This window comes from Streptomyces sp. NPDC058198 (assembly GCF_042882605.1).
Taxonomy (GTDB): Bacteria; Actinomycetota; Actinomycetes; order Streptomycetales; family Streptomycetaceae; genus Streptomyces.
Genome location: NZ_JBHVVP010000010.1, coordinates 57,672 through 233,148, shown reverse-complemented (window position 1 = coordinate 233,148; position 175,477 = coordinate 57,672). Strand labels below are relative to the sequence as shown.

144 protein-coding genes and 6 pseudogenes (1 of these 150 running past the window's edge) are annotated in these 175,477 nt (G+C 70.5%); 56 read left to right on the top strand and 94 right to left on the bottom strand.

Annotated features, from left to right (window positions below):
- Positions 1 to 106: 106 nt before the first annotated feature.
- From ACFVWW_RS27525 to ACFVWW_RS27495, 7 genes are all read right to left on the bottom strand, one after another.
- A complete protein-coding gene (locus ACFVWW_RS27525) occupies positions 107 to 307 on the bottom strand; it encodes a hypothetical protein (protein ID WP_384193540.1) in 201 nt (66 codons plus the stop codon).
- A gap of 118 nt (positions 308 to 425) precedes the next feature.
- On the bottom strand, positions 426 to 2,366 hold the full coding sequence (locus tag ACFVWW_RS27520; protein WP_386878158.1) for an NAD-binding protein: 1,941 nt from the start codon (positions 2,364 to 2,366) through the stop codon (positions 426 to 428).
- A 180-nt stretch (positions 2,367 to 2,546) separates the two neighbouring features.
- On the bottom strand, positions 2,547 to 3,710 hold the full coding sequence (locus ACFVWW_RS27515; RefSeq protein WP_384193538.1) for an NAD-dependent formate dehydrogenase: 1,164 nt from the start codon (positions 3,708 to 3,710) through the stop codon (positions 2,547 to 2,549).
- 102 nt (positions 3,711 to 3,812) lie between these two features.
- Positions 3,813 to 4,766, bottom strand: coding sequence for a LysR family transcriptional regulator (locus tag ACFVWW_RS27510; protein ID WP_386878146.1), 954 nt, complete (start codon positions 4,764 to 4,766; stop codon positions 3,813 to 3,815).
- 75 nt (positions 4,767 to 4,841) lie between these two features.
- Positions 4,842 to 6,809, bottom strand: a complete 1,968-nt coding sequence (locus ACFVWW_RS27505) for an ABC transporter permease (RefSeq protein ID WP_386878145.1) — start codon at positions 6,807 to 6,809, stop codon at positions 4,842 to 4,844.
- Between the two features lie 111 nt (positions 6,810 to 6,920).
- Positions 6,921 to 7,724, bottom strand: coding sequence for a molybdate ABC transporter substrate-binding protein (gene modA / locus ACFVWW_RS27500; RefSeq protein ID WP_386878144.1), 804 nt, complete (start codon positions 7,722 to 7,724; stop codon positions 6,921 to 6,923).
- Between the two features lie 48 nt (positions 7,725 to 7,772).
- Positions 7,773 to 8,168, bottom strand: coding sequence for a molybdopterin-binding protein (locus ACFVWW_RS27495; RefSeq protein WP_384193529.1), 396 nt, complete (start codon positions 8,166 to 8,168; stop codon positions 7,773 to 7,775).
- A 110-nt stretch (positions 8,169 to 8,278) separates the two neighbouring features.
- Between ACFVWW_RS27495 and ACFVWW_RS27490 the strand changes: the two are divergent.
- Positions 8,279 to 8,419, top strand: a pseudogene (locus tag ACFVWW_RS27490) (TOBE domain-containing protein); the annotation flags it as partial.
- 45 nt (positions 8,420 to 8,464) lie between these two features.
- Here ACFVWW_RS27490 and ACFVWW_RS27485 read toward each other — a convergent pair.
- Complete coding sequence (locus ACFVWW_RS27485) at positions 8,465 to 9,637, bottom strand: methyltransferase (RefSeq protein WP_384193527.1); 1,173 nt, start codon at positions 9,635 to 9,637, stop codon at positions 8,465 to 8,467.
- Between the two features lie 286 nt (positions 9,638 to 9,923).
- Here ACFVWW_RS27485 and ACFVWW_RS27480 point away from each other — a divergent pair, with 286 nt between their 5' ends.
- Positions 9,924 to 11,300 (top strand): DUF2252 domain-containing protein, encoded by a 1,377-nt coding sequence (locus tag ACFVWW_RS27480; protein WP_384334609.1) that lies wholly within the window; start codon positions 9,924 to 9,926, stop codon positions 11,298 to 11,300.
- Here ACFVWW_RS27480 and manD read toward each other — a convergent pair.
- Together manD and ACFVWW_RS27470 are read right to left on the bottom strand one after the other, a co-directional pair.
- Positions 11,272 to 12,513 carry a D-mannonate dehydratase ManD gene (manD, locus tag ACFVWW_RS27475; RefSeq protein ID WP_389680165.1) on the bottom strand — a complete coding sequence of 414 codons (1,242 nt, stop codon included), beginning with the start codon at positions 12,511 to 12,513 and terminating at the stop codon, positions 11,272 to 11,274. The two genes, ACFVWW_RS27480 and manD, sit on opposite strands and share 29 nt — an antisense overlap.
- A gap of 142 nt (positions 12,514 to 12,655) precedes the next feature.
- Positions 12,656 to 13,402 (bottom strand): DUF4118 domain-containing protein, encoded by a 747-nt coding sequence (locus ACFVWW_RS27470; protein WP_384193598.1) that lies wholly within the window; start codon positions 13,400 to 13,402, stop codon positions 12,656 to 12,658.
- 208 nt (positions 13,403 to 13,610) lie between these two features.
- Between ACFVWW_RS27470 and ACFVWW_RS27465 the strand changes: the two genes are divergently transcribed.
- A complete protein-coding gene (locus ACFVWW_RS27465; protein ID WP_386878142.1) occupies positions 13,611 to 14,141 on the top strand; it encodes a GNAT family N-acetyltransferase in 531 nt (176 codons plus the stop codon).
- A gap of 26 nt (positions 14,142 to 14,167) precedes the next feature.
- Here the strand turns inward: ACFVWW_RS27465 and ppk2 are convergent, their stop codons facing one another.
- The 4 genes from ppk2 to ACFVWW_RS27445 all read right to left on the bottom strand — a co-directional run bounded on the left by ppk2 (position 14,168) and on the right by ACFVWW_RS27445 (position 17,467).
- Positions 14,168 to 15,124, bottom strand: a complete 957-nt coding sequence (gene ppk2 / locus ACFVWW_RS27460) for a polyphosphate kinase 2 (protein WP_384193592.1) — start codon at positions 15,122 to 15,124, stop codon at positions 14,168 to 14,170.
- Positions 15,125 to 15,137: 13 nt separating this feature from the next.
- The gene (locus tag ACFVWW_RS27455; RefSeq protein ID WP_384193590.1) at positions 15,138 to 15,326 is read right to left on the bottom strand and encodes a hypothetical protein; all 189 of its coding nucleotides are present in this window, start codon (positions 15,324 to 15,326) and stop codon (positions 15,138 to 15,140) included.
- A 224-nt stretch (positions 15,327 to 15,550) separates the two neighbouring features.
- Positions 15,551 to 16,459 carry a SigB/SigF/SigG family RNA polymerase sigma factor gene (locus tag ACFVWW_RS27450; protein WP_384193587.1) on the bottom strand — a complete coding sequence of 303 codons (909 nt, stop codon included), beginning with the start codon at positions 16,457 to 16,459 and terminating at the stop codon, positions 15,551 to 15,553.
- A 132-nt stretch (positions 16,460 to 16,591) separates the two neighbouring features.
- Entirely contained in the window at positions 16,592 to 17,467 is an 876-nt protein-coding gene (locus ACFVWW_RS27445) for a cation diffusion facilitator family transporter (protein WP_384193584.1), read from the bottom strand.
- Between ACFVWW_RS27445 and ACFVWW_RS27440 the strand changes: the two genes are divergently transcribed.
- Complete coding sequence (locus ACFVWW_RS27440; protein WP_386878141.1) at positions 17,363 to 17,962, top strand: DUF6479 family protein; 600 nt, start codon at positions 17,363 to 17,365, stop codon at positions 17,960 to 17,962. The genes ACFVWW_RS27445 and ACFVWW_RS27440 overlap by 105 nt on opposite strands.
- A gap of 9 nt (positions 17,963 to 17,971) precedes the next feature.
- Here the strand turns inward: ACFVWW_RS27440 and nrfD are convergent, their stop codons facing one another.
- The 3 genes from nrfD to fdh are packed head-to-tail and all read right to left on the bottom strand — an operon-like array spanning position 17,972 to position 23,153.
- A complete protein-coding gene (nrfD, locus tag ACFVWW_RS27435) occupies positions 17,972 to 18,883 on the bottom strand; it encodes an NrfD/PsrC family molybdoenzyme membrane anchor subunit (protein ID WP_386878157.1) in 912 nt (303 codons plus the stop codon).
- Positions 18,884 to 18,939: 56 nt separating this feature from the next.
- The gene (locus ACFVWW_RS27430; RefSeq protein ID WP_386878140.1) at positions 18,940 to 19,884 is read right to left on the bottom strand and encodes a 4Fe-4S dicluster domain-containing protein; all 945 of its coding nucleotides are present in this window, start codon (positions 19,882 to 19,884) and stop codon (positions 18,940 to 18,942) included.
- Positions 19,881 to 23,153 carry a formate dehydrogenase gene (fdh, locus tag ACFVWW_RS27425; protein ID WP_386878139.1) on the bottom strand — a complete coding sequence of 1,091 codons (3,273 nt, stop codon included), beginning with the start codon at positions 23,151 to 23,153 and terminating at the stop codon, positions 19,881 to 19,883. The genes ACFVWW_RS27430 and fdh overlap by 4 nt, the downstream gene beginning before the upstream one ends.
- Positions 23,154 to 23,311: 158 nt before the next feature.
- Between fdh and ACFVWW_RS27420 the strand changes: the two genes are divergently transcribed.
- Positions 23,312 to 24,277, top strand: coding sequence for an LLM class F420-dependent oxidoreductase (locus tag ACFVWW_RS27420; RefSeq protein WP_386878138.1), 966 nt, complete (start codon positions 23,312 to 23,314; stop codon positions 24,275 to 24,277).
- A gap of 192 nt (positions 24,278 to 24,469) precedes the next feature.
- Here ACFVWW_RS27420 and ACFVWW_RS27415 read toward each other — a convergent pair whose 3' ends face one another.
- Complete coding sequence (locus ACFVWW_RS27415; protein ID WP_386878137.1) at positions 24,470 to 25,225, bottom strand: uracil-DNA glycosylase; 756 nt, start codon at positions 25,223 to 25,225, stop codon at positions 24,470 to 24,472.
- Between the two features lie 226 nt (positions 25,226 to 25,451).
- On the opposite strand from ACFVWW_RS27415, the gene ACFVWW_RS27410 reads away from it, so the two are divergent.
- Together ACFVWW_RS27410 and ACFVWW_RS27405 are read left to right on the top strand one after the other, a co-directional pair.
- On the top strand, positions 25,452 to 26,687 hold the full coding sequence (locus ACFVWW_RS27410) for an aromatic acid exporter family protein (RefSeq protein ID WP_386878136.1): 1,236 nt from the start codon (positions 25,452 to 25,454) through the stop codon (positions 26,685 to 26,687).
- 416 nt (positions 26,688 to 27,103) lie between these two features.
- Complete coding sequence (locus tag ACFVWW_RS27405; protein WP_384193802.1) at positions 27,104 to 27,733, top strand: LAETG motif-containing sortase-dependent surface protein; 630 nt, start codon at positions 27,104 to 27,106, stop codon at positions 27,731 to 27,733.
- Between the two features lie 363 nt (positions 27,734 to 28,096).
- Here the strand turns inward: ACFVWW_RS27405 and ACFVWW_RS27400 are convergent, their stop codons facing one another.
- Positions 28,097 to 28,621, bottom strand: coding sequence for a DUF6328 family protein (locus tag ACFVWW_RS27400; protein ID WP_384193799.1), 525 nt, complete (start codon positions 28,619 to 28,621; stop codon positions 28,097 to 28,099).
- Between the two features lie 136 nt (positions 28,622 to 28,757).
- Between ACFVWW_RS27400 and ACFVWW_RS27395 the strand changes: the two genes are divergently transcribed.
- Positions 28,758 to 29,816, top strand: coding sequence for a PHP domain-containing protein (locus ACFVWW_RS27395; RefSeq protein WP_386878135.1), 1,059 nt, complete (start codon positions 28,758 to 28,760; stop codon positions 29,814 to 29,816).
- A 114-nt stretch (positions 29,817 to 29,930) separates the two neighbouring features.
- Here ACFVWW_RS27395 and ACFVWW_RS27390 read toward each other — a convergent pair whose 3' ends face one another.
- The 9 genes and pseudogenes from ACFVWW_RS27390 to ACFVWW_RS27350 form a co-directional block, all read right to left on the bottom strand.
- Positions 29,931 to 30,605 (bottom strand): HAD family hydrolase, encoded by a 675-nt coding sequence (locus ACFVWW_RS27390; RefSeq protein ID WP_384193796.1) that lies wholly within the window; start codon positions 30,603 to 30,605, stop codon positions 29,931 to 29,933.
- A gap of 133 nt (positions 30,606 to 30,738) precedes the next feature.
- Positions 30,739 to 31,467 carry an SRPBCC domain-containing protein gene (locus ACFVWW_RS27385; protein ID WP_386878134.1) on the bottom strand — a complete coding sequence of 243 codons (729 nt, stop codon included), beginning with the start codon at positions 31,465 to 31,467 and terminating at the stop codon, positions 30,739 to 30,741.
- Between the two features lie 82 nt (positions 31,468 to 31,549).
- Entirely contained in the window at positions 31,550 to 32,206 is a 657-nt protein-coding gene (locus tag ACFVWW_RS27380; protein ID WP_384334633.1) for an ArsR/SmtB family transcription factor, read from the bottom strand.
- A gap of 259 nt (positions 32,207 to 32,465) precedes the next feature.
- Positions 32,466 to 33,020: pseudogene (locus tag ACFVWW_RS27375) on the bottom strand (sugar nucleotide-binding protein); the annotation flags it as partial.
- Positions 33,021 to 33,183: 163 nt separating this feature from the next.
- A pseudogene (locus ACFVWW_RS27370) lies at positions 33,184 to 33,456 on the bottom strand (NAD-dependent epimerase/dehydratase family protein); the annotation flags it as partial.
- A 436-nt stretch (positions 33,457 to 33,892) separates the two neighbouring features.
- Positions 33,893 to 34,696, bottom strand: a complete 804-nt coding sequence (locus ACFVWW_RS27365; RefSeq protein WP_386878133.1) for an arylamine N-acetyltransferase — start codon at positions 34,694 to 34,696, stop codon at positions 33,893 to 33,895.
- A 745-nt stretch (positions 34,697 to 35,441) separates the two neighbouring features.
- Positions 35,442 to 35,681 (bottom strand): annotated as a pseudogene (locus tag ACFVWW_RS27360) (ComEC/Rec2 family competence protein); the annotation flags it as partial.
- Positions 35,591 to 36,142 (bottom strand): hypothetical protein, encoded by a 552-nt coding sequence (locus tag ACFVWW_RS27355; protein WP_384334803.1) that lies wholly within the window; start codon positions 36,140 to 36,142, stop codon positions 35,591 to 35,593. The pseudogene ACFVWW_RS27360 and the gene ACFVWW_RS27355, both read right to left, overlap by 91 nt.
- Positions 36,143 to 36,400: 258 nt before the next feature.
- Positions 36,401 to 37,414: an NAD(P)H-dependent glycerol-3-phosphate dehydrogenase gene (locus ACFVWW_RS27350; protein ID WP_386878132.1), complete on the bottom strand. Its 1,014-nt coding sequence runs from the start codon at positions 37,412 to 37,414 to the stop codon at positions 36,401 to 36,403.
- A 509-nt stretch (positions 37,415 to 37,923) separates the two neighbouring features.
- On the opposite strand from ACFVWW_RS27350, the gene ACFVWW_RS27345 reads away from it, so the two are divergent.
- Complete coding sequence (locus tag ACFVWW_RS27345) at positions 37,924 to 38,619, top strand: type 1 glutamine amidotransferase domain-containing protein (RefSeq protein ID WP_384185784.1); 696 nt, start codon at positions 37,924 to 37,926, stop codon at positions 38,617 to 38,619.
- 338 nt (positions 38,620 to 38,957) lie between these two features.
- On the opposite strand, the gene ACFVWW_RS27340 is transcribed toward ACFVWW_RS27345, so the two are convergent.
- The 4 genes from ACFVWW_RS27340 to ACFVWW_RS27325 all read right to left on the bottom strand — a co-directional run bounded on the left by ACFVWW_RS27340 (position 38,958) and on the right by ACFVWW_RS27325 (position 42,075).
- On the bottom strand, positions 38,958 to 39,596 hold the full coding sequence (locus tag ACFVWW_RS27340; protein ID WP_386878131.1) for a hypothetical protein: 639 nt from the start codon (positions 39,594 to 39,596) through the stop codon (positions 38,958 to 38,960).
- Complete coding sequence (locus ACFVWW_RS27335) at positions 39,589 to 40,404, bottom strand: alpha/beta fold hydrolase (protein WP_386878130.1); 816 nt, start codon at positions 40,402 to 40,404, stop codon at positions 39,589 to 39,591. The genes ACFVWW_RS27340 and ACFVWW_RS27335 overlap by 8 nt, the downstream gene beginning before the upstream one ends.
- A 231-nt stretch (positions 40,405 to 40,635) precedes the next feature.
- On the bottom strand, positions 40,636 to 40,863 hold the full coding sequence (locus ACFVWW_RS27330) for a DUF5133 domain-containing protein (protein WP_384334788.1): 228 nt from the start codon (positions 40,861 to 40,863) through the stop codon (positions 40,636 to 40,638).
- A 141-nt stretch (positions 40,864 to 41,004) separates the two neighbouring features.
- The gene (locus tag ACFVWW_RS27325) at positions 41,005 to 42,075 is read right to left on the bottom strand and encodes an NAD(+)/NADH kinase (protein ID WP_386878129.1); all 1,071 of its coding nucleotides are present in this window, start codon (positions 42,073 to 42,075) and stop codon (positions 41,005 to 41,007) included.
- Positions 42,076 to 42,436: 361 nt separating this feature from the next.
- On the opposite strand from ACFVWW_RS27325, the gene ACFVWW_RS27320 reads away from it, so the two are divergent.
- Together ACFVWW_RS27320 and ACFVWW_RS27315 are read left to right on the top strand one after the other, a co-directional pair.
- Positions 42,437 to 43,429, top strand: coding sequence for a PRC and DUF2382 domain-containing protein (locus ACFVWW_RS27320; protein WP_386878128.1), 993 nt, complete (start codon positions 42,437 to 42,439; stop codon positions 43,427 to 43,429).
- 118 nt (positions 43,430 to 43,547) lie between these two features.
- Positions 43,548 to 43,865, top strand: coding sequence for a hypothetical protein (locus ACFVWW_RS27315; protein ID WP_386878127.1), 318 nt, complete (start codon positions 43,548 to 43,550; stop codon positions 43,863 to 43,865).
- A gap of 82 nt (positions 43,866 to 43,947) precedes the next feature.
- Here the strand turns inward: ACFVWW_RS27315 and ACFVWW_RS27310 are convergent, their stop codons facing one another.
- From ACFVWW_RS27310 to ACFVWW_RS27300, 3 genes are all read right to left on the bottom strand, one after another.
- Positions 43,948 to 44,184, bottom strand: coding sequence for a nitric oxide synthase oxygenase (locus ACFVWW_RS27310; RefSeq protein WP_384334791.1), 237 nt, complete (start codon positions 44,182 to 44,184; stop codon positions 43,948 to 43,950).
- A 131-nt stretch (positions 44,185 to 44,315) separates the two neighbouring features.
- Positions 44,316 to 44,705: a cupredoxin domain-containing protein gene (locus ACFVWW_RS27305; protein WP_384185766.1), complete on the bottom strand. Its 390-nt coding sequence runs from the start codon at positions 44,703 to 44,705 to the stop codon at positions 44,316 to 44,318.
- A 38-nt stretch (positions 44,706 to 44,743) separates the two neighbouring features.
- Positions 44,744 to 45,370, bottom strand: coding sequence for a hypothetical protein (locus tag ACFVWW_RS27300; protein ID WP_384334657.1), 627 nt, complete (start codon positions 45,368 to 45,370; stop codon positions 44,744 to 44,746).
- 390 nt (positions 45,371 to 45,760) lie between these two features.
- On the opposite strand from ACFVWW_RS27300, the gene ACFVWW_RS27295 reads away from it, so the two are divergent.
- Positions 45,761 to 46,345 carry a TMEM165/GDT1 family protein gene (locus tag ACFVWW_RS27295; protein ID WP_384185764.1) on the top strand — a complete coding sequence of 195 codons (585 nt, stop codon included), beginning with the start codon at positions 45,761 to 45,763 and terminating at the stop codon, positions 46,343 to 46,345.
- A gap of 58 nt (positions 46,346 to 46,403) precedes the next feature.
- Here ACFVWW_RS27295 and ACFVWW_RS27290 read toward each other — a convergent pair whose 3' ends face one another.
- Positions 46,404 to 47,456, bottom strand: coding sequence for an ABC transporter substrate-binding protein (locus ACFVWW_RS27290; RefSeq protein ID WP_386878126.1), 1,053 nt, complete (start codon positions 47,454 to 47,456; stop codon positions 46,404 to 46,406).
- Between the two features lie 25 nt (positions 47,457 to 47,481).
- Here ACFVWW_RS27290 and ACFVWW_RS27285 point away from each other — a divergent pair, with 25 nt between their 5' ends.
- The gene (locus tag ACFVWW_RS27285) at positions 47,482 to 48,597 is read left to right on the top strand and encodes a FecCD family ABC transporter permease (protein ID WP_386878125.1); all 1,116 of its coding nucleotides are present in this window, start codon (positions 47,482 to 47,484) and stop codon (positions 48,595 to 48,597) included.
- On the top strand, positions 48,594 to 49,655 hold the full coding sequence (locus tag ACFVWW_RS27280; RefSeq protein ID WP_386878124.1) for a FecCD family ABC transporter permease: 1,062 nt from the start codon (positions 48,594 to 48,596) through the stop codon (positions 49,653 to 49,655). Before ACFVWW_RS27285 ends, ACFVWW_RS27280 begins: the two co-directional genes overlap by 4 nt.
- A 16-nt stretch (positions 49,656 to 49,671) precedes the next feature.
- On the opposite strand, the gene ACFVWW_RS27275 is transcribed toward ACFVWW_RS27280, so the two are convergent.
- Positions 49,672 to 51,324 (bottom strand): ATP-binding protein, encoded by a 1,653-nt coding sequence (locus ACFVWW_RS27275; protein WP_386878123.1) that lies wholly within the window; start codon positions 51,322 to 51,324, stop codon positions 49,672 to 49,674.
- Between the two features lie 106 nt (positions 51,325 to 51,430).
- Here ACFVWW_RS27275 and ACFVWW_RS27270 point away from each other — a divergent pair, with 106 nt between their 5' ends.
- Positions 51,431 to 52,276, top strand: coding sequence for a response regulator (locus ACFVWW_RS27270; RefSeq protein ID WP_384334666.1), 846 nt, complete (start codon positions 51,431 to 51,433; stop codon positions 52,274 to 52,276).
- Positions 52,277 to 52,326: 50 nt separating this feature from the next.
- Here the strand turns inward: ACFVWW_RS27270 and dhaK (ACFVWW_RS27265) are convergent, their stop codons facing one another.
- The 5 genes from dhaK (ACFVWW_RS27265) to ACFVWW_RS27245 all read right to left on the bottom strand — a co-directional run bounded on the left by dhaK (ACFVWW_RS27265) (position 52,327) and on the right by ACFVWW_RS27245 (position 57,598).
- Positions 52,327 to 53,322, bottom strand: coding sequence for a dihydroxyacetone kinase subunit DhaK (dhaK, locus tag ACFVWW_RS27265; protein WP_384185752.1), 996 nt, complete (start codon positions 53,320 to 53,322; stop codon positions 52,327 to 52,329).
- 122 nt (positions 53,323 to 53,444) lie between these two features.
- On the bottom strand, positions 53,445 to 54,101 hold the full coding sequence (gene dhaL, locus ACFVWW_RS27260; protein WP_386878122.1) for a dihydroxyacetone kinase subunit DhaL: 657 nt from the start codon (positions 54,099 to 54,101) through the stop codon (positions 53,445 to 53,447).
- Between the two features lie 36 nt (positions 54,102 to 54,137).
- On the bottom strand, positions 54,138 to 54,929 hold the full coding sequence (locus ACFVWW_RS27255) for an HAD-IA family hydrolase (protein ID WP_384334672.1): 792 nt from the start codon (positions 54,927 to 54,929) through the stop codon (positions 54,138 to 54,140).
- A gap of 4 nt (positions 54,930 to 54,933) precedes the next feature.
- On the bottom strand, positions 54,934 to 55,794 hold the full coding sequence (locus ACFVWW_RS27250; RefSeq protein ID WP_386878121.1) for a ketose-bisphosphate aldolase: 861 nt from the start codon (positions 55,792 to 55,794) through the stop codon (positions 54,934 to 54,936).
- A 91-nt stretch (positions 55,795 to 55,885) separates the two neighbouring features.
- Complete coding sequence (locus ACFVWW_RS27245) at positions 55,886 to 57,598, bottom strand: FAD-dependent oxidoreductase (RefSeq protein ID WP_386878120.1); 1,713 nt, start codon at positions 57,596 to 57,598, stop codon at positions 55,886 to 55,888.
- A gap of 194 nt (positions 57,599 to 57,792) precedes the next feature.
- Between ACFVWW_RS27245 and ACFVWW_RS27240 the strand changes: the two genes are divergently transcribed.
- From ACFVWW_RS27240 to ACFVWW_RS27210, 7 genes are all read left to right on the top strand, one after another.
- On the top strand, positions 57,793 to 58,911 hold the full coding sequence (locus ACFVWW_RS27240) for a SchA/CurD-like domain-containing protein (protein ID WP_384334678.1): 1,119 nt from the start codon (positions 57,793 to 57,795) through the stop codon (positions 58,909 to 58,911).
- Between the two features lie 68 nt (positions 58,912 to 58,979).
- Positions 58,980 to 59,414, top strand: coding sequence for a cupin domain-containing protein (locus ACFVWW_RS27235; protein WP_384185737.1), 435 nt, complete (start codon positions 58,980 to 58,982; stop codon positions 59,412 to 59,414).
- Positions 59,411 to 60,679, top strand: a complete 1,269-nt coding sequence (locus ACFVWW_RS27230) for a beta-ketoacyl-[acyl-carrier-protein] synthase family protein (protein WP_384185734.1) — start codon at positions 59,411 to 59,413, stop codon at positions 60,677 to 60,679. Before ACFVWW_RS27235 ends, ACFVWW_RS27230 begins: the two co-directional genes overlap by 4 nt.
- Positions 60,676 to 61,926, top strand: a complete 1,251-nt coding sequence (locus tag ACFVWW_RS27225) for a ketosynthase chain-length factor (RefSeq protein WP_384185731.1) — start codon at positions 60,676 to 60,678, stop codon at positions 61,924 to 61,926. The genes ACFVWW_RS27230 and ACFVWW_RS27225 overlap by 4 nt, the downstream gene beginning before the upstream one ends.
- A gap of 16 nt (positions 61,927 to 61,942) precedes the next feature.
- Complete coding sequence (locus ACFVWW_RS27220; protein ID WP_384185728.1) at positions 61,943 to 62,200, top strand: acyl carrier protein; 258 nt, start codon at positions 61,943 to 61,945, stop codon at positions 62,198 to 62,200.
- Position 62,201: 1 nt separating this feature from the next.
- Positions 62,202 to 62,681 carry an SRPBCC family protein gene (locus ACFVWW_RS27215; RefSeq protein ID WP_384185725.1) on the top strand — a complete coding sequence of 160 codons (480 nt, stop codon included), beginning with the start codon at positions 62,202 to 62,204 and terminating at the stop codon, positions 62,679 to 62,681.
- Positions 62,682 to 62,719: 38 nt separating this feature from the next.
- Positions 62,720 to 63,052, top strand: coding sequence for a TcmI family type II polyketide cyclase (locus tag ACFVWW_RS27210; protein WP_384185722.1), 333 nt, complete (start codon positions 62,720 to 62,722; stop codon positions 63,050 to 63,052).
- 62 nt (positions 63,053 to 63,114) lie between these two features.
- Here the strand turns inward: ACFVWW_RS27210 and ACFVWW_RS27205 are convergent, their stop codons facing one another.
- The 14 genes from ACFVWW_RS27205 to ACFVWW_RS27140 form a co-directional block, all read right to left on the bottom strand.
- Complete coding sequence (locus tag ACFVWW_RS27205) at positions 63,115 to 64,224, bottom strand: methyltransferase (RefSeq protein ID WP_386878119.1); 1,110 nt, start codon at positions 64,222 to 64,224, stop codon at positions 63,115 to 63,117.
- Between the two features lie 35 nt (positions 64,225 to 64,259).
- The gene (locus ACFVWW_RS27200) at positions 64,260 to 65,324 is read right to left on the bottom strand and encodes a nitrous oxide reductase family maturation protein NosD (RefSeq protein ID WP_386878118.1); all 1,065 of its coding nucleotides are present in this window, start codon (positions 65,322 to 65,324) and stop codon (positions 64,260 to 64,262) included.
- Positions 65,325 to 65,794: 470 nt separating this feature from the next.
- Positions 65,795 to 66,763 (bottom strand): TauD/TfdA dioxygenase family protein, encoded by a 969-nt coding sequence (locus ACFVWW_RS27195; RefSeq protein ID WP_384185713.1) that lies wholly within the window; start codon positions 66,761 to 66,763, stop codon positions 65,795 to 65,797.
- Between the two features lie 68 nt (positions 66,764 to 66,831).
- A complete protein-coding gene (locus ACFVWW_RS27190) occupies positions 66,832 to 67,764 on the bottom strand; it encodes an AEC family transporter (protein ID WP_384185711.1) in 933 nt (310 codons plus the stop codon).
- Between the two features lie 5 nt (positions 67,765 to 67,769).
- Positions 67,770 to 68,684: an aminotransferase class IV gene (locus ACFVWW_RS27185; RefSeq protein ID WP_384185709.1), complete on the bottom strand. Its 915-nt coding sequence runs from the start codon at positions 68,682 to 68,684 to the stop codon at positions 67,770 to 67,772.
- Positions 68,685 to 68,694: 10 nt separating this feature from the next.
- Positions 68,695 to 69,519 carry a hypothetical protein gene (locus tag ACFVWW_RS27180; protein WP_384185707.1) on the bottom strand — a complete coding sequence of 275 codons (825 nt, stop codon included), beginning with the start codon at positions 69,517 to 69,519 and terminating at the stop codon, positions 68,695 to 68,697.
- Positions 69,520 to 69,550: 31 nt separating this feature from the next.
- Positions 69,551 to 71,350, bottom strand: a complete 1,800-nt coding sequence (gene asnB, locus ACFVWW_RS27175) for an asparagine synthase (glutamine-hydrolyzing) (RefSeq protein WP_386878117.1) — start codon at positions 71,348 to 71,350, stop codon at positions 69,551 to 69,553.
- Positions 71,351 to 71,410: 60 nt separating this feature from the next.
- A complete protein-coding gene (locus tag ACFVWW_RS27170; RefSeq protein WP_384185701.1) occupies positions 71,411 to 72,340 on the bottom strand; it encodes a peptidase in 930 nt (309 codons plus the stop codon).
- Positions 72,337 to 73,614 carry an ATP-grasp domain-containing protein gene (locus tag ACFVWW_RS27165; RefSeq protein ID WP_386878116.1) on the bottom strand — a complete coding sequence of 426 codons (1,278 nt, stop codon included), beginning with the start codon at positions 73,612 to 73,614 and terminating at the stop codon, positions 72,337 to 72,339. Before ACFVWW_RS27165 ends, ACFVWW_RS27170 begins: the two co-directional genes overlap by 4 nt.
- The gene (locus ACFVWW_RS27160) at positions 73,611 to 77,366 is read right to left on the bottom strand and encodes an amino acid adenylation domain-containing protein (protein WP_386878115.1); all 3,756 of its coding nucleotides are present in this window, start codon (positions 77,364 to 77,366) and stop codon (positions 73,611 to 73,613) included. The genes ACFVWW_RS27165 and ACFVWW_RS27160 overlap by 4 nt, the downstream gene beginning before the upstream one ends.
- Before the next feature lie 332 nt (positions 77,367 to 77,698).
- A complete protein-coding gene (locus ACFVWW_RS27155; RefSeq protein WP_386878114.1) occupies positions 77,699 to 78,973 on the bottom strand; it encodes an MFS transporter in 1,275 nt (424 codons plus the stop codon).
- A 419-nt stretch (positions 78,974 to 79,392) separates the two neighbouring features.
- A complete protein-coding gene (locus ACFVWW_RS27150; RefSeq protein WP_386878113.1) occupies positions 79,393 to 81,903 on the bottom strand; it encodes a PQQ-dependent sugar dehydrogenase in 2,511 nt (836 codons plus the stop codon).
- A 173-nt stretch (positions 81,904 to 82,076) separates the two neighbouring features.
- Entirely contained in the window at positions 82,077 to 83,795 is a 1,719-nt protein-coding gene (locus ACFVWW_RS27145; RefSeq protein WP_386878112.1) for a ThuA domain-containing protein, read from the bottom strand.
- Between the two features lie 217 nt (positions 83,796 to 84,012).
- A complete protein-coding gene (locus ACFVWW_RS27140) occupies positions 84,013 to 84,558 on the bottom strand; it encodes an ester cyclase (RefSeq protein ID WP_386878111.1) in 546 nt (181 codons plus the stop codon).
- A gap of 221 nt (positions 84,559 to 84,779) precedes the next feature.
- On the opposite strand from ACFVWW_RS27140, the gene ACFVWW_RS27135 reads away from it, so the two are divergent.
- Together ACFVWW_RS27135 and ACFVWW_RS27130 are read left to right on the top strand one after the other, a co-directional pair.
- Positions 84,780 to 86,009 carry an MFS transporter gene (locus tag ACFVWW_RS27135; RefSeq protein ID WP_386878110.1) on the top strand — a complete coding sequence of 410 codons (1,230 nt, stop codon included), beginning with the start codon at positions 84,780 to 84,782 and terminating at the stop codon, positions 86,007 to 86,009.
- Positions 86,010 to 86,615: 606 nt separating this feature from the next.
- Positions 86,616 to 97,349, top strand: a complete 10,734-nt coding sequence (locus tag ACFVWW_RS27130; protein ID WP_389680152.1) for an Ig-like domain repeat protein — start codon at positions 86,616 to 86,618, stop codon at positions 97,347 to 97,349.
- A 75-nt stretch (positions 97,350 to 97,424) separates the two neighbouring features.
- Here ACFVWW_RS27130 and ACFVWW_RS27125 read toward each other — a convergent pair whose 3' ends face one another.
- The 5 genes from ACFVWW_RS27125 to ACFVWW_RS27105 form a co-directional block, all read right to left on the bottom strand.
- Entirely contained in the window at positions 97,425 to 99,014 is a 1,590-nt protein-coding gene (locus tag ACFVWW_RS27125; protein WP_386878108.1) for a PQQ-binding-like beta-propeller repeat protein, read from the bottom strand.
- Positions 99,015 to 99,146: 132 nt separating this feature from the next.
- Positions 99,147 to 100,055, bottom strand: a complete 909-nt coding sequence (locus tag ACFVWW_RS27120) for a class I SAM-dependent methyltransferase (RefSeq protein WP_386878107.1) — start codon at positions 100,053 to 100,055, stop codon at positions 99,147 to 99,149.
- Positions 100,056 to 100,155: 100 nt separating this feature from the next.
- Positions 100,156 to 101,250, bottom strand: coding sequence for an NAD(P)-dependent alcohol dehydrogenase (locus ACFVWW_RS27115; protein WP_386878106.1), 1,095 nt, complete (start codon positions 101,248 to 101,250; stop codon positions 100,156 to 100,158).
- Positions 101,247 to 102,650, bottom strand: coding sequence for an aldehyde dehydrogenase family protein (locus ACFVWW_RS27110; protein ID WP_386878105.1), 1,404 nt, complete (start codon positions 102,648 to 102,650; stop codon positions 101,247 to 101,249). Before ACFVWW_RS27110 ends, ACFVWW_RS27115 begins: the two co-directional genes overlap by 4 nt.
- Before the next feature lie 8 nt (positions 102,651 to 102,658).
- Positions 102,659 to 103,435 carry a (5-formylfuran-3-yl)methyl phosphate synthase gene (locus ACFVWW_RS27105; protein ID WP_386878104.1) on the bottom strand — a complete coding sequence of 259 codons (777 nt, stop codon included), beginning with the start codon at positions 103,433 to 103,435 and terminating at the stop codon, positions 102,659 to 102,661.
- Between the two features lie 378 nt (positions 103,436 to 103,813).
- Here ACFVWW_RS27105 and ACFVWW_RS27100 point away from each other — a divergent pair, with 378 nt between their 5' ends.
- A complete protein-coding gene (locus ACFVWW_RS27100; RefSeq protein WP_386878103.1) occupies positions 103,814 to 104,869 on the top strand; it encodes an aldo/keto reductase in 1,056 nt (351 codons plus the stop codon).
- A gap of 21 nt (positions 104,870 to 104,890) precedes the next feature.
- Here ACFVWW_RS27100 and ACFVWW_RS27095 read toward each other — a convergent pair whose 3' ends face one another.
- The gene (locus tag ACFVWW_RS27095; protein WP_386878102.1) at positions 104,891 to 106,000 is read right to left on the bottom strand and encodes an FAD-dependent monooxygenase; all 1,110 of its coding nucleotides are present in this window, start codon (positions 105,998 to 106,000) and stop codon (positions 104,891 to 104,893) included.
- Positions 106,001 to 106,159: 159 nt separating this feature from the next.
- Here ACFVWW_RS27095 and ACFVWW_RS27090 point away from each other — a divergent pair, with 159 nt between their 5' ends.
- Positions 106,160 to 107,134, top strand: coding sequence for a TetR/AcrR family transcriptional regulator C-terminal domain-containing protein (locus tag ACFVWW_RS27090; RefSeq protein ID WP_386878101.1), 975 nt, complete (start codon positions 106,160 to 106,162; stop codon positions 107,132 to 107,134).
- 20 nt (positions 107,135 to 107,154) lie between these two features.
- Here the strand turns inward: ACFVWW_RS27090 and ACFVWW_RS27085 are convergent, their stop codons facing one another.
- Positions 107,155 to 108,378 (bottom strand): beta-ketoacyl-[acyl-carrier-protein] synthase family protein, encoded by a 1,224-nt coding sequence (locus tag ACFVWW_RS27085; protein WP_386878100.1) that lies wholly within the window; start codon positions 108,376 to 108,378, stop codon positions 107,155 to 107,157.
- 376 nt (positions 108,379 to 108,754) lie between these two features.
- Here ACFVWW_RS27085 and dhaK (ACFVWW_RS27080) point away from each other — a divergent pair, with 376 nt between their 5' ends.
- From dhaK (ACFVWW_RS27080) to ACFVWW_RS27050, 7 genes are all read left to right on the top strand, one after another.
- A complete protein-coding gene (gene dhaK / locus ACFVWW_RS27080) occupies positions 108,755 to 109,747 on the top strand; it encodes a dihydroxyacetone kinase subunit DhaK (RefSeq protein ID WP_384334746.1) in 993 nt (330 codons plus the stop codon).
- Between the two features lie 139 nt (positions 109,748 to 109,886).
- On the top strand, positions 109,887 to 110,492 hold the full coding sequence (gene dhaL / locus ACFVWW_RS27075; RefSeq protein WP_384334797.1) for a dihydroxyacetone kinase subunit DhaL: 606 nt from the start codon (positions 109,887 to 109,889) through the stop codon (positions 110,490 to 110,492).
- Positions 110,489 to 110,899, top strand: coding sequence for a PTS-dependent dihydroxyacetone kinase phosphotransferase subunit DhaM (locus tag ACFVWW_RS27070; RefSeq protein ID WP_386878099.1), 411 nt, complete (start codon positions 110,489 to 110,491; stop codon positions 110,897 to 110,899). Before dhaL (ACFVWW_RS27075) ends, ACFVWW_RS27070 begins: the two co-directional genes overlap by 4 nt.
- 120 nt (positions 110,900 to 111,019) lie before the next feature.
- Positions 111,020 to 113,041 (top strand): FAD-dependent oxidoreductase, encoded by a 2,022-nt coding sequence (locus ACFVWW_RS27065; RefSeq protein ID WP_386878098.1) that lies wholly within the window; start codon positions 111,020 to 111,022, stop codon positions 113,039 to 113,041.
- Between the two features lie 44 nt (positions 113,042 to 113,085).
- Positions 113,086 to 113,685, top strand: a complete 600-nt coding sequence (locus ACFVWW_RS27060) for a PadR family transcriptional regulator (protein ID WP_384185641.1) — start codon at positions 113,086 to 113,088, stop codon at positions 113,683 to 113,685.
- A 57-nt stretch (positions 113,686 to 113,742) separates the two neighbouring features.
- On the top strand, positions 113,743 to 115,224 hold the full coding sequence (locus ACFVWW_RS27055; RefSeq protein ID WP_386878097.1) for an NAD(P)/FAD-dependent oxidoreductase: 1,482 nt from the start codon (positions 113,743 to 113,745) through the stop codon (positions 115,222 to 115,224).
- 169 nt (positions 115,225 to 115,393) lie between these two features.
- Positions 115,394 to 116,920, top strand: a complete 1,527-nt coding sequence (locus ACFVWW_RS27050; protein ID WP_386878096.1) for an SDR family oxidoreductase — start codon at positions 115,394 to 115,396, stop codon at positions 116,918 to 116,920.
- On the opposite strand, the gene ACFVWW_RS27045 is transcribed toward ACFVWW_RS27050, so the two are convergent.
- Both ACFVWW_RS27045 and ACFVWW_RS27040 read right to left on the bottom strand, forming a co-directional pair.
- Complete coding sequence (locus ACFVWW_RS27045; protein ID WP_386878095.1) at positions 116,880 to 117,833, bottom strand: M56 family metallopeptidase; 954 nt, start codon at positions 117,831 to 117,833, stop codon at positions 116,880 to 116,882. The genes ACFVWW_RS27050 and ACFVWW_RS27045 overlap by 41 nt on opposite strands.
- A gap of 4 nt (positions 117,834 to 117,837) precedes the next feature.
- A complete protein-coding gene (locus ACFVWW_RS27040) occupies positions 117,838 to 118,257 on the bottom strand; it encodes a BlaI/MecI/CopY family transcriptional regulator (protein WP_384185791.1) in 420 nt (139 codons plus the stop codon).
- A 150-nt stretch (positions 118,258 to 118,407) separates the two neighbouring features.
- On the opposite strand from ACFVWW_RS27040, the gene ACFVWW_RS27035 reads away from it, so the two are divergent.
- On the top strand, positions 118,408 to 118,983 hold the full coding sequence (locus ACFVWW_RS27035; protein WP_386878094.1) for a TerD family protein: 576 nt from the start codon (positions 118,408 to 118,410) through the stop codon (positions 118,981 to 118,983).
- Positions 118,984 to 119,052: 69 nt separating this feature from the next.
- On the opposite strand, the gene ACFVWW_RS27030 is transcribed toward ACFVWW_RS27035, so the two are convergent.
- Together ACFVWW_RS27030 and ACFVWW_RS27025 are read right to left on the bottom strand one after the other, a co-directional pair.
- The gene (locus ACFVWW_RS27030) at positions 119,053 to 120,342 is read right to left on the bottom strand and encodes a cation:proton antiporter (RefSeq protein WP_386878093.1); all 1,290 of its coding nucleotides are present in this window, start codon (positions 120,340 to 120,342) and stop codon (positions 119,053 to 119,055) included.
- Positions 120,343 to 120,348: 6 nt separating this feature from the next.
- Positions 120,349 to 120,834, bottom strand: coding sequence for a cation:proton antiporter regulatory subunit (locus ACFVWW_RS27025; RefSeq protein WP_384185625.1), 486 nt, complete (start codon positions 120,832 to 120,834; stop codon positions 120,349 to 120,351).
- A gap of 333 nt (positions 120,835 to 121,167) precedes the next feature.
- Here ACFVWW_RS27025 and ACFVWW_RS27020 point away from each other — a divergent pair, with 333 nt between their 5' ends.
- Positions 121,168 to 122,037 (top strand): ABC transporter substrate-binding protein, encoded by an 870-nt coding sequence (locus ACFVWW_RS27020; protein WP_384185622.1) that lies wholly within the window; start codon positions 121,168 to 121,170, stop codon positions 122,035 to 122,037.
- 46 nt (positions 122,038 to 122,083) lie between these two features.
- Entirely contained in the window at positions 122,084 to 123,127 is a 1,044-nt protein-coding gene (locus ACFVWW_RS27015) for a siderophore-interacting protein (protein ID WP_386878092.1), read from the top strand.
- A gap of 34 nt (positions 123,128 to 123,161) precedes the next feature.
- Here ACFVWW_RS27015 and ACFVWW_RS27010 read toward each other — a convergent pair whose 3' ends face one another.
- From ACFVWW_RS27010 to ACFVWW_RS27000, 3 genes are all read right to left on the bottom strand, one after another.
- A complete protein-coding gene (locus tag ACFVWW_RS27010) occupies positions 123,162 to 126,575 on the bottom strand; it encodes a BTAD domain-containing putative transcriptional regulator (protein WP_386878091.1) in 3,414 nt (1,137 codons plus the stop codon).
- Positions 126,576 to 126,683: 108 nt separating this feature from the next.
- Positions 126,684 to 127,097: an ATP-binding protein gene (locus ACFVWW_RS27005; protein ID WP_384185614.1), complete on the bottom strand. Its 414-nt coding sequence runs from the start codon at positions 127,095 to 127,097 to the stop codon at positions 126,684 to 126,686.
- A gap of 187 nt (positions 127,098 to 127,284) precedes the next feature.
- Entirely contained in the window at positions 127,285 to 128,040 is a 756-nt protein-coding gene (locus tag ACFVWW_RS27000) for a phosphotransferase (protein WP_386878090.1), read from the bottom strand.
- Between ACFVWW_RS27000 and ACFVWW_RS26995 the strand changes: the two genes are divergently transcribed.
- Positions 128,025 to 128,774 (top strand): TetR/AcrR family transcriptional regulator, encoded by a 750-nt coding sequence (locus ACFVWW_RS26995; RefSeq protein ID WP_384185608.1) that lies wholly within the window; start codon positions 128,025 to 128,027, stop codon positions 128,772 to 128,774. The two genes, ACFVWW_RS27000 and ACFVWW_RS26995, sit on opposite strands and share 16 nt — an antisense overlap.
- Positions 128,775 to 128,875: 101 nt before the next feature.
- Here ACFVWW_RS26995 and ACFVWW_RS26990 read toward each other — a convergent pair whose 3' ends face one another.
- Positions 128,876 to 129,769, bottom strand: coding sequence for an SDR family oxidoreductase (locus ACFVWW_RS26990; protein WP_384192401.1), 894 nt, complete (start codon positions 129,767 to 129,769; stop codon positions 128,876 to 128,878).
- Positions 129,770 to 129,862: 93 nt separating this feature from the next.
- On the bottom strand, positions 129,863 to 130,621 hold the full coding sequence (locus ACFVWW_RS26985; protein ID WP_384192404.1) for an SDR family oxidoreductase: 759 nt from the start codon (positions 130,619 to 130,621) through the stop codon (positions 129,863 to 129,865).
- A 343-nt stretch (positions 130,622 to 130,964) separates the two neighbouring features.
- Here ACFVWW_RS26985 and ACFVWW_RS26980 point away from each other — a divergent pair, with 343 nt between their 5' ends.
- The 3 genes from ACFVWW_RS26980 (at position 130,965) to ACFVWW_RS26970 (ending at position 135,135) form a co-directional block, all read left to right on the top strand.
- On the top strand, positions 130,965 to 133,157 hold the full coding sequence (locus ACFVWW_RS26980; RefSeq protein ID WP_386878089.1) for a discoidin domain-containing protein: 2,193 nt from the start codon (positions 130,965 to 130,967) through the stop codon (positions 133,155 to 133,157).
- A 357-nt stretch (positions 133,158 to 133,514) separates the two neighbouring features.
- Positions 133,515 to 134,045 carry an NUDIX domain-containing protein gene (locus ACFVWW_RS26975; protein ID WP_384192409.1) on the top strand — a complete coding sequence of 177 codons (531 nt, stop codon included), beginning with the start codon at positions 133,515 to 133,517 and terminating at the stop codon, positions 134,043 to 134,045.
- 235 nt (positions 134,046 to 134,280) lie between these two features.
- Positions 134,281 to 135,135, top strand: coding sequence for a glycoside hydrolase family 75 protein (locus ACFVWW_RS26970; RefSeq protein ID WP_384192412.1), 855 nt, complete (start codon positions 134,281 to 134,283; stop codon positions 135,133 to 135,135).
- 134 nt (positions 135,136 to 135,269) lie between these two features.
- Here the strand turns inward: ACFVWW_RS26970 and ACFVWW_RS26965 are convergent, their stop codons facing one another.
- Positions 135,270 to 136,799 carry an amino acid permease gene (locus ACFVWW_RS26965; protein WP_384192413.1) on the bottom strand — a complete coding sequence of 510 codons (1,530 nt, stop codon included), beginning with the start codon at positions 136,797 to 136,799 and terminating at the stop codon, positions 135,270 to 135,272.
- 77 nt (positions 136,800 to 136,876) lie between these two features.
- Entirely contained in the window at positions 136,877 to 137,884 is a 1,008-nt protein-coding gene (locus ACFVWW_RS26960) for a hypothetical protein (RefSeq protein WP_386878088.1), read from the bottom strand.
- A gap of 746 nt (positions 137,885 to 138,630) precedes the next feature.
- Here ACFVWW_RS26960 and ACFVWW_RS26955 point away from each other — a divergent pair.
- From ACFVWW_RS26955 to ACFVWW_RS26945, 3 genes are read left to right on the top strand one after another with little or no spacing between them, the layout of a single operon-like run.
- On the top strand, positions 138,631 to 140,127 hold the full coding sequence (locus tag ACFVWW_RS26955; protein WP_386878087.1) for an FGGY family carbohydrate kinase: 1,497 nt from the start codon (positions 138,631 to 138,633) through the stop codon (positions 140,125 to 140,127).
- Between the two features lie 12 nt (positions 140,128 to 140,139).
- On the top strand, positions 140,140 to 141,567 hold the full coding sequence (locus tag ACFVWW_RS26950; RefSeq protein ID WP_386878086.1) for an FAD-dependent oxidoreductase: 1,428 nt from the start codon (positions 140,140 to 140,142) through the stop codon (positions 141,565 to 141,567).
- The gene (locus tag ACFVWW_RS26945; RefSeq protein WP_386878085.1) at positions 141,564 to 142,946 is read left to right on the top strand and encodes an NAD(P)/FAD-dependent oxidoreductase; all 1,383 of its coding nucleotides are present in this window, start codon (positions 141,564 to 141,566) and stop codon (positions 142,944 to 142,946) included. The genes ACFVWW_RS26950 and ACFVWW_RS26945 overlap by 4 nt, the downstream gene beginning before the upstream one ends.
- A 255-nt stretch (positions 142,947 to 143,201) precedes the next feature.
- On the opposite strand, the gene ACFVWW_RS26940 is transcribed toward ACFVWW_RS26945, so the two are convergent.
- From ACFVWW_RS26940 to ACFVWW_RS26920, 5 genes are read right to left on the bottom strand one after another with little or no spacing between them, the layout of a single operon-like run.
- The gene (locus tag ACFVWW_RS26940; RefSeq protein WP_384192430.1) at positions 143,202 to 144,668 is read right to left on the bottom strand and encodes a mucin-5B; all 1,467 of its coding nucleotides are present in this window, start codon (positions 144,666 to 144,668) and stop codon (positions 143,202 to 143,204) included.
- Positions 144,668 to 145,636, bottom strand: a complete 969-nt coding sequence (locus tag ACFVWW_RS26935; protein ID WP_384330738.1) for a substrate-binding domain-containing protein — start codon at positions 145,634 to 145,636, stop codon at positions 144,668 to 144,670. The genes ACFVWW_RS26940 and ACFVWW_RS26935 overlap by 1 nt, the downstream gene beginning before the upstream one ends.
- Positions 145,637 to 145,638: 2 nt before the next feature.
- Complete coding sequence (locus tag ACFVWW_RS26930) at positions 145,639 to 146,751, bottom strand: ABC transporter permease (protein ID WP_386878084.1); 1,113 nt, start codon at positions 146,749 to 146,751, stop codon at positions 145,639 to 145,641.
- Complete coding sequence (locus ACFVWW_RS26925) at positions 146,748 to 148,295, bottom strand: sugar ABC transporter ATP-binding protein (protein ID WP_384330732.1); 1,548 nt, start codon at positions 148,293 to 148,295, stop codon at positions 146,748 to 146,750. Before ACFVWW_RS26925 ends, ACFVWW_RS26930 begins: the two co-directional genes overlap by 4 nt.
- Positions 148,292 to 149,695, bottom strand: coding sequence for an aldehyde dehydrogenase family protein (locus ACFVWW_RS26920; protein WP_386878083.1), 1,404 nt, complete (start codon positions 149,693 to 149,695; stop codon positions 148,292 to 148,294). The genes ACFVWW_RS26925 and ACFVWW_RS26920 overlap by 4 nt, the downstream gene beginning before the upstream one ends.
- 407 nt (positions 149,696 to 150,102) lie before the next feature.
- Here ACFVWW_RS26920 and ACFVWW_RS26915 point away from each other — a divergent pair, with 407 nt between their 5' ends.
- Entirely contained in the window at positions 150,103 to 151,845 is a 1,743-nt protein-coding gene (locus tag ACFVWW_RS26915) for a TIGR03767 family metallophosphoesterase (RefSeq protein ID WP_386878082.1), read from the top strand.
- 13 nt (positions 151,846 to 151,858) lie between these two features.
- On the opposite strand, the gene ACFVWW_RS26910 is transcribed toward ACFVWW_RS26915, so the two are convergent.
- Positions 151,859 to 152,443, bottom strand: coding sequence for a TetR family transcriptional regulator (locus tag ACFVWW_RS26910; protein ID WP_384330723.1), 585 nt, complete (start codon positions 152,441 to 152,443; stop codon positions 151,859 to 151,861).
- On the bottom strand, positions 152,440 to 153,900 hold the full coding sequence (locus ACFVWW_RS26905) for an MFS transporter (protein WP_386878081.1): 1,461 nt from the start codon (positions 153,898 to 153,900) through the stop codon (positions 152,440 to 152,442). The genes ACFVWW_RS26910 and ACFVWW_RS26905 overlap by 4 nt, the downstream gene beginning before the upstream one ends.
- Positions 153,901 to 154,130: 230 nt before the next feature.
- On the opposite strand from ACFVWW_RS26905, the gene ACFVWW_RS26900 reads away from it, so the two are divergent.
- Positions 154,131 to 155,387: a DUF4032 domain-containing protein gene (locus tag ACFVWW_RS26900; protein WP_384192912.1), complete on the top strand. Its 1,257-nt coding sequence runs from the start codon at positions 154,131 to 154,133 to the stop codon at positions 155,385 to 155,387.
- A gap of 58 nt (positions 155,388 to 155,445) precedes the next feature.
- On the opposite strand, the gene ACFVWW_RS26895 is transcribed toward ACFVWW_RS26900, so the two are convergent.
- The 3 genes from ACFVWW_RS26895 to ACFVWW_RS26885 are packed head-to-tail and all read right to left on the bottom strand — an operon-like array spanning position 155,446 to position 158,079.
- A complete protein-coding gene (locus ACFVWW_RS26895; RefSeq protein ID WP_386878080.1) occupies positions 155,446 to 156,462 on the bottom strand; it encodes an NAD(P)/FAD-dependent oxidoreductase in 1,017 nt (338 codons plus the stop codon).
- Positions 156,459 to 157,010, bottom strand: a complete 552-nt coding sequence (locus ACFVWW_RS26890) for an isoprenylcysteine carboxyl methyltransferase family protein (RefSeq protein ID WP_384330714.1) — start codon at positions 157,008 to 157,010, stop codon at positions 156,459 to 156,461. Before ACFVWW_RS26890 ends, ACFVWW_RS26895 begins: the two co-directional genes overlap by 4 nt.
- Before the next feature lie 16 nt (positions 157,011 to 157,026).
- Positions 157,027 to 158,079, bottom strand: a complete 1,053-nt coding sequence (locus ACFVWW_RS26885) for a type III polyketide synthase (protein ID WP_384192918.1) — start codon at positions 158,077 to 158,079, stop codon at positions 157,027 to 157,029.
- Between the two features lie 188 nt (positions 158,080 to 158,267).
- On the opposite strand from ACFVWW_RS26885, the gene ACFVWW_RS26880 reads away from it, so the two are divergent.
- Both ACFVWW_RS26880 and ACFVWW_RS26875 read left to right on the top strand, forming a co-directional pair.
- The gene (locus ACFVWW_RS26880) at positions 158,268 to 159,131 is read left to right on the top strand and encodes a UbiA family prenyltransferase (protein WP_386878079.1); all 864 of its coding nucleotides are present in this window, start codon (positions 158,268 to 158,270) and stop codon (positions 159,129 to 159,131) included.
- 118 nt (positions 159,132 to 159,249) lie between these two features.
- On the top strand, positions 159,250 to 159,426 hold the full coding sequence (locus ACFVWW_RS26875) for a hypothetical protein (RefSeq protein ID WP_384192922.1): 177 nt from the start codon (positions 159,250 to 159,252) through the stop codon (positions 159,424 to 159,426).
- A gap of 6 nt (positions 159,427 to 159,432) precedes the next feature.
- On the opposite strand, the gene ACFVWW_RS26870 is transcribed toward ACFVWW_RS26875, so the two are convergent.
- Both ACFVWW_RS26870 and ACFVWW_RS26865 read right to left on the bottom strand, forming a co-directional pair.
- Positions 159,433 to 160,143 (bottom strand): dienelactone hydrolase family protein, encoded by a 711-nt coding sequence (locus tag ACFVWW_RS26870; protein WP_384330708.1) that lies wholly within the window; start codon positions 160,141 to 160,143, stop codon positions 159,433 to 159,435.
- A gap of 88 nt (positions 160,144 to 160,231) precedes the next feature.
- The gene (locus tag ACFVWW_RS26865) at positions 160,232 to 160,873 is read right to left on the bottom strand and encodes an alpha/beta hydrolase (protein ID WP_384330705.1); all 642 of its coding nucleotides are present in this window, start codon (positions 160,871 to 160,873) and stop codon (positions 160,232 to 160,234) included.
- 626 nt (positions 160,874 to 161,499) lie between these two features.
- On the opposite strand from ACFVWW_RS26865, the gene ACFVWW_RS26860 reads away from it, so the two are divergent.
- Together ACFVWW_RS26860 and ACFVWW_RS26855 are read left to right on the top strand one after the other, a co-directional pair.
- Positions 161,500 to 163,512, top strand: coding sequence for an ABC transporter ATP-binding protein (locus tag ACFVWW_RS26860; RefSeq protein WP_384330702.1), 2,013 nt, complete (start codon positions 161,500 to 161,502; stop codon positions 163,510 to 163,512).
- 77 nt (positions 163,513 to 163,589) lie between these two features.
- Entirely contained in the window at positions 163,590 to 164,045 is a 456-nt protein-coding gene (locus tag ACFVWW_RS26855) for a tellurite resistance TerB family protein (protein WP_384192953.1), read from the top strand.
- Between the two features lie 81 nt (positions 164,046 to 164,126).
- Here the strand turns inward: ACFVWW_RS26855 and ACFVWW_RS26850 are convergent, their stop codons facing one another.
- The 3 genes from ACFVWW_RS26850 to ACFVWW_RS26840 all read right to left on the bottom strand — a co-directional run bounded on the left by ACFVWW_RS26850 (position 164,127) and on the right by ACFVWW_RS26840 (position 166,604).
- Positions 164,127 to 165,227: an acyltransferase family protein gene (locus ACFVWW_RS26850; RefSeq protein ID WP_386878078.1), complete on the bottom strand. Its 1,101-nt coding sequence runs from the start codon at positions 165,225 to 165,227 to the stop codon at positions 164,127 to 164,129.
- A gap of 205 nt (positions 165,228 to 165,432) precedes the next feature.
- On the bottom strand, positions 165,433 to 166,290 hold the full coding sequence (locus ACFVWW_RS26845) for an SRPBCC family protein (RefSeq protein ID WP_386878077.1): 858 nt from the start codon (positions 166,288 to 166,290) through the stop codon (positions 165,433 to 165,435).
- Positions 166,287 to 166,604 (bottom strand): ArsR/SmtB family transcription factor, encoded by a 318-nt coding sequence (locus tag ACFVWW_RS26840; RefSeq protein ID WP_384192951.1) that lies wholly within the window; start codon positions 166,602 to 166,604, stop codon positions 166,287 to 166,289. The genes ACFVWW_RS26845 and ACFVWW_RS26840 overlap by 4 nt, the downstream gene beginning before the upstream one ends.
- A gap of 300 nt (positions 166,605 to 166,904) precedes the next feature.
- Here ACFVWW_RS26840 and ACFVWW_RS26835 point away from each other — a divergent pair.
- Positions 166,905 to 167,312, top strand: a pseudogene (locus ACFVWW_RS26835) (hypothetical protein); the annotation flags it as partial.
- Between the two features lie 181 nt (positions 167,313 to 167,493).
- Here the strand turns inward: ACFVWW_RS26835 and ACFVWW_RS26830 are convergent.
- Together ACFVWW_RS26830 and ACFVWW_RS26825 are read right to left on the bottom strand one after the other, a co-directional pair.
- A complete protein-coding gene (locus ACFVWW_RS26830) occupies positions 167,494 to 168,441 on the bottom strand; it encodes a M48 family metalloprotease (RefSeq protein ID WP_384330692.1) in 948 nt (315 codons plus the stop codon).
- On the bottom strand, positions 168,438 to 168,812 hold the full coding sequence (locus ACFVWW_RS26825) for a BlaI/MecI/CopY family transcriptional regulator (protein WP_384186691.1): 375 nt from the start codon (positions 168,810 to 168,812) through the stop codon (positions 168,438 to 168,440). Before ACFVWW_RS26825 ends, ACFVWW_RS26830 begins: the two co-directional genes overlap by 4 nt.
- A 114-nt stretch (positions 168,813 to 168,926) precedes the next feature.
- Between ACFVWW_RS26825 and ACFVWW_RS26820 the strand changes: the two genes are divergently transcribed.
- From ACFVWW_RS26820 to ACFVWW_RS26805, 4 genes and pseudogenes are all read left to right on the top strand, one after another.
- Positions 168,927 to 169,595 carry a DedA family protein gene (locus ACFVWW_RS26820; protein WP_384186694.1) on the top strand — a complete coding sequence of 223 codons (669 nt, stop codon included), beginning with the start codon at positions 168,927 to 168,929 and terminating at the stop codon, positions 169,593 to 169,595.
- Entirely contained in the window at positions 169,592 to 170,212 is a 621-nt protein-coding gene (locus tag ACFVWW_RS26815; RefSeq protein WP_386878076.1) for a phosphatase PAP2 family protein, read from the top strand. Before ACFVWW_RS26820 ends, ACFVWW_RS26815 begins: the two co-directional genes overlap by 4 nt.
- Positions 170,209 to 170,820 (top strand): annotated as a pseudogene (locus tag ACFVWW_RS26810) (phosphatase PAP2 family protein); the annotation flags it as partial. The gene ACFVWW_RS26815 and the pseudogene ACFVWW_RS26810, both read left to right, overlap by 4 nt.
- Positions 170,821 to 170,958: 138 nt before the next feature.
- Positions 170,959 to 171,330: a VOC family protein gene (locus tag ACFVWW_RS26805; RefSeq protein ID WP_386878156.1), complete on the top strand. Its 372-nt coding sequence runs from the start codon at positions 170,959 to 170,961 to the stop codon at positions 171,328 to 171,330.
- Positions 171,331 to 171,382: 52 nt separating this feature from the next.
- Here the strand turns inward: ACFVWW_RS26805 and ACFVWW_RS26800 are convergent, their stop codons facing one another.
- Entirely contained in the window at positions 171,383 to 171,871 is a 489-nt protein-coding gene (locus ACFVWW_RS26800; protein WP_386878075.1) for a GNAT family N-acetyltransferase, read from the bottom strand.
- Between the two features lie 59 nt (positions 171,872 to 171,930).
- Positions 171,931 to 172,995, bottom strand: coding sequence for a fatty acid desaturase family protein (locus ACFVWW_RS26795; RefSeq protein WP_386878074.1), 1,065 nt, complete (start codon positions 172,993 to 172,995; stop codon positions 171,931 to 171,933).
- Between the two features lie 370 nt (positions 172,996 to 173,365).
- Here ACFVWW_RS26795 and ACFVWW_RS26790 point away from each other — a divergent pair, with 370 nt between their 5' ends.
- Positions 173,366 to 173,722, top strand: coding sequence for a PRC-barrel domain-containing protein (locus tag ACFVWW_RS26790; protein ID WP_384186705.1), 357 nt, complete (start codon positions 173,366 to 173,368; stop codon positions 173,720 to 173,722).
- Positions 173,723 to 173,849: 127 nt separating this feature from the next.
- Positions 173,850 to 174,908, top strand: coding sequence for a hypothetical protein (locus ACFVWW_RS26785; RefSeq protein WP_384186708.1), 1,059 nt, complete (start codon positions 173,850 to 173,852; stop codon positions 174,906 to 174,908).
- A gap of 154 nt (positions 174,909 to 175,062) precedes the next feature.
- On the opposite strand, the gene ACFVWW_RS26780 is transcribed toward ACFVWW_RS26785, so the two are convergent.
- A protein-coding gene (locus tag ACFVWW_RS26780) for a discoidin domain-containing protein (RefSeq protein ID WP_386878073.1) crosses the window boundary here: on the bottom strand, positions 175,063 to 175,477 show its end. The gene runs 2,444 nt beyond the window's last position; 415 of the gene's 2,859 nt are visible here — the last part of the coding sequence; its start codon lies off the right edge, out of view — the gene reads right to left on this strand; it ends in the stop codon at positions 175,063 to 175,065.

Below are 175,477 nucleotides of genomic sequence, written 5' to 3'. Positions count from 1 at the left end.
CATTCGTGTACTGGATGTACTCGGATGATTCCGACAACGCGGCGAGCGTGCGTGCCGGGCGTCGTCGGCCAGGCGAAACTTTGCGGACACGGCCTACAGCGGTGCTCTACGGAAGCTGTTCCTCGATGGCCGCGCGGCCCCGCTCGGCCAGTCGCCGCCGGGCCCACTCGATGGTGTCCGGAGTGAGATCGCGGCCTGAGGCCAGCGCGAGATCCTCGGCCGTGACCTCGTCATATGCGCCGGTGTGCAGCAGCCGGTCCGGGGTCACGTTCTCGCGCTCCGGCCGCGCATCGGACTGTGCGTTCATGCCGCCTCCTCGTTCGTCCGGTGTTCGCCATTCTCGTTCCCGCCCACCGCCGCCGCATCCGCTGTATGCCGCGCCCGCCCGACCTCCCGGCCGTTACCCGCCGGTACGCCACACCTGGTCAGCCGGGGTCCGGGGAGGGGCGGAGCCGGGAGGCGGACTGCCGTCCGAGGAGTTCGGCGAGGCCCCGCCGGGTGGCCGCCAGCACCACCCGGTCCCGGGGATGCAGGACATAGCCGGGGTGCAGATCCCATACGAGCCCCGCGGGCCGCCGCTCCTCGCGGTCCAGCCGGGTGTCCGCCAGATCGGGCACCCGCTCCCCCGGGCCCGCGGTGTCCAGCGCGATGACCCGCCAGGCGCCGGGGCGGAACACCTCCGCGATCGTGCGCCCTTCGAGCCGCGGATGGCCCGCCACATCGATGGCGGCGACCAGCAGCACCTTGCGCTCCACCGGGATGGCCCCGAGGATCTGACGCCCCATCATGGCGATGGCGAAGGCCGGGGCCGCCAGGGTGGACACGCTGCGGCTGCGGGTGAGCGCCCCGGGGTGAGCGGCGCGCAGGGTGCGGTAGACGGCGGTCGCGAAGTCGTCGTCGTACACCCGCAGCGCCACCCGCAGCCCGGGAGCGACGGAGCGCGCGTACAGCGCGGCTTCGAGATTGGTGGTGTCGACGCTGGTGAGGGCGAGCAGCGCGTGCGCCCGCTCGATCTTGGCGGCCTCCAGCACGCCCTCCTGGGTGACATCGCCCAGGACGGTCGGCACCCGCAGGCTGCGCGCGAGCGCGATACCGCGCGCGTCGGGGTCCTCCTCCACACAGACCACGGGGATGCCCAGCTCACGCAGCCGCACCAGCACCCGACTGCCGATCTTGCCGAGTCCGAGCAGCACGACATGGCCGGAAAGACCGCGCGGCGGCCTGCGCAGCGCCGACGCCGTACGGAAGGTCCCGAGGGCCTCCAGGACGGCCGCGAGCACCACGGGCAGCAGCAGAAGTCCGGCGACTCCGGAGAGGAGTTGCAGGATCTGCCGGCCGGCGGGCTCGCCGACCGCCGGATCGCCGATGCCGAAGAGGTCGAGCAGCGTGAGGTACGTGGCACGGAGCGGACCGGCGTCGGTGGCGAGCGTGGCGGCGACGGCCAGGGCGAACACGGCCGCGAGGATCCCGGCGAACGACCAGCGCAGCCGGCGGGAGAACAGCGAGCCCAGCGGGGCGCCGCGGCCGGCCAGCCGGCCCAGCGGCAGATCGGGCCCCGCGTGGGACACGGCCTCCAGGACCACCGTGCCCCGCCCGGTGGCGGCGGCCGCGCTCGCCTCGTCGGGCAGCAGTCGCGGCCCGTCCTGCCCGCTGTTGTCCGAACCCTCCTCGCCCGCCGGGTCGTTGGTGGTGGCCGAGAGCAGGGCGAGGGTGCACAGCCCGGGGTCGGCCACCTCGCCGGGTCCTGGCGGGTTGCGTTCGACGGCCCGCAGCAGCAGGCCGTCGGCCCTGACCACCTTGCTGGTACCGGCGACGGCGGTGGCGGCGAGCGCCGGGGCCGCGGTGTCTGCGTCCGAGAGGACGGTGGTGGAGGCGTCCAGGGCCGCCGTGTCGAGCCCGGGGACGGCGACGGCGGCGGCCTGGTCGAGCAGCTCCTCCAGATGCTGGCCGAGTTTGCGGTTGTAGAGCCGGATGACCAGGCGCAACTGGGGATTGAGCCGGCGGGCGGCGAGTGCGGCCCGGATGTTGATGTCATCGTCGTCATGGACGAGGGCGAGCGCGGCCGCCTCCGCCACCCCCGCGTCCACGAGCACGTCCTCGTCGAGTTCGAGTGCCTCCAGGACGCGCGGGCCGTCCGCTCTCCCCGGCCCTTCACCGGCCGGGCCCGGCGAGGCGATGGCCGTACGGACCATGGCGGCGGACATCCGTCCCAGGAAGGTGGAGGCCCTGCCCCGTCCTGCGAGCGGTGCGGGCGGCAGGCGGGAGGCGCGTACGGGCGGCACGACCAGCACGACCTGTTCGCCGTAGACGTCGCGCAGCTCGCCCGCCAGCCGGTGGGCCAGCGTGTCGTCGCCGCAGACGACCATGTGGCCCGCCGGAAAGCCGTGGGGTAGTTGGTGAGGAAGTGAAGACACGGCACCAGTGTGCCGAACGGATGCCCGGACAGAACACAGCTGCCCCGGCCATGATCGAGCGCCGGGGCAGCTGATGTCCTGTCATATACACACCTGTCATATACGCACCCGACAGGCAGATCTGAACCTCTGTCAGGTCTTGGATACGGAGTAGGAGTGAGCTCCCACCCCGGCCAGTGCGCCCTTGTCGACGATCAGGTACTCGTCGCGCAGGGGGGTGCCGGCGAACCAGGACTCCAGTATCTCGCGGGTTCCCGCGGCGTAGCGGGCCTGGGCCGAGAGCGAGGAACCGGAGATGTGCGGGGTCATCCCGTGGTGCGGCATGGTCCGCCAGGGGTGGTCGGCGGGTGCGGGCTGCGGGTACCAGACATCGCCCGCGTAGCCGGCGAGCTGTCCGCTGCGCAGGGCGCGGTCGATGGCGTCGCGGTCGCAGATCTTCGCGCGGGCGGTGTTGATGAGATAGGCGCCGCGCTTCATGGTGGCGAGCAGCTCGTCGCCGAAGAGTCCCTCCGTCTCGGGGTGGAGGGGCGCGTTGATGGTGACCACGTCGCAGTGCGGGACCATCTCGGCCGTACTGGCGTGCCAGGTGAGCCCGAGCTCCTGCTCGACGGACTCGGGGAGCCGGTGCCGGTCGGTGTAGTGGAGCCCCACGTCGAAGGGGGCGAGACGGCGCAGGACGGCGAGGCCGATACGGCCCGCAGCGACCGTGCCGACCTGCATGCCCTCCAGGTCGTACGAGCGGGAGACACAGTCGGCGATGTTCCAGCCGCCGTCCAGGACCCACTGGTGCGAGGGGAGGTAGTTCCGTACCAGCGACAGCGTCATCATCACGACATGCTCGGCGACGCTGATGCTGTTGCAGTACGTGACCTCGGCGACGGTGACGCCCTTGGCGATGGCGGCGTCCAGGTCGACATGGTCGGACCCGATGCCCGCGGTGATGGCGAGCTTCAGGTTCTCGGCCTTCGCGATGCGCTCGGCCGTCAGATAGGCCGGCCAGAACGGCTGCGAGATGACCACATCGGCGTCCACCAGCTCCCGGTCGAAGACCGATCCGTCCCGGTCCTTGTCGGAGGTGACGACCAGGGTGTGGCCGCGGGACTCCAGGAAGTCACGCAGGCCCAGTTCACCGGAGACACTGCCCAGCAGATGCCCGGGCGTGAAGTCGGTCCCCTGCGGGGTCGGGGTGGTCTGGCCGCCCGGGTAGTGGTCGATACGTGGAAGGTCGTCACGGGCGTAGGACTTCGGGTACCCGTCCACCGGGTCGTCGTACAGCACACACAGCACCTTTGCCATGACTGCGGCTCCTCATCCGTTACTGCGGGAAGGTGCCTCCACGGTCCTCGGGGCCGGTGCCCGTGGTCAAAATGAACCTTTCTATGTCGGGATAGAGCCCGGCTATCCGCGAGCGCCCGGCGGGGCCACCGGGTGCAGATATGCGGCCAGGAGCTGGTCGAGCGCTTCCCGTACGCCCGCTTCCCTGGCGATCTCCAACAGGGCTCTGGCCAGCACGGGTTCGGGACTGCGGTCGGCGATGACCAGGCCCACCCGCGGCCCGTGCGCCGGATTCTCCAGCGGGACCACACGCATACCGTCGGGGACGCCGAACATATGCAGCCAGGCATGCGAGATCACGCTCGACCAGTGGCCCGCGGTCAGATGCGCGTACAGGCCGGCGACGGAGTCGGTCTCGATGGCCGGGGTCACGGCGGCCACTCCGTCCGCGGCGAAATACTCGTCCATAATACGGCGGTTGCGCATTTGCGGCGACAGCAGGCACAGCGGCAGCGCCGCGATCCGCGCCCAGCGGGCCACCGGCTGTCCGGCCATCGGACCGTCGTGCGGGGTGAGCAGCAGATAGCGCTCTTCGTACAGCGGGGTCCTGCGGACCTGGCCCAGGCTCTGGTCGTCCAGGTAGGTGAGCGCGATGTCGAGTTCGAACGCGGCCAGCCGCTGGGTGATCTCGCGCGAGGAGAGGGACTCCAGCGAGACGCGCGCCCGCGGGTGCCGTTCGACGAACGGTGTGGTGAGCAGCGAGGCGGCGGTGAGCGCGGTGGGGATGGCACCGAGCCGCAGGGTGCCGGCGAGACCGTCGCGCATCGCGGAGAGTTCATGGCGCAGCGCGTCGCGCTCGGCGAGGATGCGGTGCGCCCACAGCAGCACCCGTTCGCCCTCGGGCGTCAGCCCTTCGAAGCGGCGGCCGCGCCGGACGATGGGGACGTCCAGCTCGTGTTCCAGTTTGCGTATCGCCGCGGAGAGCGACGGCTGCGACACGTAGCAGGACGCCGCGGCCCTGGCGAAGTGCCGTTCCCTGGCGAGCGCGACCAGGTACTCCAGCTGACGCAGCAACATCGTGTGCTCCCCTGCTCTGTCTGCCTCCTGGCCCTGGTCGGGCCCGTGGCACCGGTGGATCTTCCGGTACGGGTCTCACAGGGCGACGAGGGTGACCTCGGTGGCCTTGACGCTGGTCCAGACGGACACGCCGTCGGCCAGGCCGAGTTCGGCGGCGGCCTCGGGCGTGATCTCGGCGACCAGGTCGGGCGCCTCGTCCGAGGTGATCAGGACGCGCAGCCGGCTGCCGAGGGCGGTGATCTCCCGGACCGTTCCCCGCCAGACATTACGGGGGCTGCCGCCGGGCCGGTCCCGGTGTACGGACACGGCCTCCGGCGCGATGATCGCGAGGGCCGCGGAGCCGTCGGCCGACGGCTCCGCGACGACCAGCCGCCCGCCCGCGGTGAGGTCGAGCCCGTCGGGGCCGAATGTGCCGGGCCAGGCGTTGCGGCCGAGCATCCGGGCCACCCACGGGGAGCGCGGGTTGCGGGTCACTTCGGCGGGCGGGGCGTCCTGGAGGGCGCGGCCGTCGTCGAGTACGAGAACCCGGTCGGCCAGGGAGATGGCCTCGACCGGGTCGTGGGTGACGATCAGACAGACACCGCCGAAGCTGTCCAGATGGCCGCGCAGGGTGTGCCGTACCTGGGCGCGGGTGGTCTGGTCGAGGGCGGCCAGGGGCTCGTCCAGGAGCAGCAGCCGCGGCCGGGCGGCGAGCGCGCGGGCCAGCGCGACACGCTGCGCCTGGCCGCCGGAGACCTGGTGCGGCTTGCGGTGGGCGAGATGGCCGACGCCCAGCCGGTCGAGCCACTCCTGTGCGGTACGACGGGCCTCGCCGCGCCTGACGCCGTGGGCGCGCAGTCCGTAGGCGGTGTTGGAGAGGGCGCTGAGATGCGGGAAGAGCGCGCCGTTCTGCGGAACCCAGGCGACGCCGCGGCGGTGCGGAGGGAGGGAGGTGACATCCAGGTCGCCGAGGCGGAGGTCGGCGTGGGCGCGGGGGGTCAGGCCGAGGAGGGCGCGCAGCAGGGTGGTCTTTCCCGCGCCGTTGGGGCCCACGACGGCGATGGTGGTGCCTGGTTCGGCGTCCAGGGTGAGCCGGTTGAAGCCGGTGACCTCGGCGTGCAGCCGCCAGCGCTCCGGCGCGGCCGGGGGTCCGGCCTGGCCGGTGCCGGTGCCGGCGACAGTCACGGCCCGGGCGGCCGACGCCGTCTCGGGATCGTCCGGCGGATGGCCGGCGTCCGGTGGGCGGCCTGCGCTGCCGACGGGCCCGCTGGTCCAGCGGCCACGCAGGGCGATCAGTACGGCCATGGCGATGGCGAGCAGCAGCAGCGAGACGGAGGTGGCGGCCTCCGGCGAGTTCTGGAGCAGCAGGTAGACCTGGAGCGGCAGGGTCTGGGTGGTGCCGGGGAGATTGCCGGCGAAGGTGATCGTGGCGCCGAACTCACCGAGGGCGCGCGCCCAGGTCAGCGCGGCGCCGGCGGCCAGCCCGGGGGCGACCATGGGGAGGGTGACGGTGAGGAACACCCGGAGCGGAGAGGCGCCGAGCGAGGCGGCGGTCTCCTCGTAGGCGGGCCGCAGTCCGGCGAGGGTTCCTTCGAGGCTGATGATGAGGAAGGGCATCGCGACGAAGGTGGCCGCGACCACGGCGCCCGAGGTGTGGAACGGCAGGGTGATGCCGAAGGTGTTCTCCAGCCAGGGGCCGAGCAGCCCGCGACGGCCGAAGCCGAGCAGCAGCGCGACTCCGCCGACGGTGGGCGGCAGCACCATCGGCAGCAGGACCAGCGAGCGCACGAGGGTCTTGCCGGGGAACCGGACGCGGGCCAGCAGCCAGGCCAGCGGCACCCCGAACAGCAGGGAGAGGCCGAGCGCCCAGAAGGAGACCAGGAGCGACAGTTTCAGCGCCTCGACGACGGCGGGGTCGGTGAGATCCGCGCCGAGGTTGCCCCAGGACGTACGGGCGAGGATGCCGATCAGGGGCAGCAGCAGAAACGCGATGGCGAGCAGGGCGGGCAGCACCAGGGCGACGGGAGCGCCGGTCCTGCCGGTGCGGATGCGAGAGCGTCTCATCTGGGGTTCCTGGGCTCGGCAGTCCGGGGCGCGGGCGGATCAGGACGGCGGTGCGGATGGGGGCTGTCCGGTCCTGCGACCCGGCCGGCCCCCTGCGTCGCACCGGGGGTGTTACGGCTGCTGGAATCCCGCGGCCTGCAGGATCTTCTGCGCCTCGGGGCCGCTGAGCCAGGCCACGAAGGCCGCGGCGGCGTCGGTGTTCTTGGACGACTTCAGGGTGGCGGCCGGGTAGGCGGCGATGGCGTTCTGCGCGTCGGGGATCTCGACGGCGTCGACCTTGTCAGGAGCGCTCTCGGCGTCGGTCTCGTAGACGATGCCCGCGTCGGCCTCGCCCAGCTCGACCTTGCTCAGTACGGCGCGGACGTTCGGCTCCTCGGACACCGGCTTCACATTGATCTTCTGCGCGTCCAGCACCTGCCTGCTGTAGCGGCCGACGGGCACCTCGGGCGCTGCCAGCACGACCTTCAGATCCGGATCGGCGAGGTCCTTGAGGTTCTCGATCTTGTCCGGGTTGCCCTCACCGGTGGCGATCACCAGACGGTTCTTGGCGATAATCGTCGGGGTGCCGGTGTCGGCCTTCAGCCCGTCCATGGTCTTGGTGTCGGCGGTGACCAGCGCGTCGGCGGGGGCGCCCTGCTCGACCTGCGCGGCCAGCTCCTGCGAACCGGCGAAGGAGAACGTCAGCTTCGTGCCGGGGTTCTCCTTCTCGTAGGCGGCGCCCGCCGTCGTGAACACATCGGTCAGCGACGAGGCGGCCAGCACGGTCAGGTTCGCCTTGGTGGCACTCGCCGACCCGCTCGGGGAGCCGGTCACCTTCTCGCTGTCGTCGTTGCCGCCGCAGGCGGCCAGCGGCACAAGAAGAGCTGCGGTCACGAGCGCGGCGGCGGCGCGGCGGCGGGTGAAGGCGGAAGACATCAGGGTGGACTCCTTGGCAGTGCGGGCCCGGGGAGGGCGCGCGAGCGGTCAGACGCGGTCGATGTGCACGCTGGTGGACTTCACGCGGGCGGTGGCCTGCATGCCGACCTCCAGTCCCAGTTCCTCGACGGCTTCCCTGGTCAGCAGGGAGACCAGCCGGTGCGGTCCCGCCTGGATCTCCACCTGGGCCGCGACATCACCGAGCTTGACGGCGGTGACGATGCCCGGGAACGCGTTACGGGCCGAGGTGTACGAGACCTCTTCCTCACCGGCGGCGCCCTGGGCGACCTCGACGGAGAACGCCGCGAGAGCTCGGCCGTCGATGAGCCGGCGCCCGCCGTCGTCGCGATGCGTCGCGACCCGGCCGGCGTCGGCCCAGCGGCGCGCGGTGTCGGGACTCACGCCGAGAAGCCGGGCCGCCTGACCGATCGTGTAGGACTGCATGTGCGACACCGTAGGGCGTTTTCCCTCGCATTCACAACTCTCTGGACAATGGTCCATAGCAGATGCGAGGTCGCCTGGAGGAAGATCCAGCACCATGAACCGGCCGCCCCATCGAGCGGACCGCCACACCAGGTGGCACCGTCACCGATGTCACCCGCGGCGAGGTCATGGCCGCCGTCAAGGTGCGGCTGGACGGTGGTCAGGAGATCACCGCCGCCATCACGCTGGAGGCGGTCGAGGAGCTGGGGATCGGAGATCTCGCTCGCCACCGCCTGAGCGCGGTGCCCGCGCGTGGGTCAGCTTTTGACGGACCGCAGGATGACGAACTTCGGGTCGCTCGTCACGATCTCGCAGTTGCCGAAGAGCCGCCGGAGCTTGATGTGATACCCGAGGTGCCGGTTGCCGATGACCCACAGTTCGCCGCCGGGGCGCAGCGCCGCGCGTGATCCGGTGAACATGCGCCAGGCCGTCGCGTCGGTCGTCGCCTGATGGGTGTGGAACGGCGGGTTGTTCAGCACCAGGTCGACCGTCCCCGCCGGTACCTCGGTCAGCCCGTCGCCGAGGACGAACTCCGCCGGGGTGCCGGCGTCGGCGTTCCGGCGGAAGGTGGCCTCGGCCGAGGCCACCGCCGAGAAGGACTCGTCGATGAAGGTCACCCTGGCCGCCGGGTTGTCCAGGGCCGCGGCCGTCCCCACCACGCCGTTGCCGCAGCCGAGGTCGACCACGTGCTCGGCGCCGCGGCGCCGCGGGAGGTGGCGCAGCAGGAACCGCGTGCCGATGTCGAGCCGTTCCGCGCAGAAGATGCCCGCGTGGTTGACGACCGTACGGCCCGATACGGCTCCGAGCCCGTCGGGCAGCGCGTAACTGTGCGGCCAGGGGCTGGGGGTCCGTACGCGTCCCGAGGCGGGCGCGCAGAAGATCAGCCGCGCCTTCTTGTCCGCGAGCGAGGTCCTGGTCGGGCCGAGGATCTGCTCGAACAGTTTCAGCGTCGAGGTGTGGATCTCGGTGACCCGTCCCGTACCGATGACGACGGTCCCCGGGTGGACGGCCGGCGCGAGGCGGTGCAGCTGGTCCTCCAGGAGCGCGAGGCTCTTGGGGACACGGATCAGCAGGACGTCGATCCGCTCCGGCGGGGTGTCCCTGGCGGACAGCAGTTGGACGGCGTCGGCGCCGCCGCGCCGCAGATTCGCGCGCGTCGCCTGCTGGGTGAGATAGGAGTCGGTGATCTGTACGAGAGGGCCCGTGACGAGCCGTTCGAGCCGGTGGCCGGCGAGCGCCGTGGTCAGCGCCCCCCACCGGTCGCCGACGACGACCACCGTGCCCGACAGGTCCGTCGGCTCGGCGTCGATTCCGTCGAGGTGCCGCAGCAGATATTCGTCGGCGCTGTCCCACGCGCGCAGCGTGTCGCGGGGATGCTCGGGAAATCGGGTGAGGCCGAACTCGCCCCAGGGTGTCGTCAACCGGTTCATCGTGCACTCAGGCTAGCGCCACGGGAGGCGGACGCGGGCGGCGAGGCCCGCGCGTTGCCTGTTCAGCGCGTCGGAGCCGGGTTCCCGCCGAGTTCCCGCCGATCTCACGCCACCACGTCCGCGGGGCCGGCGGTCGTTCGATCCGCCCATCCGCTGCGGGAAACCGGCGCCATCCGACCGGCACCACCCGTATGCCCGCCACGCCGGGCCGGTCGGCCGCGGGGGCGCGATGCTCGTGGTCAGCAGCTGTGACACGGCGTTGAACGATCGGAGCGGGAGGGGCCGTATGACCACTCCCGCCACGTACGCCGCCTACACCACGTCCGTCACTCCCGCCGCGCGGGCGGAGCGCGGCCGGGCCGCTCGCAAGCGGGCGTCCCGGTCCTCGCACGGACTGTGGATACCGAGCGCCGACCGTCTCGATCCACTGACCGTACTGGCGCGGCAGACCGCCACCCGGATCCCCGAGCTGCTGCCGCCGCGCTACGAACGGATGGCCGCCTCCCCGTACGCCTTCCTGCGCGGCGCGGCCGCCGTCATGGCCGCCGATCTGGCCACACAGCCCCGCACCGGGCTGACCGTACAGCTCTGCGGGGACGCGCATCTGCTGAACTTCGGCGTCTTCGCCTCACCCGAGCGCGCCCTGCTCTTCGACCTCACCGACTTCGACGAGACCCTGCCGGGGCCCTTCGAATGGGATGTGAAGCGTCTCGCCACCAGCATCGCGGTGGCCGCGAGCGACAACGGCCAGTCCGAGGCCCAGGCGCGGCGCGCGGTGTGCGCCGCGGTCGAGGCGTACCGCACGGCGATGCGGCGGCTGGCCGCCCTCGGTGAACTCGACGTCTGGTACGAGCGGATCGACACCGCCGACCTCCTTCCCCTCATACGGGCGGGCCATCGCGAACGGGCGGTGGAGGACCCGTCGCGGGCCGGGCGGCGGACGAGCCTGCGGGCGCTGGAGAAGCTGACCGACGTGGTGGAAGGACAGCGCCGGATCACCCCCGACCCGCCGCTGCTCGAACCGCTCGGAAGACTCGACACGGCCGCGCTGCGCCGGATCTTCATCGGCTACCGGTCCACGCTTCCCGAGGAGCGGCGCATGCTCCTGGACCGGTTCCGTTTCGTCGACGCGGCCCGGAAGGCCACGGGGATCGGGAGTGTCGGCGCGCGCTGCTACCTGGTGCTGCTGGAGGGTTGGAACGCCGAGGACCCGCTGTTCCTCCAGATCAAGGAGGCCGAGACGTCCGTGCTCGAACCCCATCTGCAGCAGAGCGCGTACCCCCACCAGGGCCGGCGGGTGGTGACGGGGCAGCGGCTGCTCCAGGCGGCGGGCGACCTCTTCCTCGGCTGGGTCACCGGCCCTGAGGGCCGGCACTTCTACTGGCGTCAGGTGCGTGACATGAAGACCTCCGCCGGCGTCGACGACATGTCGCCGTCGCTGCTGCACGACTACGCGAAGCTGTGCGGTACGGCCCTGGCCCGCGCGCACGCCCGCTCGGGCGACCGCATCGCCATAGCGGCCTACCTGGGCGGCTCCGACACCTTCGACCGGGCCGTCGCCGATTTCGCGCTGCGCTACACCGCCCGCAACGCGGCCGACCACGCGGCGCTCGTCACGGCGGTCGCGGCGGGGGCTACCAGTCGTGCACCGTTCCGTCCGTGAGGCGGTTGACCGGCAGGTAGGCCGCTTCGTACGGGAAGCGCGCGGCGGCCGCCTCGTCGAGTTCCACCCCGAGGCCCGGCTGGGCGGACGGATGCAGCAGACCGTCGGTGAAGCGGTAGGAGGTCCTGAAGACCTCCAGGGTGCTGTCCGTGTGCTTCATGTACTCCTGAATGCCGAAGTTGTGTACGGCGAGGTCGAGATGGAGCGCCGCGGCCATACCGACGGGCGAGATGTCGGTGGGCCCGTGGATGCCTGACTTGATGCCGTACACGGCGGCGAGGTCGAGCAGCTTGCGCATCGCCGTCACGCCCCCGACGTGCGTGACCGCCGACCGTACGTAGTCGATCAGCCGCTCACTCAGCAGAGCTCCGTAGTCGTGCAGGGAGTTGAAGACCTCACCGATGGCCAGCGGGGTGGTGGTGTGCTGCCGGATGAGCCGCAGGGCGGTGGGGTCCTCGGCGGGCGTGGCGTCCTCCAGCCAGAACAGGTCGTACGGCTCGAGTTCCTTGCCGAGTTTGGCGGCCTGGATGGGGGTCATGCGGTGATGGGCGTCGTGGAGCAGCGGCAGTTCCGGGCCGAACTCCTCGCGGACCGCCTCGAAGACGCGGGGCATGTGGCGCAGGTACGCGCGGGTGTCCCAGGCCTCCTCGACGGGGCGCGGCGGCCCGTCCGCGCCACGGCGGGCCGGTTCGTCGTCGTAGCGGTCACCGGCCGCCGCGGTGGACGCGGCCACGCCGTACACCGACTCCAGCCCGGGGATCCCGGACTGGATGCGGATCGCCCGGTACCCCTGGGCCAGATGCGCGCGTACGGAGTCCAGGATTTCCGCGATGTCGCGCCCGGAGGCATGGCCGTAGGCGAGGGCGCCGGTGCGGGAGGCTCCGCCGAGCAGCTGGTAGAGCGGCATGCCGGCGGCCTTGGCCTTGATGTCCCACAGGGCGGTGTCGACCGCCGCGACGGCTGCCATCGTCACCGGGCCGCGGCGCCAGTCGGCGCCGCGGTACAGGTACTGCCAGGTGTCCTCGATCCGCGCGGCGTCGCGGCCGATCAGCAGGGGCACCACATGGCTGCGCAGATAGCTCTCGACGGCCAGCTCCCGCCCGTTGAGGGTGCCGTCGCCCAGTCCGGTGAGGCCGTCCTCGGTGGTGATACGCAGGGTGACGAAGTTACGGCCGGGGCTGGTGACGATGACGTCGGCTGCGGTGATCTTCATGACGGGCGCGGCTCCTGTCGTACGAGAGGCATGGCGGTGCCGTACAGCCGGCGGGCGCGATGACCGCGCCCGCCGTACGCCTCCAGGATTGACCCATGGCATGTCCTCGTCCACAGGGCCTGTGGTCCGCCTCCGCGGCCCGTCAGCCGTCCAGCGCCGGGCCGGCGGTGTCCAGCGCCGCCGCCGCGTCGTCGGCCAGCGTCACGGCGACCAGCCGCGTCTGCCGGGACGGGACGGACCCGGGAGCGGGCAGGAGCATGAACCGGCCGAAGTAGCGGCCGTTGGCGGCGGCGCGGAGTTCGATCTCGCCCTCCGGCCAGCCGAGCCGTTCGAGATCCCAGGGCTTACGGTTCACGACGACGGTGCCGTCCTGCTCCAGCCGCGCCGGATGGCCGAGGAGGCTGCCGTACTCGAAGCGGCAGCCGCGCAGCCGCAGTATGTCGGCGAGCTGCCCTCTGACCTGGCTGACGACCGCGTCGGGGGAGCCGGCGGCCTGCACCAGCCGGGCCGTGTCGTGGACCCGGGCGAGGAGGCCGGCGTCGGTCACGGTGATGACATGCAGCCGCCGTGCGCGGGCCGCTATCTGCGACACGGCGAGACCCACGGCCAGCAGCAGGACGGCCGTCTCGATGTCCTTCGCGTCGGTGATGGCGAATTGCTGGAACGGCCGGGCGAGGAAGAAGTCGAACCACACGGCCGACGACAGCGCCGCGAGGGCGCCGGCGACGCGGTTCCCCAGGGCGGCGACGGCCACGACGACCACGACGAGGATCAGCGCGAGGTTGGTGCTCGCCAGGTCCGTACGGAACGGCACCAGCAGCAGGGCGACCGCGAGAGGCGCGGCCACGGCGACGCCCAGGGCGACGCGATCACGCAGCGGGTATCTCATGGTCCACCTCGCCGTACCTCGTACGTCGGACCCTCGGAATCGGCGCCCCCGTCGGGCGCCCACACCTCCATGGTCCACCCGCCGGGCCTGCCGGGCCCGGGATGGGCGGTGTCTTGACGCGCCCCTGCCGGCTCCCCGGCGAACGCTCGATGCACAGTCGGGTAAATCCGCTGTGGCACGGCCCCCACTCGTGATAGCTGTCCCTGTCATGGACGATCTTGTGACAGAGCGGCTCGTGCTGCATCCGATGAGTGTCATAGAAGCCGAACGGGTGGCGTCGGGCGAGCCGGACGGCGAGGAGCGGTGGGCTCCCGGATATCCCGCCGACAGTGACATGGTGGTGGCCAGGCGCTTTCTGACGACCTGTTCCATCACCGGTGACCCCCAGCCCTTCGGCGCGTACGAGATCCGCCGCCGCGAGGACGGCCGGGCGATCGGCGGTGTCGGCTTCCACGGCGCCCCGGACGAGAACCTCAAGGTGACCATCGGCTACGGCCTGATCCCGTCGGCGCACGGCAAGGGATACGCCAGCGAGGCGCTCCGTGAGCTGCTGCGGTTCTCGCGGGCGAGCGGCATCACCTGTGTCGAGGGCGACGCCGATCACGACAACATCGCGTCCCAGCACGTCATGAGCGCGGCCGGCATGCTGCTCGTCGCGCAGGACGAGCGGCTGAAGTACTTCCGGATCGTATGGCCCGACGACGACACGGACGACGACACGACGGCCCCCGGCCGCTAGAGCGTGTGCTGGCGGGTTCCGGCGCGTCAGCCGGGCGGGTGATCGCCCGGGCCCTCGCGCCGGTCCGCGAGCGGCGTGGGAGAGAGGTCCGCGCTCTCCTCCCCCGGTTCCAGGAGGGTGTCCGCCGGACCCACGATCAGCGGATCGGGCTCGCCGATGACCATGTCGTCCTTGTTGTCGTAGTCGAAGCGCCACAACAGGCTGCGCATCGCCTCCAGCCGGCCCCGCCTCTTGTCATTGGTCTTGACGACGGTCCAGGGCGCGGCCGAGGTGTCCGTGGCCCGGAACATATCGATCTTGGCGGCGGTGTACGCGTCCCACAGATCCAGCGAGGCCAGATCGGTCGGGGAGAGCTTCCACTGCCGCACCGGATCGATCTGCCGGATCGCGAACCGGGTGCGCTGCTCGGCGCGGGAGACGGAGAACCAGAACTTCACCAGCAGGAGGCCGTCCTCGGTGAGCATCTGCTCGAACAGCGGGGCCTGGTGGAGAAAGTGCTGGTACTGGTCCGGCGTGCAGAACCCCATCACCCGCTCCACCCCGGCCCGGTTGTACCAGGACCGGTCGAAGAAGACGATCTCCCCGGCGGACGGGAGGTGGGCGACGTACCGCTGGAAGTACCACTGACCGGCTTCTCGTTCCGTCGGCTTCTCCAGGGCGACCACCCGGGCACCGCGCGGATTGAGCCGCTCGGTGAACCGCTGGATCGTGCCGCCCTTGCCCGCCGCGTCACGCCCTTCGCACACCACGACCAGCCGCTGCCCGGTGTGCTTGACCCAGCGCTGGAGCTTGAGGAGTTCGATCTGCAGAACCCGCTTGCGCCGTTCGTACTCCCGCCGCCGGACCTTGCGGTCGTACGGGTAGTTCTCGCGCCATGTCCGGATGGGCCGCCCCTCCTGGTCGAGCAGAACCGGCTGCTCGGGGCGCCGGTCGTCCACCGTGAGCCCCTCCAGCAGAGGGCGGTCCGTCTCCTCACCGGCCATGGTGAACGCTCTCCTATCCTCGGCGCGGCGTGGGCGTGCGGCGGCGCGTCGGGGCCCGGTCGAAAACGCTGTCCATGGAGACGTCGTCGTCGCCCTCGCCGTCCTGCAGGGGCGGCAGTTCGACGGTGTAGCGCGGCTCCAGGAAGATGTCACGGTGCTGCGGACGCGCGTTCGGCGCGGCGCCGGCGTTCGGTCCCTGCATCGGATCCTGGCGGGACGGTGAGGAAGGCATGCACAACCGTTCGGAGAGTCGAGCGGCCGCGCGGCCTGAATGCCGATCGACCCGCTGGAAAGGTGTCTACCTCATCATTCCCCGTCATGCACAACCACGGGTAGCCGGAGCGCGGCGCGGCCGGTCCCGGCCGACCGCTCAGCGGGCCTCTTTTCAGCGGTCCGACGGGGTGGGCGGGGCCGGCCGCGGCATGCTCACCGATCGGTGAGCATGCCGGTACGGAGCCGGGTCAGCGTGCGCGAGAGCAGCCGGGAGACATGCATCTGGGAGACGCCGAGCCGCTCGCCGATCTCGGACTGGGTCAGCTCCTGGCCGAAGCGCATTTCGATGATGTGGCGCTCGCGGTCGTCGAGTTGGCCCAGGAGCGGGGCGAGGGTCCGGAAGTCCTCGACGAGTTCCATGGCGGGGTCGCAGCCGCCGAGCGTATCGGCGTAGGTGCGGCCGCTCTTGCCGGTCTGGCCCTCGTCGCTGCTGTCGCTGGGCGCGTCGAGGGAACCCGCGCTGTAGCCGTTGGCGGCGACGAGCCCTTCGATGATTTCCTCCTCGCTCAGCTCCAGGTGCCCGGCGAGCTCCGCCACGGTGGGCTCGCGGTCGAGCAGGAGGGCGAGCTGTTCCTTGGCCTTGGCCAGCTCGACGCGCAGCTCCTGGAGGCGGCGCGGGACATGGACGGCCCAGGTGGTGTCACGGAAGAAGCGCTTGATCTCGCCCACGATGTAGGGGACCGCGAAGGAGGTGAACTCGACCTCGCGGGACAGATCGAACCGGTCGATCGCCTTGATCAGGCCGATCGTGCCGACCTGGAGGATGTCCTCCATCTCGTCGGCGCCCCGGTTGCGGAAGCGGCTCGCCGCGAAGCGGACCAGCGACTGGTTCATCTCGATGAGCGTGTTGCGCGCGTACTGGTACTCGTGCGTGCCCTCTTCCAGGACCTGGAGCTGATCGAAGAACACCTTCGACAGCGCACGCGCGTCCTTCGGGGCGACCTTCCCCGCGTCCTCGATCCACGGCAGCTCACCCACGAAGGTATCGCCCTGGGCCAACTGCGCCGGGCCTTCTCCGGTCGTCGGCTGTACGGACGTTCCGGCGGGGCGCGTAGAGATCATCACGTCATCACCTTCTGGGTCGGGTCTGCTGGCGGCTCGCCTGCCCCCGCCGCGCGGATGTATGCACCCGGGTTCGGAAACTTTTGAGAATTCCGTCGGGACCGGCGGCCGGCCCGGTTCCGGGCGCCGTGATCAGTCGTCGGCGGGTGCTTCCGTGATGTCGAGAAAGACATGGTCGGCCTCCGGCCAGATGCCTGTCACGGACTTCTTGATCCGTACGCAGACCAGCTCGACGGTCTCGCTGTCGAGGCCGGGCACCAGATCGATACGAGCCGCCACCAGCGTCGAGTCGAGGCCGAGCTTCATCGTCAGCAGGGTGGCCACATTGTCGATCTCGGGCTGGGCGTCCAGCAGCGCGCGGAGACGGCCGCGCAGTTCGGGGTCGATCGCCTCGCCGACCAGCTGGCCACGGGCCTCGGCGCCGAGACGGTAGGCGATGTAGACGAGGAGGAGCCCGATCGCGAAGGACGCGCCGGCCTCCCAGACGATGTTTCCGGTGATCAGGTGGAGCGCCATGCCGGCCATGGCGAGGAGCACGCCGAACACGGCGGTCGAGTCCTCCGCGATGACGGTACGGAGGGCGGGATCGCGGACCCCCTCCTTCTCGCCACGCACCTGGAGCAGGGCGCGGACCAGCGAGCTGCCCTCGGCGAGCAGTGCGACACCGAGAACGGTCAGTCCGATCGCGTACCCGCTGGGCGACTCCTGCTCGTCCGAGCCCAGCGCCTCGAAGCCCTGGAAGAAGGAGAAGCAGCCTCCCATGACAAAGATTCCGACGGCCGCGAGCAGGGCCCAGAAGTAGCGCTCCTTGCCGTAGCCGAAGGGATGCCGCTCGTCGGCGGGGCGGCGGCTGCGGTGCAGGGAGGCGAGCAGGAACACCTCGTTCACGCTGTCGGCGACCGAGTGCGCGGCCTCGGAGAGGAGCGCCGGGGAGCCCGTGAGCAGACCGCCGACGGCTTTGGCCGCGGCGATCACGAGATTCGCCGCCAGCGCCACCAGGACGGTCACCCGGGTCTTGGCGTCGGACTTCGTGACGCTGGACTTCGTGGCGCTGGACTTCGTGGCGCTGGGCTTCTTGTCGTCGGGCTTTATACGGTCCACTGCGTTTCACCTTGCGTAAGAACGAGCCGGGCACGGCGCACGGACGCGGACACCGGTCCGCCGGATCCGGCTGTCCGAAGTACCAAACCCGTGTGCCCGGCACCTACCGCGCCAAACGCGCGCTCCCGCCCGCTCGGCCGGCGTCCGGGTGAACGACTGCGCGGCCGTCAAACCGCTCCCCCGCGCCCGTCCGAGCAGCCGCACCGGCCGGCCAGGACCACCCGTGCCGAGGGCAGCGTGCCGCCCTTGGACGAGTTCCCGGACGACGGGCAGCGGCTCACACCGCACCAGCTCGGCGGACACGGCAACGAGGTCCTGCGGCCCTCCGACGGCATGGAGCCCTGGTGCGGCAGCGGACCCGGCGAGACCCCCGACACCCCTGAGGGCTCGCCACGCGGCTGACGGCCGGCGTCAGTCCGCGTCCGGCCCGTGCGCGGCGCGTTCCTTCCTCGCCCGCTGGGGGAGCACCGTGTAGGCCGGGTCCTCGGCGGAGGCGATGCCCGCCGCGAAGATGCCGAAGCGGGTGCAGGCCGAGCCGGCGAGCAGCAGGGCGCCGCTGCCCACCGTCGCCCGCCGGCTGCCGGCGGACAGAGCCGCCCCCGCCGCGCCGGCCACGGTGAGCACGCGGGCGGCGCGCAGCAGATTCCCCGCGCGGCCCTCGCGGTAGGTCTCGGCGACCATGCCGAGCCGTCGCTCGGCGGCCGTCATGGCGGACACCTCCCCCACCGCGGCCAGCACGGCGGCACACCGGGCCGGCGCGCTCTCCCGCGGCGGTGCGAGCACCAGGGCCATCCCGGAGGCGGCCGCGGCCGCCGAGGCGCTGAAGACGTAAGGGAGTTCGCGGTGGGCGCCGTGCCAGGCGGGGACGGCGGTGTCCGCGGCGAGGACCGCCGTGTACGCGGCGACGGCGGGCCCGAACACGGCCGCCGCGCTCGTGGCGGCGGCTCCGGCCCGGGGCAGCCTGCCGGTGACCGCGCAGAACGCGGCCGCCCCGGCGCAGGGTCCGTAGGCGGAGAGCAGCCAGGATCCGACGCTCATCGGCGAGGTCGGTTTGAAGACCCGCAGCATGTTCACGAACCGGCTGGGCCGCCCCAGGTCGTTCACGAGCGCGGCGGCGGAGAGCGTGACCGCGGCGAGCGAGGAGATCTTCATCGCGGTCGCCGTGGCCGTACGGCCGCTCAGGTGCGCGCCCGCGGCCAGCACCGAGCCCGCTCCCGCGAGTCCGCCGAGGAAGAAGTAGCCGGCGATGTCACGGGCCGACCAGGACGGTGCCTTGATGACGGGCCGTCCGTAGTACGAGTCGAACTCGGCTCGGGGCACCATCAGTTCCTCGCCGCGCCGCTTGAGCCGACGGGCCCCCCGGTTCAGGTCGGAGGCAGTCATCGCCGTCCCTTCTTTCCGGTGAGTGCGGGGAGCGCGAAGGACAGCGCGAAGCCGCCCGCCAGACAGAGCGCGGCCGTGGCCGCGTGCCGCCACATCGCCGGCAGGTCGCGGGTGGTGACCACCGGGTCCGGGGGCAGTCCGTAGACCTCCGGTCGGTCGAGGAGGAGGAAGAACGCCCCGTCGCCGCCGACGCCGTCGTCCGGCTCGTGCCCGTACAGCCGGGCCTCGGTGACGCCCTCCTCGTGGAGCCGGCCGACCCTGAGCGCGGCCCGTTCGCGCAGTTCGTCGAGTGGGCCGAACTGAATGGATTCGGTGGGGCAGGCCTTGGCGCAGGCAGGCTCCTGGCCGACGCCGAGCCGGTCGTAGCACATCGTGCATTTGAAGGCCCTGCCGTCCGAGGGCCGTTGCTCGATGACACCGTAGGGGCAGGCGGGCACGCAGTAACCGCAGCCGTTGCAGATGTCCTCCTGGACGACGACCGTGCCGAACTCCGTACGGAAGAGTGAGCCGGTCGGACAGACGTCCAGGCAGGCGGCGTGCGTGCAGTGTTTGCAGACGTCCGACGACATGAGCCAGCGCAGGTCGCCACTGCCCGGCGCGGCGCCGGTCCCGCCGCCGGCGCGCGGCGCGGTCACCTCGCCCGCGAGGGGCAGTTCCGTCCGCCCCTCGGGCACCGGAACCGCCGCCGCCACCGACTGCTCGATGAAGGCCACATGCCGCCAGCTGGAGGCCCCGAGCGCCTCCGTGTTGTCGTACGACATCCCGGTCAGCTTCATCCCGTCCTCGGGGATCGCGTTCCACTCCTTGCAGGCCACTTCGCAGGCCTTGCAGCCGATACAGACGGACGTGTCGGTGAAGAAGCCCACGCGCGGCGGCGGGTTCTCGTGGCCGGCGTCGCGGGCCGGATCCGGCTCGGGGCCGCTGAGCAGTCCGTATGTCACTTCCAGGTCTCCGTTCCTGTGTCCGCGGTGATGCCCGCCCGGCGGCGGTACGCGGCGACGAGTTCCGGCAGCTCGGGCCCGCGGGGGCGGCGGCCGGCGATGATGTCCGCCGTGAGGGCCTTGTCCTCCTGGATGTGCGCGTTGGGGTCGAGCGCCATGGCGACCAGTTCGTTGGCCGCGTCGCCGGTGGTCACCCCGTTCGGCCCCCAGTGGAACGGCAGCCCGATCTGGTGGACCGTACGGCCGTGCACGGTCAGTGGCCTGATCCGTTCGGTCACCATCACCCGGGCCTCGACGGCGTTGCGCGCCGTCACGATCGTGGCCCAGCCGCCGTGCTTCAGAGAGCGTTCGGCGGCGAGCATCGGGGAGATCTCGCAGAAGAACTCCGGCTGGAGTTCGGCGAGATAGGGCGACCAGCGGCTCATCCCGCCCGCGGTGAAGTGCTCGGTGAGCCGGTGGGTGGTGACCACGTACGGATAGACGTCGGCGCCGGGATCGTCGCCGCTGGGGTGGTAGCGGTTGCCCTCACGCCGGATCAGCTGGCGCACGGGCGAACGGGACACGGACGGGTGGAGCGCGTTGGTGAAGGGCGAGTCCTGCGGCTCGTAGTGCGTGGGCAGCGGGCCGTCCTCCAGGCCGGCGGGCGCGTACAGCCAGCCCTTGCCGTCCGCCTGCATGATGAAGGGGTCGTCGCCGCGCAGTGCGTCGGGCCCTGTCGCGTCGTCCGGGGGTACGTAGTCGGGCGCCCGGTCGGGGATGAAGTCGGGGATGTCGTACCCGGTCCACCTCCCGCTCTCCCGGTCCCACCAGACGTACGCCTTGCGTTCGCTCCACGGGGCGCCGTCGGGGGCGGCGGACGCGCGGTTGTAGAGGATCCGGCGGTTGGCGGGCCAGGCCCAGGCCCATTCGGCGGCCACCCAGTCCTGCTCGGTCCGCGGCGTGCGGCGGGCGGCCTGGTTGACGCCGTCCGCGTACACCCCGCAGTAGATCCAGCAGCCGCACCGGGTGGATCCGTCGTCCTTCAGTTCGGTGTACGCGCTCAGCGGCGAACCGTCCGCCGCGTGCCCGTTGATCTCGGCGAGCACGGCCGCGGCGATCGGCTCCTGCAGCGGGCCGTCCACCGGATAGTCCCAGGCCAGGTCCTGTACCGGCCGGTCCATCGGATCGGTGGAGGCGGCCAGCTTCTCCTTGACGCGCCGCCCGAGGTGGTACATGAACCACAGGTCGCTGCGGGCATCGCCCTCGGGTTCGACGGCGGCGTGGTGCCACTGGAGCCAGCGGTTGGTGTTGGTGAAGGAACCGGACTTCTCGGTGTGGGCCGCGGCCGGGAAGAAGAAGACCTCGGTGCCGATGTCCTCGGTACGCAGCTCGCCCGTCTCGATCTCGGGCCCGTCCTGCCACCAGGTCGCGGACTCGATCAGGGAGAAGTCCCGTACGACCAGCCACTCCAGATTGGCCATGCCGAGCCGCTGGAGGCGGGTGTTGGCGGAGCCGACGGCGGGGTTCTCCCCCATCAGGAAGTAGCCCTTGCAGACGCCGTCGAGCTGGGCCATGACCGTCTCGTACGTGGAGTGCGAGCCGGTCAGGCGGGGCAGATGGCCGAAGCAGAAGTCGTTGTCGGCGGTGGCCGCGTCTCCGTAGTACGCCTTGAGCAGGCTGACGAAGTACGCCCGCATATTGCCCCAGAAGCCCTTCTCGGTACGGCTGGAGCCGATGAGCGCGTCCAGGTTCTCGTGGGCGTGCGCGTGGGGCATCGGCAGATAGCCGGGCAGCAGGTTGAACAGGGTGGGGATGTCGCTCGATCCCTGGATCGAGGCGTGTCCGCGCAGAGCCTGGATGCCGCCGCCGGGGCGCCCGATGTTGCCGAGCAGCAGCTGCAGCACGCTCGCCGCGCGGATGTACTGCGCGCCCACCGAGTGCTGGGTCCAGCCCACCGCGTAGACGAAGGCGCTGGTGCGGTCGCGGCCCGAGTTGGCGGTCAGGGCCTCGCACACCTTCAGGAAGGCCTCGCGCGGCACTCCGCAGGTCTCCTCGACCAGTTCGGGGGTGTAGCGGGCGTAGTGCCGCTTGAGGATCTGGTAGACGCAGCGCGGATGCTGGAGGGTCTCGTCCCGCGGGGGCCGCGGGCCGGTCCTGGCGCCGCCGGAGCCGTGGCTCTCGGAGCCGCCGGCCTCCCCGATACGGGTCTCCGCGTCGAGCCTCCTCTCGTGCTCCTCGTACTGTTCGTCCACCTCACCGGCGGGGGACTGCACTTCGGACCCCTCGTACTGCCAGCTCGTGGGGTCGTAGTGGTGCCGTTGCTCGTCCAGTCCCGAGAAGACGCCGTCGAGATCCTCGGTGTCCCGGAAGTCCTCGCTGACGAGGGTGGCCGCGTTGGTGTAGGCGAGCACGTACTCCCGGAAGTCCTTCTCCTCGGTGAGTACGTGATGGATGATCGCGCCGAGGAAGGCGATGTCGCTGCCCGCGCGGATCGGTACGTACTGGTCGGCGAGGGCGCTGGTACGGGTGAAGCGCGGGTCGACGTGGATGACGCGCGCCCCGCGCGCCTTCGCCTCCATGACCCACTGGAATCCGACGGGGTGCGCTTCGGCGAAGTTGGAGCCCTGGATGACGATGCAGTCCGCGTGCTGGAGGTCCTGCATGAAGGTGGTCGCCCCGCCGCGTCCGAACGAGGTACCGAGGCCGGCGACGGTGGAGCTGTGGCAGACCCGGGCCTGGTTCTCGACCTGGACCACGCCGAGGCCGGTCAGCAGCTTCTTGATGAGGTAGTTCTCCTCGTTGTCGAGGGTGGCTCCGCCGAGGCTGGCGATCCCCAGCGTGCGGGCGGTGCGCAGCCCTTCGTACTCCCACTCCCAGGTGCGCCGCCGGGTCTCCACGACCCGGTCGGCGACCATGTCCATGGCCGTCTCCAGATCGAGCGGCTCCCACTCGGCGGCGTGGGGGCGCCGGTAGAGCACCTGGTGGCGGCGGGCCGGGCCGGTGGTGAGCTGGAGCGTCGCCGAGCCCTTGGGGCAGAGCCGGCCCCGGCTGATCGGGGAATCGGGGTCTCCCTCGATCTGTACGACCCGGTCGCCCTTGACGTACACCTGCTGGCCGCAGCCGACCGCGCAGTACGGGCAGATGGACCCCACGACCCGGTCGGCGGAGTCCGTACGGGGCCTGAGGTCCTCGGTGCGGGGCGACATGGCCGCGCGGCCGCGTCCGAGTCGGTCGGAGCCGGTGAGCTGCCGGTAGGCGGGCCAGTCACCGATCAGTCTGCGGACACCCATCGCTTCCTCCAGCGCGTCTGCGGTCCCCGGCGGGCCGGGCTCTGTGGCTACCGGCTTCCTGGCTCCTGGGGAGGCGTTGCCCCACCAGACTCACCCGGCGCGCCGTGGTGTGCGACCCGGCAGGTTTCACGACGTCAGAGATCGGCTAAGCGCTGATCATGGTGCAAATCGGATACACGATGATGACGGAGCAGGCGGGGCCGCGGGCGCTGGTCGAGCATGTGGTGGGCGCCGAGCGGGCCGGGTTCGACTTCTCGGTGACCTCGGACCACTACTTCCCGTGGCTGGACTCCCAGGGCCACGCCCCCTACGCGTGGAGCGTGCTGGGCGCGGCGGCCCAGGCCACCTCCCGTATCCCCCTCATGACCTACGTGACCTGCCCGACGACGCGCTATCACCCGGCGGTGGTCGCGCAGAAGGCCGCGACGATGCAGCTGCTGTCGGAGGGGCGCTTCCGGCTCGGGCTCGGCTCCGGCGAGAACCTCAACGAGCATGTGGTGGGATCGGGCTGGCCCGCCGCGCACATCAGGCTGGAGATGCTCGAAGAGGCCGTCGAGATCATCCGCGCGCTGTTCGCCGGCGGCTATGTGAACCACCATGGCGCCCACTTCGATGTGGAGAGCGCCAAGCTCTGGGATCTCCCCGACCGGCTGCCGCCGATCGGGGTCGCGGTCTCCGGGGAGCGGTCCTGCGAGCTCGCAGGACGAACGGCCGATCTGGTCATCGCCACCGAACCCAAGGGTGAGCTGCTGGCCGACTTCGACCGGCACGGCGGGACGGGAAAGCCGAAGATCGGCCAGCTGCCGGTGTGTTACGACACGGACCGGGACGCGGCCGTGGCACGGGCGCACGAGCAGTTCCGCTGGTCTGTCGGCCCCTGGCCGGTGAACTCCGAGCTGCCGGGCACCGCCGCGTTCGCCGGGGCGACCCAGTTCGTACGGCCGGAGGATGTCGCGGAGACGATCCCGTGCGGTGACGATGTGGACGCGTTCGTCGAGGCGGTGCGGCCGTATGCCGAGGCGGGGTTCACGGAAGTCGCCCTGGTCCAGATCGGGGGCGACCACCAGCTGCCGTTCCTCGACTGGTCGGAGAAGACGCTGCTGCCTGCGCTGCGGCGGCTCTGAGGGCCTAGACGAGTTATTCCGAAGTAGCGTCGTCCGCCCGGAGGGCGGGCCCGGCGGTGTCCGGTGCGTGCGATCGCAAGGCGCCGAGGTGCCCTCGTAGCGGAGCTACTAGGGCATTTCGGCAACGCCGCGAGCGTGCGTGCTGGGCGCCGCCGGGCAGACGGGACTTCGGAATAACTCGTCCAGGGGCGGTCAGAGCCGGCCGGGTTCCGGGAGTCCCGCCGCGCGGGCCGCCGCGGCGAGCACCTCGCGCAGCATGGCGGGGGTGAGCAGTCCGGTGAAGGTGTTGCGCTGGCTGACGTGGTAGCAGCCGAACACCTGGAGGTCCTGGCCGCCGTCGGTGGCTGTCAGGGTGACGCGGGCGCCGTGTCCGAAGACCGGGCGGGGCCGTGGCACCGACCAGCCGGCCGCGGCCAGCGCCGGGAACACGGCCTGCCAGCCGAAGGCGCCCAGCACCACGAGCGACCGCACGGTGGGGCGCAGCAGGGTGAGCTCCCGCACGAGCCAGGTCCGGCAGGTGTCGCGCTCCCAGGGCGTCGGCTTGTTGGCGGGCGGGGCGCAGTGCACCGGCGCGGTCAGCCGTACGCCCCGCAGCCGCATGCCGTCGTCCGGGCCCGTCGGGAGCGGCAGGCTGGCCAGGCCGATGGCGTGGAGCGCGGTGAACAGCACGTCGCCCGACCGGTCGCCGGTGAACATACGCCCGGTGCGGTTGCCGCCGTGCGCCGCCGGTGCGAGGCCGACCACCAGCATCGCGGCGTCCGCGGGGCCGAAGCCGGGCACCGGACGCGCCCAGTAGTCCCAGTCGGCGTACGCCTTCCTGCCCTCCCTGCCGATCTGTTCGCGCCAGGCCACCAGGCGGGGGCAGGCCCGGCAGTGCGTCAGGCGCTCGTCCAGAGCGGCGAGGTCGCGGGCGCGTGGCGCCTCACGTTCCGGGAACTGCGCGGACATGACACCTCTCACATGGTCGCGGTGACCCGGGATGGCGTCCGGGACGCGGGGTAGTCGACGGGATTCGACCGGCGGACACACGAGGGAGGCCATCCTGTCAGGCACCGGGAACACCCCGCACGGAGTGAAGCAGTGGCGGAGCCGTACGTCCGGCCGCGCCGGGACGTATAGGACCATCGGTGCACTGTTCCGGTCCGGCCGGCTCAAGCGCGGGAAGAGACTGGTCGTGCGTGATGTCCAGAAGAGAGTGAGCGCGTCCGCCGCCGAGTTCGTGAAGCGGCGCCGGGATCCGGTCGTCGTGCAGACGCTGCGATCCGCGGCCGCGGCGACCATCGCCTATGTGGTCGCCCTCCAGCTGAGCAACGAGCCGGCGCCGCTCACCGCTCCCCTCACCGCGCTGCTCGTCGTGCAGGTCACCCTCTACTCCACCATCACCACCGGAGTCCGCAGGGTGAACTCCGTCGTGGCCGGGGTGCTGGTCGCCATCGGCTTCAGCGCGCTGGTCGGGCTGTCCTGGTGGAGCCTGGGCCTGATCATCCTGGCGTCGCTCGTCGTCGGGCGGATCGTCCGGGTGAGCGAGTTCGTGCCCGAGGTCGCGATCAGCGCCATGCTCATTCTCGGAGTGAGCCGGGTGACGTCCGAGGCCTGGGACCGGGTCCTGGAGACGCTGATCGGCGCCGTGGTCGGGCTTCTGTTCAACTTCCTCTTCGTGCCCCCGGTGTGGGTGAACACCGCGGGCGAGTCCATCGACGGCCTCTCCCGCCGGATGCGGCAGCTGCTGCTGCGTATCGGAGAGGGGCTCACCGGACCCACTCCGGTCGAACACGCCGCGGCACGCCTCCATGAGGCACGCCGGCTCGACCACGACATCAGCGAGGTGGACGCCGCCCTGCGCCAGGCGGAGGACAGTCTCCGGCTCAACCCCCGCGTCAAGGAAGGACTGCTCCACCGCGTGGTGCTGCGCACCGGTCTCGACACGCTGGAGATCTGCACGGTGGTCCTGCGCGTACTGGCCAGGACGCTCACCGACCTCGCCAAGGAGCGCACGGAGGAGCCGCTGTTCCCGCCGGACGTGGGAGGCGAGCTGGAAGACCTGCTCGCCCATGTCGCCGACGCGGTGGTGAGCTTCGCCGTGCTGGTCACCACGCAGGTGAGCGAGAGCGCCGAGACGGCGGAGTCGCGGCTCGCCGAGGACCTCGCCGCGGCGGTCACGAGCCGGGAGAGGCTGGCCCAGCTCCTGCTGGAGGGCGTCCAGCGGCATCCCCGTCAGTGGCAGCTCCACGGCGCGCTGCTGGCGGAGATCGACCGGATCCTGGACGAGCTGGACATGGAGAATCGCTCCAAGCGGCTGCTGGAGGAACTGGACCGCGCCTCGCGTGAACAGCGGGAGCGTCACCCCCGGGTGGCCGCGGTCCGGCAATGGGTACGGCGGACGTTGTCGCGCCGCCGCCGTACGTCATAAAACGCGGGCGGCGGACAATGGGGGCCGGGGCTTTTACCGGCCACCGGACCGGCGCGAATCGATCGTTTTCCGAGCAACGGGAAACCGATGCCGAATTATTGACGGAGTTTTTGCCCAATGCGCAATGATCAGGCGTGTATTTGGGCAGGGACGCGCGCTTCGGCCCGCTCACAGCCCTGCGGTCATGGGCGTCATCAGCGATGACCGTTCGATTCCGGCCCCCAGACCTGCTGTCGGAACGGCCTCCGCTGCCGCCCTCCGCGCACGGTGCGCGGACCGCTATCTGCCCTCTCACCAGGGATATGAGGTGCGCGCAGAGGGTGAGTTGGGTGGGGCGGTTGATGAGGTCAGCGCCGATGGCGGTACTGTGCGCGCGCGCCGTCATCGTCGGCGGCGCGGTTATCGCGGAGGATTCTGTGACTCTATTCAGCGGATCGTGGCGGCGCAGAGGCGCCCTCATAACGGTCGCGACGGCAGGTGCGCTCGGTGTCGGCCTGTCGGCCGTTCCGGCGGTCGCGCACACCCCGGTATGGACGGTGAGCTGCTCCGAGGTGAGCGTCGACCTGACCGCCTACGGCAACAGCGACCAGAACACGGTGAACATCACCGTGGACGGCAAGGACCTGCTGCCCACGGAGAAGTTCAAGAACGAATTCCACAAGAAGCTCGACCTTCCCGAGCACAAGAGCGAGCTGTCCGTCCGGCTCGTCGTGAAGGCCGCCGACGGCGACCAGTACTCGAAGGACGAGACCAAGACCGCTCCGGTCTGCGACGAGCCCACCCCGCCGGCGTCGGAGACCCCGACCCCGACGCCGTCGGACACGCCGTCGGACACGCCCACCACCGCGACGCCCACGCCCACGACCGAGCCCACCAGCTCGGCGCCCGTGGTTCCCTCGTCGAAGCCGAGCCCTGCCGGGGACGACCTCGCCGAGACCGGTTCCTCCAGCGCCACGCCGATGATCGCCGGTGCGGCCGCTGTTGTGCTGGTGGCGGGTGCGGGCATCATGTGGGCCGCCCGTAAGCGTCGCTCCGTACAGAACTGAACGACCGCTCCACGCACCACCCTGCCGCCACGACCGGACCGGCCGTGACCCGGCTCGCCCTGCCCTTGTCGCCATGTCGGACGCCGTCCAGAACTTCCACCGCCAACACTCGGCGGCCTGGCCGGCGATCACCCGGCCGAGAGGCATGGACCGAATGACAGCCCGCCCCGCGGGGCGCGTCGTTCCGGCTCCATACGACAGGGGTCGTGCGCGTCATCGCGCCGGCGGACGGTGATCGGCGAGATCCGGCCGAGGCAGGCCCGAGGAACGTACGAACGGGCGGTCCTACCCAACGGAAAGACATCCCTGCGTACGCTTCGACCAGTGTGAGGCCCCGCGACGTCCCCCGTCCGCGGGGCCTCATCATGTCCGGTCCGATGCCGTGTGCCGGTGGCTCGCCCACAGGGGCAGGACGAACCAGCAGAGCACATACCACGCGACTATCCCGGCGACGATCCACGGCACGATGTGGTTGTGCGTGGCCACCCGCATGATCAGCAGAAGCGCGGAGACCAGGGTGGCGAGCAGCAGGAACAGGCCGGTGACGGTGAGTCTGGACGCCCATGTCACCGCCCGGGACTTCATACGGCGGCCGGAGACGACCCGGTGGAAGGCGACCGGCCCTATCAGCGCCCCGGTGGCGGCCGCGCCCAGAACGACGGTGATCAGGTAGATCGTCTTGTCGGTTTCCGCGAGCGTGGCGAAGCGGGGCGTGAAGGCCACGGTGAGAAGAAAGCCGAACATGATCTGCACACCGGTCTGCGCGACGCGCACCTCCTGGATCAGTTCCGACCACTGACGGTCCGCGCGCTCGTTCTCCGTCTCCTTGCGGCCGTCCACGCTCTCGTCACTCTGCTGCGTCTCACTCTGCTGCGTCGTCGAAGACATGACGCCCCTCCCTGGTCAACGGCTCTGTGATGAACCTCGAATACCCCCGGGACGACGCGGCAGGCCGGGCGAGATGCACGTCCTGGCCGTCGCACGGACAATGAGCGGGAAAGCGACCTACACGCTGGGGGCGCCCATGGATCCGGTGGAGGCTCTCGACAGGATCGCCTTTCTGCTGGAGCGCGCGCGGGCCGAGACATACCGGGTCAGGGCGTTCCGTAACGCCTCCGCGATCGTGGCCGGCATGCCCGCCGACGAGGTCACGCGCCGCGCCACGGCCGGCACCCTCAGCCGGGTGCAGGGGATCGGCCCCAAGACCTCAGAAGTCGTGGCGGCCGCGGTGCGGGGCACGGTCCCCGGCTACCTGGAGCGGCTGGAGCGGGAAGCAGGCACGCCGCTCGTCGACGGCGGGCACGCACTGCGCGCCGCACTGCGCGGGGACTGCCATCTGCACTCGGACTGGTCGGACGGCGGCAGCCCCATCGAGGCGATGGGACGGACGGCCGCGGCGATCGGACACGAATGGGCCGTGCTCACGGACCACTCCCCCCGGCTCACCGTGGCCCGGGGGCTGTCGGCCGAGCGGCTGCGCGAACAGCTCGACGTGATAGCGGAACTGAATGACCGGTGGGCACCCTTCCGGCTGCTCACCGGTATCGAGTGCGACATCCTGCCGGACGGATCGCTGGACCAGGAGCCTGAGCTGCTCGACCGGCTGGACCTGGTGGTGGCGTCCGTCCACTCGAAGCTGCGCATGGACGCCGCTCCGATGACGAGGCGCATGATCGCCGCCGTACGCGATCCGCTGAGCGATGTGCTCGGACACTGCACCGGACGTCTGGTGACGGCCCGCCGGGGAACGGGCCGGGGCGGGCAGGACAGCGGGCGTCCGGAGTCGCGGTTCGACGCGGAGGCGGTGTTCGCCGCCTGCGCCGAATCCGGTACGGCCGTGGAGATCAACAGCAGGCCCGAGCGGCTGGATCCGCCCCGCCGGCTGCTGCGCGAGGCGGTCGCGGCCGGGGTGTTCTTCGCCATTGATACGGACGCCCACGCGCCCGGTCAGCTCGACTGGCAGCTGCTCGGCTGCGCGCGGGCGGAGGAGTGTGGCGTACCGGCCGACCGCGTCATCAACACCTGGACAGCCGGGCAGCTGAAGGAGTGGACGCGCTCGCGGCAGGCCCCGTCGCCGGGGTGAGCGGCCGCCGCCGGGCGAACACGGGCCGGGTGGGGCACCGCGCGAGCGCGGGCCGGTGGGGCGGGGACGGGCGGGTGCCGGTGGGACGGGAACGAGCCGGCGTCCCGCGCCGGTTCAGCGCCCTTCGAGCTCCGCGAACGGACTGGTCTCGAGGTGCGCCAGCAGGTCGGTCGGGTCCTCGTAGACCTCTCCCGCTCCGGCTGCCTCCAGGGCGGCGCGCGGAATTCCGCCCGACAGCAGACCGATACCACGGACGCCGGCTCGCGACGCCGCCTCCATGTCCCAGACGGTGTCGCCGACGAACACCGCCCGCTCCGCCGGCACCCCGGCCAGCTCCAGCGCCAGGTGCACCGGGTCGGGAGCGGGTTTGCCCGCGTCCACGTCGTCGCCGCTCGCCGTCCCCCTGATGACCTCGTCGGCGTCGATCGCGCGGCGCAGCGCGGCGAGTTCGGCCCCTCCCGCCGAGGTGGCGAGAACGATCCGCCAGCCGGTGTCGGCGAGCGACCGCAGGAGATCACCCGCCGCTTCGAGCGCGGGCAGCCGGTCGAAGTAGGTCCCGTACAGCGTGGTGTGCGCGGCGCTGATCTCCGCGTCCTGATCGTGGTCCCGGTCGTCACCGAGCAGATGCGCGATGAGGTCGCCGGAAGGAAGGCCGACCGCCCGGTGGATCGCGGGCATCGGCACCGTGTGCCCAGCCTGCCGGAACGCCTCCCACCAGGTGGTCACATGGAGGTGATTGGTGTCGACGAGAGTCCCGTCGACGTCGAACAGTGCCGCGCGCGTCGCCATATGGATCCCGTTCCCGTTCCGGTCGGGGCTATGTCCTGATCATGCCGCCTCCGGCTCGGAACAGCTGACCGGGCGGAGCCGTACGGGTGAGGCCGGCCGGGGTCCGCTCCGCTCAGGGGAACAGCCATGGACTTTACGAGAACAGGCTGTTGAGCCGGTTCTGCCAGGCGCCCTCGGTCAGCTTGGCGTCGGCGCCGGGAGCGAAGTCGTGCACGCTGATCCCGACCGGTCCGCCGAAGTGGTTCCTGCCGAACAGCCGGTACATCGCCGTATCGGTGCGCAGCCCGATGAAGTAGGCGTTGCGGTAGTCGACCACGGCTTCCACCCGCGCCCCACCGGGCACGTCGAACCGTACGGTGGCCCCCTCCGCCGCCTCGTCCGGCAGCCCGAGCCCGCGGCTCGCCACCTCCAGCGCGTCCGCCGCGTGGGAGGCCGCCGGGCCGTCGACGGAGGCGAACACGGACGACCGGCCGGCGAAGTGCTGGAGATACTGCCGCAGGGTGTGCAGGTAGAAGTCGGTGTGCTTGCTCGCGCCGTCGTACTGGTTGTCCCAGTCGTCGACGAAGATGCCGCTGTGCACGTAGCGGACCCAGGAACCGCCGCCTTCGCGCGGCTCGATGACATGGTCGAGCTGGTTCAGGGTCTGCCGGGGCGCACCCTCGGGGCTCTCGACACGGCCGGTCAGCCGCCTCGGCGGATCCCACGCGGCGACCGTGCCGCCGAACGGAGCCGCGCCGCCCGTGCGGGGTTCGTACTCCATGGGCCACAGCCAGCCGCCGGTACCGGTGGTGATCGCTTCCCAGACCTGCTCCGGGCTCGCGTCGACCTCGAACTCGCGGACGATCTCGAATTCCTTGGACATGGTGATCTGACTCCTTAAGCGCGCTCGGGCGCGTGGACGGGATGCTGGACGCCCGAACCGGACGTCATCTCATCGAGCTTCCTCATGAGGACTCCTCGACCGGCGTGGGGGCGGCGGCGGAAATGGCCGGCCCGGTGCCGCCCGGCTCGACGGTGCCGGGCTTGACGGTGGGGTGGAGCGCGACGACGATCCGGTGATCGCGGCCGCCCTCGGCATGCTCGTCGTGATACTTGGCGATGAGAGCGCCGACACCCCGGGTCAGCTCCTCGACGAACGCCGCCCGGTCGGCCGCGGAGCCGAAGCGCACCTCACCGTCGAGCGCGTAGGTCGCAAGCCGCTTGCGGGCCTTCGTCGCGCCGGTGATCAGGCTGCCGACGTCCCGTACGAGCCGCGCGGCGACCGCGAGGAGCCACCGCGCGGACAGCTGGTCACGGAAACGGTCGGGGTCGGGCTGCACCGCGGCCAGGGCGAGCGGTGAGATGACGTACGAAGCCGCCGTGGCCCGCATCAGCCGCTCGGTGACATTGCCCTTCCTGCGCTCGCCCGCCAGCTCGACCAGGCCGTGCCGCTCCAGCGCCTTGAGGTGGTAGTTCACCTTCTGCCGGGGCAGCCCGACCCGCCCGGCGAGCATCGTCGCCGACGCGGGCCCGACGGCCAGCTCGGCGAGCAGCTGAGCCCTCATGGGGTCCAGGGAGACGGCGGCTGCCGCCGCGTCCTCGATCACGGTCACGTCCAACATGGGACAACCATCCCACCGAACACTTTTTTTGTCCAGGAGGAATTACTTGTCGGTCGTCCGGCCTGGTCAGAAGCTCCAGGACACGGCGCTGTCCGCGCCGACGAGCCCCGACGAAGCGACGGCCATGCCATCGGCGTCACGCGGATCGGTCCGCCTGCGGGCGGGAGCGGTGAGCCTCACGCTGTGCCGCCCCGAAACTGTTCCCGGCGTACGCCGAGCGTGCCTGATCTGCAAAAGCGAGCCGCCGCGCTCCGGGCGGTCAAGCCGCCGGGGCGAGGAACTGGCGGCCGCCGCGCAGCGTGGTCCGCAGTGTGCGCTGGGTCGCGCGGCTGTCGAGGCGTACGTCGAGCGCCCCGGGAAGCGTGCTGTCTGCCCGCAGACCCGTGGGCAGTCGGGAGTCGTCGAGTCCGTCGCGCCTGGCTATGAGGATGCCGAGTTCGTGACGGCTCAGGGCCTCTTTTCCACCGAGATGGTGGATGCCGCTCGCATCTCCCGACGCAAGTTCCATGAGAGCTGCGGCCAAGTCGGCCACATGCACCGGGCAACGGATGTCGTCTGTGAACAGGACGCCGGCACGGGGCTCGGCGGCAAGTGCGTGCACAGCACGTTCGTGTACGGACTGCCCGTCGCCGATGATCAGCGAGGTGCGGGCGACCACGGCGTCCGGATGCACGAGAAGAACCCCTGTCTCCGCCGCGGCCTTCGCCGCCCCGTACGGGGTGACGGGATCGGGCAGGCAGGATTCGTCGTAGTGGACGCGGACGCCGGAGAACACGGCGTCACTGGAGACATGGATCAGACGGCTGCCGGACTTACGACCTGGTGCACGATAGCCAGCGGGCTCCCGACGCCCTGCGACTCCGCCTCCGGCGTTGTCGTCAGTCGACGACGCTCCGCGTCGCCTCCCTCCTCCGCCTTGGATGCGAAGCCGCAAGACGCCGCTCGCTGATCCACTGGCTATCGTGCACCAGGTCGTTAGCCGCAGCCATCGCCAGACGGACAGGACCCTCGGCTGTGACCGCCCAGTCCGCCTTGCCGCTCGACGCGTTGACGACGACACGAGGGCTGACCTCGGCCACGACCGCTTCCACACTTCCGGGATCCCGCAGGTCGAGGGCGTGCCAGGCGACCCCTGGAGTGCTCCCGGGCCGGGTCGCGTAGGTCGCGGCCGTCGCGTGCCCGGCCGCTGCCGCTTGCCGGACCAGCTCGGCATCCAAGAACCCGGAACCACCAACGATCAAAACTGTCACGCCGCGACACCCTAGACCGGCCGTGCCGAGTTGGGAGGCACGGAGGCTCTTGCTGGTGCAGCATCGGGATCCTCTTGGTGAAAGGTGCTGCCCTGGCACGTCGCCGCTCCCGCGGGAGGAACCGTCGGGGCCGTCTCAGCCGTCTCTCCGGGCGCACAGGCCCCTATCTGACGGAAAGCAGAGGCGGACGATGAGCGTGGCGGCGCCGGCCGCGAACCGTTTCTTCTCGACGCCTCGCACCGGGTGACGACGGCCGCCCGCCAACTCCCGTCTTGATCTCCGCCGCCCGGGGGTGGGCGAGCCCTTCCCGCCCATCCCCGGCTCGGGTGTGTCGGGCGTGTCCCGGAACGGGGTGCCGGGCCGGGCCGACGAGGTCGCGCCTCTGATCGCCCCTCACGAGGAAAAAGAGATGGCGGGCTTTGGACCGCCTAGCCACTCAGTCCGGCCGTCGGAGCACGGGCACCCGGTCGAGCCGCAGCCCGAAATGATCCCGGTAGGCGGCCAGGATCTCGTCCTCCCCGGACAGCGGCCGCTCCTGGCGGACACCGTGCGCGGTGATGACGAGCCGATCGCCGCTGAGGGTCAGGCGCCCGTCGTCGGTGAGCAGGGAGCAGACGAGCGAGGAGGTGAAGTGCGAGGCCGGTGAGGTGCTGTGGTACCAGGCTCCGGCCTCGAAGTCGGCGAGGACGCGGGGCCGCACTTCGAGGCGGTACTGCGCCACGCCGTCCCTGAGAACGTCCAGATCGCCGTCGGGCGCCGGGACGATACGGAATGTGCCGCCCGGGTCCTGCTGATCCCCGCGCTCGTCGAGGTCGAGGGGGCGGTGGCTGTGGTCGCCGAAACCGACGTCGGCGAGCCAACGGCGTGCGCCGCCAGGCGCGTTGTCCGCCACAGTCTCCACGAGCAGCGCGAGGTGGTCGTACGGAATGCCGGTCCGGCCCTCCGGGCCCAGGACCCGGGCCTGGACGAGCGTGACCCGGAAGCCGAGGTCGCGCAGGAGCGCGGCGAACGCCCCGTTGAGTTCGTAGCAGAAGCCGCCCCGGTGCCGCTCCACAACCTTGCGTACGAGTGCCTCCTCTTCGAGCACGATGTCCTCGCCGAGATGGATGGAGAGGTTCTCGAACGGCACGGAGCGCAAATGCCGCAACTGCAGCTCACGCAGGGCGGCGCCATCGGGGAGCGCGGGGCGGGTGGCACCGATCCGATGCAGATAGGCGGCGGTGAGCTGCGATGAATCCATGCGCCCAGTCTCACCCGCCCGCACACCGCCGAGCTACGCGTCGCTGGTCCTAGGTCCCCGGACCGAGGCCCGTCCCGGTCCCGGCCTACAAGCGCTCACGCTCCCCTCGCACCGGCTCTGGCACAGATCTTGGGGAGCGGTCGCGGAGCGTCACCGCGGTGTTTGATTGTGGGTTGGCTGCTCGTTCGTGAGACCGCGTACGCCCCGCCGTCTGACAGACTCAGCCGATCCACTGACGCCAGCGAGGTTCAGGCGACTTGCAGCGGCCCGTGCCAACCGCGAACCAGTAGGCCGCATCGGTGCGTTGCTCAGCAGTCCATCGCTTCCAGTTCACGATGGTCAGCAGCCGGTTCCCGCGGCTGTCGGTTGGAGGGGCGCTGACGGTGATCGCGCAGTGTGGCCGCACGGTGCGGGTCGCATACCAGCCCGGCATCGCAAGGACAACGGCCGCGAGGCATAGCAGCACCCTCCAGGAGGGGACGCGAACGCGACATCTCATGGACGAAGGGTACAGACTGGCTTTCTACGTGTGAACTGGGCTCTGGCACAGATCTTTGCGAGCGGTCGCGGAGGGTCACCAGGCCAGTCGCTTCGCTGCTGTGATCACACCCGTTCTTGCTGACGGAGCGTCATTCCCGGCCGTGAGGCGGGAAGGCGTACGCGGTCTCACGCGCATCTGAGTCATTGCGATCGAACACCGCAGTGACGCTCCGCGACCGCTCCCCAAGATCTGTGCCAGAGCCCCTCGCACCACCACTCGCCCTCCGGCGCCCGTGCCCGTCACCGCGATTGCCCCGTCCGTGTCCGTACGCAGCACCCTCGCTCCCCCGGCGCGCAGCGCGTCGACGGTCCGGGGCACGGGGTGTCCGTACGGGTTGCCCCGCCCCGCGGAGATCAGGGCGAGCCGGGGACGGACGCCGTGGAGCAGCCCCGAATGCTGGAAGCGCGAGCCGTGGTGCGCGACCTCGAGCACGTCGACCGGGGGCGGATCATGCTGTTCGCGCATCGGTCGGGCCGGCAGCGTTCGTCGAGAGGACCGATGTGTCCTTCGGGGATGATCACGTTCTCGAGGCAGACGGCGCCGACAGGGTTTGTCTGGTCGGCAGTGCAGTTGTTGAGCATGCCGAAGCGGATGTGGATCCGCGTGGTGCGCAAGAGCGTGTCGGCGGTGCGGGCGTCGCCGTTGCGGGCCTTGACCGTGGCGCCGATCTGGTCGAAGGCGTCCTTGACGCGTTCAGCGCCAGGCCCGAATCCGATCTCCTCGCCTGAGGAGTGGCGCTCGTAAAGGTCTTTGATCTTGCGGAACTTGACGTTGTCGAGGGCGTCTTCGAGGTATTTGGCCCACTCGGTGTCGGAGACGGCATAGCTGCGGGTGGGACGGCCGGTCGCCCTGACGAGCGGCTGGCCGTCGCGCGTTCGCGATCCGGTAGTACCGTCATTTCTCATCGACATCCACGAGTCAGGTGATCACCAACTGCCTTCGGAACCGGTCGGCAAACGCTGTTCCTGGCGATCAACGAGGCCACGATGGGCTGCTCGCCCCGTACGGACAGGATGCGGCCGTGTCCGAACCGGTGACCAGCCACATCACCAGGGCGAGGGTCACGACGAGCTGGACAGCGGACAGCCGGCGCCTGCATGACTGAAGCCTCCGGTACGGGAGGGTGAGGGTGCGGGAGCGAGCCCCATGGCGGGGCGCCGGGGTCAGCGCTCGGGTTTCGGGGGCCGCCGCATCAGCGCGGCGGCGGCCTCGTCGAGGGTGATCTTCTCGTGCAGCAGTGCGGAGATGATCTCCGTGATCGGCATATCGATCTCGTGGGCGCGGGCGAGGTCGAGAATCGCCTCCGCGCTCTTGACACCTTCGGTGGTCTGCCGCGTGGCGGCCGCGGCCTGAGCGACGGTCAGGCCGCGGCCGAGGTGGGTACCGAAGGTGCGGTTGCGCGAGAGCGGGGACAGACAGGTGGCCGTCAGGTCGCCCATGCCGGTCAGCCCGGCGAGGGTGGCCGGATCGGCGCCCAGGACCGTGGCCAGCCGGGTGGTCTCCGCCAGGCCCCGGGTGATGAGCATGGCCGCCGCGTTGTGGCCCAGCTGCATGCCGGTGGCGATGCCGACCGCGAGCGCGATCACGTTCTTCACCGCGCCCCCGAGCTCGCAGCCGATCACGTCGGTGCTGGTGTAGGGCCGGAAGTACGAGGTCTGGCAGGCCGTCTGGAAGGCGCGGGCTACAGCCTCGTCCGCACAGGCGACGGTGGCGGCGGCGGGCCGGCCGGCGACGATCTCCCGGGCGAGGTTCGGCCCCGACATCACCGCGATCCGGTTCGCGGGTACGCCGGTCACCTCGGCGATGACCTCGCTTGCCCGCTTCGCGGTGCCAAGCTCGATGCCCTTCATCAGCGACACGATCGCGGTGTCCGGACCGATGTGCGGTACCCACGCCGCGAGGCTGGCCCTTAGGGACTGTGCGGGGATGGAAATCACGAGGTAGTCCGCGCCGTCCAGCGCGGCGGCCGGATCGGTCATGGCCACCAGGGATGCGGGCAGCTCGATGTCCGGGAAGTAGACCGGGTTCCGGTGGCTGCTGTTGATCGCGTCGGTGATCTCGTCCCGGCGGGCGTGCACGGTGACGTCGGTGCCGGCGTCGGCCAAGACCTTGGCGACGGCGGTACCCCAGGACCCGGCCGAGAACACCGCCGCGCGGGCGGGGCGCTGCTGGCTCACTGTGAGGTCCTCTCGCAGGACGCGGGGCCGTCGCAGAGGTGGCGGCCGGGCCCGGTCATGCTATCGGCCACCCCGGGGGCCGCCGGTGCTGTCGCCGAGCGGCACAGGGTCAGCAGGACCGCGCGCCGCGATGACATCGAGCAGACCCTCAGCGCCGCGACCTGCGCACCCACCGCAGCGTCCTCCAGCTACGCGCCGACCTCAAGGACGTCACGGGGAGCTGACCGTCGAATGGCTGCCGACCGTCACGGAGCGTACTGCCGCACGCGAGCGTGTTGGGCGGTAGCTTCTGCGGCCTTCGGCCGGGAAAGCGCCGTCTGCCCCATAGCTCGTTCTACCGATATCCCGATCACGACGCGCTCAGGGTCCGGGGCCGGCATGCGCCCGTACCGCTGTGCGTATCGGGCAACAGCGTCATCGACAGCAGCAGGATCCGTAAGGGCATGCGCCCGATCGAGTGCGTGATTAGGCTAAAAGGAGCAAATCGTTCGAGTGGAGGCGGATGAGCGATGGCGAAGATCCTTTTCATAGTGAGCGGTGCGACGTACTGGGTGCTCAAGGACGGCACCAGGTACGCGACCGGATACTGGGCCGAGGAGTTCGCGAACCCGTACAAGCTGCTCACGGACTCCGGTCATGAGGTGGTTGTCGCGACACCGGGCGGCACGATCCCGAACGTCGACATGATGAGCTTGCGCCCTTCGATGACCGGCGGGGAGCAAGGGGCGCTCGACCTGGAGGCGATCATCCGCGACGCGGAGGTGATGCGACGGCCGCTCAAGGTGTCGGACGTCCGCCTTGAGGACTACGACGCGGTCTACCTTCCGGGAGGCCACGGCCCGATGTCCGACCTCGCCTGGGACGCGGACGTGGGCAGGCTGCTGACGGCGCAGCTCACCTCGGGCAATCCGCTCTTCATCGTGTGCCACGGCCCGTCCGCCATTCTGGCCACCAGGATCCACGGTGAATCGCCCTTCAAGGGGTACAAGGTTTCCTGCTTCACCAACGAGGAGGAAGAAGCCGTCGGCATCGCCTCCAGGGCGCCGTGGCTGCTGGAGACCGACCTGAAGGAGAAGATCGGCGTCGAGTACAGCCGTGGCCCGATCTGGGAGCCGTACATGGTGGAGGACCGCAACCTGGTCACTGGGCAGAATCCCCACTCTGCCGCGATTCTGGGTGAGCGGCTACTGAAGGTCCTCGCCTGACGGACGGCATTTCGGAGTGCGCCTCATCCTCAGCGGCACCTTGGACCGGTACCCAAGCGCATCGACAATCGACACGCCTTCACCACCCGCACCAAGGGCGCTGCCACGGAAAAGCCCAAGCTGGACCTCAACCCCCGCGAGTACTTCCGCCGCAGCTTCGTCAGGCAATCGGGGCGGGCTCTTGGGGGTCAGGATCGGCGCGTACGCGACGCCGGCTATGACGCTTTCATCGAAAAGTACCTGCTGACGCCAAGGGTGCGGTCCAGCACTCGGCGGGACCACCGCGCACCGAAGTAATTGTCGTCCGGCAGACGACCGACTTCGGCGGCCGAGGCGGGTTATCCCCGCGCGGGACGCAGCAGAATCTCGCTGCCGATGGGAGTGAAACCGCAGGCGAGGAAGGCACGCAGGGAGCGGGCGTTGCCTGGCGAAACGGCGGCGAAGACCGGTTTGCCTTCCGGGACCAGCGAGAGGGCATCGGCGAGGAGCGCCCGCCCGTGCCCTGGGCCGCTGTCCTGAGTGCGGTGGAGTTCGATGCTCAACTCCCGTCGCCCGGCGAGGCCGTCGGCCAGGGTGATGAGGCCGCGGTCGTCACCGTAGACCTGGACGTTGGTCCGCAGTTGCCGGGCGTGGCGGACACGTGAATGGTCATCCGCGTCGGTCAGCTCCGCCAGGCGTGGGATGCCGCCGGTCCCGCGGGCGGTGAGTGTGGCGTCGGTAACGCCGATCCAGCCCTTGGGACCGGCGAGGTGGCGCAGGAAGTCCGGGGAGAGAGACGCGCCGAAACCGTCGGGGTCCTGGGCGTATACGGCCTGGCTGGTCATGGCGGTGGCGATGACGGCGTGACCGGTAAAGGCGACCGAGCATTCGAGACCCCCGGGCAGGGGCGGCAGCACCGTCACCCGGCCGTCGACCGGCGGGAAGCGGCCGTCGGCAGCGTCTATGAAGAAGGTGAGGAGCGGGTGCGCTTCACGCACGGTCGGCTACCTGCGTGTTGAGGAAGTCCAGTAGCGCCGCGTTGAACTGCTCGGGCTGCTCGACACCGGGCAGGTGACCGGCCCGGTCGATGACGGTCAGCGTGGCGTGCGGGATGAGGTGGTGGATGTCCTCGGCGTTGCTGATCGGGGTGTAGACGTCGTCCACGCCGACCACGATCAGGACCGGTGTCTCGACGGCGGTGAGGGTGTCGCGGTAGTCGGGGCGTTCGGCTCGGCCCCGCAGGGCGGCAGCGGCGCCCTGCGGGTCGGTGGCGCGCATCATGCCCAGAACGTGTGCCGCCACGTCCGGCAGGGCGGTGACGTTGTACGTGGCCAGCATCTTGTCGATCACCTCGCCCGCGTACCCGTCCATGCCCTCAGCCAGCAACCGATCGGCCAGGCGGTTGCGGAACTCCTTGCCCTCCTCGGTCTCGGCGGGCGCGGATGTGTCGGACAGCACGAGGGCCCGCACCCGCTGCGGGTAGCGGCGCTGGAACTCCATGGTGATCTGGCCGCCCATGGATACCCCACCGATGACCGCACGCTCCACGCCCAGGTGGTCGAGGAGGGCGGCGATGTCGTCTGCGAAATCGGAGAGGAAGACTTTGCCGGGGGTGACGCTGCTGTCGCCGTAGCCGCGCAGATCCGGGGCGATCACGCGGTATCCGGCCGCCTCCAGTGCCTTGGCCGACGGCGCCCACAGCGTGCGGTTGAACGGATGACCATGAACGAGGACAACCGGCAGACCGTCCGACGGCCCCTGGTCGTCGTAGTGCATCGTGGCATCGTTCAACACTGTGCGGCTCATGCCGGACACCCTAACGTGATGATCAGCGGTGACTCCGTTGATCAACCGTCACGTCGGTTGAAGCGGCTCAAGCTCCGTGAGCCTCAGGACGTTCGACGAGGACGCCACGTTCGGAGGAGGGGGCAGGCGCGGAAGAGCATGTGACGTCGGTCGCGCGGCGCCAGTTGCGGCTGATCAGCCTCGGCTGCCGGCACTGGACCAACTGAGACTGAGAACGGCAGCGGGCTGCGCTCAGCCACTCAGCGACGAGTCGTCCGCCACCCGCGCGCCGGGCAGTTGGTACCTGGCGGCGACCAGCGCCGCGTCGGTATCACTGGTGCCGGTGGCGACGCAGAGCATGTAGGCGACGTCCCTGAACTCCTGGCCTGCGGTGGCGCTTCCCCTTTCGGCATGCTGTACGGCCAGGGCTTCGTAACGCTTCACCAGGTTGCGCAGGATGACAGGGTGAGCCAGCAGCACGTCGGTCTCCACGGGTGAGAAGGAGCAGAGTCGATCATCAGATGCCCCGCGACCGTCATCTGATGCCCTTTCAACGGTAGGGGAGTTGTCCGCCCCGCGGGTCACCGTGGCGCCAACCGGCCACGCCCGCCGGCGGAGTCGTCAGCGGCGGGACGGCGGCGGGGGCAGGCGCAGATGGGCCAGGTCGTACGGCACCGGGCTGTCGGGGCGGAAGAGCGGGGAGGACTCGCCGTCGGCCGCCGTGGCGGGGGCGTCGGTGAGCCGGAAACGCTCGCGCAGTCTGGTGTAGAAGTCGGTGGGGCCCAGCCGGACCAGGCGCAGCCGTTGCCTGGCCCCGTACACCCCGACCCAGTCCCCCGGATCCAGCACCCCCCGCAACTGGCCGTCGATACTGACCGCCACCTGCCCGGAGTGGTGCAGTACCCGCAGCGCCACCGGCTCGTCGGGAGCGGCCACCACCGTGCGGTTGAAGGTCATGTGCGCCGCCACCGGGGTGAAGACCACGGCGTCCATGTGCGGGGAGAGCACCGGGCCCCCGGCGGCGAAGCTGTAGGCGGTCGAGCCGGTCGGGGTGGCGACGATGACGGCGTCCGCCGAGTACGACGCGAGGAGCCGGCCCGCGATATAGACCCCCAGGCTCGCTTGACGGTCCCGGGCGAGCTTCTCCAGAACGATGTCGTTGATGGCGGTGACATCGAGCGCCACCCCCCAGCCCTCGCCCTCGGTGGTGTCGGGCCGGACGTGCGGCGGCGGCAGCGTCGGCCCGCGGCCGTAGTGCAGCAGCGCCTCCATGCCCGACGGGATCTCCAGTACGCGCGAGGCGCGCATGGTGAGGGTCATCCGCTCCTCGACCGTCGCGCGGCCCTCGTTGACCGCGTCCAGGGCCTTCGTGACCCCCTCGGCGGGCACCTCGGTGAGGAAGCCCACCCGGCCCAGGTCGACCCCGAGCACCGCGGCGTCGTTCGTGGCGGCGATCCGTGCCCCGCGCAGGAAGGTGCCGTCCCCGCCGAGCGTGACGACAAGGTCGGGGTTGCCCGCCAACGAGGCCTCTTCCTGGCCGCCGTGCCGCGGTTCGTGCTCCTTCCACACATCGATCTCCTTGCACGGGATACCTCGCGCCTCGCACCAGGCGTGGACGGTGCGGGCCGCCTCGACGGCCGCCGCGCGGCCCTGGTGGACCACGACCCCGATACGTTCCACAGGCTTGCCCACGCTCTCCGTCGGTCCGGTCCCGCTCCCCGGGAATCCGTCTGCTCCCCCAGTCCGTCTGCTCCCTCAGTCAAGGATGACCGGAGAACGGGGAACGCGGGCAGTCCACAGCGTCCCGGCGCGCCGGATTCCCCAGGTCCCCTCCGATCCGGCATTCACCCGAATGGCGGATAGTGCCGACGGTGCGCTCCATGCGGGTGAGCGCTGCCCGGAGGGCGAACCGCGGCCGTGACCGGGCTCTCCCCCGGTTGCCGTGAGCCCCGCACGGAGGCGCGATGGACGGGTGCGCGACTGACCGTGAGGGACCTGGCCGTGAGTGTCCGGCCCCGCAGCCGTGCTTCCCCCACGCGAGGAGTGATCGCTGATGTCAGCGGACGGCGTCTTCAACAACCCCAACGAGCTGAACGGCCTGACCGCGTACGACCAGGACGGCGACAAGATCGGCAACGTCGGCCATGTGTACGTCGACGACCGCACGAGCCGCCCGGAGTGGGTGACCGTGAAAACCGGCCTCTTCGGTATGAAGGAGAGTCTCGTCCCCCTGGCCGGCGCCCGGCGCGACGGCGAGAACCTCCACGTCCCGTACCCCAAGGAGACCGTCAAGGACGCACCGCGCCTGGACGCCGACGAGCATCTGGACCCCAGCCAGGAGCAGCAGCTCTACCAGCACTACGGCATCACCGGCACGGGGGGCGGCATGGGCACGCGTACAGGGACCGGCACCAGCGGCGGCATGGGGACGAGCGCCGGCATGGGGACCGGTGCGGCCGCCGGCATGGGTGCGGCGACGGGCAAGGGCTCCGGCGCGAGCTCGGGAATGACGTCCGGCACAGGGATGCCGCCCGACGCCGCCACCACACCCGCGGGAACCCCGGGAATGGCCGGAGCCGGGGCGGGGGCCGGGATGAGGGGCACCGCCGCCCGTGGCAGCCAGGAGGACGCCTCCCGCCACCAGAGCGAAGAGCTCATACGGTCGGAGGAGCAGCTGCACATCACCACCGAGGAGCACGAGGTCGGCCGGGCCCGGCTGCGCAAGATCGTCGTGACCGAGAACGTCACCACGTCCGTACCCCTCAGCCACGAGGAAGTCCGCGTCATCCACGAACCGATCGCCCCCGGCGAGCCCGGCGGCGCCGGCCGCTCGATCATCGGAGAGGCCCAGACCGAAGTGACCCTGCACGCGGACCAGCCGGTCATCCGGAAGGAGACCGTTGCCGTCGAGCGCGTACGCATGGAGACGGAGAAGGTGACCGAGGAGACGGATGTCGCCTCCGAGGTCCGCAAGGAACAGATCGAGTACGACCCGGGCCGCACCGACCAGGACCTCGGCGACAAGCGGGGCCGCCCCAGCCACTGACCCTGCCCCCGGCACCACGCCCCGCCGGCCACGCACGCGTGGCCGGCGGCGTGAGCGCACCCGTGGCGTGTCGGGCGCGGACGGGTGTGTCGGGCGCGGTGCTGGACAAATGTTGAGTATGACCACCTACGTAGTGACGATCCCCGGCACGCTGAAAGAGGCGCTGACCGACGAGGCCCGGTCAATTCTGGTCGGAGCCCTCCGGCCCGCGGATCCGAAGGGCACCGACTTCGGAGCGGCCGAAGACCTGGACCTGCTGTCCGTCGACAGTGAGCAGTCCACGTTCACCGTCCGGCTCGAAGTCGAGGCCGACGATTCGAACGCGGCGGGAGAGGAGGCCCGGCGGATCGCGAGCGACGCCCTCGACAAAGCGGGGTTCACCATCCGGACCGCGCCTCTCGGAGAGCCTGTCATCACCGGTATCGACGCCGAATAACCGAACCGCTCGCCCCGGACCTGCCGGGCCGCCCGGCCCGCCGCGTATGTCCGGGGCGGCCGGCCGTCTGCGCCTGTCCCGCTCATGACCCGGGGCCAAACGATTCGCCGCGCGCGCGGTCCAGTGCCTCGGGATGATGTACGAAACCCGGGCGAAGCTCGGTCGCGTCGTACGTACGGTGGAAGACGGGGGTCGTCGCCCCTGACATAGGCGGCACGATCCAGGCCCAATCGGCGTGTACGTCACGGCCCTTGCGTGCCTCGCCCTCCACATGGTGCAGAAAGCGCACCGACTCGGCGTGTTGGCTCCTCGTGGTGATGCGTACGGATGAACTCCTCGGCCTCGCGCCAGAGCGCGGGCGGGGCCGGTACGGCGACGGCCCGCACCGCCTGCCCCGGTCTGCGTTTCCTCTTTCGACCGGGCCGCACCTCGGTCAGGGGCTCCGAGGGGTCAACGGACGGTGAGGGTGCCCTTCATGAAGGGGTGGATGGTGCACATGTAGCTGTAGGTGCCGGCTCTGGCGGGCGCGGTGAAGGTGGCCGTCTTCCCGGCGGCGATGTCGCCGGTGTTGAAGGCTCTGCCGGTGACGGCGGTCAGGGTGTGCGTGACGCTGTCCTTGTTGGTCACCGTGACCTTCGTGCCCGGGGCCACGGTAAGTGCGGCGGGCATGAACGTGAAGTTGTCGATGGTGATCTCCACCTTCCCGCCGGCGGAGGGAGCGGGCGTGGTGGACGCGGGCGAGCTGCTGCCGCCGCCGGAACAGCCTGCGAGGGTGGTGACGCAGACAGCGGCGAGGGCGGCCGCGAGGCGTGTGCGTCCGGCGCGGTGCGGGAGCGGCATGGTCCCTCCGGGCTGTCGGGCCCCGGCCCTGCTCAGGGTCAGTAGCTGCTGGAGCTCGCCGAGCCGCTGGGGCTCGCCGAGGTGGTGCTGGGGCTGGCCGAACCGCTGGAGCTCGGGAGCGGGGTGGTGATCTTCTTGCCGTCGGTGCCGATGACGTACCACTTGGCGCCGAAGGCGGTCAGGCCCTGGCCGTTGAACTCGTCGGCCTTCTTGTCGGGCTCGAACCGGTACAGGGGGTGACCGTCGTACGTGACCTGCTTCTTGCCGTCGCTGCGGGTGCTGGTGGACAGCAGGCTCTGCTTGACGCCCCCCTTGTCGGCCTGCGGCTTGGCGGTGATGACCAGCGGCGGCCAGTCCATGGCGCAGTCCCCGTCGCAGGTGGACTTGCTGGTCTTGTCCGCTTCGAAGATGTAGAGGGTGCGGCCCTTGTAGTCGACCAGGACCTTCCCGAGCGGCCCGGTCTTGGCGGACACCTTCCCGGCATCCGGGGACGGCGCGGACGAGCTCATCGAGGGGGAGGTCGACGCGCTCCCGGAGGCTGTCGCGAAGTCCGCCGGCTGCTCGTTCACGGACGATCCGCTCCCGCTGTCGGAACATCCGGCGAGCGCCGCGGCGCACAGTAGGGCCGTGGCCACGGCGGTGGCTGTCCTGGTATTGCTCCTCATCAATGACTCCTCTGATCCGGCCACCCCGGGGGGCAGCACTCCGGCCGCCTGATCACGGCCGCACCCCCCACTACACGGCACCGCCCGGCACCGGGCCACCTGGCAGAGCCGTCCGACGTACCCCACACCGGTGACAGCGTCCTCATCGAATGGGGTATCGTGAGCGGCTGCGAAGGGGAGTAGCCCCGCGAACCGGTCGTCGACACACTGGAGCCCTCGGGTTCCCGGTGGCCGGGCCCGCCGATCCGGCGGGCGGGCGAGACCTTCGGTCAGGCATTGACGTGTCCGCGTCCCGCGGGCACCACCGTCGTGCCGGGCCGAGTGGTCCTCCTGGCTCCTGACGGTGCTTCGCGAAGATCCGGGTCCGGCCCTCAGAGAAAGCCACCCGGAATGCATCTCGACCCCCTGGCGATCCTCACCGCCTTCGGGCTGATCTTCCTTGCGGAGCTCCCCGACAAGACCATGTTCGCGTCCCTGGCCATGGGTACGCGCATGCGCCCCCTCTACGTCTGGTTCGGTACGTCGACGGCGTTCATCGTGCATGTCGCCATCGCCGTCGGGGCTGGCAGCCTGATCGGCCTCCTGCCCGACTGGATCGTCAAGCTCGTCTCCGCCGTCCTCTTCGCCTTCGGCGCCTTCATGCTGCTGCGCAGCGGAGGCGACAACGATGACGAGGACACGGAGAGCAAGACCGTGACCGGCTTCTGGCCCGTCTACTCCACCGCTTTCATGGCCGTCTTCATCAGTGAGTGGGGGGATCTGACCCAGATCACCACCGCCAACCTCGCCGCCAGCAACGGCACCTGGTCGACCGCCATCGGTTCGGCCGCCGCCCTGATGTCCGTCTCCGCGCTGGCGCTCCTCGCCGGCCGCTTCATCGCCACCCGCGTCCCGCTCAAGACCGTCCAGCGCATCGGCGGCCTGTGCATGCTCGGCCTCGCCATCTGGTCCGTCACCGAGATCTTCATAGGCTGACGGCCACCGGGCCCCGCTCCGGGAGGAGCGGGGCCCGGTTCTGCGCGGGTGTCCCGCCTCATCGCGTCGTCGTGAGGTCCTTCTTGAGTACGGCCAGGACGTCGCGGGCCGCCGTGGGGCCGGTGTTGAGGTAGAAGACGTCGTCGTCGACCGGTATCGCGGTCTTGCCCGCGACCGCGGACAGCGTCGGCCAGAGCGGCGCCCCGGTGAGGGCAGACGCCTTGGCCGCGCTGCCCTGGACTCCGTAGAAGAGCCAGTCGGCGTCGGCACGGTCCAGCTGCTCGTTGCTGATGTCCTGTGAGGTCTCGTCGAACCGCTGGCTCTCGGGCCGCCCGAGCCCGGCGTCCTCGGCGATGCCGCCGGTGAACGAGGGCACGCCGAAGACCCGCAGGCGGTCACCGTTCAGCCGCAGGAAGGACACGGTCACCGGCTTGTCGAGCGACGGGCCCAGGCGCGCGGCGTCGGCGTGGAAGCTGTCGAGGAACTCCTGCGCTTGCCCGGTCCTGCCGAGCCCGTCGGCGACGAGCAGGAAGTCCTGCTTCCAGTACAGCCCGGTGCCCTGCGTGGCGACGGTGGGCGCCAGGGCGCTCAGGGCGGTGTAGAGGCTCTTGGCGTTCTTGCCGGCGGTGTTCATCAGGATCAGATCCGGCTCGATGTTCGCGATGGTCTCCAGGTCGGGGTCGACACGGGAGCCCACGTCGGCGACCTTCGCCAGCTGAGCGGCGTCCTCGGGAAAGTCGTCCATGAGGTATTGGGGTACGAGATCGGCGCCGTCGCCCCGGGTCGAGCCGGCCGGAACCGTACCGAGCGTGAGCAGCGCGTCGGCCTGGCCGGTGGAGATCACCACGACCTTCCTGGGTTCGGCCTTGATGGTGGTCCTGCCCTCGAAGTGGCTGACGGTGCGCGGGAATTCACCGTCCGGTTTGCCGCTTCCCATGCCCTTGGGCACGGAGCGGGGCGCGGTGTGGGTCGATGCGGCCGAGGGGGCTTCGGCCGGACCGCCACCCGAGGAGGCGTTCGAGTTCGCGGAGCAGCCGCTGAGCGACAGGGCGCCGGCTACGACAACGCCGCTGATGAGACGGGTGAGATGGAGATCACGGAAGCGGTTCACGGTCGATTAGCTTAGGCTTCCCTAAGTGTCGACGAGTAGGTATGGCAGTCATGCGATAGATCACATATCCGGAGGCGGGGATTCCGCGCATCCGCCGCCGCCCCCAGGCGGCCGGCGGCCCGGCACACCGCGGACCGGCCGGCTCCGGGGCGGGAACCGGCTCGCGGTCCTGGTGGTCTGCCTCGGCATCGTCGTACTGCTCGTCCTGGTCAGCCTGGGCGTCGGCGCCCGGAGCGTGCCACTGGGGACCGTATGGCGCGTCCTGTTCCAGGACGACGGGAGCGCGGAGGCCATCATCGTCCGGCAGTTGCGGATGCCCCGTACCGCCCTGGCCGTCCTCGTCGGGGCGGCGCTGGCCGTGGCCGGTGTGGTCATGCAGGCCCTCACCCGTAACCCGCTCGCCGAGCCGGGCATCGTGGGCGTCAACTCCGGCGCGTCCTTCGCGGTGGTGATCGCCATCGCCGGATTCGGCGTCACCGGAGTGTCCGGCTACATCTGGTTCGCGTTCGCCGGAGCGGTCCTGGCCGCCCTGCTCGTCTTCGCGCTCACTTCGGGCGCCACGAGGTCCCACCACCACACCCGGCTCGTGCTGGCGGGTGCGGCGCTGTCGGCGAGTCTCGGGGCCTGTACCGGCATCCTCACCATGTTCAACACCGCGGCCTTCGACTCCTATCGCTTCTGGGTGGTGGGAGCGCTGGAGAACCGGGGTACGGAAGCCCTCACCGCCATCGTCCCCTTCGTCGTCGCCGGAGCGGTGATCGCGCTCGTGCTCGGCCCGTCCCTGAACGCCCTGGCGCTGGGCGACGACGTCGGCACGGCGCTCGGGCTCAGAGTGCCCTGGGTACGTGCGGCGGGCTTCCTCTCGATCATGCTGCTGTGCGGCGCCTCGACCGCCGCCGCCGGGCCGATCGCGTTCGTCGGACTGGTCGTCCCGCACGTCCTGCGGCTGGTGCTCGGCCCCGACCTCCGCTGGCTGCTGGCCTTCTCCCTGCCGGGCGGCGCGATCCTGCTGCTCGTCAGCGATATCGCGGGCCGGGTGATCGCCCGCCCCGGCGAGATCGAGGTCGGTATCGTCACCGCCTTCATCGGGGCCCCGGCGCTGCTGTGGCTGGTCGTCAGGCGCGGGCGGGTCCAGGCGTGAACACACCGCGTCGTTCAACCGCCCCGGCCCGGGTGCTGCGGCTGCCCGGAGGGATCACGCTGCGCTGCTCGGGGCGGGCCGCCGCCGTCGTAGCGGTCCTGGTGCTGGGCTGCGCGGCGGTCTGGGTGCTCACCCTGTTCACCGGTACGTACCGGATCGGTGCGGCCCAGATCGTCGACGTACTCACCGGGGGCGGGTCCGGCACCGACCGCTTCATCGTCGTCGGCCAGCGGCTGCCGCGCGTCTGCGCGGCGCTCCTGGTCGGAGCGGCCCTCGGCCTGTCGGGCGCGCTGTTCCAGAGCCTGTCGCGCAACCCGCTCGGCAGCCCGGACGTCATCGGGTTCACCACCGGCTCCACCAGCGGCGCGCTCGTCGTCATCCTGGCCGGCGGCGGCACAGCCGGACTGGGCGTCGGCGCGGGCTCGGTCCTCGGCGGTCTGGTCACCGCGGCGGCCGTGTACGGATTCACCGCACCGCGCGGAGTCTCCGGCAACCGGCTGGTCCTCGCCGGCATCGCCATCGGCGCCATGCTCGCCTCGGTCAACGACTACCTCATCACCCGGGCCGATCTGGAGTCTGCGGAAAGCGCCAAGGCCTGGACCTTCGGCAGCCTCAACGCCATCTCCTGGCCCCAGATCACCCCCCTGGTGATCGCCCTGCCCGTCCTCGCCGCGGCGGCGCTGGCCGTGGGCAGACCGCTGAGACTCATGGAGATGGGGGACGACACCGCGGGCGCCCTCGGGGTGAACGTCCCGCGGATCCGCGCCCTCGCCCTGCTGCTCGGCGTCGCCCTGGCCGGCGCGGCCATCGCCGTCGCGGGGCCCATCGGCTTCCTCGCCCTGGCGGCCCCTCAGCTCGCACGCAGGATCGCCCGCTCCCCCGGCGCTCCGGTCGGATCGGCCATGGTCACGGGCGCGCTTCTCCTCGCCACGGCCGACCTGCTCGCCCAGCGCCTCCTCTCCCCCTTCCAGATCCCCGTGGGACTGGTGACCGGAGCCCTCGGCGGCGTCTACCTGCTGTGGCTGCTGTCGAGGGAGAGGCGGAGCGCCCCGGCCTGACGCCGGTGATCCCGCGTCAGGCCTGAGGGGCCGGCGCCTGAGCGGGGATGTCGAGCGCGGGAAGGGTGAAGGTGATCCGGGCGCCGGGGGCGTGGTGCGGGTCCACGGCGATCGTTCCGCCGTGGAACTCCACGATCTTCTTGCACACGGCCAGGCCGATACCGTTCCCGCCGTACGTTTCACGGGTGTGCAGCCGCTGGAAGATGATGAAGACCCGCTCCGTGTGCTCGGGCTCGATTCCTATGCCGCTGTCGGTGACGGAGAAGTGCCAGGTGTCGCCCCGGCGTTCGGCCCCGAGGTGGATCCGCAGGGGGCGCTCGGGGTCACGGAACTTGAGGGCGTTGCCCAGCAGGTTCTGCACCAGCATGGTCAGCTGGGTGGCATCGCCCGTGAGGACCGGCAGGGCGTCGTGGGAGATCCGGGCGTCCGCGTCCTCGATGGCGATGCTGAGCGAGTCGACCGTCCGGTCGAAGGTCTCCTGAAGGTCGACGGTGGCGGTCTGGTTGTGCATCCGCCCGACGCGGGAGAAGTCCAGAAGATCGTTGATGAGGGTCTGCATCCGTGTGGCGCCGTCCACCGCGAAGTGGATGTACTGGCCGGCTCGCTCGTCGAGCTGTTCCGCGTAGCGCCGCTGGAGGAGCTGGCAGAAGCTTGCGACCTTCCGCAGGGGTTCCTGGAGATCGTGGGAGGCGACGTAGGCGAACTGCTCCAGTTCGGCGTTCGAGCGGCGCAGATCCGCGGCCTGCTCGTCGAGGCGCGTACGGGCGTCCTCGGTGAAGGAGAGCTCGCCCACGAGCCGCCGTCGCATGGCGTCGACATCGTCCGCGAGTTTCCGCACATCGGCCGGGCCCTCGCTGGTGACGGGCCTGGTGAAGTCGCCGTGCGCGACCAGGCGCGCGTCACGGGAGAGCTGTTCCAGCGGGGTGGTGATGCCGCGCCGCAAGCCGATGAAGATCATCCCTGGCAGGGCGAGGATGAGCACGGCGATGGTGGAGAACACCCAGTTGCGCAGGGTCCTGACCCCTTGGAGATCGGCACGGGCCGTGGCGCGCTCCGTCTCCAGGTGCCGCTGCTGTGTGACGAGCGCGGTGCGCAGCGAGTCGAAGGATGCCTTGCTCGCGAGCGCTCGGGCGGGATCCGCCGGTACGGGGCGGCCGGCCGGGGCGGTGACGATGGGGCGGACGTACTGCGCGCGCCAGGAGTCGGCCCGTGCCAGGACCAGGTCGAGGTCGGCCGCCGAGCGGCGGTCGTCCCCGAGCGCCTGCCGGAGGGTGGCGCCGGCTCTGGTCTGGTCACGCAGCCCGGAGCGGTAGGGCTCCAGAAACGCGCTGTCACCGGTGAGTTCGTAGCCCCGGACCCCGGTCTCCTGGTTGACCAGCGCCGATTCCAGTCGTACGGACGCGATGAGCGCGGGCGAGCTGTGGTCCACCAGGCGGGTGTTGATCTGCGTGGAGTGCGTCAGGACCCAGGCGCCGAGGGCGGAGAGCGCGGTGAGCAGCAGGAGAGAGACACAGACTCCCGTCGTGAGCCACCGCCGCGTCGTCCACCGGCCCGTCCACCGGCTGGTGTCCCGCGTGGGCGCCTGAGCCGGAGCGGTCGTGTCCTCGTCCGGGCGGCGTGCGGGCACCGCATCCGGGGTCGGGCGGCGTGCGGGTGAGGGGACGCTCACTGTTCGCTCCTGGAGTCGGAGGCCACCACCGGCCTGACCACGACGGCGTCAGCGTACTCTCTTCGACAACTGTTGTTGTCGAGGGGGATGCGTCTACATTGTGGCCATGCGCCGGAACGACTTGTCCTCCCAGTTCAGCGAGGAAGACATCGACCGGATGACGGTCCTCGCGGTCGACGACCTTACCCACCGGCTCGCCGACCAGGTCTTCGACGTGCCCGTCCCGGGCCCACGGGACGGGTCACCGGAGCCCGCGGGCGGCGATGGGGCCGGTGACCCGGGCGAGGCCGCGGCCGGCTCTCTCGCCCGCTTGCGCATCCTCATGCACCTCAACCGTGCCGTGGAGCGCCAGGCACGTACCGAAGCCGAACAGGCCGCACGGGCGGGAGCCGGCTATCCGCAGCTCGGCGACGCCTGGTACATCACCCGCCAAGGAGCCCGGCGGCGATGGCCGGGGCTCGTCTTCACCGCCGCACCCCCCGCGCGCCCCATACCCCCGCAAGAGAGCAGGAACTCCCCCATGAACAGCCTCAGCCACTCCTATGACGTCCTGCTGGTGGAGGACGACCCAGCCGACGCCCTGCTCATCGAGGAAGCCCTGCAGGAACATGGGATGGCCCGCTCCATCAACCAGGCCGAGGACGGCGTGGCGGCGCTGGAGTACCTGCGGGACGCCGAGAAGCCCCGCCCGGACCTGATCGTGCTCGACCTGAACATGCCGCGTATGAACGGCCGGGAACTGCTGACCGTACTGAAGGACGATCCGCAGCTGCTGACCATCCCGGTCGTGGTCCTGACCACGTCGGGCGCCCCGGACGACGTGCGCTCCGCGTATCACCAGCACGCGAACGCCTATGTCATCAAGCCGCTCAATCTGGACGACTTCATCCAGGCCGTACGGAGCATCGACGCGTTCTTCCTCGAAACGGCGGTCAAGCCGCCGAGGCGCTGACACCGCCCGGCGGTGCGGGCCGGGCGGCGCGGGCCCCGGTTCCCACCCGGTCAGAAGACGCGGATCGGGGTCTCGGCGGGGTCCGCGAGCAGGTCCGAGATCTCTTCGTCCAGCCGGACCAGGGTGATGGAGGCGCCGGCCATGTCGAGCGAGGTGCAGTATTCGCCGACGTAGCTGCGGCGTACCTCGATGCCGCGGTCGGCGAGCTGCTTGTGGGCCAGCCCGTACACCAGGTAGAGCTCACCGATCGGGGTGCCGCCGAGGCCGTTGACCATGAGGGCGACGCCGTCGCCCGAGGTGAACGGCAGGTCGTCGACGACGGCGGTGACGAGTTCCCGCACGATCCCCTCGGCGGGCTGGAGCTTCTCGCGGCGCCGGCCCGGCTCGCCATGGATGCCCACGCCCATCTCGATCTCGTCGTCGGGCAGGTCGAACAGCGGGGATCCCTTGGCCGGCGGAGTGCACGCCGTGAGCGCCATGCCCATGGTGCGGGTGACGGAGTTGACCTTCTCACCGATCCGGTACACCTCGTCGAGGTCGGCGCCGCGTTCGGCGGCGGCCCCGGCGGCCTTCATCACGAAGAAGTTGCCGGCCACCCCGCGCCGGCCGACCGTGTAGGTGGAGTCCTGTACGGACACGTCGTCGTCGATGAAGAGCGTACGGACGGTGAGACCGTCGGCCTCCGAGAGCTCTTGGGCCATCTCGAAGGCCATGCGGTCGCCCGTGTAGTTGTTGACCAGCAGCAGGACGCCCTTGGGGGACGCGACCAGCTTGACGGTCTCGTAGACGTAGTCGGTGGGCGGCGCGGAGAAGATGTCACCCGGGCAGGCGGCGTCGATCATGCCCTTGCCGACGGACATGACATGGGCCGGCTCGTGCCCTGATCCCGATCCCTGGACGAGGGAGACCTTGTCCGGGCGCGGGGCGTCGGCGCGCATGATCAGGTTGTACTCGGGGACGTACCGGAGGGTGTCGGGGTTGGCCAGGGCCAGCCCCTGCAGCATCTCCGGGACGAAGTTCTTCGGGTCGTTGACGAACTTCTTCATACGGTCGCTCCTGGTGCTCGGCGTTGCGGCGCGGGGACGGTTCTCGGCGTTGCGGCGCGGGGACGGTTCTCGGCGTTGCGGCGCGGGGACGGACTCGGTCCTGGGTCGGTCGGTGGGGCGGGTCAGGTGCGTGCGGCCCATGCGTCGGCGACGCGTTCCGCCATGACCGCCACCGCCACGGCTCCGGCGTCCGGGGAGCCGATGCTGCGCTCGCCGGTGTAGCTCGGCCTGCCGCGCATGGCCCGCATCGGGGTGGTCGCGTCGGCGGCGGTACGGGCGGCCGACGCCGCGACCCTGGCCAGGCCGGCGGAGCGGTTCGCCGGGTCGCCGGCGCCGGTGTGCGCCTCTTTCTCCAGCGCGTCGGTCATCGGGATCAGCGCGTCCAGCAGCGTCTTGTCACCGAGATCGGACCTGCCTCGCGTCTTGATGCCCTCGGCGGCGGCGCGCAGCATGGCGACCGCGTCCTCGGCGTTCAGTTCGGCCCGGTCACTGACGGCTCCGGCCGCCCGGAGGAACGCGGTGCCCCACAGCGGCCCCGAGGTCCCGCCCACCCGCTTGGAGATGACCAGGGCCACCTTCTTCAGGAACGCCGACGGGGAGCTGCGGTCGAACGAGTCCCAGTCCGCGAGAACGATCTCGAAGCCCCGCGCGAGCGAGTATCCGAAGTCCCCGTCGCCCACGACGGCGTCGAGGTCGGAGAACGCGCGCTCGTTGTCTACCGAGGTCTGGGCGATGGTTCTGACGACGAACTCGAGATCACTGGCTGGTGTCGATGGCATGTCTCTCCTGACTGGACTCTCCTGACCGGCGTGACGTCAGTGCGGGCGGGGTGCACCGGTGAGCAGGAACGCGAGGTCGGCGAGCCGGACGAAGGGACGCGGGTCGGCGCCGAGCGGGTCGCTCAGCACCTCCGTGGTGGTCGCCTCCGGTCCGGGGTCGCCCAGCGACGACACGACCAGCAGCGCGCCGGTGAAGTCCTCCTGCCGGGTGTACGCACTGGTCGTGACGGCGCATCCCAGGCCCGCGTCCAGCGCCGCACGCATCCCGTTCCGGCTGTCCTCGATCACGACCACGGCCGCGGGGTCGAGCCCGAGGTGGTCCACGGCGTACTCGTAGATGTCCGGCGCCGGCTTCTTGCGCGGGACGATGTCGCCGGCGAACACACTGAAACGCGCGGCGAGTTCCGGGCCCGCGGCGAGTTCGAGCACGCTGCGTACGGACGGCTCGGCCGAGGTCGAGGCGACGGCCAGGGTCCACCCGGCGGCGTCGGCCTCGGCCGCGACGCGCCGTACACCGGGCCGGGGCGGAATGGCGCCGCCCGCGATGATCGCCTGATAGATCTCGGTCTTGCGCCGGTGCCACCGGGCGACCTGCTCGTCGAGCCCGCCGGGGTCGGTGGGCAACCCCGCTTCGGCGATGAACTCCGGGGTGAGAAGCGTCTTCATCCGCTCCTTGCCGCCACCGACCTTCAGCTTCTCGGCATAGTCGCTGTCGCTCCACCGCACGGGCAGGCCGAATTCCTCGAAGGTCCGGTTGAACGCGGGCAGATGCCCGTAGCGCTCGGTGTCGGCGAGGACGCCGTCGCAGTCGAAGACGAGAGCGGGCACGGTCTCACCCGGCCCGGCCGGCGCTGCCGAAGGTCGTCATGAGTGAGCCGGTCATGTCGATGACATCCTGACGGACGGACCGGAACAGGGAGGGCGGATCCCATTTCTGTCTCTCCGCGGCCGATTCCAGGAAAGCCAGGTTCGACTTCATGAACTTCTCCTTGAGCGCGGTCGAGATATTGACCTTCGCGCACCCCCGGGAGATGAGATCGCGGAACTGCTCGTCGGACAGACCGCTGCCGCCGTGGAGGGCGATCGGCAGGGGGTACGCCGCCACGATGTCGGAAACCCGGTCGAAATCGAGTACCGGCGTTCGCTTGTAGGTTCCGTGAGCGTTTCCGATGGCGGGCGCGAAGACGTCGACGCGGGTCGTCCTGAGGAACTCCAGAGCCACGTCCAGGTCCTTCTGGGCGGCCGCGCTGTCGCTGCCGATGTCGTCCTCGACCCCCGTGATGGACTCGATCTCGCCCTCCACGTGGGCGCCGTACCGGCGGGCCTCGGCGACGACCTCGACGGTCTGCCGCATGTTCTCCTCCACCGGCAGCCGCGAGGCGTCGAACAGCACGGAGTTCCAGCCCCGGTCCAGGCACTCGGTGATGACCGCGCGCTCGGGACAGTGGTCCAGATGCAGCGAGACGGGCACCTCGATACCGGCCGTCATCGACGTCCACATCGTATGGAGCACGTCGCTGCCGATCGATTTGACCGTCTTGACGGACGTCTGCACGATCAGTGGCGAGGATTTCTCCACGGCGGCCGCGAGAACCGCCTCCATGGTGAGGTCGTTGAAGACATTGATGGCCGGCACGCCATAACGCTTTTCGAAAGCGTCGGACAGGATGTCGGTCAGCGGCACGACAGGCACGGGGACTCCTGGGATCGGACTCGCCCGAATCGGATCGGGCTCATGCAACCATGCGGCGCCGGTCGGGAAGGCGCCGGTCGGGCGGCGGCCCTCAGGCCCGGCACAGCACCGAGGTCATGACGTCGTGGAGGGCCACTTCCGGGTCGGACACGGCCCCCGCCGACCGCCAGGCCACGAAGCCGTCGGGACGCACCAGTACGGCGCCTTCGGCGGTCGTGCCGTGGGCCTCGGCCCAGTCGGCCCCGTCCTCGGTCACCAGATCGGCGTCCGGTCCCGCGCCGACGCCGTAGACATCGAGGCGGAGGGAGAGCCGGTCAGCGACGCGCTTCGCCGCCGAGCGCCAGGGCGCGCCCTCGGCGCCGCTGAGCAGGACGAAGGACCGCTCGTAGAGATCCAGGGTGGACTTGCGCACGTCGCGTTCACGGACCCACAGGTGCGGTGCCCGGGTGCCGGGGTCGCCCGTCAGCCGCATCCGCTCGGGCACGACGGGCAGTGCGGGGTCGACGCCCACCACCGCGCCGCGGGCGTAGCGGTAGCCCATGGCCACCGAGAGCATCCCGCCCTGCTTCCCCCCGCCCACGCCGGGCGCGGCGGCGTACCCCGGGTGGCTGTGTTCCCCGGAGCGTGCCGAGGCGCGCTCGCTCGTCGCCCGGGCCACCGGCCGGCGCTCCGCGTCGTACGTCTCCAGCAGGCCGGGGCCGGCCGAACCGGCCAGCACGGCGGCGAGCTTCCAGGCGAGGTTGTGCGCGTCCTGGATTCCGGTGTTGGAGCCGAACGCGCCGGTGGGTGACATCTCGTGGGCGGAGTCCCCCGCGAGGAAGACCCGGCCGGTCGAGTAGCGCTCCGCGACCCGCTCGGCCGCGTGCCACGGCGCCTTGCCGGTGATCTCGACATCGAGGCCGGGTACGCCGGTCGCCCTGCGGATGTGCTCCGCGCACCGCTCGTCGGTGAAGTCCTCCAGGGTCTCGCCCCGGTCGGGCTGCCACGGCAGGTGGAACACCCACTTCTCCCGGTTGTCCACCGGCAGCAGAGCGCCGTCCGCTTCGGGGTTGGTCAGGTAGCACACGATGAAGCGACGGTCGCCCAGCACCTGCGCGAGACCCTCGGAACGGAAGGTGACGCTCACGTTGTGGAACAGGTCGCCGGAGCCCGTCTGGCCGATACGGAGCTGTTCCCTGACGGGGCTGCGGGGCCCGTCGGCCGCGATGAGATAGTCCGCGAGCACGGTGGTGTCCTCCCCCGTCTCCCGGTTCTTCACGACCGCGCGCACGCCCGTCGCGTCCTGCTCGAAGGAGAGCATTTCGGTGGCGAACCGCAGGTCTCCCACGTGCTTGCGGGCCTGGGCCAGCAGCACGGGTTCCAGATCGTTCTGACTGCACAGGCACCAGCCGCTCGGGCTGAAGCGCGCGAGCGCGCCACCGGGGTCGATCTCCTTGAACAGCCATTCCTGGTCGTCGCCGGTCAGCGAACCCGCCTGCAGGATGCCGTGGTTGTCGGCGAGGACCGACGCGGCCTCCCGGATCAGCGGCTCCACGCCCGCCGTGCGGAACAGCTCCATCGTGCGCACGTTGTTCCCGCGGCCGCGTGGGTGTGTCGAGGTGGCCGCGTGTTTCTCGACCAGCAGGTGCCTGATGCCGAGCCGGCCCAGGAACAGGGAGGCGGACAGGCCCACCAGGGAGCCGCCCACGATGAGGACCGGTACGCGGTGGTCGACGTGTGTGTTCATGAGGTGCTCCCGAGCTCGGCGTCCTGCGGGGATGAGGTTTCCATGCCCCCGGCAGGACCGCTTCGGACGCCCATTCACCCGCTTGGTTCCCACATCTCGCGCCACCCCTACCAGCAGCCCACGATCGATTCCAGGAGCGACACCCGCGCAACTGGGGGGGCAAGCCACGCACATCCGCGGGGTGTGCGACCCGCTCCGATCGCAGTGACGACTGACGGCTGACGGCAGCCCACCGGACGTGGCCGCCGCGCCGCCTCGAAGGAGTGTGGAAAATGACAGCATTGTCGGAACGGATCTCGCAGTCTGCCTTCGACGGCTCCAGGCTTCGGGTGGTACTGCTCCTGGACCTGTACGACGGTGCCCAGAAGCAGTTCCTCGAGGCGTACGAGCACCTGCGCAAGCAGGTGGCCTCCGTCCCCGGACACCTCAGTGACCAGCTGTGCCAGTCCATCGAGAACCCCTCGCAGTGGCTCATCACCAGCGAATGGGAGAGCGCACCGCCCTTCCTCGCCTGGGTCAACAGCGAGGAGCACGTGCAGATGGTCCAGCCGCTGCACGCCTGCGTACGGGACACCCGGTCGCTGCGTTACAGCGTTCTGCGGGAGACCGGAAACGTCAGCGCGAGCGCCTCCGAGTCGGTCAAGGGCCGCCTTCAGGCCTCTCCCCGTCTGGGGGACGGGGTGGTCCGGCACGCCCTCACCTTCACCGTCAAGCCGGGCAGCGAGGACGTCGTCGCGAAAATCCTCGCCGGGTACAGCTCCCCCAACGCGCAGGTCGACGAGAACACCCGGCTGCGCCGCACCTCGCTCTTCATGCACGGAAACCGCGTCGTACGGGCGGTCGAGGTCGAGGGTGACCTCCTGGCGGCGCTGCGCCATGTGGCCAGGCAGCCCGAGGTCAGGGCCGTAGAGGAGTCCATCAACCCGTATCTGGAGCAGGACCGGGACCTCTCCGACCCCGACTCCGCCCGGATGTTCTTCACCCGCGCCGCTCTGCCGATGGTGCACCACGTGGCGGCGGGCGGGCACACCCCTGCGGGAGTCCAGCGGCACGCACTGTTCTACCCGGCCAAGCAGGGCTGCGGAATGGCGCTGGCCCGGCTGCTCGCCGATCAGGACGAGACAGCGGCCGACGACCCCACGAGCCCCATCGACAGCAGCACCATTTTCCAGCGGGACGACATCGTCGTCCGGCTCATCGAGATGACCGGCCCGGTCGACGCGCGGCCCGCTCTGACCCTCGGCGTCGACGGCCCCCGCAAGGCAACCGTCCTGTCGCGGCTGCTCGACAGCGACGCGGACGGCCTGCCGGCGAGCGACGAGGAGATCGCCCGGTTCCTCGTGCGCTCCGAGATGAGCCTGATCACCGACCGGCAGGCACAGGAGTCCTGAGCTCCGCGTCTCCACCACGGGGGCTCGCGCACCACGTCCTTCGCACACCGCATCTGGAGGAAGCAGTCATGACCCTGCACCGGCCACGCATCGTGGACCTCAGCGAGACTCAGCCCAACCGCAGGCGCGGAGGCGACCTGCGCGCCATGCTCACGCCGACCGCGGTGGGCGCCACGAGTGGCTTCATGGGCCTGGCCATCGTTCAGCCCGGGGAGCGCATCGGCGAGCACTACCACCCGTACTCCGAGGAATTCGTGTACGTCGTGAGCGGTCTCCTCGAGGTGGACCTGGACGATGAACCGCACGCGATGCGGCCCGACCAGGGCGTTCTGATCCCGCCGCATGTGCGCCACCGCTTCCGCAACGTGGGGGACGTGGAGGCACGCATGGTCTTCCACCTCGGCCCGCTCGCCCCCCGCCCGGAGCTGGGGCACGTCGACACCGAGCACACGGAGAAGGCCGAACTCGGCCGGCCGCCCGAGCGAACGGAGGCGGTCTCATGACTCGGCGCGTGGCGGTCACCGGAGTCGGCGTCGTCGCCCCGGGCGGTACGGGCGCAGCCGCGTTCTGGGACCTCCTCGCGAACGGCCGTACGGCGACCCGGGGCATCACCCTCTTCGACCCGGCGGGGTTCCGCTCGCGCATCGCCGCCGAGTGCGACTTCGACCCCACGGCGCACGGGCTCGACCAGGACCAGGTGGAACGCTCGGACCGGTACATCCAGTTCGCGATGGTGGCCGCCCAGGAAGCCGTCCGCGACGCGGGTCTCGACACCGAGAAGGAGGACCCCTGGCGGATCGGGGTGTCTCTGGGGACCGCGGTCGGCGGCACCACACGTCTGGAGAACGACTACGTGGCGGTCAGCGGCTCCGGCGCACGCTGGGACGTCGACCACCGCCCGGCGGGCCGCCATCTGCAGCGGGCCTTCTCGCCCAGTTCCCTCGCCTCCGCGGTGGCCGAACAGGTCGGCGCCCACGGGCCGGTGCAGACCGTCTCGACGGGCTGCACCTCGGGCCTCGACGCGATCGGGTACGCCTTCCACTCCATCGAGGAGGGCCGGGTCGACGTGTGCGTCGCCGGCGCTTCGGACTCGCCGATCTCCCCCATCACGGTGGCGTGCTTCGACGCGATCAAGGCGACCTCGGCGAACAACGACGACCCGGAGCACGCCTCCCGGCCGTTCGACGCCCGCCGGGACGGCTTCGTCATGGGCGAGGGCGGAGCCGTACTCGTCCTGGAGGAGTTGGAGCACGCCCGCGCCCGGGGCGCGACCGTGTACTGCGAGATCAAGGGGTACGCCACCTTCGGCAACGCCTACCACATGACCGGTCTGACGCCGGAGGGCCTGGAGATGGCCGAGGCCATCAACACCGCGCTCGGCCACGCCCGTCTGGACAGCTCACAGGTCGACTACGTCAACGCGCACGGCTCGGGCACCACGCAGAACGACCGGCACGAGACGGCCGCGGTGAAACGGTCGCTAGGCCCGCACGCCTACAAGGTGCCCATGAGCTCGATCAAGTCCATGGTCGGGCACTCGCTCGGCGCCATCGGAGCGATAGAGATCGTGGCGTGCGTGCTCGCCCTGGCCCATCAAGTGGTGCCCCCGACGGCGAACTACGAGACCCCTGACCCCGAGTGCGACCTCGACTACGTGCCGCGCACTGCGCGCGCCCTGAAGCTGCGCAGCGTGCTCTCGGTCGGCAGCGGGTTCGGCGGTTTCCAGTCCGCGGTGGTCATGACCCGACCCAGTGGGAGGACGCGATGAGCCCTCGACAGGACCGTCGAACAGTCGTTACCGGCATCGGTGTCGTCGCCCCCAACGGGATCGGCACCGAAGCCTTCTGGAAGCGGACGCAGGAAGGCATCAGCGTCCTCGACCGGGTCTCCCGCGAGGGGTGCGAGCATCTGCCGCTGCGGGTGGCGGGCGAAGTCCGCGGCTTCGACCCCGTATCGGTGATCGAAGAACGCTATGTGGTGCAGACGGACCGGTTCACGCATTTCGCGATGGCCGCGGCCGACCTCGCCCTGGACGACGCCCGGCTCGGCCGCGCCGACTACGACGGTTCACCGTTCGCCGTGGGAGTGGTGACCGCCGCCGGATCGGGCGGCGGCGAGTTCGGCCAGCGCGAACTGCAGCGGCTGTGGGGACAGGGATCCCGCTACGTCGGCCCGTACCAGTCCATCGCCTGGTTCTACGCCGCCAGCACCGGTCAGATATCCATCCGTGGCGGCTTCAAGGGGCCGTGCGGGGTGGTGGCCAGCGACGAGGCGGGCGGTCTGGACGCGCTCGCGCACGCCGCCAGGTCCATCAGCCGCGGCGCGGACGCGGTGGTCGTCGGCGCGGCCGAAGCCCCCCTGGCCCCCTACTCGGTCGTCTGCCAGCTCGGCTACGAGGACCTCAGCACCTGTGACGATCCGACGCGCGCCTACCGCCCCTTCACCTCCGACGCCTGCGGTTTCGTGCCCGCCGAGGGCGGCGCGATGCTCGTGGTCGAGGAGGAGGCGGCGGCCCGGCGTCGCGGGGCCTCGGTCCGTGCCGAGGTGGCCGGTCACGCCACGACCTTCACCGGGGCATCCCGGTGGGTGAAGTCCCGGGAGGGACTGGCCCGTGCGATCAGCGGCGCGCTGCGGGACGCCCGGTGCGCGCCGGAGGAGATAGACGTCGTCTTCGCGGACGCGCTCGGCGTACCGGCGGCGGACGCCGCGGAAGCGCTGGCGATCTCCGACGCCCTGGGCGCGCACGGCCGGCGCATACCCGTGACGGCGCCCAAGACCGGCACGGGACGGGCGTACTGCGGGGCGCCGGTGCTGGACACGGCCGCCGCGGTACTGGCCATGGAACACGGCCTCGTACCCCCCACTCCGAATGTCTTCGATGTGTGCCACGACCTCGATGTGGTCACCGGCCGCGCTCGCCCCGCGGAGCTGCGGACGGCGCTCGTGCTGAGCCGCGGGCTCATGGGCTCGAACTCCGCGCTGGTGCTGCGCCTCGCCACCAACACCCCCTCGTGAGAAGGAGAACTCCCTCATGACCGTTCAACTGACCTTCGAAGAACTGGCCACGCTGATGAAGAAGAGCGCCGGTCTCACCGTCGATCCGAACGAGATGGAGCGCCGGCCCGAAGCCCGGTTCGACGACTTCGGTCTCGACTCCCTGGGTCTCCTGGGCATCGTGGGCGAGCTGGAGAACCGGCACGGCCTGCCGCTGCCACCCGACGCGGACCAGTGCAAGTCACCCCATGAGTTCCTCGACCTCGTCAACAACACCCTCTTGACTGGAGCCTGACATGTCCGGACACACCGAGAACGAGATCACCGTCGCTGCCCCCCTGGACCTCGTCTGGGACATGACCAACGATCTGGAGAACTGGACGCAGCTGTTCAGCGAGTACGCGGAGGTCGAGATCCTCACCCGGGAGGGTGACACGACGACCTTCCGCCTGACCATGCACCCCGACGAGAACGGCAAGGTCTGGAGCTGGGTCTCGGAGCGGACCACCGACCGCGCGGCGCGAACGGTCAGGGCCCGCCGGGTCGAGACGGGCCCGTTCCAGCACATGGACATCCGATGGCAGTACAGAGAGGTCCCTGGCGGTACCCGTATGCACTGGACGCAGGACTTCGCGATGAAGCCGGACGCCCCGGTCGACGACGACTGGATGACCGAGAACATCAACCGCAACTCCCGCGTCCAGATGGGGCTCATCCGGGACAAGATCGAACAGCGTGACCACGCGGGCCGGCCCGCCTCGGTCGCACCCCACTGACGCCCCGTCCGCCCTGGCCCTGCGAAGGGAACTTTCCCATGCACCACGCTCTGATCGTCGCCCGCATGGCGCCGGAATCGGCCCAGGACATCGCCAAGGTGTTCGCGGCCTCCGACACCGGCGAACTGCCGCACCTGGTCGGGGTCACCAGGCGCAGCCTCTTCCAGTTCGGTGAGGTGTATCTGCACCTGATCGAGTCCGACCGGCCCCCCGGCCCCGAGATCGCCAAGGTGATGCGGACTCCGGCCTTCCGGAACATCAGCGACCAGCTCTCCGCGTTCGTCAGTCCGTACGACCCCGAGACGTGGCGGGGCCCGAAGGACGCCATGGCCCACGAGTTCTACCGGTGGGAGCGGGACAGCCCCGCGTGAGGACCGCACAACGCCCCGAGTCCGGCTCCGCGCCGGCTCGGGGCGTTGTGGTGAGGCCCTGCCTAGGTCTCGTCCGGAACGGTGCATTCGAACGCGTGCAGGTACGCGTTGACCGGCCGGATCTCGCCGACGACCAGGCCGGCTCGCGCCATCCGGTCGACCAGGCTCTGCTTGGTGTGCTTCGCTCCGCCCACGTTGAGCAGCAGAAGCAGGTCCATCGCCGTCGTGAACCGCATCGAGGGAGTGTCGTCGACGAGATTCTCGATGATGACGACCCTGGCTCCGGGGCGGGCTGCCGTGACGATGTTCCGCAGGGTCCTGCTGGTGCTGTCGTCGTCCCATTCCAGGATGTTCTTGATGATGTACAGATCGGCCTCGACCGGGACGCCCTGGCGGCAGTCCCCCGCGACGATACGGACCCGCTCCGTGAGGGCCCCGCCGTCACGCAGCCGGGGATCCGCCTTCGCCACCACACCGGGCAGATCCAGCAGGGTGCCCCGGACCTCCGGGTTCTTCTCCAGCAGACTCGCGAGGACATGGCCCTGACCGCCGCCGATGTCCGCGACCGACGAGACCCCGGCGAGGTCGAGGAGTTCCGCGACGTCCAGCGCGGACTGCGTGCTGGACGTCGTCATGGCCTTGTTGAACACCTGGGCCGACTCCGGCGCGTCCTGGTGCAGATAGTCGAAGAATCCCTTGCCGAACCGGTCCTGGAAAACGCTCGCGCCGGTCCGCACCGCGTCGTCGAGCCGCGGCCAGACCTCCCAGGTCCAGGGCTCCGTGCACCACAGACAGATGGACCGCAGGCTGTGCGGATCGTCTTCGCGCAGCAGCAGGGACATGTCGGTGTGGACGAACGTCCCGTCCTCGGTCTCGGCGAAGATCCCGTAGCAGGACAGGGCGCGGAGCAGTCGCCGTAGCGGCGCCGGCTCGGTGTTCACCACCGCCGCGAGCTGTTCCGCGGTGGCGGGCGACTGCCTGAGCGCGTCCGCGACGCCCAGCCGGGCCGCCGCGCGTACGGCCGCGGCGCACGCCGCCCCGAACGCGAGCTCCCGCAGCCGCATGCCCGGCTGCGGGGTGGGTGCGGAGGCGAGGGTGGGGGTGGACAGAGAGGTGAGGGTGGATGTGGGGGTGATGCTGGTGGGGGTGGTGGTGGGACTCACCGTGGTCATACCGCCTCGATTCTCCTCGTAGGGGGGAACACCGCTCAGCACATTCCCGTGGGTTCGGAAGCGCGGCACACATTGCGGACGAACGTGTTGCCCTTGCCGGTGTCCCTGTTGGCCAGGTCGGCCGTCTTGTTGCCCAGTACGACGTTGTCCTGGATGACGTTCCCGGTGTTGGGGGCGCCCACGACGCTCTTGAAGAGCACGATGCCGCCCGAGAACGGCGAAGAGCCCACGTTGTCCCGGATCACGTTCGACCGCACGACCGTGGCCTCGGAACCGGTGAGGACGATGCCCGCTCCCTGGATGACCGGGAGCCGGCTGCTGCGGGGGCACAGCTTGTTGTTCTTGCGGATCTGGTTGCCCTGAATGGTCATCGCCCCGGCCTTGGGCTTCGACTCGTCGCCCACGACGAACAGGCCGCCGCAGTTCCCGGTGAAGTTGTTGCCCTGGACGGAGAGGTGCCTGACGCGCCGTACGGTGACGCCGATCCGGTTCCCCGTCAGCTGGTTGTCGCGGATCACCGCACCCCTGGTGTCGGTGGCTCCGCCCTCGCTGTCGACCACGTTCGCGATGACGATGCCTGAATCGCCGTTGTCCCGGGCGGTGTTGTCACGGAACACGCCCCGGGTGGACCTCTCCTGGGCGATGCCCCACACGCCGTTCTTCTCGGAGATCACCTGCCGGACGCTGAGCCGGTCGGTCCGGGAGGCCCAGATGCCGTTCTTCTTGAACCCCGAGACGGTCAGCGAGCTGATGCGTACGCGGTCGACGGTCTTGGTTCCCTTACCGAGGACACAGATTCCGTTGCCGGCCTTCGCGCAGGCGTTCGCGGCGCGCGCGGACGCCGCCGCCGGCACGATCACGGTCTTCGTCCCCGCGCCTTTGAGGATGAGGCCCGGCTTCGTGACCAGGACACTCTCCCGGTAGGTGCCCGGAGAGATGACGATCGTGTCTCCCGGCCGCGCGGCGTCCACCGCTTTCTGGATCGATTCACCCGGACGCACCGTGTGGCTGCCCGCGGCGGTGGACGGGGCGGCCGCACCCAGTCCCGTGGCCGCCACGACCGCGATGCATGCGAGGCGCTTGACGTGTCGTTTGGTCATGAACCGACGCTATGGGCGAACACCGCCTTCTGCCACACGGCGTGAGCGTACGCATACACCCCGTGATCCGATCGTGCGCGGAGATACACCCGGGCGGCGGCACGCCGGGTACTGCGCAGGGCCCCCGGAGACCCGGCCGGCCGATGGACCGCATCCCGTGAAATGGTGTTGCGCTATTCGGGGCCATATCGGCGTGACCGAGTTTCTCAATGTCAGAACGGGTATTCTCGAATAGTCAGAAGCCCAGCTCGGAGGGTTTCCCATGAGGAAAGGGTGTCGACCATGATTCCTGATATTCTCGCGATCATTGCGAACCTGGTAAATTCCCTTCTCGTCTAGGTTCTGTCCGGTCGAGACTGTCCGGTCGAGACCGGCACGAGTCGCACAGAAATGGGGGATGCCGCTGTGGCATCCCCCATCAATGTGTGCCGTACGGCGCCGTCAGGACGAATCCGCCGGAAATACGGCCATCACCAGGCGTTCAACGGCTCGCCCTCGACGAGCTCCGAGCGCGAACCGTCGGGACCGACCGCAGGCTCGCCCAGCAGGGTCACCCGGTGCATGACGCGGTCGACCTCGAGGTGCCCGAAGTCCGTCGGGGCGAAGTGGCAGGTGCTGCGGTTGTCCCAGAAGGCGATGCTGCCCGGCTCCCAGCGGAACCGGACGGTGTATTCGGCGCTGGTCAGATGCTGGAACAGCAGGTCGAGAATGTGCCGGCTCTCCACCTCGGTGAAGCCCATGATCCTGGTGGTGGAGCCGGGGCTGACGAACAGCGCCTTCTCCCCCGTCTCGGGGTGGACGCGGACCACCGGGTGCACGGCCACCTGCGGATCCCCGCAGTAGATCTTGAGGATCTCCCGGTCGCGCTCGTCCGAGTGCCTCAGGTGGACTCCGGTGAAGAACGCGTGCTCGGCCTGGAGGGAGTCCACCAGGTCACGCAGTGGCTGCGCGAGGCCCTCGTAGGCGGCCACGGTGTTCGTCCACTGGGTGTCGCCGCCGAAGACAGGTGTCTTTTCCGCGCGGAGAATGGACGCGTTCGGGGGATTGACGGCCTGGGTGAGGTCGCTGTGCCAGCCGGCTATTCCGGATACCCACTTGCGCCGGTAATGCTCTTCGAATCCCTTGCCGTACCGCTCGACATCGGCTTTCGGGTCCACCGTGAGAATTTCTGGAAATCCCTCCGGTGCGACTCCGTGTTTCTTTCCGGGACGCCGTGTGAGAGCACCGAAGCGCCGCCCGAAAGCGATGTGCTGAGCGTGGCCGATGTGCTGGTCACGGAAGAAGACCACGCGGTGGGTGAGCACGGCCTGCCAGATCTCGGCCACCGTCGCGTCGTCCAGCTCCTCGCGCAGGTCCACCCCGGAGATCTCGGCACCGATGTGCCCTGCGACCTGGCGGACGTCTATCGCGGTGGAGTGCGTTGTCAGGGTCAAAGTCATGCCTCTCGACGAATCACTGATGGGGGATGTCCACTCGGCCGACCGGTTGACGGGCCGGCCGGCCGGGCTCAGGCGGAGTGGGCCGCCCACTGCATCCACAGAGGGAGGAGAAACAGAGCGGCGACCGAACTCTTGACGACCAGCGCGGCCGACATGTCGACGCCGATGTCGTAGCGCTGGGCGAAGATGAACAGGTTCTGCGGCGCGGGCATGGCGGCGATCAGCACGAGGTACTTCAGCCAGTCGCCCTCGACACCGAAGACCGTGCCGCAGATCGCCAGGGCCATCAGGGGGAAGATCACGCACTTGAAGGCGATGAGCCAGATCTCCTCCGGCGTCGTGCTCCTGAGGGTGAAGCTGATGCCGCCGAGGTGCAGTCCGAGGGCGAACAACGCGACCGGGGAGGCGCTGTCCCCCACGAACGCGAAGCCGTCCAGCAACGGCTTCGGCACCTGGAACGACAGCAGGTTGAGCAGGATGCCGGCGTTGCAGGCGAGCACGACCGGCGTGACGAGCGAGGCTCCGACGGCCCGGAGAAGCCGGGTCCTGGGGCTTCCGGTGGTGTCGGGGCGTCCCAGCTCCATGATCGTGATGATGATCAGCGAGAGGACGCAGACCTGGAAGAGCAGCACCGGGAAGATCGGCGCCGCGTTTCCGAAGAGCGTGATGAACACGGGTACGGCGAAGTACGCCGTGTTCACCTGGACGCCCGCCATGATGCGCAGCGCCACGCCGCGTGGCTCACGCACACCGGACAGGGCCGAGATCACGCCGACCACGAGCACCGCGACGCCCGCTGTCGCCGCGTAGCCGAGAATCGCCCGCCAGTCGAACAGGGCGCCCAGATCGCTCGCGTAGATGTTGCCGAACAGATAGCAGGGCACCGCGAAGAGGAAGGCGTAGTCGGCGAAGACCTTGGAACTCTCGGCCGGTACGACCTTCCGCTTCGCGAGCAGGACACCGCAGCCGAAGGCCAGTACCACCGGTACCAGCTTCTCCATCGCCGCTACTGTGCCCATGTATGCGGCACTTCCACGGTGCTCCGCCCGGCGACCAGGTCGTGGTAGTCGGTGACGAGCCGCCGGATCACGTCATTGCCACGCGGCTCGTAGCGATGGTCGTCGATGCGGGCGACCGGCAGGATCTCGCAGGCGGTGCCGCAGATGAACGCTCCGTCGGCCTCGGCGACGAACCCGGGGGCCAGGTCACCGACGACGCAGGGGATCCCGCCCCGCTGTGCCAGCTCCAGCACACACGCCCGGGTGATGCCGTCGATGGTGCACCGGGTGGTGGGGGTGTAGAGGATTCCCGCCTTCGTGAAGAAGATATGCGCGCCGGTGGCCTCGGCGATGTTGCCCGCGTCATCCAGCATCAGCGCGTCGTCGAAGCCCGCGCGCAGCGCCTGGTTCTTGCTGACCGTACCGATCATGTAGTTGCCGGCGGCCTTGCTCTTCACTGGTGCGTACCGCGGGGAGGGCCTGCGGTACGCGGCACTCCGCAGCGAGATCCCCTGGTCGAGGGCGTCGGCTGCCGCGTAGTAGCCGACCGGGATCTCCCAGGCGGCGATCGAGGTGTGCACGGAGGTCTTCAGCGCGGCGGTCTGGATGACCTCCGATCCTCGCCATGCGTTCATACGGACGTAGCCCTCGGCGATCCGGGCCCTGGCGATGACGTCCAGCGTGGCCGTGTGCAGGGCATCGTCGCTGTGTTCCAGGTCGAAGTCGAGGATGCGCGCCGAGGAGCGCAGCCGGCTGATGTGTTCACGCAGCATGAAGGGCGAGCCGCCGTAGACACGGACGCCTTCGAAGACGCTGCTGGCGTAGTGCAGTCCGTGGCTGAGCACATGCAGTGTCGCGTCGGCCCACTCGACGAGGCCGCCGTCGAGCCAGATGTGTCCGGTTCGCTGGTCGAAAGGAAGCACGGTGGGCCCCTCAGAGCGCGAGGTCGAAGAGGTGGTGCTGGAGGTCCCCGACGAGCGCGATGAAGCGCCGCTGGTGCGGCGTCACACTGCGTACGGTGACTCCGTGCAGGGCCAGCGGATTGATCGGGTACATCACCAGGACGTTGCTGTCGTAGCTGATGGTGCCGACCTCTTCCACGTACTTCGGGTCGATGTCGAAGCGGCTGTCGCCGTACTCGGACGCGCTCGTGTGGAACCGGCGGGCGTCGGTGCGGTACTTGTACAGCGCGAGGTCGCCGCCGGTGGAGTCGTCCTCCGGCAGCCGCATGTAGAACAGTCCGCCGAACAGCTTGTAGGGCTTGTCGACGTGCGGGCCCCGGTAGGACGAAGGGCGGCCGGTCACCGCCGAGTTGATGACGGCCGTGCAGTCCATCAGGATGTCGTGGGTGTCGAAGGTGTCCCGGTTGCGGCGCCCGACCCGCAGTCCGTGCAGGGGGCCGCCGCACTTCTCCTCCGCGTCGGGATTGGCGGCCATCAGGTCGTCGTAGAACAGGTCGAGGAACTCCCGGTAGAACGCGGGTGAGGCGTGGTAGGTGACGAAGTCCTTCCACACCCTCGCCATCGTCTCGTCGCGCAGAACGTGTTCGGACATGTAGTTGTAGCGCTCGTTCGACGTGATCCGCTTGCCGATGCTGGTGCCGATGTACTCGGCGGTCGGCATGGACGTGGCCAGCGCCTCGTAGAGGTCCTGGCTCAGCGGATTGTGGAGGACGATGTGCGGGAACGGATCGCGGCGGATGTCGGCCTTCGTCGCGCTGGACAGCAGCGACTCGACGGCGAGGGGCGCGAGGGACATGTCTGGGCTCCTTGATGTGTGGGACAGGGACTTACGGACGGAGATTCCTGGCGGACAGCCAGGTCTCCAGCATCAGCAGTGACCACAGGACCTCGGCGGTGTGCGCGTCGGGCCTTTCGGACTGCATACGGAACAGCTCGCGGACGGCGTCGCGGCGGACGAAGGCGCCATATCCGGGGTCCGGTCCGAGCAGGAGGTCGCCGATCATGTCGTGGACGGCCTCGCCCGGCTTGATCATCGCCGCGATGGGCAGGGTGAACGGCTGCTTCGGCCGGTTGATGATGCTTTCGGGTATCCACCGGCGGGCGGCCTCGGCGACCGGCGCCTTGACCGTGTCACCGACGACCTTCAGCCCGGTCGGCAGGGCGTGGGCGAACCGCATGACGGCCGGCTGGAGGAACGGGATCCGGGCCTCCACCGCGTGCGCCATGCTCAGGTGGTCCACGCGCCGGAGAATGTAGTACGGGAAGCGCTCGGACTGGTCGTAGCGCAGCAGCGTTTCGAGCTTGTCGTGGTCCCCGGCCCGTGCCCGGCGGGCGAGTTCGTCGCCGCTCCGGTCGGCGAAGTGGCCGCCTGCCGACATCACCCGGGCCAGATGGTCGGGGGTGTACAGCCGGGCCAGCGTCGCGGTGCCCGAGGCGGCCATCACGTCCTGATAGCCGCGGTGCCAGGTCGCGCTGTCGTCGCGGGCGGCCTTGACGTAGCGGGCGTAGCCGCCGAAGAGCTCGTCGGCGCCGTCCCCGGTCAGCGCGACCTTGAAGCCGGCCTCGTGAATCGCCTCGAACAGGGCGAAGGTGCTCAGGCTGTGCGGCGCGTTGTTGGGCTGGTCGAGATGGCTGATGAACCGGTCGATGATGCCGGGGAAATCCTTGGGATCGATCAGCACCTGGTGGTGGCGGGTGCCGCAGTGCGCCGCGACCTCCTCGGCGAAGTGCCGTTCGTCGGCGGGCCAGTCACCGCGGTAGGCGATGTTGAACGATGCCAGGTCCGGCACGGTCTCACCGGCCAGCGCGGTGAGGTAGCTGGAGTCGAGACCGCCGCTGGTGATGACGCAGACCGGCACGTCGGCGTCGAGCATCCGGGTCAGTTCGTGGCGCAGCAGCTCGTCGAGGAGGCCCGCGGCCGCGGTGAGGCCGGGCTCGCCGTCCGGCCAGGCCACCTCGGCCGGCTCCAGCGGGGTGTGCGCCAGTGTGAGCCGCCCCCCGGCGAACCGCAGGGTCGCGCCGGGCACCAGGGTGTGGACCTTGGTGTGGACGGTGCCCGGTCCCCACACGGCCTTGCCGCCGAGGTAGCGGTCGACGGCCAGCGGGTCGATCGCGTCCGGGAAGTCGGGGAAGCGGGAGAGGGCCCGCAGTTCGGAGGCGAAGCAGAGCCGGCGTCCGTCGCCGGAGAGGTAGTAGTACAGGGACTTCATGCCGGCGTGGTCGTTGTAGAGCTTCAAGCAGGGCTCGCCACGACGGTCCACGATCGCGATGGCGAACATGCCTTCGAGCCGCTTCACGAACGCGTCGCCGTGCAGTTCGTACAGCGGCAGCAGCACATCGCCGTCGCAGTCGCCCTCGAAGCGGTAACCGTGCGAGGCGAGTTCGGCGCGCAGCTCCCGGTGGTTGTAGATCTCGCCGTTGAACACGCAGGTCATGTCGCCCAGCACATAGGGCTGGTGACCGTGGGCGATGCCCTGGACGGCGAGGCGGTTGTTGCCCAGCGCCCAGGCGTCGCCGACGTGAACCGTCTGCTCGTCGGGGCCGCCGTGCCGCATGCCCTGCGCGACGGCGTGCAGCACGTCGCGGTCGACGGTCTCACCGTCGAAGTAGCCGTAAATACGGCACATACGTGGAACCCTCTGTCTCGGTGCTCAAGGGGTGACGGGTGCTCAAGGGGCCACGGCCGCTCAGGGAGCGACGGGTGTGTGGCTGTGGCCGGCCGGTGTCTGCCGGGCGGCCGGGAGGTGGCGGTCCAGGAATTCGGTGACGATCTCGACCTGCCGGAGGATGTCGTCGAGCTGTCCCGGCGTGGGGCTCACGCCATGCCCTTCGAGGGCGCTGTTGCCGGTTTTGAGATAGACGGGGGCGGCGACCCGGACGAACTCGGGAGCCTCATAGGTGCGTACGAAACCGCCGGACGTCTTCGGGTTGTCCACGTGGCAGTCCAGCGGGATCGACACGGCGTCGCGGATGGACGCGATCATGGCCAGTGTCAGGTCCCGCACGGGGTTGAAGCTGTTGGCGCCGAGCATCTCCAGCATCTGCGCGGAGGCGGCGTTGCCGTGGCCGCAGTGGGCGGAGACCTTCAGATGGATGTCGCCCGGCAGGTCGCCGGCGGCGCGCAGCCGGTGCAGCAGCCACAGCAGGCCCTCGTCGTAGACGACGAAGCCGCGTACACCGGCTTCCACGCCTCGTTTGACATCCTCGACGGCGCGTACGAGTTGTTCCTGGCCACGCAGCCGGTAGCCGATGCGCACCCCCTCGGGGGTCTGGGCGCTGGCCCCGATGTCGTAGCTGGCCCGTGGCCCGACGGACATCAGGATCTCGGCGCCGTACTCCTCCCCCAGCTCGGCGTAGCCGCGCATTTCGCCGGCGGTGTGGCGGTACATGCCACGGGTCTCCGTGATGCGGTTGATCGTGAAGCCGCGCCGGCGGCTCTCCGACAGCAGCGTCTCGGCCGCCTGTACGGAGTTGACCGTCGGCACCTCGATGCGGAAGTGGCAGCCGTCGTCGAAGGTCAGGCCGGAGCTCCCGACGAGCGACCCGTCGCCCTCGGGCAGTCCGATCCTGCAGAGCTGGGCCCGGGTCTCGCCGAAGAAGGGTGTCACCGTTGTCACCTCGTCACCTCTATGCCGAGCTGGTCCGCCGCTCTCGCGACGATCTCCTCGGCGATGCTGATCGATGTCGCGTGGTCGGCGTGTACGACCTGCACCTCGCCGAAGTGGCCGAGGTTGCCCCGGCAGGGGTGCAGGACGTCGCCGTCGGGGAAATTCATGGTGAAGGCGTGCAGGCTGTCGCCGTACTCGGCGCTCCAGCCGAGGCAGGGCACCTCCGCCGGCTTCGGCGCCGTGTCCGCAGCGCCGAACCAGCGCACCGTCGCGTAGCGGGCGAAGGTGATCTCGCGGCTCTCCACCTCCTCGTCGAGGTGGATGCGTACGAGCAGGTCGAACGGGTCGCCGCCGCCCGCGAGACGGAACAGGTTCGGCAGGCAGGACCCCATCAGACGCGGGTTCAGTTCGATGAGCCGGGGCCGGCCGTCCTCGCCCAGCATGATTTCGACATGGAACACCCCCAGCCGCAGGTCCATCGCCTCGACGACCGCTTCGGCGAACTCCATGACCCGGTCGTACGCCCCGGCGTCGATGGCCGCCGGGATCGTCGTCCCGACCTCCAGGGCCTCGTGCCGCGCCCAGGTCTTCCGTTCGCTGACGGCCAGCCGCAAGAAGCGGCCGTGGGACAGCCCGATCTCGGCCGACAGGAAGGTCCCGGTGAGGTACTCCTCCACGAGGACGCCGTCCTGGTAGGGGATTCGGCCCGCCTCCACCTGACGGAAGACCTCCCGCAGCGCAGCCTCGTCGGGAATGATGTGCGCGCCCTCGCTCGCCGATCCGCGCGCCGGCTTGAGCACGACGGGGTAACCCGCCGCGGCGGCGAACGCGGCGGCCTCGTCGAAGCCGCCGACGACGGCGTGCCCGGTGGTGTCGAGGCCGGCCGCCGCGAGGATGTCCCGGCACCGGTTCTTCAGCTTGGCCGACTCCGCGCCAAGGGCGCTGGTGAAGGGGATTCCGAGCTCCTCCGCGATCCGGGCCACCGGCACGACCAGGGCGTCGACGGTGGCGACGAAACCGTCGATCCGCCGCTCCTTGTGGATGCCGAGGACACACGCGCGCAGCCGTGCGACCTCGGTGGCGTCCGGCAGGACGTGTACGGAGTCGACGAACGCCCCGTAGGGAGAGGCGTCGAAGTCGATGTGCTGGGACTGCTCCATCCGCAGGGAGCGGATGAGCGTGACGTGGTGGCCGAGGCGCTTGGCCGCCTCGAAGGCGGGCGCGGTGCCGGCCTTCCAGGTCACGAACACCACATGCCGGGGTGGGCCGGACTGGTCCGTCATCCGTTCTTCCTCGCGAATCTCTGGCCGATCCGCACGAAGCCCGGGGTGTTCGTACCGGGCGTGGGGATGAAGGAGATGGAACCGGCGAGGACGTTCTTCTCCGACATGGAGCTGAATCCGCCCGCGCCGGAGAGGACGAGCGCCCCCTCGTCCCGTGGCAGCCAGGCGCCGTCGCGCCCTCGCTCGGAGTACTCGTACCGGAGGTGGTCCGGTCCGCGCAGCACGTTCAGCCGGTAGCCGTCGGAGGCGTACAGGCCCACGCAGTCGTCCAGGTCCATGTCGAACGGCAGCCCGGTGCGGATGAGTCCCTCGCCGGTGAGGGCGCGCAGCAGGTCCTCGTACAGGCCGAACGCGGGGTACGCGTTGGCGAGCAGCAACAGGAACGAGCGCTGTTCGGGGAAGATCTGGATGAAGTTGTGGTGGCCGCTGCCATTGGAGTTGAAGCCGAAGGCGGTGGGCCCGAACATCAGCCAGCCCAGGCCCCAGGCGTGCATGAAGTGATGGCCGGGGACATCGATCTGCGGTGTGCGCATCTGCTCGGCGAGTTCGGCGGACAGCAGTCGCTCGCCCTGTTCCGTGACGCCGTCGTTGAGCGCCAGAAGGGCGATCTTGGCGAGTTCACCGAGGGTGAGGCAGACCGAGAACGAACCAGCGGCGTCGTCGGCGATGGTCTGCGGGCCGGGCTCGTGCCGCAGGTAGGGCCGGCTGCCGTCGCTGCGCAGATAGCCGGCCGAGACATCGCTGTAGTGTCCTTCGCCGGAACGGGTTTCGGGGATGTCCATGATGCCCAGCGGAGTCAGCAGCAGCTCGTTGACGGCGCGGCGCCAGGGGATGCCGAGGAGCTTCTCGATGAGGGCGGCGACGATGGAGGTGCCGCAGGCGGAGTACGCGAAGACCGAGCCGGGTTCGAAGAGCTGCCCGTATTCCCGGAACGTGGCGAGGTAGCGGCCGAGGTCCGGGTGGTCGGTGTCGTGCCAGATCTCGTACGAGTCGTCGATACCGCTGGTGTGCGAGAGCAGATGACGGACCGTCACCTCGGCCGTGCGGCCGTCGCGGCGCAGGAACACCTCGGGCAGATGGCCGTCGAGCGGCTCGTCGAGCGAGACCAGGCCCCTGTCCACGAGCCTGAGGACGACGAAGGCCAGAAGCGCCTTCGTGACGCAGGTGACGCGCTGCCGGGATTCCGCCGTGCGGGCCCTGCCGTCCTCGATGTCGTCCAGGCCGTAGTACGTGAACTCCAGTGTGCCGTCGAGGTACACGGCCGCTCCGGCGCCGGGCACTCCGTGGCCGCGCCCGGATTCGCGCAGGGTCTCCGCGACGGCCCGCAGCCGGGCCGCGGTCCCCGTGCCGGCGTCCGTGGCGGCCGGTGTCTGCTCCCGCTTGCGCCGGAGCAGTTTCGCCTGGTCGGCAAGGGTGCGGTTCTCGTAGATCTCGGCGACCCGGACGGTCGCGCCGGATGCGTCGCTCAGGCGGGCGGCCAGCAGGTTGGCCAGCAGGGAGTGGCCACCGACCGAGAAGAAGTCCAGGCCGGCGCCGGGCCGTGGGAGTCCGAGGAGGTCGGTCCACACGCGCGCGACGGCGGCCTCGTCGGGATCGCCGGTGGTGAGGCCGGCACTGCCCGCCTCGCCCCAGTCGATCTGCCGGGCCGCGAGCGTCTTGCGGTCGACCTTGCCGTTGGGCAGCTGCGGCAGCCGGTCCTCGACCACGATCTTGGCGGGCTGCATGTACTGGGGCAGCGTCCGGCGCAGGTGGTCGCTGATCCGCTCGACGGGGATGTCGTCGCCCTCCAGGCCGACGTAGCAGACCAGGAGGGTGTCGTCGTCCTTCCTGACCGGGAGGGCCGCCACGTCCCGCAGTCCGACCGTCTCCCGCAGGGCGGCTTCGATCTCGCCCAGCTCGATCCGGAATCCGCGGATCTTCACCTGGTTGTCCCGGCGGCCCATGAAGCGCAGCTCACCGGAGTCGGTCCAGCGCGCCAGATCGCCCGTGCGGTACAGGATCCCGGCCGGCAGCTGAGCGGGGGCGGGCACGAAGACCTCGGCGGTGCGCTCGGCGTCATTCATGTATCCGCCGGCCACGCCGTCGCCGCCGAGGTGGAGTTCGCCGGTCGCACCGTGGGGCACCAGCCGGCCGTGGGCGTCGAGCAGATAGGCCACCGTGTTGTGGACGGGAACGCCGATCGTGGGAGGGTGCTCCGTCGGGCCGGTGAAGCACTTCCACGTCGAGTACGTCGTGTCTTCGGAGGGCCCGTAGAGGTTGTAGAGCCGCTCGATGCCGGTGCTGTCGAACGCGGCGTTGACGAGTTCCTTCGACAGCGGTTCCCCGGCCACGTTCAGTACGACGGTGGTGGCCGGCACGGCGGAGCGCCGCAGCAGCACATTGAGCGCGCTGGGCACCGTGTTGACGAGTGACGGGCGCAGACCGTCGTCCTCGGTGAGCGCCAGCACGTTGTCGACGACCACGACGAGGCCGCCGGTCGTCAGCGGGGACCACAGCTCGAACACGGACAGGTCGAAGTTGAGGGAGGTGGCGAACAGGACACGGGAGAGGTCCTCGGGGCGGTAGGTGTCCCAGGCCCAGGCGAGCAGGGCCACGACGTTGCGGTGGCTGACGACCACGCCCTTGGGCACACCCGTCGAGCCGGATGTGTAGATCAGGTGGGTGGTAGCAGCGGCGTCGACGGTGACGCCCACGGGCTCGGACCGTTCGCCCTCGGCCTTCTCCCACAGTTCACTCCACGGCAGCGGGTCCGCGTCCGTGGCGTCGAGCCAGTCCCTGGTGTCCGAGCCGTCGAAGACCACAGCGGTCAGATCCGCCGTGGCGGCGATACCGCGCAACCGGTCGGCGGGGTAGGCCGGGTCCAGGGGCACGTAGGCGCAGCCGGCCTTGTGGACGGCGAGCAGCAGGCACACGGTGCGGTGGGTGCGGGCGACCGATACGCCGATCCTCGCGCCGGGGGTGATGCCCCGGGCCAGCAGCGAACGGGCGATCCGGTTGGCCGTCTCGTCGAGTTCTCGGTAGGTCAGGACGCTTCCCCGCCACTCCACGGCGGGCGCGTCGGGGGTACGGGCGGCCTGGGCCTCCACGTGCGAGTGCAGCGGCGTGTCCCGGGGAAACGGCCGTCCGGTGGCGTTCACGTCCTCCAGCAGATACCGGGTTTCCTGTTCGGACAGGAGCCTCAGTTCACCGACCGGGGTGGAGGGGCGGTGGCAGCCGTCGAGGAGGAGGACCCGGTGATTGGCCGCCATCCGGGCGATGACGGACTCGGTGAACAGCTCCGCGTCGTAATGCAGGGTGAAGCGCACGGTGTCCGGCGTGTGCGCCACCTCCAGCAGAAGGTGGAAGGTGTCCGGATGGCCGGGATGGTCCAGGTGGTCCGGGGCGCCGGTCTCCGAGGTGTCGCGGCTGACGAATCCGACGCGCAGCCCTGTGCCGGGAGCCTCGGGCGCGGGTGCCGCGCCCCGGGGTCCGGCGGCAGCCGCGGTCAGGGCGCGGTACTGGGCTGAGAGGGACGCGGTCAGGGTGGCGAAGGTGACGTCGCCGCCGAGGCGCGAGCGGATCGCGACCGGATGGGCACCGGCCGGGCCGCCGCCTCGTATCGATACGAAGTCGTCCTGGCCGCTGTACCGGTGGATCAGCACGGTGAACGCGGCGTTGAACAACTCCGTGGCCTCGAGGCCCCTGGTTCCGACGAACTCGGCGAGGGGCTGGAAAACGTCGCCGGACCACGAGAAAGAGCCGCGGGAATTCACACCGGCGGCGTCCCCGCTATCGGTGTCACGGGTGGGAAGCTGCAGAGCGGGAGCCGCGTTCGCGGGATTTTCCGCCAGGGCGGATTCAACGACAGGTAGAACGGCAGGCCATTCGCCCACTGACATGGTTCCTCTTCATTGGATTGATTGCGCATTTTCCCTGGGCGGCGCGCGGGCGGCACAGACCGGCCCCCTGAGAATAAAAATAAGGTGGCGTTACTGATTCTGCGAGGCCATTTCGCGCAGCACTTCTCCACGGCTGTCGCCGTCAGGCGAAAGCACGGTCAGGTGAAAGCGCCGTCAGGTGAAAGCGCGGTCAGGTGAAAGCGCGGTCACTGATGCGCGGGGGACGGAGCTTTCTTGGTACGTCCGGCCCAGGACACGACCGCCGGCATGGCGGCGCCCAGCGCGGCGAAGCCGACCGCCATCACCAGCCAGCCGGCCGTTCCGTGTTCGATCACCAGCCAGGTCAGGACCGCGGGCGCGATCATCTTGCCGATGTCGGAGCCCATGGCATAGGTGCCCTGGTACTGGCCCTGGGCATGTTCGGGCGCGAGCCCGAAGGAGATGCCCCAGCTGCCGGCCGACTGCCGGATCTCGCCCAGGACATGGGCCAGCGCTCCCAGGACCAGCAGGGCGCAGGCCACGAGCGCCGGGGCCCCTTCACTGAACGAGAAGATCACGCAGGCGATACCCAGCCACCAGGACCCGGTCCTGGAGGCGCGCGCCGCGGACGTCGGTTCTTCCGTGCCGCGCGCGGCCCTGACCTGCAGCAGAACCACCGAGACGGTATTGGTGAGCAGGATGACGGCGATCATCCAGCGCGGCGCGTCGGTATGGCTCAGCACCCACAGCGGCAGTACGACGTCCAGCAGCAGGTTGTGCATGGACAGCAGTCCGTCCAGCACGACGAACGTGAGGAAGGGACGGTCGCGCAGCACCACGAGCGCGGGACCGGATCTGGCCGGCTGCGGAGGCACGGAGGGCAGCAGCAGCGTGAGCAGACCGGTGATCAGGTAGGTGAGCGCGTTGAAGACGACGGCGACCCGGTATGCCTCGGTCGTCCCGACGGCCAGCAGTACGCCCGCGATACCGGCGCCGACCGAGACGCTGACGTTGCTGGTGGCCCGCAGATAGGCGCGGACCGACACCCGGTCCTCGGGCGGGATCAGACCGGCGACCATGGCCATGCGGGCGCTGCGGCTGCCGCTATACGCCACCGCCTGCGCGGCCATCACCAGCAGGTACTGGGCGAAGCCGTCGATGACGAGCATCGCCGCGGTCAGCGGACCCAGGGCCACGAAGGACCAGATCTGTACGGCGCGCGGGCCGACCCGGTCCGCCAGATGACCGGTCGGAGTGCTCAGGGCGAGGGCGACACCGGCGGCCACGCCGACACCGATGCCGAACTGCCCGGGAGACAATTTCAGGACGGAAATCGCGTAAATGGCGCCGAGCGCCATCCACAGACCCTGCCCCATGGTGTGCACCAGGGTGATCCAGGTGAGCGTACGGGCCGATCCGCGTGGCGGGAGCACACGGCTCAGCATCGCCACGCCGATGCCCTGTTGGTCCGTTCCGTCATCGATATGGATTCCGGAGCACATGCTCCGGACCGTGCACAATCCGTCAGGATCTCTGACACCGCGCCGCGCCTCTCGTTCAGCACCATTGCTAAAGACAAGATTCGGGACTTCCCCCGTCGATTGGCCAAGATCGTCGGCCAACACAAGGGCTTATAAAAACGGGCCGCTCATGAAATGTCCAGCGGGCGGCAAGTGACATGCATCACACGGGATAAAACGCCTGAGGAGGAACCGCACGGAGGTCACGGGGCGTCTTCCGAATCTGCTAAATTCTTACCGGATCCGGCCGATAGGGCGGGGAATTGAATTGCGCGCCCGGAACCCGGCGGGCCCGCACCTCCCGGGGTCCGCACCGCGGTGCGGACAGAGCGCGGAGGCGGGCCCCTGAGGACCCGCCTCCATCTCCCCCGTACGGCCCCTTTCGGCCGGCCGGCCGGCGGTCAGCCCGTGGCCGGCCCCGGTGACCTGGTATCACTCGCACGCCCGGCGAGGGGCCGACTGATACCAGGTCCGGTAAAGGTGTAACTGTCCAGATCGAGGATGGCGCCCGAGCCACCGGTGAAGACCACGAAGAGGTCACGAGGCCGTTCGTCGGCGCCGGTGACCGGCACGCTGATCTCGGAGTAGGTCTCCCAGCCACCGGTGTTCGGCACGGTCACCCGCGCGACCACCGGGCCGGTGACGGAGTCGTACCGGAAGGTGGCGACATTGCCCGCCTTGTCCGACGAGACCCGGGCCTTGAGCCCGGTCACACCCTTGAGGCTCACCGGGTGGTACCGGACCCATTCATTGTTCTGTACGTCGCCCAGACGCTTGCCGCCCTCCGCTCCCGCGGCGGTGATGATCTGTGGTCCTGACAGCTGGGCGAAGTGCTCGGCCTGCCACCGTTTGGGCCACACGGTCAGCTGGCGTTCACCGGTCAGCGGCACCGTACCGGCGGCGCCCTTGTCGGTGTAGGTGGCGCGCACCACGTAGAACTGCGTGGCGTCGAGCCCGGAGTGGATCGGTCCGGTGTTGAACGTCATCGAGCAGCCGGTGCCTTCGGCGACTTCGTGCGCGTGCTCCTGGTGGCCGAGGGCGACGCGCACGATCACCTTCGAGCAGTCGACCGGGCCGTCCTGCGGGTCCGTCGCGGACGCGGTGACGGTGACGTTCTCATTCCACTCGTACGTGCCACCGTCGGGTGGTGAGGAGATGGTGAGAGTGGGGCGGTTGTTCCCGACCACGACCGGGATGGTCGTGGTGCCGGTCCGCCCCGTGCCGTCACTGACGGTCAGTCTGGCCTGGAAGTTGCCGTTGCCGGGGTAGGTGAAGGCCGGGTTGGCCGCCGTGGAGTCGGTGCTGCCGTTGTCGGTGAAGTCCCAGGCGTAGCTGAGCGGATTGCCGTCCGGATCGCTGCTGCCGGCGCTGGAGAAGGTCACGGCCAGCGGGGCGAGGCCGTTGTCCTTGTCCACCGACGCCTTGGCGAGGGGGGACCGGCCGCCCTGCACATAGTTGATCTTGTAGAGTCCGGCGTCCTCGGCGCCCGAGAAGTAGCCGCTGCCGTATTCGAGCAGGTACAGGGATCCGTCGGGGCCGAATTCGGAGTCGATCGGGTGGATGAAGCGCATACCGTCGAGCACCGGCTCGATCGCGGTGGGGGTGCCGGTGGACGGGTTGCCGTTGTTGAACTGGACCTCCTTGATCCAGTTCCGGCAGTACTCCGAGATCAGCAGCTTGTTGTCGTAGTACTGGGGCCACTTGACGTCGGAGGCGAGGTTCGCGTCGTAGTGGTAGACCTCGGTGTGATTGGGCGAGCCGCAGCCTCCCGGGTTGTCCAGCTGCGGCCACTCCTTGCTGCCGCCGTGCTGCTCCCAGACCAACGCGGGCTTGGTGGGAGGCAGTTGCTGGATGCCGGTGTTGCGCGGGGAGTTGTTGACCGGCCCGGTCGCGCCGCCGCAGGGGAACCAGGCCCGCGGCGTGTTGGCGGCGAAGTCCCAGTCGTTGTAGCTCACGTTGGGCCCGCCGCAGTACGGCCAGCCGTAGTTGCCGGGGCCGGTGGCGCGGTTGAACTCGTCGTACGCCGCCGGGCCCCGGTTGGCGATGGTCGCGGGCGCGTCGGGGCCGACTTCACCCCAGTACAGGGTGTTGTTGGCCTTCTTGTCGACCCACACGCGGTAGGGGTTGCGCACGCCCATGATGTAGACCTCGGGGCGGGTCTGCGCGGTCCCCCGGGGGAAGAGGTTCCCGTCGGGAACGGTGTAGGTCCCGTTGTCCTCGGGATGGATCCGGTTGATCTTTCCGCGCAGGTCGTTCGCATTGCCCGAGGTGCGCTGGGCGTCGTACTGCGGACTGCGGTTCGCGCGCTCGTCGATGGGCGCCATGCCCGCCGCGTCGCCACCGGAGTTGGTGTTGTCGCCCACCGCGAAGTAGAGGTTTCCCGCGGTGTCCCAGGACATGGAGCCGGCGGAGTGGCAGCACAGCTCCCGCTCGGTCGGCCACTCGATGATCATGTCCTCGCTGGCCGGTGAGATCGTGTTGGTGGTGCGATCGAAGGTGAACCGGGAGATCCGGTTGACCAGCGGAGTGACCTTCGGCGAGTAGAACAGCATCACCCAGCCGGTACTGGCGAACCGCGGGTGCAGGCTGATGCCGATCAGCCCGTCCTCGAACCTGGCGTCCAGTGGCAGGGTGAGTGCGACCGTCGTCGACCGGGTGGCGGGGTTGTAGACGCGGACCTGGCCGCCCGCGTCGCTGGTGCCCCGGTTGATGTACAGGACCTTCTGGTCCGGCAGTACGGCGAGCTCGATCGGCTCCCCCATCTGCAGCCCGCCGTCGAGCTTGACCTTCTCGAACCCGCTCGTCGGCGGGGGTGCGGCGGCGGCCCGCGGCGCGGCGGCGGCGGTGCCGGGCGAGAGTAACAGGGCGGTCAGGGTGAACAGCGCAGCGAGGAAGGAAACAGCGCGCGACAACACGGCACCTCCATGGGCCGATCGCGGGTGGGGGGTGTGTTCTGTTGGACGCGGTCATGCGTCCGGGCACGGCGTGTCAACGCCGGACCCGGTCGTGCGGCCGCGTACGGCGTCTCAGCGCCGGACCCGGTCATGCGGCCCGGCACGGTGTCTCAGCGCCGGAGCACTGTTTCTCAGCTTCCGAGCACGGCGAGATCCCACAGGGAGTAGCCCCACTGCGTGGCGCGCGCGGTGCCCTGGACCCGTACATAGCGAGCAGTGCCGCTCACGGCGATCTCGTCGAGCCCTCCGTCGCCCGCCGTGGTGGTGTTGACGGTGCGCCAGGTCACATTGTCCGTCGAGGTCTGGACCGTGTACGCCTTCGCGTACGCGGTCTCCCAGGTCAGCCGGACCTGCTGGACCGTACGGACCGAGCCGAGGTCGACGGTGATGGACTGGGGGTCGGAGTGGGCGCTGCCCCACCGCGTGGCGGGGTCGCCGTCCACGGCGTTGGCGCCCACGTGCGTACTGCCCGGCTCGACGCTGGAGACCGAGACGGGACGGCCCTTCGCCAGGTCGGTGGTCTGCGCCCCGTCCTGTTTGATCCTGATGTTGCGGTAGTTGATGTCCATCCCGCCACCGTCGTTCTGTACACCGATGTGCCCGACCGCGATGTCACGGGTGCTGGTGTAGTCGTTGATCTTCACGCCGTTCAGATAGATCTCGACGTGACGGCCCCGCACCCCGATCTCGTAACTGTTCCAGGTGCCTGGCGGGTTGAGCGCGGCGGTCCGTGCCGCCGTGTCCGGCGCCTTGAGGCTGTAGACGCTGCCGGTCGTACGGCTCGGATCGGCGTCGGTCGCGTCGATCTGGATCTCGTGGCCGAGATCGACCGGCCGCCACGGATCGCCCTGGGGATCGGGGAAGCCGATGAACACACCGCCGTTGTCGTCGCCCGGCATCATCCAGTCGGCCTTCAGCGAGTAGTTGCTGAAGGGCGTCACCGGGTACCAGAGCAGCCCCATGCCACCGACCGAGGTGAGTGTGCCGTCGGCGAGCGTGAATCCGCCGGGCCCCGCCTGCCGCCACCGGTCGAGACTGGCCTGCGTGCCGTCGAACAGAGGGGTGTAGCCGGTCTCCGGCCGGCAGTCCGCGGCCCGCGCGCCGGAGGCGATCTGGATGCCCCCGAGCAGCATGCCGGTGAAGGCGGGGTCCGCGTACGACTCCTCGGTGTGACCGAGACCGGTGTACCAGGACCGTCCGCCGCGGTAGTCCTGGCACCAGGTGATCGGATGATCTCCCATCGTGCCGCCGGTGTACGACGACTCGTCCAGGCTCGCGAGCACCTTCACCGCGGAGCGCGGATTGGCGCGGTAGTTGTACCACTCGTCGGTCCGGGTCCAGCGCTGCGGCAGATGCGCGGTGGAGACCGAGGACCGGTCCTCGACCTTGACCGTGGCCTGCTGGGTCGCCGGATGCGAGGCGAAGTACGCACCGACCAGGCCGCCGTACCAGGGCCAGTCGTACTCGGTGTCGGCGGCGGCATGGACGCCGACGTAGCCGCCGCCCGCCCCGACGTACGCCTCGAAGGCGGTCTGCTGTGCGGCGTTCAGCACGTCACCGGTGGTCGACAGCCAGATCACCGCCTGGTATTGCGCCAGGTTGGCAGCGGTGAACGCACCCGCGTCCTCGGTGGCGGTGACGGAGAAGCCGTTGGCCGCGCCGAGCCGCTGTACGGCGGCGATCCCGGCCGGGATCGCCGAGTGCCGGAACCCGGCGGTCTTGGAGAACACCAGGACCTTGGACAGCGGAGCGGCGGCGGAAGCCTGGGCGGCCTGTGGCACGTTCGGTAGGGCGGCCAGGGACAAGACCGCCAGGAGAAACGCGATCACGGCGCGGGACACAAGGCGCACTATCCAGTCCTCTCTCGGTGCGCCCGGAGGCGCCGGCTGAGGTACGAGTACGTGGCGGAGCGAGGCTGCGCGGATCACGGAGCGGTGATTTCTGACGAGGCGCCAGCCCATGCGTCAGACGTAGTGAACATCGGAGGTTTGGAGGGGTCAATGGGTGGCGCGAAAATTGTTGGCATCCCGAACAAATGCAGGGTGCGCGCCGCCCTGCCCGAGCCGCTCAGTCGGCGAACGTGGCGGGCGGGGTGTTGACGAGGCTGGGGTGCGGCTCTTCGCCGGATATCTTGAGGAGGCCCCTGAGGCAGCGTGCGGCCAGGACCCAGTTCCTGGGGTTCCTCATGTTCAGGCCGCCGATGAGCTGCTTGAGAAGGCTGAGGCTGTCGAAGTAGATCCGCTCGCAGACCAGGTTCTCGTGGTCGTCGAAGATGAAGTACGCGGTCATGCGCACCCGGAAGCGGCTGCCGGTGGGCGGTATCGCGCCGAGCGGGCCTCGATGGGTGCCCAGCAGCCAGAACTCGGCTATCACGGCGTCGTCGCTGTGCCGGAAGGCGATGATCTCGTGGTCCTGGTCGGGAAAGGCGACCCGGGTGTCGTGGTAGTAGCCGCGGACCGCGCTGTCGCCGTCGTGGACCGTCATCGTGGGAATCAGCTCGTAGTGCGGGTGCGGGAACGTCGAGAGGACGTCGTCCCACTCCTGGCGGACCTCGTCCTGGAAGTGGTCGAGGACCAGCTTCTGACGCGCCGTGCGAACTTCTTCGGTGATCATGGGTGCTCCGGTCTGAGGGGCGGTCACGCCGTACGGTGGAAAGCCGCACCAGCAGTAGAAGCCACACCACGGCCACCGATCAACTACGGGCCCAGGACGCTGCCACCGGCCTTCCTGCCGGCTGCGCGAGGGGCGTCGGATTCCATCAAGGACTTCGCCGCCGCTTCGGGCACAGATTCCGCGTTCAGAACCAGGAAGTTCACTATGAGCATGGAGGATGGATGGCGACGGAGAAGTCGACGAACCGGCGTGGTGTGGCCGTGGTCGGTGCGCTCATGCTGGGTGCGTTCGCCTTCAACACCACCGAGAACCTGCCGATCGGCATCCTCAAGCTGATCTCGGACGACCTGGACCAGTCGTTGCCGGCCGTCGGTCTGCTGGTGTCCGGCTACGGGCTGACCGTTGCCCTCGTTTCGGTGCCGATAGCCAAGGTGACCCACTCGGTCCCGCGACGCCTCGTCCTCTGCGCCCTGCTGGCCGCGCTGTTCCTGGCAAGCGTCGTGGCAGCCCTGGTCTCCTCGTACTGGGTGCTGCTGAGCAGCCGTGTGGTCACCGCGGTGGCCCAGGCGCTGTTCTGGGCGGTGATGGGGCCGGTGGCGGTCGGCCTGTTTCCCCCGCACGTCCGTGGGCGCGTCATTGGAGCGCTGTCCGTCGGCGGTTCGCTCGCCCTCGTCCTCGGGGTGCCCGGCGGCACCTGGCTGGGCCAGCACACCAGTTGGCAGGTCCCGTTCCTGGTGGTCGGCGCGCTCGCCATCCCCGCCTTCATCGTGATCGCCACCGTGCTGCCGACGTCCCGTCCGGAAGGGGGGCACGCCGTGCGCGGCGTCGCGCCGGACACCCGCCGGTTCGCGGTCGTGCTGACCGTCACCGCGCTCACGGTCACCGGCGTCTTCGCCGGGTACACCTATATCTCCGACTTCCTCGTGGACGAAGCCGGTTTCAGTGAGTCCTCCGTCAGCAGCCTGCTCCTCGTCCTCGGCATCACCGGCATCGTCGGCGTCGCGGTGTACGGGCGGCTCCTCGACCGCTTTCCGCGGGCGACCCTCACCCTCCCGGTGACGACGCAGGCGGTGGCGCTGCTCGGCCTGTACGTGGCGGGCGAGACGCAGACCGTGGCGGTGGTCATGATCGTGTTCCTCGGCGCCTCGCTGGGGCCCATCTTCATGGCCACGCAGAGCCACGTCATGTACTTCGCTCCGGGCCGCACGGAGACGGCCATCGCCGCGAACGGCGCCGCCTACAACTCGGGAGTGGCCGCGGGCGCCCTCGCGGGCGGCCTGCTGCTCCCCGTCTTCGACGTGCGCGGCACCTTCCTGGTCGGCGGCCTGCTGACGGTCGCCGCACTGCTACTCCTGCTCGAGGAGCAATTCCTGCCCCTGGGCCGCACGGCCCGGCGGACCGACAGCCCTGACCGGACACGGGAGAGGGACGACGTGAGCGCCAGGCCCTGAGGACCCAACCGATCACCGTGTGGCCGGGCGTCCGGATCGAGTCGGCCCTCCGGGCGAGCGGGCGTGCGCCCATAGCGCGCTCCGCCAATCGGGTGGCATCGCGTCAAGGTTCTTGTTCACCGTGTCGCTCCAATGGCTTACTGAAGTATCCGAGCTGGCGGGCCGTCCAACTCTCTCCGGGGAGCGCGGCCATCGGTCGTCCGCTGACCTTGAATCAGGTGGAGCAGCGTCAGGCCTTTCGTGTCGCGACGGCCACCCCCGTAAAAGACGTGCAGCCGTTGGCTGTTGCCGTGGTCCGGCAGCGGCTGATGCGGCGGCTCCGCCACCTAGACGTAGGGGGCGTCATGAAATTCGCCGCGTCCAGTGGTCCGCGGACCGCTGACCGGGCCCGGCACCGCACCTGAGCTGGTGCCTGTCAGTCAGCCATGCCCGCTGTGGCCCGATCCGATTCGACGTCGTCAGCCATCCACCACGGCGCCTGACTCATCATCGATGGAGGAGCGTCATGCTCATTGCCCGTGGTCTGTGCCCTGACTGCGCCGGAAGTTCTGCGGCGGTACTGGTGATCGCGTGCGCCGGCCTTCACGGTGCGGGCGAGTGGGCGTCATGAGCAGTGTCTTCCCGGATCAGGGCTCCTCCGGCGGCGGGACGCAGGTGACCATCGTCGGCTCCCACCTCGGCGGCGCGACCGCCGTGCGTTTCGGCGACCGCCCGGCGCTGAGCTTCACGGTCATCGACGGCCAGAGCCTGACGGCGGTCGCCCCGTCGGGCGGTGGCGCCGTACCGGTGAGCGTCACCACCCCTGGCGGCACCGCCACGATCGGCTTCTTCTTCTACATCCCCGCGCCCGGCCTGTCCAGGGTCGCCCCCGACAGCGGTCCGCTGGCCGGCGACAACCCCGTCACCCTGACCGGCGCGAACCTGTACACCGCGCAGAGCGTGCACTTCGCGGACGCGACGGTGCTCCCCACGACGCTCAGCGACCGGCAGCTGGCCGTCGTCGCTCCTCCCGCCACCGTGCCCGGCCTGGTTCCGGTCTATGCCGTCACGGTCGGGGGCGTCAGCAACCAACTGCCCTATGCCTACGCCGCAGTTCCGGCGGTCCTCGGCGTCAGCCCGGCGAGCGGACCCATTGCCGGCGGGACGACCGTTGTTATCAGCGGCACCGGGCTGGCCGACGCCACCAGTGTGACATTCGGCGGATTCTCCGCCCCCTCCTTCCGCTCGTACTCCGACACCCTGGTCGTCGCTGTGACGCCGACGGGCCTCACAGGGCCGGCCGGCGTCACCGTCACCACCCCCGGCGGCAGCGCCACCCTTCCGAACGCTTTCACCTTTATGGCGGCTTCGGAGATCGTGGTGGACTCTGATCCTGACTCTTCCGTCGCCGGCGAGCCTGTGGTGATCACGGCCACCGTGACGGGGATTCCGATCGGGGCGGTCACGCCGACCGGCACCATCACCTTGGAATTCGGCGACGGGACGCCGGCGGTGACGGCGCCGCTCACGGGCGGTACGGCTATCGTCATGCACGCCTACGCCGGCCCGTTGGGGAGCCCCTACACCCTCACCGCCTCCTACAGCGGCGACAGCAACTTCTACCCCTCCACCGGTACGGGCTCCCACACCGTCGTCCAGGCGGCGACGACCACGACGGTCACATCCTCGCCGGACCCGTCCGACTTCGGTGAGGCGGTCACCGTCAGTGCGACGGTGACCGTTGCCCCGCCGGGAGCCGGTACCCCCACGGGCACGGTGACGTTCACCGTCAGCGGCACGGGCGGGGGTACGTTCACCGGCACCCTGGACGCGAGTGGTGAGGCCACGGTCATCGTCAGCACGCTCGGTACCGGGGACCACGGCGTCACCGCGGTCTACGGCGGGGATGCGGACTTCACCACCTCGACCGGCACCGGCACACAGACCGTCGCCCAGGCGGCGACGACCACGGCGTTCACTTCCTCGCCGGATCCGTCGGTGGCGGGGCAGACGTTCACCGCGACCGCCGTGGTCACTCCCGTGGCGCCCGGCGCCGGGATCCCCACCGGGACGGTCACCTTCACGCTGAGCAGCGGAACAAGCCAGGATGCGCCGTTGGACGCTACTGGCACCGCGACCGTCAGCGGCAGTCTGACCGCCGGCACCTACCTCAGCACCGCCGTCTACAACGGCGACACCAATTTCGCCACCTCCACGGGTACCGACACCCAGACCGTCAACCTGGCATCGACCACGACGACGATGACCTCCTCGCCCGACCCCTCGTCGTTCGGTGAGGCCGTGACCGTCAGTGCCACCGTCACGCCCGTGGCCCCGGGTGCGGGCGTCCCGACCGGCACGGTCACGTATCTCATCGACGGCGGCGGCGGCCCGATCGATGTGCCACTGGACGGTTCGGGGCAAGCTTCGCTCGTCACCAGCGCGCTCACGCCCGGCGGACACTCCATCACCGCGGTCTACAGCGGTGACACCGACTTCGCGGGCTCGACCGGCACCGACACCCAGACGGTCGCCCAGGCGGGGACCACCACGACGGTCACGTCCGGGCCCGATCCATCCGCGTTCGGTCAGCCGGTCACCTTCACGGCGACCGTCACGCCGTCCGCGGCGGGCACGCCGACCGGCACGGTCGTCTTCACGATCAGTGGTCCCGGTGGCGGTACCTTCAGCGCCCCCCTGGACGCGAGCGGTACTGCCGCCGTGATCACCAGCGCCCTGGAAGCAGGCACCCATACGGTGACGGCGGTCTACGGCGGTGATACGAACTTCACCACCTCCACGGGCACCGACACCCAGACCGTCAACCAGGCGGCCACGGTCACTACGGTCTCGTCCTCGCCCGACCCGTCCGCCTTCGGCGAGGCAGTGACGCTCACCGCGACGGTCGTTCCGGTCCCGCCGGGTGCGGGGACGCCGACCGGTTCGGTCACCTTCACCGTCAGCGGCACCGGTGGTGGCACGCTGACCGGCACAGTGGACGCCAATGGCGTGGCCACCGCATCCATGGACACCATGGACTTCGGCGCCCACACGATCACGGCCGACTACAGCGGCGACGGTAATTTCGGCGGTTCGACCGGCACCGACGCGCACAGCGTCGTGACACAGCCGTCGACGACCACCGGGGTGACGTCCTCGCCGGAGCCCTCCCTCTACGGCGAGACCGTCACTTTTACTGCCATCGTCGCCCCGGTGCCGCCCGCCACGGGTATCCCGACGGGTACGGTGACCTTCACCGTCACGGGCTCCGGCGGCGGCACCCTCACCGGCACGCTGAACGCAAGCGGCGTCGCGACCGTGACCACCGGCACCTTGGGTGCCCAGATCCACAGCGTGACCGCTTCCTACAGCGGCGATTCGACCTTCGACCCCTCCAGTAGCAGCACGACCCATACGGTCGCCCACGCGGCCACCACCACGGCGGTCCTCGCCTCGCCCGATCCGTCGGTGTTCGGGCAGCCGTTCACGGTCAGCGCGTTGGTGAGTCCTGTGGCGCCGGGCGCGGGAGTCCCCACGGGGACAGTGACCTTCAGCATCAGCGGCGGGGAGACCGCGACGGTGTCCCTGGACGCCGGCGGCACCGCCGGCTTCACCACAAGCACTCCGGTCGGAACCGGCGATCACGCGATCACCGCGGTCTACAGCGGCGATACGAACTTCACCACCTCCACAGGCACCGACACCCAGACCGTCAACCAGGTGTCGACCACGACGACGGTGACCTCCTCGCCCAATCCATCGACATTCGGTGAGCAGGTCACGGTCAGTGCGACTGTGGCTCCGGTCGCCCCGGGCGCGGGTATCCCGACGGGGACAGTGACCTTCACGTCCAGCAGCGGCCTCTTCCGGGCAGTGGCCCTGGATGCCACCGGGATTGCGACGTTCACCACCAGCGTGCCCTTCCAGGCGGGTACGGAGAGCATCACCGCCACATACAACGGCGACGCCAACTTCGCCACGTCCAACGGCAGTACGACGCAGACGATCAGCCAGGCGGCGACCTCCACCACGGCCACGTCCGCGCTCGATCCCTCGGTCTTCGGCGAGTTGGTCTCCCTCACCGCGATCGTGGCCGCCGTGCCGCCGGGTGCGGGCGACTTGACAGGAACGGTGACCTTCACCGTCGACGGCCCCGGCGGCGGCACCTTGACAGCGCCACTCGACGCGGGCGGCACCGCCACCGCGACCACCAGCACCCTGGCAGCAGGCAGCCACACCGTCACCGCCGTCTACAGCGGCGACCCCAACTTCACATCTTCTACGGGTACGGACACTCAGACCGTCAACCAGGCATCGTCCACGACGACGGTGACGTCCTCACCCGACCCCGCCGTCTTCGGACAGCCGTTCACGGTCACCGCCACCGTCGCCGCCATCCTGCCCGGTACAGGCGTCCCGACCGGGACCGTCACGTTCACCATCGACGGGACAGCCCCATTCGACGTGGCGGTGGATACTTCAGGGCAGGCAACCTTCACCAACAGCACCCTGGCAGCCGGAAGCCACACCATCACCGCCGTCTACAACGGCGACGGAAATTTCACCACCTCCACGGGCACCGACACCCACACCGTCGCCCAGACCGCGACCACCACCACAGTCGCAGGAACACCCGACCCCGCCGTGTTCGGACAGGCAGTCACCCTCAGCGCAACCGTCACCCCCCTCCCGCCAGGAACCGGCATGCCCACCGGGACGGTCACCTTCACCATCAGCGGCACAGGCGGAAGTACGCTCACCGGCACCCTCGACAACACCGGCACGGCCACCGTCGTCACCACCACACTCGGCACGGGCGACCACAACATCAACGCCACCTACAACGGTGACACGAACTTCACCAACTCGACCGGTACCGGCACACAGACGGTCAACCAGACACCCACGACGACATTCGTTACAGTGGCGCCGAGCCCATCGGAGTCGGGACAGACAATCACCGCGACCGCCGTGGTCACTCCCGCAGCGCCGGGCGCCGGGATCCCCACCGGGACGGTCACCTTCACGCTGAGCAACGGACAAAGCAGTCAAGCGCCGTTGGACTCCACCGGCACCGCGACCGTCAGCGGCAGTGTGACCGCCGGTGTCTACATCGGCACCGCCGTCTACAACGGTGACGGTGACTTCGCCGGGTCAACCACTATGGAAACCCTCACCGTTGAACAAGCGGCGACGACTACGACGGTCACGTCCGCGCCCGATCCTTCGTCGTTCGGTGAGGCCGTGACCGTCAGTGCCACCGTCGCGCCTGCGGCGCCGGGTGGGGGCATCCCGACCGGTACGGTCACGTTTCTCATCGATGATGTCGGCCCGATCGATGTGCCGTTGGATGATTCGGGACAGGCGTCGCTTGTCACCAGCGCGCTTACGCCTGGCGATCACGACATCGCCGCCGTTTACGGTGGTGACACCGACTTCACCGGCTCGACCGGCAGCGACACTCAGACCGTCACACCGGCGGGGACAACCACGGCGGTCACATCCGGGCCCGATCCGTCGGTGTCCGGTCAGGTGGTCACGTTCACGGCGACTGTGACACCGTCCGCAGCGGGCACGCCGACCGGCACGGTCGTCTTCACCATCAGTGGCCCCGGTGGTGGCACTTTCACCGGTACGTTGAACGCCGCCGGCGTGGCGAGCGTCACGACCACTGGTCTCGCTGCCGGAGTCCATACGGTGACGGCGGTCTACGGCGGTGATACGAACTTCACCACCTCCACGGGCACCGACACCCAGACCGTCAACCAGGCGGCCACGACAACGACGGTGACGTCCTCACCCGACCCGTCCGCCTTCGGCGAGACGGTGACCCTGACCGCCGTCATTACCCCGGTCCCCCCGGGGGCGGGGACGCCGACCGGGATGGTCACCTTCACCGTCAGCGGCGCCGGCGGAGGCACCCTCACCGGCACGCTGAACGCCAATGGCGTGGCCACCGCATCCACGGACACGATGGACTTCGGCACCCATACGATCACGGCTGTCTACAGCGGTGACGGTAATTTCGGCGGTTCGACCGACACCGACTCGCACAGCGTGGTGACACAGCCGTCGACGACCACGGGGGTGACATCTTCGCCGGACCCCTCCCTCTACGGCGAGACCGTCACCTTTACCGCCACCGTTGCCCCGGTGGCACCGGCCACGGGTATCCCGACGGGTACGGTGACCTTCACCATCACGGGCTCCGGCGGTGGCACCCTCACCGGCACGCTGAACGCAAGTGGCGTCGCGACCGTGACCACCGGTGGTTTGGGTGCCCAGGTCCACAGTGTGACTGCTTCCTACGGTGGCGATTCGACGTTTGACCCGTCCAGCAGCAGTACGACTCAGACGGTGGCCCAGGCGGCGACATCCACGGCGGTCCTCGCCTCACCGGATCCCTCGGTGTTCGGGCAGCAGCTCACGGTCACGGCGACGGTCACTCCGGTCGCTCCGGGCGCGGGAGTTCCCACCGGGTCGGTCACCTTCAGCATCAGCGGCGGGGAGACCGCGACGGTGTCCCTGAACGCCGGCGGCACCGCCGGCTTCACCACAAGCATGCCGCTGGGAACCGGCGATCACGCGATCACCGCGGTCTACAGCGGCGATACGAACTTCACCACCTCCACGGGCACCGACACCCAGACCGTCAACCAGGCGGCGACCACGACGACCGTGACCTCCTCGCCTGACCCTTCGGTCTTCGGACAGCAGTTCACGGTCAGTGCGGCTGTGGCTCCGGTCGCCCCGGGCGCGGGTATCCCGACGGGGACAGTGACCTTCACCATCGACGGCCCCGGCGGCGGCACGTTGACGACGACGGTCGATGCGGGCGGCACCGCCACCGCGACCACCAGCACCCCGGCAGCAGGCAGCCACACCATCACCGCCGTCTACAACGGCGACACCAACTTCGCCACATCCACCGGCACCGACATCCAGACCGTCAACCAGGCTTCCACGACAACGACGGTGACGTCCTCGCCCGACCCTTCGGTCTTCGGACAGCAGTTCACGGTCACCGCGATCGTCACCGCCGTGCCGCCGGGTGCGGGCGACTTGACGGGAACAGTGACCTTCACCATCAACGGCCCCGGCGGCGGCACTTTGACAGCGCCACTCGACGCGGGCGGCACCGCCACCGCGACCACCAGCACCCCGGCAGCAGGCAGCCACACCATCACCGCCGTCTACAGCGGCGACGCGAACTTCGCCGCCTCCACGGGCACCGACACCCAGACCGTCAGCCAGGCGGCGACCAACACCACGGTGACGTCCTCACCCGACCCCACTGTCTTCGGACAGCCGTTCACGGTCACCGCCATCGTCGCCGCCATCCTGCCCGGTACAGGCATCCCGACCGGGACCGTCACGTTCACCATCGACGGCACAGCCCCGTTCGACGTGGCGGTGAATGCTTCGGGCCAGGCAACCTTCACCAACAGCACCCTGGCAGCCGGAAGTCATACCTTCACCGCCGTCTACAACGGCGACGGAAACTTCTCCACCTCCACGGGCACCGACACCCACACCGTCGCCCAGACCGCGACCACCACCACGGTCGCAGGAACGCCTGACCCCGCGGTGTTCGGACAGGCAGTCACTCTCAGCGCAACCGTCACCCCTCTCCCGCCAGGAACCGGCGTACCCACCGGGACGGTCACCTTCACCATCAGCGGCACAGGCGGGGGTACCTTCACGGGCACCCTCGACAGCACCGGCGCAACCACCGTCGTCACCACCACACTCGGCGCAGGCGACCACAACATCAACGCCACCTACAACGGCGACACGAACTACACCAACTCAACCGGTACCAGCACACAGACCGTCGGTCAGTCGGTGACGACCACGACGTTCGTCACGTCTCCGAACCCGTCGGTGTCGGGGCAGACAATCACCGCGACCGCCGTGGTGACTCCCGTAGCGCCGGGCGCCGGGATCCCCACCGGGACGGTCACCTTCACGCTGAGCAGCGGACAAAGCAGTCAGGCGCCGTTGGACTCCACCGGCACCGCGACCGTCAGCGGCACCCTGACCGCCGGCGCCTACATCGGCACCGCCGTCTACAACGGCGACACCAACTTCACCGGGTCCAGCGACAGCCACACCCAGACCGTCGGGCAGGCCACGACCACCACCGCGGTCACCTCCGCCCCCAACCCCTCACTTTTCGGGCAGCCGGTCACCGTCACAGCGACCGTCGCGCCCGTAGCCCCCGGTACGGGGACGGCCACAGGCTCGGTCACCTTCACCATCGACGGTGACGGCGGGGGCATCTTCACCGCACCCGTCGACGCCACAGGACGGGCCACTCTCACGATCAACACCTTGGAGGCCGGCAGTCACCTCATCGCCGCGGTCTACAGCGGCGACACCACCTTCACCGGATCCAGCGGCAGCGGCACCCAGACCGTCGGGCAGGCGTCGACCACGACGACGGTGACCTCCGCGCCGAGCCCGTCCATCTTCGGCCAGGCAGTGACCGTCAGTGCGACGGTGACCGCCAACCCGACGGGGGCGGGTGTCCCCACGGGCACGGTGAGCTTCACGGTCGGCGGCACCGGAGGTGGCACCTTCACCGCACCCGTCGACGCCACAGGACTGGCCACCCTCACGATCACCACCTTGGCCGCGGGCAGCCACTCCGTCACGGCGGTCTACGGTGGCGACGAAAACTTCACCGGGTCGACCGGCACGTACACGCACACGGTCGCCCAGGCGGCGACGAGTACGACGGTCTCATCCGCGCCCGATCCCACGGCTTTCGGTGACACGGTGACCCTGACCGCCGTCGTTACCCCGGTCCCGCCGGGGGCGGGGACGCCCACCGGGACGGTCACCTTCACCGTCAGCGGCACCGGCGGAGGCACCCTCACCGGCACGGTGAACGCGAGTGGCGTGGCCACCGTCACCACCAGCACCATGGGCTTCGGCACCCACTCCATCACGGCGCTCTACAGCGGAGATGCCAACCTCACGTCCTCGACGGGCACCACCACACACAGTGTGGCGACAGAGCCCTCGACCGCCACCACCGTCACCGCCTCCCCGGAACCATCCACCTACGGCCAGCCAGCCACCCTCACCGCCACCGTGAGCGCACTGCCGCCGGCCACGGGGACGCCGACGGGCACGGTCACCTTCACCGTCAGCGGCACCGGCGGAGGCAGCTTCCCCGGCACCCTGGACGGCAGCGGCGTGGCGACCGTCACCACAGCCACCCTCGGCGCCGGCACACACAGCGTCACCGTCACCTACCACGGCGACTCCACCTTCGCCCCGTCCAACGGCAGCACCACCCACACCGTCAGCCAGGCGGCAACCACCACCACCGTCACCGCCACTCCCGATCCCTCCACCTACGGCCAACAGGTCACCGTCAGCGCCACGGTCGCCCCGGTCACACCGGGTGCCGCCATCCCCACCGGCACGGTCAGCTTCACCTCCAGCACCGGCCGCAACCTCACGGTGCCCCTCAACACCTCCGGTACAGCCACCTACACCACCTCGAGCCCACTCCAAGCCGGTACCGAGACCATCACCGCCACGTACAACGGCGACTCCAACTTCACCACCTCCACCAGCACCCACGCCCACACCGTCAACCAGGCAACGACGACCACGACGGTGACGTCGTCTCCGGATCCGTCCGTGTTCGGGCAGACGGTGACCTTGACCGCTACGGTCGCGGCGGTGGCGCCCGGCGCGGGGACGCCTACAGGCTCGGTCACGTTCACCGTGGGCGGTGGGGGGACGGCGGTCGTTTCGCTGGATTCGGGTGGGGTGGCAACGTACGTTCCCGGTTCGCTCAGTACGGGAAGTCAGCCGGTCACGGCGGTCTACGGCGGGGATGCGAACTTCACGTCCTCGACGGGTAGCGACACCCAGACGGTCAATCAGGCAGCAACCACCACGACGGCCACCTCGGCGCCCGACCCGTCCACCTTCGGGCAGACGGTGACCCTCAGCGCGACGGTCGCGGCGGTTTCGCCCGGCGCGGGCATCCCCACCGGCTCCGTGACGTTCACCATCAGCGGCACCGGCGGCGGCACCCTGACCGGCACCCTCAACGCCAGTGGCACGGCCACAGTCACGACCAGCGCACTCGCTGCCGGCAGCCACACGATCACGGCGGTCTACGGCGGCGACACGAACTTCACCTCCTCGACCGGCACCGACACACAGACCGTCAACGCGACAGCCCCCACGGTGAGTTCACTCGCCCCCACCTCCGGCTCCACCGCGGGCGGCACCGCTTTCACCCTGACCGGAACCAACCTCACCGGCGCCACTGTCACGTTCGGCGGCACGACCGTCACCCCCGTCACCGTCAACGCCGCGGGAACCGTCCTCACCGGCACCGCCCCCGCTCATGCCGCCGGCAATGTCATCGTCCAAGTCACCACCACCGCCGGAACCACAACCGTCTCCGGCGGATACACCTACACCCTGCAACGCGCCTACGTCACCAACCAGAACTCGAACAACGTGTCGGTGATCAACACGCTCACCAATGTGCTCATCGGCACCCCCATCATCGTCGGCACCAGCCCGCAGGGGGTGGCGATCACCCCGAGCGGCACCACCGCCTACGTTGCCAACTTCGCTTCGAACAGCGTGTCGGTGATCGATACAGGCAGCAGCACCGTCATCAAGACCATCGCTCTGGGCGCCGGACACGGCCCGCAGGCGATGGCGGTCACCCCGGCCGGCACCAGCGTCTACCTCACCAACCAAAGCTCGAACACCGTGTCGGTGATCGACACGGCCACCAACGCCCTCATCGGCTCCCCCATCACGGTCGGCATCACCCCGAGTGGTGTGGCGATCACCCCGAACGGCACCCGCGCTTATGTCACCAACTTCAACTCAGCCACCGTGTCCGTGATCAACACCGCCACCAACCTGGTCACCGGCTCCCCCATCATTGTCGGCATCAGCCCGTACGGCGTGGCGATCACCCCGGACGGCACCCGCGCCTACGTCACCAACCAGAACTCGAACAACGTGTCGGTGATCAACACGGCCACCAACCTGGTCATCGGCTCCCCCATCACGGTCGGCACCCACCCGCGTGGAGTGGCGATCACCCCGGACGGCACCCGCGCCTACGTCACCAACAACGGCTCGACCACCGTGTCCGTGATCAACACCGCCACCAACCTGGTCATCGGCACCCCTATTGCCGTCGGCGCCAACCCGATCGGTGTGGCGATCACCCCGGACGGCACCCGCGCCTACGTCACCAACAACGGCTCGACCACCGTGTCGGTGATCGACACGGCCACCAACCTGGTCATCGCCACCGTCACCACCGGCACCGCCCCGGATGGCGTGGCCATCACCACTTTCTGACGACCTGCCCACCACGGTGTCCCCGTGCCTGGTGACGACGACGCGCGGATGGTGCACCGCACTCGGCCCTTCGGATCAACGCCGAACCTCGCACTCCAGGATGCGGCCGTCGACGGTCCCAACGAGCAAGTGCCCCTGGGGCGCTACAGCGAGGGACAGCGCGGTGGTCGGTGCTCCGTCGACCTCCAGCTCGATGTGCCATCGCACCGAGCCGTTGTCAGCGTCCAGTGCTGTCAAGGCTCCGGAGTTGTCGGCCACGTAGACGGCATCGCCGTCGGTGTCGAGGGCGGTGGCGGGATGATCGGTGCGGTACTGCCACTGCACCGCGCCGTTCAGGGATCGTCTTACGACGTAAGCGCCACCAGGTTGGAGCCCGTGCCCATCGTGGACGGCGCCGGCATACACCAGGGACTGGCCGATTTCGACTGCTGGCCCGCCGAAATGATGCTCCTCCGGTACCCAGGAGTGGGGGAAGAGCCGCCGCAGTGTCCCGTCGGCACCCGGAGCGGAGACCCACTTGTCCTTGTGCGGCTCGTCCGGGTCAATGCCTACCAGGACGTACGGACGGCCGGCGCGACGGACCGCGAACGGATGATTGAAGGCGTCGAAGTGGCCGACCTCCGGACCGTCCACCGGACCGTCGAGGTCGAACATCATCAGCCGTTGGGGACGCTTGCGGCGGCAGTCCAACGGCCTCAGGATCGTCCCCTGGCCGCCCGCGACGAGAACCCCGGACACGCCCGGGCTCAGGGTCTCCCGTACCTGCCCCGTGTCGACGGCAATCCGGGCCAGCCTGGGTGCGGACACCTCCCAGCCTCTTCGCTTCCGGCGACCGCGACGTTCGGCGTTGGCCCAGACCGACGTTCCGTCGGAACTCAGAACCAGTTGGCGGCCGCCTTCCTCATCCTCGACCGCCCATGGCCGGTCTCCTGACGGCAGCCACGACTCCGCCAGGACCCCGTCCAGAGCGGCCAGCACACGACCGTCCTGCATCCCTTCGACAGCCCACACCCGTCGGCGTACGGACCACTGCCGACCGTCTGCGGTCGCGAGATTCGTAAGGAGTCGGCGGGCCTGCGCGCGGCGATCCGGCCGGACGGCCGGCTCCACGGGGGCGGCCAGTTCCTCAGAGCCGATCGCGCCCCGCCCGACGGCGCCCCAGTCCGCACGAGTGACAACGGTGGCATGCCCCTGCTCGTGTGCGTGCGGGTTGTCCCAGTCGTCGCACGGCGCCAAGACCAGACGTAGTGCTGTCTCGCTGCGCCATTCCACGCTGAGTACCTCCCGCCGGTGCTGCAACGCGGACACCGCGTTGCCGGTGTCCAGGTGGATCAGCAGCAGTTCGCCTTCGAAGGAGTAGCCGCCGTCGTAACTCCCCGTGCCGACAGCCAGCAGGGGAAGGACGGGGTGGAAGGCAAGGGATCGTACGGGGTACCAGGACCGCACCAGGTTTCGACACCGCAGGCTGTCCTGCTCGTAGACACCTATACGGTGCCCCGTCCACCCAGAGTCCGCAGTCGCGCCGCCGCTCCACTGAACCGACCCGAGGTCCCCGCCCACAGCGACCATCCGCGAGCGATCGTCGACGACGGCCAAACCCGGCTCCCCGATCTCGGCGAAAGGCCCGTTTCCGAACACGCCGTGGACGATCGGTACGCGGGTCATACAGGATCCCTCCCAGGGCGGCACATGAACGGCCGACATCCCAGGCGCGGGACGGCGGCAGCTCATGATCCCGTCGGGTGGCTCGCACGCCAAGCTACAGCCTTGTCACCGGGCCTCACCGAGACGGCAGCGTCACGGCTGGGGCTTGTTCGCGAACACCCAGCGGTTGCCCTCCAGCGCGTCGTTCTGCTCGGGCAGTGGGCCGCGTCCGTGGCGACGGGTGAAGTGGAAGGGGGTGTGGACCGCTGTGGACCAGCCCTTGCTCCCCAGATCACCTGCGGAGTCGGGCCGCGGCTCTCCATTGAACAGGTTGAGCAGGTCGATGCCGATCTGGTGTTTCGTAGAGGTGTAGAGCGGGCTGTCGCGGTATTCCAGCAAGTCCTTGTCGAGCTTGACCTCGAACGCCAGAGCGCTTCCCCCCGTACTCAACCGGTCCACCGTGTCGATGAGGTAGGTCTCGGCAGTGATGGGCAGATAGAACAGCAACCCCTCGGCCAGCCAGACGCTTGGTGCCTCCGGGTCGAAGCCGGCGTCGGTCAGTGCTCCGACCCAGTCCGCGCGCAAGTCCATCGGAATCGGTACGCGCGCTGCCTTCGGGGTGGCCGACAGTCCGCCGAGCACCTTGTGCTTGAACGCCAGCACGCCTTCCTGGTCGATCTCGAAGATCACGCAGCCGGGAGGCCAATCGAGCCGGAAAGCCCGCGAATCCAACCCCGCCCCGAGCAGGACAACTTGGCGGGCACCCCCCACGTGCACCGACTGAAGCAGAAAGTCGTCCAGGACCCGCGTCCGCAGACCGAAGTACCGCGCGAAACGTCCCCACAGCGGGTTCGCGTCCCCGTCCGGAACCTGTCCGATGTGGACCGGCCAGCTCGCGGACGCCGGTGCGGCGAGCACGAAGTGCTCTGCGTAGACGTCCTGCGCCAGGCTGTCGTGGCGGTGGGTCTCGATCGCCCGTGCCGCGGCGACCATGAGCGCGGTCAGACCGATACCCCCTTCTACGCCTTCCGCACTGGTGTTCCGATGGGCTGTGCCGGCCATGCGTCCTCCGTTGGTACGACTAGGGACCACGAGAAGCGAGAAATGCGGATGATGGATCGGCGGTGAACGCACGATGCTGAAGCTCTGGACGGCCCGTGCCCTACGGAATCAGGACGGGTTTGACCACGCGGCCCGCATCGCAGTCGCGTTCGGCCTCGTTGATGTCGGCGAGCGGGTACGTACGGATCAGCTGGTCGAAAGGAAACAGCCCGGCCTGCCACAGCCCGGTCAGCCGCGGAATCAGCAGTCCCGGCACCGCGTCCCCCTCGCAGATGTGGGAGATTCGCCGGCCCCGGTCCAGGGCTCCCGGTTCGAGCGGCAGCGCCGTGTGGAGCCGTGCCACCAGGCCGAGGTGGCCGGTCGGGCGCAGGGCCCTGAGCGCGTCGTTGATCAGCTGGGCGGAGCCCGTGGTGTCCAAGGCGTACTGCGCGCCGCCGTCGGTCAGTTGCTGAATGCGGTCGGGCAGGCCGGCCGACGCGGCGTGCAGCGGGATCGCGCGCAGCCGCTCGGCGAGGGCCAGCCGTTCCGGGTGCCGGTCGATGGCCACGGTCACCGCCCCGGCGGCGGTGGCCGCCATCACCGCGGCCAGGCCCACCGCTCCCGCACCGAAGACCGCGATGGTGTCGCCGGGGCCGATGCCGAAGGAATTGAGGACCGCTCCGGCGCCGGTGAGGAAGCCGCAGCCGAGCGGTCCGAGCAGTTCGATGGGCAGTGAGGGATCGACCCGTACGGCGTTGCGGGCCGGGACCATCGCATACTCGGCGAACGAGGACTGGCCGAACCACCGGGGAGCCAGTTCGCCCCCGGCCGCGTCGGTGAACCGTGCCGCGTTCTCCTTTCGCCCTCCGAAGAGGTTGAGCGAGGCGAAGGAGTCACAGTAGGCGGGGGCCGCGCCCGTGCAGTTCCGGCAGTGTCCGCAGGAGTCGAAGCTCAGCACGACATGGTCGCCGATACTCAGGCCGGTGGCCGGACCGCCCGTCCCCACCACGACCCCGGCCCCCTCGTGGCCGAGCACAGCCGGCAACGGTGAGCGGCCGGCCGAACGACGGACCGCGAGATCGGTCCGGCACATCCCGCAGCCCGCGATCCTGACCAGGATCTCGCCGTCGGCCGGTCCCGCGTTCAGGATCACCTCCTCAAGGGCGAAACGGCTCTCGTACGAGCGCAGTACCGCCGCGCCGAACCTCGTCGTCACGCCTCCTCCGGACGGTGCACGACGAACGGCCTGAGGTTTCCGTAGAGTCCCCACGGCCCGCCCGCGACGCCGACACCGCTTTCCTTGATGCCCGCGAAGGGCTGGGCGAGGGAAAGTTCCGCGTGGTGGTTGATCCACGCCGTCCCGCACTCCAGCCGGTCGGCCACCGCCTCGGCCCGGTCGAGGTCGGTCCCCCATACCGAGCCGCCCAGCCCGAAGCCGGTGTCGTTGGCCGCCTCGACGGCTTCGTCGAGGCTCCTGTACGGCAGCACCGGCAGGACAGGCCCGAACTGCTCCTCCGTCACTACAGCACTGGCCGGCGGGACATCGGCCAGGACGGTCGGGGCGAAGAAGTAGCCCGGTCGGTCCAGCCGGTGGCCGCCGGCCGCGGCTCGGGCGCCGTCTGCCAAGGCCTGGGCCGTGTAGCGTTCGACTCTGGCCAGTTGGGGGGCGTTGTTGACCGGACCCAGCTGCGAGCCCGGGTCGAGCCCGGCTCCGACGACGACCGTCTTGGCGCGTTGCGCGAGGGCCTCGACCACCTGCGAGTAGAGCCGGGCCGGGGCATAGACCCGCTTGACCGCCATGCAGACCTGCCCGCAGTTGCGGAACGCCGCCCAGAACAGCCGCTCCGCGATCCGCTCCACATCCACGTCGTCCAGCACGATGGCGGCGTCGTTACCGCCCAATTCCAGGGTGACCCGGGCGAGCGAGGCCGCCGCGCCCTCCGCGACGGCCCGTCCGGTGGGAATCGAACCGGTAAAGGTCACATGACGGATCCCTGGGTGGGACGCGAGGCGGGCGCCGAGGGGTTCGTGACCGGTGACGATCGTCAGTACGTCCTCGGGGAGGGCGGTGGAGATGACCGATCCCAGCAGTCGTGTGGCGAGGGGCGTGAACGGGGAGGGTTTGAGCACCATCGTGTTACCTGCGGCGAGCGCGGGCGCGAACTTCGCCGACGCGAGCTGGAGGGGGAAGTTCCACGGGACGATCGCGGCGACGGGCCCAAGCGGCCGCCAGCGGACCTCGCTGCGTACCGGCCGACCGTCCGTGATCTTCTGGGGCCCGGGGTCCAGCTCGGCGAAGTAGCGTAGGCGAGCCGCCGCACGGGCGATCTCCGCGTACGACTCGGCCAGGGGTTTGCCCTGTTCGCGGGTGAGTAGCGGAGCGAGGTCGGTCCCGGCCGCCTCCACGGCGTCGGCAGCCGCGAGCAACGCCTTGGAGCGGGCAAGGGAGTCGGCCCGCCAGCTGAGCCAGGCCTCGTGAGCCCGCTCGACGACGACGTCCAACTGGTCCGGCTGCTGGTGGGGAGCCTCATCGAAGGCCTCGCCCGTTGCCGGATCGAGGACGGCGAAGCGCTCACCGCGGGTCGCCGACGCGCGACCGGGCAGGCTGGTCGGCATGCCGGCGGTCAGCTCGCGGCGGCGACAGTGGCTGCATGGTCCCGGGCATGCCGGTCCATCTCCGCCCGGAAGGCGGCCACCAACTGCGGCTGAATCCTTCCCGTCGTGCGGTCACCTCCCTCGCAGACCGCCCCGCGTACGCCCACGATGTCCGTGCCGATGCGGGTCAGCACACCGAGGTCTCGCGCCTTGACGCTGCCTGCGAGGGCGGCCAGCAGACCGGCCTCGTGGGCCAGCCTGACGAACTCCGCGCAGACGTCGGGCGGAACGTGGTCGAACAACCGTGTCCCGTCCTTGACCGCGGTGTCGAGCATGGCCGCGTCGGAGCCGGACCGGCGGGCGATGTCAGGCAGCGAGAGCGGGTTGACGCAGCCGATCCGGTGAGCGTCGGCGTAGCCCGAGGCGACGACGAACGCGTCCGGCCGGTAGTCCTTCACGGCCCGGACGACCCCTCGCATGACATCGATGGCCTGTTCGGGCGTCGTGCATCCGTAGAGGCCGACCTTGATATAGGTAGCTCCGGAGACAACTGCGCCGAGCGCCGCCTGGGCCACCGTGCCGGGCTTGTACGGTACGTCTCCCACGGTGGCGGACACCGGCTTGTCCGCCGGGACCGCGTCACGGATCTCCTTGATGACCCAGGGGAAGTTCGCCCCGAGCGAGCCCTCGTCGGGCCTTTTGACATCAACGATGTCGAGGTGTTCCGCCGCCTTCACGCAGTCGAGGGCCTCTTCGACACTGTCAGGAGAGATGAGAAGCAACAACGCGGATTCCTTCCACCGCATGTCCACCTGCCCAAGGGCAGGTATGCGGAGTCGCCTGGATCACGTGCGGTCTGCTCATCCTTTCCGGGGCCCGTGATCTTTGGGAGGGCGCGCGGAGTACCAAAGGGGTCACTACCCCCACCTGCCCACGCCCCCAGCGCACCAACGGCGGTCAACGGCAGGTCGTCTTCGGAACGACCAGCGCGGCAGCGGGCAGCTGCTGCGGGCGCTGCCCGGCACTCGAATCGAGATCGAGCAGGGCCGAACGGCCGTGCTGGTAAGCGCATGACCGGGTCCAACTCTCTTGCCATAGAGCGCACTCCAGCTCCTAGGGTGCGCCGCACCACGGTCTTCCTCAGTGCTGAACCGTGCACAGCCCGACAGCGAGGGAGCACAACCATGCGTTACCGCACACTCGGCCGCACCGGCATCGAAGTGAGCACGTACTGCCTGGGCACGATGATGTTCGGCGCGGTCGGCAACCCCGACCACGAGGACTGCGCCCGGATCCTCCACGCCGCCATGGACGCGGGCGTCAACTTCGTCGACACGGCGGACATGTACTCGGCCGGTGAATCCGAGGTCATCGTCGGAAAGGCGCTGCGGGCGTCCGGCCGGCGGGATGAGACCGTACTCGCGACGAAGGTCCACTTCCAGATGGGCGAGGGAAGGAACCGGAGCGGGAACTCCCGCCGCTGGATCACCCGGGCCGTGGAGGCGAGCCTGCGGCGGCTCGATACCGACTGGATCGACCTCTACCAGGTGCACCGCCCGGATCACACCACGGACATCGAGGAGACACTCGGGGTCCTCGGCGACCTTGTGCAGGCGGGCAAGATCCGGGCGTTCGGGTCGTCGACGTTCCCCGCCGAGGAGATCGCGGAGTCGCACCACGTGGCGGAGCGACGCGGCCTCCAGCGCTTCCGGACCGAGCAGCCCCCGTACTCGATCCTCGCGCGCGGTGTTGAGGCGTCGGTACTGCCGACGGCTCGGCGGTACGGCATGGGGGTGCTGACGTGGAGCCCGCTCGCCTCCGGCTTCCTGAGCGGCCGGTACCGGGCGGGGCGACCAGTCGATCTCACCTCCGGGCGGGCGCAGTTGAACCCCGCCCGCTTCGACCCGTCCATCCCGGAGAACATCACCAAGCTGGAGGCCGCCGACAAGCTCGCCGAACTGGCTGCGGACATCGGCTGCACCCTCCCGGAGCTGGCGGTCGCCTTCCCGCTCGCTCACCCGGCCGTCACCTCCGTAATCATCGGCCCCCGCACGGCGGAACAGTGGCAGGCCCTCCTGAAGGGTGCGCCGGTGGTCCTGGACGACTCGGCCCTCGACCGCATCGACGAGATCGTCCCGCCCAGCACGAACCTCTACCACCCGGACGGCGCGTGGCAGCCCCCCTCCCTGACGGACACCAGGCTCCGCCGTCGCCCGACGGACGAGCGGGCCGCATCGTGACGTGCTCGTGGGAGCAGGAGGTCAGCTGTCCAGCGATAGTGCGTTCTTGGCGTACGCGACGGATGCCTCGGAGGCGGGTCCGCCCGGATTTTCCGTGGCCAGGGCCTGGTTGAGGCTCACGAAGGGGCGCATCCGCTGCTCGTAGTGGGAGAACGCGGCGTGGTGATCGCCGGGTGCCTGGGCGAGGCAGTCGGCCAGCACGTAGGAGCCGACGAGGGCGAGGCTGGTGCCCTGCCCCGAGAGTGGGGAGGGGCAGTAGCCGGCGTCTCCGAGCAGGGCCACCCTGCCCCGCGACCAGTGGTCCATCCGGATCTGGGCCATGGCATCGCAGTAGAAGTCCGGCGCGTCCAGGGCGGCCTTGGCCAGGCGAGTCCCTTCCCACCTCAGGGAGGCGAGCTTGTCCGCGACGAGGCGCCGAAGCGCACCGGCGCCGCGGAGATCATGAGCAAGCGGCGCGGACCGGAAGCCGAAGGCGATCCTGAGCTCCGTGTTGTCGCGAACGGGCATGATGCCGAATCCCGCGTCGCCGTCACGTAGCCACATCTGCCAGTGGTCCAGTGCGAGGAAGTTGTCCGCGCTGAACACGGAGAGGTAGCTGCCCAGGTGCTGGACGAAGCCTTCCTCGGGGCCGAAGGCCAGGCGCCGAACGGCCGAGTGCAGGCCGTCGGCTGCGATCACCAGGTCGAAGGTGCGGGACGCCCCGTGGGTGAAGTCGACGTGCGCGCCCGCCTCGTCTTCGTCGAGCGCGGTGACGCTGTTGCCGAAGAGGTACTCGACGTCTGTGCGCGTGTGTTCGTACACCATCCGCACCAGGTCCTCGCGCAGCAGCTCGATGTCGTCGCTGTCGAGTCGGCCACTGCTGAAGGTCGCCTCGGTGGAGCGATCGATCTCGTGGCCTTCGGGATCGAGGATCGACATGCCGCGCATCCGGGTGCGCACGCGTCGCGCCTGTTCCAGCAGGCCCATCCGCTCGACGACGTCGAGCGCGACGCCGCGGATGTCCACGGCCTGGCCGCCGGGGCGCGGGCCCGGGGCGCGTTCGACGACGGTGGCCCGGAAGCCGTGGCGGTGAAGCCAGTAGGCGAGTACGGGGCCGGCGATTCCGCCGCCGGAGATGAGAACGGTCTGCATGGGAAGCTCCTCCAATACGCTGTACGCATCCTGAACGTACGGCGTACGCGTAGCGCCTTCAACCGGCCAACTGAGCTTCCTGTACTAGGACAGTCGGCCATCGTTCGACGCCCTCGCTGATAGCCTCTGCCCTAGTACAGAACAGGAAGGCGGCAGGACGTGACGAAGCCCACAGGCGCATCCGGCCAACCCCCCTATCTGCGCATCGTCGCCGAGATCCGCCGGCGCATCATGGACGGGGAACTGGGCCCCGGAGACCGGGTTCCCTCGACCCGCCGGATCGCCAGGGAATGGGGCGTCGCGCTCGCCACCGCCACCAAGGCCCTGACCACCCTGCGCCTTGAGGGACTGGTCGAGACCCGCCCCCGGACCGGCACGGTCGTTGCCGGCGCCGCTCCCGTCTCGCAGCCCCGCAGGCACGCGCCACCTGCCCCGCCCTCCGAGCAGGAGCTGACACTCGACCGGATCGTCCGCACAGCCATCGACATCGCCGATGCCGAAGGACTGCCGGCGCTCTCCATGCGCGGCGTCGCGGCCCGGCTCGGCGTCGCCGCCATGTCGCCCTACCGGTACGTCCCCAGCAAGGACGACCTCGTCCTGCTCATGGCCGACGCCGCGTTCGGTGACGAGACCTACCCCGCCGATGTGCCCGAAGGGTGGCGCTCCCGCGTCGAGCTGGTCGCCCGGACCCTCTGGACCCTGTACCGCAGGCACCCGTGGCTGGCCCAGCTCGGTTCACTCACCCGCCCGTTGCTCGTGCCCAGTCTGATGGTCCACGGCGAACGGGTGCTGAGTGCCCTCGACGGTCACGGCCTCGATCCCACCACCTTGTTCGACATCCACGTACTGATCTACAGCCATGTCCAGGGCCTGGCGGTGCACCTGGAATGGGAAGCGCACGCCGAAGCCTCCACCGGCCAGTCGGAGGACCAGTGGATGGACAGCCGGGCATCCGCCGTACAGGAACTGGTGGAATCCGGCCGCTTCCCCACCTTCACCAAGGTGGTCGGAGCCTTCGGCAGCGACGGCTATGACCTGCGGCTCGACGCGCTCTTCGAATCCGGCCTCACGGCACTCCTCGACGGCCTGACGTCCCTCGTCGAAGGCGAGGAGACGCCGAGCGTTACCGCGTGATCCGCCGGACGGTCCCGGTCTCAGGGCGCGGGGGTGAACACAAGGGAGGCGTTGTGGCCTCCGAAGCCGAAGGAGTTGGTCAGCGCCGCCGTGAGTGCGCCACGTCGTGGCCGTCCCGCGACGATGTCGAGCTTCACCTGCGGGTCGAGGTCGTCAAGGTTCTGGGTGGCGGGAATGACCTGATCGCGGAGGGCGAGGATCGCGGCGACGGCGCCGATCGCGCCGGCCGCACCGAAGAGGTGGCCGGTCATGGACTTGGTCGCGGTGACAGCCGGGTGCGTACCGATGGCGGCGACGATCGACTCGGCTTCGGTGAGGTCGCCCTTGGGAGTGGAGGTCGCGTGGGCGTGCACGTGCCCCACGTCGAGTGGGTCCAGTCCAGCAGATGCCAGCGCAAGACGCATGGCACGGATCTGTCCCTCCTGGTGGGCGGCGGTGATGTGGTGCGCGTCGGAGGTGACGCCTGCGCCGGCCAGTACGGCGTGCACGCGGGCGGCGCGGGCGGCGGCGAAATCAGCCCGCTCCAGAACCACCAGGGCGGCCCCTTCGCCGATGACGAATCCGTCCCGGCCGGTGTCGAACGGCCTGGAGGCCTCCTGCGGTGCGTCGTTGCGTGTGGAGTGGGCCTTGGCCTGGGCGAAGCCGGCCAGCGGCAGGGGGTGGATGCATGCCTCGGTGCCGCCGGCGACGACCACGTCGGCCCGGCCGAGGCGGATCAGGTCCAGGCCCATCGCGATTGCCTCAGCGCCGGAGGCGCATGCGCTGACAGGAGTGTGGGCCCCTCCCCGGGCGCCGAGTTCGATGCTGACCCATGCCGCGGGTCCGTTGGCCATCAGCATGGGAATGGTGTGCGGGGAGACCCGTCGTACTCCTGAGGATTCCAGGATGTCGTCCTGACCGAGCAGGCTCAGCGCCCCGCCCGTGCCCGTGCCGATGACCACGGCCAGGCGTTCCGGCTCAACCTCCGGCCGCCCCGCGTCGGCCCATGCTTCCCGAGCGGCGATGAGCGCGATCTGCTCACACCGGTCCAGCCGGCGGGCCTGCACGCGATCGAGCACGTCGGTCGGTTCGACCCGCAGCCGGGCCGTGATCCGCACCGGCAGGTCGGCCGCCCACTCGTCTTCGATCGCACTGATCCCGGACGCTCCGGCCAGAAGCCCGGCCCAGGTCGAGGCGACGTCCCCGCCGAGAGGTGTCGTGGCACCCAGCCCTGTCACCACCACGTTGTCGATGTCAGCAGTCATCGAATGAACTCCCTTTGTCATAGAGCTACACATCCCGCATGAACGTTAGGCGGGGGGCGATCAAGTTATCTGCCACTCTGCCAGGGGAATTACGCTCCAATAAGTGCCGCGACCAACGGGGTCTGTGCACAAAGATTTGTAGGAACTGCACTAGGCGGCAGAACAGCGACGTGGAGGCGGGCCGCGCTGTACGCCGGGGACTGTCGCCCTTCGGGTGAGCGGGCGTACGCCCATTCGATGGACAAGCGCCCGTGTCACAGGCCGTGCCGTTCGACCGGGTTCGATCGATACTGAGTCTGAGGACAGAACGCCGCCCCGGCACCCGACTCTTCGGGGAGCAGACCATGCGTCAGGACAGCACGCTCAGGAGGCAACCGTGAAGATGCTGATCAATGTGCCGGAGACCGTGGTCGCGGATGCCCTGCGGGGGATGGCCGCGGCGCACCCCGAGCTCTCCGTCGACGTGGCCAACCGTGTGGTGGTACGGGGCGACGCACCCGTCGCCGGGAAGGTCGGGCTGGTCTCCGGGGGCGGGTCGGGGCACGAGCCGTTGCACGGGGGGTTCGTCGGGCCAGGGATGCTGTCCGCCGCCTGTCCCGGTGAGGTGTTCACGTCCCCGGTGCCCGACCAGATGGTGCGGGCCGCGGCCGCGGTCGACAGCGGGGCCGGGGTGCTGTTCATCGTGAAGAACTACACCGGCGACGTCCTGAACTTCGACATGGCCGCGGAGCTGGCCGAGGACGAGGGCATTCAGATCGCGAAGGTGCTGGTCAATGACGATGTGGCGGTGACCGACAGTCTGTTCACCGCCGGGCGGCGCGGCACGGGCGGGACGCTGTTCGTCGAGAAGCTGGCGGGCGCGGCGGCCGAGGAGGGGGCGCCGCTGGAGCGGGTGGAGGCGATCGGCCGGCGGGTGAACGAGAGCTCGCGCAGCTTCGGTGTCGCCCTGAGCGCCGTCACCACCCCCGCCAAGGGCAGCCCGACCTTTGATCTGCCCGAGGGCGAGCTGGAGCTGGGCATCGGCATCCACGGCGAGCCGGGACGCGAGCGCCGCGCGATGATGACTTCGCACGAGATCGCCGACTTCGCCGTGAACGCGGTACTGGAGGATCTGCGGCCGTCGGGCCCGGTGATCGCGCTGGTGAACGGCATGGGAGGCACTCCCCTGCTGGAGCTCTACGGATTCAACGCCGAGGTGCAGCGGGTGCTGGGCGAGCGCGGTGTGGTGGTCGCCCGTACGCTCGTCGGCAACTATGTGACCTCGCTCGACATGGCCGGCTGCTCGGTGACCCTCTGCCAGGTCGACGAGGAGTTGCTGCGGCTGTGGGACGCGCCGGTGGAGACCGCCGCGCTCCGCTGGGGCCGCTGAGCACGACAGGAAAAACTGGCACGGCAGGAACAAGGGACGGCAGGAATACAGGGCCGGCAGGGACTGCACGGACGGCAGGAACCGCAGGGAACGATCCATGTCGCGAGGAGATCACGTGCCCGATCAGAATCCCGAACGGATGCTCGACACCGACTTCTTCCGCCGCTGGCTGACAGCCGCGGCGGCCGCTGTCGAGCGTGAGGCCGGCCGGCTCACCGAGCTGGACTCGGCCATCGGCGACGCCGACCACGGCAGCAATCTGCAACGCGGTTTCCGGGCCGTCATCGCCGTGCTGGAGAAGGAGAACCCGGCCGGCCCGGGCGCCGTACTCATTCTGGCGGGACGCCAGCTGATCTCCACGGTGGGCGGTGCGTCGGGGCCGCTGTACGGGACGCTGCTGCGGCGGACGGGCAAGGCACTCGGCGACTCCCCCGAGGTCACGCCCGCCCAGCTGGCCGAGGCGCTGCGTACGGGGGTAGCGGCGGTGGCCCAGCTGGGCGGGGCGAAGGCCGGGGACAAGACGATGCTCGACTCGCTGGAGCCGGCGGTCGAGGCTCTCGGTGCGTCGTTCACCGCCGCCGCCGAGGCGGGCGAGAAGGGCGCCCTGGCGACCGTCCCGCTACAGGCGCGCAAGGGCAGGGCGAGCTATCTCGGCGAGCGGAGCATCGGGCACCAGGATCCCGGCGCCACCTCCTCCGCTCTGCTGATCACCGCCCTCGCCGACACCGCGGAGGGAACCGCATGAGCATGGAGAGGCCGGTCGGCATCGTGCTGGTGTCGCACAGCGGGCCGGTCGCCAGGGCCGTCGCCGAGTTGGCCCAGGGGCTGGCGGGCGGCGGCGTGACCGCGCCGGTGGCGGCCGCCGGGGGTACGCCGGACGGCGGGCTCGGCACCAGTTCCGAGCTGATCGTGGCCGCGGCGGCGCAGGTGGACCGGGGTGCGGGCGTGGCGATCCTGGTGGATCTCGGCAGCGCCGTACTGACGGTGAAGGCGCTGCTCGCCGAGGGCGACGAGCTGCCGGACAGGGCGCGGCTGGTGGACGCCCCGTTCGTGGAGGGCGCGGTGGCGGCGATGGTCACCGCTTCCGCGGGCGGGACGCTCGACGCGGTGGAGGCCGCCGCGGCGGAGGCGTACCAGTACCGCAAGGCCTGACGTCGCGGGTGCGCGGCGGTACGCGGGGAGATTCGCCCCACACTTCTTGTGCAACTAGTTGCACAAGAAGTGTGGGGCGGGCTACAACGTGGGCGAGACCTCACCCAAGGAGCCGCCCTCATGTCCCCGTACCCCCATCTGCTCAGCCCGCTCGACCTGGGCTTCGTCACCCTGCCCAACCGGGTGCTGATGGGGTCGATGCACATCGGTCTGGAGGAGGCGGAGAACGGCTTCGCCCGGATGGCCGCGTTCTACGCCGCGCGTGCGCGCGGCGGGGCCGGCCTCATCGTGACCGGCGGCATCGCGCCCAATGAGCGGGGCAGGCCGTACGAGGGCGGGGCCAAGCTGACGACGGAGGCCGAGGCGGGCCGGCACCGGCAGGTCACCGACGCGGTGCACGCGGCGGGCGGCCGGATCGCCCTGCAGATCCTGCACTTCGGGCGGTACGCCTATCACCAGGACCTGGTGGCGCCCAGCGCGCTCAAGGCCCCCATCAGCCGGCACGTCCCGCACGCCCTGACGGACGCCGAGGTCGAGGAGACCGTCGAGGACTTCGTACGGGCGGCGGAGCTGGCACACTCCGCGGGGTACGACGGCGTCGAGGTGATGGGCTCCGAGGGCTATCTGATCAATGAGTTCATCGCGGGCGTGACCAACCGGCGCGCGGACCGGTGGGGCGGCTCGTACGAGAACCGGATGCGCTTCCCGCTCGAGATCGTGCGCCGTATCCGGGAGCGGGTCGGCCCCGAGTTCATCCTGATCTACCGGCTGTCGATGCTCGATCTGATACCGGGCGGCTCCTCACTGGACGAGGTCATCACCCTCGCCCAGGCCGTCGAGGCGGCCGGCGCGACCCTCATCAACACCGGGATCGGCTGGCACGAGGCCCGGATCCCCACCATCGCGACCTCGGTGCCGCGCGGCGCGTACTCCTGGGTGACACAGAAGCTGATGGGCTCGGTGTCCGTGCCGCTGATCACCAGCAATCGCATCAACACCCCTGAGGTGGCCGAGCGGTTGCTCGCCGAAGGCCGCGCCGACATGGTCTCGCTCGCCCGTCCGTTCCTCGCGGACCCCGACTTCGTGGCCAAGGCACGGGACGGGGACGCCGACGCCATCAACACCTGTATCGGCTGCAATCAGGCGTGTCTCGACCACACCTTCAGCGGACGGATCACCTCCTGTCTGGTCAATCCGCGGGCCTGTCACGAGACCGAGCTGGTGCTCTCCCCCACCCGGCGCCGCAAGCGCGTCGGCGTGGTCGGGGCCGGTCCCGCCGGACTCGCGCTCGCCGTCTCCGCGGCCGAGCAGGGACACGAGGTGACGCTGTACGACGCGGCGAGCGAGATCGGCGGACAGCTCAACCTCGCCAAACGGGTGCCCGGCAAGGAGGAGTTCGACGAGACGCTGCGCTACTTCCGTAACCGGCTTTCCCGGTACGAGGTGGAGCTCCGCCTCAACACCCCTGTCACGGCCGAGGAGTTGTCGGACGCCGGTTACGACGAGATCGTCGTGGCGACCGGCGTGACCCCCCGCACCCCCGAGATCCCCGGAGTGGACCATCCGAGCGTGGTCAGCTATCTCGACGTCCTGCGCGGCGCGGCGCGGGTCGGCGAGCGCGTCGCGATCATCGGCGCCGGCGGAATCGGCTTCGACGTCGCGGAGTTCCTCACGGACGGCGGTGAGGGGGCGAGCCTCGACCCGGAGACGTACTTCCGCCACTGGGGTGTCGACACCGGCTACCACTCCCCCGGCGGGCTGCGCGCGCCCGAGCGCCCGAAGCCGCCCCGTACCGTCCATCTGCTCCAGCGCGGAACAGACAAGGTCGGCGCCGGGCTCGGCAAGACCACCGGGTGGATTCATCGCACCGAGCTGAAGCACCGCGGTGTGACCATGGTCGCCGGGGTCACCTACGACCGGATCGACGACGCTGGGCTGCATCTCACCGTCAACGGCGGCTCCACGGTGCTGCCGGTGGACACGGTCGTGCTGTGCGCGGGACAGGAGCCCCGGCGCGGGCTGTACGAGCGGCTGCGCGCGGCCGGGATGTCCGTCCATCTCATCGGCGGCGCGGACGTCGCGGCCGAACTGGACGCGAAACGCGCCATCGACCAGGGCACCCGGCTGGCCGCGACTCTCTGACCGGGGCCCGGTCCCGGGCCCGGGAGCGAATCTAGGATGCCGATATGTCCCTCCCGCATGCCATCCTCACCGCCCTGCTCGAAAAGCCGTCCTCGGGGCTGGAGCTGACCCGCCGCTTCGACCGGTCGATCGGCTACTTCTGGTCGTCCACACACCAGCAGATCTACCGGGAGCTGGGGAGGCTGGAGGGGGCCGGGTTCATCCGCGCACTGCCCTCGGCCCAGCCGGCCCGGGGGCAGAAGAAGGAGTACGAGGTGCTCCCCGCGGGCCGCGCCGAGCTGACCGCGTGGGTGTCCACGGCGGAGGACCCCAAGCCGGCCAGGGACGCGCTGCTGCTGCGGATGCGCGCCGCCGCGGTGGTCGGCACCCACGGTCTCGGCTCCGAGCTGCGCCGCCATCTGGCTCTGCATCAGGAGCAGTTGGCGGAATACGCCGGAATCGAGGAGCGCCACTTCCCGCCGGAGAAGGACGCCGAGGAGGACCGGCTGCGCCATCTGGTCCTGCGCGCCGGCATCGATCTGGAGCGCTTCTGGATCGAGTGGCTCGCGCGGGCGATCACCCAACTCGGGGACGGGGAAACGCCGTTCGAAGACTGTCCGGATGAAGACCCGACGGAGAGGGAGAAGCGGGAAAAGGGCGCATAGTTGCCGTAATCCCGGCATCACTGTGACGGGAGTACCGAACCCCCCGGAGGGACGAGCATGGTGGACTCGGCAGGCGCGGGCACCGACGCGGCGGACGGGAACGGTCCGCACCGCTCCCCGGAACGCCGGACACGTCATGCCGTGGTCGTCGGCGGGAGTATCGCGGGTCTGCTGGCCGCCCAGGCGCTCGCCGCCCACGCCGACCGCGTGACCGTCGTCGAGCGCGACCGTTTCCCCGACGGTCCCGAGCCGCGGGCCGGTGTCCCGCAGAGCCGCCACACCCATGTCCTGCTGCCCGGCGGGCAGCGGGCGCTGGACTCACTGCTCCCCGGGATCGTCGCCGAACTGCGCGAGCACGGCGCCCCCCGGCTCGGGATGCCCAGCGACCTCGTGCAGTGGCAGGCCCGGCGCTTCTACCGGCGCACCACCGCCACCGCCCATGTCCTCACCGGCTCCCGGCCGATGCTGGAGTGGCTGGTGCGGCGACGGGTCCTGGCCGACGCCCGGATCACGGCGGTGGAGGGCTCTGAGGTCGTCGGACTGCTCGGCGACTCCGCCCGCGTCCGGGGCGTACGACTGCGCGAGCGCGGGGCGAAGACCCGCGACGACGTACGGGCGCTCACCGCCGACCTGGTCGTGGACGCCTCGGGACGCGGCTCCCGCGCCCCCCGCTGGCTGGCCGCGATCGGCGCGGAAGAGCCCCACGAGGAGACACTCGACACCGGTCTCGCCTACGCGACCCGTCTCTACCGCGCCGGGGAGGACCCCGAGGGGACGGACTGCCTCGGCTACTACTTCGTCGCGGGCCGTGACCAGGTCCACGGCGGGGTCGTCCTGCCCATCGAGGGCGGCCGTCATCTCGTCACCCTCTCCGGGCTGCGCGGCAGTGAACCGCCCTCGGACGACGACGCGTTCACCGATTTCGCGGCCCGGCTCCCCCATCCGGTACTGCACGAATGGCTGCTGAGGGCTCAGCCCGAGTCGTCGGTGCACGCGTTCCGCTCGACGGCCAACGTGCGCCGCCGGTACGACCGTCCTGGCCGCCGTCCCGCCGGATTCCTCGCCACCGGCGACGCACTGTGCGCCGTCAACCCGGTGTACGGGCAGGGCATGGCGGTCGCCGCGCTCAGCGCGCTCGCGCTGCGTGACGCCCTCGCCGGTCCTCGCCGTACGCCGACGACCCGCCGCGTACAACAGACCCTGCTCAAGGCCGCACGACAGGCCTGGGACATCGCGGCAGGGGCGGACCGGGAGCTGCCGGGCGCCAGGGGCGACGCCGCCAGGACGCGCGCGGTGGAGCGGCCGGTGGCCTGGTATCTCGCGCGGGTGCTGGAGCGCGCCCCCGGTGATCCGGTCGTCGGGGACGCCTTCCGCTCCGCGTACTTCCTGATCGCGCCGGTCACCGCGCTCTTCGCTCCGCGCGTGATGCGTGCGGTGCTGTCCGGTCAGGTGCGGCCGACACCGCCGGAACCCCCGATGCGGCCGGAAGACCCGGACCGCCGAGGCCCCCGCGACCGCGCCGGCCGCACGCTCACCTGACCTCGGCCGGCTCCGCCGGACCGCCGCCGCCTTGCTGATCGTCTTTTCCGGGCACACGCTCACGTGTAGAACCCCGATCGTCCGGCCGCACGCGTGAAAGCGGTCTCCGAGGGCCGTGCGAGAACCCCAGGGGCCGCACCGGAACCCGTACCGGAACAGGGAGTGGCGCATGACAACGGACATCGAAGGCGCCGGACTGCGCTGTCTGGTGACCGGGGCCACGGGATACATCGGCGGCCGGCTGGTGCCCGAACTGCTGGACGCGGGCCATTCGGTGCGCTGTCTGGCCCGGACGCCGGACAAGCTGCGCGACCACCCCTGGGTCGGCCGCGCGGAGGTCGTACGCGGCGATGCCACCGACGCCGGGGCGGTGGGCGCGGCCATGGAAGGCGTCGACGTGGCGTACTACCTGGTGCACGCGCTGGGCACCGGCCGGGATTTCGCCGCCACGGACCGCCTGGCGGCCCGGATCTTCGCCGAGCGGGCGAAGGCCGCGGGGGTGCGGCGGATCGTCTATCTGGGCGGGCTCACCCCGGCCGGAGTGCCCGAGTGGGAGCTCTCGCCGCACCTGCGCTCGCGCGCGGAGGTCGGCCGTGTCCTCCTCGACTCGGGGGTACCGACGGCGGTACTGCGCGCCGCCGTCATCATCGGTTCCGGCTCCGCCTCCTTCGAGATGCTGCGCTATCTCACCGAACGGCTGCCGGTGATGGTGACCCCGAGCTGGGTGCGTACCGCCATCCAGCCGATCGCGGTACGGGACGTGCTGCGGTATCTCGTCGGCTGCGCGCGGCTGCCCTCCGAGGTCAGCAGGACCTTCGACATCGGCGGCCCCGAGGTGCTGACGTACCGGGACATGATGCAGCGCTACGCGGCGGTGGCCGGGCTGCCGCGGCGGCTCATCTTCCCGGTGCCCGTCCTGACGCCGGGCCTGTCCAGCCACTGGATCGGGCTGGTGACCCCCGTCCCGCGGTCGATCGCCCGGCCACTGGCGGAGTCCCTGCGCCATGAGGTCGTCTGTCACGAACGGGACATCGCGCGGTACGTCCCCGATCCGCCGGAGGGCCCTGTCTCCTTCGACCGCGCGGTCGAGCTGGCGCTGCGGCGCATCCAGGACGCGCGGGTGACCACCCGCTGGTCGTCCGCCTCGGTGCCCGGCGCTCCGAGCGATCCACTGCCCACCGATCCCGACTGGGCCGGCGGCAGCCTCTACAGCGACTGCCGCGAACTGACCGTGGACGCCTCGCGCGAGTCCCTGTGGCGCGTCATCGAAGGCATCGGCGGGGTCAACGGCTGGTACTCGTTCCCGCTGGCCTGGGCGGTACGCGGCTGGCTCGACCGGCTGGTCGGCGGCGTCGGGCTGCGCAGGGGCAGACGGGACGCACAGCGGCTGCGGGTCGGTGACTCGCTGGACTTCTGGCGGGTGGAGGCGATCGAACCGGGCAGGCTGCTGCGGCTGCGCGCCGAGATGCGGCTTCCGGGGCTCGCCTGGCTGGAGCTGCGCGTGGACCAGGACGACAAGGACCGGACGGTGTTGCGGCAGCGGGCGCTGTTCCATCCGCAGGGGCTGCTGGGGCACGCGTACTGGTGGAGTGTCTGGCCGTTCCACGCGGCGGTGTTCGGCGGGATGGCCCGCAATATCGGCCGGGCGGCCGGACTCACAGCGGCGTCGACGCCTTCAGGACGAGAAAGAGCGTGACCGTCGCGTTCGCCGAGGAGAGAGCGGAGCCGAGCGTCCCCGCGGCCGCCGCCCAGGCGGCCAGCCCCACCGCGGTGAACACCGGGGGCCAGCTGACGGCCGAGGGGGCTGGACCGAGCAGGGCGGCCACCCGGCGCGGGACCGGCCCGGCTCCCTGCGCGGCGAAACCGGCCAGCGTCGGGGTGGGGGTAGCCCGGGAGACGAGCGCCGCCTTGCCGATGGCGCGTGCCAGGACCGTGCGTTCCCCGGTGACCCGGGCCGCCTCCTCGTCCGCCCAGCGCTCCGTGGTGTACGCCACCGCGGAACGCAGCGGCCTCAGCAGCGGATTGGCCCGCGCCGCCAGCCGTACGGCCAGCAGGAACCGGTGGTGCCGCCCGCTGAGATGTGCGTGCTCGTGTGCGATCAGCGCCTCCCGCTCGCGGGGGTCCAGGCACGCGAGCATGGCCGTGGACACCACGATCCGGCCGCGCCCGCCGACGCCGTGGCCGGCTCCTGGCAGCGCGTAGGCGTACGGCTCCTCGTCGGTCAGCACGGCGAGTTCACCCTCGGGCAGCCCGGCCAGGGCCAGCCGCGCGCGTCGGCGCACCCGCCGGTGGCGCCCGGCGGCCGCCGCGCAGCCGACCGCGACCGAGGCGAGAGCGACGATGGCCAGCTTGCCCGCGATCTCGTCGTACGGGACCGCCTCCCGGACCTCGGGGTCCGACCAGGCGTCGGGCAGCGGATTGCCGGGCAGCTGCGCCGTACCGACCACCACCAGCAGCCCCAGGCAGAGGGTGCTGCACAGGGCCAGGACGCCGGCCAGCGCCGACAGCAGCCGGGTGGCGATCCGGGGATGGAGATGCTGTTCGGCCAGACGGGCGATGGGCAGCGCGGTCAGCGGCAGTACAAGCGGCAGAAAGACGAACACCCCCACCCCGTCAGCCCTCCGACCCGTCGGAACCGTCGGAACCGTCCTCGGGGAGGCCGAGGAGATCGCGCAGCAGCCGCTCGTCGTCCGGCGAGAGTGTGGTGACGAACCGGGCCAGCACGGCTTCGCGGTCCGCCTCCCCGTCCAGTACTTTGCGCATCCGCAGGGCGGCGAGCCCCGCCTCGTCCGAGGCCGCGCGCCATTCGAAGGAGCGGCCGGCCCGCTCGCGGGTGACCGCCCGCTTGGCCTGCAGCCGGGTCAGGATCGTCATCACTGTCGTGTACGCGAGGTCTCCGCCGAGGCGTTCCTGCACCCAGGAGGCCGTGACGGGCCCCGGCGCCTGCCGCAGCGCGGCGAGAACCTGGCCCTCCAGCTCGCCCTGGCCGCGCCGTCGGGGACGCTCGTCCGGACCGCCGTGCACCCTCACGATGTCTCCCTCCAGCCGCGCGGCCGCACCACGGGGCAGCCGCTCATGGTACTGAGGCCGCACCTGCCGCGCTCGCGGCGGTGCCCCTGCCGCGTTCTTCTACAGTGTTGTAGATTTTCATGACGGTCACCTCATCGACCCAGGAGGAGCAGCGTGGGAGTTTCCCTGTCCAAAGGCGGCAATGTCTCGCTCAGCAAGGAGGCGCCGGGACTGACAGCGGTCCTTGTCGGCCTCGGCTGGGACGTCCGGACGACGACCGGTACCGATTACGACCTGGACGCCAGCGCCCTGCTGTGTGACGCATCCGGCAAGGTCGGGTCCGATCTGGGGTTCGTCTTCTACAACAACCTCACCAGCCCGGACGGTTCGGTCGAGCACACCGGCGACAACCTGACCGGCGAGGGCGAGGGCGACGACGAGGCCATCAAGGTGAACCTGGCAGCCGTGCCCGCCGAGATCACCAAGATCGTCTTCCCGGTGTCGATCCATGACGCCGAGAACCGCGGACAGAGCTTCGGCCAGGTCCGCAACGCCTTCATCCGGGTGGTCAACCAGGCGGGCGGCGCCGAGCTGGCCCGTTACGACCTGAGCGAGGACGCGGCCACCGAGACCGCCATGGTCTTCGGTGAGCTGTACCGCAACGGCGCGGAGTGGAAGTTCCGCGCGGTCGGCCAGGGGTACGCCTCCGGGCTCGCGGGAATCGCGGCGGACTTCGGCGTCGGGGTCTGACACCCGGCGCCGGCGCAGCAGGGGCACAGGACGCAGGGCGCGCGTCCTGTGCCCCGTCGTTTTCCCGGGTCACCCGTGGGTGGGCGCCGTATCGGTCGTTTCCGGTGCGGTGATTCCCGGCTCGGCCGGTTCCGGCGCGGCCGCCTCCGGGCGGTCCTGCGCGGGCGCCACGGAGGCGGAGGCGGCGGGGACCGGCGCCGTGGGCGCGATCCGGCCGATGACCCGCCGGGCCAGGGGCTCCGTCCAGCGGGCGGCCAGCGGCCCGAGGATCACCAGGATGAGGACGTACGCGGTGGCCAGCGGCCCGATCCGCGGCTCCACACCGACCGCGAGACCGGCGATGACGATGGAGAATTCGCCGCGCGCCACGAGCGTACCGCCGGTCCGCCAGCGGCCCGCCGTCCTGACTCCGGCCCGTTTCGCCGCGTACCAGCCGGTGCCGATCTTCGTCGCGGTGGTGATCAGCGCCAGGATGAGGGCCGGGATCAGCACCGGCGGGATGGCGGCCGGATCGGTGTTCAGACCGAAGAAGACGAAGAAGACGGCGGCGAACAGGTCCCGTAGCGGGGCGAGCAGGTTGTGCGCGCCTTCGGCCACCTCACCCGAGAGCGCGATACCGACGAGGAACGCGCCGACGGCCGCGGAGACCTGGAGTTCCTGCGCGACTCCGGCGACCAGAACGGTGAGGCCGAGGACGACCAGGAGCAGCATCTCCGGGTTGTCGGAGGAGACCGCGCGGCTGATCAGCCGGCCGTGGCGCAGGGCCAGATAGAGGACCGCGCCGACGGTGCCGAGCGAGATCAGCAGGGTGAGACTGCCGCCGGCCAGGCTGAGCCCGGCCAGCAGGGCCGTGAGCAGCGGCAGATAGACGGCCATCGCGAGGTCTTCGATGACCAGCACGCCGAGGATGACAGGCGTTTCGCGGTTGCCCAGCCGGCCGAGGTCGCCGAGGACCTTGGCGATGACTCCGGACGAGGAGATCCAGGTGACGCCGGCCAGTGCGACGGCGGCGACCGGGCCCCAGCCCAGGATCAGCGCGGCAGCGGCGCCCGGCACGGCGTTCAGTACGAAGTCGACGATGCCCGAGGGGTACTGCGTCTTGAGATTGCTGACAAGTTCGGAGGCGCTGTACTCCAGCCCCAGCAGGAGCAGCAGCAGGATGACGCCTATCTCCGCGCCGGTGGCGACGAATTCCTCACTGGCGTTGAGCGGAAGCAGGCCGCCATGGCCGAAGGCGAGCCCGGCGAGCAGATAGAGGGGGATGGAGGAGAAGCCCATCCGTCCGGCTATCCGGCCGAGTATTCCGAGGCTCAGGATGATGGCCCCGAGTTCGATGAGCAGGGCGGTGGTCTCGTGCACGGGCGCTTATCCTCCGGTGATCAATTCGGCGACGGCATCCACGCCTTCCCGGGTACCGACGACGACGAGGGTGTCCCCCAGGGCGAAGCGGAAGTCCGGGGCGGGCGAGGGGAAGGCGTCGGTGCGGCGCAGGACGGCGACGATGGAGGCACCGGTGCGGGTGCGCGCCTGAGTGGCACCGAGCGTCCGGCCCACGTACGGGGAACGCTTGGTGACCGGGATGTGCTCGGTGAGCAGGTCGATCTCGAGGTGCTGGTGCAGATGCCCGACGGGATCGGGCATCAGGAGTTTGGAGAGCGCGGTCGCCTCGTACGGGGCGAGGGCCGTGGCGTCCTTGCAGTTGTCGTCGTCCTCGGGGTCGTGGAAGGCGAGGATGCGCCGCCCGTCCTGGTGCACGACGACCGACAGATGCTTTCCGGCGTCGGTGGTGAGGTCGTAGCGGGTACCGACCCCGGGCAGGGCGGTTTTGCTGACGTGAGCGGTGGGCTCCATGGAAACGCTCCATACGGGCGTGCTGAGTGGTCGGCGGGCACAGGTCCGGCAACGGGCCCTGTTCGACCCGGCGCCAAACAGGAATTCTGCATCATCGGGGGCATGAACCCGCAGTGCAGGCGCACTGCGGGGCTCCGGCGGGAGTCCGCGCGCCCCGGGCTGGGCAGAGAGTGGGTGGCACCCGCACGAACACCGCGCACACGCAGCACGTACACGCACCGCGCACAGGCACCCCGCACCAGCACCAGCACCAGCACCAGCACCAGCACCAGCACCAGCACCAGCACCAGGATCGGCACGAGCGGAACGACGACGAGCGGAACGAGGCGAGGCATGAACCCGAGCAACCGCTGGGAGTTCACTGACGACCGCGGCCATCTCACCGTGGCACGGAGCCACCCGGCGCGGGTGGTGGCGTACATACAGGCGGGTGCGACGCTGTGGGACCACGGTCTGCATCCGCTGGGGATCTTCGGTTCCCACCACGACGGCGACACCCCGGACCCGGCGAAGGCGGGCGACCTGCCCCTCGCCGACATGCGCTCCTTCGGCGCGGGCAGCGCCTTCGACCTGGACGCCCTCTACGCGGCCGAGCCGGATCTCGTGGTCGCCGTGAGCTACGGCGGCGGGCAGGTGTACGGCATCGACCCGGAGGCGGCGAAGCATCTGGAGGAGCAGGTGCCCGTGGTCGTCCTCGACGTGGGCAAGGACCGCTCGCTCGACGGCATCAGAGACCGGTTCACGGCGCTGGCCCGCTCGCTGCGCACGCCGTTCGAGCCCGCGGTGGCGGACCTGGAGCGTGCGGAGGCCCGGTTGCGCGCACAGACGGCGGGATCCGGCGGGCCGCGGGTGCTGGCGCTGTCGGCCGCAGGACCGGAGACGGCGTATCTGGCCCGGCCGCTGACCTGGCCCGACCTGCGGGACCTCACGGAGCTGGGGGTGGGGCTGATCGACCCCGAGGAGGGCGCCGGGGCCAACTGGCGCACGGTCGACTGGTCGGAGGCCGCCGCGCTGGAACCGGACGTCGTGCTCACCGATGTGCGCGCGAACGCGGCGCCGCGCGCACAGCTCCGGGACAACGCGCACTGGCGGGCCATCGAGGAGCGGGCCCGGATCGTGGCCTGGAATCCGGAGGCGCCGTGCAGCCACCGCGCGCACGCCCGGTTCCTGGGCACGGTCGCGGACGCCGTGGGCGGGGTGTAGGCGAGCTGTCGGTGGCGTGTCGGCGCCGGCTGCCAGCGTGGCCCGTATGACACACGACACAGACCGGTCCGGCGGCGACGCCGCGCCCCGAGCGCTGCCGGTACGGACCATCGAGGTGACCCGGGTCGCACGGATCTCCCCGCACATGACACGGATCACCTTCGGCGGACCCGATCTCGCCGATTTCGCTCTCGCCGGACCCGATCAGCAGGTGAAGCTGTACTTTCCCAGGCCGGGGCAGACCGTTCCACGGCTCCCCGGGCCCGGCGAGGACGGCGATGTGATGCGGTGGTACGGCGCGTTCCAGGCGATCGAGGAGGCGGAGCGGCCCTGGACGCGCAGCTACACCGTCCGGGCGCACGATCCGGCGCGCGGCACGATCGACATCGACTTCGTGCTGCACGGGGGTGGCGAGGGCGGGGCAGCCGGTGCGGAAACGGGCCCGGCGACCCGGTGGGCGCGGTCGGCCGCGCCCGGCGCCGTGCTCGGCATGTTCGGACCGTCGGCGTACTTCGCCACGCCCGTGCCGGTCGGGACGACCGACTGGATGCTGCTCGCCGGGGACGAGACGGCCCTGCCGGCGATCGGCACGCTCGTCGAGGCGCTGCCCGAGGGCGCCCGTGCGGTGGTGTTCGTCGAGGTGCTGGACGCTTCGGAGGAACAGCGGTTCGAGACGGCGGGGGACCTGACCGTGCACTGGCTGCACCGCGGCGCGGCCCCGGCCGGGAGCGGCGGTCCGCTGGCCGCGGCGGTACGCGCCGCGGTGTTTCCGGAGGGCTCGGTCCTCGCGTGGCTCGCGGGTGAGGCGGGCGCGGTGCGTACGCTGCGGCGCCATCTCGTCGAAGAGCGCGGGCTCGGCAAGCGCGCGGTCCACTTCGCGGGCTACTGGCGGCTCGCCCTGACCCAGGACGACGCCCCGACGGAAGCGGACCTGGCGGAGGCGCGTGAGCGCCTGGCGGACGCGCGGGCGGCCGGAGGGGTGGAGGAAGGGGCGGTGGAGGAAGAGGCGGTGGAGGAAGAGGCGGTGGAGGAAGAGGCGGCGGAGGAAGAGGCGGCGGACCGGGCGGCGGCGGACCGGGCGCGGACGTAACGCGCCCGGCCCGGCGGAACCGGCGCGGTACGCGTCAGATCAGGGCGGCGGCTTCCCGCACCGGGAGGCCGGCGCCCTCGGCGTGGGCGCGGGCGTACGCCCGCTCGTCCAGTACCGCGCGCACCGCGGTCTCGGCCCGCGCCAGGGTCTCCGTGTCGGACACGGACGGGAAAGGCCCCAGCGCGAGGCCCTCCGGCAGCGCGGTGTGGTGCTCGTACGCGCCCAGCAGCCGCGCCGCGTCCTCGGCGGCCCCCAGATGCGCCTTGGCCCACGCCGCACAGAGGAACTGACGGACGATCAGGTGCGGGGCCACCAAGTAGGCCAGGCTGTCGAGCCGCAGTACGGCCTGGACCGCCCGGTCCCGCGCCCGTGCGAACTCCCCGTCCAGACAGTCCAGCCAGCTGTGCGTGCCCGCGGCCATCCCGCCGAAGAGCACCTGCCCGGAGAAGGCGGCCGACTGTTCCAGCGCGCGCAGTTGTGCCCGGGCGAGTTCCGTACGTCCGGTGCGTCCGTAGCGCCCGGCCAGCAGCAGCCGGGCCGTGCCGACGCTCTGGACGATGCCCTCCCCCGCTTCCTCGACCGCCTCGCGCAGCAGCCGCTCCGCGTCCTCCTCGGCGGCGGCGTCCCCGGCGGACTCCAGCCGTACGGACGCCAGTCTGGCCTTGAAGAGCGGCACTTGACCGGGGGCGCCGATCCGCGCGCAGCTCTCCATGGCCCGTTCGAAGTCGGCGGCGGCCTCCTCGTACCGCCCCTGGCGCTCATACGTCTCTCCGCGCGCCGACAGCGCCTCGGCGATGGCGACGAGATCGCCCGCCCGCTCGAACAGGGCCAGTGCCTCGTCCGTGTCCAGCTCCGACCGGGCCGGTCCGCCGGGACGGTCGTTGAGCAGTTTCGCCCGCAGCATCAGCGCCACACCGAGATTCCAGCCGTCCGCCTGCTCACGGGAGGCCCGCGCCATCGCGTCCAGCATCTCCCCCAGCCCCGCGAACTCACCCGTCATCAGCCGGGCGGAGAACCACATGGTGCCCGGCTGCCGGCAGGTCTGCGGCAGCCCGGGGCGGTAGGCCGCCACGATCGCGCGCAGCCGGGCCCGCGTCTCCGGCCGGTCCGGCGCCGCGCCGTCCTCCCCGGCGCTCCACAGCGACAGCAGCCGTACGCCGCGCCGCGCCTCCCACACCTGCTCCTCCGGCCAGGGTGGCGCGAGCGCCGTACAGGGCTCGGCCAGCGGCGCGGCGGGCCGTACGGGCGCCCGGAAGGGATCGGGGCCGAGCGCGGCGGCCGCGGTGGACCAGGCGAGGGCATCGCTCCGGTGGTTGCGCAGCTGCCAGAACCAGCTCATCGAGAGCGCGAGGCAGAGCGCCTCCTGCTCCTCCTTGTGGCCGACGGCCGTGCGCAGCGCGGAGCGTACGTTGTCGTGCTCCCGCTCGAACTGTTCCAGCCGGCGGGCCTGGTGCGGTCCGCGCAGCTCCGGGTCGCCGGTGCGGACCAGCTCCCGGTAGGCGGCGAGATGCCGCAGCTCGGCCGCCACCCGCTCCCCGGACGCGTCCAGCCGCTCGGCGGCGTACTCACCGACGGTCTCCAGGAGCCGGTAGCGCATCCCGTCCGCCTGCTCGGGGGCCGCGACCACCAGCGACTTGTCGACCAGGGACGCGAGGAGCCCGAGGATGTCGTCCTCGGTGTCGTCCTCGGCGCAGACGAGTTCGGCCTCCGCGAGGGCGCAGCCGCCGGAGAAGACGGACAACCGGCGCAGCACGGCCCGTTCGCCCTCCGTGAGCAGGTCCCAGGACCAGTCCACGACGGCCCGCAGGGTCTGCTGTCTCGGCAGTACGGTCCTGCTGCCGCTGCCCGCGCCGAGCAGCCGGAACCGGTCGTCGAGCCGGTCCGCGATCTGGCGCGGCGCGAGGACCCGCAGCCGCGCGGCCGCCAGTTCGACGGCGAGCGGCAGACCGTCGAGCCTGCGGCAGATCTCGGCGCAGGCGAGCGGATCGTCGGCGGTACGGAATCCCGGTCGGGCGGCGGCGCCGCGTTCGGCGAGGAGCCGCAGCGCCACGTCCTGCGGCAGCGGCCCGACGTGCTGTACGGACTCCCCCGGCACACCCAGCGGTTCGCGGCTGGTGGCCAGCACGCTCACCCCGGGGCAGTCGGCGAGGACGGTCTCGGCCAGTTCGGCGGCCGCGCCGATCACATGCTCGCAGTTGTCCAGGACGATCAGCATCCGCCGCTGCCCACAGTGTTCGGCCAGCTGGGCGAGGGGGTCGCGGGCCGCCGCCTCCCCGGCGGCCGGGCCACGGACCACCGTCTCGCGGGCGCCGAGCGCGGTGAGGACCGCTTCGGGCACGGTCGCCGCGTCGCGTACGGGCGCCAGCTCGGCCACCCAGACGCCGTCCGGCCATGCCGGGGCAGCAGCCCGGGCGGCTTCCAGGGAGAGCCTGGTCTTGCCGGCGCCGCCGGGGCCTGCCAGCGTGATCAGCCGTGCGGTCCGCAGCTCGGCGGCAAGGGCGGCCAGCTCCGGTTCCCGGCCGACGAAGGAGGTGAGGCGATCCCGGAGGTTGCCGGAGGCGGTCCGGCCGGAGGTGGTCCGGCCGGGGGCGGTCCGGCCGGGGGCGGTCCGGCCGGAGGTGGTCAGTCCGGAGGTGGTCAGTCCGGAGGTGGTCGGTCCTGCCGGGGTCCGGCCGGCGGGGGTTCGGCCTGGAGCGGGTGCGGCGGTCCCGTCCTCGGCGAGCAGTGCGGCGTGCAGCGCGCGCAGCTCACGGCCGGGCCCGGTGCCGAGGCGTTCGGCGAGCCGGGCGCGTACGTCCTCGTACGCCTGTAGCGCCTCGGCCGGCCTGCCGGCCGCTCGCAGGGCCCGGATCCGCAGCGTCTCCACCCGCTCGTCCAGCGGCTGTTCGGCGGCCAGGGCCGCGAGCCCGGCGAGGGCCTGTTCCGGCCGGCCGCGCTCCACGTCGGCGGCCAGCCGGGTCCGGCGGGCCTCGGTACGCCGCTGTTCCGCGCGGACGGCCGGCGGATCGGCGTCCCGTCCCGGCAGATCCGCCAGCGCGGGCCCGTCCCAGAGCGCCAGGGCGTCGTCCAGCAGTGCGGCGGCCCGGTCGGCGTCGCCGCCATGGAGCGCGTCGTCGCCCGCCGCGACGAGCCGCTCGAAGCGGAAGAGGTCGATGTCCTCGCGTCGGGCCGTCAGCCGGTAGCCGCCGGGCGCCGACGCCACGGCTTCACTGCCGAGGGCCCGCCGCACCCGTCCCACCAGGGCCTGGAGCGCCGCGATCTCGTCGGCGGGCGTGTCCTCGTCCTCGCCCCACACCTGGGCGATCAGCCGCCCGGTGTCCACCACCCCGCCCCCGGCCGCGGCGAGCGCGGCCAGCACCGCCCGCAACCGCGCCCCGCTGAGCGGCACCTCGGTCCCGTCCGGGCGAAACGCCCGGGTGGCGCCGAGTACGCGGTAGCGGTAGGTCACCCGGCCATTGTCCCCGGTGGCCCGGGATCAAGACGCCCCGGGCAGCGCCCGGGGCGTGTGTGCGAAGTCCCGCGACAGGGCAATCGATGCCGGGAGCCGGGAGCAGCGCTAACAGGCCAGGACCGCCTGTACCGTCTTGCCCCTGCCTGGCCCGCCGAGCACGGCGAACCGCCGTGAGAGCTCGCGGACCATCGCGATTCCCCTGCCGCCCTCGGCCATCGCGTCCATCGGGCGCAGCCGCGGCTGTACGGGGCTGTTGTCGTGGACCTCGACGGTGACCCGCCCGTCCCGCACGCTCAGTTGGAGCCGGCAGCTGCTGCGGCCATGGCGGGTGGCATTGGTGACCAGTTCGGAGACGACGAGCGTCGCGTCGTCCACCCGGTCCGCCGAGACCGTCTCGCCGCAGCCGTGGCTGAGGTAGGCGGTCGTCAGATGCCGTGCCCAGCGGGCAGATGTCTCCGACTGCGGCAGAACGTACGTGGCGCGTGCGGCACGCCGCCGGGCATGTCCGTGCCCACGCATGGCGATCACTCCCTTCGTCAGGGACCGGGTGCCTGCCCCGAACGGGGAGGCCCTCCGGGGCCCTTGCACCGCAGCCGGTCCGTCTTTTGCTGATTCCCGGCTTGCGTGATCGACAATCGTGTGCATTCGGCGCGGACTTCCGGACTCCTGCGACAGCGGGCGGAAGCCGCGCGCCCGGGGGGTCGCCTCATGCCGTCAGATGGGCGAGCGCGTGTGGCAGATGTGCTTCGACGACGCTCCGCATGAACGCGCGGTCCGGGAAGTCCCCTTCGAGAAGCCGCAACGGTCCCGCGACGAGCGAGAGATGCGTGGCGAGCCGGTAGAACCGCAGCCGGTTCTCATCGAGTCCGGCCCGGTGCAGCACCGGATAGTCCTCGCCGAACCGGATGCGCGGAAAGACATGCTCCCACTCGATGTCGAAGTACATGAGTCCCTCGATGTCGATGAGCACCGGGTGGCCGTCCGGGTCGACGAGCACATGGTCGGGGCCCAGTTCGCCGTGGATGAGTCCGTACGCGTGGCGCGGCCGCACGGCGGCGGCCAGTTCGCGGGTGACCCGCGCCAACGGGCCACGCGTGGCGGCCACTCGGCTGTCACGGCCGGCGGCCTCGGCGAGGTCGCGGAGCGCCCGGCCGAGAACGACCTGTTCGCAGGTCCGGTCCTCGCGCACCTCGTCCCCGGCGACGTGCGCGACCTTCCCGAAGGCCGGACCCCGCTGTGCGTGCATCACGGCGAGCATCTCGCTCAGGCGGGTCATGACCGCCCGGGCGCTGTCGCGGTCGCGCTGGAGCAGCGCCTCCAGCGTGCCACCGCGGGCATCCGACGACTGCTCCGAGAAGCGGCAGCCACGCCGGCGGGGCGCCGGGGCGTAACGTTTGACACATATATGCGATAGCAGCGCTACGCCCTCGTTGGTAGCATCCTCGTATGAGCACGCGAACACGCATTCTGGAGGTGGCCGCCGATCTGCTGGCGAAGTCGCCCGACGGCGAGATTTCCACGCGGGCGGTCTGTGAGGCCGCTCAGGTCGGGGCACCGGTGCTCTACCGGCAGTTCGGCGACAAGGAAGGGCTCCTCTCCGCTGTCGTCGACCATGGCTTCGACACCTATCTGGCGACCAAGCGGGCGCGGGAGCTCAGCTCCGACCCGATCGAGGATCTGCGCAACGGCTGGGACACCCATGTCGAGTTCGCGGTGACGCATCCGAATCTGTACCGGCTGATGAACTCCCCCTCGATGCACAAGCCGCCCACCTCGGCCCTGGAGTCGCATCAGATCCTCACCCGCGACCTGGAACGGGCGGCGGCCCAGGGCAAGCTGCGGATCTCCCCCGATCTCGCCGCTCAGATGGTCATGTCGGCCAATGTCGGTGTGGCGCTGATGCTGGTCGCCCGTCCCGCCACCTTCACCGACCCCGATCTGTCGCGGCGGGTGCGGGACGCGGTGCATGCCTCGGTCTTCACTCCCGAGGCGATGTACGGCACGGCCCCGGCCGGCGATGCGGCCCCGGCCGCCGTTCCCGCGGGGCCCGGCACCGAGACACCGGCGGCCGCGGCCCGCCTGGGGGCGCTGGTGCGGCAGTCGCCGCCGGCGGCCCTGACCACCGTCGAGGCCGCGCTGCTGACCGAGTGGCTGGAGAAGGTGTCGAACGCGCCCCAGGCCGCGGCCTCCGCCTAGGCCCTGCCCGGCGGATCCCCCGCCTCCGGTACACACCGCGGGCCGCGTCCCCCACGTGGGGGACGCGGCCCGCGGGTCCTGGCCGGGCAGATCCCTCACCGTCACGCGGCGTGCGGGGCCAGCAGGTCGGCGAGACCGATGCGGGTGAGAAACTCGCCGCGCACCCGGTCGGCCACGTCGCTGACCTCTTCGGAGCCGTCGTTCGCCGGGTCGACATGAACGCGGAAGGGCCGCTCGCCGTGCGGCGCGTCGACGACCTTGACGATGGCGTCGGCGACCTGGCTGACATCGGCGTCAGCCGGGGCCAGGGCGGCCAGCCGCTGGGACACCTGATCCATCAGACCCGCGTAGTGCTCCTCGTAGGCCTTGACGATGTTCTCGTCGGCGGGGTGACCGCCGGTGGCGAAGTGGTTGGTCCCGGAGGTGAAGGAACCGGGCACGACGATGGACGTCTCGATGTCGAAGCGGGCGAGCTCCGCCGCGTAACTCACCGCGAGGGCGTCCATGGCGGACTTGGCCGCGAAGTAGGGGGCGAGATAGGGCGGGGTGCCGCCCTTGGTGCTGGTGGAGCCGATCCAGACCACCAGTCCGTGCCGCTGGGCGCGCAGCTGCGGCAGAGCCGCCCGGTTGAGCCGCTGGGTGCCGAGGACATTGGTGTCATAGACGGCCGCGAGCTCCTCGGTAGTGAAGGCCTCGGTCGGGCCCGTCACCATGTGGCCGGCGTTGTGGATCAGGACATCGAGGGTCGGCCGCTCGCTGAGTATGGTCGCGACCGCGGCGTCGGCCGACTCCTGGGACAGCACGTCGAGTTCGACGGTCCGCAGATCCACGCCGTGCTCAGCGGCGTACGCGGCGGCCTCTTCGACCCTGGGGGCGTTACGGCCCGTGGTGTTGCGCATGCCCGCGTAGACGGTGTGGCCCGAGCGGGCCAGGGCGCGGGCCGCGAGGGCTCCGAAGCCGGATCCGGCACCTGTGATGACGATGGTCTTGCCCATGGCGGAACTCCTTCAAGAAAAAATGTGGGAACGAGAGGGTGAGGAAGCAGAAAACGGGTGGCGAGGGAGAAGACGGGAGGGGCCGGACCGCGGTCAGATGATGCCGCCGTTGGCGCGCAGGACCTGTCCGTTGACCCAGCGGGCGGGGCCTGCCAGGAAGGCGACGACCTCGGCGATGTCCTCCGGGGTGCCCAGGCGCTCCAGGGGCGGCTGGGCCGCCATCCGCGCGATGGTCTCCTCGTCCTTGCCGTCCAGGAACAGGGCGGTCGCGGTCGGTCCCGGCGCCACCGCGTTGACGGTGATGTCCCGTCCGCGCAGCTCACGGGCGAGGATCAGCGTTATCGCCTCGACGGCGCCCTTGCTGGCCGCGTACGCGGCATAGCCGGGGAGAGCCAGGGCCAGCACGGAGGTGGAGAAGTTGATGATCGCTCCACCGTCGCGGAGCCGGCGCGCCGCCTGCTGGTCGACGACGAAGGTGCCTCGGATGTTGGTGCGGTGCATCCGGTCGAGGGCGTCGAGATCGGTCTCGACCAGCGGCGCCAGGGTCATGGTGCCCGCGGCGTGCACGACCACGTCGACTCCGCCGTAGGTCTCCGTGGCGGTGTCGAAGACCGCGGCGACGGCCGCCTCGTCGGCCACGTCGGCCTTCGCCGCGATGGCCTGGCCGCCCGCGGTGGTGATCGCCTCGACCGCGGTGTCGGCCTCCGTCTTGTTCCCCGCGTAGACAACGACGACCGCGAAACCGTCCGCCGCCAGACGCTCGGCGCTCTGCCGGCCGATGCCCCGGGAGCCGCCCGTGACGATGGCGACGCGGCGGGCGGGGGTCGTGTTCTGCGTGGTGTTCTCCGTCATGGCCATGCTCCGTTCCGGTCTGGGTGCGCTCTCCGCATCCCGTTGGAACAACGCTAACACTCATTCGTTAGCGTCGCTACCCCATGCTCGTAGCAATGCTCCACTTCCTCGGGTCCGTCGTCAGATCCTGAAAAGACCCCTACCCGGGACACTGAACAAATAGTGACAATCACCGCGACACGCGCGCTATTTGTTGTTCGCACCGGAACGGGTCGCGCCGGTTTCGCGCACAACTCTTGACGTGTACGAAACACGAGAGAAGCATCTCTCCTGCCGAGAGAGCGCTCTCCGGCTTCTTTCCCGCTATGACTGCCCGTCGTCCGATGACTCAGGAGACCTGCCCATGCACGCTCCTCCGCTCTCCTCACCGGCGTTCCGGAGATCCTCGCCCGCGCGCAGGCGGGGACTGGCCGCTTCCGTCGCGGCCACTCTGATCGCCTCGCTGTTACTCCTCATCCCCAGCACCACCGCTCAGGCCGCGCCCACCCTGCTCTCCCAGGGCAAGCCGGTAACCGCCTCCAGCCAGGAGAACGGCGGCACCCCCGCCACCGGCGCCGTCGACGGCGACAACGGCACCCGCTGGTCGAGCGCCGCCGCCGACCCGCAGTGGATTCAGGTGGACCTCGGCTCCACGCTCGCGGTCAGCCAGATCGTGCTGCGCTGGGAAGCCGCCTACGCCAAGGCGTACCGCATCGAGTTCTCCACCAACGGCACGAGCTGGACGAGCGCGTACTCCACCACCACGGGCCCCGGCGGCAACGAGACGCTCAATGTCTCGGGCAGCGCCCGCTACGTACGGGTGTACGGCACCGCCCGCGCCACCCAGTACGGCTACTCCCTCTGGGAGTTCCAGGTCTACGGCGGCACCTCGGGCGGCACCGGTGACCCGCTCCCGGGCGGTGGCGACCTCGGTCCCAACGTGGTGGTCTTCGACCCGTCGACCCCCAATATCCAGGGCAGGCTGGACCGGATCTTCCAGCAGCAGGAGTCGGCCCAGTTCGGCACCGGCCGCTACCAGCTGCTGTTCAAGCCCGGCACGTACAACAACATCAACGCCAACCTCGGCTTCTACACGTCGATCTCGGGCCTCGGCCTGTCGCCCGACGACACCACCTTCAACGGTGATGTGACCGTGGACGCCGGCTGGTTCAACGGCAACGCCACCCAGAACTTCTGGCGCTCCGCCGAGAACCTGGCGCTCAACCCGGTCAGCGGCACCAACCGCTGGGCCGTCGCGCAGGCCGCGCCGTTCCGCCGTATGCACGTCAAGGGCGGGCTCAACCTGGCCCCCAACGGGTACGGCTGGGCCAGTGGCGGCTACATCGCCGACAGCAAGATCGACGGCACCGTGGGACCGTACTCCCAGCAGCAGTGGTACACCCGCGACAGCTCCGTCGGCGGCTGGACCAATGGTGTCTGGAACATGACGTTCTCCGGGGTGGAGGGTGCGCCGGCGCAGAGCTTCCCGAACCCGCCGTACACCACGCTGAACAACACTCCGGTCTCCCGTGAGAAGCCGTTCCTCTACCTGGACGGCAACGCCTACAAGGTGTTCGTCCCCGCCAAGCGCACCAACGCGCGCGGCACCACATGGGGCAACGGCGCGCCGCAGGGCCAGTCCCTGCCGCTCGACCAGTTCTACGTGGTCAAGCCGGGAGCGACCGCCGCGACGATCAACCAGGCGCTCGCCCAGGGGCTCAACCTCATCTTCACCCCGGGCATCTACCACGTCGACCAGTCGATCAACGTGAACCGCGCCAACACGGTCGTGCTGGGTCTGGGACTCGCGACGATCATCCCGGACAACGGGGTGACGGCCATGAAGGTCGCCGATGTCGACGGAGTGAAGCTCGCCGGCTTCCTCATCGACGCCGGTCCCGTGAACTCCCCGACCCTGCTGGAGGTCGGCCCCCAGGGCGCGGCCGCGGACCACTCCGCGAACCCGACCACGGTCCAGGATGTCTTCATCAGGATCGGCGGCGCGGGCCCCGGCAAGGCGACCACCAGCATGGTGATCAACAGCGATGACACGATCATCGACCACACCTGGATCTGGCGTGCCGACCATGGCGCCGGCGTCGGCTGGGAGACCAACCGGGCCGACTACGGCCTCCGGGTCAACGGTGACGATGTGCTGGCGACCGGTCTCTTCGTCGAACACTTCAACAAGTACGACGTCGAGTGGGTCGGCGAGAACGGCCGGACGATCTTCTTCCAGAACGAGAAGGCGTACGACGCGCCGAACCAGGCGTCGATCCAGAACGGCAACATCAAGGGGTACGCCGCCTACAAGGTCGCCGACTCCGTCAACAACCACGAGGGCTGGGGGATGGGCAGCTACTGCAACTACACCTCCGACTCGACGATCCAGCAGGACCATGGATTCCAGGCACCGGTCAAACCCGGTGTGAAGTTCCACGATCTGCTGGTCGTCTCCCTCGGCGGCATGGGCCAGTACAACCACGTCATCAACAGCACGGGGTCACCCACCTCGGGCACCTCGACCATCCCGTCGACGGTGACCTCGTTCCCCTAGAGCACATGAGCTCGTAAGGAGCACGTGCGCTCATAGGGAGCACGTGAGCTGGTAAAGCGGTCCGCACACGCGGGGCCCGGCCTCTGATCGAGGGGCCGGGCCCCGTCCTGCGTGTGGGTGTGTCCTATGCCCCGTCAGCCGAACGGTCCGTCAGACCTTTGGGACGACGGCCACGGACCCCGGACGGCGCAATCTTCATACAATCGGCTCGGTGGCACCCCTAAAGATCCTGGGGCCTCACCGCAGGCCTGTGGCCCGTACGTTCCCCCGCCGGGCCCCGTCCCACCGTCGCTGAGGACGGCGTTTCTCCCCGCGTCCGAATGGCGACGTGATATGCCCGCGAACAGACTTGACGACATGTCGGGCAAGCGAAGCGCGGGGCTCCTTCTGTACCGGGTCACGGACACCGGTCCCGAAGTGCTTCTCGGGCACATGGGCGGGCCGTTCTGGTCGGGCCGCGACTCCGCTGCCTGGTCGATCCCCAAGGGCGAGTACGGCCCCGAGGAGCGGCCCGAGGCCGCCGCCCGCCGCGAATTCCAGGAGGAGCTGGGCCTGCCGCCGCCCGAGGGACCGTGGACACCGCTCGGCGAGTCCCGTCAGCGGAGCGGCAAGTCGGTCACCGTCTGGGCCGTCGAGGGAGATCTCGACCCCGCCCTGGCCGTGCCCGGCACGTTCACCATGGAATGGCCCCGGGGATCGGGCGTCCTGCGTGAGTTCCCGGAGCTGGACCGGGTCGCCTGGTTCGTCCTGGCGGACGCGGTGGAGCCGCTGGTGACGGGACAGCGCGTGTTCCTCGACCGGCTGGACCAGTGCATACGGGCCTACCGCCGTCCCCCTCCGACCGGCCCGCAGGGCCGGTCCGGCAGCCAGGGCCTGTCTGACACATAGCGCCGTCCGCCCGAGGGGCGCGGCTCGCGCCCGCCACGGAGCGTCTGCTGTCCCGTCGGCTCCTGCCGTCGCACGGCGGAGTGCCTGCGTCGCACCAGGGCCGGGACAGACATGCAGGACAGACATGGCTGACTCCGAACGGCGCAGCGTGTGCGCGTGCCGGGCGCCGCGGGCCGGGCCGGATGTGTCAGACAGGCCCTAGCGGCCTCACCTTCCACGAAAAGGATCTTTCTCCGTGCAGACTCGCACCCATGTTGTCATCGCCGTTGGCACGGCACTGGTGGCCGCCGCGGCACTCCCCGCCATCGTGCTCCCCGCCCTGGCCGAGCCCTCTCACGTCCTGGAACCGCCCTATGCCGCGCCGTCCCCCGCACCCCCGGCCGGCGCGCCGCCCTACACCGCCCCCGCCCCCGCACCGCCCAGCCCCGCGCCGTCCGCCCGCCAGGGCGCGCCGGGCCCGCCCGCCGGGCAGAGGGCGGTCGGCCGCGGCGGTCCCGCCCAGAACTACGAGGTCAGCGCGGCGGACCTGCTGGCCAAGGCCAGCCGCTGCAACCAGATCTCGCAGGGCATGTACCGGCTGGACGAAGGCAGTCCGGGCACGGTCCCCGTCTGCGACGCGAACGGCGCCGTGTTCTGGCAGGCCGACATGGACATCGACTGCGACGGACAGTCCACGTCGGGGTGCAACGGCGCCACGGACCGGACGTTCCAGACCACGACCGCCTACACACAGTCCGACGGGCAGCCGCTGAATTCGGAGGAGCTGCCGTACATCGTCGTGCCGAACGCGAGCTCGATCTGGAACTTCAGCTCGTCGGGCATCCGGGGCGGCTCCGTAGCGGCCGTCATCCACGGCGAGAAGGTGGAGTACGCCGTCGTCGGCGACACCGGCCCGCCCGGGATCATCGGGGAGGCGTCGTACGGCATGGCCCGCGCCCTGGGTATCCCGTCCGACCCCGATCGCGGCGGCGCCGGCGAGGGGGTGACGTACATCCTCTTCAAGGACTCCCAGATCTCCACCCTCGAAGACCGGGCCGCCACCGTCCAGCAGGGCAAGGAACTGGCGAGGAGGTTCGTCGAGGAGAACTAGCGCGAAGAGCCCGAAGAGAAGGGCGGCGCGTTCCTCAGGAGACCGAGGGGTGGCGCGCGGCGGGGGCCCTGCACTGGGCCGGGCCCCGGCCGCCGCACACCACGTCCTGCTGGGTGCTGCTGAACAGATACCTTCTAGACAATGCTTTCGGAGATCTCCGACTGCTCGCGGGCGCTTCCGTACGCCTTCGGCGTGCTGTACGAGCCACGGGCGACGTACCACCACACCGTCGCCAGCACCAGCACGACGGCCAGCGCGATCACGGCGTAGTTCATCGAGTCGGCCGTGACCGGGTTCGACTGCGGCAGACAGAAGAGCACCGTGACCAGGGCCACCCACACCACGGCGATCCAGCCGATCGGCTTGCTCCAGCGGCCCAGCGTCCAGGGTCCTGCCTCGAAGCGGTTTCCGGCGCGCAGCTTCAGATAGATCGGGATGGCGTACGCGGGGGTGATGCCGATGACATTGATGGCCGTCACCGCGCCGTACGCGGTCGCGGAGTACAGGGACGGCACGGCGAGCAGGCACGCGACGATGACCGACAGCCAGACCGCGGGGACCGGGGTCTGGGTGCGGCTGCTGACGCGCCGCCACAGCGCGGAGCCCGGCAGGGCGTTGTCGCGGCTGAAGGCGAACACCATCCGGCTGGCCGCGGCGACTTCCGCGTTGCCGCAGAACAGCTGCGCCACGATCACGAGCAGCAGCAGCGCCGTGGCACCGCTCGTGCCGAGGGCGTCGATCAGGATCTGCGCGGGCGGCACGCCAGTGGCGCTGTTCTGGGCGCCCGCGTAGTCCTGGATGGCGAAGGTGAGGCCGGCCAGCAGGACGAAACCGGCGATCCAGGAGACCCAGATGGCCCGTACGATGCCGCGCGCGGCCGTGACGGAGGCGTTCGAGGTCTCCTCCGACAGGTGCGCGGAGGCGTCGTAGCCACAGAAGGTGTACTGCGCCAGCAGCAGGCCGATGGCGGCCACATAGATCGGGTTGTCCCAGCCGGTGTCATTGACGAACTCGGTGAAGACGAACGAGGCCGACTGGTGGTGGTCGGGGATGATCGCGAGGGCGCCGACAATGACGGCGACACCCCCGAGATGCCACCACACGCTGATCGAGTTGAGCACACTGACCAGCCGGACGCCGAACAGGTTCAGCACGGCGTGCAGCAGCAGGATGCACATGAATATGACCATGGTCCAGCCGGGCGTGGGGGTGAACCCGAACTGGAGGTTCAGAAAGGCCCCGGTGAACAGCGCCGCGCCGTAGTCGATACCGGCGATGGCGCCCAGCAGCCCGAGCAGGTTGAGCCAGCCGGTGTACCAGCCCCATTTACGGCCGCCCAGCCGGTCGGCCATGTAGTAGAGGGCGCCCGAGGTGGGGTAGGCGCTGGTGACCTCGGCCAGCGCCATGCCGACGCAGAGCACGAACAGGCCGACGCCCGCCCAGCCCCAGAGCATCACCGAGGGGCCGCCCGCGCCCATTCCGAAGCCGTACAGGGTCATACAGCCGGACAGGATGGAGATGACGGAGAAGCTGATGGCGAAGTTGCCGAAGCCGCCCATACGGCGGGCGAGGACCGGCTGATAGCCCAGTTCGCGCAGCCGTTGCTCTTCATCCTTCTGCGGTGTGGGGTCGGCCTTCGACCAGGCCGGTGGGGAGACGGACATGGAAGTACCTCCGGTAAGGACATCAACAAGGGGGGACGTCAGTGGTGCGGTGGGACATGGCGCGGTGCGGACGCGGCTCAGCCGGACGGCCCGTTCCGCGGATCACGGGCCGCGCCGAGACAGCGGCTTCGGGCGCGGAGGAACACCTCCTCGGCCTGAGCGGAGTCGCCGGGGCTGCGGGTGCGGTACGCCCACGGCAGAGCGGCGTAGAACGGTCCCAGCGCGTCGAACACCCGGGCCGCTTCATCGAATTGGAGCCCGCCCCACAGGGCGTGCGCCAGATAGTTGAGGTCGAGCAGCGAGACCTCGTCCAGGGCCGCCCGGTCGAACCACAGATGCAGGGCGCGCAGGGCGTCCCGGGTCGCGTCCTCCGTGACCCAGTGGAGGTCGAGCGCTTTCTCGTGGCCGTTCTCACGGCGGTAGCGCTCCACTCTGACGAACAGCGGCAGGGCGTGCAGCGCGGAGCCCTCGGGCGCCGAAGAGGCCGCCCACTGAACGAAGTTGACCGCCTCAGACAGCGATCCGTCGGTCCGCCGCGCGTAGACGAACTGCAGCATGCGGTGGTACGCCTCGCGGTTGTACGGATCGCGCTTGTCGGCCTCGGCCAGCAGGGCCCAGGGGCCGGGGAACAGCATCGGCCCCGGCGGAGCCAGCCGGTGTTCCTCCAGCCGCTGCCGGCCGTCGAGTTGGGAGAGGGCCAGCAGACACACCCAGGGCACGGGATCCGCCGGAGCGTGGCGTGCTGCGTCTCCGCAGGCCTCCCAGGCCCCCTGCCACAGCTCCTGGGTGCGTGGATGCCCCTCACGATGGGCTCGTAGGGCGCGCTCCACCAGGACCCGAGTGTGCATCACGGTCGCGGCGACGCTCCGGGGCTCTTCCGCCCGCCATGCCTGTACGGCGTCGGAACCGGCCGCCACGGTGGCCAGCACCTGGGTCCGCTGGGTCCAGCGCGCCCAATCGGGCGTCTCGTCAAGGAGGTTGCGCATCGAGACCCAGCGGCCGGTGCGCAGATCCTGGACCGCGGTGCGCAGGTCGTTGTCGTGGCCCGCCGGGTGGTAGACGGGGCGGAAATTCCCGCTCGCCATCAGCTCGGCTCCGTCCGCCCGGGTGGCGACAGGAGCGGGGAAACTAGCGCGTGTTGCGAAAGTCCCGCCTGGCTCGTGACGCCCGGCACGCACGCTCGCCGCGTTGTCGGAGTCGTCCGAGTACGTCCAGTACGAGGACGATCCTCCGCCTTGCGATCACACGCGCCGGACGCCGCGAGCCCCGCCCTGCGGGCGGACGGCGCTACTTTCGCAACACGCCCTAGCACAGGGCCCCCGTCCCTGTCCCTGGCGGCCCAGGGACGCGGGGGTGTCGCGCACTCCCGCGGTCCGGGGTGTGCGCCCCGCGGGCCGTACATGACCGGGCACGGCCGAAGAGGCGCCCGGGTGGAAATGTGGTGGTCATGGATCCTCTGGAACGGTGGGGGGTGAAGCGGCCCGGCGTCGTCGTACGAAGACACGGACCTGTCGTGCCCGCAGGCAAGGGCGAACCGGTCGAGGACGCCCTGGCGCTGTTCGGCGATCAGTGTAGGGCTCGGAGTGTCGGCACTCGAACACTTTGCTGATCTTTCGCAACTCTCCGTTGATCAACGGGGGTTGGGCACCTCCCGGGACTGCTCCAACGGGCCGGGTCCGGGCCGCCGGGACAGGCCGCGCCGCTTCCGGTCACGGACGGCCCAGAGCACCCTTGACGCCCGCTCTGACCTGCATCACGCTTTCGCACAGCAATCACCTACCCCCTCACGTACCTGCGACCGAAGCACGTTCCTGCGACCGAAGAACGGGACATGCCGCCAGCCCAGCACGCGCACAGCGCCTCCGGAGGCTCAGCCGCCCGGCCGGTACTCGCCATCGATCAGGGCACCTCGTCCACCAAAGCACTGGTCATCTGCCCCGAACGCGGGGTGATCGGCACGGGATCCGCCCCGGCGCCTCCCCGGTACGGCTCCGGCGGACTCGTGGAGGTCGATCCGGCCGTCCTGCTGTCCTCCGTGCTCGACGCCGGACGCCAGGCCCTCGCCGACGCGGCGGAACCGGTCGCGGCCGTCGGACTGGCCAACCAGGGCGAGACCGTGCTCGCCTGGGATCCGGGCACCGGCGCACCGCTCACCGACGCGATCGTCTGGCAGGACCGGCGCGCCGAGCCGATCTGCGTCGAACTCGCCCCGTACCAGGAGCAGTTGACGCAGCTGACCGGGCTGCCCCTCGACCCGTACTTCGCCGCGCCCAAGATGGCCTGGATCCGGCGCCGGCTGACCCGCGAGGGCGCCGTCACGACCAGCGACTCCTGGCTGATCCACCAGTTGACCGGCGCGTTCGTCACGGACGCCGCGACCGCGGGACGTACCCAGCTGCTCGACCTCGACCGGGTCGACTGGTCACCCGCGGCCCTGGACATCTTCGGGCTGTCCGACGAGGCGCTGCCCCGTATCGTCGACGCCGCAGGACCGGTCGGCACCACTACCGCCTTCGGCGACGAGATCCCGCTGACCGGGCTGCTCGTCGACCAGCAGGCCGCACTGCTCGCGCAGAACGTGACCGAACCGGGCACCGCCAAGTGCACCTACGGCACTGGCGCGTTCCTCCTCGCGCAGACCGGCGACCGGCCGCGCCGGGGGACGACGGGCCTGGTCAGCTGTGTCGCCTGGCGGCTCGGCGGACGTACCAGCTACTGCCTCGACGGACAGGTCTACACGGCCGCTTCCGCCGTGCGCTGGCTCACCGATCTCGGGGTGATCTCCGGGGCCGCCGATCTCGACCCGGTCGGCTTGTCCGTACCCGACAGCGGCGGGGTCACGTTCGTACCGGCGCTCGCCGGACTCGCCGCGCCGTGGTGGCGCGGCGACCTGCGCGGCTCGGTGACCGGTCTCGGCCTGGACACCGGCGCCGGGCATCTGGTGCGCGCGCTGTGCGAGGGCATCGCCGCCCAGGTCGTGGAGCTGGCCGACGCGGTGGCCACCGATCTCGGTACGCCGCTGACGAGCCTGCGGGTCGACGGAGGTCTCACCCGGTCCGCGCTGCTGATGCAGACCCAGGCCGATCTGCTGCAACGCCCGGTGGAGGTCTCGGCGTTGCCCGATGTCACGGCGCTGGGGGTGGGCGCGCTCGCGCGGCTGGGACTCGATCCGGAGCTGGCGCTGCGGCAGGTGATACCGGAGTGGAAGCCCGCCGCGGTCTATGAACCGCGGATCGGCGCGGCCGAGGCGGCCGACCGTCTCGGCGTCTTCCGCTCGGCGGTGGCCGCGCTGCTCGACCGTACTCCCCCGCCCGCCGAAGCACGCTGAGCCTGGAGCACGATGACTGTCACGACCGCGGGAGATCTGCCGGACGAGGTGTACGACGTCGTCGTCATCGGCGCGGGGGTGGTCGGTACGGCCATCGCGCGCGAACTGACCCGGTATCCGCTGCGTATCGCGGTGGCCGAGGCCTCGGGCGATGTCGGCGACGGTACGTCGAAGGCCAACACGGCGATTCTGCACACCGGTTTCGATGCCGTGCCGGGGTCGCTGGAGTCCCGGCTCGTGCGCGAGGGACAGCGGCGGCTGGCCGACTACGCCGAGGAGACCGGTATCCCGGTCGAGCCGCTCGGCGCGCTGCTCGTGGCCTGGGACGACGAGCAACTGGCCGCGCTGCCCAAGCTGGTGGAGAAGGCCGAGCGCAATGGCTACCACGAGACGCGGATCATCGGCGCGGAGGAGCTGTACTCCCGCGAGCCGCGCCTCGGTCCCGGCGCGCTCGGCGCGCTCGAGGTGCCCGGCGAGAGCGTCATCTGCCCATGGACGACGACGCTCGCGTACGCCACACAGGCCGTCAGGGGCGGCGCCGATCTGCATCTCAACTGCCGGGTGGAGAACGCCGTGAGCGGCTCTCCCCATCACCTCACCACCGTGCGTGGACCGTTGCGCACGCACACGCTCATCAACGCCGCCGGTCTCTACGCCGACGAGATCGACCGGTGGCTCGGCCACGCCGACTTCACCGTGACGCCCCGGCGCGGTCAGCTCATGGTCTTCGACAAGCTCGCCCGCGAGCTGGTCCGGCACATTCTGCTGCCGGTGCCCACCGCGGTCGGCAAGGGGGTGCTGGTGGCACCGACGGTGTACGGCAATGTGATGCTCGGCCCGACCGCCGAGGACCTGGACGACAGAACGGCCACCGGCTCCTCCGCGCGGGGGCTGGCCTTCCTTCGGGAAAAGGGCGGACGGATCATGCCGGAGCTGCTCGACGAGGAGGTCACCGCCGTCTACGCCGGGCTGCGCGCCGCCACCGAGGAGGACGACTACCGGATTCGCGCTCATACCGGCCAGCGGTACGTCACGGTGGGCGGCATCCGCTCGACGGGGCTGACCGCGTCGATGGCCATCGCCGCCCATGTCGTGGAACTGCTGGCCGAGGCGGGCCAGGAGCTGGGAGCGCCGGGTGACCTCGAACCCGTACGGATGCCGAACCTCGGCGAGGCGTTCCCGCGCCCCTACGAACGCGCCGATCTGATCGCCGCCGACCCGGAGTACGGCAGGATCGTCTGCCATTGTGAACGGGTCTCCCGAGGGGAGATCCGCGACGCCCTCGCCAGTACCGTGCCGCCCGCCTCGCTCGAAGGGCTGCGGCGGCGTACCCGCGCGCGGGGCGGCCGGTGCCAGGGCTTCTACTGCGGCCCCGCCGTGCGCGCCCTGTTCGCGCCCGACGGCGGCGACCCACCCCTGCGGCCGGAGGTCGGACCATGAGCGCGACGACGAGCCGGGACGGACTGCCCGTCCCGGATCCCGACCGGCGCGAGCGTACGGTCGATGTGCTGGTGATCGGCGCGGGCCCGGCCGGTCTGGCGGCGGCCGCCCGGCTGGCCGCCGCCGGCGCGGGGACGGTCGAGGTCGTCGAGCGAGAGGAGCAGGCCGGGGGCATTCCACGCCACTGCTACCACTCCGGTTTCGGGCTGCGTGACCTGCGACGCCCCATGAGTGGCCCGGCGTACGCCCGGCACTGGTGCGATCTGGCGACCGGAGCGGGCGCGGCCGTGCGCACCGGTGTCTCCGTCACCGGCTGGGCGGACCCGCCCACCCGTGGCCCCGGCCGTCCCGGGGCGTGGGGGGCCGCTGCGCGGGGCCCGTTCGCACCGGGACACCCGGGGCCGGGTGTCCCGGGCCCGCTCGCCGTGGACACCACCAGCCCGGAGGGGCTGGAACGCCTCACGGCCGGGGCGGTCGTGCTCGCCACCGGCGCCCGCGAACGCCCGCGCGCCGCACGGCTGGTGCCGGGAACCCGGCCGGCCGGGGTGTTCACCACCGGCGAGCTGCAGCAGGCCGTCCATCTGCACCATCAGCGGGTCGGCCTGCGGGCCGTCGTGGTCGGCGCGGAACCCGTCAGCTACTCCGCGGCGCGCACCCTGCGCAACGCGGGAGTCGAGGTCGTCGCGATGGTCACCGACCAGCCGCGCCACCAGTCGTCCTGGGCATCGGGGGCCGGCGCCCGGCTGCGGCAGCGGATCCCGCTGCTCACCGGGACGACCGTGACAGAACTGCTCGGCCGTGGCCGGCTCTCCGGTGTCGCGCTCCGCCGCGGCGACGGCAGGACGACGACCGTCCCCTGCGACACGGTCGTGTTCACCGGTGACTGGATCCCCGACCACGAACTGGTCAGGCTGGGCGGGATCGCCCTCGACCGGGGCACCCGGGGCCCGGCGGTCGACACCGCGTTCCGTACGGCCGCGCCCGGGGTCTTCGCGGTCGGCAACCTGCTGCACGCCGTCGAACCCGCGGGCACCGCCGCCAGGGAGGGCCGGCTCGTCGCGGGGCCGGTGCTCCGCTATCTGGCGGACGGGGGGTGGCCGGGCGGCCAGGTACCGGTGGAGGTCGACGCGCCCCTGCGATGGGTCGCGCCGAACCGCATCGACCCGCGCGGCCCACGCCCACCCCTGGGCCGGTTCACGCTGCGCACGGCACGCCCGGCCGGCCGGTCATCGGTCCTGGTCGTCAGCCAGGACGGACGGCTACTGCACCGGCAGCCACTGCGCCGGGGAGCGGTACCGAACCGACCGCTGTACGCCGCAGCCGACTGGATCGACCGAGCCGACCCCGGCGGAGGCCCGGTCGTGATCACCCTGTCGTGATCCTGGCAGGGCGTGATCCTGGTCGTGCCTGATCCTGTTCGTACGTGATCCTGGTCGTGCCTGATCCTGTTCGTACGTGATCCTGGTCGTGCGTGATCCTGGCCGCGATCACCGTCGGCTGAACGAAGGCGGCCCCACCGGCGGAGGGGGGTGTGCCGGTGGGGCCGGGGAGCTCGGGCGGCTGAGGGGGAAGGCCGCGAGCTCGGGTCGAAGATGCGCCTTCCCCCGTCCCCGCGACCTATGCGACCTGGCGCGCTACTTCTTGGTCGCGGGCACGAACAGCTTGATGTCCGTCAGGCTCGCGCTCCCCTCGTACACATTGGTGTACAGGTCTCCGATCACGAAGGAGTCCGGGTACGCGGAGCCCGCCGGCCACTGGTCGGGCCAGGTCGAGCTGCCGTTGTTGTCGTTCTGTACGAGGGCGTTGTTGAAGCGGCCGTCGTACTCGCCCGGCTTGACGTTGTAGTGCCAGATCGGCTGGTTGTTGACGACGAAGTTCCGGTGGAAGCGCAGCGTCTTCTGGCCGGCGCGGGCGAAGTTGCCGCTGGCCTCCAGCGTGTAGCCGGTGGCATCGCGCTCGATGGCGAAGACGTAGTCCTGGTTCGGCATCAGCTCGGGTTGCAGCTCCGCCGCCGAGGACAGCTGCTGCTCGGCGACCCCGCCGGAGCAACTGGTCATGAACCACTGGGAGTTGCCCGCCAGGCCGCCCTTGCCCGGCGTCCAGTTCGGCAGTCCGCTGATCCACATGTTGACGGTGTTGAAGCTGCTGTCCTTGTAGTCGTAGTACGTGTTGCCGTTGGAGTTGCAGACCCGGCCGCCCGTACCGGTGCCGACCCGGTCGGGGTGCTGGGCGAAGGAGTCCATCAGCACCTTGCGGCGGTAGTGCCAGAAGTGGTTGTTGCGCGGGGCGGGGTTCGCGAAGTCGACGATCGAGAGATAGTGGAAGCCGTTGTAGCCGTAGTTGCCCTCGCGTACGTCCTGCCATTCGCAGTACGGCGCCGCCGCGTCACCCTCCCATCCCGGGCTGTTGGAGCCCTCGCCCCACGGGTGCTGCGTCTTGCAGCCGTCCTTGCTGTAGCCGTTGGTCCGGTTGTCGTAGTCGATCGTGCCGTTGCGCTTGCCGCCGAAGTCGATGGTCTTGAGGCGGTATTCGATGCGGTACTGGTCGGGGAGCTGCCCGGTGGGGCGGAAGATGGCGCCGCCGGTGTGGTCGGGGACCTTCAGCTGGGCGACGGTCTTGCCGCCCGCCGTGCCGTTGGTGATGGACGGCGGCTTCTCGATCCGGCCGTCCTTGTTCCAGTCGCGCGCGGACAGCGAGGCGGTGAGCCAGCCGCCGTCACCGACCTTGAACTCTTTGCGGTAGGTGGCGAAGGAGTCGAACGCCGTGTCCCAGGCGCTCCCGTAGTCGTTGCGGTACCACTTCCCGTTGTCGTCCATGATCGTGTCGAACGGCTGGTTGTACGTCTCCCGAGTCCAGGCGGCGTGGCCCGGGTCGAGCGTCCTGGAGAAGTCCTCGGAGTGCAGCAGGCGCCAGGCCGCCTTCGGGTTCTTGTCCTTCGCCGGCTGCCCGGCGCTCTGCCCGGCGGCCTCCGTGTCCGGGGCGGCGGACGCCGTGCCGAGGGTCAGCGGCAGGACGAGTGCGCCGCAGACGAGGCCCGCCAGCGCGTAGTGGTGATTTCTCCGCGGCCGCACATGGGTGCGGCCCGTGGGGGTGCGGTTCATCAGAAGATGCCCTTCGGGTCGTAGTACTTCTCCGCGTTCTCCTTGGTGACACGTGGTGAGGGGACGACCGTGTCCTTCTCGGTCTTCTTGCCGTCGAGGATGTCCACGGTCCTGTCCAGCCCGAGGCTGCCGATCACATCGGCGTCGTTCAGGCCGGTGACCAGGTAATTGGTTCCGTCGAGGATGGCCTTGAGCGCTTCGGCCTGCCCGTCGACGCCCGCCAGCACGATCTTGTCGTCGCGGCCCGCGTCCTTGATCGCGCGCTGGGCGCCCAGGCACATGGCGTCGTTCTCGCAGAAGACGGCGTCGATGTCGGCGTGCGAGGCGAGCAGGCTCTCCATCACGTTCAGTCCGCCGTCGGAGCTCCAGTTGCCGAAGTCGGGGGCCTCGACGAGCGTGATGCCGGGGGCGTTCTCCAGGGCCGCCTTCACCCCGTTCGTACGGGCCTGGCCGATGCTGTTGTCGGCAGGGCCGCCCTTGACCAGCGCCACCGTGCCGCCCTGGGGCAGCCGCCCCACCAGGTACTCGCCGTTCTGCTTGCCGATCGCCTCGTTGTCGGGGCCGATCCAGCTGCTGTACGTACCCGTGCGGAACTTACGGTCGACCAGCACCGCCGGCTTGCCGGCCGCCTTGAGGGAGTTGAGGACCGCGGGCGCGGACTCCAGCGGGCCGCCGGAGATGATCACGGCGTCGACGTCCTTGCTCAGCAGGTCCTCGACGTTGGAGGCGAGCTTGGCGGCGTCGCCGCCCGCGTCCGTGCTGACGGTCTCGACGCCCTTCTCCTTCGCCCGCGCCTTGATGGCCCGGTCCATGCCGTTGAAGTAGGGCCCGCTGAGGGTGAAGTTGGCGATGCCGACGGTGTACGAACCGTCTCCCGCACCTCCGCCACCGCTGCCGCCGTCGGAGGAGCAGCCGGCCAGGGCCGCGGCGAGGGCTCCGGTCACCAGCACACCGGATACTCTTTTCATGATCATGACAACTTGACCTTTCCGGGGTTCGACGCGCCGATGGCCGTACGGAACCGGCCGGTGCGCTGGACGAGGATGACGGCGACGATGATCAGGCCCTTGAGCACCTGCTGCCAGAAGCTCTGGACGTCGTACAGGTTCAGCAGGTTGTTGATCAGGGCGAGTACGAGAACGCCGGCGAAGGTGGCCCGTACCGACCCCTTGCCGCCCGCCAGACTGGCCCCGCCGATCACACAGGCGGCGATGGCGTCGAGTTCGAAGGCGGTGCCGACGCTGGGCTGGGCGATACCGACCCGGCTGGCGAGGATGACACCCGCGAGACCCGCGCAGGCGCCGCTGATCGCATAGGCGAGCACGATATGGCGGCGGACCCCGATACCGGCCAGCCGCACGGTCTCCGCGCTGCCGCCGATCGCCACCAGCGACCGTCCCGCCGGGGTGCGGCTGAGGAAGATCCCGCCGGCCAGGAAGACCGCCAGCATGATCAAGGTGGAGACGGGCAGCGGGCCGAGCACCGCGGAGCCGAGTTCGAAGAAGCCTTCCTTCTCGGGCGCGACGGGTGTCTCGGAGTAGACGAAGGCGAGCCCCCGGATGGTGGTGAGCGCGGCCAGGGTCACCACGAACGGCGCCAGCTGGAAGCGTGCCACCAGCGCCCCGTTGACCAGGCCGAACCCCACCCCGGACGCCAGGCCGATCAGCATGGCGAGCGGCACGGGCAGCCCCGCGGACAGACCGGCGGCCACGATGCCGGAGAAGGCGACCACCGAGCCGACGGAGAGGTCGATGCCGCCGGTGAGGATCACGGTGAGCATCCCGAAGGCCAGCAGACCCGTGGTGACCATCTGTTTGAGCAGATTGGTGATGTTGCCTTCGGTGAGGAAGGCGTCCGTGGTCGATCCGGCGATCACTATGAAGGCGATGAGCAGCGCGGCGAGCCCGGCCTCCAGGGTGAGATCACGGCCGGCCACGGTCAGCCGGGGCAGCCGCCGGCCGGCGGGAGCGGTCTCGGCGGATCCGGTCCCGGCGGATGAGGTCCCGGCCGGTCCGGGCTCAGTCGTTGCGGGCTCAGTGGTTCCGGGCTCAGTGGTTCCGGCTTTGGTGAGCGGGTCGGTCATGCGGCGTGTCCGATCGCGTGGGCGAGGACGGTGTCCTCGGTCGTACGGTCCGAGGGGAGGTCGGCGGCGATCCGGCCCTCGTGCATCACCAGCACCCGGTCGGTGGCGCCCAGTACCTCGGTGAGGTCGGAGGAGATGAGCAGCACGGCCAGGCCGCCGCGGGCGAGTTCGTCGAGCATCCGGTAGATCTCGGCGCGGGTGGCCATGTCCACCCCCCGGGTGGGCTCGTCCAGGAGCAGCACGCGCGGCCCGGTGAGCAGCCATTTGGCGAGCACGGCCTTCTGCTGGTTGCCGCCGCTGAGGGCGCGTACGGGAAGCTTCGCCGCGTGCGCGGGGCGGATGTCCAACTGCTCGGCCATCGCGGTGACATCACGCCGGCGCCGGCCCGTGTCCAGCAGGGGGCCGCGGGTGGTGGTACGGAGCGTGGTGAGGCCGATGTTCTCCGCGGTGGTCAGTCCGAGCACCAGTCCGGTGCGCTTGCGGTCCTCGGTGACCAGAGCGAGTCCGGCGGCGATGGCCTCGCGCGGGGTGCGGAAACGCTCGGCGTCGCCGCCGGCCGTTCTGACGCTTCCCGAGCGCGCGGGCTCGGCGCCGAAGACACAGCGCGCCAGCTCGCTGCGGCCCGAGCCGACCAGTCCGAACAGGCCGGTGATCTCCCCGGCCCGCAGGGTGAAGGAGACGTCCCTGAACTCCCCGGGGCGGTCCAGCCCCTCGACGGTGAGCAGCGGCTCGCCGGGGTCCTGGCGGCGGCCGGGGTAGAGCTGGCCCGGCCGTCTGCCCGCCATCAGCCGGATGAGTTCGTTCTCGTCGGTGCGCTCGGGCGTGGTCTCGGCGACCACCCGACCGTCCTTGATCACCACGATCGAGGTGGCCAGTTCCGTGACCTCGGCGAGGCGGTGCGAGACGTACACGATGAGCACACCGCGCTCCTGGAGCCTGCGGATGAGCGCGAACAGCGCCTCCAGATCGCTCCCGGCGAGCACCGCGGAGGGCTCGTCGAGGACCAGGACCCTCGGCTCGCCGCCCTCGGTCACCAGCGCCTTGGCGATCTCGGCCATCTGCTGCCTGGCCACGGTGAGCCGGCCCGCCTTCGTCCGCGGGTCGATGGCGCCGTAACCGATGGATTCCAGCAGGTCGCGGGCGCGGGCATGGGCGGCCCGCCAGTCGATCAGGCCGCCGAACCGCCGTGGGAAGTGGCCCATGAGGAGGTTCTCGGTGACCGACAGCTCGGGTACGAGGGTCAGTTCCTGGTGGACGGTACGGATGCCATGGACATGGGCGTCGTGCGGTGAGCGCAGCTCGACGCGCTCACCGTCGATCCTCAGCTCCCCGGCGCTCATGTGCTCGGCGCCGGCCAGGATCTTGATCAGCGTGGACTTGCCCGCCCCGTTGGCGCCCACCACGGCGAGCACCTCTCCGGCCCGGCCGGTCAGATCCACGCCGTGCAGTACCTCGGTGGAGCCGTACGCCTTACGCACCCCGCGTATCTCCAGGGCCGTGCGGTCCGTGCGGGCCGTGCGGTCGGTCCGGGTTGCGCTGCTCACCCGAAGGCCTCCATCACCACGATGGTCTTCTGCCGGGTGAACTCCAGGGCCGTGTCGTGCAGGCCCTCGGCGGAGCCGCCGGTGTCCTTCGGCCCGCCGAAGGGCAGGTTCTCGGCGCGCAGGGCGGTGGAGCCGTTGATGATCACACCGCCGACCTCGAGGCGGCCCGCGAGGGTGAAGGCGCGCTGGATGTCGCGGGTGAAGACGGCCGCCTGCAGTCCGTACGGGGACGCGTTGGCCATCCGTACGGCGTCCAGCGGATCGCTGAACCGGGCGACGGGCGCGACGGGGCCGAAGATCTCCTCGGCGAGCGCCGGGCTGTCCGCAGGTACGTCGACGAGGACGGCGGGGTCGCTGAAGGCGCCGCGCCGCGCTCCCCCGGCCGCCTTGCGCGCGCCGTCGGCGACCAGGGCGGCGACCGCCGCCTCGACGCGCTCGGCCGCCTCCTCGCTGATCAGCGGACCCACGTCGGTGCCGTCGGCCAGCTGGTCGCCCACGGTGAGCTTGGCGGCGCCCGCCAGCAGGGCGTCCACAAAGGCGTCGTGCACGCCGTCCTGGACGTACACCCGCTTCACCGCGCAGCAGATCTGGCCGTTGCCGCGCGCGAGCCGGCCGAGGACGACGGCGTTGGCGGCCTCCTCCACATCGGCGTCGTCGCAGACGATCAGCGCGTCATTGCCGCCGAGTTCGAGGTGGACCTTCTTCAAGGTGTCGGCGGCGCGGCGGGCGATCTCGCGTCCGGCGAGGGTGCTGCCGGTGAGACTGACGGCGGCGGCCCCGGGACGGGTGGCGAGCTCCTGGGAGATGTGCACGCCGCCGGTGAGCAACTGGTGGGCGCCGTCCGGGAGTCCGGCCCGCGCGACGAGTTCACCGATCCGCACCAGGGCGAGCGGGCAGCGCGCGGGCGGGTGGACCAGGACGGCGTTGCCCGCGGCGAGCGCGGCGGCGGCCTTGTGGGCGTACAGCTCGACCGGGTAGTTGAAGGGCACCAGCGCGGCGACCGGGCCCAGCGGCTCCCGGACGGTGACGGCGAGGTGGCGCTCCAGGCCGGGCACGGCGCCGAGCGGGATCTGCCGGCCGAACAGCCGGGTCGCCTCGCCGGCGAACCCGCGGAAGATCCGTACGGCGGCCTTGACCTCCTCGACCGTCTGGAAGAGGGGCTTGCCGTTCTCGGCCGCGAGCAGCCGGGCCAGGCCGTCGCTCTCGGCCTCGATCACGTCGGCCACGCGTAACAGCAGGTGGGCGCGTTCATGGGCGGGCAGCGCGGCCATGGCGCGCTGCCCGTGTGCGGCGGCGGCGAGGGCGCCGGCTATGCGGTCGGAGGTGAAGTCCTCGACCTCACCGAGACGTTCGCCTGTTCCGGGGTTGTGGACGGACAGCGGTGCGGTACGGGTCGACATGCGTCGCTCTCCCTGTACTGGCCTTGGCAGAGGCGGTCAGCTCTGCGGAAAGTCGCTGCGATGCTGGCGCACCGTCCGCAATTCGTCAACACATCTAACAAAACCCCGGACCATGTGGCGCAAGGTCATCGGCCATGTATCGGGACGGGCAAGCGCACGGGTGGACGGACGCGTGGGACGGGTGGGGCGTCTTCCCGCGAGGGTGAACGGTGAGTGACCACCTCCGGTCGCGCGGACGAGGGTCCGGCGACGGTTGGCCGTCGCGAGTGATCCCTGTGTGGTGATCGGTGTTGGCCGTTGGAACGTCGTTCACGCGCAGGCCACGCCCGGTGCCGACCATCGAAGTGCAGCCAGGGGGCCGTCCCCAGGCGCGCTCGCTGATGCGCTCGCACTCGGGAGACCGGACCATGACACGCATACGCTCCGCAGTCACCGCTGTCGATCGCCGCTCCTTCCTCACCGCGACCGGAGCGGTCGGCGTTTCGGCCGGAATCGGGCTGGCGCTCGGCGCGGGCGGCGGTTCCGGACAGGCCGCCGCCGCTCCCGGGAGGCCCGCCGCGCCCACGGCGCCGGACCCCCGCACCCCGGCCTCCCCCACGCCCACCCGCGCCGTGCCCGCCCGTACGACGCTGGAGTCGGTCGCCGCGCCGCGCGACACCTCGGCGGCCTTCCGGCGGCTCGGTGACGGCCCCGGCTGGCGCAGGGTCGTACGGGAACGGCTCGCGGCCCCCCGGGTCGGGCGCGCCGACCGGCGTACCGTACTCAGCTCCTTCGTCCAGCTCACGGATCTGCATCTGGTGGATGTCCAGCACCCGGTGCGCACCGAGTATCTGCGCTCTCAGCAGCTCTCGGGGTGGCGTCCGCAGGAGGCCCTCACGGTGCCGGGCGCGGTGGCGCTCATCGAGCAGATCAACGCCCTGACGGCGGGGCCCGCGACCGGGGCTCCGCTGTCCTTCGCCGTGACGACCGGCGACAACACCGACAACAACTCCCGGGCGGAACTGGACTGGTTCCTCACCGTGATGAGCGGCGGCCGCATCACCCCCAACACCGGCGACCACCGGCAGTACGAGGGCGTGCAGAACTCCGGCGAGCGGCTGTTCTGGCACCCGGAGGACGCCCGCCGCGACACCGACAAGCAGCTCGGCTACCCCCGTATCGACGGATTCCTGGCCGCCGCGATCAGCTCCGTGAACAGCCCGGGGCTGCGGATCCCGTGGTACTCGACGGTCGGCAACCACGACAGCCTGGCCAGCGGCGCCCTCGCGGACCGGTCCGGTTTCCTCGCGGAATTCGCCGTCGGGGCACGGAAGTTGTACGGCGTCCCCGACGCCGAGGCCAAGAAGCTGCTGAAGATCCTGTCGAAGGGCAGCAGTCCTGCCGGCACCGAGCTGGTCGAGCTGCTGCGCCACTCGAAGCGCTCGATGCGCTCGATCACCCCCGACCCCGGCCGGGCGCCGTTCGGCCCGCGTGAGTATCTGACCGCGCACCTCGACCCCGCGCGTGCCGGAGCCGGTCCGGCCGGCCATGGCTACACGTCCGCCAATCTCGACAGCGACACGCTCTACTACACCTTCCCCATGGGGGAGAACATCACCGGCATCAGCCTCGACACCACCGACCGCGCCGGGCACTTCACCGGCTCGCTCGGCACGGCCCAGCTGAACTGGCTGAAGCGGACGCTCAAGGAACTCCGGGACGGATACGTCGTCGTCTTCAGCCACCACAACAGCTGGACGATGACCAACACCCACCCCGACCCCGCCCACCCCGGCGAGGCCCGGCACAACGGTGATGAGGTCGTCGCGCTGCTCGAGCAGCACCGCAATGTGCTGGCCTGGGTGAACGGGCACAGCCACCGCAACTCGATCCTCCCGCACGGCGGTTTCTGGGAGATCTCCACCGCTTCGCACATCGACTTCCCGCAGCTCGCCCGGGTCATCGAGATCACCGACAACGGGGACGGCACCCTGTCCCTGTTCACCACGCTGATCGAGTCCGCCGCGCCGCACCGCACCGATTTCCGAGATCTCTCGCAGACCGGTCTCGCCGCGCTCTACCGGGAGTTGTCGCACAACGCGCCGGGCTCCACCACCGCCCCGGCGGGCAAGTCGGCGGACCGCAACACCGAGTTGCTGCTGACCCGCTGACCCCGGCCGGCCGTCAGCCGGTGACCAGGCGCTGGAGCGCGGGCGCGTACAGGTCGGCCAGATGCTCCGGCGTGGCCGCCGCGCCGGCGCCCGCGCGGTGCAGGCTGAGGGTGGCGCCGAGCCCGAGGAGCTGGCCGGCGATCAGCTCGGCCCGCAGGGTGCGCTCCCGGCCGGGCAGCTGCGCGGCCAGTCGCTGGGTAACCTGCTCATGGAAGCGTTCGCGCAGCAGGGTGCGTTCGTCGTCGTTTCCCAGGGAGAAGACGACGCGCAGCAGCGGATCCCCCTGCTGCTCGCGGCGGCTGCGCACCACGGTGAGCACCAGATGCCGGCCGAGGGTGTCGAGCGGCGCGGCGAAGAGCTGATCGGACGCGGGGCCGAAGTCGGCGACGGTGTTGAACAGCTCTTCCTTCGTACCGAAGTGCTTGACGATGAGCGAGGCGCTCACGCCCGCGTCGGCGGCGATGCCCCGCATGGTCACCTCGGCATAGGGGCGGAAGGCGAACGCGCGCCGCGCGGCGCGCAGGATCGCGTCACGTCCCGTACCCGTGTCGGCGCCGGCCCCCGCGCCGGCGATCCCGTCAGTTGCCTGCCCGTTCATGCGCCCTCCTGGGCGAGCGACGTCGTCAGATCCCGCCCGACGGTACCGGTCTTCCGGGACCGCTGAGCCGGCAGACACAGCGTGACGGCCAGCGCGAGGAGCGCCGCGCCCGCCGCGATGAGGAAGACCAGCAGATAGGCGTGGAGGGTGGGCGCCGTACGTCCGCCGGCCTGGAAGGTGACCTGGGTGAGGACGGCGGCGACGGCCGCACTGCAGAAGGCCTGTCCGACCGACCGCATCAGGGTGTTGAGACCGTTGGCCGCGCCGGTCTCACTGACCGGCACCCCGCGCATCACCAGCGCCGGCAGCGCGGAGTAGGCGATGGCGGTGCCCGCGGCGACGATCGTGGCGCCGAGGATGATGGTCCAGAGCTGGTGGCTGGTGAAGAAGCGCACCACATAGCCGACGGCCAGGATGGCCGAGGCGAGCGCCAGGGCGGTCTTGGGTCCGTACGTGGCGGAGATCCTGGCGGACACCGGCGACAGCGCGACCATCGAGAGTCCGCCGGGCAGCAGGCACAGTCCGCTGACGACGATGGACGCACCGAGGCCGTAGCCGGTGCTCGTGGGTTCCTGCACCATCTGCGCGGTGGTCAGGGAGTTGGCGTAGAAGGCGAAGCCGATGAGCAGGGCGGCGATGTTCGTCAGCAGCACCGCGGGCCGCGCGGACACCCGCAGATCGACCATCGGGGTGGTGACGCGCAGCTCGTAGCGGCCCCAGACCAGTGCGATCACCACGGCGAGAACGAGAAGTCCGAGGGTACGGGGGGACGTCCAGCCCCAGTCGCCGCCCTGGGTGACCGCCAGCAGCAGACTGACCAGCGCCGCGGAGAGGCCGAGCGCACCGAGGACGTCGAAGCGGCCGCGGGTGCGCAGCGGCGACTCGGGGACGCAGAGCAGGACGAGCACGATGTCGAGCAGACCGAGCCCGGCCGAGGCCCAGAACATGGTGTGCCAGTCGAAGTGCTCGACGACCAGGGCGGCGACGGGCAGCCCGACGGCCGCGCCGATGCCCAGCGTCGAGCTCATCAACGCGATCGAGGGCAGCACGCGCTCGGGCGGCAGCTCGTCCCGCATGATGCTGATGCCCAGCGGTACGACGGCGAGCGCGGCGCCCTGGAGGGCGCGTCCGGCGATGAGCACGCCGATGTGGGAGCTGACGGCGCACAGCACGGAGCCGGCGACCAGCACCCCGAGCGAGGCGAAGAGCACCCTGCGTTTGCCGTACATGTCGCCGGCCCGCCCGAGCACGGGGGTGCAGATGGCTCCGGTGAGCAGGGTGATGGTGACCAGCCAGCTGGCGGCGGTGGGAGTGGCTCCGGTGAGGGCGGGGATATGCGGCAGGAGGGGGACGACGAGCGTCTGCATGACGGCCACGACGACACCGCAGAACGCCAGGACGGCGACGAGGAAACGGGGGTGCGGGGCCTCGGCGGGCTCGGATATCGCTCCGGACATGTCTCTCCGTACGGGGTGGGACGACAGGGTGCCGACGGGGGCGGGACTGCGGGGGTGCACAAGCGTTCACCCCAGGGTAAACGCTTGTGCACCCCTGCGGCGCACGGAGGGGGGCCGAACGTGCTCACCGCGTACCTCCCCCGGCCCCCGGTGGCACTCCCGTCACCCTGCACACTGTTCTGGGCGGTTCCGGGTCCGGTCCCCGCCCGACGACCGCCGTGGGAGGCACGATGGCGCTGCAGATCAGCGCGACCAATCCGGAGCAGCCGGCCGTGCTGCTGGATCTGCCCTGGAACGCCCCGCTCGACCAGTGGCCCGAGGAGTGTCTCGTCGCGCTCCCGCGCGGTATCTCCCGCCATGTGGTGCGCTTCGCGTCCACCGGGTCCGAGGTGGTGGCGGTCAAGGAGATAGCCGAGCGGGCCGCGGTGCGCGAGTTCGGCCTGCTGCGCGATCTGCACCGTCTCGGCATTCCCGCCGTGGATCCGGTGGCGGTGGTGACCGGGCGCGTGGACGCGGACGGCGCGCCACTGGAGTCGGCGCTGATCACGCGTCACCTCAAGGGGTCCTTGCCGTACCGCTCGATGTTCGAGTCGACGATGCGCCCCAGCACCGTCAAGCGGCTCATGGACGCGCTGGCCGTGCTGCTGGTGCGGCTCCACCTCGCCGGTTTCGCGTGGGGCGACTGCTCGCTGTCCAACGCTCTCTTCCGGCGGGACGCCGGGGCGTACGCCGCCTACCTGGTGGACGCCGAGACGGGACAGATCCAGCAGAACCTGAGCCGCGGCCAGCGCGACTACGACATCGAGCTGGCCCGGGTGAACATCGCCGGGGAGCTGATGGACCTGGAGGCGTCGGGCGCGCTGCATCCGTCCGTCGACCCGGTGCCGTTCGGCGCGGCGATCGTCCAGCGGTACGAGGACCTCTGGCACGAGCTGACGCGCGAGTCGGTGTACCCGGTGGGCAAACGGCACTACATCGACCGGCGGATCCGCCGCCTGAACGATCTGGGCTTCGATGTGGCGGAGATGCAGATCGAGCGCTCTCCGGTGGGTGACACGGTGACCTTCCTGCCGAAGGTGGTGGACGCGGGCCACCACCAGCGCCAGCTGCTGCGGCTGACCGGTCTGGACGCCGAGGAGAACCAGGCGCGGCGCCTGCTCAACGACCTGGAGAGCTGGATGGCCGGCGAGGAGGACTACGCTCCCGGCGATCCGCTGGGGGCCAGGCCCGAGGTGCTGGCGCACCGCTGGGTCCGCGATGTGTTCCGGCCGACCGTGCGGGCCGTACCGCTGGAGCTGCGCGGCGAGATGGACGCGGCGGAGATCTACCACGAGGTGCTGGAGCACCGTTGGTATCTCTCGGAGAGCGCGGGGCGTGATGTCGGCCTGGAGGCGACCATCAAGGACTACATCGCGCGGGTCCTGCCGCGGACGGCGCGGGCGATGACCCCGCCGGCGACGGACTCGGCGGCCGGCCTGTCCCCCTGATCGGCCGGGGAGAGGCCGGGCGCGGCAGTCCGGTGGCCACCTGGACCGGTACGGCCCGTCACTGCAGGGCGCGTACCGCCGCCGCGAAGACCGACGGCAGCCGGGCCGCCGCCGGGACGATCAGGCGGGCTCCCGCCGCATGGCCGCTGACCCGCAGCAGCCCTTCCGTCAGGAGCCGGTGGCGCCGGGACAGCGCGCGCCACAGGCCCTCGTAATCCTGCGGACGTCCCGCGCGCAGGCACCGTACGGCCGCCTCCGCCGACGCCAGCGCCAGTGCGATGCCCTCGCCGGTGAGCGCGTCGACATAGCCCGCCGCGTCGCCCACGAGCAGCACCCGCCCCGCGCTGCGGCGCCGCACCCGCTGCCGCAGGGGCCCTGCGCCCCGCACGGCGTTCGCGGGCGGTCCTGCCAACTGGGAGAGCAGCTCCGGGAAGCCGGCCAGATGGTCGTCGTAACCGCGCTTCGCGGTGCTCAGCACCGCCACCCCCACCAGGTCGTCGGCCACGGGCGTCACATACGCCTCGCCGGCCGACGACCAGTGCACCTCCACGAAGTCCGTCCACGGCTTCATGCGGTAGTGCCGCCGCTGGCCGTAGCGCCGGGGCCGGCGGTCGGGCAGATCCAGGCCGAGCCGGTGCCGTACGGGCGAGTGCAGCCCGTCCGCGGCCACCAGCCAGCGCGCCCGCAGCCCTCCCGCGGTCACCGAGTCCGCGCTCTGCTCGACCTCGGCGACCCGGCCGGTCACGATCTTGACGCCGGTCTCGTCGGCGCGCCGTGCCAGGGCCGCGTGCAGTTCCGTACGCCGTACCCCGAGCCCGGGGCCGTCGTCGAACGGGGCCTCGGCGCGGTGCGGTCCGCGCACATAGCGGATGCCGCGCAGCGCGTGGCCGCGCGGGAGGTCGAGGCCGAGGGCGGACAGCGCGCGCACGCCACTGGGCATCACCCCCTCGCCGCAGGCCTTGTCCACCGGGGTGGTACGCGGTTCGATCACCACTGCTTCGAGGCCGGCCAGCGTCGCGTGGACCGCGGTGGCGAGACCGGCGGGCCCGCCGCCCACGACCAGCAGGTCGATCACGGGCGGGCGCCCACGGTGTCCGTCTCGTCGCCGCCCAGGGCGAACCCCGGGGCGAGCACGCGGTTCTCGCACCGTATCCGGACGGTCAGCAGCGCCGCGTTGAGCACGGTGAACACGAGCGCGGTCAGCCAGGCGCCGTGTACGAGAGGCAGCGCGAGGCCCTCGGCCACCACCGCCACGTAGTTGGGGTGCCGCAGCAGTCGGTAGGGACCGCCCGTCACCAGCGGAAGTCCGGGCACGACCAGCACCCGGGTGTTCCAGCGCGGGCCCAGCGTGCGGATGCACCACCAGCGCAGCGCCTGCGCGGCGACGACGAGGCCGGACATCGTCCAGCCCAGCGCCGGGTCGAAGGGCCGGCCGGCCGCCCAGACCTCCGCGAGGCAGCCCAGGAGGAGCCCGGTGTGCAGGACGACCATCGCCGGATAGTGCCCCTGCCCGCGCTCGACGGCGCCGCGCTCCAGGCTCCAGCGCATATTGCGGCGGGCGACGACCAGTTCGGCGACGCGCTCCGCACCGACGGCCAGCACCAGCACGGTGTACCAGATCATGTCTCCCCGTCCCTCCCTACCAGCGGACCAGCACGAGCTCGGAGCAGAAGCCGGGCCCCATGGCGAGCAGCAGTCCCGCGGTACCGGCCGGTGGCCGGCGCTCGGCCAGGGTGTCACGCAGGACGTGCAGGACGGAGGAGGACGACAGGTTCCCCACGGCGGCCAGCGACCGCCAGGTGACATCGAGGGCTCCGTCGGGCAGTTCGAGGACCTCCTCGACGGCTTCGAGGACCTTCGGCCCGCCGGGATGGCACACCCACGCGGTGATGTCCTCGCGGGTGAGGCCGTGATCGGCGAGAAATCCGTCGACGTCCGCGCCGAGGTTCTTGCGTACGACGTCCGGAACGCTCGCGTCCAGGACGATCCGGAAGCCGGATCCGGTGATGTCCCACCCCATCACCTGCTCGGTGTCCGGGTAGAGATGGCTGCGGGTGTCGATGACGACGGGTCCGTCCGCCCCGCGCCGGGCGCCGCAGGCGACCACGGCCCCCGCGCCGTCGCCGAAGAGCGCGGTGGCGACGAGATTGGCCGCGGAGACGTCGTCGCGCTGGAAGGTGAGCGAACACAGCTCGACCGAGAGAAGGACGGCCACGTCGTCGGGCCGTCCCAGCAGATAGTCGTGTATCCGGGCGATTCCCGCCGCTCCCGCGACACAGCCCAGACCGAAGATCGGCAGTCTCTTCACGTCGGGTCGCAGGCCGAGCCGCCCCACCAGGCGCGCGTCCACGGACGGTGCGGCGATGCCGGTCACCGAGGTGAACATCAGCAGATCGACATCGCGCGGGGAGAGGCCCGCCATGTCCAGCGCTGCACCGACGGTCTCGGCGCCGAGCGGTACGGCCGCGGCGATGAAGGCGTCGTTGACCGCGCCGAAGTCCTTGAGCTCGCCGTACTGGTCGAGCGGCAGGGCCGTGTGACGCGTGGTCACCCGCGCGCCGCGGTGCAGCCGGTCGAGGACCCGTCGGTCGGCCCCCTCGGGCAGACACGTCCTGGCGACCATGTCCGTGATGTCCTGTTGGGGGTGCTGATACGGAGCCAGGGCTCCGTGGACGGCTGCGATACGTGTCATCTGCGGTCCGAGGTCGGGGGCGATTGACGTGCAATTCCTGCCCCCGCACCACCCGGCCACACACGAAGTCGCCTGTACGGCCCCGCACCGGCTGCTGTAGCGCGCCGCCGCGCCGCCCTGTTCGTCACCCGGACGGGCGCGGCCGCGACACACCGGGCCGGTGCCGGGCCGACGCCTACGATGGCCGCGTGGACGCGATCGAACGGGCAGGGACCACGGGCCGGGCGCCCGGAGGACGGCTGCGCCGGGTCGCCGCCCTGTTCGGGGCGTGTCACCCGGTCCCGACGGTCGCGGTGACGCTGCTGGTCGCCGGTCTCGCGGTGGCCGCCGGGCAGGACGGCTCCGGCTGTGTGCTGGCGACCGCCGCCGTACTGACGGGGCAGTTGTCGGTCGGCTGGAGCAACGACGCCCTCGACGCGGCGCGCGACGCCGCGGCCGGACGCGACGCCAAGCCCGTGGTGGGCGGGGCCGTGGACGCCAGGGCGGTGGGGATGGCCGCCGTGGTCGCGCTGGCCCTGTGTGTACCGCTGTCCCTCGCGTACGGGATGCTCGCCGGCGCGGTCCATCTGGTGGGCGTGGCCGCGGCGTGGACGTACAACTTCTGGCTCAAGGCGACGGTGCTGTCCTGGCTGCCGTACGCGATCGGGTTCGCGTCCCTGCCCGCCTTCGTCACGCTCGGCCTGCCGGGGCAGCCCCGGCCCGCCTGGTGGATCGTCACCGCCGCGGCGCTGGTGGGGGTCGGCGCGCATCTGGGCAATGTGCTGCCGGACATCGCGTCCGATCTGGCCGCGGGGGTACGGGGCGGCCCGCAGCGGCTGGGACCGGCCGCGGTGCGGCTGCTGCTGCCCGCCCCGCTGGTGGGGGCGACGGTCCTGCTCGTGCTCGGCCGGCCGAGCACGGCCGGCGCGGTCGTCGTCGCCGTGGCACTGGTCGCGGCGGTCGGCGGATCACTGATGGGCCGTCACCGCCCGAGGGTGCCGTTCCTGGCGGCGATCCTCGTCGCGGGCGCCGATGTCGCACTGCTGCTGTGGCAGGGCGCGGCGCTCGCCTGACCTCCCTCGAACCGGTGACGTCGCGCACGACTGATCGGGGCAGGAGGGGGCACCCGGCCGCTACGGCACGGCCACCGCGGTCAGCGGTGGCCGGCCATCGAGCACCGGGAGTGGACAGATGTTGGGCTTCGCCGCAGCAGTACTCTTCGCCATCGCGTTCATCATCAACGCCACCGAGACATCGGTCGACGCCCTTTTCGCCCCGACCAGCCTGATGCTTCTCGGACTGGCCCTGCTGGCGCTCCATGTGGCGGGCATCGGGGCCGGCTGGGCGGCGCGGGGCCGTCGCCGCTGACCGGGCCTATGCCGGGTCGGCGGGGGCGAGCTGGGTGCGCAGGAAGTCGAGCGTGCGCTCCCACGCCTGCGCGGCGGATCGCGCGTGGTACGTCTCGGGGCGGCCGTCGTTGAAGAAGGCGTGGCCCGCCCCCGGGTAGAGATGGAACGTCGGGACGATGCCGGACTGGGACTCGATCGTGGACCTGAGTTCTTCGAGGAACTCCGGCGGCAGGCTGTGGTCCTGCTCGCCGTAGTGGCCGAGGATCTCCGCCTTGAGCCGTGAGAAGTCGGGCACTCCGTCCCGGAGGACGCCGTAGAACGGGACGGCCGCGGAGACCCGCTGGTCCTTGGCCGCGAGGCCGAGGACAAATCCACCGCCCATGCAGAAGCCGACGGCGCCGACCGTGTCGCCGTCCGTCTCGGGTCGCGCGAGGAGGTAGCCGACCGCGCCCGAGAGCAGGTCGACGCCCCGCTCGGTGGGCAGTTCGGCCATCATGCGCAGCGCCTCGTCGGAGTCATGGGCGACCTGACCGCCGTAGAGGTCCGGCGCGAGCGCGACAAAGCCGGCCCGCGCGAAGCGGTCGGTGATGTCCTTGATGTGGGCGGTCAGGCCCCACCATTCCTGGATGACGATGATGCCGGGGCCGTGTCCGGCGGGCGGTACGGCGAGATAGCCGTAGGCGGTGGTCCCGGCGCTCGGGAACGAGACGTTCTGCAGGGTGGGCTCGGTGGCCATGGGGTGCTCTCCCAGCTGGTGATCGGTGACATCGAGATCGTATGAAGGCAGGGTGCCTTGAGCCCGCGCGCCCCTCCGGGCATCGGTGTCAGCCACCCGCCCCGGTGAGAAAGACCCGGATGTCGTCGAGTTCCCCGGCGCCGATCGCGTGACCCAGCGCGGGATAGGTGCGTTCGGCCAGCTCCGCGCCCGACTGTTCGCGCAGCCACGCGCCGGTACGTGTCACCAGGTCCGCCGGGATGACCGTGTCCGCGGCGTCGCGCCCCCAGAGGACCCGGACGCCGGTCAGCCGGCCCGGCTCCTCGGGCAGGCCGGCGTCCCAGGGCAGGGTGCCGGAGAGCAGGACCGCCGAGGCGAAGCGTTCCGGCTGCGCGAGCAGCAGACCGCCCGCCATCGCCATCCCGCCGGAGAAGCCGAGCAGGCTGACGGAGCTGTGGCGGGCGGCCACCGCGTCGAGCCAGCCGAAGAGCTGTCCCGAACTGGCCGCGAGGGAGGCGGCGACGGGCCGTCCGATCCCCCGGTTCTCGAACCACGCGTAGCCGCCGCCCTCCGCGATCGGAGCGCGGACGAAGGCGATGGTGGTCTCCTCGGGCAGATACGGGGTGATCTCGGAGAAGGACCGCTCGTCCGCGCCCCGGCCGTGCAGCGCCACGAGCAGCGGAGTGCCGTCGCGGCCGGCCTCCCCGCGCGACCAGTGGACGACCGGAGGGGTCTGTTCTGCGTGGGGCATGGCGGCGCTCTTCTCCCTTTGTACGGGTACGGGGCTGCGGCCGAGAGCCCGTGATGCGCTGCCGCCGCACCCAGCAGGAGCCTACGCCCCGTCATTGAATATTCAAGCATCAGCCTTACGGCAGCGGCCGGGCGGCGGCACCCGGCCGGGCTCCCGGGCGGCCGGACCCTCTCGATCATGTGCCTTCGCAAGGCGGCGAAGCCCGCCCGGGACGCCACCCGGCCGATCAGGGGTGCCCGCTCCTTCCGGTACCGGGGCCGTCGCCCCCGTACGCCGGGACGGGGCCGGGGCACGTCACTTCACGACCGCAACACAACCCCCCGATCGAGTGAACGCCCCCTCCCGGGTGGTTCGAACGCAGCATGACGAACGACTGCGCCCGGCCCGCACGGGCTGCCGCACCTTCTCGAAACTCTGTCCGACGATTCGCCCGGCGCAGCCCGTTACACGCCCTTGATCAGGTCCGTTGTCCGGGCGTCCCTACACGTCGTCGTCAGCTCAGGAGGATTCATGTATCCCGTTCCCACTCCCCTTGGCGGCATCGGCGGACATCGCGCGTTCGAGTGCGACCGCACGGCGCTCACGGTGAACGTACGCCGGGTTGACGCCGAAGGCGGGGTCGCGGCATGAAGCTGTTCCGTTTCGGCCGGAAGCCGTACGTCCAGAACTCGCCGCCCGAGCAACTGCTCTTCGGCGGCCGGCTGAAGGGCTCCTGGGGCTGGACCGTCCATGAGGGCGCGCGCCTCAAGGCGTCGTTCTGGGCGATCCTGCGCCAGATCCCCAGCCTCATCGGCCATACGGTCTCGCTGGCCTGGCGCGCCGATCGCCTCGCGCTGACCGTCGTCGCCCTGGCACAGCTCGGCCAGGCCGCGGCGACCGTCTTCGGGCTGCTGGCCACCAACCGGGTCCTGGTCAGTCTCTTCACCGCGGGGCCCACCGCCGACCGCATCTCCGAGGCGCTGCCCTCCCTGCTCTGGGTCGGCGGCGCCGGCGCCCTGGCGGCCACGCTGCGCGCCGTCTCCTTCGGTGCCACCGGCCGGCTGGAGCCGAAGGTCGAGCGGATCGCCGCGCTGACCATGCTCACCCCGGTGATCCGGGTGGAGATGGAACATCTGGAGCAGCCGGACTTCCACAAGATCCTCGACTCGGGGCAGCACGGCCAGACCGCCGCTCGCCGGCTGATCCAGCACGCCCTGGGCATCGTCGACTCCCTGATGGCGCTCATCGCGGTCAGCGGGGTGCTCGCCCTTCTGCATCCGGTGCTGCTGCCCCTGCTGATCGCGGTCGTGGTGCCCAAGGCGTGGGGCACCGTCAGAGCCGCCCGCCGTACCTACGAATCAATCCAGGTGTGGATCGAACACGTACGCCAGCAGAGCGAGCTGCGACGGCTGTTGATCTCCCAGAAGGCCGGACCTGAGCTGCGGGTGCACGGCGCGGGCCCGTTTCTGCTGGAGCAGTTCGACCGGATGGGCGTCGAGGCGGCCGAGGAGCAGACGCGGCTCGCGCACCGGGAGGCCGGGACGGACCTGGCGACCTCGGCGCTGTCCGGGCTGACCGCGGCGGTGACCTACGGGCTGCTGGCCTGGCTGCTGACACATGGCCATCTGCCGCTCGCCTCCGGTGCCACGGCCGCGCTCGCGCTGACCAACGGCACCGCGGGACTGCGCCGCATGGTCACCCATATGCACCAGCTGTACGAACAGTCGCTGTTCATGACCGACCTGATCAGGGCCGGCGAGGAGTCCCGGCTCCGCGCCATCCCCACGGGCGGTACGCCGGTGCCGGGCCCGCCCGCGCTGATCGAGTTCGACGGGGTCGGTTTCACCTATCCGGGGCGGGAGACTCCGGCCCTGGACGCGGTCTCCCTGACCATTCGCCGGGGCCAGACCGTGGCTCTCGTCGGGGTCAACGGCAGTGGCAAGACGACGCTCAGCAAGCTGCTCGCCGGCCTGTATCTGCCGTCCGGGGGCCAGATCCGCTGGGACGGCACCGATGTACGGGAGCTGGACCGGGACCAGCTCTTCGACCAGGTGGCCCTGGTGCTCCAGGACTATCAGCGGTGGCCGTTCACGGCGCGGGCCAATGTCGCCATCAGCCGCCCGTCCGAGATCCATGACCTCGAACGGCTGGAAGCGGCGGCGTCCCTGGCCGACGCACACACGGTGGTCGGTGAACTCCCGCGCGGCTGGGACACCCTGTGCGAGAAGGGGTACGAGGGTGGCGTGGACCTGTCGGGCGGCCAGTGGCAGCGGCTGGCCCTGGCCCGCGCGTACTACCGGCAGGCCGCGGTCCTGATCTGCGACGAGCCGACCAGCAGTATGGATCCGGCGGCCGAGATCGCCGCGTTCCAGCAGATCCGCGCTCTCGCGGGCGACGGACAGACGGTCATCCTCGTCACGCACCGGCTGCACAGCGTCCGGTCGGCCGATGTGATCTATGTCCTGGACCGGGGGCGGCTCGTGGAGGCGGGCGACTTCACCTCGCTGATGGCCGACGATCACGAAGGGCCCGGACTCTTCCGGGAGTTGTTCTCTTTGCAGTCCGAGCAGTACCGGACCGGAGGTCCCGAGGTACCGGCCCAGCGCGGCCCCGCGGCGGCGGACAGGACGGACGCGGACGCGTCCGAAGGCGTGGCGTGATCCGGCGCGGGCACGCCGCGGCGGTCCCGGACGTTGTCCGGTTGGCTCTGTGAAACACCTGAGGAGAGATGAACGCGATGGCCCTGTGGGACCGGTTCAAGGAATCCGCCGCGACGATGCAGACGCAACTCACGGCGAAGAAGAACGACCTGAAGAGCGGTGCGTTCCGGGACGCGAGTATGGCGATGTGCGCCCTGGTCGCCGCGGCGGACGGCTCGGTCGACCCCGCGGAGCGTCAGCGGGTCGCCTCGCTGATCGCCTCCAATGAGGTGCTGCAGAACTTCCCGGCGGCGGACCTTCAGCGCCGCTTCGACGACGCGCTGAACAAGCTCGCCGCCGACTTCGCGTTCGGGAAGGTCGGCATCCTCCAGGAGATCGCCAAGGCCAAGAAGAAGCCCGCGGAGGCGCGGGCGGTCATCCAGATCGGCATCGTCATCGGCGGCGCCGACGGCGACTTCGACAAGTCGGAGCAGGCTGTGGTCCGTGAGGCGTGCTTCGCGCTCGACCTGCCGCCGCACGAGTTCGACCTCTGAGCGGCCGGACACGCGTGCGGGGCGGTGGCCGACGGCCACCGCCCCGCATCACATCCGGGCCTCCCCGCGAAGCTCTTCCGCTCAGCTTCTTCCGCGCCGCTCGGCGGGGTCCTTCTTGAACGCCCAGGTCATGTCGGGCTCCAGGGCGAAACGGAAGAGCCGCTGGACCGGCGACGTACACAGCAGGGTGACGACCACGCCGGCGAGGAGCGTGACGAAGACCGCGCCCGACGGCTGGTGCAGCCAGTCGGCGCCGTACCAGCCCCAGGTGTCGGCGCTCTGGGCGAGGAATCCGTGCAGCAGATAGCCGCAGAGCGTGCCTGCTCCCAGGGCCGTGAACCACAGGCTGCGGCCGGGAACCCAGGCGAAGAAGCAGGCGGTCAGGACGAGGGAGCAGCCGAACAGCGCGAGCGTCATCAGGATGCCGCTCCACCAGGGCGCACCCAGTTCCTGCGCGCTGTCGCGGTGGAAGAACCACGCCATGTTCATCCGGGTGACGGCCCAGTACGCGAAAACGGCGGTGGCCGCGAAGACCGGCACGGCCAGGATGCGTACTTCCTTGCGGCGCACGAGCGCGAAGTGCTCGGGCTTCAGCCGCAGGCCGAGCACGAAGAACGGCAGGAACTGCAGGACCCGCTGGAGATCGAGGTCGTCGCCGATGTCCGGCGAGACGGCGCCGAGCGCCGCGATGGCCAGAGCGAGCGGGACGGGCCAGCGGACGAGCCGCCAGATCGGCGCGGTGATCCGCCAGACGAAGAGGGCGAGCAGGAACCAGGTCAGATACCACGGGTCGAGCAGGCTGATCGGCATGGACGGGTCGTCCGCGGCCCACCGGTGGAAGAGGCTGTAGGCGACCTCGAACACGATGTACGGCACGGCGACACCGGTGATCAGACGGCGCACCCGGTCGGGCCGGAAGTCGAAGCTGCGCGAGAAGTAGCCGGAGATGATGATGAACGCCGGCATGTGGAACGTGTAGATGAAGATGTAGAGCGCCGAGACCGCCCGGCTGCTGTCCCGCAGCGGCTCCCAGGCATGGCCCATGGCGACGAGCACGATCGCCAGGTACTTCGCGTTGTCGAAGAACGCGTCCCGCTTCTTGGCCGGTGGGGCGGCCGGCTTCGCTTCGGCCGTCTTCGTACCTGACGTGGGCCTTAGCGACTGCTCGGTGACCTGTGTCACATCGCCTCCCAGGGGGAACCCGGGGCAGTGCGCACGCCTCTTAGCAAAATTGTGGGGGGAAAGCGCAGAGCAAACATTCAAGGCACCCTAACGAGGGTTCCCACCTTCCATTCACTCGGGTGTCACGGACAGGGAAGCCACTGGGGGGACTTCCCGCCTCCGTGTACCCCGCATCACGCGCCCCATGACTGGGCGGCGCCGCGGCTCACCGGACGTCGAGGAGCTCCGCGGCGAGCTGTTCGATACGGGTGCGCCAGGCGGCCAGAGCCGCGTCCGCGTCGAATCCGGGCGGCCCGCTCTGGGTGAGGACGAGCCGGGCACCGTGGCCCGTACCCTCCCCCAAATCCCAGCTGACCGCGCCCTGGGGCTCCCAGGTGTAGGTGAGCGATTTCGGCGCCCGGACCTCCGTGACGTGTCCCTCCGGCACCTTCTCGGCGGTGAACCCCTCGGGGACGGGCAGCCCCGCCACCGGCTCGATGCCGGCCGACAGCACCTCCCAGACCGTCTCGGCCGGCCGCACCAGCTGGCGTTCGAGGCGGAGCCGCTTGCCTCCCTCGAATGTTTCGACGACGCCCCGGCCGAGGCCGAACCGCTGGACGTACGCCTCGTGCAGCTCCCCCGCGTCACGGTCCGTCCGCACCGGCCCGCCGTCGAGCAGCTGAGCCAGCGCGGCGATGCACAGCTGCCAGCCGGAGGCGAAGCTCGCGGCGCCGGGGAGGTCGCCGAAGGTGTGTACGAGGGTCAGCAGCGAGCCCTTGCCGTCGGGGGTGATCGCCCAGCTCAGATGGTCGTCGCCCCAGGTGAAGGCGAAGAGGCGGGGTGCGTCCAGGTCCGTGACGGTGCCGGTCATGCCCGGTCCGCTCTCGCCGGGGAAGCGGAAGCCGATCGCGCCGCCCGGCACGAGTTCCACGGTCACCTCGGAGGGAAACCACTGCCGCAGACTCGCGGGGTCGGTGAGCGCGGCCCAGACCCGCTCGGGAGGGTGCGGGAGCCTGCGCTCCATCCGGAGTGAGGTCCGGCCGTCGGCGGTGGTCAGGGTGTCGGCGTGGGTGTTCATGTTCATGAGGAGTCGTCCTCCATCGCGTCGAGATGCCGTTCGAGCGCGTCGAGAGCGCCGGACCACAGATGCCGGTAGGGGGCGAGCCAGGCGTCGAGTTCCGCGAGGGGCTCGGGCCGCAGCTCGTACCAGCGGCGCTGAGCGTCCTGCCGGACGCGGACGAGTCCGGCCTCGCGCAGTACCCGCAGATGCTTCGAGGTGCCCGGCTGGCTGAGCCCGAGGCGGTCCGTGAGCTCCCCGACCAGGTACGGGCGCTCAAGGAGGAGATCGAGGATCTTCCGCCGGTTCGGCTCTGCGAGGACGTCGAACGGTATGGGCATGGATCGAACATATCCCAGCGGCTATATAATCATGCGGCTATGCATGGCGTGTCCCCGGCCAGACGTTTTCATCGCGGGTCGCGAATTTCGGCCATAAAGCGCGGTGAACGCGTCCCTATTCTGGCTGGAACCGCCTGGTGACAGCGTGTCAGCAAGCCATTCATAATGGTAATTTGGGGCGATCGAAGGCCGACCACACTGCTCTCCCGGAAATCGCCCCGCGGCACCGCGCAACGTCACTGCGCAAGAATTGCGGCCCAGGCCACCCGGCCTCCACAGAACGGCGCAAGGAGAGCGGCCGTGCATGACGAATTCCTGTGCCATGTCACCGCGTACGGAGTCTGCGGTGGACAGCGTATCGGCGTCCCTTTAGGCACCTACCGCGCCCCCACTCTGGCACTTGCACTGTGGTGGTTGCGGGACCGGGCCACCTGGATCGCCGAACGGCTCGACCCCAGCCCGGAAAGCGATCATTTCCCCGCCGAGGCGCTCGCTCCGGTGGGCGAGAGCGTTCCGGACGTGCCGGCGACGCTCCGGATATGGCGGGACGACGCTTCCCATCAGGACATGGTCGCGGAGCATTTGGCCGCGGGGCGTCTCATTCGCGTCGCCACGCGCGACGACACCACGGAATATGAACTGCTGGCGGAATCGGTGGACGCGCTGAGAATGGACCGAGCGCTTCCGGTTCTCATCACTCCGGCCGCGATGCCGGAGGCGTACCGCCGGGAGCGCCCTCTCGCCGCTTCTTCCCGGACCGCGGCGCAGGAACAGCGCGGGAACAGCGATACCGCGGAACCACGGATCGCACGGGAGGAATCCTTCGGGGAGACCGTACAACTGGGCCGATTACCCGGTTGAGACGGCGGCCCGGCCGGACCCCGGGAGGTCACTTCGCGGCGCTTTCCCCCTGGGCGATTTCGATATGGGTGTGCAGATCGTTCGCCGCCCCCAGCACGGTGGCGCCGGACAGCGTGAGGCAGATCAGCAGCAGGCCCGCGACGAGGCGGCCGGTCCTGGGCGCGGCCGGTGGGGCGCTCGCCTCCGCGCCGAGCAGGGCGGCGACGCGACGGGGCACCGGGCCGGCCGTCGCGGCGAGGACGGCGCGCGGACGGACCCGGCCTGGCGTCCCGGCGGCGCGGGCGGCCAGCGCGGCCCGGCCGATCGCGCGGGCGGCGAGACGCCGGTCACCGACGGCCACCGCCGCGGCCTCGTCCGCGGTGCGCTCCAGCGCGTAGCCGAGCGGCTCCCGCAGGGCGCGCAGGGCGGGGTGACAGAGAGCGGCCAGTTCCACGGCCGCGAGGAGGACGTGGTGGCGGCCGCGGAGGTGGGCGCGTTCATGGGCGAACAGCGCCTCGCGCTCGGCCGGTTCCAGGGCGCGCAGCATGCCGGTGGTCACGACGATCCGCCCGGGCCTGCCGGGCAGCGCGTACGCGTCGGGGCTGCTGTCCCGCAGGACCGCCAGCTCCCCGTCCGTACCGCCCACCGCGATCCTGGCCCGGCGCAGATCCGCCCGGTGCCGGTGGGCGGCGACGGCGAGCACCGCGGTACGCCACGCCAGCAGGCCGCCGGCGGCGAGCGCGAGCGCGATGGTCAGGGCGGGCGGCCCCGCCGTCAGCGGTTCGAGGAGTTCACCGAGGACGGCGACGGCGGGCAGATACGACGCGCCGGGGACGACCAGCAGGGCCAGGGCGGCCGAGCTGCCGGCGGCCAGCGCGAGCGCGGCGGCGGTGAGCAGCCACGCGGCGTGGCGCGGCGACAGGGCCGCCGCGACCCGGCGCGCGGCGGGCACCGCGAGGAACGGCATCAGCAGGGGCACCCAGACGAGGTAAATCATCCGGCCTCGCCGCCGTCCAGCAGGGACCGCAGCAGCAGCTCGTCCTCGTCGTTGAGCTGGGAGACGAAGCGGGCGAGGACCGCGCTGCGGTCGTCGTCCTTGGCCAGTTCCGTATGCATACGGCGGGCGGTCAGGCCCGGGGCGTCCTCGGTCGGGGTGTACGCGTAACCCCGGCCGGCCCTGACCCGGGTGACGCTGCCCTTTTCGTACAACCGCGAGAGGATCGTGGTGACGGTGGTGCGGGCGAGCGGCACCCCGAGGACTTCCTGGACCTGGCCAGGGGTGAGCGGCGTGTCGGCGGCCCACAGAGCCGCCAGCACACCGGCTTCCAGCTCCCCCGCAGGCCGCCGTTCCGGGCCCTCGTCGCCCATGGGAATGCTCCTCCCGTTTCCTTCGTCTACAGTGAAGTAGACCGTCTACAGAACTGTAGTCAATCGGATCGTCACGCAGGACACCCCTGCCCACCATTATGGGAGCAGCCCCCTATGGCCGTATCCGCCCTCACGGCGATGCCACAGGCCGTGAACCTCCTCGACGCGGGATCACTGCTCTCCGCGTTCGGCGCCCTCGGTATCGCCGTCGTCCTCTTCGCCGAGACCGGACTTCTGATCGGCTTCTTCCTCCCCGGCGACTCCCTGCTCTTCACCGCCGGGCTCCTGAGCGTCCCCGGCGCGCACGGGGCCGCGCATCTCGCACTGTCCCAGGTCCTCGTCGCCTCGGCCGTCGGCGCCCTGCTGGGAGCGCAGACCGGCTACTGGATCGGCCGGCGCGGCGGCCGGGCGCTGCTGGCGCGCAGCCGTGCCCGCAAACTCCACGAGGGAGCGGCCCGCGCCGAGGAACTGCTCGACCGGTACGGCCATGCCAAGGCCATCGTGCTGGCCCGGTTCGTACCCGTCGTACGCACCGTGCTGAACCCCCTGGCCGGCGCCCTGAACGTGCCCGCCCGGCTCTTCACCCTCTGGCAGATCATCGGCGGTGCGGTCTGGACCGTCGGACTCGTGCTCGCCGGATACGCGCTGGGCTCGTCCGTACCCGACGTCGACCGCTATCTACTGCCCATCGTCGCGCTCGTGGTGATCGTCTCGCTGATCCCGATCGCCCTGGAGCTGCTGCGCGCACGCTCACGCCGCGGGTCCGAGGAGGGAGCGCGTTGATCGCTGGTACGGGGGCTGCGCCCCTTCAGGACGGCAGCTGGTTCGACGACGGCCTGTACACCTTTGTGACCGATCTGGCCCAGCGCTCACCCGTCTGGCTGGACACAGTGGTCTCCTCCTGGTCGACCTACGGACTCGCGCTGTTCGGCGTGCTCCTGCTGGCCGCGTGGTGGCGTGCCCGCCCCGATGCCCCGGCGCGGAGCACCCTGGCGCTGGCCGCGCCCCTCGTGGTGGTCGTGTCGTATCTGGCCAACGACGGCCTCAAGTCGCTGCTGCGGGAGCAGCGGCCGTGTCAGACCCTGCACACGCTGACCATCGAGGCATGTCCCCCGCTGGGCGACTGGTCGCTGCCCAGCAACCACGCCGCCATCGCCGCCGCGGCCGCCACCGCTCTCCTGTTCACCGACCGCGTGCTCGCGGCGGTCGCGGTCCTGGCCGCCCTTCTGATGGCGGTGTCGCGGGTGTGGGTCGGGGCGCACTATCCGCATGATGTGGCCCTCGGTCTGGTCGTGGGCACGGCGCTGAGCTGGACACTGATGGTCGCCGCGCGCCGCACCGTGCCGCTCGTGGAGCGCCTCAGGGACACCCGTCTGCGCCCGCCGGCGGCGCCGCGGTGAGCCACCCCGCGCCGGCGGCCGGCCGCAGCCGCGGTAGGCCGGCGCTGGGCGTGACCGCGCTCTGTGCCGCGCTCTTCGCCTTGCTGGCCGTGGGCGTGGCCGCCCGCCACGGGGCGCCGTTCCCGCTGGACCGGAGCGCGCTCGCCTGGTCATTGGAGCACCGCCCGGCCGGCGCCCTCACGCCGGCCCGCGTCGTCACGGCGAGCGGCACCGGCCCCTACCCCTATCTGTGTGCCATCGGCGCGGGTCTGATCGCCGGCCACGACCTGCGGCGCCGGCTGAGCGCGGCGGCCGGCGCCCTCGCCTTTCTCGTCGTCGGACAGGCCGTCCGCTATGCCGTCCTGCACGCGATCGGCCGTCCCCGGCCCGCCATGGCGGACTGGGCGACCCATGCGTCGGGGTTCGCGTTCCCCTCCGGACACGCGACGACCTCGGCGCTGGTGGCGGGCCTGCTGGTCTGGGCCCTGGCCCGCCGGAGCCGTACGGCCCCCACCCGCGCGCTCTGCGCGCTCATCGTCTGCTGGGCCGTCGCCGTGGGACTGAGCAGGATCTATCTCGGGGTGCACTGGGCGAGCGATGTCCTCGGGGGATGGCTGTACGCCGCCACCTTGCTCGGCCTCGGCGCGCTTCTCCTCCCGACCGGGCGCCTGCTGCCCACGACGTGCCCGGCGGCCGGCGGGGAGAGCGATGATTCCCGGGCTGCTCGGACGTCTACCTCTGTGACAGCCCCAGGAAAGGACTCAGCCATGTTCGACAACAGCAAGGCGTTCAGCGGATTCGCCGTGGACGACATCGAGAAGGCCCACCGCTTCTACGGCGAGACGCTGGGACTGGACGTCTCCGAGGATCACGGCATGCTGCGACTGCGCCTGGGCGGCGGCGCCTCCGTGCTCGTCTACCCGAAGCCCGCTCACACGCCGGCGTCGTTCACGGTCCTCAACTTCCCCGTCGACGACATCGACGCGGCGGTCGACGAGCTGGCCCAGCGGGGGGTGCGCTTCGAGCGCTACCCCGGCATGGACACGGACGACAAGGGCGTCTTCCGGGCCGGGGGCCCGTACATCGCCTGGTTCACCGACCCGGCGGGGAACACCCTCTCCGTGCTCCAGGAGCGGTAGGGAGCACGGGAACCCGGCCGGTCCTTCGCCGGTCGCCGGGCCGCCCGGTCACTCACAGGGCGCGGTGCATGATGTGCAGTCCCACATAGCCCTGCGTCGGGTGCCTGAATCCCTCCGGCAGCGTGCCCAGCACCTCGAACCCGAGCGACCGGTACAGCTCGACCGCGTACACATTGGTCTCGACGACGGCGTTGAACTGCATCGCGCGGAACCCCGCCGCACGGGCCCACTCGATCGAGTACTCGCACAGCGCCCGGCCCACACCACGGCCCGCGTGCGCCGGGTCGACCATGTAGCTGGCGCTCGCGATATGACCGCCGTTGCCCATGTGGTTCCTGTTCATCTTCGCCGTGCCCAGGACCGTACCGGCCTCATCGACGGCGACGACGGCCCGGCTCGGAGCGGCCACCAGCCACCAGTCACGGCCGTCACTCTCACTGAGGTCCGGCGGATAGGTGAAGGTCTCGCCGTCGGCGACGATCTTGTGGAAGAACGGCCAGATGGCGGGCCAGTCCTCCGTGGTGGCTTCTCTGATCAACATGGGGTCAGGATGCCGGTCCGCCCTCCGCGGGCGCCAGCGCTTTTCCCGCTTGCTCCGGCTTACTCCGGCGTCGCCCGCGCGGCGGCCGTCCTGAGCGGGGCGCCCGCGGCATGCAGGCTGCTGAGCGCCTGGCGGTACGAGGTGAACAGTCCTGTCTCCAGATAGCCGACATTCAGCTCCTGGCAGTACCGCCGCACGATGGGCTGCGCCCTGCGCAGTTGGGGCGTGGGCATGCTCGGGAAGAGATGGTGCTCGATCTGGTAGTTGAGCCCGCCCAGCGCGACATCGGTGAACCAGCCGCCGCGCACATTGCGGGAGGTGAGCACCTGGCGCCGCAGGAAGTCGGGGCGCTCATCGCCCGTCAGGGTGGGCATGCCCTTGTGGTTGGGGGCGAAGATGGAGCCCAGGTAGAGACCGAACAGGCACTGGTGGACGGCGAGGAAGGCCACCGCCTTGCCGGGCGGCAGGAGCAGGAACAGCGCGCTGAGGTAGAGCGCGAAGTGCGCGAAGAGCAGCACGCCTTCCAGCCGACGCTGTTTCAGTGAGCGGTTGGCCAGCGCCCGTACCCCCGCGACATGCAGGTTGAAGCCCTCCAGGGCGAGCAGCGGGAAGAACAGATACGCCTGCGAGCCGCCGATCAGCCGGGGCAGCCCCGTGGCTTTGCGCGCCTGGCCACGCGTCCACACCAGGACGTCCGGCTCGACATCCGGATCGAGCTCCTCGTGGTTCGGATTCGCGTGGTGGCGGGAGTGCTTGTCCTGCCACCAGCCGTACCCCATGCCGATGCCGAGATTCCCGGCGATCCTGCCTGTCCAGGCGCTGGCCTTGCGCAGCCGGAACACCTGGCGGTGCCCCACATCATGGGCGACCAGGGCCACCTGTCCGAAGACCACGGCGAGCAAGGCGGCCACGGCGAGCGTCCACCAGCTGTCGCCGACGGCGGCGAAGGCCGCCCAGCCGCCGGCGTAGAGCCCGGCGACGAGAGACATCCGCAGCAGGTAGTACCCGGGCCTTCGCCGCATCAGGCCGGCCGCGGTGATTTTCTTGGCCAGACACGCGAAATCGCTGCCGGCCTCTCGCCGCTGTTCCAGCAACGCGGGTTCGCCAGTGGGGTGCATCGGCATGGGCCACGCCTTTCGGGTCGGTCACGACCGCCTCGTGCCGAGGTGCTGACTGCTCGGCAGGGTGGCTGGTGAGTTCGGTCGTGCCGCCACGGATGCCCGTACGGAGGGGTGCGCGGAAACTGCCGCCGACCGGAAAGAATGACGCGACACGCGCCGCTGTCCCTGGCCGGGGGCCACGGGAAGCAGAAAATGAGGCGTCCTGCTTTTCAGTGTAGCTGCCTGTCGACCGCGGACAACTGACACGGAAACGGCCCCGGGACGGGATCCCGGTGCCCCCTTGCACGCCGGCCGGGTGCGGGCCCGGGGAATGCGGGGTATTCGACAGTCGCACCTCGCGTGCACCATCCAGTGGATAAGAGGCGAATGACCCGTGTTCGAAGCTGAAGACATTCGGGAGTGGCGGGGCCACGATGTGGTCGATGCCGAGAAGAAGAAGATCGGCTCCCTGGAAGCCGTGTACGTGGACACCGCGACGGACGCCCCGTCGTTCGCCACGGTGATCATCGGCCTGCCGACCAAGCGGCGGCTGATCTTCGTTCCGCTGACCGATGCCACCGTCGGCCCTGACTATCTGAAGGTCCCCTGGGACAAGAAACTGGCCAAGGAAGCACCCTGGATCGACATGGACGGGGAATTGCTCGCCGAGGACGAGCCGCGGGTCTTCGCGCACTACGGGCTCGCCTATAAAACCGGCGCGAATGGCGAGCGCAGGCTCGGCCGCCGCTGAGCGCTCGGGGCGCGCGGCGTGCGGCAGGGCTCCGTCGTGCTTCTTCACGCCTGCCCGGCCGATGTTCGACGCGCCGCGCGCTGGACAGATATGAAGTCACTGCCCGGATTCGGGGGCCGTGAGGGAGGTGGCGGAGTTCGTACAGGTCAGACGCTTTCGCGGGCCACGGGGTAGCACCCTCCATCTGGCGCTCGCCCCGGGACGCCCGCGGCAGCGCGTCCCGGCCAACGGCGGGCTGCGCATCCGTCCGGGACCGGCCCATGAACCGGACGCGCGACGGCTCAGCCGCCGGCTCGCCCGGGAGATGCTGGTGCAGCACGAGGTGCACCGTACGGGCTTCCGGGGCGCCACGATCGTGGTCACCGGGGCCGGCGCCGTGGACGAGCCGCTGCTGCTCGCCGTCGCGGAGGTCCTGAACGGCTACGAGGGCAGGCTGTACACCGGCGCGGACATGGGAGTGACGGCCCATGACATGGAGCTGCTGGCGGGGATGACGCCGTATGTGCTCAACGCGGTCAGCAGCGCCTTCGAGCCCCATACGGCCACGGCGTTCGGGGTGCTGGGGGCGGTGGAGGCATGGGCACGGGGGCCCGTCGCGGGGCTGCGGGTGCTGGTGCACGGCACCGGCAAGGTCGGCGGCGTACTGGCCAGGGAGCTGGCCACGGCCGGAGCCACCGTTCTGACCTGCGACATCGCTCCCGGCGTCGCTGACCTGCCGGGCTGCAGGCCGGTCGAGGACTGGGCCGAACGGGAAGTGGACGTTCTCGTGCCGTGCTCGGTGAACGATCTCATCGATGTCCGGCTCGCCCGGCGGCTGCGCTGCGGCGCGGTCATCGGCTCGGCGCACGCCGTGCTCGCAGACGAGGACGTCACCGCCGATGTCCTGTACGGCAGGGGCATCACCTATCTGCCGGCGCCGCTCGTCAGCGCCGGAGCGGTGATGGTCGACTCCATGGAGCTGTACGGTCCTGAGGCGTTCCGCGGTGCCTCGCCGCGCCGCGTCTACGAGTTCGTCAGAAACACGGTCCGTTCCGCGGTGGCGGACCTGACGGCGGCGGCCCTGCACGCCGGGCTCTCGCCGACCGCGGCGCTGGACCGGGTGACCCTCCCGCCGACGGGCGCGTACTGCGGTCTGCGGTTCCACCGTACGGCGACCGCCGGCGACGACCCGCTGCCGGGCCCCTGACACCGGTCGGGCACCGCGGGACCTGGGGCGTGTTGCGAAAGTCCCGCCCTGCGGGCGGACGGCGCTACTTTCGCAACACGCCCTAGGTGGGCCCGCGGTGCCCGACGTGGTGACGTTCAGCCGGACCGATCAGTGGTTCCGGCTCACTCGTGGATCAGGCCGTCGGGACGATGTGGTAGGTCTGGCCCACACTCGTCTGGACGGAGATCACCCCGTTCGCCGTGGTGAACGGAACGGCCGCGCCGCTCGCGTTGGTCACCGTGAACGTGCTCGTCCAGGGGTTCTTCAGCTTCAGTGTGCCGCCCGCCTTGCTGATGACGTCGACATAGCTGACCTTGTCGGACTGCTTGGCGCTGGACACCACGAACGCGCCCTTCTGGCGCAGCTGGTAGAAGCTGGCGTTCTTGCCGGCCGGCCAGGTGGGGAAGAGCGTGATGTACTGCTGGTCGGTCTGGATCAGCATGCTGTTGACCGCCTCGGTCGCCCCCGACTTCTCGATGCCGTGATGCGGATCGCTGATCCGTAGGTTCGGCGCCATACGCGAGGTGATGACCGACTTGAACTTGTCG

What these genes read in the sequence shown, in the direction of transcription:
- ACFVWW_RS27525 (WP_384193540.1), bottom strand. Translation starts at nt 307, where the DNA reads ATGAACGCACAGTCCGATGCGCGGCCGGAGCGCGAGAACGTGACCCCG.
- ACFVWW_RS27520 (WP_386878158.1), bottom strand. Translation starts at nt 2,366, where the DNA reads ATGGTCGTCTGCGGCGACGACACGCTGGCCCACCGGCTGGCGGGCGAG.
- ACFVWW_RS27515 (WP_384193538.1), bottom strand. Translation starts at nt 3,710, where the DNA reads ATGGCAAAGGTGCTGTGTGTGCTGTACGACGACCCGGTGGACGGGTAC.
- ACFVWW_RS27510 (WP_386878146.1), bottom strand. Translation starts at nt 4,766, where the DNA reads ATGTTGCTGCGTCAGCTGGAGTACCTGGTCGCGCTCGCCAGGGAACGG.
- ACFVWW_RS27505 (WP_386878145.1), bottom strand. Translation starts at nt 6,809, where the DNA reads ATGAGACGCTCTCGCATCCGCACCGGCAGGACCGGCGCTCCCGTCGCC.
- modA (WP_386878144.1), bottom strand. Translation starts at nt 7,724, where the DNA reads ATGTCTTCCGCCTTCACCCGCCGCCGCGCCGCCGCCGCGCTCGTGACC.
- ACFVWW_RS27495 (WP_384193529.1), bottom strand. Translation starts at nt 8,168, where the DNA reads ATGCAGTCCTACACGATCGGTCAGGCGGCCCGGCTTCTCGGCGTGAGT.
- ACFVWW_RS27485 (WP_384193527.1), bottom strand. Translation starts at nt 9,637, where the DNA reads ATGAACCGGTTGACGACACCCTGGGGCGAGTTCGGCCTCACCCGATTT.
- ACFVWW_RS27480 (WP_384334609.1), top strand. Translation starts at nt 9,924, where the DNA reads ATGACCACTCCCGCCACGTACGCCGCCTACACCACGTCCGTCACTCCC.
- manD (WP_389680165.1), bottom strand. Translation starts at nt 12,513, where the DNA reads ATGAAGATCACCGCAGCCGACGTCATCGTCACCAGCCCCGGCCGTAAC.
- ACFVWW_RS27470 (WP_384193598.1), bottom strand. Translation starts at nt 13,402, where the DNA reads ATGAGATACCCGCTGCGTGATCGCGTCGCCCTGGGCGTCGCCGTGGCC.
- ACFVWW_RS27465 (WP_386878142.1), top strand. Translation starts at nt 13,611, where the DNA reads ATGGACGATCTTGTGACAGAGCGGCTCGTGCTGCATCCGATGAGTGTC.
- ppk2 (WP_384193592.1), bottom strand. Translation starts at nt 15,124, where the DNA reads ATGGCCGGTGAGGAGACGGACCGCCCTCTGCTGGAGGGGCTCACGGTG.
- ACFVWW_RS27455 (WP_384193590.1), bottom strand. Translation starts at nt 15,326, where the DNA reads ATGCAGGGACCGAACGCCGGCGCCGCGCCGAACGCGCGTCCGCAGCAC.
- ACFVWW_RS27450 (WP_384193587.1), bottom strand. Translation starts at nt 16,459, where the DNA reads ATGATCTCTACGCGCCCCGCCGGAACGTCCGTACAGCCGACGACCGGA.
- nrfD (WP_386878157.1), bottom strand. Translation starts at nt 18,883, where the DNA reads ATGGTGCCCCGAGCCGAGTTCGACTCGTACTACGGACGGCCCGTCATC.
- fdh (WP_386878139.1), bottom strand. Translation starts at nt 23,153, where the DNA reads ATGGGTGTCCGCAGACTGATCGGTGACTGGCCCGCCTACCGGCAGCTC.
- ACFVWW_RS27420 (WP_386878138.1), top strand. Translation starts at nt 23,312, where the DNA reads ATGGTGCAAATCGGATACACGATGATGACGGAGCAGGCGGGGCCGCGG.
- ACFVWW_RS27415 (WP_386878137.1), bottom strand. Translation starts at nt 25,225, where the DNA reads ATGTCCGCGCAGTTCCCGGAACGTGAGGCGCCACGCGCCCGCGACCTC.
- ACFVWW_RS27400 (WP_384193799.1), bottom strand. Translation starts at nt 28,621, where the DNA reads ATGTCTTCGACGACGCAGCAGAGTGAGACGCAGCAGAGTGACGAGAGC.
- ACFVWW_RS27395 (WP_386878135.1), top strand. Translation starts at nt 28,758, where the DNA reads ATGGATCCGGTGGAGGCTCTCGACAGGATCGCCTTTCTGCTGGAGCGC.
- ACFVWW_RS27390 (WP_384193796.1), bottom strand. Translation starts at nt 30,605, where the DNA reads ATGGCGACGCGCGCGGCACTGTTCGACGTCGACGGGACTCTCGTCGAC.
- ACFVWW_RS27385 (WP_386878134.1), bottom strand. Translation starts at nt 31,467, where the DNA reads ATGTCCAAGGAATTCGAGATCGTCCGCGAGTTCGAGGTCGACGCGAGC.
- ACFVWW_RS27380 (WP_384334633.1), bottom strand. Translation starts at nt 32,206, where the DNA reads ATGTTGGACGTGACCGTGATCGAGGACGCGGCGGCAGCCGCCGTCTCC.
- ACFVWW_RS27365 (WP_386878133.1), bottom strand. Translation starts at nt 34,696, where the DNA reads ATGGATTCATCGCAGCTCACCGCCGCCTATCTGCATCGGATCGGTGCC.
- ACFVWW_RS27355 (WP_384334803.1), bottom strand. Translation starts at nt 36,142, where the DNA reads ATGAGAAATGACGGTACTACCGGATCGCGAACGCGCGACGGCCAGCCG.
- ACFVWW_RS27345 (WP_384185784.1), top strand. Translation starts at nt 37,924, where the DNA reads ATGGCGAAGATCCTTTTCATAGTGAGCGGTGCGACGTACTGGGTGCTC.
- ACFVWW_RS27335 (WP_386878130.1), bottom strand. Translation starts at nt 40,404, where the DNA reads ATGAGCCGCACAGTGTTGAACGATGCCACGATGCACTACGACGACCAG.
- ACFVWW_RS27320 (WP_386878128.1), top strand. Translation starts at nt 42,437, where the DNA reads ATGTCAGCGGACGGCGTCTTCAACAACCCCAACGAGCTGAACGGCCTG.
- ACFVWW_RS27315 (WP_386878127.1), top strand. Translation starts at nt 43,548, where the DNA reads ATGACCACCTACGTAGTGACGATCCCCGGCACGCTGAAAGAGGCGCTG.
- ACFVWW_RS27305 (WP_384185766.1), bottom strand. Translation starts at nt 44,705, where the DNA reads ATGCCGCTCCCGCACCGCGCCGGACGCACACGCCTCGCGGCCGCCCTC.
- ACFVWW_RS27300 (WP_384334657.1), bottom strand. Translation starts at nt 45,370, where the DNA reads ATGAGGAGCAATACCAGGACAGCCACCGCCGTGGCCACGGCCCTACTG.
- ACFVWW_RS27295 (WP_384185764.1), top strand. Translation starts at nt 45,761, where the DNA reads ATGCATCTCGACCCCCTGGCGATCCTCACCGCCTTCGGGCTGATCTTC.
- ACFVWW_RS27270 (WP_384334666.1), top strand. Translation starts at nt 51,431, where the DNA reads ATGCGCCGGAACGACTTGTCCTCCCAGTTCAGCGAGGAAGACATCGAC.
- dhaK (WP_384185752.1), bottom strand. Translation starts at nt 53,322, where the DNA reads ATGAAGAAGTTCGTCAACGACCCGAAGAACTTCGTCCCGGAGATGCTG.
- dhaL (WP_386878122.1), bottom strand. Translation starts at nt 54,101, where the DNA reads ATGCCATCGACACCAGCCAGTGATCTCGAGTTCGTCGTCAGAACCATC.
- ACFVWW_RS27240 (WP_384334678.1), top strand. Translation starts at nt 57,793, where the DNA reads ATGACAGCATTGTCGGAACGGATCTCGCAGTCTGCCTTCGACGGCTCC.
- ACFVWW_RS27235 (WP_384185737.1), top strand. Translation starts at nt 58,980, where the DNA reads ATGACCCTGCACCGGCCACGCATCGTGGACCTCAGCGAGACTCAGCCC.
- ACFVWW_RS27230 (WP_384185734.1), top strand. Translation starts at nt 59,411, where the DNA reads ATGACTCGGCGCGTGGCGGTCACCGGAGTCGGCGTCGTCGCCCCGGGC.
- ACFVWW_RS27225 (WP_384185731.1), top strand. Translation starts at nt 60,676, where the DNA reads ATGAGCCCTCGACAGGACCGTCGAACAGTCGTTACCGGCATCGGTGTC.
- ACFVWW_RS27220 (WP_384185728.1), top strand. Translation starts at nt 61,943, where the DNA reads ATGACCGTTCAACTGACCTTCGAAGAACTGGCCACGCTGATGAAGAAG.
- ACFVWW_RS27215 (WP_384185725.1), top strand. Translation starts at nt 62,202, where the DNA reads ATGTCCGGACACACCGAGAACGAGATCACCGTCGCTGCCCCCCTGGAC.
- ACFVWW_RS27210 (WP_384185722.1), top strand. Translation starts at nt 62,720, where the DNA reads ATGCACCACGCTCTGATCGTCGCCCGCATGGCGCCGGAATCGGCCCAG.
- ACFVWW_RS27205 (WP_386878119.1), bottom strand. Translation starts at nt 64,224, where the DNA reads ATGACCACGGTGAGTCCCACCACCACCCCCACCAGCATCACCCCCACA.
- ACFVWW_RS27200 (WP_386878118.1), bottom strand. Translation starts at nt 65,324, where the DNA reads ATGACCAAACGACACGTCAAGCGCCTCGCATGCATCGCGGTCGTGGCG.
- ACFVWW_RS27195 (WP_384185713.1), bottom strand. Translation starts at nt 66,763, where the DNA reads ATGACTTTGACCCTGACAACGCACTCCACCGCGATAGACGTCCGCCAG.
- ACFVWW_RS27190 (WP_384185711.1), bottom strand. Translation starts at nt 67,764, where the DNA reads ATGGAGAAGCTGGTACCGGTGGTACTGGCCTTCGGCTGCGGTGTCCTG.
- ACFVWW_RS27180 (WP_384185707.1), bottom strand. Translation starts at nt 69,519, where the DNA reads ATGTCCCTCGCGCCCCTCGCCGTCGAGTCGCTGCTGTCCAGCGCGACG.
- asnB (WP_386878117.1), bottom strand. Translation starts at nt 71,350, where the DNA reads ATGTGCCGTATTTACGGCTACTTCGACGGTGAGACCGTCGACCGCGAC.
- ACFVWW_RS27165 (WP_386878116.1), bottom strand. Translation starts at nt 73,614, where the DNA reads ATGACGGACCAGTCCGGCCCACCCCGGCATGTGGTGTTCGTGACCTGG.
- ACFVWW_RS27155 (WP_386878114.1), bottom strand. Translation starts at nt 78,973, where the DNA reads ATGTGCTCCGGAATCCATATCGATGACGGAACGGACCAACAGGGCATC.
- ACFVWW_RS27140 (WP_386878111.1), bottom strand. Translation starts at nt 84,558, where the DNA reads ATGATCACCGAAGAAGTTCGCACGGCGCGTCAGAAGCTGGTCCTCGAC.
- ACFVWW_RS27135 (WP_386878110.1), top strand. Translation starts at nt 84,780, where the DNA reads ATGGCGACGGAGAAGTCGACGAACCGGCGTGGTGTGGCCGTGGTCGGT.
- ACFVWW_RS27130 (WP_389680152.1), top strand. Translation starts at nt 86,616, where the DNA reads ATGAGCAGTGTCTTCCCGGATCAGGGCTCCTCCGGCGGCGGGACGCAG.
- ACFVWW_RS27125 (WP_386878108.1), bottom strand. Translation starts at nt 99,014, where the DNA reads ATGACCCGCGTACCGATCGTCCACGGCGTGTTCGGAAACGGGCCTTTC.
- ACFVWW_RS27120 (WP_386878107.1), bottom strand. Translation starts at nt 100,055, where the DNA reads ATGGCCGGCACAGCCCATCGGAACACCAGTGCGGAAGGCGTAGAAGGG.
- ACFVWW_RS27110 (WP_386878105.1), bottom strand. Translation starts at nt 102,650, where the DNA reads ATGCCGACCAGCCTGCCCGGTCGCGCGTCGGCGACCCGCGGTGAGCGC.
- ACFVWW_RS27105 (WP_386878104.1), bottom strand. Translation starts at nt 103,435, where the DNA reads ATGCGGTGGAAGGAATCCGCGTTGTTGCTTCTCATCTCTCCTGACAGT.
- ACFVWW_RS27100 (WP_386878103.1), top strand. Translation starts at nt 103,814, where the DNA reads ATGCGTTACCGCACACTCGGCCGCACCGGCATCGAAGTGAGCACGTAC.
- ACFVWW_RS27095 (WP_386878102.1), bottom strand. Translation starts at nt 106,000, where the DNA reads ATGCAGACCGTTCTCATCTCCGGCGGCGGAATCGCCGGCCCCGTACTC.
- ACFVWW_RS27085 (WP_386878100.1), bottom strand. Translation starts at nt 108,378, where the DNA reads ATGACTGCTGACATCGACAACGTGGTGGTGACAGGGCTGGGTGCCACG.
- dhaL (WP_384334797.1), top strand. Translation starts at nt 109,887, where the DNA reads ATGCTCGACACCGACTTCTTCCGCCGCTGGCTGACAGCCGCGGCGGCC.
- ACFVWW_RS27070 (WP_386878099.1), top strand. Translation starts at nt 110,489, where the DNA reads ATGAGCATGGAGAGGCCGGTCGGCATCGTGCTGGTGTCGCACAGCGGG.
- ACFVWW_RS27065 (WP_386878098.1), top strand. Translation starts at nt 111,020, where the DNA reads ATGTCCCCGTACCCCCATCTGCTCAGCCCGCTCGACCTGGGCTTCGTC.
- ACFVWW_RS27060 (WP_384185641.1), top strand. Translation starts at nt 113,086, where the DNA reads ATGTCCCTCCCGCATGCCATCCTCACCGCCCTGCTCGAAAAGCCGTCC.
- ACFVWW_RS27055 (WP_386878097.1), top strand. Translation starts at nt 113,743, where the DNA reads ATGGTGGACTCGGCAGGCGCGGGCACCGACGCGGCGGACGGGAACGGT.
- ACFVWW_RS27050 (WP_386878096.1), top strand. Translation starts at nt 115,394, where the DNA reads ATGACAACGGACATCGAAGGCGCCGGACTGCGCTGTCTGGTGACCGGG.
- ACFVWW_RS27025 (WP_384185625.1), bottom strand. Translation starts at nt 120,834, where the DNA reads ATGGAGCCCACCGCTCACGTCAGCAAAACCGCCCTGCCCGGGGTCGGT.
- ACFVWW_RS27020 (WP_384185622.1), top strand. Translation starts at nt 121,168, where the DNA reads ATGAACCCGAGCAACCGCTGGGAGTTCACTGACGACCGCGGCCATCTC.
- ACFVWW_RS27015 (WP_386878092.1), top strand. Translation starts at nt 122,084, where the DNA reads ATGACACACGACACAGACCGGTCCGGCGGCGACGCCGCGCCCCGAGCG.
- ACFVWW_RS27005 (WP_384185614.1), bottom strand. Translation starts at nt 127,097, where the DNA reads ATGCGTGGGCACGGACATGCCCGGCGGCGTGCCGCACGCGCCACGTAC.
- ACFVWW_RS26995 (WP_384185608.1), top strand. Translation starts at nt 128,025, where the DNA reads ATGAGCACGCGAACACGCATTCTGGAGGTGGCCGCCGATCTGCTGGCG.
- ACFVWW_RS26990 (WP_384192401.1), bottom strand. Translation starts at nt 129,769, where the DNA reads ATGGGCAAGACCATCGTCATCACAGGTGCCGGATCCGGCTTCGGAGCC.
- ACFVWW_RS26985 (WP_384192404.1), bottom strand. Translation starts at nt 130,621, where the DNA reads ATGACGGAGAACACCACGCAGAACACGACCCCCGCCCGCCGCGTCGCC.
- ACFVWW_RS26980 (WP_386878089.1), top strand. Translation starts at nt 130,965, where the DNA reads ATGCACGCTCCTCCGCTCTCCTCACCGGCGTTCCGGAGATCCTCGCCC.
- ACFVWW_RS26975 (WP_384192409.1), top strand. Translation starts at nt 133,515, where the DNA reads ATGTCGGGCAAGCGAAGCGCGGGGCTCCTTCTGTACCGGGTCACGGAC.
- ACFVWW_RS26965 (WP_384192413.1), bottom strand. Translation starts at nt 136,799, where the DNA reads ATGTCCGTCTCCCCACCGGCCTGGTCGAAGGCCGACCCCACACCGCAG.
- ACFVWW_RS26960 (WP_386878088.1), bottom strand. Translation starts at nt 137,884, where the DNA reads ATGGCGAGCGGGAATTTCCGCCCCGTCTACCACCCGGCGGGCCACGAC.
- ACFVWW_RS26955 (WP_386878087.1), top strand. Translation starts at nt 138,631, where the DNA reads ATGCCGCCAGCCCAGCACGCGCACAGCGCCTCCGGAGGCTCAGCCGCC.
- ACFVWW_RS26950 (WP_386878086.1), top strand. Translation starts at nt 140,140, where the DNA reads ATGACTGTCACGACCGCGGGAGATCTGCCGGACGAGGTGTACGACGTC.
- ACFVWW_RS26945 (WP_386878085.1), top strand. Translation starts at nt 141,564, where the DNA reads ATGAGCGCGACGACGAGCCGGGACGGACTGCCCGTCCCGGATCCCGAC.
- ACFVWW_RS26940 (WP_384192430.1), bottom strand. Translation starts at nt 144,668, where the DNA reads ATGAACCGCACCCCCACGGGCCGCACCCATGTGCGGCCGCGGAGAAAT.
- ACFVWW_RS26935 (WP_384330738.1), bottom strand. Translation starts at nt 145,636, where the DNA reads ATGAAAAGAGTATCCGGTGTGCTGGTGACCGGAGCCCTCGCCGCGGCC.
- ACFVWW_RS26930 (WP_386878084.1), bottom strand. Translation starts at nt 146,751, where the DNA reads ATGACCGACCCGCTCACCAAAGCCGGAACCACTGAGCCCGGAACCACT.
- ACFVWW_RS26920 (WP_386878083.1), bottom strand. Translation starts at nt 149,695, where the DNA reads ATGTCGACCCGTACCGCACCGCTGTCCGTCCACAACCCCGGAACAGGC.
- ACFVWW_RS26915 (WP_386878082.1), top strand. Translation starts at nt 150,103, where the DNA reads ATGACACGCATACGCTCCGCAGTCACCGCTGTCGATCGCCGCTCCTTC.
- ACFVWW_RS26910 (WP_384330723.1), bottom strand. Translation starts at nt 152,443, where the DNA reads ATGAACGGGCAGGCAACTGACGGGATCGCCGGCGCGGGGGCCGGCGCC.
- ACFVWW_RS26905 (WP_386878081.1), bottom strand. Translation starts at nt 153,900, where the DNA reads ATGTCCGGAGCGATATCCGAGCCCGCCGAGGCCCCGCACCCCCGTTTC.
- ACFVWW_RS26900 (WP_384192912.1), top strand. Translation starts at nt 154,131, where the DNA reads ATGGCGCTGCAGATCAGCGCGACCAATCCGGAGCAGCCGGCCGTGCTG.
- ACFVWW_RS26890 (WP_384330714.1), bottom strand. Translation starts at nt 157,010, where the DNA reads ATGATCTGGTACACCGTGCTGGTGCTGGCCGTCGGTGCGGAGCGCGTC.
- ACFVWW_RS26885 (WP_384192918.1), bottom strand. Translation starts at nt 158,079, where the DNA reads ATGACACGTATCGCAGCCGTCCACGGAGCCCTGGCTCCGTATCAGCAC.
- ACFVWW_RS26875 (WP_384192922.1), top strand. Translation starts at nt 159,250, where the DNA reads ATGTTGGGCTTCGCCGCAGCAGTACTCTTCGCCATCGCGTTCATCATC.
- ACFVWW_RS26870 (WP_384330708.1), bottom strand. Translation starts at nt 160,143, where the DNA reads ATGGCCACCGAGCCCACCCTGCAGAACGTCTCGTTCCCGAGCGCCGGG.
- ACFVWW_RS26865 (WP_384330705.1), bottom strand. Translation starts at nt 160,873, where the DNA reads ATGCCCCACGCAGAACAGACCCCTCCGGTCGTCCACTGGTCGCGCGGG.
- ACFVWW_RS26860 (WP_384330702.1), top strand. Translation starts at nt 161,500, where the DNA reads ATGAAGCTGTTCCGTTTCGGCCGGAAGCCGTACGTCCAGAACTCGCCG.
- ACFVWW_RS26855 (WP_384192953.1), top strand. Translation starts at nt 163,590, where the DNA reads ATGGCCCTGTGGGACCGGTTCAAGGAATCCGCCGCGACGATGCAGACG.
- ACFVWW_RS26845 (WP_386878077.1), bottom strand. Translation starts at nt 166,290, where the DNA reads ATGAACATGAACACCCACGCCGACACCCTGACCACCGCCGACGGCCGG.
- ACFVWW_RS26840 (WP_384192951.1), bottom strand. Translation starts at nt 166,604, where the DNA reads ATGCCCATACCGTTCGACGTCCTCGCAGAGCCGAACCGGCGGAAGATC.
- ACFVWW_RS26830 (WP_384330692.1), bottom strand. Translation starts at nt 168,441, where the DNA reads ATGATTTACCTCGTCTGGGTGCCCCTGCTGATGCCGTTCCTCGCGGTG.
- ACFVWW_RS26825 (WP_384186691.1), bottom strand. Translation starts at nt 168,812, where the DNA reads ATGGGCGACGAGGGCCCGGAACGGCGGCCTGCGGGGGAGCTGGAAGCC.
- ACFVWW_RS26820 (WP_384186694.1), top strand. Translation starts at nt 168,927, where the DNA reads ATGGCCGTATCCGCCCTCACGGCGATGCCACAGGCCGTGAACCTCCTC.
- ACFVWW_RS26805 (WP_386878156.1), top strand. Translation starts at nt 170,959, where the DNA reads ATGTTCGACAACAGCAAGGCGTTCAGCGGATTCGCCGTGGACGACATC.
- ACFVWW_RS26800 (WP_386878075.1), bottom strand. Translation starts at nt 171,871, where the DNA reads ATGTTGATCAGAGAAGCCACCACGGAGGACTGGCCCGCCATCTGGCCG.
- ACFVWW_RS26795 (WP_386878074.1), bottom strand. Translation starts at nt 172,995, where the DNA reads ATGCCGATGCACCCCACTGGCGAACCCGCGTTGCTGGAACAGCGGCGA.